Source organism: Parabacteroides hominis (genome assembly GCF_014287585.1).
Classification (GTDB): Bacteria; Bacteroidota; Bacteroidia; order Bacteroidales; family Tannerellaceae; genus Parabacteroides; species Parabacteroides hominis.
The window spans coordinates 1-205,954 of record NZ_JACOOJ010000003.1 but is presented as its reverse complement, the minus strand read 5'-3'; the positions used below and the strand labels follow the sequence as shown (position 1 = coordinate 205,954).

149 protein-coding genes, 1 tRNA gene and 2 pseudogenes are annotated in these 205,954 nt (G+C 46.8%); 78 read left to right on the top strand and 74 right to left on the bottom strand.

Features of this window, described 5'->3' with window-relative positions:
* Positions 1–176 precede the first annotated feature (176 nt).
* Positions 177–3,314 carry a DUF6383 domain-containing protein gene (locus H8S65_RS21230; protein ID WP_186928504.1) on the bottom strand — a complete coding sequence of 1,046 codons (3,138 nt, stop codon included), beginning with the start codon at positions 3,312–3,314 and terminating at the stop codon, positions 177–179.
* Positions 3,315–4,210: 896 nt separating this feature from the next.
* Between H8S65_RS21230 and H8S65_RS03115 the strand changes: the two genes are divergently transcribed.
* The 5 genes from H8S65_RS03115 to dgt all read left to right on the top strand — a co-directional run bounded on the left by H8S65_RS03115 (position 4,211) and on the right by dgt (position 10,752).
* On the top strand, positions 4,211–5,194 hold the full coding sequence (locus H8S65_RS03115; protein ID WP_186928503.1) for a GSCFA domain-containing protein: 984 nt from the start codon (positions 4,211–4,213) through the stop codon (positions 5,192–5,194).
* Positions 5,195–5,214: 20 nt separating this feature from the next.
* Entirely contained in the window at positions 5,215–7,680 is a 2,466-nt protein-coding gene (locus H8S65_RS03110; RefSeq protein WP_186928502.1) for a bifunctional UDP-N-acetylmuramoyl-tripeptide:D-alanyl-D-alanine ligase/alanine racemase, read from the top strand.
* Between the two features lie 165 nt (positions 7,681–7,845).
* Positions 7,846–8,703: an enoyl-ACP reductase FabI gene (locus tag H8S65_RS03105; RefSeq protein WP_186928501.1), complete on the top strand. Its 858-nt coding sequence runs from the start codon at positions 7,846–7,848 to the stop codon at positions 8,701–8,703.
* Between the two features lie 100 nt (positions 8,704–8,803).
* Entirely contained in the window at positions 8,804–9,412 is a 609-nt protein-coding gene (locus H8S65_RS03100) for an L-threonylcarbamoyladenylate synthase (RefSeq protein WP_186928500.1), read from the top strand.
* A gap of 14 nt (positions 9,413–9,426) precedes the next feature.
* The gene (dgt, locus tag H8S65_RS03095) at positions 9,427–10,752 is read left to right on the top strand and encodes a dGTP triphosphohydrolase (protein ID WP_186928499.1); all 1,326 of its coding nucleotides are present in this window, start codon (positions 9,427–9,429) and stop codon (positions 10,750–10,752) included.
* Positions 10,753–10,762: 10 nt separating this feature from the next.
* Here the strand turns inward: dgt and rsgA are convergent, their stop codons facing one another.
* From rsgA to pyrH, 8 genes are all read right to left on the bottom strand, one after another.
* The gene (rsgA, locus tag H8S65_RS03090; RefSeq protein WP_186928498.1) at positions 10,763–11,695 is read right to left on the bottom strand and encodes a ribosome small subunit-dependent GTPase A; all 933 of its coding nucleotides are present in this window, start codon (positions 11,693–11,695) and stop codon (positions 10,763–10,765) included.
* Positions 11,696–11,793: 98 nt separating this feature from the next.
* Complete coding sequence (gene frr / locus H8S65_RS03085; RefSeq protein WP_186928497.1) at positions 11,794–12,357, bottom strand: ribosome recycling factor; 564 nt, start codon at positions 12,355–12,357, stop codon at positions 11,794–11,796.
* A gap of 122 nt (positions 12,358–12,479) precedes the next feature.
* Positions 12,480–13,646 (bottom strand): MFS transporter, encoded by a 1,167-nt coding sequence (locus H8S65_RS03080; protein WP_186928496.1) that lies wholly within the window; start codon positions 13,644–13,646, stop codon positions 12,480–12,482.
* A 2-nt stretch (positions 13,647–13,648) separates the two neighbouring features.
* Positions 13,649–14,518 carry a carbohydrate kinase family protein gene (locus H8S65_RS03075; protein ID WP_186928495.1) on the bottom strand — a complete coding sequence of 290 codons (870 nt, stop codon included), beginning with the start codon at positions 14,516–14,518 and terminating at the stop codon, positions 13,649–13,651.
* A 186-nt stretch (positions 14,519–14,704) separates the two neighbouring features.
* A complete protein-coding gene (locus H8S65_RS03070; protein WP_186928494.1) occupies positions 14,705–16,588 on the bottom strand; it encodes a glycoside hydrolase family 32 protein in 1,884 nt (627 codons plus the stop codon).
* Positions 16,589–16,609: 21 nt separating this feature from the next.
* Entirely contained in the window at positions 16,610–18,928 is a 2,319-nt protein-coding gene (locus H8S65_RS03065; RefSeq protein ID WP_436277866.1) for a TonB-dependent receptor, read from the bottom strand.
* A gap of 209 nt (positions 18,929–19,137) precedes the next feature.
* Positions 19,138–21,858, bottom strand: coding sequence for a substrate-binding domain-containing protein (locus tag H8S65_RS03060; RefSeq protein WP_186928492.1), 2,721 nt, complete (start codon positions 21,856–21,858; stop codon positions 19,138–19,140).
* A 92-nt stretch (positions 21,859–21,950) separates the two neighbouring features.
* On the bottom strand, positions 21,951–22,661 hold the full coding sequence (gene pyrH, locus H8S65_RS03055; RefSeq protein ID WP_005867363.1) for a UMP kinase: 711 nt from the start codon (positions 22,659–22,661) through the stop codon (positions 21,951–21,953).
* 336 nt (positions 22,662–22,997) lie between these two features.
* Here pyrH and H8S65_RS03050 point away from each other — a divergent pair, with 336 nt between their 5' ends.
* Entirely contained in the window at positions 22,998–23,222 is a 225-nt protein-coding gene (locus H8S65_RS03050) for a hypothetical protein (protein WP_186928491.1), read from the top strand.
* Between the two features lie 178 nt (positions 23,223–23,400).
* Here H8S65_RS03050 and uvrA read toward each other — a convergent pair whose 3' ends face one another.
* Both uvrA and H8S65_RS03040 read right to left on the bottom strand, forming a co-directional pair.
* Positions 23,401–26,190, bottom strand: a complete 2,790-nt coding sequence (gene uvrA, locus H8S65_RS03045) for an excinuclease ABC subunit UvrA (protein ID WP_186928490.1) — start codon at positions 26,188–26,190, stop codon at positions 23,401–23,403.
* 135 nt (positions 26,191–26,325) lie between these two features.
* A complete protein-coding gene (locus H8S65_RS03040; RefSeq protein WP_186928489.1) occupies positions 26,326–29,553 on the bottom strand; it encodes a glycosyl hydrolase in 3,228 nt (1,075 codons plus the stop codon).
* A gap of 242 nt (positions 29,554–29,795) precedes the next feature.
* Here H8S65_RS03040 and H8S65_RS03035 point away from each other — a divergent pair, with 242 nt between their 5' ends.
* The 5 genes from H8S65_RS03035 to H8S65_RS03015 all read left to right on the top strand — a co-directional run bounded on the left by H8S65_RS03035 (position 29,796) and on the right by H8S65_RS03015 (position 35,320).
* Positions 29,796–31,319, top strand: a complete 1,524-nt coding sequence (locus H8S65_RS03035; RefSeq protein WP_186928488.1) for a glycoside hydrolase family 10-like protein — start codon at positions 29,796–29,798, stop codon at positions 31,317–31,319.
* 12 nt (positions 31,320–31,331) lie between these two features.
* Entirely contained in the window at positions 31,332–32,183 is an 852-nt protein-coding gene (locus tag H8S65_RS03030; RefSeq protein WP_186928487.1) for a helix-turn-helix domain-containing protein, read from the top strand.
* 127 nt (positions 32,184–32,310) lie between these two features.
* Positions 32,311–33,231, top strand: a complete 921-nt coding sequence (locus H8S65_RS03025; protein ID WP_186928486.1) for a DUF5119 domain-containing protein — start codon at positions 32,311–32,313, stop codon at positions 33,229–33,231.
* A 54-nt stretch (positions 33,232–33,285) separates the two neighbouring features.
* A complete protein-coding gene (locus H8S65_RS03020; RefSeq protein ID WP_186928485.1) occupies positions 33,286–34,242 on the top strand; it encodes a fimbrillin family protein in 957 nt (318 codons plus the stop codon).
* 241 nt (positions 34,243–34,483) lie between these two features.
* Positions 34,484–35,320, top strand: a complete 837-nt coding sequence (locus H8S65_RS03015) for a fimbrillin family protein (protein WP_293731249.1) — start codon at positions 34,484–34,486, stop codon at positions 35,318–35,320.
* 1,278 nt (positions 35,321–36,598) lie between these two features.
* Here H8S65_RS03015 and H8S65_RS03010 read toward each other — a convergent pair.
* Both H8S65_RS03010 and H8S65_RS03005 read right to left on the bottom strand, forming a co-directional pair.
* Positions 36,599–37,099, bottom strand: a complete 501-nt coding sequence (locus tag H8S65_RS03010; protein WP_186928483.1) for a DUF3868 domain-containing protein — start codon at positions 37,097–37,099, stop codon at positions 36,599–36,601.
* Positions 37,100–37,106: 7 nt separating this feature from the next.
* Positions 37,107–37,664, bottom strand: coding sequence for a DUF3575 domain-containing protein (locus H8S65_RS03005; protein WP_186928482.1), 558 nt, complete (start codon positions 37,662–37,664; stop codon positions 37,107–37,109).
* 145 nt (positions 37,665–37,809) lie between these two features.
* Here H8S65_RS03005 and H8S65_RS03000 point away from each other — a divergent pair, with 145 nt between their 5' ends.
* Complete coding sequence (locus tag H8S65_RS03000; RefSeq protein WP_186928481.1) at positions 37,810–38,943, top strand: clostripain-related cysteine peptidase; 1,134 nt, start codon at positions 37,810–37,812, stop codon at positions 38,941–38,943.
* Here the strand turns inward: H8S65_RS03000 and H8S65_RS02995 are convergent.
* On the bottom strand, positions 38,915–39,097 hold the full coding sequence (locus tag H8S65_RS02995; RefSeq protein WP_186928480.1) for a hypothetical protein: 183 nt from the start codon (positions 39,095–39,097) through the stop codon (positions 38,915–38,917). The genes H8S65_RS03000 and H8S65_RS02995 overlap by 29 nt on opposite strands.
* 203 nt (positions 39,098–39,300) lie before the next feature.
* The gene (locus H8S65_RS02990) at positions 39,301–41,658 is read right to left on the bottom strand and encodes a lamin tail domain-containing protein (RefSeq protein WP_186928479.1); all 2,358 of its coding nucleotides are present in this window, start codon (positions 41,656–41,658) and stop codon (positions 39,301–39,303) included.
* 132 nt (positions 41,659–41,790) lie between these two features.
* Here H8S65_RS02990 and H8S65_RS02985 point away from each other — a divergent pair, with 132 nt between their 5' ends.
* On the top strand, positions 41,791–42,801 hold the full coding sequence (locus tag H8S65_RS02985) for an aspartate-semialdehyde dehydrogenase (RefSeq protein WP_186928478.1): 1,011 nt from the start codon (positions 41,791–41,793) through the stop codon (positions 42,799–42,801).
* A gap of 260 nt (positions 42,802–43,061) precedes the next feature.
* On the opposite strand, the gene rfbD is transcribed toward H8S65_RS02985, so the two are convergent.
* From rfbD to H8S65_RS02970, 3 genes are all read right to left on the bottom strand, one after another.
* Positions 43,062–43,955 (bottom strand): dTDP-4-dehydrorhamnose reductase, encoded by an 894-nt coding sequence (gene rfbD / locus H8S65_RS02980; RefSeq protein WP_186928477.1) that lies wholly within the window; start codon positions 43,953–43,955, stop codon positions 43,062–43,064.
* The gene (locus H8S65_RS02975) at positions 43,955–45,175 is read right to left on the bottom strand and encodes a DcaP family trimeric outer membrane transporter (protein WP_186928476.1); all 1,221 of its coding nucleotides are present in this window, start codon (positions 45,173–45,175) and stop codon (positions 43,955–43,957) included. The genes rfbD and H8S65_RS02975 overlap by 1 nt, the downstream gene beginning before the upstream one ends.
* 226 nt (positions 45,176–45,401) lie before the next feature.
* A complete protein-coding gene (locus H8S65_RS02970; protein WP_186928475.1) occupies positions 45,402–46,625 on the bottom strand; it encodes a DcaP family trimeric outer membrane transporter in 1,224 nt (407 codons plus the stop codon).
* Positions 46,626–46,781: 156 nt separating this feature from the next.
* Here H8S65_RS02970 and H8S65_RS02965 point away from each other — a divergent pair, with 156 nt between their 5' ends.
* A complete protein-coding gene (locus tag H8S65_RS02965) occupies positions 46,782–48,146 on the top strand; it encodes a TrpB-like pyridoxal phosphate-dependent enzyme (protein WP_186928474.1) in 1,365 nt (454 codons plus the stop codon).
* A gap of 13 nt (positions 48,147–48,159) precedes the next feature.
* Here the strand turns inward: H8S65_RS02965 and H8S65_RS02960 are convergent.
* From H8S65_RS02960 to H8S65_RS02885, 16 genes and pseudogenes are all read right to left on the bottom strand, one after another.
* Positions 48,160–48,396: pseudogene (locus H8S65_RS02960) on the bottom strand (DNA damage-inducible protein D); the annotation flags it as partial.
* A 159-nt stretch (positions 48,397–48,555) separates the two neighbouring features.
* Entirely contained in the window at positions 48,556–48,966 is a 411-nt protein-coding gene (locus tag H8S65_RS02955; protein ID WP_186928473.1) for a DUF3836 domain-containing protein, read from the bottom strand.
* Between the two features lie 192 nt (positions 48,967–49,158).
* Entirely contained in the window at positions 49,159–49,368 is a 210-nt protein-coding gene (locus H8S65_RS02950; RefSeq protein ID WP_186928472.1) for a helix-turn-helix domain-containing protein, read from the bottom strand.
* A 15-nt stretch (positions 49,369–49,383) separates the two neighbouring features.
* Complete coding sequence (locus H8S65_RS02945; RefSeq protein WP_186928471.1) at positions 49,384–50,097, bottom strand: CPBP family intramembrane metalloprotease; 714 nt, start codon at positions 50,095–50,097, stop codon at positions 49,384–49,386.
* A 21-nt stretch (positions 50,098–50,118) separates the two neighbouring features.
* Complete coding sequence (locus tag H8S65_RS02940; RefSeq protein WP_222616228.1) at positions 50,119–50,748, bottom strand: DUF2975 domain-containing protein; 630 nt, start codon at positions 50,746–50,748, stop codon at positions 50,119–50,121.
* A 14-nt stretch (positions 50,749–50,762) separates the two neighbouring features.
* Positions 50,763–51,230 (bottom strand): DUF2975 domain-containing protein, encoded by a 468-nt coding sequence (locus H8S65_RS02935; RefSeq protein WP_186928470.1) that lies wholly within the window; start codon positions 51,228–51,230, stop codon positions 50,763–50,765.
* Positions 51,231–51,240: 10 nt separating this feature from the next.
* Positions 51,241–51,906, bottom strand: coding sequence for a DUF2975 domain-containing protein (locus H8S65_RS02930; protein WP_186928469.1), 666 nt, complete (start codon positions 51,904–51,906; stop codon positions 51,241–51,243).
* Between the two features lie 54 nt (positions 51,907–51,960).
* Positions 51,961–53,736, bottom strand: a complete 1,776-nt coding sequence (gene sppA / locus H8S65_RS02925) for a signal peptide peptidase SppA (RefSeq protein WP_186928468.1) — start codon at positions 53,734–53,736, stop codon at positions 51,961–51,963.
* Between the two features lie 23 nt (positions 53,737–53,759).
* On the bottom strand, positions 53,760–54,428 hold the full coding sequence (locus tag H8S65_RS02920; protein ID WP_186928467.1) for a DUF2975 domain-containing protein: 669 nt from the start codon (positions 54,426–54,428) through the stop codon (positions 53,760–53,762).
* Between the two features lie 274 nt (positions 54,429–54,702).
* Positions 54,703–55,377: a DUF2461 domain-containing protein gene (locus H8S65_RS02915; RefSeq protein ID WP_186928466.1), complete on the bottom strand. Its 675-nt coding sequence runs from the start codon at positions 55,375–55,377 to the stop codon at positions 54,703–54,705.
* A gap of 17 nt (positions 55,378–55,394) precedes the next feature.
* Positions 55,395–57,608, bottom strand: coding sequence for a patatin-like phospholipase family protein (locus H8S65_RS02910; protein WP_186928465.1), 2,214 nt, complete (start codon positions 57,606–57,608; stop codon positions 55,395–55,397).
* A 254-nt stretch (positions 57,609–57,862) separates the two neighbouring features.
* Complete coding sequence (locus tag H8S65_RS02905) at positions 57,863–59,065, bottom strand: DUF4934 domain-containing protein (RefSeq protein ID WP_186928464.1); 1,203 nt, start codon at positions 59,063–59,065, stop codon at positions 57,863–57,865.
* Between the two features lie 18 nt (positions 59,066–59,083).
* Positions 59,084–60,214 carry a DUF4934 domain-containing protein gene (locus H8S65_RS02900; protein WP_255489015.1) on the bottom strand — a complete coding sequence of 377 codons (1,131 nt, stop codon included), beginning with the start codon at positions 60,212–60,214 and terminating at the stop codon, positions 59,084–59,086.
* 63 nt (positions 60,215–60,277) lie between these two features.
* The gene (locus tag H8S65_RS02895; RefSeq protein ID WP_186928462.1) at positions 60,278–61,831 is read right to left on the bottom strand and encodes a tetratricopeptide repeat protein; all 1,554 of its coding nucleotides are present in this window, start codon (positions 61,829–61,831) and stop codon (positions 60,278–60,280) included.
* 33 nt (positions 61,832–61,864) lie between these two features.
* Positions 61,865–63,601: a M56 family metallopeptidase gene (locus H8S65_RS02890; RefSeq protein WP_186928461.1), complete on the bottom strand. Its 1,737-nt coding sequence runs from the start codon at positions 63,599–63,601 to the stop codon at positions 61,865–61,867.
* A gap of 20 nt (positions 63,602–63,621) precedes the next feature.
* Positions 63,622–63,984, bottom strand: a complete 363-nt coding sequence (locus H8S65_RS02885; protein ID WP_005633254.1) for a BlaI/MecI/CopY family transcriptional regulator — start codon at positions 63,982–63,984, stop codon at positions 63,622–63,624.
* A 776-nt stretch (positions 63,985–64,760) separates the two neighbouring features.
* Here H8S65_RS02885 and H8S65_RS02880 point away from each other — a divergent pair.
* Positions 64,761–64,889, top strand: a pseudogene (locus H8S65_RS02880) (HEPN domain-containing protein); the annotation flags it as partial.
* 299 nt (positions 64,890–65,188) lie between these two features.
* Positions 65,189–66,079, top strand: a complete 891-nt coding sequence (locus H8S65_RS02875) for a glycerophosphodiester phosphodiesterase family protein (protein WP_186928511.1) — start codon at positions 65,189–65,191, stop codon at positions 66,077–66,079.
* A gap of 248 nt (positions 66,080–66,327) precedes the next feature.
* Here the strand turns inward: H8S65_RS02875 and dprA are convergent, their stop codons facing one another.
* The 7 genes from dprA to H8S65_RS02840 all read right to left on the bottom strand — a co-directional run bounded on the left by dprA (position 66,328) and on the right by H8S65_RS02840 (position 74,051).
* Complete coding sequence (gene dprA / locus H8S65_RS02870; protein ID WP_186928460.1) at positions 66,328–67,443, bottom strand: DNA-processing protein DprA; 1,116 nt, start codon at positions 67,441–67,443, stop codon at positions 66,328–66,330.
* Positions 67,440–67,847 carry an acyl-CoA thioesterase gene (locus H8S65_RS02865; RefSeq protein ID WP_186928510.1) on the bottom strand — a complete coding sequence of 136 codons (408 nt, stop codon included), beginning with the start codon at positions 67,845–67,847 and terminating at the stop codon, positions 67,440–67,442. The genes dprA and H8S65_RS02865 overlap by 4 nt, the downstream gene beginning before the upstream one ends.
* On the bottom strand, positions 67,847–69,106 hold the full coding sequence (locus H8S65_RS02860; protein ID WP_186928459.1) for a peptidase U32 family protein: 1,260 nt from the start codon (positions 69,104–69,106) through the stop codon (positions 67,847–67,849). The genes H8S65_RS02865 and H8S65_RS02860 overlap by 1 nt, the downstream gene beginning before the upstream one ends.
* Positions 69,107–69,255: 149 nt before the next feature.
* A complete protein-coding gene (locus H8S65_RS02855) occupies positions 69,256–70,452 on the bottom strand; it encodes a DUF4934 domain-containing protein (RefSeq protein ID WP_186928458.1) in 1,197 nt (398 codons plus the stop codon).
* Positions 70,453–70,519: 67 nt separating this feature from the next.
* A complete protein-coding gene (locus H8S65_RS02850) occupies positions 70,520–71,755 on the bottom strand; it encodes a tetratricopeptide repeat protein (RefSeq protein ID WP_186928457.1) in 1,236 nt (411 codons plus the stop codon).
* A 148-nt stretch (positions 71,756–71,903) separates the two neighbouring features.
* Positions 71,904–73,682 (bottom strand): M56 family metallopeptidase, encoded by a 1,779-nt coding sequence (locus H8S65_RS02845; RefSeq protein WP_186928456.1) that lies wholly within the window; start codon positions 73,680–73,682, stop codon positions 71,904–71,906.
* 12 nt (positions 73,683–73,694) lie between these two features.
* Positions 73,695–74,051 carry a BlaI/MecI/CopY family transcriptional regulator gene (locus H8S65_RS02840; RefSeq protein ID WP_186928455.1) on the bottom strand — a complete coding sequence of 119 codons (357 nt, stop codon included), beginning with the start codon at positions 74,049–74,051 and terminating at the stop codon, positions 73,695–73,697.
* A 159-nt stretch (positions 74,052–74,210) separates the two neighbouring features.
* Here H8S65_RS02840 and dusB point away from each other — a divergent pair, with 159 nt between their 5' ends.
* A complete protein-coding gene (gene dusB / locus H8S65_RS02835; protein WP_186928454.1) occupies positions 74,211–75,242 on the top strand; it encodes a tRNA dihydrouridine synthase DusB in 1,032 nt (343 codons plus the stop codon).
* A gap of 319 nt (positions 75,243–75,561) precedes the next feature.
* Here dusB and H8S65_RS02830 read toward each other — a convergent pair whose 3' ends face one another.
* From H8S65_RS02830 to H8S65_RS02820, 3 genes are read right to left on the bottom strand one after another with little or no spacing between them, the layout of a single operon-like run.
* On the bottom strand, positions 75,562–76,317 hold the full coding sequence (locus tag H8S65_RS02830) for a succinate dehydrogenase/fumarate reductase iron-sulfur subunit (RefSeq protein WP_186928453.1): 756 nt from the start codon (positions 76,315–76,317) through the stop codon (positions 75,562–75,564).
* Between the two features lie 25 nt (positions 76,318–76,342).
* Positions 76,343–78,286 (bottom strand): fumarate reductase/succinate dehydrogenase flavoprotein subunit, encoded by a 1,944-nt coding sequence (locus H8S65_RS02825; protein WP_186928452.1) that lies wholly within the window; start codon positions 78,284–78,286, stop codon positions 76,343–76,345.
* Between the two features lie 33 nt (positions 78,287–78,319).
* Positions 78,320–79,039, bottom strand: coding sequence for a succinate dehydrogenase/fumarate reductase cytochrome b subunit (locus H8S65_RS02820; RefSeq protein WP_186928451.1), 720 nt, complete (start codon positions 79,037–79,039; stop codon positions 78,320–78,322).
* A gap of 305 nt (positions 79,040–79,344) precedes the next feature.
* On the opposite strand from H8S65_RS02820, the gene H8S65_RS02815 reads away from it, so the two are divergent.
* The 32 genes from H8S65_RS02815 (at position 79,345) to porN (ending at position 123,356) form a co-directional block, all read left to right on the top strand.
* Positions 79,345–80,361 (top strand): sensor histidine kinase, encoded by a 1,017-nt coding sequence (locus H8S65_RS02815; protein WP_186928450.1) that lies wholly within the window; start codon positions 79,345–79,347, stop codon positions 80,359–80,361.
* 19 nt (positions 80,362–80,380) lie between these two features.
* The gene (locus tag H8S65_RS02810; RefSeq protein ID WP_186928449.1) at positions 80,381–81,373 is read left to right on the top strand and encodes a sensor histidine kinase; all 993 of its coding nucleotides are present in this window, start codon (positions 80,381–80,383) and stop codon (positions 81,371–81,373) included.
* 21 nt (positions 81,374–81,394) lie between these two features.
* The gene (locus tag H8S65_RS02805; protein WP_186928448.1) at positions 81,395–82,348 is read left to right on the top strand and encodes a DUF6807 domain-containing protein; all 954 of its coding nucleotides are present in this window, start codon (positions 81,395–81,397) and stop codon (positions 82,346–82,348) included.
* Positions 82,349–83,779: 1,431 nt separating this feature from the next.
* Positions 83,780–87,013: a SusC/RagA family TonB-linked outer membrane protein gene (locus tag H8S65_RS02800; RefSeq protein ID WP_186928447.1), complete on the top strand. Its 3,234-nt coding sequence runs from the start codon at positions 83,780–83,782 to the stop codon at positions 87,011–87,013.
* A gap of 12 nt (positions 87,014–87,025) precedes the next feature.
* Complete coding sequence (locus H8S65_RS02795) at positions 87,026–88,774, top strand: RagB/SusD family nutrient uptake outer membrane protein (protein ID WP_186928446.1); 1,749 nt, start codon at positions 87,026–87,028, stop codon at positions 88,772–88,774.
* A gap of 186 nt (positions 88,775–88,960) precedes the next feature.
* Positions 88,961–89,401, top strand: coding sequence for a hypothetical protein (locus H8S65_RS02790; RefSeq protein WP_186928445.1), 441 nt, complete (start codon positions 88,961–88,963; stop codon positions 89,399–89,401).
* 57 nt (positions 89,402–89,458) lie between these two features.
* Positions 89,459–91,231: a DUF6057 family protein gene (locus tag H8S65_RS02785; RefSeq protein ID WP_363182761.1), complete on the top strand. Its 1,773-nt coding sequence runs from the start codon at positions 89,459–89,461 to the stop codon at positions 91,229–91,231.
* Positions 91,228–92,688 carry a TolB family protein gene (locus tag H8S65_RS02780; RefSeq protein WP_186928443.1) on the top strand — a complete coding sequence of 487 codons (1,461 nt, stop codon included), beginning with the start codon at positions 91,228–91,230 and terminating at the stop codon, positions 92,686–92,688. The genes H8S65_RS02785 and H8S65_RS02780 overlap by 4 nt, the downstream gene beginning before the upstream one ends.
* 130 nt (positions 92,689–92,818) lie before the next feature.
* Complete coding sequence (locus H8S65_RS02775) at positions 92,819–93,310, top strand: hypothetical protein (RefSeq protein WP_186928442.1); 492 nt, start codon at positions 92,819–92,821, stop codon at positions 93,308–93,310.
* 54 nt (positions 93,311–93,364) lie between these two features.
* Entirely contained in the window at positions 93,365–95,419 is a 2,055-nt protein-coding gene (locus H8S65_RS02770; protein ID WP_186928441.1) for an alpha-L-fucosidase, read from the top strand.
* 112 nt (positions 95,420–95,531) lie between these two features.
* Positions 95,532–95,786: a hypothetical protein gene (locus tag H8S65_RS02765; protein ID WP_186928440.1), complete on the top strand. Its 255-nt coding sequence runs from the start codon at positions 95,532–95,534 to the stop codon at positions 95,784–95,786.
* A gap of 111 nt (positions 95,787–95,897) precedes the next feature.
* Positions 95,898–97,055, top strand: coding sequence for a DUF4221 family protein (locus tag H8S65_RS02760; RefSeq protein ID WP_186928439.1), 1,158 nt, complete (start codon positions 95,898–95,900; stop codon positions 97,053–97,055).
* Positions 97,048–97,485 (top strand): hypothetical protein, encoded by a 438-nt coding sequence (locus tag H8S65_RS02755; RefSeq protein WP_186928438.1) that lies wholly within the window; start codon positions 97,048–97,050, stop codon positions 97,483–97,485. Before H8S65_RS02760 ends, H8S65_RS02755 begins: the two co-directional genes overlap by 8 nt.
* 80 nt (positions 97,486–97,565) lie before the next feature.
* Positions 97,566–99,410: a hypothetical protein gene (locus tag H8S65_RS02750; RefSeq protein WP_186928437.1), complete on the top strand. Its 1,845-nt coding sequence runs from the start codon at positions 97,566–97,568 to the stop codon at positions 99,408–99,410.
* A 128-nt stretch (positions 99,411–99,538) separates the two neighbouring features.
* Positions 99,539–100,636 carry an efflux RND transporter periplasmic adaptor subunit gene (locus H8S65_RS02745; protein WP_186928436.1) on the top strand — a complete coding sequence of 366 codons (1,098 nt, stop codon included), beginning with the start codon at positions 99,539–99,541 and terminating at the stop codon, positions 100,634–100,636.
* Positions 100,637–100,645: 9 nt separating this feature from the next.
* Entirely contained in the window at positions 100,646–103,681 is a 3,036-nt protein-coding gene (locus H8S65_RS02740; protein WP_186928435.1) for an efflux RND transporter permease subunit, read from the top strand.
* A gap of 32 nt (positions 103,682–103,713) precedes the next feature.
* The gene (locus tag H8S65_RS02735; RefSeq protein ID WP_186928434.1) at positions 103,714–105,033 is read left to right on the top strand and encodes a TolC family protein; all 1,320 of its coding nucleotides are present in this window, start codon (positions 103,714–103,716) and stop codon (positions 105,031–105,033) included.
* A complete protein-coding gene (locus H8S65_RS02730; RefSeq protein ID WP_186928433.1) occupies positions 105,026–106,183 on the top strand; it encodes an AraC family transcriptional regulator in 1,158 nt (385 codons plus the stop codon). The genes H8S65_RS02735 and H8S65_RS02730 overlap by 8 nt, the downstream gene beginning before the upstream one ends.
* A 97-nt stretch (positions 106,184–106,280) precedes the next feature.
* Positions 106,281–107,489, top strand: coding sequence for an N-acetylglucosamine-6-phosphate deacetylase (nagA, locus tag H8S65_RS02725; protein ID WP_186928432.1), 1,209 nt, complete (start codon positions 106,281–106,283; stop codon positions 107,487–107,489).
* 33 nt (positions 107,490–107,522) lie between these two features.
* Entirely contained in the window at positions 107,523–108,863 is a 1,341-nt protein-coding gene (locus H8S65_RS02720) for a Gfo/Idh/MocA family oxidoreductase (RefSeq protein WP_186928431.1), read from the top strand.
* A complete protein-coding gene (locus tag H8S65_RS02715) occupies positions 108,863–110,179 on the top strand; it encodes a sugar MFS transporter (RefSeq protein ID WP_186928509.1) in 1,317 nt (438 codons plus the stop codon). The genes H8S65_RS02720 and H8S65_RS02715 overlap by 1 nt, the downstream gene beginning before the upstream one ends.
* Before the next feature lie 113 nt (positions 110,180–110,292).
* On the top strand, positions 110,293–111,063 hold the full coding sequence (locus H8S65_RS02710; RefSeq protein WP_186928430.1) for a glucosamine-6-phosphate deaminase: 771 nt from the start codon (positions 110,293–110,295) through the stop codon (positions 111,061–111,063).
* A 28-nt stretch (positions 111,064–111,091) separates the two neighbouring features.
* Positions 111,092–112,087: a Gfo/Idh/MocA family protein gene (locus H8S65_RS02705; RefSeq protein ID WP_186928429.1), complete on the top strand. Its 996-nt coding sequence runs from the start codon at positions 111,092–111,094 to the stop codon at positions 112,085–112,087.
* Between the two features lie 391 nt (positions 112,088–112,478).
* Positions 112,479–113,270: an O-methyltransferase gene (locus tag H8S65_RS02700; RefSeq protein WP_186928428.1), complete on the top strand. Its 792-nt coding sequence runs from the start codon at positions 112,479–112,481 to the stop codon at positions 113,268–113,270.
* Between the two features lie 1,652 nt (positions 113,271–114,922).
* Positions 114,923–115,867 carry an Rpn family recombination-promoting nuclease/putative transposase gene (locus tag H8S65_RS02695; RefSeq protein ID WP_186928427.1) on the top strand — a complete coding sequence of 315 codons (945 nt, stop codon included), beginning with the start codon at positions 114,923–114,925 and terminating at the stop codon, positions 115,865–115,867.
* 297 nt (positions 115,868–116,164) lie between these two features.
* Entirely contained in the window at positions 116,165–116,728 is a 564-nt protein-coding gene (locus H8S65_RS02690) for a cob(I)yrinic acid a,c-diamide adenosyltransferase (protein WP_186928426.1), read from the top strand.
* 73 nt (positions 116,729–116,801) lie between these two features.
* Positions 116,802–117,023 carry a DUF2795 domain-containing protein gene (locus H8S65_RS02685; RefSeq protein WP_005633363.1) on the top strand — a complete coding sequence of 74 codons (222 nt, stop codon included), beginning with the start codon at positions 116,802–116,804 and terminating at the stop codon, positions 117,021–117,023.
* Positions 117,024–117,134: 111 nt separating this feature from the next.
* Positions 117,135–118,085: a PorP/SprF family type IX secretion system membrane protein gene (locus H8S65_RS02680; RefSeq protein WP_186928425.1), complete on the top strand. Its 951-nt coding sequence runs from the start codon at positions 117,135–117,137 to the stop codon at positions 118,083–118,085.
* 3 nt (positions 118,086–118,088) lie between these two features.
* Positions 118,089–119,516: a T9SS ring complex lipoprotein PorK/GldK gene (gene porK / locus H8S65_RS02675; RefSeq protein ID WP_186928424.1), complete on the top strand. Its 1,428-nt coding sequence runs from the start codon at positions 118,089–118,091 to the stop codon at positions 119,514–119,516.
* A gap of 51 nt (positions 119,517–119,567) precedes the next feature.
* The gene (gene porL, locus H8S65_RS02670) at positions 119,568–120,641 is read left to right on the top strand and encodes a type IX secretion system motor protein PorL/GldL (protein ID WP_255489013.1); all 1,074 of its coding nucleotides are present in this window, start codon (positions 119,568–119,570) and stop codon (positions 120,639–120,641) included.
* A gap of 6 nt (positions 120,642–120,647) precedes the next feature.
* The gene (gene porM, locus H8S65_RS02665) at positions 120,648–122,219 is read left to right on the top strand and encodes a type IX secretion system motor protein PorM/GldM (protein ID WP_186928423.1); all 1,572 of its coding nucleotides are present in this window, start codon (positions 120,648–120,650) and stop codon (positions 122,217–122,219) included.
* A 45-nt stretch (positions 122,220–122,264) separates the two neighbouring features.
* Entirely contained in the window at positions 122,265–123,356 is a 1,092-nt protein-coding gene (gene porN / locus H8S65_RS02660; RefSeq protein WP_186928422.1) for a type IX secretion system ring subunit PorN/GldN, read from the top strand.
* 180 nt (positions 123,357–123,536) lie between these two features.
* On the opposite strand, the gene H8S65_RS02655 is transcribed toward porN, so the two are convergent.
* Entirely contained in the window at positions 123,537–126,281 is a 2,745-nt protein-coding gene (locus tag H8S65_RS02655; RefSeq protein ID WP_436277865.1) for a transglutaminase family protein, read from the bottom strand.
* A gap of 58 nt (positions 126,282–126,339) precedes the next feature.
* On the opposite strand from H8S65_RS02655, the gene H8S65_RS02650 reads away from it, so the two are divergent.
* On the top strand, positions 126,340–127,857 hold the full coding sequence (locus H8S65_RS02650; RefSeq protein ID WP_186928420.1) for a potassium/proton antiporter: 1,518 nt from the start codon (positions 126,340–126,342) through the stop codon (positions 127,855–127,857).
* Positions 127,858–127,868: 11 nt separating this feature from the next.
* Here H8S65_RS02650 and H8S65_RS02645 read toward each other — a convergent pair whose 3' ends face one another.
* From H8S65_RS02645 to dapB, 4 genes are read right to left on the bottom strand one after another with little or no spacing between them, the layout of a single operon-like run.
* Positions 127,869–128,504, bottom strand: coding sequence for a WbqC family protein (locus tag H8S65_RS02645; protein WP_186928419.1), 636 nt, complete (start codon positions 128,502–128,504; stop codon positions 127,869–127,871).
* The gene (lepB, locus tag H8S65_RS02640) at positions 128,504–129,370 is read right to left on the bottom strand and encodes a signal peptidase I (RefSeq protein WP_186928418.1); all 867 of its coding nucleotides are present in this window, start codon (positions 129,368–129,370) and stop codon (positions 128,504–128,506) included. Before lepB (H8S65_RS02640) ends, H8S65_RS02645 begins: the two co-directional genes overlap by 1 nt.
* A gap of 34 nt (positions 129,371–129,404) precedes the next feature.
* Positions 129,405–130,802, bottom strand: coding sequence for a signal peptidase I (gene lepB / locus H8S65_RS02635; protein WP_186928417.1), 1,398 nt, complete (start codon positions 130,800–130,802; stop codon positions 129,405–129,407).
* Between the two features lie 16 nt (positions 130,803–130,818).
* Positions 130,819–131,535, bottom strand: a complete 717-nt coding sequence (gene dapB, locus H8S65_RS02630; RefSeq protein ID WP_186928416.1) for a 4-hydroxy-tetrahydrodipicolinate reductase — start codon at positions 131,533–131,535, stop codon at positions 130,819–130,821.
* A gap of 111 nt (positions 131,536–131,646) precedes the next feature.
* Here dapB and H8S65_RS02625 point away from each other — a divergent pair, with 111 nt between their 5' ends.
* From H8S65_RS02625 to H8S65_RS02615, 3 genes are all read left to right on the top strand, one after another.
* Positions 131,647–132,930, top strand: coding sequence for a DUF2851 family protein (locus H8S65_RS02625; protein WP_186928415.1), 1,284 nt, complete (start codon positions 131,647–131,649; stop codon positions 132,928–132,930).
* 98 nt (positions 132,931–133,028) lie between these two features.
* Entirely contained in the window at positions 133,029–134,945 is a 1,917-nt protein-coding gene (locus tag H8S65_RS02620; protein WP_186928414.1) for an Ig-like domain-containing protein, read from the top strand.
* Positions 134,884–135,771: a DUF3108 domain-containing protein gene (locus tag H8S65_RS02615; protein ID WP_186928413.1), complete on the top strand. Its 888-nt coding sequence runs from the start codon at positions 134,884–134,886 to the stop codon at positions 135,769–135,771. Before H8S65_RS02620 ends, H8S65_RS02615 begins: the two co-directional genes overlap by 62 nt.
* A 3-nt stretch (positions 135,772–135,774) precedes the next feature.
* Here the strand turns inward: H8S65_RS02615 and H8S65_RS02610 are convergent, their stop codons facing one another.
* Together H8S65_RS02610 and H8S65_RS02605 are read right to left on the bottom strand one after the other, a co-directional pair.
* Positions 135,775–136,827, bottom strand: coding sequence for a sensor histidine kinase (locus H8S65_RS02610; RefSeq protein WP_186928412.1), 1,053 nt, complete (start codon positions 136,825–136,827; stop codon positions 135,775–135,777).
* 12 nt (positions 136,828–136,839) lie between these two features.
* The gene (locus H8S65_RS02605) at positions 136,840–138,174 is read right to left on the bottom strand and encodes a sigma-54-dependent transcriptional regulator (protein ID WP_186928507.1); all 1,335 of its coding nucleotides are present in this window, start codon (positions 138,172–138,174) and stop codon (positions 136,840–136,842) included.
* 490 nt (positions 138,175–138,664) lie between these two features.
* Here H8S65_RS02605 and H8S65_RS02600 point away from each other — a divergent pair, with 490 nt between their 5' ends.
* The 11 genes from H8S65_RS02600 to H8S65_RS02550 all read left to right on the top strand — a co-directional run bounded on the left by H8S65_RS02600 (position 138,665) and on the right by H8S65_RS02550 (position 155,627).
* On the top strand, positions 138,665–139,219 hold the full coding sequence (locus H8S65_RS02600) for an RNA polymerase sigma-70 factor (protein WP_186928411.1): 555 nt from the start codon (positions 138,665–138,667) through the stop codon (positions 139,217–139,219).
* Positions 139,220–139,285: 66 nt separating this feature from the next.
* Positions 139,286–140,278, top strand: a complete 993-nt coding sequence (locus H8S65_RS02595; RefSeq protein WP_186928410.1) for a FecR family protein — start codon at positions 139,286–139,288, stop codon at positions 140,276–140,278.
* Between the two features lie 155 nt (positions 140,279–140,433).
* Positions 140,434–143,775: a TonB-dependent receptor gene (locus H8S65_RS02590; protein ID WP_186928409.1), complete on the top strand. Its 3,342-nt coding sequence runs from the start codon at positions 140,434–140,436 to the stop codon at positions 143,773–143,775.
* 12 nt (positions 143,776–143,787) lie between these two features.
* Positions 143,788–145,491 carry a RagB/SusD family nutrient uptake outer membrane protein gene (locus H8S65_RS02585; RefSeq protein WP_186928408.1) on the top strand — a complete coding sequence of 568 codons (1,704 nt, stop codon included), beginning with the start codon at positions 143,788–143,790 and terminating at the stop codon, positions 145,489–145,491.
* An 86-nt stretch (positions 145,492–145,577) separates the two neighbouring features.
* Complete coding sequence (locus tag H8S65_RS02580; RefSeq protein ID WP_186928407.1) at positions 145,578–148,112, top strand: glycoside hydrolase family 95 protein; 2,535 nt, start codon at positions 145,578–145,580, stop codon at positions 148,110–148,112.
* A 10-nt stretch (positions 148,113–148,122) separates the two neighbouring features.
* Positions 148,123–149,565: a sulfatase family protein gene (locus tag H8S65_RS02575; protein ID WP_186928406.1), complete on the top strand. Its 1,443-nt coding sequence runs from the start codon at positions 148,123–148,125 to the stop codon at positions 149,563–149,565.
* Positions 149,566–149,645: 80 nt separating this feature from the next.
* Positions 149,646–150,689 carry a sugar kinase gene (locus tag H8S65_RS02570; protein ID WP_186928405.1) on the top strand — a complete coding sequence of 348 codons (1,044 nt, stop codon included), beginning with the start codon at positions 149,646–149,648 and terminating at the stop codon, positions 150,687–150,689.
* A gap of 41 nt (positions 150,690–150,730) precedes the next feature.
* A complete protein-coding gene (locus H8S65_RS02565) occupies positions 150,731–151,399 on the top strand; it encodes a bifunctional 4-hydroxy-2-oxoglutarate aldolase/2-dehydro-3-deoxy-phosphogluconate aldolase (protein ID WP_186928404.1) in 669 nt (222 codons plus the stop codon).
* Between the two features lie 21 nt (positions 151,400–151,420).
* The gene (gene uxaC, locus H8S65_RS02560) at positions 151,421–152,824 is read left to right on the top strand and encodes a glucuronate isomerase (RefSeq protein WP_186928403.1); all 1,404 of its coding nucleotides are present in this window, start codon (positions 151,421–151,423) and stop codon (positions 152,822–152,824) included.
* 515 nt (positions 152,825–153,339) lie between these two features.
* Positions 153,340–153,828, top strand: a complete 489-nt coding sequence (locus H8S65_RS02555; RefSeq protein ID WP_186928402.1) for an HU family DNA-binding protein — start codon at positions 153,340–153,342, stop codon at positions 153,826–153,828.
* Positions 153,829–153,896: 68 nt separating this feature from the next.
* A complete protein-coding gene (locus H8S65_RS02550; protein ID WP_186928401.1) occupies positions 153,897–155,627 on the top strand; it encodes a leucine-rich repeat protein in 1,731 nt (576 codons plus the stop codon).
* 78 nt (positions 155,628–155,705) lie between these two features.
* On the opposite strand, the gene porW is transcribed toward H8S65_RS02550, so the two are convergent.
* The 13 genes from porW to H8S65_RS02485 all read right to left on the bottom strand — a co-directional run bounded on the left by porW (position 155,706) and on the right by H8S65_RS02485 (position 177,405).
* Positions 155,706–159,350 (bottom strand): type IX secretion system periplasmic lipoprotein PorW/SprE, encoded by a 3,645-nt coding sequence (gene porW, locus H8S65_RS02545; protein ID WP_186928400.1) that lies wholly within the window; start codon positions 159,348–159,350, stop codon positions 155,706–155,708.
* 313 nt (positions 159,351–159,663) lie between these two features.
* Positions 159,664–160,467, bottom strand: a complete 804-nt coding sequence (locus H8S65_RS02540) for a metal ABC transporter permease (protein ID WP_186928399.1) — start codon at positions 160,465–160,467, stop codon at positions 159,664–159,666.
* Between the two features lie 143 nt (positions 160,468–160,610).
* Positions 160,611–161,033, bottom strand: a complete 423-nt coding sequence (locus H8S65_RS02535; protein ID WP_186928398.1) for a phospholipase — start codon at positions 161,031–161,033, stop codon at positions 160,611–160,613.
* Positions 161,034–161,108: 75 nt separating this feature from the next.
* Positions 161,109–162,332 (bottom strand): 3-phosphoshikimate 1-carboxyvinyltransferase, encoded by a 1,224-nt coding sequence (locus H8S65_RS02530; protein WP_186928397.1) that lies wholly within the window; start codon positions 162,330–162,332, stop codon positions 161,109–161,111.
* 293 nt (positions 162,333–162,625) lie between these two features.
* Positions 162,626–164,245 carry a RagB/SusD family nutrient uptake outer membrane protein gene (locus H8S65_RS02525; protein ID WP_186928396.1) on the bottom strand — a complete coding sequence of 540 codons (1,620 nt, stop codon included), beginning with the start codon at positions 164,243–164,245 and terminating at the stop codon, positions 162,626–162,628.
* Between the two features lie 19 nt (positions 164,246–164,264).
* Positions 164,265–167,513 (bottom strand): TonB-dependent receptor, encoded by a 3,249-nt coding sequence (locus tag H8S65_RS02520; RefSeq protein WP_186928395.1) that lies wholly within the window; start codon positions 167,511–167,513, stop codon positions 164,265–164,267.
* A gap of 193 nt (positions 167,514–167,706) precedes the next feature.
* Positions 167,707–168,690, bottom strand: a complete 984-nt coding sequence (locus tag H8S65_RS02515; protein ID WP_186928394.1) for a FecR family protein — start codon at positions 168,688–168,690, stop codon at positions 167,707–167,709.
* Between the two features lie 64 nt (positions 168,691–168,754).
* Positions 168,755–169,288 carry an RNA polymerase sigma factor gene (locus H8S65_RS02510; protein WP_186928506.1) on the bottom strand — a complete coding sequence of 178 codons (534 nt, stop codon included), beginning with the start codon at positions 169,286–169,288 and terminating at the stop codon, positions 168,755–168,757.
* 166 nt (positions 169,289–169,454) lie between these two features.
* Positions 169,455–170,840, bottom strand: coding sequence for a Gfo/Idh/MocA family protein (locus tag H8S65_RS02505; RefSeq protein WP_186928393.1), 1,386 nt, complete (start codon positions 170,838–170,840; stop codon positions 169,455–169,457).
* An 11-nt stretch (positions 170,841–170,851) separates the two neighbouring features.
* Positions 170,852–172,573, bottom strand: coding sequence for a RagB/SusD family nutrient uptake outer membrane protein (locus H8S65_RS02500; RefSeq protein WP_186928392.1), 1,722 nt, complete (start codon positions 172,571–172,573; stop codon positions 170,852–170,854).
* Positions 172,574–172,586: 13 nt separating this feature from the next.
* Complete coding sequence (locus H8S65_RS02495) at positions 172,587–175,823, bottom strand: SusC/RagA family TonB-linked outer membrane protein (RefSeq protein WP_186928391.1); 3,237 nt, start codon at positions 175,821–175,823, stop codon at positions 172,587–172,589.
* Between the two features lie 156 nt (positions 175,824–175,979).
* Entirely contained in the window at positions 175,980–176,975 is a 996-nt protein-coding gene (locus H8S65_RS02490) for a FecR family protein (RefSeq protein ID WP_186928390.1), read from the bottom strand.
* Positions 176,976–177,063: 88 nt separating this feature from the next.
* Positions 177,064–177,405 carry a hypothetical protein gene (locus H8S65_RS02485; protein ID WP_186928389.1) on the bottom strand — a complete coding sequence of 114 codons (342 nt, stop codon included), beginning with the start codon at positions 177,403–177,405 and terminating at the stop codon, positions 177,064–177,066.
* A 589-nt stretch (positions 177,406–177,994) separates the two neighbouring features.
* Between H8S65_RS02485 and H8S65_RS02480 the strand changes: the two genes are divergently transcribed.
* Complete coding sequence (locus tag H8S65_RS02480) at positions 177,995–178,156, top strand: hypothetical protein (protein WP_186928388.1); 162 nt, start codon at positions 177,995–177,997, stop codon at positions 178,154–178,156.
* A gap of 749 nt (positions 178,157–178,905) precedes the next feature.
* Here the strand turns inward: H8S65_RS02480 and H8S65_RS02475 are convergent.
* The gene (locus H8S65_RS02475) at positions 178,906–179,460 is read right to left on the bottom strand and encodes an RNA polymerase sigma-70 factor (RefSeq protein WP_186928387.1); all 555 of its coding nucleotides are present in this window, start codon (positions 179,458–179,460) and stop codon (positions 178,906–178,908) included.
* A 109-nt stretch (positions 179,461–179,569) separates the two neighbouring features.
* Here H8S65_RS02475 and H8S65_RS02470 point away from each other — a divergent pair, with 109 nt between their 5' ends.
* A complete protein-coding gene (locus tag H8S65_RS02470) occupies positions 179,570–179,998 on the top strand; it encodes a Fur family transcriptional regulator (RefSeq protein WP_186928386.1) in 429 nt (142 codons plus the stop codon).
* Positions 179,999–180,063: 65 nt separating this feature from the next.
* Entirely contained in the window at positions 180,064–182,001 is a 1,938-nt protein-coding gene (locus H8S65_RS02465; RefSeq protein WP_186928385.1) for a heavy metal translocating P-type ATPase, read from the top strand.
* A 13-nt stretch (positions 182,002–182,014) separates the two neighbouring features.
* Here the strand turns inward: H8S65_RS02465 and H8S65_RS02460 are convergent, their stop codons facing one another.
* The 6 genes from H8S65_RS02460 to H8S65_RS02435 all read right to left on the bottom strand — a co-directional run bounded on the left by H8S65_RS02460 (position 182,015) and on the right by H8S65_RS02435 (position 190,778).
* A complete protein-coding gene (locus tag H8S65_RS02460; protein ID WP_186928384.1) occupies positions 182,015–183,022 on the bottom strand; it encodes a family 43 glycosylhydrolase in 1,008 nt (335 codons plus the stop codon).
* 108 nt (positions 183,023–183,130) lie between these two features.
* Complete coding sequence (locus H8S65_RS02455; RefSeq protein ID WP_186928383.1) at positions 183,131–184,861, bottom strand: RagB/SusD family nutrient uptake outer membrane protein; 1,731 nt, start codon at positions 184,859–184,861, stop codon at positions 183,131–183,133.
* A 22-nt stretch (positions 184,862–184,883) separates the two neighbouring features.
* Complete coding sequence (locus H8S65_RS02450; protein ID WP_186928382.1) at positions 184,884–188,105, bottom strand: TonB-dependent receptor; 3,222 nt, start codon at positions 188,103–188,105, stop codon at positions 184,884–184,886.
* 48 nt (positions 188,106–188,153) lie between these two features.
* A complete protein-coding gene (locus tag H8S65_RS02445; RefSeq protein ID WP_186928381.1) occupies positions 188,154–189,152 on the bottom strand; it encodes a FecR family protein in 999 nt (332 codons plus the stop codon).
* A 97-nt stretch (positions 189,153–189,249) separates the two neighbouring features.
* The gene (locus H8S65_RS02440) at positions 189,250–189,864 is read right to left on the bottom strand and encodes an RNA polymerase sigma-70 factor (protein ID WP_186928380.1); all 615 of its coding nucleotides are present in this window, start codon (positions 189,862–189,864) and stop codon (positions 189,250–189,252) included.
* 14 nt (positions 189,865–189,878) lie between these two features.
* Positions 189,879–190,778 (bottom strand): metallophosphoesterase, encoded by a 900-nt coding sequence (locus H8S65_RS02435; protein WP_186928379.1) that lies wholly within the window; start codon positions 190,776–190,778, stop codon positions 189,879–189,881.
* Between the two features lie 105 nt (positions 190,779–190,883).
* Between H8S65_RS02435 and H8S65_RS02430 the strand changes: the two genes are divergently transcribed.
* The 7 genes from H8S65_RS02430 (at position 190,884) to H8S65_RS02400 (ending at position 199,354) form a co-directional block, all read left to right on the top strand.
* Positions 190,884–191,666 (top strand): phosphatidylinositol-specific phospholipase C/glycerophosphodiester phosphodiesterase family protein, encoded by a 783-nt coding sequence (locus H8S65_RS02430; protein WP_186928378.1) that lies wholly within the window; start codon positions 190,884–190,886, stop codon positions 191,664–191,666.
* Between the two features lie 10 nt (positions 191,667–191,676).
* Positions 191,677–192,252 carry a hypothetical protein gene (locus H8S65_RS21370; RefSeq protein ID WP_436277864.1) on the top strand — a complete coding sequence of 192 codons (576 nt, stop codon included), beginning with the start codon at positions 191,677–191,679 and terminating at the stop codon, positions 192,250–192,252.
* A 787-nt stretch (positions 192,253–193,039) separates the two neighbouring features.
* Positions 193,040–193,804, top strand: a complete 765-nt coding sequence (locus tag H8S65_RS02420) for a ParA family protein (protein ID WP_186928377.1) — start codon at positions 193,040–193,042, stop codon at positions 193,802–193,804.
* Between the two features lie 3 nt (positions 193,805–193,807).
* The gene (locus tag H8S65_RS02415) at positions 193,808–194,698 is read left to right on the top strand and encodes a ParB/RepB/Spo0J family partition protein (RefSeq protein WP_186928376.1); all 891 of its coding nucleotides are present in this window, start codon (positions 193,808–193,810) and stop codon (positions 194,696–194,698) included.
* Positions 194,695–195,411 carry a DUF5683 domain-containing protein gene (locus tag H8S65_RS02410; RefSeq protein ID WP_186928375.1) on the top strand — a complete coding sequence of 239 codons (717 nt, stop codon included), beginning with the start codon at positions 194,695–194,697 and terminating at the stop codon, positions 195,409–195,411. Before H8S65_RS02415 ends, H8S65_RS02410 begins: the two co-directional genes overlap by 4 nt.
* A gap of 4 nt (positions 195,412–195,415) precedes the next feature.
* Positions 195,416–196,966 (top strand): lytic transglycosylase domain-containing protein, encoded by a 1,551-nt coding sequence (locus tag H8S65_RS02405; RefSeq protein WP_186928374.1) that lies wholly within the window; start codon positions 195,416–195,418, stop codon positions 196,964–196,966.
* 87 nt (positions 196,967–197,053) lie between these two features.
* A complete protein-coding gene (locus H8S65_RS02400; protein WP_186928373.1) occupies positions 197,054–199,354 on the top strand; it encodes a RelA/SpoT family protein in 2,301 nt (766 codons plus the stop codon).
* Between the two features lie 93 nt (positions 199,355–199,447).
* Here H8S65_RS02400 and H8S65_RS02395 read toward each other — a convergent pair whose 3' ends face one another.
* The 3 genes from H8S65_RS02395 to H8S65_RS02385 form a co-directional block, all read right to left on the bottom strand.
* Entirely contained in the window at positions 199,448–199,843 is a 396-nt protein-coding gene (locus tag H8S65_RS02395; RefSeq protein ID WP_186928372.1) for a DUF3127 domain-containing protein, read from the bottom strand.
* 86 nt (positions 199,844–199,929) lie between these two features.
* The gene (locus tag H8S65_RS02390) at positions 199,930–200,286 is read right to left on the bottom strand and encodes a MerR family transcriptional regulator (protein ID WP_186928371.1); all 357 of its coding nucleotides are present in this window, start codon (positions 200,284–200,286) and stop codon (positions 199,930–199,932) included.
* Between the two features lie 15 nt (positions 200,287–200,301).
* Positions 200,302–201,285, bottom strand: coding sequence for a M23 family metallopeptidase (locus H8S65_RS02385; RefSeq protein WP_186928370.1), 984 nt, complete (start codon positions 201,283–201,285; stop codon positions 200,302–200,304).
* Between the two features lie 97 nt (positions 201,286–201,382).
* On the opposite strand from H8S65_RS02385, the gene alaS reads away from it, so the two are divergent.
* The 4 genes from alaS to H8S65_RS02365 form a co-directional block, all read left to right on the top strand.
* Positions 201,383–204,010, top strand: coding sequence for an alanine--tRNA ligase (gene alaS, locus H8S65_RS02380; protein WP_186928369.1), 2,628 nt, complete (start codon positions 201,383–201,385; stop codon positions 204,008–204,010).
* A gap of 193 nt (positions 204,011–204,203) precedes the next feature.
* Positions 204,204–205,268: a 3-dehydroquinate synthase gene (gene aroB, locus H8S65_RS02375; RefSeq protein WP_186928368.1), complete on the top strand. Its 1,065-nt coding sequence runs from the start codon at positions 204,204–204,206 to the stop codon at positions 205,266–205,268.
* 36 nt (positions 205,269–205,304) lie between these two features.
* Positions 205,305–205,379, top strand: a tRNA-Pro gene (locus H8S65_RS02370).
* Between the two features lie 141 nt (positions 205,380–205,520).
* Positions 205,521–205,954 (top strand): transposase (locus H8S65_RS02365; RefSeq protein ID WP_186928367.1); only part of this gene is annotated, 434 nt, incomplete at its 3' end.

Below are 205,954 nucleotides of genomic sequence, written 5' to 3'. Positions count from 1 at the left end.
GTTTTCTGTATGCTTTCGTCCTTCACAGGGCTACAGGCTACATTGAACTTTTAATTTCAATATACTTTAGTATTATTAATATTAAATCTGACCGCTTGTTCACCTGTCGCAGGGTAATTGCCGTTTTCACGGCACGCGGTCAAACATTTTAGAATTATTGATTATAATATCTTTAGTTATTTAACGATAGCTTTTACAGCTTCTTCGCCTTCAACAGCTACTACGACTACACCCTGAGGAGCAGCGATTACAGCGTTGTCGGAAGTAAGAACCGTGTTAGCTACTACCTGGCCCAAGATATTGCTGATAACAACCTTCTTGCCGGCAGCACCAGCAATCGTTACTTGGCCTTCGCCAGCGATAACGGTTACTTCGGAAACTTCAACACCTTCGTTTGCGGTAGGAGCTTCAACAGCGTCAACAGTGAATGCAAGACCAGAATAAGGAGAAATTCCAGCCAAATTCAGTATACCGTTCGTCTGTGCCAGATATTTCTGGTTCTTAACGTTCTGGATTTTATATTCACCCTTCGTTGAAGTGCTTGCAAATGCAAATGTTGCATAGTTGTCAGACAATTTCAACTTAGCGTCTTGTTCATTCGCTTTTGTTGCGTAAACCAACAGAGAGTCACGACCGGCTTCACCGAATTGTTTAGCTTTGATGAATTCTACAGAAGATCCATCCTTGCTTGCCATATACATAGCCTGTCCGTCTGCAACAGCTTCAGCATCCAAACCACGAGTTGTCAGGATATAGAACAACGGTTTTTCACCCTTCTGGTTATCCATGTTAGCAGTGTCGATGAACATAGAGAAATCTGATTCGACAAAAGCATCAGCTTTCAGTTCTGTTTCAGCTTTCAACACACCCTGTTTACTGTCATTCATAGAAATAGCCAATGTCGTGTTGCGGGCAGAAGCGATTCTGTTGTGAGAAGGAGTTGCTTTGATAGGATCGACGAATGCAGCATCATCCGGTAATTCCAGAGTGAAGTAACCGGCAGGAACAGCATTCAAATCAGACATGATTACAGAAGCACCAGAACCGGCAACGTTAAGTTGACCCATACGCAAGCTGTCTACCTTGTAGTAAGCAACATGAGACGGTTCGTTTGCAGCCAATTTGCTACCAACTGTCTTAGGATCATAATAGGCTGTATCTGCCAGCAGCAACTGATATTGATTATCAACAGTCAGTCTGAACAATACCGGCATAGAGATAGAGTCTTTCTTTGCATAGCCTACTTTACCATCATTCTTCTTATCATCGCTCTTATCCAAAGCAACCATCTTGAACACCTGTGACTGCGGATCGTAAGTCAATACGGTTGCATCGTCGTTTACAGCATGCAAATGATAAGCAGTGCGTTCCAAAGTGTTATCACCATATTTAACAGTCTTGTCTGTAACCTTTCCACCTGCATCAGTAGTATCTGTTGCAGCCGGACGCAAGCTAAATTCGATAGGATCGGCAGCATCGATGTCGGCAACAGCCAATCTGTCATTAGCACCCTTTACTACATATAAGTTATCACCACCGAAAGCTGTGTTGAATTTCAACTTAATAATGTAGTTGGCAATTTCATCTTTAGTAAAGTGCTTATAGCCCAAATATTCATTGTCTGTATCTACATCCAGTTTAGTAATTACATACGTTTTTGTTGCATTTGTAATCTTATCTTTGGCACTTACAGTGTATTCACCAGCTGTGCTTGTTGCATAAATATACACTTTTGCCTGATCGAACGGAGAAGCGCCATTTTCACGGTTTACAACCGAGTAGCGTCCGTTTCTGCCTTCAATAGCAAATTGAGTGGCAGGAACCAATTCACTTGCTTTTGTTAAGCCTACAAATGCAGGATCTGTAGCATCCGGATTGTTAGCAATCAAAGCTGCTGCAATTACATTTCCACCTTTTACCTGGATTGAGTAAACGCCCTTTTCTAATGTAGCCAGTTTGCCATCAGCAGTAGAAAGAGTTGCATAAGTATCTGTTACACCTTTAGAAAGTGTAGTAGAATCTACAATAGTGAACAGACCCGGATTACCTGTACCAGTTCTTGCAATAGCGAAATAACCTACAGAATCTTGAACTGCTCCCTGATAATAATCAGTAGCACCACGAGTTCCATATTTACTATTCTTTGTAATGATGGAAGGAATAGAGTCAACCTTTACAGTAAAGCCTTCTACACCTACTTTAGCCACGTTCTTATAAATATAGAAACGATAGTTTGCAGCAAAGCGACCTTTAGCAACCTGCAGATCTGCACCTTCATCCAAAGACAATTTTTTAGTAGCATCTGGTAACTTAGTTACTATATATTTGCCGGCATCATACAAATCAGATTTAGTCTGATCCACTGAAGCACCATTTCCCTCCCATTGACAAGTGATAGTATCGGAAGCAATCTGTAAGCCACGACCACCGATAGAGTCATTGAATGCTGTACCGGAATTGAAGACAGTATCAACTACCAAGAATACGTGTTTGTTCTTCAAAGCTGTCTTTCCATCTTTAGCAAGCTGCTGACCTTCTCCGGCATCTCTCGTATTGGCTTTTGTTGCGTTTTTAATCTGCAGATATACCCCCTTTTCCATAGAGCCGTATTTTGCATCATAAGCGATCAGTTCCGAGCCATTCAGGAAATCGGCACTCTTGTCTGTAACCACATCCAACACCTTCAATTTGAAAGAGCCGTTGCTGATTGCATTCAAATCTTTAGCAGACTGTAATTTTTGTTCCGGTGTGAATAACTTTACAGTTCCGTAAGTGCTTTTATCAGCATCTTTCCATTCCACAAATTGAGCTTTTTTACCAGCTTCAACTTTCAATGCATACTTTTTAGTACCGGAATAGCAGATCAGATGATTTTCGTTATCAAAAGTAAAAGAAGACACAGCTCCTTCAGTCTCAGCATCTACCCAAACAGCCGTATTGTCTTTTGCATCGAATTTAACAGCCAGCACTTCACCGTTGAATTTGTTTGTAAACTTGAATGATTTAGCATTGTTGGCAATCGTAATAGTCGGTTCCCACAAAGCAGAGTCCATTGAGTTTACATACAATTCGTCACCCTGTGCAATCGGGTACGAACGTAAAAAAGTCGCATCATCAGTTACCACAAAACCTAAATAGTTATTAGCATCACCCAAATGATAATAATAACCTTCTTGTGCTTCGTCCATTGTAACAGCTTCTGCCGGAACTACACTCTGAAAACGCTCAGCATGTGTCTTAACATCAGCAGCATTAGCGGACAGTCCACCGGCTACCAGTGCGGCAGCCAAAAGAGTAGAAAATCTCTTGTTCATAATTTAATAATTTAATTAGTAATAAAACCTATTTGTTATATAATGTATACAACTCCGATGAATGTTAACGTATGTATTTTGATAATGAAAACGTACGTTTATTTTAGTCATTTTTGGAAGGGCAACAGGAGGTTCGTGGTAAAAAGGCGGTATGTTTGTACTTGATAAGCTATCTAATTGATAAGAAAGAATATAGAAAAAGAAATTTTCTTGGAGAAAAGGGTTGCAGGTTTAAAAAGTATGCGTATTTTTGTAGCTGAAAAATGACGAATCTAAACGTACGTTTTTTTAGTCATTTTGGTTTTATCGCCCTATCTATTTTATTCCCAATAAGTTACAAGCAAAAAACAAGCCGTTTTCACCCCTCAAAAACGGCCTTTTTCGTCATCTCCCATAAACAAGCATATAATTCTCACCCATAACAATTTACGCACATTTATTCAAGTAATACTAAAAGTAGAAAAACGGCATTTTTGAGAAAACAGCGAAAAAATAGGCTAAAAACGGCAAAAACCCCTTTCCCACTACCCAACAAAACATTTGCTACCCTCCCTGTGCAAAGCAACTTCCCTTGAGAAAAATAAAATTCACTTGAGAACTTGGTCTATCGTAACTTTTACACCATAATACAAATAGGATTGTAATAGCATAAGTGGTCATTCATAAAAATTGCTTCTATGAGTTCATCGCCCACCATCATCCGAGAGCAATAGCACAGCGAGAAAACATATCTTAACCATAATAGTGCAGTTTAAGGAATTGAATGGTTATCTTTGCGGCAGATATTCAAAAACATACCATCATGGACATCAACGAATATGTACAGATTGGTTGCTACAAGAATAAAAACTGAATGTCGAAAAACAGCCGTCATTCCTCAAAAACACATTAACAATATGGAATTTTATACCCGCATCTCCATCCCGAAAGCCCCGTTTACATTTTCCTATACGGAGCAAACGGTTTTGCTTGGTTCCTGCTTTGCCGAGAATATCGGAAAGAAGTTGGAGGAAAACAAATTCAAGACCGATCTGAATCCGTTCGGTACGCTTTATAATCCTTCTTCCATAGCCGAAGCGATTCGCATGCTGCTTCGTCCGGAACGGTTCACAGGGGATGATCTTTTTCAGCATGAAGGGATTTACCATAGTTTCAGCCATCACAGTCGTTTTTCCTCACCTTCGGAAACGGAATGCTTGGAAAACATCAACGGGCGGCTGTTCAGTTCCGCCGGTACGATACGGGAAGCCCGACGGATGATCCTTACCTTCGGCACGGCATGGGTCTACAGGTTGAAAAGTTCGGGAAAGGTCGTTTCCAACTGCCATAAGCTGCCGGAAAAGATGTTCGACCGGCAGCTACTCACCGTCGGGGAGATCGTAGCGGAATGGAAAAGCCTACTCCTGTCGCTTTGGGAGCAGAATCCGGAGATGAAGATACTCTTCACCGTCAGCCCGATCCGCCATTGGAAAGACGGAGCGCACGGCAACCAGCTCAGCAAAGCCACCCTCCTGCTTGCCATCGACGCGCTGCAAAAGGAATTTCCGGAACACACCGCCTATTTCCCGGCTTATGAAATCATGATGGACGAATTGAGGGAGTACCGTTTCTATGCCGACGATATGCTGCACCCCTCCCCCGCAGCGGTCGAATATATCTGGGAACGGTTCACGGGCAGCATGCTTTCACCTGATTCGCTGTCGATTATTAAAGAATGGAAGGATATCCAAAAGGCCATTAACCACAAGCCGTTTCAACCGGAAAGTGAAGCCTATAAACGATTCATCTCGCAAACTTTGTTAAAGATGGAACGACTTAACGAGAAATTCCCTTACTTTGATATGACAAATGAAGTCGAAATGATTAAAAAGAAGTTCTAAACCTAATTATAGAGAAAAGAATGGAATATTCAATTAAAGAGATCGCCGGAATAATCGGAGCTGACGCCAAGAAATTACATGACGCTCCTGTCAGTATCTTGCTTACCGACAGCCGCCGTCTTTCATTCCCGGAACAGAGTCTATTCTTTGCCCTCCAGACAAAGACCAACGACGGACATAATTATATACAAGGATTATATAAGTTACGCGTACGCAATTTCGTAGTCAGCACTGTTTTACCGGAGTTCGAGTCGATGCCGGAAGCGAACTTCCTTGTCGTCAAGGATACGCTGAAAGCGCTCCAGAAGTTGGCGGCCCATCACCGGAAACGTTTCAATATCCCGGTAATCGGCATAACGGGAAGCAACGGGAAAACGATTGTAAAAGAGTTTCTCTATCAATTATTGCATAACGAGTTCAACATCGTCCGCTCGCCCCGGAGCTACAACTCGCAATTGGGGGTTCCGCTGTCGGTATGGCAGATGAGCGACAAGAATACATTAGGCATCTTCGAAGCCGGCATTTCCCAGCCGGACGAAATGGAACGCCTGCAACCGATCATCGCACCGACCATCGGCGTGATCACGAACATAGGGGAAGCGCATCAGGAGAACTTTATCTCTTCCACGCAGAAATGCCTGGAAAAACTGACTTTGTTCAACGACTGCGAAGCGATCATTTATGACGGCGACGATGCCTTTATCGCCAACTGCATCGAGTCGGCCTGCCTGTCACACAAGGCGATCACCTGGAGCCGGACAGACTCGGAAGCTCCTTTGTATATCGAATCGATCAAGAAGCTGGAATCCGAAACCATCATCCGCTGCACGCTTTTAGGATTCGACCGGACATACACGATTCCTTTTACGGACGATGCTTCTATCGAAAACGTCATCCACTGTATGGCAGTGATGTTGTATCTGAAGCCGACGAGCGTGAACGACGTCGAAAAGTTCAAGCACCTCGAACCGGTCGCCATGCGCTTGGACGTAAAGCAGGGTATCAACAACTGCCTGTTGATAAACGACACCTACAATTCCGATATCAATTCTCTGGATATCGCCCTCGACTTCCAGCAGAGCCGCCGCGTAGAAAAGGACTTGAAATGCACGCTGATCCTTTCGGACATCCTGCAATCGGGGACGCTACCGAAGTCTCTGTATAAGAAAGTCGCAGACCTCGTGCGCAGAAAGAAGATCGACCGCGTTATCGGCATCGGCCGCGACCTGAAAGAATACGGAGGTGCTTTCGATATCGAAAAAGAGTTTTACCTGACAACGGAGGAGTTCATCAAGTCTCCGTCTTTCAAGAAGTTCAAAGACGAACTGATCCTGATAAAAGGTTCCCGCCAATTCCATTTCGAACGTATTTCCGAGCTGTTGGAGAAGAAAGTGCATGAGACGATCTTGGAAGTGAACCTGGATGCCGTTGTCCATAACTTCAACTACTACCGCTCGAAGCTGAAGCCGGAGACGAAGATGGTCTGCATGGTCAAGGCTTTCGGATATGGCGCCGGTTCCTACGAACTGGCAAAGACTTTGCAGGAACACCGTTGTGACTACTTGGCTGTTGCCGTCGCCGACGAAGGCGAGGAACTGCGTAAGGAAGGCATCTCGATCCCGCTTATCGTCATGAATCCGGAATTCAGCAGCTTCAATGTCTTGTTTGAAAACCAGTTGGAGCCGGAAGTGTACAGTTTCCGCCTGCTCGACGCGATGATAAAAGAGACGGAACGCAGGGGCATTACCTCCTATCCGATCCATATCAAGATCGACACGGGCATGCACCGTTTAGGTTTCCAGCCGGAAGATGTACCGGAGGTTTGCCGTCGCCTGAAGGAACAAAGCGGCGTAGTTGCCCGCTCCGTATTCTCGCATCTCGTAGGCAGCGACTCCTATATCTTCGACGATTTCACGAAAAAGCAATTGGATACGTTCACCCGCGCGGCAGCAGAACTGGAAGCCGGGCTGGAATACAAGGTGATCAAGCATATCCTGAATTCGGCAGGAATCGAACGGTTCACCGATTATCAGATGGACATGGTGCGCCTCGGCATCGGCCTGTACGGGGTCAGCGCCTCCGGCCAGAAAGGGTTGCGTAACATCAGCACGCTGAAGACGACTATCTTGCAGATACAAAACGTCCCGACAGGCGATTCCATCGGTTACAGCCGGATGAGCTATGTAAAGCGCGATTCCCGCATCGCGATTATCCCGATCGGCTATGCCGACGGCCTGGACCGTCATTTCAGCAATGGTGGCGGCGAAGTCGTGATTAACGGCCACCGTTGTCCGATCATCGGTAATATCTGCATGGATGCCTGCATGATCGACGTCACCGATATCGACGCGCGCGAAGGAGACACCGTCATCATCTTCGGCGAAGAACTCCCCGTCAGCGAACTTTCGGGCAAGCTGAAGACCATTCCATACGAGATACTGACCTCTATCTCGCCGAGGGTAAAAAGGGTTTACTATAGGGAATAAATATCCGGGAGTCGTAAAATATGATTCATGAGTTATATTTTGCGGCTCCTGTCCCGAAAAATACGGTTCCCGTCCCGCCCCGGACTTAAGGGGGGTTCGTGTAAGCGATTGCGTATCTTGCACATTTTTACTACCTTTGCGCCGTAACATATTAAAATAAAAGGTATGAGTCATAATTTATTGAAAGGCAAGCGAGGCATTATATTCGGTGCGCTGAATGATATGTCCATCGCCTGGAAGGTGGCTGAAAGAGCCGTAGAAGAAGGAGCAACGATCACACTGAGCAACACGCCTATCGCCGTTCGCATGGGACAAGTGGATGCTTTGGCTGAGAAGTTGCACGCCGAAGTTATTCCGGCGGATGCTACGAGCGTGGAAGATTTGGAAACGGTTTTCTCTAAATCAGTAGAAATATTAGGTGGTAAGATAGATTTCGTTTTACATTCCATCGGCATGAGCCCGAACGTGCGTAAGAAACGCACTTACGACGATTTGGACTACAGCATGTTGGAAAAGACGCTGGATATCTCCGCCCTCTCTTTCCACAAGATGTTGCAGGTTGCCAAAAAGCAGGATGCCATTGCCGAATACGGTTCGGTGATCGCCCTCTCGTATGTGGCAGCACAGCGTACATTCTTCGGATATAACGACATGGCAGATGCCAAGAGCTTGCTGGAATCTATCGCCCGCAGCTTCGGTTACATCTATGGCCGTGAAAAGAACGTACGCATCAATACCATTTCCCAGTCGCCTACACTGACTACAGCCGGCAGCGGCGTGAAAGGGATGGACCATTTGATGGATTTCGCCGAAAAGATGAGTCCGCTGGGCAATGCCACAGCCGACGAATGTGCAGACTACTGCGTCATGATGTTCTCCGACCTCACCCGCAAAGTGACGATGCAGAACCTCTACCACGACGGTGGCTTCTCAAGCATGGGGATGAGCCTTCGCGCCATGAACCAGTACAGCAAAGGTCTGGAAGAATATACCGACGAAAACGGACACATTATTTACGGCTAAACCCGTAAATAAGTTGAAAGTGGAAAGTTGAAAGAGGAAAGTGGACTTCGCGTTCTCTCAAACTTTCGGCTTTCGGCTTTCAACTTTCAACTGAAAAGCTATGCTCGTAAAAATATATCCCGAAAACCCCAATCCCAGGGAAATAGACAAGGTGGTCAATATCATGCGCGACGGCGGCCTCGTGATTTATCCGACCGACACCGTTTATGCCATCGGTTGTGACGCGTTGAATGTGCGTGCAGTCGAAAAGATCTGCCAGATGAAAGGCGTCAACCCGCAGAAAAGCAACCTGTCCATTATCTGTTATGACCTTTCCAACCTGAGCGAATACGCCAAAGTGAGCAATGCCGCTTTCAAGCTGATGAAGAAGAACCTGCCGGGCGCCTTTACCTTCATCCTGCCTACCAGCAGCGAGTTGCCTAAGATCTACAAGAACAGAAAAGAGGTGGGCATCCGTGTCCCGGACAATAATATCATCCGCACACTTGTACAGGAACTCGGAAATCCGATCCTGACCATGTCTTTGCATGACGAAGACGATATCATCGAATACAGTACCGATCCCGAACTGATCGAAGAAAAGTATGAAAACCGGGTGGACATCATAGTCGACGGTGGTTACGGAGGCACGGAAGCCTCGACCGTCATCGACTGCACGACAGACGACTTTGAAATCATCCGCCAAGGAAAAGGAGAACTAATCTATTAAGCAAACAAGACAAGATGAACTGGAACCAATTACTCTCCGGCAAACGCTTCGGCATGGAGGAATATCACGAACGCAAACATGAGCGCACCGATTTTCAGCGGGACTACGACCGTCTGATCTTTTCCTCCCCTTTCCGCCGTTTGCAGAACAAGACGCAGGTATTTCCCCTTCCGGGCAGTATATTCGTGCACAACCGTTTGACACATAGCTTGGAAGTCTCATGCGTGGGACGTTCATTAGGCAATAATGTCGCCAAAGGCCTGATGCAGAAATATCCTGACGGGAGCGTCAATTTCCCGGAAATAGGTTCCATCGTCTCTGCCGCCTGCCTTGCCCACGATATGGGTAACCCGCCGTTCGGACATTCAGGAGAGCGGGCGATCTCCGCCTACTTCGCTGAAGGCAACGGGAAAAAGTTACAGGAAAAGATTCTCGCCGAAGGAGGCCGCTATGAAGATTTCCTCCATTTCGAAGGGAATGCGAATGCCATGCGCCTGCTCACCCACCAGTTCATCGGGCGCCGCAAAGGGGGCTTTGCCCTGACATACAGCACGCTTGCATCCATCATCAAATATCCGTATTCTTCCGTTTATGCCGGGAAGAAAGGGAAATTCGGCTTCTTCCAATCGGAAGAGGAGGATTATCTGCGCATTGCCGACGAATTAGGAATTTGCCGGAACCTGGAAGACGCAAACAAGTTCGTCCGTTATCCGCTTGTCTATTTGGTGGAAGCCGCCGACGATATCTGCTACCAGATCATGGATATCGAGGATGCCTGCAAACTGCATATCCTGACGACGGAAGAGGCCATCCGGCTGCTCCTCAACTTCTTCGAAGGGGAACGCCTCGACCATATTGTCCGCGTCATGAAGATGGTGGACGATACCAACGAGCAGATCGCTTACCTGCGCTCCTGCATCATCGGCCTTTTGGTGGACGAATGTTCCCGTATCTTCCTCGAAAACGAAGCAGGAATCCTCAACGGGACATACAACACTCCGCTTATCGACAACATTTGCGACCAGGCAAAGACCGCCTATGAAACTTGCTCAAAAACCGCTTACAAAAAGATATACCGCGCCAAAGAAGTTTTAGATATCGAACTGGCCGGTTACCACATCTTCAGCCACTTGATCGACACGCTGACGGAAGCTGTCATGAACCAGGATCACGCCTACAGCAAGCTCCTGTTGCAACGCATCCCGGAACAGTACGACACGAACGCGTCGACCGTCTACGGCAAAGTACAATGCGTCCTCGATTATATCTCCGGCATGACAGATGTATATGCTTTGGATTTATACCGCAAGATCACAGGGATGAGCTTGCCGGCGGTATAATCTGGCATTATCAATATTCTTCCCTGTATTTGCTCTCCTGCTTATCATCCAGGATGCTCAGGTAGCTTTTATATCGCGATTCGCTGATATAATGCTCTTCCACTGCACGCAACACGGCACAGCCCGGCTCGTGGCGGTGAGAGCAGTTGTTGAATTTGCAATCGGCGGAAAATTTGAATATTTCGGGGAAGTAATGGGCGATTTCCGCACCTTCCATCTCGATCGTGCCAAAACCTTTGATCCCCGGAGTGTCGATCAGGTAGCCGCCATCCGGCAAAGGAATCATTTCGGAAAAGGTAGTGGTATGCATCCCCTTGTTGTGGTATTCGGAGATATCGCCGGTACGAAGGCCCGCACCGGGAACCAGTTTATTGATAATAGTCGATTTTCCCACACCGGAATGGCCGGACAATAAGGTGATCTTCCCTTTGAGGTCTTCTTTCAACTCGTCCAAACCCTCTTCGCTACGGGCACAGAGCTCGGAACAGGGATAACCGATTGTCGTATACAGATTGATCAAACCGTCCAGCAATTCCCGATCCCCGCCATGATAACGGTCTATTTTATTGAATACCAACTTCACAGGCACACGATAGGCCTCGGCAGTGGCAAGAAAACGGTCGATAAAAACGGTGGTGGTAATCGGGTAGTTGACCGTCACGATCAACATCGCCTGGTCTACATTCGCGGCAATGATATGCGACTGCTTGGAGAGATTGGAGGCGCGGCGGATGATGTAATTCTTCCGGTCTTCGATCTCGGTGATGAAGGCGGTCCCTTCAGCATTGATATCGATATCGACCCGGTCCCCGACCGCAACAGGATTGGTGGTGCGGATATCTTTCAGGCGGAAATTCCCTTTGATCTTACTTTCTATATCGCGACCATCATCGGTGCGTACGGTATACCAGCTACCCGTATTCTTAATAACCAAACCCCTCATGTTAGTTGAAAGTTGAAAATTGGAAGTTGAAAGTTAAAAGGAGGAAAGGAACGGTTTATTCCGCCACTTTCAACTTTTAACTCTCAACTTTCAACTCGTTATACTGTCATTATTTCTTTTTCTTTTGCGGCGTAGAGTTCATCTACTTTCTTGATATACTTATCGTGAACCTTCTGAACTTCTGCTTCCGCATCTTTTTCGACATCCTCAGGAGTTCCGTCAGTCTTGATGCTCTTCTTCAGTTGTTCGATGGCATCACGGCGGGCGTTACGGATACTGATCTTAGCAGTCTCGGCTTCCTGCTTGGACTGTTTAGCCAACTGCCGACGACGTTCTTCGGTCAGAGGAGGAATGCCCAAACGGATCATTTCACCATTGTTTTCGGGGGTGATACCGACATCAGAATCCATGATTCCTTTTTCAATATCTTTGATAATCTTCTTCTCCCACGGGGTGATCATGATCGTTCTTGCATCCGGTACAGTTACGGTAGCCACATTTGTCAAAGGGACAGGAGCACCGTAATACATTACTCTCACGCAATCCAAGATTTTCGGATTCGCCTTGCCGGCACGGATATGAGACAACTGTTCGTCGAGATATTCGATCGCGAAGGTCATCTTCTCTTCTGCCGCCTTTACATACTGTTTTATATCTGCCATAAGTGATTGTATATTTTTGTTTTCGTTGTTTGTTAGGCAAACAAAAATAGTAAAGTTTTTCTTTCCGGCAAACTGTTTGCAGAAATATGATCTAAAATATTAGACACGAGCGTCTGTAAATTTCAGTGCTGCTTCAACTTTGGAAACAGGAAAAGCAGATAAAGCACTCCGACTGCCAGAACCAGCAAAGCGCCTGTCTGCGAACGGAGCGCATCGGAAGCGAAGCCCATCAGCAACGGGAAAACCGTCCCGCCGAACAAGCCCATTATCATCAGTCCGGAAACCTCGTTCTGACGCTGCGGCATCGACAGCAACGCCTGGGAGAAAAGTATGGAGAACACGTTCGAATTGCCGTATCCGACCAATGCGATGCTGACATACAACAACGCTTTGCTATCGAACAGTAGGAACCCAGCCATCGAAGCTACCATCAATACGACACTGACGATGAAGAACTTCTTCGGCGACCAATGAGCCAGGATCAGCGAACCGGTCAGGCAACCGATCGTACGGAAGATGAAATAGAGGCTCGTTGCAAACGCCGCCGCATGTATATCCATCCCCAACCGTTCCATCAGGATTTTAGGTGCGGTGGTATTCGTGCCGACATCAATACCGACATGGCACATGATACCGACAAACATCAACAGGATAAACGGGTTACCCAACAAGGCAAAGCATTCGGCGAACGTGGACGGCTTGCCTTCCGGCGCTTCTTCTTTGATGTGAGTCGCCCCTAACAGGAAAATCGCGACGACCGCTATCACCATATAGACCGGAAACAGCACACGCCAGCCCAACCCCAGCGAAGGGATCGCCGCAGTTGCTCCCCACATGGCGATATAGGGCGCCAGGAAAGAGGCGATCGCTTTGACAAACTGCCCGAAAGTCAGGCTGCTCGCCAATTTATCTCCGGTAATAATATTAGACAGAAGCGGGTTCAGAGAGGTCTGCATCAAAGCATTCCCGATACCCAATAAAGAGAAGGAGACCAGCATCACCATATAGCCATCGCCGAAACACGGGATCAGCAACGACACGAAGGTAACGGCCAGGCTCAGCATGACCGTCTTTTTCCGCCCGATCTTATTCATCAACATCCCCGTCGGGACGGAGAAGATCAGGAACCAGAAGAACACTAAGGAAGGAAAGATATTCGCTTCGGAATCCGTCAGTCCTAAATCCAGCTTCACATAGTTGGAGGCAATCCCCACCAAATCCACAAATCCCATCGTGAAGAAAACAAGCATCACCGGGATCAATCTTACATACAAACTCTTCTCTTTCATAATCAGTCTTTATTAGGATAAGCAGGCCATGCGCCCTCTTTCGTGCAGACGAAAGCAGCCGTCTCGACAGCAACCCGATGGGCTTCGCGCAAGGATTTGCCGGTTAATATGGAGTAAACAAATGCACCGGAGAAAGAATCTCCCGCCCCGACCGTATCGGCCACCTCGACTTTGGGAGTAGGGATCGTCGACTTGTCGCCAGCCGTATAGATGGAACTGTAGCGGCTGCCGGCAGTGAGGATCATATAGCGCAGGTTGTAACGTCCGATCAGTTGGCGGCAAGCCGTATCTTCATCCTCCGAAAGGGAGAACATTTCACGCACCAGATCGAGTTCTTCATCATTGATCTTAAACACGTTCGCCTTTTCCAGCAGGCTGGCGATCAACTCCTTCGAGTAGTAAGACTGGCGGATATTGATGTCGAAGAAGCGGAGCGCCTCTTCGCGGGCATAGGAAAGCAGCGTATGGATCGTCGTACGCGATTCGAGCGAACGTTGCGCCAACGTGCCGAAGCAGATGGCATCCGCCTTTTTCACCAAGTCGATGGCTTCCTGAGTCAAAGGCATATGATCCCAGGCGACGCCTTCGATAATCGTATAGGCCGGGATGCCGTCTTTCAACTCCACCATCACGCTTCCGGTAGGATATTCGACCGTCCCTAACGAATGGCAGATACCGTTCTTATCCAACTCCTGGACGATCTCCGTCCCGAACACGTCGTTCCCGACTGCACTGATTGCATATCCTTCGGCTCCCAACCGGGTAGCATGATATACGAAATTGATCGGAGCGCCTCCGGCACGCTTTCCCGTTGGCAACACATCCCAAAGGAGTTCGCCGATACCGACAACAACAGGTTTATTATCTTTCATGATATACTGATTTTAATACTACAAAAATAATTATTCATCCAAGTTTTTTATTATAAACGCTTCCACTTCTCAGAAGTTTCGTCCGCATGAGAAAAAAGTTTCATGCAAGGGAAACAAAAGTTTCATCAGCATGAAACAAAAGTTTCACCGGCATGAAACTAAAACTGCATGCCGACGGATGCAGACTTACAAGCCTAACTTATAGAACGTACATGCCGTTACCTTTGTCGAACCGTTACGGCTGTAGAAAGACAGGCTGTTATACGGTTCGTTCGGGAAGACCAGGTTGGTCATGGCAACCTTCCCGCCGTCCAAGAAGATTTCGACGGAGCATTTGTCCACGAATATCCGCAACTTATGCTGCTTGTCCTTTGACAGCGGCGCCCAGGTAGCCAATGCGAAATCGTCTACATAGTTGATGGAGTTCTTCACGCGGTTGTCGTGCGCCTCTTTTTCGTGCGGGATGGCGTTCTTGCCGAAGTCCACGATTCCGCTATGGACACGGTCCATCACTAACTTGCCGTTCTTACCGTCCAAGTAGATGTCTACATATTCGCCTCTACCGTTCATCAGTTTGAAGCCGGAACAATCGGCATCGGCCGCCAATTCGAGATCCATTTCGAAAGCGCCGTCGTTGGCGGCAAATAAGGTATCGACCGTAAACTCCTTTCCGCTTTCTACGGTAAAGGCTGGAATTTCCTTAGTTTCTTTCCGCAAAGCATCCAGTTCTTTCACCGGATTGACAGCCAAGCAGACGTCTTTGCCTTCGGAGTACATCGTCAGTTCGCGGGGCAGGGCGTTGGCACTGCGATACTGCTGCGTCGGGATGATATTGGCATACTGCCAGTTGCTCATCCAAGGCACGGCTATCACGCGGTCGCCGGTATTGGAGAAGCAAACGGTTGCATAGTGGTCTTTACCCCAGTCCATCCATTTGACCACTTCCGGCTTCGTGTCGCAGACGAAGTTAGTTCCGTCGAAATCACCGACAAAATACTGTGTAGCGGAACCGCCGAACAGGCAGCCCGGATTGATATTTACGATCAGCGCCCACTTCTTGTTGTTTTCATCGCCACCAACAGGCAGTTGCACCATGTCGGGGCATTCGAACTGGCTCGGCTGCACACCGTAGCCATTGCCGAAAGCGCTCATATAAGTCCAGTCCTTCAAATCTTTGGAAGAGAAGAAACGCATTTCCTTATCGGCTGAAACGATCATCACCCACTTCTGTTCCGGTTCGTACCAGAACACTTTCGGGTCACGGAAGTCTTTCAGGCCGTCGAACGGCGTCAGGACCGGGTTCTTTCCATATTTCGTAAAGGTCCGTCCGTTGTCACGGCTGTAAGCCATGCATTCGATCTGCCCGTTCTTGTCGCTGGCGGAAGTATAGAAAGAGACAACCGTTCCCTCGCCATAGCCAGCCGTGTTCTTCACATCCACGACAGAACTGCCGGAGAAGATGTGCCCCATCGTGTCGCGTGCCAGGGCGACCGGAAGATGTTCCCAGTGCACCAAGTCGCGGCTGACGGAATGCCCCCAGTGCATGTTTCCCCATACGGAACCGTAAGGATTATACTGAAAATAGAGATGATATTCGCCGTCCTTATACACCAGCCCGTTGGCATCGTTCATCCAGCCGTAGAGCGGAGTATGGTGATAGAGCGGGCGAAACTTATCGCGGTTTGCCGTGTCGAACGTATCGGACAACTGTATCCGCTCCCAGCAGATCGCGTCTTTCGGCGTTTTGCGGATGCGGACAAGCGCCTCTTTAGCTCCTGCCGGCAATTCGAACGGGACGAAATAGTCGACGCTCTTTTTTGCCAGGCGGACATCCATATCCGTATCGGCAGGATCGCCGGTCACCAGGCAGACCTGTCCCTCCGCTGTCTTCTCCTCAACCGGGAGCAACAGATATTTGGTCGGATTCGTGATGCGGACAAGCGTCAAGGTATCGCCCTGCTGTTCCAATGTGAACCCGCTTTTGTTTGACGGCTGGCAAGAGGCCAAGCCTAATGAAATGACAGTACTCATAACGAGAATTTTGCTGATGTTTAATATCGATGCTTTCATATTGTGTAAAAGAATTTATTGTTAAAAAGTAATTGTTGCGCTGAACTCCACCGTGAACGGGCGGATATAACTACCGGCCATCCATGCGCCGTTATACTCGGCTGCATTTTCCTTCTCGACCAGTTCCGCTCCGGAGATGCTGCCCTTCGCACCGGTCTGGTTCAGGAAGTTGATAACCGTCCCGCTCAAAGCCAAATGTTTGTTGACCTGCCAGTTCAACCCTCCGAAAGTTTCCCATCGCCCGCTGAAATAATAGGCATCGTTGATGTTCGCATAGGTCTTGCTGAAGTAGCGGAAACTGGCCCAGATCCGCAAGTCTTTCGTGATCATGTAGCTCGGATCGAGTTCCACTAAGACCTTCGGAATCTCCGCAACGATATTGCCAGTGGCATTGATGGCGGAGACGCTCCCGTCCGGGAATGTCACTCCCGTCTCATATTTCTTATACTTCGGCATCTGATACGTGAACAAGAAATGGAAGTCGAAGCCTTTGAACGGCTTGAAGACGGCATCTGTCGTCCACCCCATCGTCTTGATGTCATAGCTCAGCGGTGCTGCCTTGATATCCTTTCCGGTCGGATCGTTCGGGTTGATCAGGTTCAGCGTCGAGTTATTGTTCGTCTTGGCAATATAAGAGAACAAAGAAGTCAGACTGACCCAATCGCTGTTATAATAGAGTCCGGCACGTCCTAAAGGTACGGTAATTTTATTGATATCAGGCATATCGGCGGGGGAGAAATTCGAGAGGTTCGGACGCTGGGTAATATAAGTAAAATCGCCAGTGAAGCCGAACTGCCCGGTCATCTTATAGGTCAGGGCAGCCGTCAAGGCCATGTTCAGCCAGTCGTAGCCGAAATCACGCGGGGCAATCGTCGTCCCGTCGGCAGCAACAGCCCCGATATGGTAGTTGTTGAAACGTCCGACCGAGTTCCCGTCAGCATTATAGACCGCCAAGTTCTCGCCTTCCAAGCGCTGGTATTCGAGGCGGGCGCCGTAATAGGCATTCAACTTGTCGGTCATATCCCAATCATGGGTGGCGTAGAGCGCTAACTTGTTTTCATGTCCCTTATAGTATTCGGAAGCATTCTGGTTGAAGTTGTAATACGGGGTATTGCCATAATAGTGCACTTTGTCCGAACTTGTATTATAAAGCATCTGCGGATAGGCTTCGACCGTGTGGTCGTACATCGTGGTGTTGGAGGCATAATCCACATCGTAATACCATTCGTTCAGCCCGACGCGCCAGGTCTGGTTGTCGTACTTGCGGGACAGCTCGGTCGTGAAGAACACCTCGTCGATCTTGCCCCGGTTGAAGCAAGACATACGGCTCTGCACATATCCGCTGTAGGGTTCGAACGAACCGTCTGCCTGCTTCAACCGGTAACCGGCTGATTCCGCCTGGTTCTTCATGTCCATCGGCGTCTGATACAGATAGGAACCTTGAGAATGGTCGTATTTCATATTGACTTTCCATTCCAGCCCGTTATCCCATTTGTAGTTATGGAGAAGCGTCACCTGGTTGCCCCGGCTGGCCGTCGCGTCGTACAGGTTGACGGTCTCCACTTTCCCCGTCCGTATATCCAGATAAGGAATCGTGCTGATGTTTGGCAGGTAGGAAGAAGTACCCAGGCCGAATCCCGGGATTTCTTTCACGCTGCCGTCGCCTACATATATGAAAGGTGCGCCGGTCGTGGCATTGGACAGCCAATGGCTGTTGCTGTAATGATAGATAACGGAAAATTGCCCGCGTCCCTCATTGTAGCGTTTGCTCAGGGCGAACTTATAGATTTCCGTCCGGTCCTGATACTGGGCAAAACGCAGTTTGAACGTTCCCGGATCGAAGTTCTGGTAAATGCTGCCACTATAGAACCAGTCCTTCCCTAAGCTGCCGTTCAAATTCAGGTCGAACTGCTGCCTGCCGAAATGGTTGGTGTTGTAGTTCAGCGTCCCATTGAACATTTTCTTCCCTTCCAGTCCCAACTGAGTAAACGAGTTGACGGCATATCCGATATTGCCGGTAGTGATCGCCGTCTCGGAGATTTTCATCAGCCCGATATGGGACAGGCTGCCGTCGCCGCGCCAGTGTGTATTCACATTATGGGGATTGGAATTGTAAACGGCCGGAAGGCCGTTTTCGAGTACATTGACATCTCCACCGGGCAGGCCGATGGAAATCTCGCGGGGACCATTCGCACTGGCGGCATTCAGCATCACGTTGCGGCTGTTTGTTTCGCCTTTGTTCTCCTGCCCGGAAGGGATGCTGTCCTTTTTGGTTTCCTGTGCATAAAGTACGGAAGAAAGGGAACATCCGGCTAAGAATGTGATGAAAGACCTTTTCATGGCAACAGTTTTCATATAGAATGTTTTTAAATGTTTATTCCGTGGTTGTCTATTTGACGGAGGCAAAAGTAGGCTGCCACAACCGGACGGACGATAACAAACAGAACAGGGGATATGACAAATGTCGCATAGAGCCAAAAAGTTTCAAGGCCTGTCAAATCCGTCACACAAATGTGACATTTGTCATAAAGGCTTTCAGGTGATATCCTTTAAACAGGTTTATCCTCCTGCTGATATTCGGTAGGGGTGAGGTTATAGACCGCTTTGAAGCATTTGGCGAAATAGGCGGAAGAAGAGAATCCGGTCTGGTAAGCGATCTCGCTGATGTTATATTGTTTCTGTTTCAGCAGGGCGGCAGCCTTCTTCAACCGGAAATTGCGGAGGAAGTCGACCGGGCTCGTGCCTGTCAGGTCCTTGATCTTCCTGTGAAGATGTCCGCGCGACAGGCCGAGCGTGTCACTCAACTTCTCGATATTATATTCGGGATCGGTATAAACCTGCTCGATCCGAGTCAGGAACTTCCGGAGGAAAAGATCGTCCATGTTCTCCACCTTTTCCGGTTCAGCCATCAACAGGTTGCTGTTTTGCAGTTTTTGCAGCAGGGCTTCGCGAAGTTTTTTCCGTTCCTCCAAGATGCGGATCACACGGAGTTTGACAAAGTCCACCCGGAAAGGTTTCTGTATATATCCGTCCGCCCCGCCGGATATGCCGTACATACGTTGACGTTCGTCGGTCAGTGCCGTCAGCAGGATAAGCGGGATATGGCTGGTCGCCAAGTTCGTCTTGACGGCTTTGCAGAGTTCGAAGCCGTTCATCTCCGGCATCATGACGTCGCTCAGCACAAGGGAGATATCTTCCGATCCGAGCAGGTTCAAAGCGACCTTGCCGTTTACAGCGGTCAGTACCCGGAAGTTTGCCGAGAGTTCCTTTTCGAGGAAAGTGCGGACTTCGTCATCATCTTCGACGATCAATATCGTATAAGGATAGGATTTCGAAAGCAATTCTTTCTGTTCGGAATCATCCAGACGCGAAGCATCGTAGGTCAGCGGTGAAACCGGGATTTCGGTGATATATTCGCCTTTCAGCTGTGTCTTGTCCCGGTGGAGGCTGAATGTAAAGGCTGTCCGTACGCCGGGCTTGCTCTCCACATCGATCTTGCCGTTATGCATCTTGACATACTCGCTGACCAAATGCAGCCCGATGCCGGTTCCCGTACGGCTGTTTTCCGAATAGAAGCGGTTGAAGAGATACGGGAGGTTTTCGGGGCGGATTCCGGAGCCGTTATCTTCCACGGCAATCGCCACCCATTCGTCCGAAACAGACAGTTTCACGGCTATGCGTCCTTCCTCCGGCGTAAACTTGAAAGCGTTGGATAGCAGGTTGACCAGCACTTTTTCGATCATATCCGGATCGATCCAGAGGGCACATTCTTTCACATCCGCCGTAAAGCTGTAGTCGATGTTCCGCACTTTCGCCATGCTGTTGAAATAGGATTTCACCTCTCCGGCAAAGGCAACGATCTCCGTCTCGCGTATCTTCAGTTTCTCCTGCTTATTTTCCACCTTGCGGAAATCGAGTATCTGGTTGATCACACGGAGCAGGCGTCCGGCATTCTTGTGAACCAGTTCCAGATCGGATAGATAAGGGGAGTCGTGGAGTAAATGCATCAGCTTGTCCAACGGGCCGAGAATCAACGTGAGCGGGGTACGCACCTCGTGGGAAATGTTCGTAAAGAACTGGAGTTTGGAGGCGGTAACCTCTTCTATCTCGGCATTCAGGGAGATCAGTTTGCGCCGCTGTTCTTCCTCCTTTTTGTTTATCGCACGCAGTTCCCGATTGGCGACACGAATTTTCCGGTTGATATGGAAAACATAGACCGACAGGGAGATAAAGCCGATCATCAACAGGGTGATGACCAGCAGGGAGTCTTTCAGAAAGAGGAAGCGGTTCAGCAGTTCGTCCATGCGGGTGCGCTGTGTCTCGATACGCTGTTGATAATTCAAAAGGCGTTCGGTTTGCAGGAGAAGGCTTTGGGCCGCTTCTTTTCCGACAATACCGCTATGCAACGGAATATATTTATCGACAGGTTTGCCGTCGATCAGTTGCATGGCGGTCCGTATAACCTGCTCGCCTCCGGTCGGATAGAGAAATGAGGCATCGATACGCCCGTCGGCTATGGCTTGCAGGCCGGCTTCGGCTACGGCATCCATCCCGATAACCGGGAGCTGTTTTCCTTTGGCGGAATCTATTGAAAGGAAATATTCGCGGGCGGCGATCGCCATCACATCGTTATGGGCAAAGACAAAATCAATCGGTTGTGAGAACGCCTTTTCCCGGAGACGCCGGGCAACGACGTCCTGTTTCCAGTCTCCTTCTACCGGGATAAAAGTCAAGTCCTTGCGGTCTGCCAATGCATCCCGGAAACCATTATGCCGTTCCTGGGCAGGAGACGAGCCTGTTGCGCCCCAGATTTCGAGGATCGTAGCTCCAGGAGGCAGATAGCGGATTGCATATTTTCCGGCAGTCACGCCTAACTCGTAGTTGTTGGCACCGACAAAGGTAGTATAGCGGTCGGTATTGACTTTACGGTCGGTGATGATTGTCGGAATGCCGGCACGGTCAGCTTCTTCGGCAATGGCAGTCAAAGGTTCCGATTCAAGCGGGGAGATGACCAGGACATCGACTTTCCGGTCGATCAGTTCGCGTATCTGCTCGATCTGGCGGTCGTTGTCGCTTTCGGCGTCTTTGATGATAACTTTCAGGTCATCGTAGTTGGATGCCTCGATCCCTACCTCGCGGATCATTGCCTGCCGCCAGTCATCATCGGTCATACATTGCGAAATGCCTATCACATATTCCTTTTCCCTCCCACCATCCCTACAAGCGGCCAGAAGAAAACACAAAAGGAATATGTAATAGATGTTTTTCATATGTTGACAGATGCGAACCGTAAACAATGATTTATGGGTTACATTTTCCCCATTGGCATATTGGCATATATCCAATTAGCTCATTATTTCTCTTAATTATGTACCAGTGTTCCGATGTTTTCACCGCTCATCACCTTTTTCAGGTTGCCGTTGGTGTCCATGTCAAAGACAATGATCGGGAGATTGTTTTCCTTACACATCGTGGTTGCCGTCAGGTCCATGACCTTAAGGCCGCGCGTATAGATTTCATCATAGGTGATATCCGAGAACTTGGTGGCCGTCGGGTCTTTTTCCGGATCGGCAGTATAGATACCGTCCACGCGGGTTCCCTTCAGCATCACATCCGCTTCGATCTCGATACCGCGCAGGGAAGAACCCGTGTCAGTCGTAAAGAACGGATTGCCAGTACCGCCCGACATGATCACGACATTGCCCTGTTCAAGCAATTCGATCGCCCGCCATTTATTATAAAACTCGCCGATCGGCTCCATACGGATAGCGGTAAGCACTTTGGCTTTCACACCCTGAGCCACAAGGGCGGAACTCAAGGCCAGACTGTTGATAACCGTTGCCAGCATCCCCATCTGGTCGCCTTTCACACGGTCGAAGCCTTTGGAAGCCCCGCTCAGGCCGCGGAAAATGTTACCGCCACCGATCACGATTCCGATCTGGACACCCATTTCGGCAATCTCCTTGATCTGTGCCGCATATTCGTTCAGACGAACTTCGTCTATACCATATTGTTTACCTCCCATAAGCGATTCGCCGCTTAATTTCAACAGGATACGTTTGTACTGAGCCATATTGTCTTGATTCGTTTGATTGTTATACCCACAAAAATACAGTATTTCAATGACCCTGCAATAGCAGTCCTTTATTTTAGCAAAACATTTTAACAAGACTGTACACCCGCTGTAACAGTTTTGTAACATCTCCCCTCTACCTTTGTCTTTCCAGGGCCTTATTCCTAACTTTTATACGGCAATCCTCTTTCAGCGGAAAGAAACGGGTTGCCGTATATTTTTACCTAAACAATTCCGCAAATACTTATAAATACTTTAAAAACCGGAACAATACGGATTTACCTCTTGTTTTGAGGAAACAAAACTAAAGTAGTAATCATTTAAAAACGTAATGGTATGAAAGATTTATTAATCGGTATGGTAGTCGGAGTTGTCACAGGTTATGTACTCCGCAAGATGGAAGATGACGGTAAATTCCGTTGCCTCCACGCAAACCTCCACAACCTCGCTTCAAAAGCAAAAGAAGAAGCGATGAACCTGAAAGACGCAGGGCTGGACAAAGTAGAATATGTTGCCGACCGCGTTCATCAGGTTGCAGAGCAGGAAAAGAGCAAAAAATAAAAACAAAATCCTGCTTACTAATTAGACATAATTTAGGGAGGTGTCAAAATGTACTTGTCCCCGCGCGGGGCGCGGGGCCGCAAAAGGACAGGCCCTATCAATCAGATATTTATACGGCCAGCTTTTATGCGATCCCGCGTCAAGCACGGGAACAAGGCAGTTTTGACACTCCTCTTTTTTATCTGAGTTTATCCTTCAAATACTTTCCCGTATAGGACGCCTCGCACATCGCCACCTCTTCCGGCGTTCCGGTACAGACCAGGTTTCCTCCGGCATTCCCTCCTTCGGGGCCGAGATCGATCAGATGGTCGGCACATTTGATCACATCCATGTTATGCTCGATGATAACGACCGTATGTCCTTTCTCGATCAGGGCGTTGAAGGCTTTCAACAAAGTCTTGATGTCATGGAAATGCAGACCGGTCGTCGGCTCGTCAAAGACAAAAAGCGTCGGTTCCTGCTTCTCCTGGCCAAGATAGTAAGCAAGTTTCACACGCTGGTTTTCACCACCGGACAAAGTAGACGAAGTCTGGCCGAGCTTGATGTAACCCAGCCCGACATCCTGAAGAGGTTTCAATTTTTTGACAATCTTCTTTTCCTGTGACCCCGGATACTGTTCGAAGAACTCGATCGCCTGGTTCACGGTCATTTCCAGCATATCGTAGATGCTCGCGCCGTGATATTCGACATCGAGCACATCCTGTTTGAAACGCTTGCCGTGGCAGGTTTCGCATTCGAGGGTGATATCGGCCATGAACTGCATCTCGACCGTGATCTTTCCTTCTCCTTTACATTCTTCACATCGTCCGCCTTCCTTATTAAAGGAGAAATAGGCTGCCGAATAGCCCATCTGCTTGGCAAGGGGCTGTTCGCCGTAAAGCTTACGGATTTCGTCGTAAGCTCCGATATAGGTCACGGGGTTGGAACGGGAACTCTTGCCGATGGAATTCTGGTCGACAAACTCGATGCTTTTGATCATGTGCATATCGCCTTCCAAGCCGGAACAGTCTACCATCAGACGGGCGGCCTCGTCTAAATAATGCTTGACCCCTTCGTAGAAAATATCACGCACAAGCGAGCTTTTACCCGAACCGCTGACACCTGTTACGACTGTCATCACGTTCAGGGGAAACTTCACATCGATACCTTTCAGGTTGTTTTTGCGGGCGCCTTTCACCTCGATATAATTATTCCAGGGACGGCGATAAAGGGGTACTTCTATCTGGTCTTCTCCTGTCAAATACCGGACGGTATAACTGTTGCTACTGGTTTTCAAATCGTCCACATCACCCTGATAGACCACTTCTCCGCCCAGGCGACCGGCTTTCGGACCGATATCGATAATGTAATCGGCCGCACGGATAATCTCTTCGTCATGTTCCACCACGACAACCGTATTGCCTAATGCCTGCAATTGCCGGAGAACCTTGATCAGCAAATCGGTATCGCGCGAATGAAGCCCGATACTCGGTTCGTCCAATATATAAAGGGACCCGACCAGGCTACTCCCCAAAGAGGTCGCCAAATTGATACGCTGGCTTTCCCCCCCGGAAAGGGAGGCAGACAGACGGTCGAGCGTCAGGTAACCCAACCCCACATCCAACAGGAATTGCAGGCGGTTGGTAATCTCCGTCAGCAAACGTTTGGCGATAGAGGCCTCGTTCTCGTCGAGCCGAAGGTGATCGAAAAAGGCTTTTGCTTCCGTGATCGGAAGGGTGACCAGTTCCGCGATATCTTTCCCTCCCACCTTTACATACAGGGCTTCGGGACGCAGACGGGAACCTTTGCAGGTCGGGCAAACGGTCTTCCCGCGATAGCGTGCCAACATCACACGGTACTGTATCTTATAAAGGTTCTCTTCCACAAACTTAAAAAAGTCGTCGATGCCGTGCAGTCCGCGGGCGCCATGCCAAAGCAAGTCCTTCTCCTTTTGCGTCAGGTCGTAATAGGGACGGTGGATCGGGAAGTCGTATTTCTCGCTCTTCACGATAAACTCTTTCAGCCACTCTCCCATCACCTCGCCTTTCCAGCAGACTACCGCACCCTGGAAAACGGACAGGCTTTTATCCGGCACGACCAGATTTTCATCGATACCGAGCACCTTCCCGAAACCTTCGCAAGTCGGGCAGGCGCCTAACGGGTTGTTGAAGCTGAACATCATATCGGTCGGCTCCTCGAACACCATGCCATCGGCTTCGAATTTCTTGGAATATTCTTTTACAACCGTCCCTTCGGGTGTGTAGATCCGGATGATACAGGTATCGTGCCCTTCGAAGAAAGCCGTTTCGGCAGAGTCGGCAAGACGGCTTTTCAATGTCTTGTCATCCGATACGACCAGGCGGTCTATCAACAGTTCGATCACCGGGGAGGAAAGCAATGCGTCATCCGCTAATACTTCACCGATACGGTAAACAGTCTCGTCAATGGACAAACGGGTGTACCCTTCTTTTTGCAAGATTTCCAATTGCTCTTTTATGCCACGCCCATCCGGCAGGACGACAGGAGCATATACGGCAAAGCGCGTTCCGGCAGGATAGCCTAAGACCTCTTTCACGATATCGCTTACCTGGTGCTTCTTCACTTCCGTCCCGGACACAGGAGAGATGGTTTTCCCGATACGGGCATACAGAAGCCGAAGGTATTCGTATATCTCCGTAGAGGTTCCCACCGTCGAGCGCGGGTTGCGGGTGTTCACCTTTTGTTCGATGGCGATGGCAGGGGGAATACCTTTGATATAGTCGCACTCCGGCTTACTCATACGCCCCAGGAACTGGCGGGCATAGGCTGAAAGGCTCTCCACATAGCGGCGCTGCCCTTCCGCATACAACGTATCAAATGCCAATGATGATTTTCCACTACCGGAAAGGCCGGTTATAACGACCAGTTTATCTCTGGGAATCTCGACATCGATATTTTTCAGGTTATTGATTCGAGCTCCCTTGATGAATATAGAATTGTTTTCGGACATAATGATGATTTATCAGCCTGACATATAGGCACGGATCACACATACATGTGACCCGTGCCCAATATAAACAACGCAAAGGTAAAAAAGGATTGCCGTTTTGCCAAGTAAACGACTGACATTCACATTCGGAAACAATCAATTCACACTTTCTATACAAACGGGACCGATCAGGCCGGATTTCTGCAACGTATCGGTAGGTTTCCAGCTATTGCAGGGTGTCCAGGTTTTCCGTTCGGACTCCGGCAAACTGCTATCGCCGATCAAACGGTTCATCCAAGTGGTAACGACCTCTATTTCGACTTTATTCTTCCCTTTCCGAACCCAATCCGTGACATTTACCCGGTAGGGAGGCGTCCAGACACCCCCGGCATACCGGCCGTTGATCTTCACTTTTGCCATTACACCGACATCGTTCAGATTCAGATACAATTCACCCTCCGGTTTCTTTTTCAACTCAAATTCCGTTTCATACCAAATCGTACCGGAGTAATAGCGGATATCGGGGTTCTCGTTCTTGCTGATATCTTCCAAGCAGGCAAAGGTCTGGCTTGCCGGGCCTCTTCTCTTTTTCTCAAAGGATACTTTCCAGGGGGCATCCAGGCGAACAAGCGTCTGCGGAACCGGGTAGTTCAGTTGCAATCCCGTTCCCGCAACCTTTACGGCTGGTCGGCGGAACACGACAAAAGCACTTTCATAAGGATACAACTTCAAAGGAACGACTGTCCCCGCAGCTGTCTCTTCATAAGCCAGGAGCGTACGAATACGACCGGTTGTCGCATCCCACAACTCCGGTTGCCTTGAACGGACACGAAATTCCGGACTGATCTCGATCGTCTCGTCTTCCTGGTTGGAGACAAAATAGATCTCGGCATCCCCGGCAGAACGGTGTCCGTAGAGAACCGGAGCATCCGCCGGCAATCCGCAGTCCGGTACGCAACCGATATGCTTCAAGGCCTCTTCCATTGTCATGCCAAACAACAATTCGCCTTTCCCCCTTTTGACAGCCTTCACGTTCCGCCCGTCCAGGCCGGACCATAATTCGTCTGCCAACCTCTTAACCTGCCTGTCGGCCGTCGGGAAAGATTCGCCACTCGGCGAACGTTTCGGAGCAGGCCCTAAGACAACTGCCCCGTCTTCGATCAGTTTCCCGATCTTGGCAAGCAGTTCGGGGCGCATGGTTTCGAGCTTCGGGAGTACCAGTATCCGGTATTGCGTGCCGTGAGGCAACGTCAACAAACCGTCTTTGACAAAGAGGTCGCGTTCGATCACCTCGGCATTGATATAGTCGAACTGGTAGCCTTTCGGCAGTTCCGGTTCTACGATACCGGTCATCTTGGGGGCATCTTCGCCGATGAAATAAGCGACATCGGCAATATTCAAACCTTGTTGCAACATGTAGTTGACACGTTTCAGATAGGATGTAAACAAATCCATCTGCGGATACCAGGTGTTCAACCGGTTGAACTCGCTGCTGAACCAAGCGTTCATCCCCGGCTCCCGTTCTTCCGAAGGTTGCGAGATATAGACATGCAACAACGTATTATTGATTCCTTCCGTAAAGAAACGGTCGCCACGCTGTTTCATCATGGCAGGATAGCAACTGAAAGGCGTCCCGCCACTGGTGAAAGATTCGGCCGAAATCTTCCGCTTTCCATAAATATGTCCGCAGGAAGAGGCGGCACGGTTCTCGATATTCCCCAAATCGCCAAAGCTCCAGAACTCGCCTCCTATCTCGTCCGACTGTCCGCCGTATTGCAGGAACTCACCGGGGAACCCCCAATGTCCGTAGTTTTCCAACCAGGTCGTCAAGCCGTATTTATGACAAACATCCCGTAAGCCACCGACATAGTCGTATGCAACCTTATCCGCAATCAGACGGCGCAGATCCCAAAGGAAACGGTCGGACTGATCCTCGCTCTTGACCACATATCCTTCATAGACGGGAAGGAACGGTAACGGATCATAGCCGTAACGCGTCTGGAATTCCGACAAGAAATCGTCGGTAAAGTTCTGTCCGCCTGTCTCGTAGCTGTCTTGCACGACTACTTTCCAGCAGGCACGGTCTTCTGCCGGAATACGACGGTATATTTCGCCCATGAAAGCCTCGAAGTGCGCCTCCACATGCTTGCGGCTCATCTTATCTATCTCCAGCCCGGTCGCTTCGGGATCGGCCGGGCTGTTTGTCACGCCTGTCGGGAGCATACCGGTACGCAGGATCGTCCATTCTACCGCCGGAGCATTCCAGACAAGGCGGTCTCCTTGCAAGAAAGCAGAAATATCCAATACTTCCCCCGGATCGATCACCATAGAGGGATCACCCGTTTCCGGTTGTACCGGCCATTGGTATTCATGCCAATAAGGAAGCGGAGTCTGAAACATCTTGGCTAATGTCTTTTCGGGATAACGTTCCACAGCAGGAAGGGAAGAGAATTCCACCTCTCCCAATCCCGTACCGGAAGCCGTGTTTGCCAGTTCCAGCCGGAACTCACTTGCCGTCGTTGCCGGGACGGAGATAACGACCGGAGCATACGGATCAAAGCCGACATTCAAATTCGCATTGAAACGGTCGATCTTAAACTCGGACAGCATCCTGTAGTCCCCGTTCTCTTTCACCAATAAGCGTGCATTGGTTTGAATCGGCTGACGGGCGGGGAAGATTTGCAAACTGCGTAAAGTAAACGGTTCGTCCGCCTTGAAATCGATCGCCACCGGCTTTTCGCTCTTTTCCGTAAAAAGCATTACTGTCTCCTTATCCCCATCAATCAAGCGGTTCAGATTTTGCAAAGACATAGCAGATGTCACTTTGGTATTTGCAGCCGACAACCGGGTCACATTCTTTTCGACAGAGGGAAAAGCGATCACCTTTACATCCTGAAAGTCCTTATCCGGCTTCGCCAAAATCACCTCGACCTGTTTGCCTCCGCTGACTTCCGCCTTTACCGACGCCAGATAACGCATCGCCTGTTCCGGTTTCACCCACGGCCCGCCCGACTGGCTCCATCCGGGAGAATTAAAGATACCGATCTCTATTCCCAACTCCGTTGCTGTCTTAAGGGCTGTGTGCAGTATCTTCCACCATTCCCCACTGCCAAACGGCACGGTCTTATAAGGCGTATGAATCCCTTCCAACCCGATATTCCCGATAAAAGCCCGGTTGATCCCGGCTTCTTTCATCGAATACAGATCCTTCTTCACGCCTTCTTCCGAGATATTCCCGGAGATCCAATACCAATAGACGGAAGTTTGTACCTTTTCAGCCGGATTCACAAAGCCGGATTCAAGCACGTTTATATCCTGGGCACTCCCCGTAAAAGGAGCCAATAGCGAAAGGCAAAGCAATGTTTTAAGCAGAGGTTTTCTCATGGTCTGTTCTTTTAAGATTCCAGCGGTAAAAGTAGCAAGATTATCTTTCACTTCTGTTTTCCATATTGATTTATATCTTTTCAAAAATGCTTTTTCAAACAAGTTTCTATCAAGTATTATTCCCCAAACCATTGTTTCTAACACAAAAAGAGATAGAGACTTTTAAACTTTTATTATCTTTGTGTCGGATTGTACAAAGTATATAGGACAACAAACAAAAGAATCTCAAACTCACAGACTTCATGATGGCAAAATACCTCCGTCTGCTACTGATCTTGCTGCTTGGTGCAGTAACGTCATGTAAGACGACACGACAAATACCGCAGCAACCGACTGGGAAAGAGGCGAAACGGGAATTTCGCGGGGCTTGGATACAGACGGCTTTCCAGGGAGAATATAAGGATATGACACCCGCACAAATGCGGAAAGACTTCATCCGCAAGCTCGACTATCTGCAAAAATGCGGGATCAACGCGATCATCTTCCAGGTACGCCCGGAAGCCGACGCTTTCTATAAATCGGACATCGAGCCTTGGAGCCGTTTCTACACCGGCAGGCAGGGACTCGCCCCGGCGGGGGACTTCGACGTGATGGCTTTCCTGATCGAAGAATGCCACAAACGGAATATGGAATTCCACGCCTGGCTGAATCCTTACCGGGCAAGCACAGCCGGGAATACCCGTTTTGCCGATTCACATATATATAACAAGCATCCGGAATGGTTCGTGACCTACAACAAGCAAATCCTGTTTGACCCAGGATTACCGGAAAGCCGGCAGTTCATCTGCCGCGTGGTACGGGATATCGTAAGCCGTTACGATGTAGACGCGATCCACATGGACGACTATTTCTACCCCTATCCGGTTGCGGGCATGCCTTTCCCGGACGACAAAAGTTTCCAAAAATACGGCTTGAACAAAGGATATAAAGCATCACAGCGTGCAGACTGGCGAAGGGAGAATGTGAACACGTTGATTCGTGAGATCAAGCGCACCATCCTCTTATCCAAACCGTGGGTCCGTTTCGGCATCAGTCCGTTCGGCATCTACCGCAACAAGAAAAGCACGCCCGACGGTTCAGGCAGCAACACCAACGGATTGCAAAACTACGACGACCTGTATGCAGACGTGACACGCTGGGTAAAAGAGGGTTGGATAGACTATAACATCCCACAGATATATTGGGAAATCGGACATCCGGCAGCCGACTATATCACACTGGTCAAATGGTGGAACAAAAACGCCAATGGCGGACACCTGTATATCGGCCAGGACGTGGCCCGCACCATGAAAGCCGGAGAACTGACCCGCAAGATGCGCTACGAACGCGCACTTTCCCATATCAGCGGAAATTGTTTCTGGCCTGCAAACGAAATACTCTGGAACAACAAAGGTGTGGCCGACAGCCTGAAACGGAACTACCACCGCTATCCGGCATTGATCCCGGCCTATACCCATCTGCACAACCGGGCTCCGAAAGAGGTCAAGAAGCTGAAAACCGAATGGACAGCCCAAGGTTATATGTTGCACTGGCAGGCGGAACAAAGCAAGACCAATCCCGAATTGGCAAGCTATTTCGTCATTTACCGCTTCGAAAATAAGGAACCGGTCAATCTGGACGACCCTTCGAAGATCGTAGCGATCACACGCGAGACGAACTACCTGCTGCCCTACGACGACGGGAAGCGCAAATACCGTTATGTAGTCACCGCCGTAGACCGTTTCCATAATGAAAATCAAGGTAAAAGCAAAAAGGTTAAACTCTAAACACAGCCACGGATGTCTGATTTTATCTGTCAGAAATATACAGACTGTTCTTCTTGCTCACATTATCAGAAGCAACTGTTCAAATACCGTTCCTACCCGAAGGGGATGAAGATCCCGAAGGAACGGTGTTCGCAGAATACGATCTATTTCCTGGTAAGCGGCAAGGTGCAGGTCGACAGTGAGGAACATCCCGGCACGATATTCCACGACGGACAGTTCATCATGCAGCCGATCGGCTCACGCGTGGAGTTCCGCATACTTGAACCGGCAGAATGCATCCTCTACCTGTTCGAAACCCCGCAGATCATTTGTACCGACCGCTTCAACAAAGGGCTGGAACTGGCGAAAGAGTCTCCTTTGCTTCCCATCGTCATGGACATGTGTTTTCCACTGCGCCTTTTCATCAACGGACTGAAGATGTACCTCAACAATGACCTTCGCTGCTTCGAATTACTCAAAGCCAAACAGACGGAGTTGTATTTTCTGCTCAACTGCTATTATACGCTTAAAGAGATTGCCGGTTTTTATGCACCTATATATAGGTATAGCAAAACATTCCGCTATTTCGTCGTGCAGAATTACCTGAAAGTAAAAGACGTAGACTCTTTTGCGCAATTAGGAGGATACAGCACTCCCACCTTCCGCCGGCTTTTCAAAGATACATTCGGGGAACCCGCCTACCAGTGGATGCTCAAGAAGAAATCCGAGGACATACAAAACGACCTGATCACCACCAACCTGAGTATTTCCGAAATCTGCTACAAGTACGGTTTCGAATCCCTTTCCAACTTTTCCCACTTCTGCCGGGCCAATTTCGGCAAGTCTCCGCGTGCAATCCGCAACGAAAGAGACGAAAATTCATAATAATCAACAAACATTGTAGGTTTTGCAACTTTTTGATTAAAAAAAACAATTTTGCCCGTCTGTAATTCCTCTACATTTGCACCATAACAGTAAGGGAGTATTGGTAATCAATACTTATTTAGTAAAAATGAATATTCAGAATTGTTTAAAAACAGGGATCGTCTTTAGTATTTGTTGCATCATAACCACGCTAATAAAATGCAGCAAAGAAAAGACACCGGATCTGGAACAGCAGGGCCATGTGCAATATTCCTTCAAATGGGAAAAGCTACTGAAAGGATATCCGGTTCCGGAACAAGTGCGGTACTGTTTTTATCCGACCGACGGCGGCTCGGTCATCCAGATGGATGACGATGCAAACGGCATGAATTTCACATTGCCGCCTGCCCGGTACAAACTTTTGGTGTTCAACTGTGATGCAGCCGATATCGCTTTCAGAAATACGAACAAGTTCGAAACGGCAGAAGCGTATATCCAGATAACGAAAGCGGCTGATAAACTTCAATCCGGCCAGATTCCTTTATATGGAATTGCCGTAGAGGAGTTGGAAATAAAAAGGGGAGAAAACGAGTTAGTCGAATTTGCTCCCGAACCATTAGTCCGCAACCTCTCCATACGGATCAAGGTAGACGGAGTTGAAAATATGGTAAGCTGTAAAGGGACTATCAGTGGAATGTCGACCTCGATCAACCTGAGCAAACAGGAGATCACAACAGAAACACTGACAGACCTGACATTCGAAACCACTCCTTCGGAGGAAGGAGTTCAGGCAAACATTCTGATGCTGGGAAAACCTAAAGAAAAAGGAGAAGAGCCACCTGTAGACCCCGGACAACCGGACACTCCCACTCATGAGGTAACATTAGACTTTACCTTATCCGATGGCAGCAACAGTTCTTCCACGATCGACTTAGGAACATCCATCGAGGAAACCGAAGGGCACGACATCGATGTAGCCATAGATGCCACCGTCGTCCCCGGTTCCGCTTTCACAGTCAAAATCAATAGCTGGGAAGTTGCCTCCGGAGACAGCTTAATCATCGAATAAACAAATAAATAATAAGTAATTATAGGGTAAATAACAATTAAAAAAAGGAATATTATGAAAAGTTTAGCATTAAGCATGCTTGCTATAGCAAGCATGGCAGCTATGAGTAGCTGCTCAAGTGAAAATGATCCGGTTGATGAAATCGACAAAGGGAAAGATCCTATTGCAATTTCTTTTGGGCAGAATATTGCAATCTATACAAAAGCGCCTTTCACAGAGAATGCATTAGCTACAGGTAGCAAAATAGGTCTCTGGGCTACTGAATATACAGAGAGTAGTGCTTGGGCAGCAACAAATAAATGTGATAATAAGCAACTAAATGTAACTGCAGGTGGAATAACATTTGAAGGAGAAAATGTGTATTATTCTAAAGTTCCAAATACAATGTATGATTTCTATGCTTATGCACCATTAGCAGAAGCAGGAAATGGTCTAACAGTAAATGCTGCAAGTGCGGGTACTGCCCCTACTATTGGAATAACTTTGGGAGCAACTCCTGATGCACAAACCGATTTAATGTATGCGACCCCTTTAACTGGAAAAACAGCACAATCAGATGCATATAATCTTGTATTCAATCATGCTTTAGCTCAAGTAAAATTTACGATATACAAGGATGCAAATGCAACTCTTTCATCTTTAACTGCAATATCTGTAAATACAAAAAGCACAAGCACGATGAGCCTAATAGATGGATCATTTACTTCAGCTACGGGTGAATTAGCAATGACCCCTCTAACATCATCAGAAACTGCAGTCACAATTGGTTCAGATGAAAGTAGCAAAACCTCAGCAGGTAAAGCAATCATGGTTATTCCAGAAGAAAATGTTATAGGGGAGGTTACATTTACTATAGATGGTGATAACTATACTTTCACACCACAAGATGTTACACTTGAAAAAGGTAAAATTACGACTATTGATGTAAAGGTTACAGCTACAGGACTAAGCTTTACACAAAGTGTTACAACATGGGAGGATCAAGGTAATCATGGCACTGGAGAAATTTAATAATTAAAATAAAGACACTTTAAAAGCAAACTTCTCCCTGCACTTGATGTGAGGCCACATAAGATCTCAGAAACCAAATAAGGTCTGTTCCTATGTAATCCTATGTCAAGCGTGGGGAGAAGAAGTTATTTTTGATCACCCCATCCCTCTTACAAATCAATTACAACACATGCAAATCATCAAATACACATTTTGGTTATTATTTCTTATATTATCTGGTTGTAATGAAACAGATGTGCCAGTGTTGGAAACGACGCCATCGCAAGCCATCCACTTTTCCACCCGCATCCAAACCCTTACCACCAAATCCATCATCACCGAAACCACCCTTCCCGACAACTCCCAAATCGGGATCTTCTCTTGGGGACACCATAAAAACGAAGGGAGTGCAAACACCACCCTCCGCAAAGACCTGGCAAACACGCTCTATACCAAAGAAGCCGGCAACGACGAATTAGTAGCATCCGTAGACGGACATTATCCGATCAATCCGGACACCCTACTGAACTTCTATGCCTACTATCCTTATATATCATCAGCCACCAATACGCCCGGAAGCATTCCGTTCGATCTAAGCAAACAAGAAGATATCATGTGGTCCACTCCCGTATTGAACCGGAGTAAAGCTACAAACGAAGAGACGGTCAACCTCTCCTTCAACCACCTCCTCTCGGCTATCACCATCAAATTCCAGAAAGCCGACGACATCAAAGAAGATATGATTTTAGAAAGCATCTCTTTAGCCAATTACTCCCCGACTTTACAACTCGATATTCAAACGGGCAAGCTGACGCAGGCGGTTTCCACTGCGACCTACACATTTATCAAGGATTTAAATACTCCTGTCGTCCCGGCACAACAGACAATCGTTACCGATTATTTGCTCTTCCCGGTTACCAAACCCGTCTTTATCGTCCGTATGAGTGGGAAAGATTATACCATCGAATCCTCCAAAGCATTCGAACCCGGCAAGAAACAAACTTACGAATTCACCCTGCAAGCAAAAGACATCCATCTCTCCGGCAGCATCAACCCCTGGGTAGACGGTGGCTCAAGCAACGAAACAGTTTATTTTTAAACAAAAACAGATCGATTCTTGGCTGCTTTGAATCATTTACAGTTTCAAACCTTGGCGGATTTGAACCAGAAATGATGATTTACCGGTGTATAATATGGATGGCGTGCCGTAGGCTCTCTTTTGCCGTCTGCTTCAGCAGACGGATAGATGATTATTCCGGCTTTGCCGGTTCCTCTGTGGGTTTTTAAACCCTTTAAATATAATAATATGAAAAGGGCCTGAAGTCCACAGAGGAAGAGGCTTTGCCTCTAAATCTTTTAAACCGTCTGCTGAAGCAGACGGCAAAAGAGAGCCTGCGGCATAAGGCACAGCTTTGTCTGTTAGCTCATATACAAATCATTATTTGTGGTTCAAATCTTCTTAGATTATCCTCTAAATACCCCCTGGTTGTTTTATTTAATTAGGGTTCACACTGTCCGGGAAACTCTATAGATCAGCATGTTGCTGTGAACCCTGTGAATGCAGGATAAAAAAAGGCGGGATCGATCGATAGGATTGGATGATCGTAAACCGGTTTCACAGCCTTCACAGCCTTCACAACAAATCGCTGGCCATTAGCCTTTTACCGCAGTGAACCCTGTTTTCTGTTTTTGTCATATAAGGGATCGGATTGGTTCCTGTCCCGTAAAATATAGGTTATAGGCTAAAAAATACAGCCTTTAGCCTGTCCGGGAAAAGCCTATAGGGCAGCAGGAAAAAGGTAGGCATCTATCCGGCAACCGATGCCTGTCTTTTCGGGAAGCGACAGGCATCTATAGGAACAACTTCACATACGAGGTTTGAGTCTGATAGACGCAGATTAAAATAAATAAACAGGATTTCTTGACGCGGATTTCGCGGATAACGCGGATTAAACACCTGATACATATTTCTTATCCGCGTTATTCGCGAAATCCGCGTCAAAATTATATTTGCGTCCATCAGACTCATATTTTAGCAGATTTGAATCAGAAATGATGATTTACCGGTGTATAGGATGGCGTGCCGTAGGCTCTCTTTTGCCGTCTGCTTCAGCAGACGGACAGATGATTGTTCCGGCTTTGCCGGTTCCTATGTGGGTTTTAACCCCTTTAAATATAATCCATAAAGGGGCTAAAGCCCACAAGGGAAGAGGCTTAGCCTCCAGACCTTTTAAACCGTCTGCTGAAGCAGACGGCAAAAAAGAGTCTGCGGCATAAGGCGCAGCTTTGTCTGTTAGCTCACTGATAAATCATTATTTGTGGTTCAAATTTTCTTACATTTGCACATCCCTCCCCGTCGAAAGGTGAAGTCTCCTGTTTATTCTAACAGATGATCCGTCAAAACATTTATATAAACCTTTTGCGTAACGCCATCATAGTTTTTAAGCTCACCGACCAGCACAAGCTCCGCGCCCTTCATCCAGGACTCGAAAGGGATTGCTTTCCGATAGGTTACCTCGCGGAGTAAAGCCGGTTGATTTTTCATAACCAGATAAGCCCCGCCATCAGCAACAGCTTTTCCTTTAAAGGCAAGTGTCCGTTCGTACATCTTTTGCTTATTGGCTCCGTTCACAACGATCGGTTGAAGCATCAGCGAGTCGCGCCCTTCGCGGAGCATCAGTGCAATTGCCAAGCTCTGGTGACGGCCTACGGACAATCCGGACAAGTCGATTTGCACGTTCAACATCAAGTTATCCCCCTGTTGTTCGATACTATTTTCTCGTACATGCACCATTCCCTGATAATCGGACAGAAGTTCCTGAGCATGGCTGAACAAGGCGGTAAAAAGGAAAAACAGGAGATATGGAATTGTTCTCATAAGGCTCTTATTTAATGATATACATGATACTTACCCCTAACTTGGTAGGTCCGAAATAGTTGTTACGATAAGTGCCCGCCGCCTCTTGGTTAGCCGGGAAAGGCGTTTTGTCATATTCGAAACGGACATATCCGACTCCGGCTGTAAACTCGATATTCCAATGAGGCGAAAGATACAACTGGTAGCCATACGAAATGCCGCCCCCATAGGCATTGCCATCATAAGCATAACCGGACTTCATCACATTCAGAAGTGCCTTGCCCGCCACATCATAATCGGCATACAAGGCATGAACGCCGAAGAAATGCCCGTTAAACCGTTCGTGCAGCCAGTAGCGCAACTCCGGTTGCACGAGCCAGTGCTTAATGGATTTATCGTCCGAGAAAGTCCAGGGATTGTAATTGCCCGAAATATCCAGTGAAAAATGTTTATTGAATGCGACTTCTGCTCCTAAGTTGAAAGTCGTCGTCGCGTCATACAACACATTCGTCTTCACGCCAACCACCTGCGACCGGGCACAGAAAGCGCAACACAGGCTGATAAGGACAAGATAGATTCTGTTCATCGACATTTTATTGATTTACATGATGAATTAGGAAACAAAGATATGCAAAATCTATATGCATATAAACAGAATTGAGGGTAAATGCATCTCGCGGACAGATTAATTCCTTATCTTTGCCACCAGAAACATTTAGTATTGGGGGTATATGAAATTTAAACTTATCACTCTGTTTATAATCCTTTGTTTAGGATTGGCAAGTTGTTCCGAAAACGAGACTCCGGAGCCCCGGATAACCCGTACCGTTTTAGTCTATATGATGGCAAATAACAGCCTCGACAGTTTTGCTTCCAAAAATATAGAAAGCATGGTAGAAGGAGCGACCGGCAAAAACCTCAACGGAGGGAACCTGATCGTTTATTATGCCCCTGTCGGTTCGGACCCTAAACTTCTTCAGATAAAAGAAGAAAACGGCGTTGTCAAGAAATTCCACCTGAAGGACTATGAAAAGCAGAATTCGGCAGATCCGGACGTGATGCGGAGCGTGATCGGCGAAGTGGTTTCACAATATCCGGCAGACAGCTACGGGTTGGTGTTATGGAGCCACGGGACTGCCTGGCTTCCTTCCGATTACCAGAACAAGCTGAAAGCGTTCGGGCAGGACGGCAACAACTGGATGGAGATCGACGACCTGGCAAAGGGATTGCCGGACAACGTATTTAATTTTATCTTGTTCGATGCCTGCTACATGGCAAGTGTCGAATGCGCTTACGAGCTTAGAAACAAAGCGGAATATATCTTGGCTTCCCCCACCGAAACACTGGCGGACGGATGGCCTTATGCAGAGATGATGCCGCAACTGTTCGCTACCGACCTGCAACTGGAAAAGGTAGGCGAAACATTCTACAACTATTATCTGAACGATTCCTATCCGTATGCCACCGTCTCGCTTACGAAAACAAGCGAACTGGATAATCTGAAAAGCGTAACACATGATATCTTGGCAGATAAGACCGAAAGCGATATCTACAGCCTCGATCTTAAGAAGATGCAAAGGCTGGAATACCTGTATCGCAGCCCTGGGATGTTGTATGATATGGCAGACTATATCAAGCAGTTGGCTACAGACGAGCAATACGACAATTTCATCAGCTGCCTGGATAAAGCGGTTGTCTACAAAGCACATACTCCTAAATCCTATTATTACTACGGCACACCCCAGCAGGCATTACCGGTGGACAGCTATTGCGGCCTGACCGTTTTCGTCCCGCAAGAATCCCTGCCTAAAATGCTCGAATGGTATAAACAAAGGGTTAGCTGGTATAAGGCGGTTTATGAATAGCAGTCATTACCTTGATCTTCTCTTGTCTTTTTACCGAATAAGACTTGCGCTCTTCTTTATTCATTTTCCTGACCAACAAGAATTCATCATACATTTCCTGAGTCGGAAACAGATCTCTATGTTGTTGCAAGAATTTTAATTCATCTTCTTCCATAACGTGTTCTCCTTTTTCAATTCATTATACCAATCTAAAACTGTACCAATTTGTCTCATCACAGCATCAAGATCCTCTTTTGAAGGATTACAATTTATTTAGGTAATGCTTCATGCTTATAGAAGATATGACAAAGATAAAGAATCAAGAAATCTTCCACAAGCATAAAGCCATTTATTAATCAACTACTTATTGACAGTTTATCACCGGATCAGGAAAGCCTTCTTAAAGCGTTTCACGACACCTTCGGGGTGATATACTTCAGCATAAAAGATATAGACGCCTGTTTGTAGCGGGCTTCCGTTGCTGGCAATGCCGCTCCAGGTAATTTCGCCGGACGTTCCTAATAACTCATGATTGGCTATCTCGGCTACACGCAGGCCGGAGGTATTGAAAACGAGAGCACGGCAGTTATATCCCGGACGGTCGAGCAGATAGGAAATGGTATAGCTGCCGGATTCTTCTATCCAGACAGGAGGCTCTATCCCCGTAGCTCCTCCCGACGAAACATTTTTATATTGGGAGTTTTGATAACCGGGTGTGCCGTAACCTGCCGTTTCCGAAGCAGAGGTCCAGTTTGCCGGGTTTTGTGTAGCGGCATCCGGGTCGATACGTTCAAGGGCGACTCCTTTTTGACTTTTGACAGAGTGGGCGTGCCATTTCGAAGAATAGGCGACTTCGTCTATTACTGTTTCATCCGCCGCACGGAATAATACCAAAGTAGAGGATGTATTGGCAAGAATCGGAAGTTTGGCCAACTCGCAAAGAGCGGTCGGATCGGCTATATAGTAGAAAGAAGCAACGCCTTCCAGGTTCTTGGTCAAGAGGAGGTAGCTTTTTGCTTTCAGATGATGCGGGATAGAAGCCAAAGGATACCGGGTGCTGAGTGTTCCATCCGATTTACGGATGGCGACAGAGAGGGCGGACAAAGACAAGGGGTGATCCGAACGGTTATACAATTCGATATATTCGCTGCCTCCGGCATACGGGTCGGGGAGCAACTCATTAATAATGATCTCTCCGGGCTGGACGGGATCAGCGGTTACCGGAATGTCGGGATCAGCCGGATTATCCGGGACATCGGGCTCGTCAGGATCTACCGGCGGTTCTTCCTCATTACCCGGAGAGGAATTAACCGAGCCGGGCGTTCCTCCACGGGGATCAACGCTGAGATGCCAGCCGGAAGCGGAACGTTCCCAGGATTTGCCTGGACTGGCTTTGGCATAGGTTACTTTGTCAGCCACTTTTCCCGAAGCATCCCATAATTGCAGTTCTTTACCTGCATTAGCCAATTGCGAAGGGAAATTATCCATCGGGACAGCTATGCCTCCGCCATCAATCTTTATCTCTCTACCCGAACGATATAAAACTAAATAACTTGCAGCAGGAACGCTTACACTTCCGATCGTTTTCGGCTTTTCCTTTCCATATATAAGCTGCCAACCTTTAAGCGACAGTTCCTTTCCTGAAGCATTAAACAGCTCTATGTATTCAGTTTTCTCCAAATCTTTCAGTCCATTAGGATCAGCCATTATTTCATTGATTAAGACTGTGCCCGAATTATCCGGCTCTTGACTTTCCTTCCCATAAGCAGACACAAACGTTGTATCGCCTTTACATTCACCGCCCGACTTGTTAAATATACCGGAATAAGACAGAGTATAGGTCTTGCCCTTCAACATGGCTTCATTCCATGCGGTTTTCAGCACCTTTTCGTCTTCTGAGATATAAACCTCATCGGCATCGCCTTTCTCTGATAAAGATATTTGGTATTGGGCAGGATCTACGGGATCGTCGAACACCATCAGAAGTTCTGTCGCACTCTCTTGCTCCAAATCTTGCAAAGAAAAAGTTTTTACCTCTTCATCAGATGGTCCAGGCTCTTCTTCCGGCTCTATCGGAGTTGGAGTGACATGGTCTGAAATAATGATATTATCAAAAGAAGTAATCATATTATCCATCGATGCAGCCTGATACCGGCATTGTAAATTCAAAACGCCACCTTTCCTGACTCCCAAAGAGACGACTTTGCATTCCCCCTCTTTATGAAAGCAACTTTCTGTGTCTAAACGTGTATATAAAACCAATTTAGAATTACTCTCTAAAGTCAATTTCACCCGAACGCTATTACTTCCCTTCGTTAAAATGCTGCCTCTCCCTTTTATTACCCTTTGTGGGTCAGAAGAAGAAGGCCATGAATACAAAGAGACATTTCCCTCATTATGGCCAACTTGTATAAAATAAGCGACATTTGTTGGTTCGCCGGTTGCGTAAACAAAAATTCTTACATGATTATTATTTGTCGGTTTATAAGAAAAAGAAACATCAAACATCCATTCCATACCGTCTACATTATATGAGATATCCAACTTGATCGTATGGATACCTTTAGCCCTTCGGCTTGCATCGAACTGCAACCGTCCGTCTTTCACAAAGAATCCGGCTGAATCTACACGCCAAGGATTAGCCGAATCGATCTCCGGCCCATCAAACGTCTCATTCACCTGTGAAGTCACACAAAAAGGAAGTAATACGAAGAGAAAAAGAATAAATTGTTTCATAGCCTTATAGTTTTGTTTATAATTTGTATATCTTTGCACCCCAAAGCGTTGTAACGGAGGAAGCGCAGTGCTTTCTGTACACGCTGTAAAGTTATACTATTTTTTTTATAAACAAATTAATTAGTGCTCAAAATGAAAGTAGCAATTGTTGGAGTGAGTGGAGCCGTAGGACAAGAGTTCCTGCGCGTACTCGACGAGAGAAACTTCCCGATGGATGAGCTTGTGCTTTTTGGCTCATCTCGCAGTGCCGGACGTGTTTATACTTTCCGTGGTAAACAGATTACCGTCAAGGAGCTTAAGCATAACGACGACTTTAAGGGAATCGATGTTGCTTTTGTTTCGGCCGGTGGCGGTACTTCTGTCGAATTTGCAGAAACCATTACGAAACATGGTACTGTGATGATCGACAATTCCAGCGCATTCCGCATGGACAACGACGTACCTTTGGTAGTTCCCGAAGTAAACCCGGAAGATGCACTGAATCGTCCGCGCGGCATCATTGCCAATCCGAACTGTACCACCATCCAGATGGTCGTTGCATTGAAGGCAATCGAAGGACTGTCGCACATCAAGCGTGTACACGTATCGACTTACCAGGCTGCCAGCGGTGCAGGCGCAACAGCTATGGCCGAACTGGTAAAACAATATGAACAACTGCTGAAAGGCGAAGAACCGACTGTCGAGAAGTTCGCTTATCAGTTAGCCTACAACGTCATTCCTCACGTAGACGTATTTACGGACAACGGCTACACGAAGGAAGAAATGAAGATGTATAACGAAACACGCAAGATCATGCATTCCGACATCGAAGTGAGTGCAACCTGCGTGCGTGTCCCGGTCATGCGTGCCCACAGCGAAGCGACTTGGGTCGAGACAGAACAGCCGGTCAGCGTAGAAGAAGCCCGCAAGGCTTTCGCTGAAGCCGAAGGTGTTATCCTGCAGGACGAACCGGCAAAGAAAGACTACCCGATGCCGTTGTTCATCGCCGGCAAAGATCCTGTTTACGTGGGTCGTATCCGTAAGGACATCACGAACCCGAACGGCTTGACTTTCTGGACAGTGAGCGACCAGATCAAGAAAGGCGCAGCCTTGAATGCCGTACAGATCGCAGAATATCTGTTGAAGGTAAAGAATATCGGATAAAAAGTTTTACCATTTTTCTATTATAGGGAAAGGGACGGTCTCCAACAGACCGTCCCTTTTCGCTTAAAACACCCTCCAAATCTCCTTGCCTTAGCACATCTATCTTTTATAATCGATAAAACTATGGCTATTTCATCTTTTATAATCGATAAAATATCAGCTAAACTACGTCTTTGTCGACCTCCGCTGGGCCGGAAAATCTTATCTGATGTATCAACAGATACAACATTTGTTGAAAGAAAGGCATCAGATAGAAGAAATCATTTAAGCCTCATTTCCTTTAGCCCTTCTTCCAGCGTATGCGGGCGATAGCCCAATTCGCGTTTCGCTTTCCCGATGGACAATCCGCTATTACGCGGACGCGGGGTTGCCTCCTTCATCTCTTCCGTCGTGACCGGACGGATCAGGGAACGATCGAGCCCGAAGTAATCGGCCACGCGGTAAGCTATTTCAGCAATAGACAGATGTTCCGCGCCGCAAATATGATAAATGCCGGTATTGCCGGTGTTCATCAGCCGTTCCACTCCGTCGGCGACATCCGCCACCCAGGTCGGCGTGCGATACTGGTCGGAGACGACACGGATTTCCTGTCCCGCCTCCAGACGGTTCTTGACCAGTTGCAGGATATTCCCGTGCTGCCCCGGCAACGCTTTTCCATAGACGACAACCACGCGGGCAATGGCATAGCTGCGGCATATATTCGCTACCGCCTGCTCTCCTTGATACTTGGTCACGCCATAGTAGTTGAGCGGGGCGGGCAAGTCTTCTTCGGTATAGAGACGGTCGCTTTTCCCGTCAAACACAAAATCCGTCGACAGATGGATGAAGCGGCTCCCCTGATGCTCGCAACAGTGCGCCAGGTTCTCTACCGCCGCCACATTGGTGGCATAGGCCTCTTCACGGTGCTGCTCGCAATAATCCGGGACGGAAAGAGCCGAACAATTGACGACGACATCCGGACAGACATGGTCGAACAAGACTTCTACCGCCGGATAGTCGTTGATATCCAACCGGACAAACGTATGGTTCCCTTCCGGCCGGATATCCGGATGGAAAGAACAACCGACCACTTCACAGGCATCATCAGCCGAAAGGTTATCCAGGATTCTCCGCCCCGTAAACCCGTTTGCTCCTATAATCAATATCTTTTTCATCAGAACGTATAGATCAGGACGCCCAGCACGCGGTGGTTTGTCACCGAATGGGTGTTCTCTATTTTACCATTTTCCGCATTCATATCGCCATACCAGGCAAGAGAGGGGCTGTATTCCACTCCCAACTTCCAGTGAGGCAAATTATAAGAGAGTTGGAGGTTGGTGGTAAACACCTGGTCGACATCCAGCCCGACACCGTATGTCGGCCCGGCGATCGCCTTTCCCGTCCCCAAGTTCTTCAGGTATCCGACAAAGATCCCCGGTTTCCATTTCTTGCCATAGACCACATTCAACCAGGTCATGGAATGGCGGTAAGGCGTATACTCCTGCTCTCCGGTACGCGGGTCGACCGAGGTAACGGCATAACCGCCCAGCATGCAGGCTTGCGTCAGGTTGGAAGCTAACAAGGTCTTACCGGCAATCAGCCAATCACGGGCCGTATATTTGGCATGCGCCTCGAAAGAGAGGGAGGTGACCCGCTCGTTCACTTTATACACCCGTTCGTCCACCGTCGTCTGCTGACGGGGCTTCAAGGAAAGCACTTCCATGCCGACGCCGGCAATCAACCCGTCCGCCTTATAATCAGCCGAAACGTAGACTTCCGGGATGCAACTGTTCTTGATATATTCCTCGCTCTTTCCGTTCGGGCCGGCAGACAGATATTGCAACTGCCACAACACGGCGCCCGTCAGTTGCAAGCCTTTGCCGGACGTGTAACGGTAACGGATCTGCGGGCTCCGGTTAAACGGCTGGAAAGGCGCACCGGTCGAAAGGTTCAGCATCTGCGGAAACACATCGCCGAAGAGCGGATGCCAGGTTTGTCCAACCAGCACCGCCGATTTCCCCCAATCCAGGTTGACGTATGCATGGCGGATGCGCAAGACCGCCCAGTTGCTCCCGGAGCCCCGGAAGTCAGCTTCCAACTTGGCGGTCGCCACGGCTTTCCCGATATCCGGCCCCTTCACGTCCACCCCCAGGCGGGAATAGAGCAGATAGAAACTGCCGTTTGCCGTGGCATTCAGGTCATTCCCGTCGGCATCCGGGTTCTTGTCTTTCGGGTAAAGATGAAACAAGCCGTCCACAATCTCGGCATTGGCGCGGGAGTTATAAAACAGATCGCCACGCACCTGTCCATAGAAGGTATAAGAGAAATTCTTTTTCTGAGCATAGCCGGCCATCGCCATACAGAGGGCGGCAAGGAGTAGTAAGTATCTTTTCATTTCTTGTCCGTTCAAATAGACCGCAAAGGTAAGCAAGTTTAAGATTACTACAAAGCCCGGAGAGAGAAGGATAAGCATGAAGGGTATTTCCCATGCTTATGAGAAAGTATTCCCATGCCGATGAGAATTTTTTCCCAAGCTGCTGAGAATAAATTCTCACTGGCATGAGAATCTTTTCTCACCGCTTCGGAAAAGAGTGAGAATTTCGAACGAAAAAATCGTAGCCCTAAAAGTAATACATCACAAGTCCCAATATACGATGGTTCGTGACGCTATGCGTATTCACGACCTTGCCGGAAGCCCTGTCCGTATCACCGTACCAGGCTGTCGTCGGCATATATTCCACACCGATCTGCCAATGAGGCAAGTTGTAGGAGAAGGCGATATTGGTAGAGAAGACCTGGTCGATATCCAACCCCATGCCGTACTTGGTGGCAGAAGCCAATGCATCGGTCGTCCCTAAGTTCTTGGTGTAACCGGCAAAGAAATGCCCTTTCCACTTCGTCCCGTAGGTAAAATTGACCCAGGAAGTGGAATGGCGGAAAGGCGTATATTCCTGTTCGCCGTTATCGGGGTTGATGGAACTGATGCCATAGCCGCCGATCAACGCCGTATGGTCCAGGCAGGAAGCCATCAGGCTCTTGGCGGCAAAAGCGAAATTACGCCCGGTATATTTGACATGGGCCTCGTAGGAAAGCGTCGTCATGCGCTCGTTCACCTTATAAGTCTTTTCGTTCCAAAGGGAAGACGTACGGGGTTTCAGGGAGATCAGATGCACGCCGCCACCTGCCAGCCAGCCGTCGGCGGAGGCATAATCGGCTCCGACATAGAACTCCGGCACGCAACTGTTCTTGATATATTCCTCGCTCATTCCGTTCGGGCCGCTCGAAAGGTATTGCAATTGCCAAAGGGCGGAAGCCGTCAGCTTCACTTTCCCGGCCTTGTACTGGTAACGTATCTGCGGTTCGCGGTTGAACGGCTGGAAAGGGGCGCCGGTAGAGAGATTCAGGATATCCGGGCAGACACTCCCGAACAAAGGATGCCAGGTTTGCCCGATCAGGACCTGGCTCTTTTCCCAATCCAACGCCACATAGGCTTGCCGGATGCGCAACATCGTCGTGCTGGACGAAAAACCTCCGAAGTCGACTTCGATCTTTGCGGAAGAACGGGCCGTGCCGATATTCGGACCGGTCACATCCACTCCGAGGCGCGAAGTAAAGGTATAGAAACTGCCGTTGGGACCGGCATTCAGGTCTTTGCCGTCCGCATCCGGCTTCTTGTCGAGCGGGTACAGGTAGAAATTACCGTCCACGGGCGCCATATTGGCACGCGTATTATAGAAGAGGTCTCCGCGGACAAAGCCGTAGAATTTGTAAGTGAAGTTCTTCTTCTGTGCTGTCGCCTGAAACGTCATGCAGATGCCGGCCAGCAGTAATATCAGCTTTTTCATTCTTATAGTTTGTTATCTGTTTAGCAGAGTTGAGCCGCAAAGATATATATTTTCCTGTATTTCATTTGAAGAACGAAATATTATTTGTTACTTTGCTTCCAAGTTGTAAGCCTTAAAGGCCAAATCGATTAATAATGTAAACTACATAACAACATCATGGAAAGTAAGAAATTTTTATTGCAGGAGAAAGATATTCCTACAGCCTGGTACAATATCGTGGCAGATATGAAGAATAAGCCGCTTCCTCCGCTCAACCCCAAAACAAAGGAACCGCTCAAGCCGGAAGATCTTTACCCCTTGTTCGCCAAAGGATTGGTCGACCAGGAAGTAAACCAGACGGATGCCTGGATCGAGATACCGGAAGAAGTTCGCGAAATGTACAAAATCTGGCGCCCGACACCGCTGGTTCGTGCCTACGGACTTGAAAAGGCGCTCGACACGCCGGCCCACATCTACTTCAAGAACGAAAGCGTCAGCCCGGTCGGCTCGCATAAGCTGAATTCCGCCATCCCGCAGGCTTATTTCTGCAAGAAGGAAGGCATCACCAATATCACGACCGAAACAGGCGCCGGACAATGGGGAGCTTCCATGGCTATGGCTGCCAAGCATTTCGGACTGGAACTGGCTGTCTACATGGTAAAAGTCAGCTACAACCAGAAACCCTATCGCCGCTCTATCATGCAGACATTCGGGGCCGAAGTGATCGCCTCGCCGAGTATGAGTACGCGTGCAGGCCGCGACATCATCACCAAGCATCCGAATTACCAGGGAAGCTTAGGTACAGCTATCTCCGAGGCTGTCGAACTGGCGATGCAGACTCCTAACTGCAAGTATGTATTGGGCAGCGTGCTGAACCATGTGATGCTTCACCAGACGGTGATCGGCCTGGAAGCCGAAAAGCAGATGGAGATGGCCGGAGAATATCCGGACGTGGTGATCGCTTGCTTCGGAGGCGGTTCGAACTTCTCCGGTATCGCATTCCCGTTCCTGCGCCACAAACTGACACAAGGAAAAGACCTCCGCGTCGTTGCGGCAGAACCGGCTTCCTGCCCGAAGCTGACACGCGGACAATTCCAATACGATTTCGGCGATGAAGCCGGCTACACGCCGCTCCTGCCGATGTTCACCTTGGGACATAACTTCGCACCGGCCAATATCCATGCCGGCGGTCTGCGTTACCACGGTGCAGGCTCTATCGTCAGCCAACTGAAAAAGGATGGTTTGATGGATGCCGTAGATATCCAGCAGCTTGAAACATTCAAAGCTGCTACGCTGTTCGCTCAGAGCGAAGGCATCATACCGGCCCCCGAATCCTCCCACGCAATCGCTGCCGCTATCCGCGAAGCAGAACAGGCCAAGATCGAAGGCAAACCGCGCACGATCCTGTTCAACCTCTCCGGCCACGGCCTGATCGACATGGCCGCTTACGACCAGTATCTGGCAGGCGATCTGACAAACTACGAAGTCACGGATGCAGACGTGGAAAAGAATCTTTCGGAGATCGAGAAGATCATCAAGTAAAGACGAGACAAAAGCTGACCATTTTCGTGACCTCACGAAAATGGTCTTCCTGATTGATTCCCTGCGTTTTACAGGAATCGACTGCCCGATTGATTGCGACAATAAAATTCTCCCATCTTGCATATCCCAAAATGGATTGCAAATCGCGGGCGAACCAAATCTCGACTTGTTCACCGTCTTCTTCGTTATTTACAGAGTGAGTAATGCTGTTGAAAGAGGTCAATAATTGTTGTATTCTTACTTTATCCATAGCTATGGTTATTTAATGTTTCAACAAAGATAGAAACATTTACAGATAAACATACATATTTCCGTAAAAAGATGAAAATGGCGCTAATAACAGGGACTCACGTCTTTTGTTATTCGCGCCATTTACGGTTGTGTCTATGAAATATTTTTTAAATAGGTATTATGAGAAAATGTCGTCATAACTTGTTGCCGGGGCAACCATATTCTGGACATTTAAGCTAAAGTTTTTCTTCTTTTTGTCCCACATGCCGTATGTGGTATTGATCTCCCCTGTTTCTGCGTTATATGAATAAGTCGTCAGATAATAGGGAATCCATTCGTCCTTACTCTTATCCCAGCGATATGCCTTCTTTTCTGACACTTTGCCGTTTTCATTGTAAGAAAACTCATATTTAACTTCTTTATTCAAAAGACCATTGTCATTCAAGAAAATGACTTTTGAAATAACTTTACCATTCTCTTCCTTCGTATCATACATGTACTCTCTGGGAGAGGCCGCGCTCATTGCAAGATTACACAAGAACATAACTGCAAGAACAAGAATGCTTTTACTTAAAACTGAAGTCTTCATATAATTATTACTTTAAGATTACTTTCAAATTGCGGTGCAAATGTAGGCAGTCAACCTGAACTATCCAAACTTTAGCTTACATATTGTCAGCAAATACAGCTTAATTAACAATATTCAACCTTTTATTCACTTATAATGCACACGCTACACTTACATATTGTAATACGACACTCAATAATATCCTTAAAGAGACTATTCATCTTCTTTAAATTCAAGAATATCCGCCGGCTGACAATCGAGCTCCTTACAGATTGCCTCAAGAGTAGAAAAGCGTATAGCCTTGGCTTTACCCGTCTTTAAGATCGAAAGATTTGCCGGGGTAATGCCGATACGATCAGCCAAATCGCCCAAAGCGATCTTCCGTTTTGCCATCATCACATCCAAATTCACTATTATAGCCATATCTTACTCCTTTGATTATTCGTTAATTACGACACTACCAGTTTCACCATCCCTGCTTTCCGATATTTGCCAAGCCGGGATCTTCAAACTCCGGTTCAAATAATATATACAGATTGCAGATAATATTACACTCAGAACAGCAAGCCCGGCAAAGGGCACTGTTCCTATTATTTCATACACGGAACGGACATTCGGGTAATAAATTATAAGCAATGCCGAAATACCGTTCACTATCATATTCGAAAGAATACATAAACTCAAGCTGCCGGAACGATAATAAAGATATCCCCAAAGCAATGAGCTTAGTATCGCCCCCTGATATAAAAACTCTTCGGCAACCGGAGAAACAAATAAAAGAACACAAAGCCCAAAAGGATTAAGAGCCAAATCCCTCAGGATACTGAAATTTTCATTCAAATCTTCATACCCCAGGAAATCGGTCAAGCCATCCAGCCCATTCGCAAAAAAGAAAAACAAGACATTCAGTATAATAATCAGAATGATTGCTTTCACTGAATGGAATGACCAGGTCAGCGAGTCGAGACGAACGTATTTCTTTGACAACATATACCATATAAGAAGCAAACTTCCTAAAAACAGTCCCGATACAATCACATGAACTTTAGCAATATCTATCCCCATAATCAGGATACAAGGAATAGCAGCCAGAATAACTCCCAAAAGCATAAATCCTATCTGGGCAATCAGTAATTTTACAATCCTATCCATATCCGTTTCTCCTTAAAACCTCTAAACCGTTAGCTCCTGTTCCTCTTTCAATTTAACCCCTAATGCAAATATTTCGGCAAAAAGGCCGAACAAGAGAGCCAAAAAGAATGTACTATAATCAAACTCGAAGCCGGTAATCCGGTAGCCGGGGAAAGAGACATCGCTATCTTTTAACAACAGGAAGTAGTCCACCCCTGCAAACACGTTTTTCATAATCCCGACAAGCAACAACATCCAGCAGATAACACGGAGCCTCTTGACATTCGAACGAATAAATATCTGTTGTCGTTGCACATCCCGGATAAAACGGAAGAAAGACAATCCCGCCCAAATAATCAGGAGCAGAAAGACCGGTGTGGAAACCAATCCTATAATACCGGAGAAAAGCTCATAGACCTTATCGGTCTTCATTCCCAAAGTAATATTTCCTATCTGATAAGGTATTTTCCGGTTATCCGCCAGTTGCAATGTATCAGGCAAGCTATACGCGACAGCAGGATTCAACGACACATCTACCCGATGTATTTTCTTATCCAAGTCACCGTCTGCACTGCTCCATCCGTCTTTAAATCCCAGAAAGCCGTCGCCCAACATCACTATAGAAAGAAGCAGTATCAAAATGCTCAATATCCTTATACTTTTCGATTTCATTTTCATTCCCTTTATTAGACCGTCAGGTCTTGTTCTTCTTTCATCCTCAAACCAATCGCGAAAATCTCTGCAACCATCAAAACGAATATGGCAGCGATCACTCCTTGATAGTCAAATGGATTTCCTTCAAAAGTCTCCGAAGCCTGCTTTCCCACATAATTAACGGCAGAAGAAACCAAAGCGTGAATCCCCAACAAATATCCGATCCATCTGAACAAGGTGATATTCTGCCAGACAAAGACAAGCCCCTTATTTATTTTTGAGACAACTATAATCAAAAGTATGCCTGCTATCAGCAGTACATTCATATCTACAGCACGAATAATGGTCTCTATCAGAAAATTTTTCTGTGTAGCATCGGTATAAGCCGTACCTTTCCCCATCTCATAGCAAAGCTGCAAAGCATCTATATTATTTGATGAAAGAGCAACAATACAAAGCATCACCAACACAAAACATAGGGTATTCAAATTCCGTTTCATCTCAAAATCTTTAAATTGTCAACTCCTGTTCCTCCTTCATCTGTAAGCCGATTGCAAAAATACGGCCTACCAATAAAGCGATCAGTCCCATTATCAACGTCATCGACTGAAAGTCACACCAGAAATTATGTTCATAGCCTTCCAGTTCGAACAGGCGGGTTGCCGCCCAGTAATTCATTAGCATATAAGCCTGTGTCATCACGAAAGAGATCAGCAGGTTACGTCCGATACGATTCAAACGGCGTACATTCATCCAATCGAATATCACCTCATGGTTAATCGCATTGATCAGCTTGTAGAATTGGATGATCGCTTTTATAATAAAGAACAGGCCGATCAGGACAAGGAAACTTACATATCTCTCAATTCCGGCATCTTTGGATTTCGTCCAAACCAATGTCTTGATATGTGAAGCCGGATACCACTCATGATCCTTCTGATTGAACAGTTTATCAGAAGTGGCAGCCAAAGACTTCGGCCATAAATTAAGAGCCAGCGGACTTAATATTTCCGCACTGATATTCGTTGTTCCCTGCTCATGCGCTTCTTCCGCTTGTGACATTCCTACTTTGAAACCGTCCACAAAAGCATTACCCATCGAATAGATGCTCGGAACTAAAGACAGACCGACAAAGAAAAATATCAATACGCAGATTAAATTCAATTGCTTTTTCATAACCTATAGCTTTCTTGCTTAAGAAGGGCGGGCAAGCCCCGCCCCTGCATTTTATTATAAACCTTTTATATCGAACGGCATACGGGCAATTATACCGGATTCCGTTTCAGCCCGGCGGATAGTCGAGAACAGTTTGAATTGTTCTTCACCCATTACAGATTTGGCGATGGAGACTTTTGCTTCATCCATCTTCTTCTCCATGAACTTGGTAAAGAAGTCTTTCGGGCCGTCAGCAATTGTTACCGAATAATCAGTCAGTTCCGCCAAAACCGCAGCCTCCTTGATTGCATCATCCATACCGCCCAACTGGTCGACCAAGCCTCTTTCCAACGCCTGTTCGCCTGTCCATACACGGCCTTGTCCGATCGAATCGATCTCAGCCTTTGTCATGCCGCGGCCATCTGCGCAACGGGTCAGGAATAAATCGTATGTCTGTTCTACGCCACGCTGGATCAGCGCCTTTTCATCTTCACGCATCGGACGGCTGATGTCTCCCAAGTCAGCGAATGTATTTGTCTTTACGATATCCGTAGTTACACCCACTTTGTCAAAAGTTCCGGTGAAATTGCGGACTACACCGAATACACCGATTGAGCCGGTCAGCGTTGTACGTTCTGCGACAATCTTGTTTGCGGCACAAGAGATATAATAGCCACCGGAAGCAGCATAATTACCCATTGAAACAACAATCGGCTTCTTAGCTTTCAGCTCTACGACTTCTTTCCAGATCTGTTCGGAAATATAGGCGCTACCACCCGGAGAGTTCACACGGAAAACCACGGCTTTTACATCATCGTCGTCTTTCAGCTTACGCAGTTTCTTTGCCATTTCTTCTGAAATCACCTGTTCGTCTGCGCTGAAAGGAGAAGAAGAATCGTCGTCTCTGATCTCGCCCTCAGCATACAGGATGGCGATCTTGTTCTTACTGTCTTTTTCTTTTACTTTGATTGAGGCGACTTTATCAACGCCGGCAGTTTTCAGTTTACCCTTTACATCCTGTCCGGCCATTTCTTTCACACAGTTTTCCACTTCATACCGATAGCGAAGCCCGTCCGCCAATTTATAATCGACAGCATTGGAAGCCTGTCCCATTGCAAGACCTTCGTTCAGGTAACGGTTCAGCTCGTCGGATGAGATATTACGGCTCTTTTCGATAGCAGAAGTAACATTTCCCCAGACGCTACCCAAGAAAGAGTTCAACTGTTCGCGGTTAGCGTCGCTAAATTTCTTCAGGAAAAAAGGTTCTACCGCACTTTTGTATGTTCCTACCTTAAAGATATAGTGCTCAACTCCTAATTTCTCAGCAAGACCGGTAAAGAAAAGTCCCTGTGAAGCAAGTCCGACAAGCGATACACTACCTTGCGGATTCAGGAAAACCGAGTCGGCTACGCTACAGAGATAATAAGTACCATGCGTATAATAATCGCCATAAGAAACGATAAACTTTCCGCTTTCCTTGAAATCCACCAACTCGCGTCGGATAGCTTCCAGACCGGCAAAACCTCCGGAGATAGAACCGGCTTCCATATAAATACCTTTGATGTTGTCATTTGCTTTAGCCCGACGAATCGCCTTCACAACATCGTCAATAGCCGTCTGCCCGCTTTTCTCACCCATCAGTTCGGAAAATGGATTCTTAACAGCCTGATCAACCAAAGCGCCGTCCAAAGAGAGTTTGAACACAGTGTTCTTATCCGGTTTATACTCAGAAGAACCATCTGCACTGGCAGCTACTCCTATGATGAAAAAGATGGAACCCATTGTTACGATTCCCAAAGCAACCAGCACGCCCAGTGTGGATGCAAATACTGTTTTGAAGAATTGTTTCATAATGTTTTATGTATTTGTTGTTATTATATCGTAAACTCTTGCTCTTCTTTCAATTTTAACCCAATCGCAAAAACTTCTGCAGCCAGGAATGCAATTAAGGCATTTATCAGAGACGGGAACTCAATCATTCCCTCACTTGTTATTTCATAACCGGATATTTCGATTGCGGAACGAACAGATACCAGTTCCATATAATTGCCTATCGTATATATGGCAGCTATCAACAACAGACATCCGCCAATCCATCTCAAACGAAGCACATTTGTTTTCGTAAATAGTAAAGCGGATTGTATTGCACCAATCAATTTCAAAAAAAGGACAATCACAGCTATTACGGTCGGAACCAAGAGTAATGCCATTATTGCAATTGACACTTTGTAACCAGCACTTTCATTATCCGGAATACTTATTTGCATCTTTTGTATATCTGTCGGAATATAACTATTCGTTTTTGTATTATAAATCGAATCAATTATCGCCGTACCTCCTGCCTTCTTCCTGATACAAATATCATGTCTGGACAAAAGTTTCTTTTTCTGCTTATTCGGCTGTTCAGGAAATTCCTTCGCATTCTCATACCCTTCTTTGTAAGCTGTAGAAATTTCTTCCCAGGAATAAAATAAAGTATATCCAGTATGAATGGTCAACGCCAGAAGTATTAACAAAGCAAATATGTTCAATCGTCTTTTCATACAAAATCTTTTGTTGTTCGTTTCTCAAATAATATTTATCGTTTTTCGATATGCAAAAGAATATATTATTTTTGACTCCACCAAATATTTTTATCGTTTTTCGATAAAATATTCACGAAACACGAGAAATATATATTGAAATTGGAATAAAGAGGCTGGTAGGGGCGGGTTCCAAACCCGCCCGATAGAGGCAGATAGATCGAATATTGGATCGGGCAGGTTTGGAACCTGCCTCTACGGGGATTGTTTGGTGATTATGAACCGATGGTTCTTGTTAAACTCTTCCTAAATACTCATCTACCGTATAATTCAGGAATTGGTTGAACGGATACAAAAGTTTGAAATCTTCAATGGCTTTGTCCATCCAGTCAGATGCGAAAAAGAATTCGTCCGGTTTGTAGGAGACGACGCTAAAGTCTTTGTGGCGGAGAATTTCGTCATATTTGAAATCGGAAGGATAGCCGGCAGGCATACGTTTCAGGACTTCACCCTCCATTGCCGGATATGTCTTCTTGAAAGCCGGCTTTTCCATGATGGCGACAAAATCTTCTATATTTTCATAAATGTCTTTACGGAGCGCTTTCAACAAGGCCGGCGGCGGACACCAAACGCCACCCGAAAGCAGGCAACCACCCGGTTCAAGATGGATATAGTAGCCGGCACGTTCACTGCCCCGCCCGCCACAGGAAGCCATATAGGCTGCAAAATGAATTTTATACGGAGTCTTATCAGGGGAAAAACGAATATCCCGGTAAATGCGGAACAGGCAATCCTTCGCCTCCAATCCGGCTATTTCCGGATCGAACAGGGCGATCCGGTCAATCAATTGTTGCACTTCGTCGATAAAACCCTTGCGAAGAAGGTCGTAACGGTCTTTATTTGCCTGGAACCATTCCCGGTTATTGTTCTGACGCAGTTTTGTCAGGAATTGTATTATTTCTGCATTCATACCTTATATATATTATATTAAAACATAAATCCCAAATTCATATAAAACTGCAAGTGCGAATTACGGTTGGACATGCCGAACGTTGCACTCAGCGGACCGGCCATACTGTTATAAGCATATCCTAAGCTGCCGCCCCAAAGGCTTCTTCCCTTCAACAAATGGAAAAAGTCATTATCATGAATGCCATAGTTGCCGGTCAGCGTGATATAATTGTTCCCGGCGATGCGTTGCCGGAGCTGGAAACGCGCCACCACGACCGAATTATCCAGAATTTCCACATGGTTGATACCGGCAAAAGGCAATTGTTGAGCCAAATAACGCCCGAACGTCTCTCCCCCGATCGCATTCAGGAACGGATAAGCCGTATTCCCTCCGATCAGGACACGCCCGTAAAGCGCAGGCAGCAAACTCAAACGTGAACTAATAGGACAAACCGTCATAAACTTCAAGCCGATGGCCGAGAAAGGAGAACTGCCGTTATATTTCACAAAGTTATCCGTATATAATGAATAGTCAGCCTCCAAAGAAACTCCCTTATTAGGGAAATACCGCCGGTCCAATGTTTCGAGATGTGCCGATGCGAAATAGCTGAAAAAGCCCTCCGGCTTTACCGTGTACAGTTCGTCGCTTCCGGTATAGAGGAAGGAATTATAATTGAAATACTCGTAACGAAGTCCGGCCTTCACCTTGAAGCTCAACCAGTTCATATCCGAATAAGCAAATTCGGCGAGATGGTGCGTATAGGTCGTGTTGAACCGCTTATCCCCCTTCTCATAAATATCCAGGTTATTATAGCTGAACTTATACGACAAATTGAAATTGCGCAGCGGAGAACGTTCGATCGAGTAATCCAGCATCGCAGAGGATATCTTGCTTCCCACACGCCCGGTAAAAGCAAACCGGGAATGATTCCGTTTTCCCTTATGATAGGTGGCATTCACCAACACCCCGATGATTTCCTCCGAATCGAAACGTATACCTAAGTTCACCGAGCTTTCCGATTTAGGCTGCAAGGTCAGGACCAGATCCTGCTGGTTCTCGCCGGTCAGTTTGTAGTTCACATAGGCATAGGCATTAGTCCCGACCAGGATAGACATGGACTTGCGAAGTTCCTTCAGCGTGATATGGCTGTTCTCCTTCAGCGCACAGATACGATGCAGCCAGTTGAGGTCGCGCGGATCGGCTCCATCGAAACGGATATGACGGACATAGAAAGTATCGGCAGGCAAAACGGGACGATGCGCCAGACGCCGGGCCTGTATGGAAATGGTATCGGCATCCGAAAGGCCGATCTTACGCTTCAAAGCCATGATTTCGTCCCAACGGCGGCGGGCATCGGCTTCTCCCCTGTGCAACATCGTGTCGAGAGCGGCGGGAGCAAAACTGGCGGAACGGTAAGGTTCCATATCCGGACGAAACAGCAGATCGGTCCGGTCGCGGTTCCGCGCATATTTGTCATAGCCGTGCAAAGCGATGATCTGCGTTGCGATATCACCGGGAGAATGCAGGCGGTCGTAGGTCCGCAGATCGCTCGTTGCCAGATCCACGCCGATAATGATATCCGCGCCCATAGCAAGCGCGACATCTACCGGATAATTATTGTTCAACCCGCCATCGACAAGCACCATGCTGTCCAGCCGGACAGGTGTAAACACAGCCGGGATCGCCATACTGGCACGCATGGCAAGCGGAAGGCTACCTTTGTGGAATACATAATCTTTTCCACTAACCATATCGACCGCCACACAAGCAAACGGCATCCGGAAAGAGTTGAAATCGACCGAATCGTGATAACCGATCGTCAAGTCCGAAAAGAGGTTTTGCAGGTTCTGTCCTTTCACAACCCCGTCGATCACCCGGTCTTTCTTCTCCAATCCGAAAGGCAGGGAGACTATATAACGTTCTGCCTTCTCCTTTTCAGGAAAAAGCAAATGGCTACGTTTCACTTTGTCGCTCAGCAACATCTCCCAGTCCTGCGACTCTACCATTTCCTTGATCTCGTCCGGGCTGTAACCGATGGCATACAAACCTCCGACGATCGCTCCCATACTGGTCCCGGTCACGATATCGATCGGTATACCGGCTTCCTCCAACACTTTCAATACCCCGATATGCGCCACACCCTTTGCACCGCCACCGCCCAACACGACAGCGACTTTCTTGCGTTCCCCCGCCATCGCAGGCCAAGCAAGCAAGCATATAAGCAAAAGAGACAGGTATTTCTTCACCATCACAATCCCTTTATTTAGTTGTTACCTACGGATATATTCTTCTACGAGCAAGCACTTATTAATCGTTACTACTTCATAACGAATATCTTATTTGTATCCAATGGCAAAGATATATTTTGTTATCGCCTCACGCAATAAAAGGATTAAAAATTCACGTCACGCCACCTACTTTCCGGTAAACAACAACTCGAACCAGATATATTCTTTCATATCAGCCCGATCAATAGTACTAATCCAATAAAACGCATCATAGCTTATTTCATATAAACGACCATCAGTACCGGATTATCATCTTCAGTCAATCTTTTCAATTGAGGATGATCCAGGACAGCCGGATTCTTTTCTGCTTCTTTCATAAGATCTTCGACTTCCCAGACAGAGACCAGGGTGTTCCGGTTCAAAGAAGTCGCCGGACGCAAAGGCAAAGCACCGGGAAAGTCGTTCTTGATATAACCGCCCGGAATGGAAAAACATTCCTTCGCTCTTTTGTCATAAAGCATTATGTGGCGTTCACGCTGTTTTTCCCCTGCCCAATATTTATATGGCATAAAGAGTAGAGGGTCTGTTTCGATCACCGAATTTTGAATATAAGGAGAAGCGACAGTTGCATATCTTTTCCAGTCTCCATCACATGCTTCCATCCGGCAGTCAATAGGAATGGAATATTTGCCCAGATCAATGATATAACGAGGTTCAAGTTCCTTTTCTGTCACGACAAACAGCGTGTCATTATAATACTCTTTATAACAAACCATATCTTCATAATGGAACAGATACCGATCAGCACCTCCACCCATTAGCCACCGGGTTCCACTCTTGATCTCAAACAAGTCCGAACGATAGAATGTATTCAATGTCTCTCCCTTTCTATTGGAGATATAAATACGTTCTTTTTGCTGCCCGCTGCTATTAGGCATAAAAGTGGCGACAGTCGTATCGTTCAACATGGCAAACTGCCCGGTTTCCCTTTCCGGTATCTTGATGTCATAAAGAAATTTCCCGGTTTCCATGTCATACACATTAATCTTCCGGGTGGTCGTCAGCATAAAAACAAGACCTGTTTCTTCATTCACATCCACCTGTTGGATATAATTAAATTGTCCGGGGCCACCACCTTTAGACCCCAGCTTCCGGACGAACTTTCCATCTGCCGTATACTGGAACAAATCTTCCACCCAGGGTAAAAACCAATATTTACCAGTCTTCAGAACTCCGCCGGGATTAATGGATTTAATCAAACATTTATCATTTGTCTCCAACGGAATATACCGTACCGAATCAGCAATATCACTCAGTTTCATTTCCCGTACTACAGCAACTCCCGCCTCAAACGGAACGGTTATGGGATATTCGGGTTCTGCCGGTTCAATCTCGACAATCTGTTCCGGCTCTGCTTTCTTTCCACCACATGCTGAAAAGAATAATACAATACTGAATAAGAGTAAATGTTTATACATATCAATATTATTTGTTCTTTATTTCAATGTCACGACCTGTATCACCTGGTTATCGTCTTCTAAAAGATTCTCCATCACTTTCTTTAGCGAGCCTTTGGCGTTCGCAGGTTTTGCCTTCTCCTGTAAAACCGGAGCGGGAACGACACCTACCAACTTTCCGTTTCTGAGAAATTCAGGCAGCACCGGACAGCCGCCTTCCAGATCATCCGTGAAGCCATCCATGTCCGCTTGTAAAGCACGAACACGGCAAACCTTTCCGTTTTGCTTGTCATACCAAGCAAAACGCCGTTCGTCCTCCTGGAAATAATAGATTCCCATTTTGTGATCCAGTTCAAATATATCCTGAAAATAGATTTTCTTTTTTGCTATCTCATTCGGTTGATAACCGCCCACCTGTTTCTCTTTATCAATAACCAGTTTTCCGTCTTCCTCATGATTCAACTTCTCCAAATCACGCAAATCCAGTTTATAAACAGGTTTCCGTTTCTTCTTTTCGATCCGGTTGATTTCCAGTTCAAGCGGATTCTTATAATAAATGGCATCTTGGTAAGCATAAATCACAGGCAACGCAAAATTTATCCCCGGATAACGGACACCCTCTTTCGGGCGGAAACGGAAATTATACAGTTCTTTGCCGTTCTCGTCATAGACGACCATCTCTTTTCCTCTCTTTTGTTTATCGTAAAGGAAATCATTATAAACGGCATAAAAGCATCCCTTATCTTGCAATCGTACATACTCTCTTCCCTCCATGTTGATATCATGCAAAAACGTACCGGCAAAAGAATAAACATGCAACTTGAGTTGTCTCGGATCAGAAAGATAAATCTCCTTGAGAGACTCATTATATGTGACTCCCAAGATGCTTTCCGTATACTCGCCTGGTCCTTGTCCCGCTTTACCGATCTGACGGACAAACTTTCCTTCCGGAGTAAACTGGAGTAGCTTCTTATAGTCACAGACAAACAAATAGCCTCCGGCAATAGTCACGTCCAGGATATCCTGTTCCAATAAGGACTCAGCAGTCGTTTCTAACGGAATATATCTGATTTCAGACGCCACCTCGCTTAATTTGATTTCTTTATTGTCTGCAATTCCCTTGGCAAAAGGAATCGTGATCTGTGCTTGCAGCAAACCAAAAGTAGACATCAAAAACAAAATTAGAATCTGCCTTCCCATATTTATATCAATTATATTGTTCTGAAGCTCTGCCTATTCCAAGCCGGCGTCTTTCAGCATTTTCCGCGCTTTCTCTTCTTCTTCCTTACTCAGGGCGAGCGTGTCGAGTTTAGCGCCGCTTTTACGCAAATCCTTTTCTCTTTTCTGCACTTTGAGCATTTGTTCCTGCATCTTCTTGCGCCTCAGAAGTTCATCTTCCGGCATCTGCGGCAGTTGGGCGACCAATGCACGCAGATCGGAGACAGCCAACTTCGTTTTCTTTCCGTCAGGAGCCAACATCGTCACCTCGTCGGCATTCTTGAAAAAAGCGTCTTCGCAAACCGCTTCCAGGAAAGGACGGTAATTGTACAAGTACTTTTGCGACTTGTCCGTCTTCATATAGGCCATCAGGTAAGTATATTTGCTGAAAATAGTTTTTTGCAATTCCTTCTCATTCCGGAACAGTCCCGGATCGACATCCCAATAATGCCTGCTGATCTCATACAGGAAATTCAACTGATCCGGGTCTTTCTTCCAAGCGGCATAATACAGCTTTTCCGCTTCAGGCCAACGCCCGTCCCGTTTCAACGCGTCTCCCCGGAAAGTCGTCAGCAGATTAACGAGGAACTTCTTCGGTTGCATATTCGTTTCTGCCAAGTCGAAAAGCTCGTAAGCCCGTTTGCGGTCGTAAGTTTTTCCCAGGGAAGCGCCATACAGCATGACTGTTTCCACATCCGTCGAATCCATTTCATAGGCTTTCTCCAACAGCTCGACCCCATCGAGCGCATGGCCGGACATATAGCGGGCCGCACCTGCATATTTAAGATTCAAGAAAGAAGAATCGCCGTCGGCCAATAGACCGGTATAGACCGAATCAGCCTGCTTATAATCTTTCGTCATATAAAGAGCCATCCCTTTACTCTGCCGTATCTGGCTGTTATCCGGATTATAGAACAAAGCGGTATCGCACACCTGCAACGCCCCTTTCCCGTCTCCCATCCGGAGCAACACATTTATCAGAGAAGAAGCCACACGCACATTTTCCGGGTTCAGTTCCAGAGCACGGGCATACAAAGAGAGGGCGATCAACGTATTAGGCCCGGTTCCCTTTTTGATATGGCAATCAGCCAGACCGGTCAGGATAGAAGGATTCTCACCTTCGATGGAAGCGAGTATATGATAGTGTTCCGTCGCTTTACCAAAATCTCCCAACTGATAATAGAGGCGTGCCAACTGATAGTTGGCATAGAAATTCATGCTGTCGGCCTCCAGCACCTTATGGTAACATTGTTTCGCTTCCGCTATTCTTCCGAAATTGATTGCATTCCGGGCAACGGCATTCAACGCATCCACATTGTTCGTATCCATCTTTAGGCAATAAGAAAAGCACTGATAAGCATCCTTGTAGCGCAACAGCCCCTCATACGCCTGCCCGATTGCCGACATCGTGGCGTAATCGGCTGAATCGGCAGGGGTAAGACTGTCCGCACGTGCTATAACTTCCTGAAATTGTTTCTTGTTGACCAATTCCTGAAGCGTAAAACTTTGCGCCTGTCCCCAAAGGGACAGTACGCAAAGAAACAGTAATAGAGAAAACTTACATTTCATAATGGTATCGTATTTATGACCTATTCCGGTCAATTACTGCAAACGGAAAGTAACCGGAACCGTATATTTTACGGCTACAGCCATATCATTTTGTACGCCGGGATTCCACTTCGGCATTTCCCGGATCACCCGGACAGCCTCCTTGTCCAGCGAAGGATCGATTCCACGGACCACTTTTATATCTTTCAAACTTCCATCCGTATCGACAACGAAAGAGCAAGAGACACGGCCTTGTATTCCATTCTCCTGGGCGATAACCGGATATTTTATCCGTGTTGCCAGATATTTCAATAACAAAGCCTGTCCACCCGGAAATTCCGGCATATGTTGCACGACTGTAAAGATGCGACCGGACGTATCGATTTCCTTAATCTGCCTCTTCGCGATACGCGAAGAGGTCTTTTTCTCTCCACCGGAAAGCCGGAAAGTTACCGGGACCGTATATTTGACATTAACCGCTTCACCCCTCTGTTTTCCCGGCGACCACACCGGCATGGAGTTTACCACGCGCAAAGCCTCCTCATCCAGCGCCGGACTTACCCCACGGATCACTTCCGCATCCGAGATAACTCCGTCTTTTCCGACAACGAAAGAACAACTAACCCGTCCTTCTATGCCTTCCTTCATAGCCGATTCCGGATATTTGACATTCGTTTTCAGGAATTTCAGCAAAGCGCCCTGCCCGCCCGGAAATTCCGGCATCACCTCTACAACCGTAAAGATCTGGTTACGGGCACGCTTGACAGCTTCCGCCCCTTCTTCGGATAGGACATACTCTTCACGTTTTTCACCCGGAGCGACATGACTGGCCACCGGAAATGGCAGGATGGCGTCAGGCAGCAAGACATCGGCAAACGTGCTTTCCGCCAACTCATCCGTGATCCGAGCCAATGCATCGACATTGCTCAGGATCAGCAAAGCGCCCACAACCGGTATAAAAATCAGGTATTTTGTCCTCCCGATACTCCGGGAACGTTTCTTGTTCATCATGCTGATCCGGTTTTTCAGATGCAGCATATTAAAGTTATTGGATAAAGAGGCTGCCGATTTATTGGTATGCGCCAACCCCAAAAGGTGGTACTGGTAGCTACGGCTGTCATAGCCCGACTCAAGCACCGTATCGTCCGCCAGATATTCCAGGTTATGGCGCACCTCCCTTTTCAACAGCCAGACAAACGGATTCACCCAGCAGATGATACTAACCAGCTCGCAGAGAATCACGTCGATCGAATGCCACTGGTCGACATGCGTACACTCGTGTGTCAGAATCTCATCGATCTCCTTCTCAGAATGGCAGCCGGGATGCAGGAATACCAGCCGGAAAAAGGAAAAAGGACCGGCAGGTTTATCCAACAGATGAACACGCACGTTACGGATCAATGCCACTTCCGACTGCCGTGCCAGCAACAATATGCTGCCCAACTGCACTAAAAAACGGAGCAACAAGGCGATAACGCCGCCCCAATAGAGATAAGAAACACCGGAAAGCAACAGATCATGCCAGTTTGTTTCGGGAACATTGCCAGGAGTTATCGTCGTTTCGGGCAAGATTGCCGAATACATTTGTATGACTTCCACCATCGGTTCCTGCTCCCGGATCCAATCCTGAATATTCATCAACGGGTAAAGCAATGACACTCCAAAGAACGCCAACAGGATGGTACGGCGCAGTTTGAAGAAGGTGTCCTTGTAAAAGAACAACCGGTAGAAGGCATAAAGGAGTATAAAAGCTACATTTACCTTCAAGAAGTAGGCAAATTCCGGTGTCATGGCATCATGTATTTAACGGTTTATTCTCGTCCTTTCTCAATCATGTCGATAATCTCTTTCAACTCATCGGTCGAAATCTTCTGTTCCTTAGCAAAGAAGGAGACCATTTCCTTGTAAGAGTTCTCGAAATAGTTGTTCACCACACTTCCCATAAACGTCCGTTTATATTCTTCCTGTGGGATCAGCGGCCTGTATTCGTAAGTATTTCCGTAACGTTTTGCTTTCACGTATTTCTTACGTTCCAGATTCTTCACAATAGAGGCGAGTGTCGTATAAGGAGGCTTAGGCTCTTCATACTTCGCCAGAATGTCTTTGATAAAACACGGCTCAATCTGCCAGATCCAGCGCATCACATCCTCTTCCTGTCTTGTTAATCTTTCCATTTTCTATATTATTTTTTACGATCGTATCGCAAAGCTACGAATCTGTCGTAAATATGCAAGAGATAATGCGTTAATTTGTATTAACGATCCGATACCGGAATCCATTTCCTGCAACTCCGCCTGCAAAAGGGGTTTATTCATTACCTTTGCACTTTTCGTCTTTCATATAGGAAAACCGCATCAAAATAGATCGCCGCAAGCCATATATTTTTAACTCACCCAGCTATTATTTTGTAATCAGCGGCGGTGATTATAAAATCGGCGTCGCTGATTATATAGTCACCGCCGCCGATTACATAATCGCAACCGGAAATTAAAGAATAGTATGGCGGTAAAATAGTTTTATATGCAACAAGGGGATATTTTCGGAAGCACGGGGTGAATGTTTTTCCGGTAACAAAGAGGCATAGGAAACGTTAAAATTAGCAGTTTTTGCACGTAATCTGTATAGTTTTAAAATAGCTAACACTTTTTGGCAAAATAGCCGCCAGGGCTTAACATATATTGTCTGTAAAAGGCTTGACAAACGGGCTTGACGGGTGTATCTTTGCATTGTGGTTTTTTCATAATAGTATTAGATTTAAGGTTAACAAAGTTGGTTAGGGGTTGTCGTGATGACAATCCTTAATTTTTTTATATACCTGCCTCTTCCCGTCCGCCCTTTGTTTCCGGTCCTATTTTGGCTTACCCGAAATTTCATGGGAATAACTTGTTATCTAAATAGATGGATTTCGTTTTAAATATGATTACATTTGTTGCACATAGATAAACGAAGCATGAAAACATCCATCAACTACCTTCCCGAAGAAAAGCGGGATGACCTCAGAAGAATCGTAAAGTGCGTACTGGAAGTACTTCCTGAGTGCGAGATGATTATTCTCTACGGAAGTTATGCCCGTAACACATCGAAGCGCTTATCCCGAAAGTAGAACTGCTCCGGGATATCGCGAAGCAAAGCTGTGAGGAGAGAATCAAGGCCTATGCGGAAAGAAGGGTACAGGTTGATCCGAAATAGCATGCAGCCCGTCCGGTTAACAAGTATTAGTTGCAAAAGGCTTGACAAATGCTCTTCCCTTGCGTTTCTCATTTCCGGTCATATTTTCATGTTTTTGTATTGCTTTTTGTGGTATGGCACTGGTAAAAAAGTCTTACTTTTAGGCCGTGTAATCGATAAGGAATCTATGTAAATACGAATATCATGAAAATGCTATCTTTTATTCTCGTACTTCTTTTAGGAGGCTTTATGCCTGCCGGGAGCCTTTCGGCTTCGGACAAAAAACAAAATCCTCATTATATTCCGGTGGAGGACAGCAGGGATTTGCATGCCTATTTCCGGTATGCTCCCGACCGCCCGATTGTGGTCAGCGGGCATCGTGGCGGAATGCTGGACGGCTATCCGGAGAACTGCATCGAATCGTTCGAAAAGACCCTGACCTATATGGAATCGTTTTTCGAGATAGATCCGCGTTTGACAAAAGACGGGGTGATCGTGTTGATGCACGACGAAACCATCGACCGGACAACCACCGGAAAAGGAAAAGTTTCGGATTACACCTATGCAGAGCTGCAACAATTCAATCTGGTAGACCGGAACGGCAACGTGACTGCTTTCAAGATTCCGACCTTGAAAGAATGCCTGGAATGGAGCAAGGGCAAAACAATCCTGAATCTGGATATCAAGGATGTCCCCTTGGAGGTCATGGCTGATTTTATCGAAAAGGAAAAGCCTGCCAACGTCATGTACACGGTGCATAACGCCGGGCAAGCCCGCTATTATCTCGACCGTGAACCGGATGCGATGTTTTCCTGCTGGTGTAAGAACCGGGAAGAATTCGACAAATATGAGAAAGCCGGCATTCCCTGGGGACAGGTGATGGCTTATGTCGGCCCGAAGATGAAGCCCGAACAGCAACCGTTGTATGACGCCCTGCACCGGAATGGAGTCATGTGCATGATTTCCGTTGCTCCGACACACGACCGCGCGAAAACGGAAACTGAGAAAATCGCCGGTTATCAGTCGGAGATCGGCACTCGTCCCGATGTGATCGAAACGGACTATCCGTACCTGTTCCAGGGGCTCGATTTAACAAAATAGCGCGGTTTAAAAGACTCTTTAGGGCTGATTAAAATCTTTTTGCTATTCATACCCGTCCGGTTAACAAGTATTAGCTGTAAAATGCTTGACAAATGCTCTTGACGGGTGTATCTTTGCACTGTGGTTTTTTCATAATAGTATTAGATTTAAGGTTAACAAAGTTGGTTAGGGGTTGTCGTGAGACAGCCTTTAATTGTTTATAGGGGTTTCGTTTCCTCTCCCACGTATAAATCGGTATAGGGGGCCGGTCAGGACAGTCTATAGATGTTTCCCGGCAACGCTTTTATCTTCCCGTTTATTTCCAGTTCGAACAATAGCGTAGAAAGTTGATGTACCGGCATCTCCAATGCCAGGGCAAGCTCGTTGATATGGATCTCATTCCGCGTTCGCATGATGGCTAAAACGGGATTTTGTTCCGGGGCGGGAACGTCCGTGTCGGAGAAGAACAGTTCCGTTTGCACGGGAGCAGCCGTGGCTTGTGCATCCCAACAAAGAGCGGAGAGCAGATCGTCGGCAGAGGTGATCAAGCCGGCTTTGTTTTGCCGGATAAGGTTGTTACAGCCCTTGGAATGGCTGTCGCCGACACGCCCCGGAAAGCTGTAGACATCCCGGCCGTAGGAGAATGCAATATCGGCAGTCACCAGAGAACCTCCTTTTTCAGCCGATTCGACCACGATCGTACAGTCTGACATTCCGGCGACAATCCGGTTACGCCAGAGGAAATTAGGGCGGTCCGGTTCCGTCCCGCTGGGAAAGTCGGTCAACAGCCCGCCTGATTCCAACATCTCGACAGCCGTATTCCGATGGCTGGAAGGATAGATCCGGTCCAGGCCATGCGCCAGCACGCCGATGGTCGGCAGTTGGTTATGCAAAGCACTCCGGTGGGCGCAGATGTCGATGCCGTAAGCCAGTCCGCTGACAACCAGCAGATCCGGGATCGCCTTGGCCAGATCCTTTATCAGGGATTCGGTCAGCGTGCGTCCGTATTCGGTCGCATTGCGTGTGCCTACGATACTGATGATGCGAGTTGCGTCGAGGTTTGTATTTCCCTTGAAATAGAAAAGTATGGGAGCGTCCGGGCATTCCCTGAGACGTACCGGATAATTCGTGTCGGTCAGGAAATAGCATGAGATATGGTTTTTCCCGATAAAGGCCAACTCTTTTTCTGCCCGTTGCAAGATTTCCGGACGTTTGATTTCGGCAGCGATAGTGCTGCCGATGCCTGGTACTTTCTCTAACAATCGTTGCTTTTCAGCAAACACGGCCTCTGCATCCCCCAAAGTTTGCAGGAGATGGCGCGCCAGGATATCTCCCACGCCGTTTATCATAGTAAGGCCGATTTGGTAAATCTGTTTGTCTGTCATGTATGTTCTATTCTTTTTAGCATTTCGTCGAAATATTCGCCGCGTGTCAGCTTTCCGTTCTCAACGACAACCGACTCAACGATTCCTTTCGTTGCCAGTGCATTGTCGGAAGCCCTGTAAATGTCCTGTTCGAATACGAGCTTGACACCTTTTTTATAAACATTGAGGCAAGAGATATAGCTGTCACCGCTCTTGAGGGAGGTTTTATACTGGATTTCTACCCGCGACACAAATCCGTCAACCCCTTTTTCGTGCATCTTTCCGAAGTTCTCGCCGAGCGATTCCAGGAATTCATGACGGGTATGTTCCATATAATGCTGGTAGTTAGAATTGTTGACCACTCCCTGCAGGTCGCATTCGTAGTCGCGGACCTTATCTGTCAGTCTAAAAATATACTCTTTCATCATTCAAATACTTTTTCAAGTTGAACCTTTTCCATTTTATACAACCGGTCGGACGGACGGACTTTCTCGTTTACCTTGAAGGAGAATCGTTCGCCTTTGACAGTCTCGGCCACCGGCTTCAAGTCTACACGGATTTCTTCTATCGTCTGCATGACCGCACCCGTTGTCGGCCCTGTAATCAGGATCTCATCGCCCACTTTCAGGCTGCCGGACTCCATTTCGAACTCGGCCACGCCGATCTTGTCGAAATATTTGATTCCTTTGGCGACATAAACTTTCTTCTTAGTCGCGCCTGAACCATATTTGCTGCTCCATTCACCCAACCGTTGCCCCAGGTAATAACCGTCCCAGAACCCCCGGTTGAACACGCTGCCGAGGCGTTCGTCCCAAGCGGCGACCTTCTCTTCGTCGAAAGTACCGTTGCAGTAGGCACGCACGGCCTCCTTATAGCATTCGGTCACCAGACGGACATATTCGGGGCCGCGAGCGCGTCCTTCGATCTTGAATACCCGTACGCCTGCATCCATCATCTTATTCATGAAATGGATCGTCTTCAGGTCTTTAGGCGACATGATGTACTGGTTTTCGATATCCAGTTCGATATTGCTGTCTTTGTCTTTTACCGAATAAGCGCGCCGGCAGATCTGCATGCAGGCTCCGCGGTTGGCGGAAGCGTTCATCTCGTGCAGGCTCAGGTAACATTTGCCGGAAACAGCCATACAGAGGGCTCCGTGGGCGAACATTTCGATGCGGATCAGTTCTCCTTTCGGGCCTTTGATCTGTTCGTCGACGATCTGCCGGTAGATTTCATGCACCTGTTTCAGGTTCAGTTCGCGTGCCAAGACGACGACATCGGCAAAGCGTGCATAAAATTTCAGCGCTTCCGCATTGGAGATGTTGAGTTGTGTGGAGAGATGTACCTCCTGCCCGATGCTGTTGGCATAGCTCATGGCCGCCACATCGGCCGCAATGATCGCAGAAACTTCGGCCTCTTTCGCCGCGTCGATAATCTCGCGCATCAGAGGCAAGTCTTCCCCGTAAATAACCGTATTGACGGTCAAGTAGCTTTTAATACCGTGCTCACGACAGATCGCAACAATCTTACGCAAGTCGTCTGTCGTAAAGTTATTGGAAGAGCGCGAACGCATATTCAACCCTTCAATACCGAAATAGATAGAATCGGCTCCTCCCTGGATAGCCGCCATCAGCGATTCGTACGAACCGACAGGCGCCATTATTTCAAAATCTTTCTCGTTCAAGTTATTATACATTTACTGGTTCGTTCGCAAAGGTAAACATTATATCCGAAAAGAAAGGCATAGGTATCCGTTTCCGCTCTCATACTTATGAAACTAAAATTCCATAAGTATGGGGATTCGGAGTGGATGCTTATGCTTGTTTATCCGGATCAGCGCATATGATAAATCGTGACGAGCGGGTTCGAGTCTTCCGTTACCTGCAGCAAAACCGGGTGTTCCTTCAGGCCGGGATATTTCTCTTTGAGATATTCGATTTCTACGGCTGTATTAAACTGCACCATTTGTTTTTTGCTGGGATAAGACAGGTAAGGCCAGACAGGTAGACCGTTGTCTTTCGTATTCCGGATGCCTATTCCTGCCAGTGTCCAGTTGTTTTTGAATAATTCCTGCGCATTGAGCGAAGAAGTTTCACGCTTCAACTCACCGGTTTCCTTATCCAAACCGTATAGATAGAATTGGGACTGGTCTGAACCTTCGAAACATTTGACGAAATAATGCCGGGGTGTCTCGAAGAAGCCGAAGACACTATATTTCCCGTCTACCGCCTCGTTTCCGGTCTTGGAAGAGCGCGTCTCTTTCTCCTCCTCGGCAGAATAGCCCGTGTTGATAAGGAAAGCCGGAACGATATTCTTGGCATTTACATTCCAGACCGTGTCTATCCCGTCCGAATAGCAAAGCATTCCGTCCATGCTGCCGCTGTAGATCCAACCTTTCAGGCTTGTTTCTTCCAAAGGCATCAGGCTCGTATCTCCGATCGTATGCCGGAATGCGACCGTATCTCCCGTAGCCCAGTTGAACACTCCGAGACTGAACATGCCCGGCGTATTCATAGGAACATACATCCTGCCCAATTCAACCATCGTATTCGGCCCGACCGAAAATTGGTAAGAGTAAGGACGGGGATTCTCTATTTTTTTGATGAATTCTCCATCAAAAGAATAGAAAGAGGTGGAAAAGTATTCACTGACACAGAAAAGGCGGTTCTCTTCGTCTACGGTTAACGAGATGATCTGTCCGGTCTCTCCCGGCCCATTTCCCGTTTTGGCTATGCAACGGAGGAACTTCCCTTTCCGGTCGAACTGCAGGACACCGTCCTGACGGGTGGAATAGACGAAGATGTATTCATCGGAAACACATAAGTCCAACACATCTGCGATCAAGGATTCATCCGTCAGTTCCAACGGGACATATTCGATGGATTCTATTTCGTCTGCAATCCCTAACTGACCGGAAGCAAAACTTGTTGCTGTCAGATCGATCCGGGGTAATTCTCCGGAGGCTTGCCTGGGTTCGCATCCGGTAAAAGTGGCAATGGCTGTCATAAGCCCGAACAACATCTTTTTCATACGCTTTTTTTCAGACAAAAGTAGAAGATACGGCTACTTTTCCGGTTTCACATCAGTTCACATCCGCTTAAAAATCACGAATAAAGGAGTCGCATAGTTCCGGTGTCCCCTTTTCGCCCGTTATTTTCCGGTATAGGCGTACGCGGCGCATCGAAATAGCCTGGTTGGTGCAGCAGAGAAGCATGGCGGCGGTCGAAGGGGGAACTTCCATTTTGACCAGGCAGCACATCCGCCATTCCTGTTCGCTCAACTTCGGGACTTCTTTCTTCAGCCGTTCCCGAAACTCCGGATAGGCCCGGTTGAACGCTTGCAATAATTCTTCCCAGTCTTTGGAAGCCGGTTTCCATTCCTCTTTGCTGTGGAAACGCAGGCAGATTTCCGAAGAACGGAAGTCCGCCTCGGACAGAGAAACGACAGCCTTCTTCTGCCGGTAACGGGAATATCCCCAGATTCCGGTGCTACAGGAGATAAGCAGAGCGATCCAGACATATATCTGCCCTTCGTGCGTCTTCTGGCTATCGGACAAACGCCTCTCCCATTCTTTGTGCTCCGAAGTCCAAAGGAGACGGGTGATTTGGTTTTGTTCTTTTTCCTGTCGCAGTTCAGATAAGTGGTGGAGGTAGCTTTTGTGGTAAAAATCAGCCTGCAAACTATCGCCACGGCTTTGAGCGATGCGGGACAGGGCTGCATACAGGTGCGGGTGTGAAGGAGGAACCTGGCTTAAGTTCTTTTCGGCTTCCTCCAATTTTCCCAAAGAAATCTGCAAATCGGCCAAAGCCAAGCATACCTCCGCTCTTTCTTTTGGGGCAATCACTTGTTCCAACTCCGCTTTTAATAAAGTTTCAGCTTCTCTGCCTCTTCCATTCTGCCGCAGGATCGTCGCCTGTTTTATCCGGCAACCGGCCATTTCGTAATAGTGAAAGGCACTGTCTGCCTGTCCGGACAAGGTGTAAACATCCCCTATTTCCCGATAAAGCTCCAGCCGCAACGAGTCAGCGGCAGGGCTTTTGATATAGCTTAATGCTTTCTGCCCGTTTTCCAGCGCTTTCCGCTTCAATGATTGCTTCCGGTAAATTTTCCCGGTTTCCAGATAGGCAATGGAAAGGGCAACACTGTCTTTTTCCTTCCCCGCCTGCCTGATTGCCAGCCGATAAGTCTCCAACGCCGGCTGAAACTGCAACCTCTCTCCATAAAAAGCCGCCTGCCGGAGAAGTTCACCGGTAGTCGCAACCTCCTTCTCTCCGACGGAAGAACAAGCTGTGAGAAGGCAAATGAGAAAGAGTATCTCTATTTTATATATCATCCGAATCCTTCTTTTGAAGGAGTAAAGATACTAACATTCCGCGATAGACAATCTCTTCCATGAAAAGGTTATTCCTCCCCGTTCACTCTCCCGGAATGGGTTTTGCAAACGGAGAGGATGATAAAGATACAATCTATGTCACTGATCCTTAGTCGACAAATTGCAATATTTCGTACTGAACAGGATAATCGATCTTTTTCTTCAGTTCTTGCTTGACGGTTTCCACCAGATCTTTAGGAGCGCTTTTGTTGATCTTGACGCTTACCTTCGTAATATTATCCCTGTAAATCTTGTCTATGCGTTGTCCGAGATTAGGCCCCGGTTTGGCATGGCGATCATATAAAACGAACTGCTGGTCCGGTTGTCCGTCCCGATAGCTGAAAATAACCTGTCCCACAGGAGGTAGTGACGGAGGAGGTGGAGCTGCAGCATCTCCGATCTTAAAAACTTTCATATTGATTTCGCCGGTCAACCCTTTTTTCTCCAACAGGCCTTTGAGTTTTTCCATCTCTTGTCTGGAAATTTTGGAGTTCTCAGGTTGAAGAATCAGAGGAGCCGACATGGATATCTGATCCAGCCGAGAATCATTCTGATTCGCACTGAACTTGCCTATACTAAGTCCCGCGACAATCTTTTTGTTCTGAATCAGATAAACCACATCGTCATATTTGCGGTAAGGTTTGGCAACATCATCCATGATCGTGTTCGGAACAGTCATGTCGATCTTGCATTTAACCCCTCTTTCTTCCAAAACCGCTTTTACCTGTTCCAGATAAGAAGCCGGGACATCCTCAAAAGCCGGATTAATTGCCACTTCCTGGGCGTTCTTGAATTGCCCTTCCGCTACTCGCGTTCTGATCCTGTCCAGATTTTTACATACTATACTGTTCAGATCCTCCGAACCCGATTCTTTGTAGGTAAGGAAAACTACATGATCCTGTTGCATAGTTCCCTGATTTACCGTACTTTTGTTAACCGGTAGACGAATGTTGCCGGTCATTGTCGCTGCCGGCGGCGGACTTGCCTCCGGACGGGCGAATGCACTTAAGGCCGCAAGGCCTACCGGGACCAGGAGCGCAAGCTTCAACCGGGCCCAATTGTTCGATTTCTTTTTTAACATCATAGTAATACGTTTTTTAATTTTACTGTGATTGAAGCTGTTGGCAAGAGTGTAGAGGCTGGAGCCGACAGCTTTTTTCACGAGCAATAGTTGATATTTTGTTGCATCGATGCCTTGACTGAGTACGCCTTTATCCGCCTGGTATTCGTGTATATCCCGTAATTCCCTTTTTAAGAGCCATACGGCGGGATTAAACCATTGCAGCAGAAGGATCGTTTCCATATAAACCAGATCGGCCGAATGGTTATGGCGAAGGTGCATTTTCTCGTGTGTGAGGATTTCGTCCGGATGATTCCGGTAATCGTCTTCCGAAAGGAAGATATAGCGCCCCCAACTGAAGGGAGACAAGGAGCCGGGAAACAGGATTAACGTGTACTTCCCCTGTCTTAATTTTCTGCCACTCCCCGCCAGTTGATGCATTTTCCTGAATGACAGGGCTGTTGTGGCCAGACATATACAACAGCCTGTAAAATAAGCAATCCCGATGATCCCAGTCCAGGGGACGGAAGTCTTTTCCTGCTCCGTCACACCCGTAATCATTTCTTCCTTTTCCGGAACCGGAAGCACCATCGCCTCATCTTCTTCATGGAAAACCATCTCCAGTTGACTGACCGGACGGCTAAGAGGAAGAGGCCGGGACGTTTTGATCCGGCAGAGTGGCAGAAGCATGCAAATCCCTGTTCCCGCCAGCAATATCCAGCGGTTGAGCCGGAAAAACGTGTCGTTGCTGAACAACGCCTTGAAACAGACGTAGAATACAACCAGGCAAATGCCGGATTTTAATATGTATAGAAGAAAGGCTTCCATAAGCGTTGGCTTTTATTTGTTCTTGATCTGCCGGATCAGCTCCTGCAGCTCGTCGATCGTGAGCGCCTCTTCTTCTATCAACGTCGAAACGACACGGGTGTACGAGTTGTCATAATATTTGCCGATCACCTGTTTCAGGAAATTTCGCCGGTAATCGTCTTCCGATACCAGTGCATAGTATTGGTGCGTATTGCCATACACCTTGTATCCGATATATCCTTTTTCTTCCAGTGAGCGGACAATCGTGGACAAGGTGTTATAATGCGGCTTGGGTTCTTCCTGCAAATCGAGCAATTCGCGAACGAACAGGGGGCCTTTCGCCCAAAAGTAGCCCAATATCTCTTCTTCTTTTGATGTTAATCTGACCATAATCCGTTTTTTATTAGAGGAATGCACAAATATAACTATATTATTTAGTAATACAACTATATTGTATAGTTATTTTACTATGTTTTTTAGTAGATACTCTTTTATCCCTGTTTTTAGCAGGAAATCAATACCTTTGTACCCGTTATTGATGATATAAATATGAAAATAGGTACAATAGACTTAGGCGAACGCCCCGTCTTCCTGGCTCCGATGGAAGATGTTACAGATATTTCTTTCCGGTTGATGTGTAAACGTTTTGGTGCGGATATGGTTTATACCGAATTCGTTTCGGCAGACGCCCTGATCCGCAGCGTAAATAAGACACAGCAAAAGCTGAACGTTGCAGACGAAGAGCGTCCCGTCGCCATCCAGATATATGGCCGCGATGTTCCGACAATGGTCGAAGCCGCACAGATTTGCGAAGCCGCTCACCCGGACATTCTCGATATCAATTTCGGTTGCCCGGTCAAACGGGTGGCAGGCAAAGGTGCAGGCGCCGGTATGCTGCGCAATATCCCGCTGATGCTGGAAATCACCCGCGAAGTCGTGAAAGCGGTGAACATTCCTGTCACCGTAAAAACCCGCTTGGGCTGGGATGCCGACAACCGGATTATTGTAGACCTGGCCGAACAACTGCAGGATTGCGGTATCGCCGCCCTTTCCATCCACGGACGTACCCGGGCGCAGATGTATACGGGAGAAGCAGACTGGACACTGATCGGCGAGGTAAAAAAGAACCCCCGCATGCAGATCCCTATAATCGGTAATGGCGATGTGACTTCCGCCGAAATCTGTAAACAACGTTTCGAACAACAGGGTGTGGATGCTGTAATGATCGGCCGGGGCAGCATAGGCCGCCCCTGGATTTTCAGGGAAGTGAAACATTATCTGAATACGGGCGAGCTACTGCCTGCCGAATCCTTCTCCTGGTATCTGGATATACTGAAAAAGCAGGTAGAGCAAAGTGTGGAACGTTTGGATGAACGCCGCGGAATCCTTCATATCCGCCGCCATCTGGCTGCAACCCCGTTGTTCAAGGGTATTGCCGACTTCAAACAAACACGTGTCGCCATGTTGCGCGCAGAGACAGTGGAAGAGTTGTTCGGCATCCTGAATTCCATCCCCGATAAATTTCAGATAGGAAGTGGATTTCAAAGCGACTCTAAAGTGCCGGAATCGATAGGTTATTGATATAATAACAGTGTGAATCCGCACACAGTGTCAAATTTAAAACAAAAAGTGGCAAATTTGCAATAAAATGTAACAAAAACTCTTGCGTATTCAATAAATATACTTTATATTTGCAGTGAGTTTTTTTCATAGTATTTTAGATCTAAGGTTAACAAAGTCTTTGCAGAGGGGGAATCGAGAGACTGTTTCACTGGAAAGCAACAAAAAAGCCGCATCCGTTTTTATTATAGGGAGTGCGGCTTTTTTGTGGACTTGAACGAAATTAAAAAAGCCCGTTGCCAATGGCAACGGGCTTTTCCATATACATATATATAATGTATTAGTCTTGCAACTTGGCAGAGATGAACTCGCGGTTCAAGCGGGCGATGTTGCTAACGGAGATGTTCTTCGGGCATTCCATTTCGCAAGCACGGGTGTTCGTACAGTTACCGAAGCCCAGCTCATCCATTTTGGCAACCATAGCCTTTGCACGGCGTGCAGCTTCCACCTTACCCTGGGGCAACAGTGCCAGCTGGCTTACCTTTGCTGAAACGAACAGCATAGCCGAACCGTTCTTACAAGCAGCAGCACAAGCGCCGCAACCGATACAAGCAGCCGCATCCATAGCCATTTCCGCATCATCCTTTGGAATAGCGATTGCGTTGGCATCAGGAACACCGCCGGTGTTTACAGAAACGAAACCACCTGCCTGGATAATCTTATCGTAAGCATAACGGTCAACCATCAAGTCGCGGATAACCGGGAAACCGGCAGAACGCCACGGTTCGATCGTAATAGTTTCGCCATCATTAAAACGACGCATATAAAGCTGGCAGGTTGTTGCACCTGTAGCCGGTCCGTGCGGATGTCCGTTTACATAAAGTGAACACATACCACAGATACCTTCGCGGCAGTCATGGTCGAATACAACAGGGTCTTTACCTTCATTAATCAGTTGTTCATTCAGTATGTCCAACATTTCAAGGAAAGAAGTTCCCTGATTGATGTTTTTGAGCTGGTAAGTTTCGAACTGTCCTTTTTCTTTCGGACCTTTCTGACGCCAAACTTTTAGTATGATATTTATATCTTTATCCATGATTCTAATTTTTGTAATAGATTGATTACTTCTTGTAGTTACGAGTCTGAGGTACTACGAATTCATAGTTCAGATCTTCCTTCAGCATAACAGGGTCTTTGTCTTCACCCTGATATTCCCAGCAAGATACATACATGAACTTGTCGTCGTGACGAAGTGCTTCGCCTTCTTCAGTCTGATGTTCTGTACGGAAGTGACCACCACAAGATTCCGCACGGTCTAATGCGTCGTGAGCCATCAATGCGCCGATTTCGATAAAGTCAGCCAGACGCAATGCTTTTTCCAATTCCACGTTCAGGTCTTCGCCCTGTCCCGGAATAAATACATTCGTCCAGAATTCTTTCTTCAGGTCTTTCAACATCTGGATAGCTTCCTTCAAACCTGCAGCATCGCGAGCCATACCGATGTGTTCCCACATGATGTGACCTAATTTCTTATGGATAGAGTCAACAGATTCCTTCCCCTTGATGCTCATCAATTTATTGATACGGGCTTTGATTTCCTTTTCAGCTTCTGCAAACTCAGGCAGGTCTGTGCTGAAACGCGGAACCTGAATCTGGTCTGACAGATAGTTCTGGATAGTATAAGGCAATACGAAGTAACCGTCAGCCAAACCTTGCATCAATGCAGATGCACCCAGACGGTTAGCACCGTGATCCGAGAAGTTAGCTTCACCGATAGCGAACAGCCCTGGGATAGAAGTCATCAATTCATAGTCTACCCACAGACCACCCATTGAGTAGTGAAGTGCAGGATAGATCATCATCGGAGTTTCGTATGGATCGTCGTTGGTAATTTCTTCGTACATATCGAACAAGTTACCGTATTTCTGTTTTACCACTTCTTTACCCAGACGGTTGATAGCCTCGGAGAAGTCAAGGAATACAGCCAAACCTGTGTTATTTACACCAAAACCAGCGTCGCAACGTTCTTTGGCAGCACGTGAAGCAACGTCACGCGGAACCAAGTTACCGAATGCCGGATAGCGGCGTTCCAGATAGTAATCGCGGTCTTCTTCAGGAATATCTTTACCTTTCTTAGTTCCAGCCTGCAATGCTTTTGCATCTTCCAGCTTTTTCGGAACCCAGATACGACCGTCGTTACGCAATGATTCGGACATCAAAGTCAGTTTAGACTGGTAGTCGCCATGTACAGGAACACAAGTCGGGTGAATCTGGACCATACAAGGGTTAGCAAAATAAGCACCTTTCTTGTAGCACTGCCAAGCAGCAGAACCATTGGAAGCCATTGCATTGGTAGACAAGAAGAATGTATTTACATAACCACCGGTAGCAACTACTACAGCGTGAGCAGCGAAACGTTCTATTTTGCCAGTAATCAGGTTACGGGCAATGATACCGCGTGCACGACCGTCTACTTTAACGACGTCCAGCATTTCGTGGCGAGTGTACATCTTCACTTTGTTCAATCCGATCATGCGGCTCAAAGCAGAGTAAGCGCCCAGCAACAACTGCTGTCCGGTCTGGCCGCGGGCATAGAACGTACGCGATACCTGAGCACCGCCGAATGAACGGTTGTCCAGCAGACCGCCGTATTCGCGTGCGAAAGGTACGCCCTGTGCTACGCACTGGTCGATAATATTGTTGGAGACTTCTGCCAGACGATAAACGTTAGCTTCGCGGGCGCGATAGTCACCACCTTTGATTGTATCGTAGAACAGACGGTAAACGGAGTCACCATCATTCTGATAATTCTTTGCAGCATTGATACCACCCTGTGCAGCGATAGAGTGTGCGCGACGGGGAGAGTCCTGAATACAGAAGTTCAGCACGTTGAAGCCCATTTCAGCCAGAGAAGCCGCAGCAGAAGCTCCAGCCAGACCCGTACCTACTACAATCACGTCCAAACGACGTTTGTTTGCGGGGTTCACCAATTTCTGATGATCTTTATAATTTTTCCACTTCTCAGCCAACGGGCCCTGAGGGATTTTAGAATCTATTTGAGTCATAATGATTTATTTTCAATAATGTTACACCTTAAATTAATGGCCTGCACAAACAGCAGCACAATCGCCTCCTACACCGTTCACGTAGAAAACAATAGTAATGATAGCAAACAGCACGCAGATGACAGTTGCTACAATCTTAGAGATGCAAATCCAACGGTTCATCCAGATCGTGTTATTCCATCCGATTGTCTGAATAGCGCTCCAGAAACCGTGAGTCAGGTGGAACCACAGGGCTGCATACCAGATCAGGTAAAGAACAGTAATCAAAATGTTACCCTGGAAATAGTAGTTGATGAATGCCGCGCCATCCTGTGGAGATACCGTAGCAGCACCCAAAGCAACTTCATGATGGCCCAACAATTCGGCGAACATCATCTTGTACCAGAACTGGCTGAAGTGAAGTACCATGAACAGGATAATGATAATCCCCAGTACCAGCATGTTCTGAGATGCCCATTCCACTCCTTTCGGGCGAGCGTTAATTGCATAACGGTCGTTTCCGCGAGCCTTACGGTTCTGAAGTGTCAGAATAAGAGCGTACACAAAGTGAATCACAATGCCTGCAGCCAGAACCAGAGTGGCAGCCACGGCATACCAGTTTGCTCCCAACAATGAACAAATCATGTTATAGGCTTCCCCAGAGAAAGCAGCCGCCACATTCATTGACAAGTGGAACAATAAGAACAAAACAAGAAAGAGACCTGATATACTCATTATCAGCTTCTTCCCGATAGAAGAATTAAGTAACCACATAAGATAATAATTTAAGTTATTTAATTGTATTTAGAAATTTCTTCCAATCTATGGTTATTATCGTGCAAAGGTATGCTAAATCCCCATATCACGCAAACGATTAAAGAAATATTTCGCCAATCGGAATGAGGCTTTTCAGCAGGTTTTTTATTTCCATTAAAAATGAAGGCTTATCGGATTATTTGATTGTTTTTCCAATTCTTTTGCTACATTTGTGAATTGATTAGAATAGGCAACTATTTGATCAGAATCTGCAACTCGCGTAATAGGGTAAAATTAAGGTTGATGATTACTTAAAGGAGTTAATGAGTGCTATTGCTAAATATGTAATCTCCTTGTTATTATTGTTCTACACAACAGGTATGGCTTGGGGGCAGGTAGACGGTGCGATGGAAACCATCCACACTTTACCCTGTGATACCGTATGCCCGGCTATCGGCGACACCGGCTTTGCCGAACAATCCGGACAGCTCCGACCGGCCTATGACATGGAGCGCCTGGAAGCGGAAAGCGAAAAACGAATCTTTATTATACATGTCCAGATCGTCCTGGTATTGGCTTTGTCCATAACCGTCCTCCTGTTGTTCTTTTACCTGTTCCGCTTTTACCGGATAAAGAAGGAACTGGCGGCGGCTGTAAAGAAAGCTCGCCGGGCCGATGAGAAAACATCCGGTTTTCTGCAAAACATGAGCCACGAAGTACAGGTATTCCTACAGGATATATCCGGTTTGTCGGATGCTCTGATCCGGGAATCCGAAACCGGCAAGAAACAGGAATATGCCGCCGAAATCTGTTCGCGTAACGAGCGGGCGCAACGCGTCATATTCGATATCCTGGATGTCTCTAAAATCGAGTCCGGCAGAATGCAGTTCCAGTATGAAAAAATCAGCTTAAACGGATTGGCAGAAGAGGTTTGCAGCAGCATCCGGCAAAATATACCTGACGATGTGGAAATCCTTTTGCTCCCTTGTGAAGACAGGACGTTTACGGCAGATCCGGCACGATTGAACCGGGCTTTATTCAACCTGCTTCATTATGCTGCGACTCACACATGTGGAGGTCGCATCCTTATCAAATATGAAAGCCGCGGAAATGAAGTCTACTTTACGATATCCGGCGAGAACTGGACTATGGCACAGGAAGAATATCAATCCTTGTTCGACCGTCTCGCCCAGACTTCCGGCAGGTTGGAAGACATGAAACTCGAAATGCTGATCAGCAGAGGTCTGCTTGTCAAGATGGGCGGTACTTTGACTGTCTTTCCGGATTCGTCCGGAAGAACCCATATTGAATTCATATTACCGGACCATTCATTAAATTAACAAATAAGCGAAGCCTGGAATGAAACGGTTACTGTCATACATATTAATATCCATGCTGATGTCGGTTTTTCCCGGATTCGGTTTACCGGCATACGAGAGAGATTTGCAGGGTTCTGTCCGGCAGGATGCCTATTTTGAACAAACCGGCCAGTTTGAACCCAGGGACGAAGCCGCCCTGATCAAGTTGGAGAATGAACAGCTTACGTTAAGATCCCGTGAACTGTATTTGATGATTTTGGGACTGGCATTGTTTTGTATCTTCTTGTTTGTCCTGATACGAATAAACCACCGATTGAAAAAGCAGCTTGTCAAGGCGAAAGACAAAGCCGAACGTTCCGATCATTTGAAATCCGCTTTCCTGGCCAATATGAATCATGAAATCCGTACGCCTCTCAATGCGATTGCCGGTTTTTCACAATTACTGGTAGAAGAGGAAAACCCGGAAGTCTGTAAACAATATATCCGGATCATTAAAGAAAACAACGAACTGCTTCTCAACTTGTTGAACGATGTGCTGGATATCTCCCGGATCGAATCGGATACGATTTCGTTTACTTACTCGAAGGTGTTTCTTCCCGATATCGTGAACGGATTGTATGAAACGGCAAAATTGCAAATCCAGCCTTCTGTCGCTTTGCTAAAAGACCCCGTTCCCGATATTTTTATTGATACGGATCGCCATCGCTTGGTCCAGATTTTGTCGAATTTGCTGTCTAATGCTATCAAACATACGTCGAAGGGAGAAATACGGATCGGTTATAATTGGGATGGAACGGAAAAAATTCGTTTTTTTGTGGCCGATACGGGCAAAGGCATTCCGGAAGAAATGCAGCAGAAAATATTTGCCCGTTTCGTGCAGGCTGTGGAAAACCATTCCAAAGGTGTAGGACTCGGACTTGCTTTATGCAAAGGTTTCGTAGACCATTTAGGAGGTGAAATCGGATTGGAATCGGTCGAAGGCAAAGGCTCCACTTTCTGGTTCACGCTGCCCTGCCGCATGCCGGATAACTGATTATTATTTAATTGTCATATTATGAAAACTGCTATTTTTTCTATTGGTGTTTTTTTGATTTCTCTGTTCTTAGGCTCTTGCCAGCCTTCCAAAACATCCTGTTCCGTTGTCGACACAGGGAAAGCCCTGGACTATAAGATGGGAGACAAACTGTTGTTCTCTTATAATTATGCCACGGTTTACCCGGCTCCGGGCGTTGATTCGGTTTATAAACGCAGCGGTTTCATCCACCCTTTGAAGACATTAGGAGGCGAAGTGATGACCAATTGCTCGCCTGCCGATCATTACCATCATTTCGGTTTGTGGTACGCCTGGACGAAAACCACCTTCGAAGGTAATGAGATCGACTTCTGGAATCTCCACAAAAAACAAGGGACAGTCCGCTTCCGCAACTTCGAGCGTGTTTCCGACAATGGTTTTGTTGCGACGCTGGACCATGTGGTTTACCCCGATTCCCCCGCAGAAAAGGTAGCGATGAACGAACGTCTGGAAATCAAGATAGGGACGACATCCTTACCTGGCTATTATATCGACTATCATACCACCGTCCGCCTTGCCGGTTCCAGCCCGATCACAATGGAGGCTTACCGCTATGGCGGCATATGTATTCGTACGCGCGAGGACTGGAACGAGCAGACAGCCGAAATGCTCACCTCGGAAGGTCTATCCCGCGACGAGGCGGATGGTTCGAGAGCCCGTTGGTGCTATTACCAAGGGAAAGCGGGAAACGAAAAAGCCTGCATCCTGATCGTCGCCGCCCCTTCCAACCTGAACTATCCCGAACCTTTGCGCGTATGGGATAAAACAGTCAATAAGCCAGCCGGTGATGTCATGTGGAATTTCTCACCGACCAAGCAGCAGGCATTCACCTTAGAACCCGGAAAAGAGTTGAGCCTGTTTTACCGGATTTATGTATTGGATAAGAAAATCAATTCCACTACGGCAGAAGTATTGTCCGATTTCGAATGCGATTGAATTCCCCGCCCCAGGCTACTTGTTTTTGTCACTTTATCTTCAAAATCATTGTTTAAGAGGGGGGCATTCTTTCTTGTCTTATTGTCTATTTTTCCAAAATACCCGTTGGTCCAAATCGAAATACTACCCCATAAAAATGAGATTTCTATCCCATATTTTTCGATTTACTATCGCGGGTAATATTTATTAATAATCTTATACATACTATAACACTGATTGCCAGCAATATACAAAAAGCCCCTTTTAAGGGAGGTTATTGTATTTTTTTTGTTTAGAAGATAAGAAATAATGAGGGCGTTGGGGCGGGGGGGACTACTCCGCCCAATTGTAACCAACATCACCAGATTAAATGACAATAACCCCAGATTGGCCCGGATTCTATTTCGGGTAAAATTCCGGATCGTTTTTATTTGACTTTTTGCCGGCTTTTTACCGGAATTGGTAACGATTGAAAAAACGTCGTAGGCAGAAAATGAAAAAACGATGTCTCTTTGTAATCAGATAGGAGAAAGAACGGATATTGTGAAAAACCTGAACTCCCGGAGAATCGCCTGTAATAAAAAAGTTGAGACCATCTTCCGTATATCTCAAACCGATTCCGGGGCTTTCCCGCCATGACGACCGTCTTCGTTCCCTTTACGACCGTCTTCGTCGCCATCAAGACGGTCGTCATGCTATATACACTGCGCACCTCAGGGCAATTACGACCGTTTTCGTGGCAAAAAACTGCGCACCTCAGGCGACAAAGCCCTTTTTGCCCGCAAAAAAGCCGGATTTCAGCCCTATTATTAAAGATTGTATTTTGTTGTCAAGAAACCGGTATTATACAATAAGCCCTCTGCTTTACCAAAGATAAATTAACACAAGCATTAGGTTTCATCACTTATCGTTCTTACACCTTTTTTTGATGGGTACAGAATCATGTTTTGCACAGATGAAAATATACATAACTACAAAATATTCAGACAAATATGTAATATTACAAAAATAAGATTATTTTTTGACTGCAAGTATCGCGAAAGAGGCATGAGTTCTATCAGAACTATGGTTTTTGGATCTTTCATATCCGGGCCAAAGATATGAATTTTTTATTTCGTTGTATGTTTTTTATTTAAAAAATTTCACACTGGACTCGATTTTAACAATTTGGCATTACAGATTACTTACAAACATTGAGCGATATCAAGCATTAGAGCCCATTTTCCTATGAAAATCGACTTGTAGCTTATTCACAAGCTGCATTAATTGCTAAAATTTCACATATATCATATATAATTCTTTACAAATACATTAGTTCTGATAGAACTAATTACAAAAACACAGAAAAACGCTATAAAAGTATGCCAAATCTAATGAGCCTGATCTAACAAGACACTCAACGGATGAAAGCCATTTTCGTAGGACGTATTATTTCTTTTAAATATATACTCTATGTTGAAAAAAACTAAACTAATCAGTCTGATTTTGCTTTCGGGAGCCTTAGCTGTCCCCGCAGGTGCTTTTGCAGAAACTGCACCGTTTAAGCAAGAAACGAACATTTCCCAACAAAACGGGAAAGTGTCCGGTGTTGTAGAAGATGCCTTAGGCCCTGTTGCCGGTGCATCAGTTGTAGTGAAAGGCACGACTAATGGTAGCGTTACCGATATGGACGGTAACTTTACATTGGAAGGTGTAAACAAAGGAGCCATTATCCAGATTTCGTTTATCGGATATGTTACTCAGGAGATCAAGTACACCGGACAGCCCATCTTGAAAATCGATTTAAAAGAAGATTCACAAGCTCTTGAAGAAGTAGTGGTTGTGGGTTATGGTACGCAAAAGAAAGCCAACCTGACTGGTGCTGTAGCGCAAGTGGCTGGTGATGTGTTGGAAAACCGTCCTATCGCCAATATCGGACAAGGTTTGCAAGGTGTCGTACCTAACCTGAATATTACGGTTCCTTCCGGAGCTCCAGGTAAAGGTTCTGAATTTAATGTTCGTGGTACGACTTCCATTAACGGTGGTAGTCCGTTGGTTTTGGTCGATAACGTACAGATGGATGCAAACTTGGTTAATCCGGATGATATCGCTTCTATCTCCGTATTGAAGGATGCTGCTTCTTCTGCTATTTATGGTGCACGTGCTGCTTATGGTGTAATTTTGATTACAACAAAAAATGGTAAAAAAGAACGTGCTCCACAGGTTTCTTTAAGTGCGAACGGCTACTGGCAGAGTCCGGCAAAACGTGTCCATAATGTTAATTCCATGGACTTTTTATCGATGAAGGATCTGGCTTATCAGAATAGTGGCGGTAGTGGGCATTATTATCATGAAGCCATTTATGACTACGCAAAGAGATACTTTAATGGGACATACGATTCACCAGTTTGGTATGATCCTAATTTGATTATCGACCCAAGTAAACCGTACGATTATAATTATTGTGGTAATACGGATTGGTTCGACGAATTGTATAAAAAAGCCAGCTTCTCCCAAATGTATAATGTGAATGTAAGCGGTGGTAGTGAAAAGACTACTTATTATGCATCTGTGGGTTATAATGATGTGGGCGGTTTGTTGAAAGAAGCAAACGACGATTATAGAAAGTTCAATGTTAATTTGAATGTTTCTACAGACATAACCAAGTGGTTGAACGTATCAGCAAAGGTCATGCACACCTATACAAAAGAATCTCATCCTTCTGGTGGTACGACTGCCATGAATAATACTGCATGGTCGGGTATTTCTGCTTATAGCGGTATGATGAAGAACGATTTGAGCCCATTGATGCCGGTTCGTCACCCGGACGGCCACTTTGCAGGACAGGGTGGTTATACCAACCCGATCGCATTGCAGGCGCAAGGCGGTAATAACAGAGACAAACAGAATGACTTGTGGATGACCGGAGCGATCAAGATTACTCCGTTGGAAGGTTTGGTTGTAAACGCCGACTATACATTTAATATGTATAACAAAGGTTCCAACCAGCACGTTCAACGCTTTCTTGAATACAAAGCGGTAGCAGGTACTGAAGGCTATTATCCCTGGACAAACCCAAGTAGTGTTGTAATGGCTAATAATGAAGATTATTATACATCTTTCAATGCTTTTGCCGAATATACTAAGTCTTTCAATGACAATACTCACAATTTCAAAGTGATGGCAGGTTACAACCAAGAATACAAACATACAAAATATTTCTGGAGTGGCCGTACGAACCTGATCGATGATTCTAAACCCGCATTAAACCAGGCAATCGGTGAAATGAATATGGGATACAATGAAAGTCATTGGGCTATCAACGGTTTCTTCTTCCGTTTGAACTATAACTATAAACAGCGTTATCTGTTCGAAGTGAACGGACGTTACGATGGCTCTTCTAAATTCCCTGACGGAGATCGTTATGCATTCTTCCCTTCTGTTTCTGCCGCTTGGCGTATTTCAGAAGAAGCATTCTGGGAACCGGTAAAAGGCTGGTGGGATGATATGAAAATCCGTGCATCTTACGGTTCGTTGGGTAACCAGCAGACTACTGATGATATGGGGAACTTCCCTTATTTGCCTCAATATGGAGTAACAAGTAGTATGGGTATGATTTTAGGAGGTTCTCGTCCTGTCGCTATTTCTCCTTCAGGTTTGGTTAGTTCTTCATTTACTTGGGAAACTGTTAACCAGGTCGATGTTGGTTTCGATGCAACTTTCTTGAACAATCGTTTAACAGCCGGTTTTGACTGGTATCGTCGTGATACGAAAGATATGTTGACTGCAGGACAGGCTTTGCCGTCTGTGTTAGGTGCAAGCGTGCCAGTAGAAAATGCAGCTGATTTGAAAACTGTTGGTTGGGAACTTTCTTTAGGTTGGAACGACCGCTTGGAAAATGGTTTCAATTACTGGGTAAAGGGTGTTTTGTCTGACTATCAGTCAACAATTACCAAATTTGCAAACCCGACAGGCTCTTTGTTTACAAAAAATAAAAATAATGAAACTGTAAATCAATATTATGAAGGATATAAAATGAATACGATTTACGGTTATAGCTCAAATGGCTTGTTCCAAACTGATGTGGAAGCTGCAGAAATTGATCAGACACAGCTTTATGGTGGTACTTGGGGCGCAGGTGATGTACGCTATGTAGACTTGGATGGTGATGGTAAGATCACTCGTGGAAAGAACACATTGGACGATATGGGTGACCAGAAAATTATTGGTAACTCGACTCCGCGTTACAGCTATGGTTTTACAGCCGGTTTCGAATATAAAGGTTTCGACTTTGAAATGTTCTGGCAAGGAATTGGCAAACGCGACTATATGTGCGGTGGAAACTCTTTCTGGGGCTTTACATCTGAATGGGATACACCTTTGACAAATGCATTGGATTACTGGAACGAAAATAATCGGGATGCATATTATCCGCGTCCAGGTTGGGCTAACGGTGGTAACCGTGTAAATTCAGATCGTTATTTGCAAAATGCAGCTTACCTGCGCTTAAAGAATTTGACAATTGGTTATACGATTCCTAAGAATGTATTGGGCAAAATTGGCATTAGTCGCTTGAGAGTTTATCTCTTAGGTGAAAACTTGCTGACATTCACTCCGCTTATGGATACTTTTGATCCGGAAACTTTAAATAACATGACTTATCCGATTTCAAAGAAATACTCAGTCGGACTTAATCTAACATTCTAAATAATAAGTTATATGAAACTAAAATATATATTATGCATTACGGCCTTCACCGGAGCACTATACTCTTGTGACGTAACCGACAAATCGCCGATCGATTCTGTGACGGATGTAACTTTCTGGCATACAACTAATGACTTAAAGATATATGCCAATAAGTTATACGAAAAATTGCCTGCTCCGGGAGTAGATAAAGATAATGAAACTGATAACTGCTTGACATCTACCTACAGCCAGTTCTTGTTTAACGAACAAACTGCACCGGCAACGACTAAAGATACAAAATGGACATGGGAAAATATCCGTGCATGCAATTTCTTTATGCAGCGTTACCAGACAGTGGAAGGTTCGGAAGCCGAAATCAACTTGTATGTTGCAGAAGTACGTTTCTTCCGTGCGCTGGATTATTTTGACAAAGTAAAGGCGTATGGCGATGTTCCCTGGTATGAAAAAGATTTGCAGACTTCTGATACCGAAGAACTCTATAAAGCACGTGATTCACGCGATTTTGTATTGGGAAAGATCATCGAAGACTTGGAATTCGGTGTCCAATGGTTACCGGAGAAAGGGAAAGAAGAAAGTGCCCGTTTGTCAAAAGATGCAGCTCGTACGCTTTTGGCCCGCGTTTGCCTCTATTTCGGTACTTACAAAAAGTATCATAATGAATCAGGCTCTCCCACAGCAGAAGAATTGTTACAGAAAGCAATTTCTGTAACAAATGATGTGATGGCTACAGGTAATTATGCAATTGTAAAGGGTACGGATGCAGGTTGTGGACAGAAAGCGTTTGACGGATATCCTCTTTATTACTCCAATCAGTTCGTACAAGAAGATCTGTTGAGTAATAAGGAATGTATTTTGGCACGCGTCTACAGTGAAGCAAGTAATGTGATGCATGAAACAGGTCGCCAAGCAGGAAGTAATGGAACTGGATTGACAAAAGACTTTGTTGAATCATTCCTGTGTAAAGATGGAAATCCTATTTCAGTGAGTGACAAGTATAAAGGTGATGCTACACTGACAGATGAATTTGTAGATCGCGATCCGCGTATGTATCAGATTATTGATAATACGAATAAGCCTTTTACAGTTACTAATGGTGAACAAACTGTAAATGATTATCCTAACTGTGATGGCACAGGTGCTGTTACGGGTTATCCTTGTGTCAAATTCCGCTCACCGGAACCTGCACAGTGGGAAGCCAGACACACGACTTATGATTGGTTTGTGTTCCGCTATGCTGAAGTGCTGTTGATCAATGCTGAAGCTCATGCAGAATTAGGTACTTGCACGCAAGATGTTTTGGATAAAACCATTAATTTGTTACGCGACCGGGTAGAAATGCCTCATTTGACAACAAATCCGGTTGCAGACCCTGCTGCAATAGATTATGGATATACAGTAACTCCTTTGATTTATGAAATTCGTCGCGAACGTCGTATTGAGTTAATCACTGAAGGTTTCCGCTTGGATGACTTGAAGCGTTGGAACGGAATGAAAGTTTTGGAAAATCCGAAGACTATGCTGGGTATCCGTGTAACAGATGCAGTCCGCAAACTATATGAAGGCAAAGTAAACTTCGGTGGCGAAGGTGGCCGTTCTCTTTACGAATATAAAGGCAACTCTTATTTGGTACAATATCCAGATATGATGAGTTCTGGCGGTCGTAAATGGACAGCAAACGATAGACGTTGGTTTAGTGCCATTCCGACAGATGAAATCACTTTGAATCCGAATTTGGAACAGAATCCGGGTTGGGAATAATTATTCTTAATTATAAGCTCAAGGGAGAGGTATTTTTACCTCTCCCTACTGTATGTGTAAAATGGGAGTAAGTCTTGAATAGAGGGATGCCAATATTATTCTACTATACATAGAAAAATCATTTGGTAAGGATTACGATAACATCAAATTATTTATTTCTATTTAAATCCTAATAAATATAACATCATGAAATCACTTATAATACTCTTTATTTCTCTTTTTGTATTCTCTGTACAAAATGTAAGTAGCCAATTGCAATCTGTGATTGAGCCGGTAATTACATCTGTAAATCCAATAAGTAAGAACCTATCTATTTTGGAGAATGGTTTTCCACCGATGGAAATTAAAATTTACACTGGAACTTCAAATGATGGTCCTTTTTATTGTAATAACAATTATATGTTTATTGTTCAACCTGTATCCGGTATAGCCGGATTTGAAGGACATAAATTTGATTTTAAATGGTTCATAAATTATGAACCTGTAGCCATGCTTGAAGGTGCAGGAATCCAGTTAGCAACGCTTTTGTTTAATGAAAAAAATTCAGGACAATATAAATTGACTGTTCAATTATGGGATGGAGGAGGTCATACAACCGTAGTTGAAAGAATGATAGATGTTCAATAAAATCCAAAAGAGGTTGTATCTGAAAATAATAAATAGAGATATGACCTCTTTTAAATCATGTCTTCGTTAATGAAACGTAAATACATCATATCTTCTCTTATACTGTTTGTTATCCAACTAACAGCTTTTCACCTTGTTTTCCGTTATCTATTCCCCTTTAAGGAGCAGTTACAAATGTTCCAGTTTACGGGCCAATATGCAGCTATGACGTTGGGACAGGCCGGTGGTGTGGCTCTTTATATTTCAGAGTTTCTTTCCCAGTTTTATGTCGTAATGGGTACAGGGCCTGTTATCGCAGCATTTATTCTGACAGGGATTGCTTTTTTCTCTTCCCTCCTTTTAAAGAAAATATCATTACGAGACGATCTTCCTTTCGTAAGCCTGCTTCCCTGGTTATCCTTATTTATTATGCAATTGGATTATGACTATCAGGAGCAAGGAACGATTGCCTATTTGTTTTTATTGTTTTTTTTATGGCTGTACACGAATCTGAAACCTGGGATTCGGCTGATATACGGGATTTGTATGATCCCTGTTTTATATTGGATTGCCGGGCCGATTGTACATTTATTCGCTCTTTCCGCTTTGTTATTTGAATTCCTGACCAATGGAAGTAAGAAATACGCAAGTTTGGTTTATCTGCTTATAACCATTTTGTCTGCTGTTATCGGGACTTATTTAGGATTCAGCAGGAATTTGAAATTAGCTTTTTTGCCAGATGCTTATTATGATCCGATGTTACATACTCCCCGAATCTATTATTCATGGTATGCTTTACCGGTTATGATGGTATTGGGCGCTTATTTGAAAAAATGGAAAGAGCCGGCATCTTCAAAGAAAAAATGTATTTGGATCGGGATTCAGTGGGTGGCGATGGGATTCGTCGCTTATCTGGGAATTATACATTGGGGACGATTAGATACGATCGATCATCTCGAACAGGACTATTATATTCGCAATGAAAAGTGGGATAAGGTGATAACGTCGTTTAATCAAACCACTCTGTCTAAACGGCGTATGTGCGGTTTAAACTTGGCGCTTGCGCATAATGGAATACTTTCGGAAAGATTATTGGATTATCCCCAACGCGGTATCGAAACATTGATGCTACGTTGGGATCAGTCGGTATTCACAGCGGAACTGCATAGTGACCTCTACTATTGCATGGGAATTATCAGTACGGCTCAGAAGTTTGCTTTTGAAGCGTTCGTAAGTTCTCACCCCTCTGGTAATCCCCGGATGCTGAAAAGGCTGGTGGAAACCAACCTTATTACGGGAGCTTATCCGACTGCCGAAAAATATATCCAGCTATTGGAAAATACCTGGTATTATAAGGATTGGGCGGCTGCACATCGCTATTTCCTTTATAATGACCAAGCTGTCGAAAGAGATAAGGAATTAGGAGCGAGACGCCGTTGTTGGAAAGCGGAAACGCTTATTCCCGAATTATATACGGACCCGGTCAGTACTTTGATTCATCTGGTTCCTGCTTGTCCGGAAAACAGTGCCGGCTTACAATATTTGACTTCGTTTTTACTGCTGAACAAAGATATAGAGACTTATAAAACCTTGCAGGAAAACCTGTACCGCTCTCCTGCCTGGCGCGATATGACCGAATGCCAGCAGGAGGCAATCGTGATTTGCAGTCCTAATGATCCGCATTTCTGGCTGGAGCACGGGGTGAGCATCAAAGTGAGGAACAAGGCGCTTGCTTTTATGCAGAAGGTACAGGCGGTTTCCCGTTCGGGTCAGAATCCTGCGGTGGCTTTGGCTTCCGAATATGGCAAGACGTATTGGTATTATTATATGTTTAATACGATGGACAAATGAAACAATTGTTTTTCTACATATTCCTGTTGTTGGTAGGATGCTCTTCCAACCAGCCGCCTGCCGTCTCCGTGCAGATAGAGAAACTGCCGGCCATCTATCCGGATTATACCGGTGTGACTGTGCCGCAATCGATCGCTCCTTTGAATTTTGCCATACGGACGGATGGGAAAGCGTGTGCGGTATTTACGACCGAAGGATATACATTTGCCGTTTACGCCTCCGGCGGAGCCTTTTCCATTCCCGGTGCAGACTGGAAAAAGTTATTAGCTGCGGCAAAAGGCAAACAGGTGGAGGTATCTGTCCTGACAGAAGAAAAGGGGAAATGGAATGCCTTTCTCCCGTTTCATATCCGGGTTTCCGAAGATCCGGTCGATCCGTATATCGCTTACCGCCTGATCGATCCCGGTTACCAGCTATGGAATGAAATGGGAATCTATCAACGCGAATTATCCTCTTTCGATCAGGAACCGATTCTGGAAAACCGCCTGACGGATAATAATTGCATGAACTGTCATTCGTTTTGCATGCAGGATCCGGATAAAATGCTGTTCCATATCCGTGCAAAGTATGGCTGCACCGTATTGGTGGATGGCGACCGGGTGGAAACGCTCGATACGAAAACCGACCAGACGATCTCGGCCCTGGTCTATCCTTCCTGGCATCCTTCCGGAAAGTTTGTTGCTTTTTCCGTCAACAATACGACGCAAGACACGCATCCAGTGCACCGTACGGAAGTATATGACAAGGCATCGGATGTAGTCGTCTACGACGTGGAGAAACAGGAAATTGTCACAACGCAAACTTTGTTCTCGAAAAGCCGTTTTGAAACGTTCCCAACCTTTTCGCCGGATGGGAAGGAGCTTTATTTCTGTTCCGCCCCGGCATTGAAAGTTCCAGGCCAATTGCGCGACCTCCGCTATAGTCTTTGCCGCGTCTCCTTCGACCCGGAAAGCCGGACGTTCGGTTCGGTTGTCGACACGATCTTTCAGGCGGAAACAGAAGGGCGAAGCATCCTGTTCCCCCGTGTCTCCCCGGACGGGAAATATCTGCTCTGTACAACGACTTCCTACGGAACGTTCCCTATCTGGCATAAAGACGCGGATCTGTGTATGTTCGACTTGGACACAGGTGAACAGGTCCCGACGGAAGAAGCAAACAGTCCCGATACCGACAGCTATCATTCCTGGTCGTCCAACAGCAAGTGGGTAGTATTCAGCAGCCGTCGCTTGGATGGCTTATACACACGTCCTTTCATCGCACACGTCGGTGAAGGCGGCGTCCTCTCCAAACCGTTTGTCTTACCCCAAAAATCGACGGACTATTATACGTTTCTCACCAAATCGTATAACATCCCGGAATTTGTCAAGGGCAAAGTGAAAACGGATACCTATAAGTTGGCTTCACAAATAAAAGAGGGAAATCTTCGGAAAGTGAAGTTTGTGAATAATATGAAATAAATATAATACAATTATGAAAATGAGGTTTATTTATTTATGTAGTTCATTAATATCCTGTCTTTTCATAGTTAGCTGTGGGGACGAAGAATGCCACCCCGGCTTCAAGCCCTTTTTCAATGGGAAAGGACAAGTGATTGAATCGTTAGAGAGGGTGGATTGCTTTTTCGAAAAGAGCTATTATAGTGAAGGTGATGATTTAGAGTATTTGTTTTTCTGCTATGCGGATGATGCGGAAGAATGGTTTAGTATACCTGAAATGGGAACAGATCAGAATGCGATTACGGAAACGATTAGAGCCTGCTATCTTCAGTATTTCGATAAGAATGGCGATGGTGTACTTACGGATGACGAGCAACAACTGGCTAACGAAACATTATGCCACTATGCCGATCATGCTTTTGGTATTAAAAAGTCCGATTTCCGGAAGATGGGGGGAGACGAATTGAAGCAAGGGCAGAAAGTGTCGATGAGTATTGATATAACGGATATAAAAGGAAATCTTGAATATAATTATTGTACCGAATATGTTCCATTTGTTAACCATATTTTATGGTCCCCTCATTTTGGTTATAATATTTGCGGACATATTCGTAAAGGCTACTTGAAGGCTATCCATGAATAGGAACGATAAAAGGAAACATAATTTGACAACTAACATATAGTAATAAACAGTAATATGAACACAAAGAATCTTTTAATCGCCGGTATGTTTGCCGGGCTGTTCCTTTCCTGCAAGGAAGCGGAGCCGCCTGCACCTGTTTTGCCGGTTCCGACGCCGGAACAGATCGAGTGGCAGAAAATGGAAAATTATGCATTTGTGCATTTCGGGTTGAATACGTTTAATGATTTGGAATGGGGGTACGGAAATACGCCTGCCGAAACATTCAATCCGACAGACCTGGATTGCGAACAATGGGTGCGGATCATCAAGGCAGCCGGCCTGAAAGGGGTGATCCTGACAGCTAAGCATCATGACGGCTTTTGCCTTTGGCCGACAAAAACCGTCGATTATAATATCTCCAACTCCCCTTATAAAAACGGAAAGGGTGATATGGTTCGGGAACTGTCTGATGCCTGCAAAAAGTACGGCTTGAAGTTCGGACTTTATCTCTCTCCCTGGGACCGCCACAATGCCGAATACGGACGGGAAGGATACCAGAAAACCTATCACGAGCAGATCGACGAACTGACTTCCAATTACGGCCCGCTGTTCGAATTCTGGTTTGACGGGGCGAACGGTGGAAACGGCTGGTACGGCGGAACGAACGAAACGCGTTCGATCGATCCGAAAACCTATTATGGCTATGAGGAGGCACGCGAAATGATCAAGTCGAAACATCCGGGAGCGATGATCTTCGGCGGTACGGTTCCCGATATCCGCTGGATCGGCAACGAGTCCGGTTGGGCTGGCGAAACGAACTGGTCGCCTTATTCTCTGGATAAGGAAACCCATTATACTCAGAACCAATGGGGAATGAAAGACGGGAATCAGTGGTTGCCCGGAGAATGTGACGTCTCCATTCGTCCGGGGTGGTTCTATCACCATCGTGAAGATCATCAGGTGCGCACCGTTCCGAATCTGGTCGACCTGTATTACCGCAGCGTGGGACATAATGCCAACTTCCTGCTGAACTTCCCTGTGGCATTGAGCGGACAGATTCATCCGGTCGATTCGGCACGTGCCGTCGACTGGTATCATACGATCCAGGCAGAGTTGAAAGATAACCTGTTGGCCGGCGTCAAGCCAAAAGCGAGCGAAACCCGTGGCGGCGCTTATAAGGCGTCGAATGTGACGGATGAGAGTTGGGACTCTTACTGGGCTACTTCCGATGGTGTAACGTCAGGCTCGCTCACTTTTCCGCTGCCGGCGGGTACTTCGCTCAACCGGGTGATGATCCAGGAGTATATCCCGCTCGGACAACGTGTATGCGCCTTTGCCATAGAAGTGGAAAAAGAGGGTAAATGGTTGCCGGTGGAAACTGCCGATACGCTTTCGACAGTGGGCTACAAACGTCTCGTCCGTTTCAAGACGACTTCGGCTGATGCTTTGCGCATCCATTTCACGGAGGCAAAAGGGCCGTTGTGCATCAATAACGTGGCAGCTTTCCTGGCTCCCCCGCTGTTGGAACAGCCGCGTATCATGCGGAATACGAAGAATGAAGTACGCATAGACGTGGAAAGCGAAGGAGCTGATATTTATTATACGACAGACGGAACGGAGCCGACGGCGCAGTCTGCAAAATATGAAGCCCCATTCACACTCGACAAGAAAGGAACTGTCAAGGCGATTACTTACGACGCCCAGTCCGGTAAAACCGGCCCTGTTGCTATTCGCCATTTTGATTTGCCGGCTGCCGACTATAAGGTGGTTAGTCCCGTTGACGAACGGACGAATCTCATGTTTGACGGGAATGGCTATTCTACCTATTATCTGCCCGAAGGCAAGAATGAAATAGCGGTGGAACTGGCTGCACCTCACACGATCAGCGGTTTTATCTATACTCCTAACCAAGGGCGCGACTCACAGGGGCATATCTCGAACTACCAATTGCTGGTGGACGGCAAAGTCGTAGCTTCCGGTGAGTTCTCGAACATCAAACATAACCCGATCGAACAAGAAATACGCTTTGCGCCTGTCAAAGGCCAAAAATTAGTTTTTAAGGCAACACGCATAGTAGATAACGTGAAACGTGTTGGAATTGCTGAATTCTCCGTTATCACGGAAGATTAAGATTTTCAACGTAATTTGTGTCGGACAGCAGGCGCCTGTGAAGGCCCTTGCTGTCTTTTAAAAGAAAATATATTTATTCACTTTATAAAGGATTGAAAAAAAAAAGAATGTATTGAAAATCGGAGTAATTGTTGCAGTTGCTTCGGCAGCAGTATGGAATGTAGGAATAAATGAAACGAAAGTTTTGTTTACAGGCTTCTTTGGTTTGGAAGCTATGGCAAAGTTGGAATCTATTTGTAAGAGTAATGGCTCACATGATACAGGCCATTGTACTCAATGTGTTAATCCTTCAGATGGGTCTGTCTGTGCAAGAGCTGATTGGTTTGATAGTAAAAATTGTTATGGCACAGGGCAGGATAATTTTTAGTTGAAAAGAGGTGTCAAAATTCACTATCCTGTCATCTCGGACTTGATCCAAGATCGGAGTTGCTATGACAAAATAGAGTTTTGGCACTCTCTTTAATCTTATTGAACGCAGATGAAAAAAATAATATTTTTAAGTGCAATTATATTTTGTATTTCTTGTAATAAAGAAACTGTAAAGAATGAGCAGTGGAATAAAGTTGAAAATAGATGTACAATTGAATTAAAAGCAAAAGTGGATATTCCTATTGATGATGAGACATCTGCATTGATTCCATATATGCAGTATTTTGATGAAAATACAGTTACAGATATGTTATTAACTTTAAATACGCATAATAATTCAATTTATTTTTTCGATTATGCCCGTAAAGAGTTTATTAAGAAAATTATGTACGAAAAAGAAGGTAATAACGGTGTCGGAGAAATACAAGGATTTAACTATTTGAACCCGGATAGTATATTCGTATATAATTATTGGGGAATGACAATCTATTTGACAAATGATCGTTCCGTCGTGAACTGGAAACGACGTTTGCCTATGGATGGTTTTAACAGAGCTGAATTTATGCCTGCTTATCCTTGGCTACAAACAAATAGTCCGATGATATACTTAGATAAAGAATTAGTTTTCGGAGGCTTTATGGGAGCCGAAACGACAGCCCAAACTATAACGAACAGTCCAGTTACTACAATCTATGATTTTCAAAAAGATACAATCTTTTTTGCCAATAATTATCCTGAACAATACATAAAGTATAATTGGGGTGGTGGCTTTTTCAAAATGCCTTATTTTGATGTGAATAAGGATAAGAAAAATGTGATTGTCAGTTTTCCTCAAGATCATAATATATACGTCTATTCGTTGGATAGCAGAGAGCAACGTAAGTTTTACGCTGGCAGTTCCATGATCCCTGAAATAAAAGCCTTTGACCAAAAAAAGGAATTAAAGACACAATTGGATGATAATCGTACGAAAAGATGGTTCTTCTCGACGCCTTCTTATCGAAATATTATTTATGATAAATATCGAGATTTGTATTATCGCTTGTTTTGTTTACCATTAAAAGAAGGTAATGATAAATGGCAACCTTTAGGACTGATCGTTTTAGACGGGAATTTTAATTATGTAGGAGAAGGACTGTTACCAGAAGACGTAAATTTACGTTATTCTAATTCTTTTGTTTCAAAAGAGGGATTAAACATTCAGGTTATGACTGACAATGATGATCTAATGACATTTTATCAATTTAAGGTGGACATCCATGAATAAAGCAATCTTTTATATTTTAGGTCTGTTATTGTTTATCGGCTGTCAGCCGACAAGCTTTGAACAAGCGGTGAAGAAAGGTTTTGATAATTATTTGGATACGGCAGCCGTTAGGTATCAATATATCATGCTGATACCTAATTCCGGCTGTACAGGCTGTATCTCTGATGCGGAATATTTCTTTAAGGAATATAATGATCATGAGGAGATACTATTTATATTTACTCGTGTCATATCAAAGAAGGATTTACGCATACGTTTGGGGAAAGATAACTTGCAAAGAAAAAATGTCTTGATAGACAATGATAACAAGTTTTATTTTGAGAAATTTCAAGAATCGATCTATCCTATCGTCGCCGTGATAAAAGATAAAAAAGTGGTAGCATTAAAGGATCACGTTTTCCTGCGGGAAAAATATCCTCCGAAAGACTGATATTAGCTAAAATGAAATACTTTATCTTTTTTCTACTATGTTATTTCTTTTATTCTTGTCGAAGTTTCGAGGAAAGGCAATTGGCTTATGCATTGGATTTCGCAGGAGAAAATCGTAAAGAACTTGAAAAGGTATTGGATTATTATGCAGAAGATTCTCAGAAACTGGAAGCAGCCCGTTTTCTGATCCGTAATATGCCCCGGTATTACGGATATGAAGGATGGCGGCTGGATTCGATTCAGAAAATTTTGATAACAGCCGAACAGAAACATTTCATAGATGATTCCATTCTTCGGAAATGGACAAAACAATCTTTGTATTCCCTCCCCAAAATATATGATGCCCATATTATTAAAGCTGATTATCTGATAGAGAATATAGATTTATCGTTCAAAATGTGGAAAGAACGTCCCTGGAATCAGGATCTGCCTTTTGAGGATTTTTGCGAGTTGATCTTGCCTTACCGAATTGATGACGAACCGTTGAGCAATTGGAGACAGAATTATTTCGAAGTTTACTTTTCTGCCCTCGATTCTTTGAGTAATTGTACGGATCCATTGCGAGCATGTAACGCCTTATCGAAAGAATTAAGCAAGAAGGAATTTTTTTATACGGTGAATTTTGACATGCCGCATTTAAGTGCCCACTTTTTATTGGAGCATCATGTCGGTTTCTGCCGTGAGATATGCGATCGGGCTGTTTACGCAATGCGGGCTTGCGGCATTCCGGGCACAGTCGACATGTTTGTCTATTCTCCCGAGTATCAAGGAAGCCATCAGTGGAATGTGGTAAGAGGAAAGAATGGGGTGTTCTATCCTTTTTGGACAAGTTGGTACGAGATGGATAATAACATGAAGGGAGATGGACGAAAAAAAGGGAAGATCTACCGGCAATGCTTCGGCATGCAAAAAGAGGCGATTGAAGGTATAACGAGTCGGAGAAATGTCCCTCCATTATTTAAAAACCGATTTATAAAAGATGCGACAACTGATTACATAGGGACAAATAAAATAACGGTAGAAGTGGAGGTGAAGGAACCTTATATTTATTTAGGAGTATTCAGTCCGAACGGATGGATTCCTATAGATGTAGGAGAAAATATGGGAGGAAACGTAACCTTCCATAACGTAGAGCAAAATTTAATTTATCAAACCTTGTATTCGGATAGTGATACTTTGAAAATGGCTGGTTATCCTTTTTTGTATACACAAGATACAATACACCCTTTTATCCCTGAAACGAAACATACAGAACGGGCGGCGCTTCATCGTAAAATGTCATTGGTTAAAGGAATAAAAGCTTTTTTGTATCGGTATATCATTGGAGTTAGGATTGAAGGAAGCAAGAATTTGTCGTTCAGGAATCCAAGACAATTGCTTGCATTACAAGATACGCTAACTTCCAATTATCATGAATTTGTGTCATCAGATACGTCCTTGGTACGCTATATACGATATAATTCACCATTGGAACGTTCGATAGAACTGGCCGAAATCGCCTTTTGGGAAGATTTGGACATGAAAAAAGAAATTCCTGCAAAAGTCATAAATGATCTTGTGCCGCTTCATCCTGCTAATTCGATTGATAAAATAAACGATAAAGAAATATTGTCTTTTTTCGAATCTCAGGATACGACTTGTCATCTGTTATTTGATTTAGGGAAAGAAGTCTCTGTGAAAAAAATCTTGCTTTGTCCCCGTAATGATGACAATTATATATGGCCCGGTGATGAGTATGAATTATTTTACAATAATGGGATAAATGGCTGGATTTCATTGGGAAAACAAAAGGCAAAGGAGCGAGTCTTATATTACGATGTTCCGGCAAATGCTCTGTTTTGGTTAAGGAATCTGACTAAAGGAAAAGAAGAACAAATCTTTTTTTGCCGGGAAGGAGTTCAATATTTTGTCACGAATCTCCCTTGATCTTTGTAGCCATCTTTAAAAAAAGTGCAAAAGATTAAACCTTTTTGCTCCTAATTCGTCTATAATTTCGCGTACTTGTATATATTTACATGTCGATAAGTGTTTTTAAGTAGAATACCTGGAAAAATATGACGAAAAGAGTGAAGTGGGGCGTGACAGCCGTGATTGTTTTGATGATTGCCGGAATGATCGTTTACCCGCAGATTAAAAGCCGTATGAAAGCATCCAAAGATGCTGCCGAAGTGGTTCCGCCTGCCGGAAGCCAAGTTCGGAAACAAGTTTTGAATATTAATGCGGAAGTGCTGAAATATCAGTCCCTTACCGATAAGACCATTGTAACCGGCAGTACGATCCCCGATGAAGAGGTAGACCTCTCGTTCGAATCGTCGGGCAAGATCGTGGCTATCTATTTTACGGAAGGCACGCATGTGAAAGCCGGCGACCTGCTTGCTAAAATCAATGATAAACCGTTACAGGCGGAGCTGAAAAAGCTGGAGGCGCAAGTCCCTTTGGCCAAAGACCGCGTCTATCGCCAGCATACGCTTTTGGAAAAGGACGCAGTCAGTCAGGAAGCCTATGAACAGGTGGCGACCGAATATGAAAAGCTGATGGCGGATATCGAACTGGTGAAAGCGAATATCGCCCAGACCGAGCTTCGGGCGCCCTTTGACGGGATCATCGGCCTTCGGAATGTCAGTGAAGGCGCCTATGCCTCCCCTTCGACCGTTATCACTAAATTGACAAAGATCTCTCCTCTGAAAATCGAATTTTCCGTTCCCGAACGGTACTCTGCGGATATAAAGGACGGTACGCCGATCGTATTCAGGATGAATTCGTCTGTCGGCATGATGCAGGATTACAAAGCGACTGTCTATGCGGTGGAAAGTAAAATCGACGAGGCAACCCGTTCGCTGAAAGTGCGTGCGACCTATCCGAACCGGGACGAATCGATCGTGCCGGGACGTTATACCTCTGTCGAAATTACCCGTCGTGAGATAAAAGATGCGTTGGCGATCCCCAGCGAAGCGTTGATCCCGGAAATGGGAAAGAATATCGTTTATCTGTATAAGAGCGGAGTGGCGGAGCCTGCCGAGATCATCCTCGGTCTTCGCACGGAGAGCCAGGTGCAGGTCTTGAAAGGATTGAGCGTGGGCGATACGGTGATTACTTCCGGCGTGATGCAGCTTCGGACGGGAATGAAAGTGTCGATTGATAACCTGAAGTAACGAAATGGCATGGCGAATATTTCTGAAATAAGTATAAAGAGGCCGGTTCTGTCGACCGTGATGATGCTTATCCTCCTGTTGTTCGGGATGATCGGCTATAAATTCCTGGGTGTTCGTGAGTTTCCGAGTGTGGACAACCCGATTATTTCGGTAAACGTGTCCTATCCGGGAGCCAACGCCGAGGTGATCATGAACCAGATTACGGAACCGCTCGAACAAAATATCAACGGTATTCCGGGCATCCGTTCGTTGAGCAGCGTCAGTAGCCAGGGAAGTTGCCGTATTACGGTAGAGTTCGAATTGTCTGTCGATCTGGAAACGGCGGCAAACGACGTGCGCGACAAGGTTTCGCGCGCCCAGCGTTACCTGCCCCGCGACTGTGACCCTCCGACGGTTTCGAAAGCAGATGCCGATGCAACCCCGATCATGCAGATCGGTATCCGAAGCAGCAAGCGGTCGTTGATGGAACTGAGTGAGATTGCCGAACTGACGGTGAAAGAGCGGCTTCAGACCATTCCGAACGTGAGTGGCGTGGATATCTGGGGACAGAAGCGTTACTCCATGCGCTTGTGGCTGGACCCGATCAAAATGGCTGGCTACGGTGTCACTCCGCTGGATGTGAAGAACGCGGTAGATGCGGAAAACGTGGAGCTTCCTTCCGGCAGCATAGAAGGTAATACGATCGATTTGTCTATCCGTACGCTTGGACTGATGCATACGGCAACGGAATTTAATGATTTGATTATCAAACGGGATGGCGATAACATCATCCGTTTTCAGGACGTCGGGCGCGCCGAGGTCAGTCCGGAGGATTTGCGAAGCGTGATGCGTAAGAATGGCGAGCCGATGGTTATCGATGTCATCATCCCGCAGCCGGGTGCTAACCAGATCGAGATTGCCGACGAGGCGTACAAGCGTATCGAGCAATTGGAGAAAGACCTGCCGGAGGATGTTACGGTCGAAATGGTCTACGATAACACCCGCTTTATCCGTGCCTCTATCAAGGAGGTGGAAGAGACTATTTATGTGGCTTTCCTGCTCGTGGTGTTGATCATCTTCCTGTTCCTGCGCGACTGGCGTGTGACGATGGTCCCGGTGGTGGTAATCCCGGTTTCGTTGGTGGGGGCGTTCTTCGTGATGTATATCTCCGGCTTCTCCATCAATGTGTTGACGATGTTGGCAGTGGTGCTTTCGGTCGGATTGGTGGTGGACGATGCGATCGTGATGGCGGAGAATATCTATGTCCGTATCGAGCAGGGGATGGAGCCGAAGGAGGCGGGCATAGAGGGTTCGAAGGAGATCTTCTTTGCCGTTGTGTCTACGACGGTGACATTGGTGTCCGTGTTCCTTCCGATTGTCTTTATGGAAGGGATGACAGGGCGTCTGTTTAAGGAGTTCAGTATCGTAATCGCCGGTTCGGTGACGATTTCTTCTTTCGTGGCTTTGACCTTTACGCCGATGTTGGCGACCAAGCTGTTGAAAAAGCGCGAAAGCAAGGGATGGTTGTATGTGAAGACCGAACCGTTCTTCGAAGGGTTGAATAATATTTATGCAAAATCGCTGAATGCGTTCCTGAATCATAAGTGGTGGTCCATACCGGTTGTCGTGATCCTGTTCGGTTCTATCGGCTATTTCTGGCGGACGATCCGTTCCGAGCTATCTCCGTTGGAGGACCGTTCTTCCATTTCTATCCGTATATCCGCCCAGGAAGGTGCGACCTTCGAGTTTATCCGTGACTTTACGGACCAGATCGCAGCTATGGCAGATACGCTGGCGCCGGAGCGGCAAGCGTTGACGGTTCGTGCGAATAATAGCAACGGATTTATTTCCGTGCTGTTGCCGGATATCAAGGACCGCGAACGTTCGCAGATGGAAATTGCCGATGTCTTGTCCAAACATGTGCGCGGTAAAACGGAAGCACGCGCTTTTGTCCAGCAGCAGTCCACTTTCGGCGGACGTCGCGGGGGGATGCCTGTGCAGTATGTCTTGCAGGCGACGAGCCTGGAAAAGTTGCAGGAATATTTGCCTGCTTTTATGCAGAAGGTGAGCGAAAGTCCGGTGTTCCAGATGGCGGATGTGAACCTGAAGTTTACGAAGCCTGAAGCCCGCATCGAGATCAACCGCGACAAGGCTTCTTCGTTAGGTGTCAGCACCCGCACGATTGCCCAGACATTGCAGTATGCGTTGAGCGGCCAGCGTATGGGATATTTCTATATGAACGGGAAGCAATACCAGATATTGGGCGAGATCAACCGCCAGCAGCGTAATACGCCGTTGGACCTGAAGTCCATCTACGTCCGCAGTGATGCCGGGGAGATGATCCAGTTGGATAACCTGGTTACGTTGAAGGAAGATGTGGCTCCGCCTCAGTTATATCGGTATAACCGCTTTGTGGCGGCGACCGTTTCCAGCGGCCTGAACAAAGGCTATACGATCGGCGACGGCCTGGACGAGATGGACCGCATCGCTGCGGAGACGTTGGACAACAGTTTCCGTACGGCTTTGTCGGGCGAGTCGAAAGAGTTCCGCGAGAGTTCGTCCAGTTTGATGTTTGCCATGATCCTGGCGCTTTTTATGATCTATCTGGTCTTAGCGGCGCAGTTCGAGAGTTTCAAGGACCCGTTGGTCGTAATGTTCACCGTTCCGTTGGCTATTGCGGGGGCGTTGATCTTTATGAGCTATTCGGGCGTGACAATGAATATATTCAGCCAGATCGGTATAATCATGCTGATCGGACTGGTGGCGAAGAACGGTATTTTGATCGTAGAGTTTGCCAACCAGCGGCAGGAAGCGGGGTTGAGCATGGCGGAGGCGATCCGTTTGGCTTCCACGCAGCGTCTGCGTCCGATCCTGATGACCAGTATTTCGACGATCTTAGGATTGGTTCCGCTGGTATATGCTTCGGGCGAAGGGGCGCAAGGACGTATTGCGATGGGTATCGCCGTAGTGGGCGGCATGGTCGTTTCGACATTCCTGACGTTGTTCATCGTCCCGGCCATGTATAGCTTTATCTCTACGGACAGACAATCGAAAATTAAGAATTAAGAATTAATAATTAAGAAATAAGGCAATTGAGGATGAAGAGGTTTCTTTTATTAATATGTATAGCATTTGCGGTCGTTCCGGCCGGGGCGCAACGGGTGTTCAGCCTGGACGACTGCATCCGGACCGGATTGGAGCATAATTACTCCATCCGCATCATCCGCAACGAACAGCAAGTCAGCGATAACAATGCAACACCGGGCAATGCCGGCTACCTGCCGACCGTCGACCTGAGCAGCGGTTTCAGCGGCACGCTTAACAATAATAGCAATAAGTTGTCCGACGGGACGACCGAAAAGACAAACGGCGTCCACAACGAGACGGCGGACGTGGGCTTGAATGTGAACTGGACCGTCTTCGACGGATTAGGCATACAGGCCACTTACGACAAGCTGAAAGAATTGCAGAACTTAGGCGAACTGAATACCCGGCTGACAATCGAAGACTTCGTTGCCGACCTTTCGAGCGAATACTACAACCTGATCCGCCAGAAGATCCGCCTCCGCAACCTCCGTTCCACGCTCGATCTCTCCCGCGAACGCTTGCGCATTGTGGAAGAGCGGTATTATATCGGCTCGATGTCCCGCCTTGACCTCCAGCAGGCGCAAGTCGACTTCAATGCCGACAGTTCCAATGTCCTGAACCAGTTGGAACAAGTGCATACTTCCCGCATCCGCCTGAACCGGCTGATGGCTTTGGAGGATGTGGAGGAACAGGTACAGATCAAGGACTCCCTGATTACTCCCAACCCGTTTTTAGATGAAGTGGAACTCTGGAAAAGCACGCTTGCTTCCAATTCCGCCCTGCTGATCGCCAAGAAGAACCAGGTGATTTCCGAGCTGGACTATAAAAAGATAAAGAGCCGCAACTATCCGTATGTCAGGCTGAATGCCGGATATGGCTATACGGCGAACTGGTACGAAGTGGGAGCGACCGACCTTCAGCGCCGCCTCGGATTGAATTACGGTGTGACGGTCGGCATCAACGTGTTCGACGGTTTCAACCGGAAACGTGAACAGCGGAATGCCCGGATTCAGATCCAGAACCAGGAATTGCGCACGCAGGAACTGGAACTGGGGTTGCGGGCCGATATGAGTAATTTCTGGATGGCTTATCGCAATAACCTGGACTTGTGGAGCCTGGAAAAAGAGAATTTAGTCGCAGCACAGGAGAATTACCGGATTGCGATCGACCGCTATAAGTTAGGCGACCTGTCCGGTATCGAACTGCGTGAAGCCCAGAACAGCCTGCTGGAAGCAGAAGAGCGGCAGTCCATCGCCGAATATTCCACCAAGATATGCGAAATTTCCCTTTTGCAGCTTAGCGGAAAGATCATGGACATGTTCCATGATTAAGATCCTGTTGCTGACGGATTTCTCCAGCGGCTACGGACGCAGCCTGCTGGAGGGCGTGGTCAGGTATGCCCGTGAGGCCGGCCCGTGGGTGTTTTACCGGATGCCCCTGTATTACCGGGAACTGCATGGCGACGAAGGAGTCGTGCGCTGGGCGAAGGAATGGGGAGCCGATGCTATTATCGCCCAGTTGACCGATGTGGACTTGGACATCCTGAACCGCCTCGACATCCCGATTATCGTCCAGAACTACAAAGAACGCTATCACGGCCTTTCCAACCTGACCGGCGATTATTACGGCACGGGCGTGATGGCCGCCGAGTTTTTCATCCGCAAAGGATTTAGGGCCTTTGCCTATTACGGCTTTACGGATACGGTCTGGATGCGCGAGCGGGGCGAAGGTTTCCGCGACACGGTGGCGGACCACGGATATCCCGTTTATGCTTTGGACGACGGCAAGCAGATGTCCGGCAGACAGTGGAACTTCGATGCCGGACGTGTCAGCCGCTGGTTGCTCGATTTGCCTAAACCGGTCGCCCTTTTTGCCTGCGACGATTATTACGCCTTGCAGATTACCGAGGTTTGCAAGATGTATGACATCGATGTTCCCGGAGACATTGCCGTCTTAGGCGTGGACAATGACAACCTGTTGTGCAATATCTCGGACCCGTCCCTCTCCTCGATCGAGTTGGATATCGAGAACGGAGGCTATGAAGTCGGCAAGCTGCTCCATCAGTTTATCGAGAAGGAAATCACGGCTCCCGTCGACGTGATCATCAAGCCGGTGCGGATCGTTCCCCGCGGTTCGACGGAACGCTTTGCCGTCTCCGATAAATATGTCGGGCAAGTGTTAGGCTATATCGACGAAAATTATCGGAATCCGCTTTCAGTGGAGGACCTGATCCGGCTCATCCCCTATTCCCGCCGTGTGCTGGAAAAGAAATTCAAGGGCGAAACCGGTATCTCCGTCTACCAGTACATTCAGCAACAACGCATCGATCGATTCGCATCTTTGCTGATTACGACCGACCTTCCTTTAGTCGAAGCGGCAGCCAATGCCGGATTCACCGACTACAAAAACATCTCCCGCATTTTCGTTAAAATGAAAGGCATGACACCTTTGCAATACCGGAAACGGTTTGCCGTCCGGTAAAGTATTCGTATTTTGAGGATTTTGTTTCGTGATTATACCCTAATTGCGAAAAATAATGTGCTTAATTTGTGCATCGATAATCTAATATGCGATTGCCATGAGAACAACACTGATAAACGGACGTTTGATTCTGCCGGACGAAATAGCAGAAACCGGATATGTCGTGATAGAAGACGGCAAAATCGCCGCCATAGGAAAAGGCGAACCGGCCGCACCGCTTTCCGGCGAGGTGATCGATGCCCGTTCCCTTTATATTTCACCCGGTTTCATAGACTTGCATACGCATGGCGCCGGCGGAGCCGATTTTATGGACGGCACTGTCGAAGCCTGGCTGACCGTTGCAGAGACGCATGCCCGCTACGGGACGACTGCTTTGCTTCCGACCACGCTTACCTGCCCGGATGAAGAATTGTTCCATATGTTCGATGTCTACACGGAGGCAAAAAAACGGAATACGCAAGGCGCACAGTTTTTAGGCATCCATTTGGAAGGTCCCTATTTCGCATACAGCCAGCGGGGGGCACAAGACCCGGCGAACCTGAAACAACCCGTTCCCGAACACTACAGGAAGATACTGGACGCATCCGGCGACATTGTCCGCTGGAGCATTGCCCCGGAATTACCCGGCGCCCTCGAACTGGGACGACTGCTGAAAAGCTGCCACATCCTGCCCTCGGTCGGGCATACGGATGCCGTTTGCGAAGAGGTGATGGAGGCTTTCGAATCCGGCTATTCCCTGATGACCCATCTTTATTCGGGCATGCAGGGCGTCACCCGCCGGAATGCTTACCGCTATGCCGGCGCAGTCGAAGCGGCGTTCCTGATCGACCGGATGGATGTCGAGATCATAGCCGACGGCATTCATCTGCCTAAAAGCCTCTTGCAGCTGATCTACAAGTTCAAGGGAGCGGACCGGATCGCCCTGGTCACCGACTCGATGCGTGCAGCCGGCATGCCGGAAGGAACCTATAAATTAGGCAGCCTGAAAGAAGGGCAGACAGTCGTGGTGGAAGACGGGGTAGCCAAATTGCCCGACCGGTCCGCCTTTGCCGGGAGTGTCGCGACGACGGACCGCCTGGTGCGGACAATGGTGGAAACAGCCGGAATCCCGCTTCCGGAAGCCGTCAGGATGATGACAGCCACACCGGCCCGCATCTTAGGCGTGGACGACCGGAAAGGAAGCCTGCAAGCCGGGAAGGATGCCGACATCATCCTCTTCGACGACCACATACGCGTTGCCCGGACATTGATTGGCGGAAAGACAGTCGCCACATCCGATCGGACCGTTCAGGCACAGCTTACATAGAAATCACGGAAAGAAAACTTAAAATAATGCATTATGATAACAAGACGTAGTTTTTTGAAGAGAGCGGCAGCCGGTACGGCGATCGCTTCGTTTGGGGGAATTTTACCCGGTTTCAGTGCCCGGAGCTATGCCAACATAGTCGGGGCGAACGAACGGATAAACGCAGCCGTCATAGGCGTCAACTCGCGTGGGAAAGCATTGGCGCAGAACTTCGCCAAGCAGCCGAATTGCCGGGTTACCCGCATCTGCGACGTCGATTCGCGCGCCCTGTCCAAATGTATTGCCGCCGTAGATGAAATCACGGGGCAGCAGCCTGCCGGAGACAAAGACCTGCGCAAGACCTTCGGGCAGAAGGATGTAGATGCCGTCGTGATCGCGATGCCCGACCATTGGCATGCCCCTGCCGCCCTGTTGGCGATGAAAGCGGGCAAACATGTATATCTGGAAAAACCGTGTAGCCACACTCCGGCGGAAGGCGAGATGCTGGTCGAGGCCGCCAAACGGTATAAACGGGTGGTCCAGATGGGGAACCAGCGGCGTTCGTGGCCGAATATCGTAGAGGCCATCAACGAAATCAAAGCCGGGACAATCGGAAATGTCTATTTCGGTAAATCCTGGTACACCAATAACCGCCCTTCCATCGGGACGGGCAAGGAAACAGCCGTTCCCGAATGGCTCGACTGGGAACTGTGGCAAGGACCGGCTCCGCGCACCGCCTTCAAAGACAACTTCATCCACTACAACTGGCATTGGTTCTGGCGCTGGGGAACCGGCGAAGCCCTGAACAACGGGACGCACATGGTCGACCTGCTGCGTTGGGGAATGGAACTCGACTTCCCAACGGCGGTGACCTCTACCGGAGGCCGCTACTATTACAAGGACGACTGGGAAGCGCCCGACACGCAAGTGATCAACCTCGACTTCGGCGGCAAAAAGTCGATGATGTGGGAAGGCCATTGCTGCAACCCGTTCCGTATCGAAGGCGAAGCGGTCGGGCTTCTGTTCTACGGCGAGAAAGCGAACCTGCTGATCGGCGGCGGAAACGAATATAAGATACTGGATCACAAGAACCAGGTGATCAAGCACGTGACAAGCAATATCCGGATCGACCCGCGCAATAAGATGAATCCGGCCCAGCAATTGGACGCCCTTCATATCCAGAACTTCTTCGACGGCATCACGAAAGGGACGCCGCTCCATGCCGACATCCTTTCCGGCCACAAGAGCACGTTGCTGGTACAATTGGGGAATATCGCCCAACGTTCGGCCGAACGCCTGCTGGTCGATCCGTCCGACGGCCATATCCGTAACAAGGAAGCTGCCGGCAAGTATTGGTCCCGTACATACGAAAAAGGCTGGGAGATGAAGTTATGATGGCTACAGCAGACCATAAAGCCGGCAAGCGGCAGGTGGCGATCGGGATTGCCATTATCGGAGTCGTGTTTTTCATCATCGGCTTCGTGTCGTGGGTGAACTCGATCCTGATCCCTTATTTCCGGATCGCCTGCGAATTGACGAACTACCAATCCTATTTTGTCACGTTCTCGTTCTACATCGCCTATTTAGTGATGTCGGTTCCCGTCGCCTACCTGTTGAAGCGGACGGGCTATAAGAAAGGGATGATGTACGGTTTCTTCTGCCTGGCCGCCGGAGCTTTGTTGTTCGTGCCGGCAGCGTTGAACCGCGCCTACTGGATTTTCCTGACCGGCCTGTTCACGATGGGCACGGGGCTCTCCGTCCTGCAGGCTTCGGCGAACCCGTATATCACGATTATCGGGCCGATCGAAAGCGCGGCACGCAGGATCAGCATCATGGGAGTCTGCAACAAATTCGCCGGCATCGTCTCGCCCCTGATCTTCGCGGCAGTCGTATTGGGAAAAAGCCAGGATATCCTGCGGGCGGTCGAAGACGGGCTGTTGTCCGGAGCGGACAAGGAAGCGGCCCTGAACGAACTGATCCGGGGCGTCATCCTTCCCTATAGCGTGCTGGCGGTTTTGCTGGTGGGGATCGGTGTGTTTATCTACCGTTCCGTATTGCCGGACATCAATCCCGAAGACGAAGACGAAAAGGTGGCGGCAGCCAATTCGGACAAGACATCCGTCTTCCAGTTCCCTTATTTAGTGTTGGGCGTGCTGGCACTGTTCCTGCACGTCGGCACGCAGGTGATTGCGATCGACACGATCATCAGCTATGCCGGTTCGATGGGAGTCGGGCTGTTAGATGCCAAATTCTTCCCTTCCTACACGTTGGGGGCAACCATTTTAGGCTATATGTTGGGCATCCTCCTGATCCCGAAAGTGGTTTCCCAAAAGAACGCACTGATCTTCTGCACAGTGTTGGGGCTGACGCTTTCCTTAGGCGTGGTATTGGCTGATGTGAACGTCTCTTTCTTAGGGCACGATGCGAACCTGTCGATCTGGTTCCTGGCCTCCTTGGGCTTTCCCAATTCGCTGATATACGCCGGTATCTGGCCGCATGCGATCCGCGACTTAGGACGGTTTACGAAGATCGGTTCTTCCCTGCTGGTGATGGCGCTGTGCGGAAATGCAATCCTGCCGCTCGTCTACGGAAAAATGGCGGACATGACTTCCCTGCAACAGGGCTACTGGGTACTGATCCCTTGTTTCCTTTACCTGATCTGGTATGCGGTGCATGGCTACCGGATCACGCATTGGCGTTGCAATAAATAAGTTCTTACAAATGATGATTTATATGTAAACTAACAAACGAGAACCTGCGGCAAGCCATCGATATTATACACCGATAAATAATGATTTATCAAATCAGATAACATCCAATTAAAATGAAAATAGACAATCTATCCATCTATATTTTCCCGGACAGGCAGGCGATGGGGAGGCAAGCTGCCGCTGATGTTTCGGCGGCGATACGGGAGTTGTTGGAGAGGAAAGCGGAGATCGGCATGATCTTCGCTGCCGCTCCTTCGCAAAACGAATTCCTGTCCGCTTTGATTGCCGATCGTTCTATTCCCTGGGAACGCGTCAACGCCTTCCACATGGACGAATACATCGGGCTTTCTCCCGACGCGCCGCAAGGTTTCGGCAACTTCCTGAAAGAGCGCCTGTTCGACAAAGTCCCTTTCCGCAACGTGTATTACATCCCGAACGACGCCACCGACCACGCCGCCGCCATAGCCGGCTATTCCCGCCTGCTGGCCGACAAGGGAGTCGATATCGTCTGCATGGGAATCGGAGAAAACGGCCATATCGCCTTTAACGACCCGCATGTCGCCGACTTTGCCGATCCCCTGCCGATGAAGGTCGTGGAGCTCGACCCGCGATGCCGCCGGCAGCAGGTCAACGACGGGTGCTTTCACACCCTTGCGGAAGTTCCCGAACGCGCTTTCACACTCACGATCCCGGTCTTGATGTCCGCCCCCTGCACCTTCTGCATCGTCCCCGCCCGCACGAAAGCCGGAGCCGTCTACAACACGCTCTATGCCCCGATCAGCGAGCAAAACCCCTCGACCATCCTCCGCCGCAAAGAGAACGCCCGGCTCTATTTGGACGCCGACAGCGCATCCCTTCTTCCGGAAGACCAGCCAAGTAAATAAACGAATAACCTTCTAATAATCAAAAGATATGAAACACAGAACAACCTTGCTCCTATTGGTACAGCTCTTCGCCTGGTTCGCCCTTCAGGCACAGGAAATAATCCGCGTAGGCGTGATCGGGCTCGACACCTCCCACTCCGAAGCCTTCATCCGCCTGCTGAATGCAGACGACCCGGAACCGCAATACGCCGGGTTCAAGGTCACGGCCGCCTATCCTTACGGTTCCAAAACCATCGAATCGAGCGTGAAACGCATCCCCGAATACACGGAAGGAGCCAAAAAGAACGGTGTGAAGATCACCACTTCGATAGCCGAACTGCTGAAAACGGTCGATTGCGTCCTGTTGGAGACAAACGACGGGACGCTCCACCTCGAACAAGCCGTGGAAGTGATCAAAAGCGGCAAACCCCTGTTCCTCGACAAGCCCGTTGCCGCCACCCTGCCGGATGCCATCGCCATCTATCGCTTTGCCGAAGAGCGGAATGTCCCGATCTTCTCCTCGTCCGCCCTGCGCTATTCGCCCAGGAACCAGGAGTTGAGAGCCGGAAAGGAAGGCAAGGTAGTCGGAGCCGACTGCTATTCTCCCTGCACGGAAGAACCTTCGCACGCCGGCTTCTACTGGTACGGCATCCACGGCGTTGAAACACTCTATACGCTGATGGGTACAGGCTGCGAATCCGTCTCCTGCGTCTCGACGGAAGGAACCGATGTGGCTGTCGGCGTCTGGAAAGACGGGCGTATCGGCACGTTCAGAGGCTTGCGCGAAGGAGCCCGTCCCTACGGGGGAACCGCTTTCTGCGAAAAGAAGATGTTCCCGGCAGGCGGCTACGAAGGCTATGGCAAGCTGCTGGAAACGATCCTGACCTTCTTCAAAACCCGCGTCTCGCCCGTCGACCAGACGGAAACAATCGAAATATATACCTTTATGGAAGCCGCCAACGAAAGCAAGCGGCAAGGAGGTAAACCCGTGAGTATGAAAGCCATATACGAGAAAGCAACTAAAGAGGCTCCTATTGTGCGCTGAATTCAGGCAGAAAGTATTAACTTTGCCTTATTATCGCAGGTAAATGAAGATTTATCGGTGTGTTTATAGCAACAATGTCTTAGGTAACGAAAATATCTTAGGGCTCTCTTTTGCCGTCTGCTTCAGCAGACGGATAGATGATTGTTCCGGCTTTGCCGGTTCCTCTGTGGGTTTTAACCCCTTTAAATATAATATATGAAAAGGGACTAAAGTCCACAGAGGAAGAGGCTTTGCCTCTAAATCTTTTAATCCGTCTGCTGAAGCAGACGGCAAAAGAGAGGGCTCATGTCTTGGGCTATGCTCTATCGGGCTTACAGCCCTAAGACATTGTCGTTATAAACACGCCGATAATTAGCATTCCCTCCCTGCGGAAACCTATAATTTATAATTTATGCAGATCATTCCCAAAGCTAATACACTAAGAAAAGGCGTACTTTTATACCGGGGCATCCGTTACCGCAAAGGCTTCGGGGTTCATTCCCCCTTTGTTTTCAATCTGATCACGAAGGTGATCGAAGAACGCTGCCAATATTATAGTTTTTATGACATCGAACTGATCCGTAAACAGCTGCTTTTCCAAAATGGCGAGATCGCCTATCCCGACCGCCAGCAAAAGGGAAAGATGCGAAGCCGTACGATCGGCCAGATTGTCGAACGGGAGGCGATCCGCCCCAAACACGGCGCCCTGCTTTTCCGTCTTGCCAACTATTTCAAATCGAAACATATCCTTCAGTTGGGTCCTTCCATGGGCCTGTCCACTTTGTACCTGACTTCATACGCATCCGGACTGAAATGTATCGCCCTGGAAAACGTGCCGGAGTTTGCCTCCATCGCCCGTATCGCTTTCAATAAAGCCGCCCGCAATCCGGTCGACCTGCGTGTCGGAGGGTATAAGGATTTGCTTCCGGCAGCCTTGAAGGACATGGAGCGGCTCGACTTCGTCTTTTTCAATACCCTGTACGAGCAGCAAAACAATAGCTGGCTGTTTGAAGAATGCCTGAAACATGTGCATGGCGACACGGTCTTTGTCTTCGAAGGCATCAAAGCCAGCCGCAAAATGCGTGAGTTCTGGCAGGAAATATGCGCTCATCCCGAAGTAACGGTGACGATCGACCTGTATTCGATGGGAATCGTGTTTTTCAACAAGAGGCTGCATAAGAGGGATTATATTGTTTACTTCTGACTTTTTATCCGGATATAAACAGTCAGCCCTAAAAAAAGGTCGCCCGCATCCCGGCAATGAAGCCGGTTGATGCGAAGCAACCTTTCGACAGCAAGTTTTCGGAGGGTCTTATCATCACAAAAAACAAGCTGTTTAAAAACAACTGTCAGATTCTCGCGAACGGACAGTTGCACAATGAAAAACGTACAGTCGTACATGCGTTGCGTTACGACCTTTTATTTTAATAATATAATATGAACTTATTTTTAAAGGATGCGACAGGACACAAAAAAAGCGTGAGACTGCCGCGAATTATCCGTCCGGAGGCGTTTCCCAATGCCCTACCTATAGATAATAAGCAACAGCCCACGCCATTATATGCTATACATTTCTGTATATATACAACCGACGTGAGCATTTTGTTGCTATTATCCCGATAGATATGAAAAATTTGGGAAACTTTCCGTCCCGGAATAATACCTTTAAAAATGCTTTATTCAAAAAAAACGAGTCATTGACAACTTGCCGCTGCAAGCCGGTAGTTCAATGACCTTGCAAAGATAAATATAATTTTGGATAAACAATCCTCAAAGCCCCATCATCCTCTCTTTTGCCGTCTGCTTCAGCAGACGGATTAAAAGGTATGGAGGCAAAGCCTCTTCCTTTGTGAGCTTTAGGCCCTTTTATGGATTATATTTAAAGGGGTTAAAAAACCACAGAAGAACCAGGTTCAAATATTCTTTCTAATGAGATAATTTATTTAGCTCAACAGTGATTGGGTGATGCAGTCACTTACTCAACGGAGGTTAGGTTTGAACCAATTTTAGGCACGGATTTCACGGATTACACGGCAAGAAGTTTTTTTTCAAAACATATTTAAACCGTGTAATCCGTGAAATCCGTGCCTAAAATATAGGTTCAGTTTTTCTTAGATTATCCTCTAAATACCCCTGGTTATTTTATTAAATTAGGGTTCACACTGCTTTGGAGACTCTGTAGATCAGCATGTTGCTGTGAACCCTGTGAATGCAAGATAAAAAAAGGCGGGATCGATCGATAGGATTGGATGATCGTAAACAGATTTCACAGCCTTCACAGCCTTCACAGCCTTCACAACAAATTGCTGGCCATTAGCCTTTTACCGCCGTGAACCCTATTTTCAGTTTTCTCATATAAGGGTTCGGAATTGGTTCCTGTCCCATAAAATATAGGTTATAGGCTAAAAAATACAGCCTTTAGCCTGTCCGGGAAAAGCCTATAGGGCAGCAGGAAAAAGGCAGGCATCTATCCGGCAACCGATGCCGACCTTTTCGGGAAGCGACAGCCATCTATAGGAACAACTTCACAGACTCATATTCTGGAAGATTTGAACCAATTTTAGGCACGGATTCCCTTAGTTTAGGGATAAAATACAAGTACCTGATATACTTTGAATGAAGTAAAAAACGAATCCCAAACAGTGCATTAATAAACATTGATAACCAGCCTATTGCAGTTTCCCCCTGGAGGAAACGGAAATTCCCTCGGCAGGAAACGAGAGTTCCCTATGCTGAAAGGAATCAGGGCATCAAAATATTCCATTGCTTTGTTATTGTTCATAAAATCTTTATATTTGCCACATCCATGTAGCCAAAGCGGCTACAGGAATAAACAATTACAAAAATATCTTAGCTATGAATGAATCATTCTTTCCTACAAAGGAAAAGTTTATCAATCCCTATACAGATGAGGGGTTTAAAAGAATTTTCGGAAGTGAGATCAACAAGGACATGATTATCAAATTCCTGAACAGTCTGCTTAACGAAACGATTAGGGACATAACCTTCCGCAATGTAGAAGCGTTTGGGTTAGGACGAAACGACAGGAAAGCGGTATTCGATATTTTCTGCAAGACAGACAAAGAAGAGATGATCATTGTCAAGATGCAGAAAAGTTCACAAAAGTATTTCTCCGACAGAGTGTTATATTATGCTTCTTTTGCTATCCAGCAACAAGCGTCATATGCGAAGGAGCAGTTGGAGCAGGAATTGAAAGAGTTGAAAGAAGGCCAAGAGGCCGGTTGCCAAACGGCACAGAAACGGCTTCGTTGGAATTATGCCGTGAACCGTGTATATGTCGTTTGTGTTTTAAATTATATCATGGATCGGAAATATCCCGATAAATATCGCTGGGATATAATTCGCATGGACCGGGAGCTGAAAGTCCCTTTCAGTGATACACTGACGGAAGTCTATCTGGAGATGCCCAAGTTTACCCTGAAGCTCTCCGACTGTGATACATTATATAAGAAGTTTTTATTTGTACTAAACAATATTGATATCTTGGAACGATTACCGAAAGAACTGAACGAACAGATCTTCCAAAAGCTAAAAAGCATCGTGGAGATCGAACGCATGACTCCTGACGAGCGCCTTGCCTACGAGCTTAGTTTGTCTACCGAACGTGATTTATATGCTTGCATGGAAACAAAATACGAAGAGGGGATGGAAAAAGGTAAAGTTGAAGGTAAAGCTGAAGGTAAAGTTGAAGTCGCAGGCAAGATGAAGAGCCAAGGGATCCCTGTTGAAACGATCGCCCAATGTACCGGTCTTTCGGTGGAAGAAATAGGAAGTTTATAATCTATCTCTGATTATACAGGATCAGCAGAGCCGTTCGGATATCCGTTCGCTTTGCTGATTTTCTTGTTCCAGAGCCACCTTCTTCTCACATCCGTATCTTTCATTCTGGCAGTTCCTGGGGCGACTGGAGTAGTTATTTATGAACGGGCAACGGATTGGGAAGAATGTTTCACATCTTGTCAAAATAAATAATCCGATTCCTTGCACAATTCCCGGAATCTGACGAATATTGTACTTCTTTTTGCAACATCTGGCAAGGATGTGCGATTATATAATAAAACGATAAGTTATTGTCATATGAAAAAGAGCATTATATACACAGGGACCGGCGACAAGGGAACCACTTCCTTAGTTGGCGGCGAACGGGTGTCGAAAGCGCACCAACGTATCGAGAGTTATGGCACGGTCGACGAGCTGAACTCGTTTATCGGGCTGTTGATCACCTCTCTGGAAGAGAAAGCGGATCAGGATTTTCTGCTGTTTATCCAGCATAAGCTGTTCACGATCGGTTCCTATCTGGCAACCGACCAGGAGAACACCGAACTGAAAATAGAGAGCAAGGTGATGCCGGAAACGATCACCCGTATCGAGCGGGAAATAGACCGCCTGGACAACGAATTGCCCAAGATGCGAAACTTCGTTTTGCCGGGAGGAAGCCGTTCGGCCTCTTTGGCGCACGTGTGCCGAACAGTCTGCCGGCGCGCCGAACGCCAGATCTATCGTTTAGCGGAGACAATTACGGTTGAAGAGCCTGTCCTGGTCTTCATGAACAGACTGTCTGATTATCTGTTTGTTCTGGCACGTAAGGAATGCATACGGAATAATGGCAAAGAAATTATCTGGGATTATACTTGCATCTAAAGAATATTGTTTTATTTTTGCGGAAAATTTGAGAACCTGACCGCCGCAAGGTGGTTATTAATACTTGACAGCTATGTATTGGACATTAGAGTTAGCTTCAAAACTGGAAGACGCACCCTGGCCTGCAACCAAGGATGAATTGATTGACTATGCACAACGTTCTGGCGCGCCACTGGAAGTGATTGAAAATTTGCAGGAAATGGAAGACGAAGGTGAGATTTATGAATGCATGGAAGATATCTGGCCCGACTATCCAAGTAAGGAAGACTTTTTCTTCAATGAAGAAGAATATTAATGTGCGATAAAAACGTACAGGCATGAAATAATAACGAGGTGGCAGGGTTATGTCCCGCCGCCTCGTTTGCTTTTTATACAATTTATTCGGATTTATTCCGTTTCTTGATATATGAACAAATATCTCCTGCTCATAATCCTTTTAGTAACCGGCCTCACGGGAGCGCGGGCGCAATACGACTCGCAGCTAAGCCAGTATTTCATGGCGTTGGGTTATTATAATCCGGCGTATGCAGGTGTATCGGGAGACTTGAATATGCTCGCCTTGTCGCGCTTGCAATACGTCGGGATCGACGGGGCGCCGACCTCCTTCTTCATCAATGCGGATATGCCGCTGAAGATCGGGAAAACCAATCATGGCGTCGGGCTGGTCGTCTTTACCGAAGGGATCGGGCTTTTCGTCAATACACATGTCAATTTGCAGTATGCCTATAAACAAAAACTGTTTGGCGGCACGCTCAGTATCGGAATGCAGTTCGGAATGGTAAATCAGTCGTTCGACGGAGAAAAGGTCTTTTACCCGACCAGCCAGTTCCATCAACGGGAAGACCAGGCGATCCCGCAGACGCAGGCAAGCGGAATGGGCTTCGACATGAATGCCGGACTTTACTATCAGCGCAAGAATCTCTATGCCGGCGTAGGCGTCACGCACTTAAACAAGGCGGAGATCTCATTGGACGATTATTCTTCCATGTATCTTGCCAGTACATATAATTTGATAGCCGGATACAATATTCAGTTCCGAAACCCGTTGTATGAATTACAGCCGTCTGTATTCTTGAAAACAGACATGCAGAGTTTCCAGGCGGACATAACTGCCCGGCTGTTTTATAATAAGATGTTTAACGGAGGTTTTTCCTGGCGTGTGAATGAGTCGGTGATCCTGTTGTTAGGAGCTAAGATCGGGAGTTTCCAGGTAGGATATGCGTATGATTTCCCTATCTCTACCATACCCATCTTGAAAGCCACGAGCGGAAGCCACGAGTTGGTAGTAAGCTACAAGTTGAAGTTGAAAAAATCGAAGTCAGGAAAGAATAGACACAAAAGTGTACGTATATTATAGTATATGAAAAAAGTATTGTTAGTACTTGCGGCAGTAGCCCTGTTTACCTCATGTGGCAGAACCCTTTCCGGTGGCGGGGGCGAAGTGACGGGGGTACGATCGGTTGCGTTTAACGAACCTGCTCCCTACGGGATGGTTCTGATCAAAAGAGGCTCATTCGAGATGGGACCCGCTGATAAGGATTCCTTGTGGGGAATCAATCCGGAAACGAAAGGCGTCTCTTTCGATGCTTTCTGGATGGACGAGACAGAGGTGACGAATGCCAAATACCGCCAGTTCGTGTATTGGGTGCGCGACTCCATTATCCGCGAACGCTTAGCTGATCCGGCTTATGGCGGCAACGACCTGTTTAAGATCACCGAAGACCGCTATGGCGAACCGGTTACCCCGCATCTGGACTGGAGCCGCCCGATTCCCTGGAAACGTGCCAATGAAGACGAGATCCGGGCGATCGAAAGCGTCTATACCGTTAATCCGGTGACCGGCGAAAAGACGCTGGACCCGAAACAGATGGTCTATCGCTACGAATGGTACGACTATACGTCGGCAGCCCTCCGCAAACACAACCTGGACCCGGCGGCGCGCGTGCGTAACACCGACATCCAGGTCGATCCTAACGAAGTGATTATGATTTCAAAAGATACGGCCTACATCACCGAGGAAGGCGAGATCGTGAACGAAACCATCACGCGCCAGCTTAGCGGGCCGTGGGATTTCCTCCATACCCGTATCGTGAATGTCTATCCGGACGAAAGTTGCTGGGTGAACGACTTCAACAATGCCTATAACGAACCGTATATGCGTATGTACTTCTCGCATCCGGGCTATGACGATTATCCTGTAGTGGGTGTTTCCTGGGAGCAGGCGACCGCTTTCTGCGTATGGCGCACCAACCTGTTCAAGGAATCCCTGAACTTCCCCAGCGGACAGGCCATCGAGCCGTTCCGCCTGCCGACCGAAGGCGAATGGGAATATGCGGCCCGTACAGGCAAGAACGAAAACAAATATCCGTGGGCCGGCGACGAGCTGGTGAGCGGCAAAGGTTGCTTCTTAGGCAACTTCAAGCCGGGCAAGGGCAATTATACGGAAGACGGACACCTGATCACTTCGCGTGTCGGCTCTTTCGCCCCGAACGAATTCGGCCTCTATGATATGGCGGGCAATGTGGCGGAATGGACATCGACCTCCTATTCCGAATCCGGTCCGAGCCAGATGAGCGACATGAACCCGGACCTGCGCTACAATGCTGCGAAGGAAGACCCGTACGCAATGAAGAAGAAAGTCGTACGCGGCGGTTCCTGGAAAGACGTGGCACAGTTTATCCGTTCGGATATGCGCACCTTCGAATACCAGAACGAAACCCGTTCATACATCGGTTTCCGTTGCGCCCGTACACAAATCGGTTTCTCAAGAGTGAAAGGTAAAAAATAACGTAGGGGCGGGGTTCGCCCGCCCTCTCTAAAAACGAATATACATTATATTATGGGAAAATATAGAAGATATAAAAACAGAGTCGAGATGTACCTCGCCAGCGAAAGAGGCAAGCGGGTGCTTAATTTCTGTTATAGCTGGGGGGCCTCCATCGTGATTATCGGCGCCTTGTTCAAGCTCTTGCATGTGCCTTATGCTAACTGGGTCCTTGGTATTGCCATGACCGTAGAAGCATTGGTGTTCTTTATTTCAGCATTTGAAAAGCCGTTTAACGAATACCACTGGGAAGAAGTGTTCCCGGTCTTGAAATCTAAGAATCCGCTCGACCGCCCGGATTTTGTCAATACGCCTATGTCCAACCTGGTCAATTCGCCGGAGAATACGGCTGACGATGAAGCGGGCACAGGACTCAACATCAATTTCGGCGGCAAGCAAGCAGCCGGATTGGGCAATCTCGGCCTGGATGTGAGCGAAGAAGACACGAAGAACCTTTCCGACAGTATCAAGAAACTGAGCGGTGCTGCCGAACAGATCTCCAAGATGGCGGAACTGACGGAAGCGACGCAGAAATACCTGGAACAGCTTTCAGGCATGTCCGAACACATGGAACGTTTCAGCCAGGTAACCAACTCGCTGACCAACGTCTCCGACACGCTCTTGAACTCGTACAAGAACATCACCGACAATTCCGACGGCATCAACCAGAATTCACGCGGCTACGTGCAGCAGATGGAAATGCTGAACCGCAATATCTCCGGCCTGAACACCATCTACGAAATACAGTTGAAGAGCATCAGTTCGCAGATCGAATCGATCGAACATATCAACGGCGGCCTGAACCGCATCCGCGAAATGTATGACGGCTCTGTCGTGGACAGCTCCGTATTCCGCAACGAAACGGAAAAAATGACGCGCCAGTTGGCCGAACTGAACCAGGTTTACAGTCGCCTGCTGCAGGCCATGACGGTCAATATGGGGTATCAGCAGCCCGCACAACCGCAGCAGCCTGTTTACCAGCAGCCGCAACCGCAGCCCGCACAGCCGCAGCCGTACCAGCAGCCGTACCAACAGCAGCCCTACGGTTATCAACAGCAGGCGCCCTATACAAACAACCCAATGAAGTAAACGGATATGGCAGGAATAGCAAATAATCCCAATTCGCCCCGTCAGAAGATGATCAACCTGATGTATCTGGTGTTCATCGCCATGATGGCACTCAACGTGTCGTCGGAGGTACTCGACGGTTTCGAACTGGTGGAAGACAGCTTGCGAACCTCTATCGATAATACTTCGACCCGCAACAATCTCGTCACGGAGGAGTTGGAGGCCTATTATCAGACGAATCCCGAAAAAGTACGCGAGTGGTACGAAAAGGGGAACAAGGTAAAGCATGCTTCCGACAGCCTGTATAACTATGTGCAGGACCTGAAAGTGCGCATCGTGCAGATTGTCGACGGCAAGGATGCCGATGTCAATAATATCGATCATAAGGACGACCTCGAAGCGGCTTCCCGCGTGATGTTGTCTCCCGTTTCGGGCGAGGGCAAGAAATTGCGCCAGAGCATCGAAAAATACCGGACGCTGATGGGCGAGATGGTGGAAGATTCTGCCAAGACGCGCATCATCGAAGCCAGCCTCTCGACGACACCGCCTCACAAGGCCGGTATCAATACCCGCACCTGGGAAGAGGCCCTGTTCGAGAATATGCCGGTAGCGGCAGCAGTCACCTTGTTGACGAAAATGCAAAGCGATATCCGCTACGCCGAAGGCGAAGTGTTGTCGAACCTGTTGAGCAGCGTCGACATGCGCGACTATCGTGTGAACCAGATCACGGCACAGGTGATTCCCGAAAGCCAGATCGTCATGCGCGGAAGCCAATACAAGGCGAATATCGTCTTATCGGCAGTCGACTCGACGAAGCGTCCGACCGTTTATGTGAACGGCAAGGAGTTGCCTTATGATGCAAACGGCATGTTTACGGCTGTGGCCGGCGCTCCGGGCACTTATCCGGTCAAAGGATATATCGATATGCCGGGTAGCGACGGCAGCGTGATGCGCCGCGAGTTCGAAAGCGAATATTTCGTGACGGAACCGAGTGCGACGGTAGCGCCGATGCTGATGAATGTGTTGTATGCCGGAATCGCCAACCCGATCCGTATTGCCGTGCCGGGCGTGCCGAGCGGCAATGTGACGGCGGCCATGACAAACGGGACATTGGTCCGCAAAGGCGACCAGTGGGAAGCGCGCCCTTCAACGCCCGGAACGGATGCCGTCGTATCTGTCCATGCTAAGATGGCGGACGGGCGCAGCGTCGAGATGGCGAAAACGACTTTCCGCGTACGTGCCCTGCCCGACCCGATGCCTTTTATCGAGTATAAGGACCAGAACGGCAACATGCGCAAGTTCCGCGGCGGCCAGTTCTCCAAACGCAACCTGGTGGAAGCCGACGGCATCCAGGCAGCTATCGACGACGACCTGCTGAACGTACCGTTCAAGGTGTTGAGCTTCGAACTGACCTTCTACGACTCGATGGGTAACATCATCCCGGAAGTCACGCAAGGCAACCAGTTCTCGCAACGTCAGAAAGACTATATCCGCCGCCTGGCAAGAGGCAAACGCTTCTACATCACCCATGTGAAAGTGGCAGGCCCGGACAACAAGGAACGTACCATTCCGACCGCCGTCGAAGTAATCGTCAATTAACATAACGTAAGGGCAGGTTTCATACCTGCCCGCAACAAATAAAATATGAAACGTTTATATTACATAGCAACCCTCGCCATCGCCCTGTTCGCCTCCTTTCCCATGCAGGCGCAGGAAGAGGCCGACAATACGCAGCAACAGCAGCAGAGACGCCGCGGCCCCGTATCGAGCCGTGGAGCCCGTGAAGAAGATAAGAAAGAGAGCGGCATGCCCGAACTGACCGTCCGGGCCCAGGATATGAACGAACGGATGACGCAGCAGATCGGCAACGCCCGTTGGATGCGTGTCATCTACCGCCAGATCGACCTGACGAAAGAGCAGAACGCTCCCTTATATTACCCCACCCAGCCGATGAACGGGCAGATGAATCTGTTTTCCATCATCTTTCAGTTGGTATGTGAGGGGAAGCTCTCCGCTTATGAATATCTCGATGGTTACGAGGACTTCAGCGACAACCGCAAGCTCGACCTGAAAGTGATGCTCGACCGTTGCCGCATCTTTTACGAAGAGACACCGGGCAATAATGACGAACCTGCCGGCTTTGTCGTGAACGAAAGTGACATCCCGTCCGGCGATGTCCGTTCCTACTACGTGAAGGAAGCCTGGTATTTCGACCAGAACAACTCCGTCTTCGATGTCAAGACACTGGCGATCTGCCCGATCCTGACGATCGTGGACGATATGGGACAGAACACCATGCCGATGTTCTGGATTCCTTACGAAAACCTCCGTCCCTATATCAATACCGCCTACATCATGACGTCGAACATCAACAACGCCATGACCTTCACGCTCGACGACTATTTCCGCCGCCGCATGTTCGAAGGCGATATCTTCAAGACGCAGAACCTGATGAACCAACCCCTGCAAGCCTACTGCCCGACCCCCGACTCGATGAAGCGCGAGCAGGAACGTATCGAGAACCAGTTGATCACCTTCGAGAAATCCCTCTATCTGCAACCGGATACAGCCCAGCTCGCCGCCGACACGAAAGGCAAAAAGACGAAAAGCGCAACCGTCTCCGCCCGCGGAAAGAAAACGGAAGCCGTGAAGGAAGAAAAACAGAAGGAAGTAAAAGTCAAAGCCCCGAAAGCCCAAAAAAGCTCGCCGGTACGTAGCGTGCGCCGCCGTCGATAAAAGCTTTTCCTAATCATATATAAAGAAAGTGTGTCAAAACACCTACATCACGATCTTTTAGGCACGGATTTCACGGAAAACACGGAAAGAAAAAAATCATCCGTGTAAATCCGTGAAATCCGTGCCTAAATTATGTCTATTAGTAAGCTGTTTTTTTGACACACCCTCTTTGTCGAAAGCTTATAACTTATGTATTACCTTCATCAACTGGTCGCCTAATCCGATCGTGTATCCTTGCGATACGAAAACGACGCGGTTGAAAGTGTCGGCGATGATGAAGATAGGCAGTGTGTTGACATTCTGCAACTTCATAGCTGCGGCTATCTCCTTCTGGATCGTCTTGTCGATGTCGATACCGTAGGTGATAGTGCCCGGCAGTTCTCCGAACTCTTTCGGGTCAAAGCTCTGGAAGCCTTTCTCGTCCGGGAACAACAGCACCATGCCGCGGCCCCATTCTTCGAGGTCCTTCTTTACGGCGGCGATGTCACGCATGGCGTGGTTGGTCGGTTCCTGGCGTGCCCCGAGGATGGCAACGATGTAGTAGCCGCGTCCCGTAGTTGCCAGCAAGCTCGTCTCTTCGCCATTATCGGCACGTTTGAATTTGTTCTCGGAGTTGAAGTTGCCGATTACCTGCACATCATCTTCGCTTTCACGCATTTCCAGTTTGATATTGCTTGTCTTGCCCGGTTCCACATTGAAGAAGGATATTTCGGCGAGCACGCTGCCGTTCGCCATACGCGTACCGGTTACCAGCATATAATTGCCTTCATCCATCGGAAGCGGCTTTTTCAGCAGGGCGCTCCAGGTGTCACCGCCGCCCATGTCCACGTCGCCCGACTCGAAGTTAAGCGTTTGTAGCTTGCCGGTCGGCAATACTTTGGCAATTGTGAAATGGCTGTAGTATTTCGGGTCCTGCAATGCCTTGATCGGCAGGTAGGAGGCAATGACTTTGCCCTGCTTGGCTGTCGTTTGCTCGGCGGCTTCAAAGTCCACATCCACCCAGTTCAGACCTTTTGCATATTGCACCTTTCCGGCTACCGGCTCGATACGTGCCGGGATGCCAATGCTGCGGCATACGGCGACGAAGAAAATGTTGCGGGAACCTTTGTCGGCAACGCGCGACTTCCATACACCCATCGGCATAATCGGAATACGTTGCGGGTTCAGGCTGTCATTGATACTGATGTTTTCCTTCACCCAGTCGACGATCAGCTGCGGATCGGCTTTGGCTTTCCAGACCAAATCGGGATCGACATTGGTGGCGAAGAACTTCCTGTACGGTGTCAGGAATTCGTTAGCCACGCGCGGATTGAGGACATATTCGGTGAACAGGGAGCTTTGTATCGCCTGGGCATTGTTCAGATGGTCTGCCAGTACGGAGGCCGGCGTGTCGCGCAGGTCCTTGGCGGAGATGGCGTTCAGCAGGTCCATCGCCATCGGGCGTTTACCGGCGGGCGTCTCGCGGAGGAACTTCTCGATCTCGCGCCAGTTGCCCCGGCTGCCGATCATGAAGTCGGCGGTCTTCAGCGGATCGATGCCTAATTCCTTGGCGAGCGCTTCCGCTTTCTCTTCCGTATAGAAGGTTGCTACATATTTATTACGGATTACGTCCTCTTCATGGAGGCGTTTGGCATTGGCCTCTTTCTGCTCGTCCGTCACTTCGGCGGCAATAGAGCCGTCTACCGGAGGGATGATATCGAGCGTGACGGTTTCGATGTCGCCTGGTTTCTTGTCGAGGGTGATCGTCACGTTATTGTCTTTGCCGAACGACACCTTGCTGTAACCGAACTTGCCGTCTTTGGTCGCCCATACCAGCATGTCGCCTTTACCGGCGGAGAGGAAAGTCTTGCCATCCGCATCGGCTTTCTTGTTAGCGACAGAGTAGAACTCGGCATAGTTGTAGATCTTGAACTCCACATCGGCTCCAGCGGCAGGCAGGCCGTTCTCGTCTACGACGGTGATCGTCGCTTTGGCGGTCGGGGCATAATTGTCGATCACGTTGATCTCGGTGTAGCCGTCGGTTACGTCCATCACCTCTTCCGGCCCGTTGTATTTGCCGAATACCTTCGTGTGCATCAGCATACCGCGATAAGCCGGCCCGTTGAACCATCCTAAGTTGAGGACCGGTTCCGGTTCGCAGGCTCCGAGGAAATACCATTTGCCGTTTACCCAGGCTTCCACCCAAGCGTGGTTGTCGTCGGTATGCGCCCAGCGCGGCGTATAGACCTGGCGGGCAGGTATGCCGACCGAACGGAGGGCGGCAACCGTGAAAGTCGATTCTTCGCCGCAACGCCCGTAGGCTGTCTTCACGGATGCCAACGGAGAGCTTGTCCGGGCGTCGGAAGGCGTATAGATCACTTTCTCGTGACACCAGTGGTTCACTTCCAGCACAGCGTCATACAAGGACAGGCCCTTCACCCGGTCTTTCAACTCTTCGTAAAAGACCATGCGGCTCTCGTCCAGGTTTTCGTTGTTGACACGTACGGGAAGTACGAAATGGCGGAAGATGTCTTCCGGTATGCTGTCCCCCCAGGGCATTTCCACCCGAGCGCGGAACGAGCTGCGGATATTATCGAGATACAGTTGCCCGTCATAATCCGTGAGATCCCCGATCGGCATATAGGCATACAGGAAAGTAAGCGCTTCTTTTTCGTCGGGCGTCATCTTTTGGTTAAAAACGGAAAAAAGGTCTCCGTTCGGCAAAGCGGCCTGCTTTGCCCGGAAGTCATTCTCCACTTCGGCGCGAAACGCATCGTCCGAAATGAAATGCTGCTGCTTATTGCATGAAGTCCCCGCGAGGAGAACGAACAATAGTAGGAATAGATTTGTTTTAATCATAGCGTTAATTTTATATGCACAAATATACGGAATATATTTATTAGTCAGCAGATACCCCTGTCTTTTAAGTGTTAACCTGTTGTGCATATCGTTATTTTTTCTTTACTTTGAAGTGACAAATTATAGAGTAAACCGTTTTTAGCCTATGTTCCACGAATTACAGATCTTCGAGAATCCGGAAGCAATCCTGCTGATTGCTTCGATTATCTTCTTTTTCAGTATTATTGCCGGTAAAGCCGGTTTCCGTTTCGGCCTGCCCGCGTTGCTGCTTTTTTTAGGTGTCGGGATGCTGTTCGGCAGTGATGGCTTGGGTATTCAGTTCAGTAATCCCAGCGCGGCACAGTTTATCGGTATGTTGGCGTTGAGTATCATTCTGTTTTCGGGTGGTATGGATACGAAGGTGTCCGAGATCAAACCGATAGCCACGGAGGGTGTTATCCTTGCGACGGTAGGGGTCTTGCTGACGACGCTCATAACGGGGGCTTTTATCTATTATGTGTTCTTATGGTCTACCGGTTACGAGACCCTTACGATAGCGGAATCGATGTTGATGGCGGCGGTAATGTCGTCTACCGACTCCGCCTCCGTCTTTTCCATTCTCAGGAGCAAGGGGGTTTATCTGAAACAACGCTTGCGTCCGACCTTGGAGTTGGAGAGCGGTAGCAACGACCCGATGGCGTATATGCTTACCTTGCTTATTATTGCTTATATACAGGTCGGTGGCATGAACCTCCAGGAAGCTGTCCTGCAATTGATCATCCAGTTATCGGTCGGAGCGATTGCCGGTTTCCTGTTAGGCAAGTTAGCTGTCCTGATGATCAACAAGATCAATATGGACAACGAGTCTTTATACCCGATCTTATTGTTGACAACCGCCTTTTTCACCTTCTCGGCTACGACCTTATGCAAGGGGAATGGTTATTTAGCCGTCTACATTGCCGGCTTGGTCGTTGGGAATGCCAAGATCGTGCATAAAAAGAGCATGGGGACTTTCTTCGACGGTTTTGCCTGGTTGTGGCAGATTGTCATGTTCCTTACGTTAGGCCTGTTAGTGAACCCGCATGAGTTGCTGCCTGTCGCTCCGGTCGGCCTGTTAGTGGGAGTATTTATGATACTGATAGCCCGTCCGGCAACGATCTTCCTGTGTTTGCTTCCGTTTAAGAGCTTTACGACAAAAGGAAAGCTCTATATCTCGTGGGTGGGACTTCGCGGAGCGGTCCCGATCATCTTCGCGACCTATCCCTGGATTGCCGGGGTCGATCACGGAGGCATGATCTTTAATATCGTATTCTTCATTACGATCCTTTCCCTATTGATACAGGGAACGACCGTAACGCAAGCAGCCAAATGGCTCGGACTTGTCGACGAGCCGGAACGAAAAGACGTGTTCGGTATCGAATTGCCGGAAGATATCAAGAGTGCCATGAGTGAAATAGACATCACCCCGGCTGTCCTATCTCACGGAAACAAGCTGATGCAACTCACCTTGCCCGACCATACCCTTGCCGTTATGGTGAAACGCGACGGACATTACTTCATCCCGAAAGGCAATACAGAACTGAAAGAAAACGACAAACTCCTGATGATCTCCGATAACGACGAGGCCCTGTTGCAGGCATACGATTCGTTAGGAGTGAAAGATTATACGATGAAAAAGAACTGACGGGACCTCGATCAGGGCTGCTCCGGTGCTACAATGGAATCCCGCAACACCAACAACCCTTCCGGTCCCATATTGAACAGTAAATCCACAATACTCATATTCGGAAGGAATCCGTGCTTGTCCTGGAAAACCTGGTAGTAGGGCTTCGGGGAGAAGTACGGATCCTCTCCTTCATGTTTCGGACGGATGATCTCGCGGAAGTCGTTCGGCACTTCAGGCTGGTACTCTTCGGTATAAATAATATTCGGATGCAGGTCGAGCAGGCGGCAGATCAACCGGCGCAGTTCCTCATTGTAATCGAATAGGAACTCATACTTCTTCTCGTAAAAAGGAGCGAAATCCTCTTCGTAATATTCGAAAAACGGACTCATATTATAAGCCGATACCAAAGCGTTCCAGTGCAGGTGACGCCAGTTCCCATGATCGGAGATACGGATGTCTTTGGTCGGGCACTTCAATGTGTCCGGCTTTACGATGGGGACAGACAAGGCTAACGAGCCGTTGGCAGCCGCAATGGTACAACGGTTCCGGTAGGTTTGCTTCAGGTAGTTTTCGGCTGTTTCGAGGCGCACTTCCGGATATTGGAACAGTTTGCAATACTGCTGGACAGGGCCCAGGTAGGTTGTAGAAATATAAACAGGTTGCATCAGTTTACAGGTTTAAAGATTCGTTGTTTGTCACGGCTGAACCAGCAGAACCAGGCGTTTCCGATAATACGGTCACGCGGGATAAAGCCCAGGTGGCGGGAATCGACCGATTCGTTTACATTGTCGGAGAGCATCCAGTAATAATCCTGTTCAAAGAAGAAAAACGTAGTTTCCCTTCCGTCTAAATATAGTTTTCCGTCGCGGAAAGCTGCCTTTTCTCCGGCCTCGGCCAGTATCGCTTCCTTGCAGGCGGTAAGGGCTGCTTCATCCAGGCGGTATGCACGGCCTTTACGGGGAACGACCAGCTTGTACGGGGCAGCTTGGTTCCGGATAAAATGAACGTTCATCTCTTCCGGCAGTTCTTCACGCAATTGATATTCTTCGAAGGTAGTCAGGGAGAAAGAGAAACCGAATGTTTCGTTCTTCCAGTTCCGCACCGGTATCTTCAGCTTTTGCAAGGCTTTCAGGAAGTCGTCAGCTCCTTTCTGAGTGATGAAATAGGTATTGAGCGAGCGCGGGGAGTGGGGCAACAGTTTCCCGTTCACCTCATATCCGTCATTGCTTACAAGGATCGTGTCGCCCGGCATTCCGATGCAACGGCTCAGGAACAGGGGACTGCTTGCCGTATCTTTCAGCAGGGGGCTGGTAAAGAGCACGACCTTGTTACGTCCCGGATTCCCATCGAGCGGTAATTTATTCACTAAGATATAATCGCCTTGATGCAATGCCTCTTCCATGGCATCGGTCGATATCCGGTAAGATTCGATACAGAAACGACGGACAGGTATAACAATGAGAAAGGCGATAACGATCGTTACCACCCACCCCACGTAGGGGCGACTTCTAAAGTCGCCCTTCCTGTTCATATTTGCATCGTTTTTTTCTCCCATAGAGATTTACTTAGTCAGGGTGTACCCAACGGAACATGCGGTTCCAACGGATACCACCGTCAAACAGGCTGCGGTCTTTATCGAGTGACAGCCAGATCATGATCGGCTTGCCTACGATATGGTCTTCCGGTACGAAACCCCAGGAACGGCTATCGGCACTGTTATGGCGGTTGTCACCCATCATCCAGTAGTAATCATATTTGAATGTATAGGTCGTCTCCGGCTTGCCGTTGATGTAGACCTTACCATCCTTTACTTCCAGCTTATTATGTTCATAGTTGACGATACAACGTTTATAAAGAGCAATGTTACGCTCTGTCAGCGGAATAGTCGCCCCTTTCTTCGGAATCCATAACGGTCCGTAATTGTCGCGGCTCCATCCGGTCTGGTAGTCTACCGGATAATAAGAATCGGCTCCTACAGGATCCGGTTCGAGAACCACACGTTTCACGACCGGAAGTTTTTTAGCAATCTCCAATGTCTTTTGAGTCAGCGGGAAATGGTAAACCGGGTTATACTGCCCGTTGGCGTTCGGCTGAATGTTTAACATAGACATATATTGGGGATTGTAGCTCCCGTCGATCAATACACGGTCGGCTTTGCTGACATCCAGCAGGCGGAACTGCTCTTCACTCAACATGGAACCGTCCGTCTCGACAAAGTAGTTGAGCTGCATCTTTTCCGGATTCTTGGCGGCAACGCCATCGATATAGACCTGATTGTTCCGGATTTCAATCGTATCGCCCGGCATACCGATACAACGTTTGACATAATTCTCGCGTTTATCGACAGGACGGTAGATCACATCACCGAAATCCGCTTTATTCAACAGGATAGCTTCCCGTCCGTATTGTTCTACCAAGTGGTAATAATCCGGGTTCTGAACTTTTAGTGCGACCGTATCGCCGGCAGGGAAGTTGAACACGACAATATCATTCCGTTTCACATGTCCGAAACCTTTCACCCGTTTGTAGTCCCACTCCGGCCAGTCCAGGTACGACTTACTGTTGAAGAACGGCAATGTGTTTTGTACCAACGGGAAAGCGACCGGCGTATTCGGCACGCGCGGTCCGTAGCTGAGCTTGCTGACAAACAGATAGTCGCCCACTAACAAAGACTTCTCCAGGGATGAACTGGGAATCTGGTAGTTCTGAAAAATAAAGATATTGATGAAATAGACGGCAACCAGTGCAAACAGGATATCATCCACCCATTCCAACACATTGCGAACCTGCGGATTCTTGGTACGTTTCCAGGCTCCCCAAGGGATGTACCCGGTCAGGAAAATATCGACAAGGACGATCAGTCCCAACAATAACCAGGCATTCTGCATCCAAAGCGTGAAAAGCAGGTAGAGAACGGCTGCTATGCTGAATTTAATCCATTGTTTCTTGGAAAACTTCTTCATTTGTTTCTGTTATTAATTAGAATTTAAGCATATCGTCCATTCCGAGGAAACCTTTCTTTCCGGCGGCAAATTCGGCGGCAATAACGGCTCCCAGGGCAAATCCGGCACGGCTCTTGGCATCGTGTTTGATGCTGACCGTGTCGACATCCGACTCGTATGTGATTTCGTGGATGCCCGGAACTTCCCCTTCGCGAATGGCATGGATAGGAATATCGGTTGCTTTCTCAGCCGTTTCCAAAGTCCAGCGATCTTTACGATCCACGTTTTCAAGGATTCCTTCCGCCAGTGTGATAGCGGTTCCGCTGGGAGCGTCCAATTTATGGATATGATGGGTTTCCATCATTTTGATATCGTAGGCGGGAAAGTTATTCATAATCTTTGCCAGATATTTGTTGAGGGCGAAGAATATGTTCACGCCGATACTGAAGTTGGAAGCGTAGAAGAAGGTTTTACCCTCTTTTTCACACATTTCTTTGACCTGTTCGATCTTGTCGAGCCAGCCTGTCGTTCCGGAAACGACCGGAACGCCTGCTGCAAAACATTGCATATAATTGTTGAATGCTGTAGCCGGAGTCGTAAACTCGATCGCGACGTCAGCACTTTTGAAATTGTCGGAGTGTATTTCTTCGGGGTTATTGATATCTACGATAGACACGATCTGGTGTCCTCTGCCAAGAGCTATCTGCTCGATAGTTTTTCCCATCTTTCCGTAACCGATAAGTGCAATCTTCATACTTATATATTTAACTTTCAATTTTAAACTTTCAACTTTCAACTGATAACATGCTGCAAATATAAAGAATAATGCTTAGATTTGGGACATAAATCTTAACTCTGAAAAAAGATGGAACGTTTATTACATTATGTTTGGAAATACAAACTTTACGCGGCCACTTCATTGGCTACCACAGACGGACGTCCTGTCCAGGTAATCGATCCCGGAATGCAAAATACGGATGCAGGTCCCGATTTCTTCAATGCGAAAATAAAAATAGACGGAACGCTATGGGCGGGAAGTGTCGAAATTCATGATAAATCCTCCGACTGGCTGCTTCATCACCATGAGACGGATAAGGCTTATGACGGTGTAATCCTTCATATTACAGGCGTTGATGACTTCCAGCCGGTCCGAACGAACGGGGAACCGGTCCCACAAATGCTCCTGACCGTTCCGGAGAATGTTCTCCGCAGTATAGATTGGTTGCTTTACCGGGAAACGGCTCTTCCGTGCCTCGATCATATCGCCAGGGTCGACCCGTTGCATATAGCCTGCTGGATGGAGGCTTTGCTGAGTGAGCGGCTGGAACGGAAAACGCATGACATTTTCCTCCTTTTGGATGCGTATCAGTCAGACTGGAACGAAGTCTTTTATATTACTTTAACCCGCAACTTCGGCTTTGGCGTGAATAATGATGCTTTTGAAAGGTTGGCGAAGAGCCTGCCGCTCCGTTGCATCCAAAAGCAGCGGAGCAGCTATTCGCAGATAGAAGCGATGCTTTTCGGACAGGCGGGGATGCTGACGGAGGAGAATGACGACCATTATTACCGCCTGTTGCAACGGGAATACGATTTTCTCCGCCATAAGTTCGGCCTTTCGCCGATGGAAGATTTCGTGTTTAAGAATCTCCGGACACGGCCTGCCAACTTCCCATACCTGAAAGTGGCGCAGTTGGCCGCTCTTTGGGTACAGCACGACACCCTGTTCTCTGCCATCCTTGAAGCCGGGAGCACCGGAGAGATCAAGAAGTATTTCAGGATTCCTCCATCCGGCTATTGGGAGACACATTATCATTTCCGGTACGCTTCTCCCCGGAAGGAAAAGACCATAGGCGAAAACGCCCTGAATATCCTCCTGATAAACACGGTCGTCCCGATGCTCTTTGCCTACGGCCTACACAACAAGCAACCCGAATATTGCGAACGTGCCACCCGCCTTTTAGAGAGCATTCCCCCGGAAAAGAACACCATCGTCTCCACCTTCTGCAACGCCGGTATCGCCGTCCACCATGCCGGCGACAGCCAGGCATTGATCCAATTAAAACGCGAATATTGCGAAAAGAAGAAATGTTTATATTGCAGGATCGGGTTCAGGATGTTGAAAACGACAATCGGACAAAAGACCGTTTAAATGCAAAGATTGATTAATGGCAGGATATCCTACTAATTTTCACCGGATTTTTCCCTATTTTTGCGCGTGTTTGTCAAATATATTTGAAATAGACATAAATGGATAATAAATATATACGAAATTCATTCCGCCTGCTGTATGGGATGCTGTTGTTGGTTGTCATTTATTCATGTGCCAATATCGGTAGTCCGAACGGAGGTCCCTATGATGAGACGCCTCCCAAGTTCGTAAGCAGTACGCCGGTTCCGAACCAGATTAATTATACAGGCAAAAAGATCGAAATCCTGTTCGACGAGCTGATCCAGATCGACAAACCTTCAGAGAATGTGATTATCACTCCGCCCCAGATGGAACTGCCGGTTATCCGCTCTGCCGGGAAGAAGGCGGTGATCGAACTGAAAGACACGCTGAAACCCAACACGACCTATACGATCGACTTCACCAATTCCATTGCAGATAATAATGAGAAGAACGTATTTGAAAACTTCTCTTTCGCGTTCTCTACCGGAGGCGTGATCGATACGCTCGAAGTATCGGGAGTCTTGCTGAATGCCGAGAACCTCGAACCGATGCCCGGCATTACGATCGGCCTGCATCGCGACCTGGCGGATTCTGCATTTGTGAAGCTGCCGTTCGACCGCACTTCCCGCACGAATGACAAAGGAGAGTTCACGATCCGGAACATCGCGCCCGGAACCTATCATATCTTCGCCCTGAACGATGTGAACCGCGACTATAAGTTCGACCAGCCGGGCGAGGATATTGCTTTCCTGGATTCCGTCATCGTTCCCTCCTTTGAACTGACGACCCGGCAAGACACAATCTGGAAGGACAGCCTGACGATCGATACGATCCGGACAGTCGGTTATACCCGCTTCTTCCCGGACAACATCGAACTCCGCCTTTTCAAGGAAAAGTTCGAACGCCAGTATATGGTGAAACCCGAACGCCCGGACGAAAAATACTTTACGCTGCGTTTCAACACGAAGTTAGACACCGTTCCGGTGCCTGTCCCCATCAATTTCACCCCGGAAGACAGCACCTGGTATTTTGTGCAGCAGACGGAAGGCGGTGCTGCCGTCAACTACTGGCTTGCCGATTCGACCGTCTGGAAACAGGACACCCTGCAGGTGCAAGTCTCCTATCCGAAGAGCGACTCCCTGAACATCCTGCGTCCGCAGACCGACACGGTCCAGCTGGTATTGCGCCGCCGTCCGGCAGAAAAGCAAAAGAAGAAAAAGAAGGACGAACCCGATCCGATCGTGTTCTTAGGCATGCAGGTAGACGCTCCCGGTTCGATGGACTTGTTCGACACGATATCCGTCACGTTCAACGAACCGGTATTGGATATCAACAAAGATATGTTCTTCCTCGACCAGAAGGTCGATACCGTTTGGAACACGGTCGATTTCGACTTCTTCCCCGATTCGACCAACAGCCTGAACTACTTTATCAGACGTCCGTGGAAGTATGGCGAAGAATACCGCATCGAAGTGGATTCCGCCGCTATCCACAGCCTTTACGGGAAGTGGAACGACTTCTTTACCGGTGAGTTCAAGATCAAGAAGGAAGACGAATACGGCCATCTCTATCTCAATATCAACGGTGTGGATACGACTGCTTTCGTCGAATTGCTAAGCACCGGAGACGCGCCCGTCCGCAAAGCGAAAGTAAAAGACGGCGGAGTGCTCTTTATGGACCTGAAGCCCGATAAGTATTATGCCCGTATCGTAATCGACACGAACGACAACGGAGTGTGGGATACCGGTAATTATGCCGAAAAGCGGCAGCCCGAAGAAGTTTATTATTCTCCCAAGATGTACGAGATCATGCAGAACTGGCAGGTCGAAGAGACCTGGAATGTCAACTCCACCCCGCTGGCCAAGCAGAAGCCTCTTGAGATAACGAAGAATAAGCCGAAGGAAGCAACCAAGAAGAAAAGAAACTACAAAGATGAAAGCCAACAATCATCGTCAAGGAATAATAGCGGCGGCAACATGGGAATGCCGTTCTAACACCGTCCGCCTGTGGCTGGCATTTTTGCTGTTGCTGTCGGCCATGTGTGCGAAGGCGCAGGAAATCCCGGTCCGGCACAGGTTCAGCCCCGGCGAGGAAGTGCAGTACGAGTTGTACTTCAAATGGGGCCTTTTGATGCCCCGTGCAGGCCACGCCACCCTTTCCATCCGCGACGCGGAATACGAGGGCGAGCCATCCTGCCACTACCGGCTTATCTTCCGTACCTCCGGCATTATCGAGAAAGTCTATAAGATGCGGGATACGATCGATTGCCATTTCACCCCCGACATGCTGCTTCTACGGAGCGAGAAGCGGGTAAACGAGAACGACTATTATCTGATAGACGACATCCGTTTCTCCTACGACCGAAAGAAGATACTCGCTCATTCCCACCGTTATACGCCCACCCGCACGAAGATCGACACGATGCTCGTGACGGAAGACCCTTATATGTTCGACATGCTGGGAGCAACGATGTATCTGCGTTCCCTGGATTGGAACAAGATGAAGAGCGGCGAGAGCTTTCCCTTCCAGGTGGCGATCGGGCGCGAACGCATCAACATCAGTTTCCGCTATACCGGGCAGCAGATCGTGGAACGGAGCGAGACGTTGAAGTACAGGACCCGCCATTTCTATATCGACATCTACGACGACGCCTTTACCCAAAGCAAGGAAGCCGCCGAGATCTGGATCGGCGACGACGAGAACCATATCCCGATCAAGATACGCGCCAAGCTGAAGATCGGTGCGGCCGAAGTCTATTATAAGTCCTCCAAAGGCTTGCGCTATCCGCTCACTTCGCGGGTAGAGATCAGAAGACGGTAATCTTTAAGACTTTATGGGCAAGGAAACCGTGAAGCAGGTTTCCCGGTAAGGCTGCGAAGCAACCGACAATTCGCCGCCATGCATCCGTATGATCTGCCGGGAAAGACTCAACCCGATGCCGCTTCCCGTAGCCTTAGTCGTGAAGAAGGGGACGAAGATATCTTCCATCAGATCGGAAGGGACGCCGGGACCGTTGTCCGTCACCCGGATAAGCAATTGATTCTTCTCCGCACCGACTTCCATGCGGATCTTTCCGTCCGCCTGCCCTTCGAGTGCCTGCATAGCGTTCTTCAGCAGGTTGATCAAGACTTGTGACAGCAGCTTTTCGTCTGCATGGACCGTTATCTCCGGCTGGAACAGCACGAGGGAGAAACCGATGTGCAGCCGTTGCATATCCGGCAAGTACAAGGTTTGCAGGTTTTGCAGCAGATACGTGAGCGGGAATGGCTTAGGCTCCGGCTGCTTCAGGTAAGCGAACTGCCGGTACGATTCGGTGAAATGCATCAGGGTTTGCCCCTGGCTTTTGATGGTGTCCAGTCCCCGTATCGTCTTGCGGATGGTGACGTCGGTGATCTCCCCGCTGCTTTTCGGCGCGTCTTTCGTCCGGAAATAAGAAAGGAGCGTGCCGGAGAGGGAGACGACCGGAGCGATGGAGTTCATGATTTCGTGTGTCAGGACATGCATCAGCTTATCCCACGATTCATATTCCTTGCGATGCAGTTCGCGGTCGAACGCCTTCCGTTTGTTCTCGGTCATCAACATGTGTATGCGGTTGAAGGCGGCATGCAGGCGACGCTGTTCCCGGCTACCGATGTCTTCGGGGAAATAGAGCATCGATTCGTCGTCCTCGATGGCATCCAGGAAAAGCTGTATCCTCCGGTTCGAAGCGTTGAGATAATAGACAAGGAGACTGATCAGCCACGCTGCGATAAAGAGGGCCACGAAACCCAGTATGACTGCCCGCCCCGTAACGATGCCGGCCACGCCCAAGCCCGTCACCAGTACGATGGCGACCACTTGCAAAAGAATGCGTATGTATAGACGGACACTGAACATACCGGCGGGGGATCAGAGGTTGAAACGCTTCATCTTATTATACAAAGTCTGCCGGCTCACGCCCAACTGCTCCGCCGCAGCCGTCAGGTTCCCTTCATTCTGGGTGATAGCCGCCAAGATCGCCTGCCGCTCCACCTCTTCTAAATTGGGCACTTCGCTAAAAGATAGAGCCTTTCCCGGACGGATAAAGAGGTCGGAGGCACGAATCACATTCTTTTCCGCCAGGATCACCGCCTTCTCGATCGTATGCTGCAATTCCCGGATGTTGCCGGGCCAGTCATAGTTTGCGAGCTTCTCCAACGCCTGCGGATGCAGGGTAAGCCCCGTCCGCCTGTAAAGGTCCGTATATTTTTTCAGGAAATAATCGACAAACAGGGCGATATCCTCCCGCCGGCTCCGCAGGGGCGGAATCTCGATCTGTATCGTGTTGATGCGGTAGAACAGGTCTTCGCGGAAAAGCGACTGCGCGACCATCTCCGGCAGGTTGCGGTTCGTGGCGGCAATCAGGCGTATGTCGACCGGAATCTTCCGGTTGCTTCCAAGGCGGGTGACCTCGCGGTTCTGCAAGGCTGCCAGGAGCTTGGCCTGCAATCCTAACGGCAGGTTTCCGATCTCGTCGAGAAACAGCGTGCTCCCGTGTGCCGCCTCGAACTTCCCCGGACGGCTCTCGCGTGCATCCGTAAAAGCGCCCCGTTCATGCCCGAACAGCTCGCTTTCGAACAACGACTCGCTGACGGCTCCCATATCCACGTTGACCATCTCGCGGCGGCTGCGGAGCGAAAGGCGGTGTATCTCGCGTGCCAGCATCTCCTTGCCCGTACCGTTCTCGCCGGTGATCAGGACATTAGCGTCCGTCTTGGCTACTTTTGTCACCACTTTGATCAGTTTCATCATCACGGGAGAATGCCCGATAATCATAGCCGGCTCGCTCGGCCTCGCCACCGGGTGCACCGGCTGACGGGATTTCCGTTCGTGCAGGGCGGCACGTATCTTCCCGATCAGGTTATCGTTGTCCCAGGGTTTCAATACGAAATCGGCAGCCCCACTCTTCAACGCCTTGACAGCCAGTTCGACATCCCCGTAGGCTGTCAGCATGATAACAGGCAGTCCCGGTGCGATCTCCTGTATGCGGCGGAGCCAGAAAAGCCCTTCGTTGCCGGTATTGACTCCGGCGGAGAAATTCATATCCAGCAGGACGAGATCGACCGGCCGGCTGTCCAGGACCGAAAGGATGCTGTTCGGGTTCGAGGCAGTCTCCACCTCTTCGAACTCATCTTCCAGAAGCAGTTCGAGAGAGGTCAGTACGCTTTTGTTATCATCTACGATCAGGATAGTTCCGGCTTGCATAAGATCTTTTTCCGGTAAAGTTATCCGCTTCCCTAATACCTTGCAAGCGAGCGTCAAAATATTTGACACTTTTGGATTATTATTCTGCACGAACCATTTGTTCCTTGCCAGACGCCCGCCTTCCCTCCACGGTCCTCTTTCCGGCTGTATGGGAAGATCATCATGCTTTAGTCCCGGTCTAAAACGAATTTTCCTTGCAGCCAGTTGCCTGCCGACAATTGTCGGCAAGCCTGCTGACAGATGTCGACAAGCCTGCTCACAATTGTCGGCAGGCCTGCTGACGATTGTCGACAAGCAACTCGATGCCGGCAACTGTCACGAGTTATCAGGCACTTGCTTCAAATTATCGTTTATCCGGTCTTTCATTCGATGAAGCCTGTTGTTCAATTCGATATTTCTTGCTGAAAAAAATTGCCTCTTCAGATTATTTTCCATATCTTTCGTTTTTCATACTTAAATAAAGGGAAAGAGAGTTTAACACAAAACAAAAATGGATATCAACCTTGAGTCAAAATATCTGGAAGAACTTGGGAACGGGGATCATAAAGCCTTCGACATGCTTTATATCCAATACAGCCCAAGACTGAAGCACTTCTTAACCGGTTTCATAAAGAACCAGGACGAAGCGAGCGACATAACTCAGGATATATTTTATAAAATCTGGACAAACCGGGAAACGATCTCGAAAGTAGATTCTTTTAAAGCCTATCTCTTCCGCATGGCCCGCAACATGATCTATGATTATTACGAACACAGCCTGATCGAGGAAAACTACCAGCAAAAAGAGCAAAACAGGCCGGCCTACGATGACCTGATAGAGGAAGAACTATACGCCAGGGAACTATCGCTGCTCATTGACATTGCCGTGGAGAAGATGCCGCCTCAACGACGGAACATCTTTATTATGAGCCGGAAAGACGGCTTGAGCAATGAAGAGATCGCCCAGCGGCTGAACATCAGCAAACGGACGGTAGAAAACCACATGACACAAGCCCTTGCCGAATTGCGGAAGATCGCATATTCCATTTTGCTGCTTTTCTTCTGAAAAAAATACATTTCCGACTGTGTGTGCTTCCTCACTTGTCCGTCAGCTATAATATAAAGACGAAAAATGGGCAAAAGCAATATACATATATTAATAGGGAAATTCTTCAGGAACGACCTGCCTCCGGAAATTCAGAAGAACTTCCATGCCTGGTTGCTTGACCGGAATTTTCCGGAAGAGAAGGAAAAGGCGATGGGTGCTTTATGGGAAGAGGAATCAGCCGTGGCAGACGAATCCACTTTCCAGGAATTATCCCGCCTGCATAAGCGGATCGAAGCGTCCGGTCGGACGCTTCACAAACCAATTGGTTTGTATATCAGGAGAATTGCCGCCATAATACTTTTGCCGTTGTTAGGCGTTTTCGGAACCTATTACTATCTGACAAAAATAAATCCGGTTGTGGAAGAAGCCCAATTGAAAGAATGCTTTGTCGCAAATGGGGAACGGAAACAGGTAGAACTGCCCGACGGGACGAAAGTTTGGTTGAACTCCGGTTCCTTACTGGTTTATGACAAACAGTTCAGAGGAAAAAGACGCCTCCTGTTTCTCAACGGGGAAGCCCGTTTCCAGGTCGCCAAAGATCCTGAGAAGCCCTTTTTGGTCAAAACCGCCCACATGACGGTCAAAGCACTCGGCACCGTATTCAACCTGAACGCCTACTCGGACCAGGATGTTACGATCGCCACGTTGGAAGAGGGGAAAATCCAGGTCGATCCTTGTTTGAAGAAAGATACGAGCCTGATTTTATCGCCGGACGAACAAATCATCTATAATCACCGCTTGGAAACACTGTCGCTCAACACCGTCGACGCCGGACGTGTAATGCAATGGACCGACGGGTATCTGATATTCCAGACGGCCTCGTTCGACCAGATCGTAAAGACCATCGAACGTAAATTCAACGTAACGGTCAATTACGAGACGGAACCTTTCGCCGGCAGAAGCTTTACAATGAAGTTTAATCCTGACGAGGGCCTGGAACAGGTACTGGAAGTCATGAAAGAGATGATAAAAGGGCTGAACTACAAAATAAAAGAGAACAAAGTGTACATAAACTAAACAAAGAGGAGATACTAATATGAAAAAAAGAACCGGGAAGATGACGCCAATCAGATCTCCCCGGCTTGAAATCGAGCAACACTATTCACTTCTAAATATCCGGCAGGATAAAAATCATGCATAGTATTTACTTAAATATCTAATTTTACAAAAATATGGAATTAAACCTGAAAACACAACAGAATAAGCTAATTAGTTTATTCCGCGTTTCATTAATGTTTTTTCTTTTCTTTTTTGCGCAACAGACAGTTGCCAGCAGCCAGTCGATCACACTGCCGTCCCACAATATCACAATCAAGGGTGCTTTCTCCGAAATAGAGAAACAAACAGGCATGTCGGTCGACTATGACGAGTCGGTCATTAATCTGAATAAACAGATCAATGCCTCTGTTAACAATAAATCTTTGAATGAGGCACTCGCCTTGATCCTGAAAGGGAGCGGATGTACATTCGTCATCAGGAACAATCACATCATCATCTCTGCCCAAGCGGTTCAACAACAGAAGAAGCAGGTGACGATTTCCGGTACGGTAAGTGACAATTTAGGCCCGATTGCCGGTGCAAACGTGGTAGAAAAAGGCACAACCAACGGGATCATCACGGATATGGACGGCAACTATACCCTATCGGTTCCCCAGGGAGCGGTTATCCAGTTCTCCTATATCGGATACGTGACCAAAGAGGTTACAGTCGGCAACCAGAAGAACATCAACGTGCAACTGTCGGAAGACGCACAGAAGCTGGACGAAGTCGTCGTCGTCGGTTACGGTACGGCCAAGAAGAGCGACCTGGCAGGTTCAGTTGTCCGTGCCGATCTGGGAACTTTGCAGGAATCACCGAATATCAGCTTGGGTTCGGCATTACAGGGAACGGTTCCCGGACTGAATGTAGGTGCTGTGTCCGAAGCAGGTAAAGATCCGGACATGTCTATCCGCGGACGTACGTCCATCAGTGGCGGTAATAGCCCGTTGATCGTATTGGACGGCATTATTTTCCGTGGTAATATGGTCGATATCAATATGAACGATGTAGAATCCATCGATATCCTGAAAGATGCAAGCGCCGCCGCCATCTATGGATCGGAAGCCAGTAACGGCGTTATTTTAATTACCTCCAAAACAGGAAAGGTAATGAGTAAACCGACAATCGAATACAGCGGTTCATTTTCCTATCAGGAACCGACAAACAAAGATATGTATCCGGAAGGCCGTGACGGATTTCTACGCAAAATAGCAGATCGTTATCTGGAAGAAAGCCGTACAGGGGACAACATGCTGCAAATGAACCCGAACTGGGATCCGACATCCCATTTGATGGACCGGAATGCCTTGGACGGATATGAAAGCGGAACTGACACCGATTGGTGGGGAATGCTGACTAACAAAACTCCTTATATACAAAATCACAACCTGAGTGTCAGAGGCAAAAGCGAACTGAGCAGCTATTTCTTTTCCATGGGTTATACGGATCAAAAAAACTTGGTCATCAACGACACATACAAACGTTATAACGTACGTGTCAATCTGGATACGAAAATCACAGACTTCCTGAAAGTCGGCGTACAATCTTTCTTCACGATCAGCGACTACTCCGGCCAATCTCCTGATCTGGGAACAGTGACCGGCTTACCTCCCATTGTCGCCATAACAGACGAAAACGGAGATTATATCCGGGAACCCTACAAAAACACATTGAATCCATTACTGACAATCCAGCAGGATGATGTGAACAAACGCTATAATCTGTTCGGGAACTTCTATGCCGATATCGATTTTCCATTTCTGAAAGGTTTGAACTATCGCATGAATTTCTCGCAGAACCTGATTGAAAACAAAATCTACAATTTCAACAAATGGGGAGCGAACTTCACGGGTTCCGGCTCGAAGGAAAACAACAGCCAGTACAATTATACGGTCGACAATATACTGTCCTACAAAAATACATTCGGGAAACATGCTATTAATGCGACTTTCGTTTACGGTATCGAAAAGAGACAGTATGAAATGACAAAGGCTGGAGCAACCAACTTCTCCAATGATATTTTAGGCTTCAACAAGCTGGATACGGGACAAGCCGACTTACAGACAGCAACATCCGGTGCATGGGAAGAATCGAGTTTGTATACCATGCTGCGTGCCATTTATACTTATAATGACAAGTATATCCTGACAGGAACTGTTCGCCGTGACGGATTTTCCGGGTTCGGGAAGAATCATAAGTTCGGAGTTTTCCCTTCTGCCGCATTGGCTTGGCGTATCAGTGAAGAGGATTTCTTCAAAAACAATATCAACTGGATGGAGAATTTGAAGTTACGTTTATCTTACGGACAAAACGGTAATCGTACGGTCGGTCGTTATCAAACACTTGCCCAGATGGGAGCCGGTGTCGGTAGCATCAGCATAGACAATACTACGATCAACGGCGGATATCTGTTCGGTGATGGCGCCAATGCAGAACAGATGCAATGGATCAAGTCGCTTGCCAATGCCGATCTGAAATGGGAAACGACGAACACATTCAACGTCGGTTTGGATTTCAGTGCCTTGAACGGACGCATCTTCGGCAATATGGAATATTACCTGTCACAGACGAACAACCTGCTGTACGACATCAATATTCCGCAAATCAACGGTTTGGATAAGATCTCGTCGAACATAGGTAAAATGAGAAACCGTGGCTTTGAAATGTCCGTAACAGGTGTGGCTATCGAAACAAAGGATTTCAGTTGGGATGTAACGTTCAATTTCTCCCGTAACCGCAATAAAGTTGTCAGTATTTTAGGTATCGATGCCGACGGAGACGGAAAAGAAGACGACCTGACGGCCAATAAAATTTTCATCAATCATCCTTACGGAGTATGTTACGATTATAATATCATCGGTATGTGGCAACTTGCCGACAAGCAAGCCGGTTTGATACCTGAAGGCTTTGAATACGGGACCTATAAAGTGCAAGATGTAGATGGTGACGGAAAATATTCAGCAGATAAAGACCGTATAATCATCGGATATGAAGATCCTGCATACCGGTTCAGCATACAAAACTCTTTCCGCTACAAAAACTGGGAATTAAAGTTCTTGATCAACTCGATTCAGGGAGGAAAAAATTATTATTACGGCCAGCCGGGAAAAGATTTACCCAATCCGGATAATATCTATCAGAACAACCTGTTCAATTTCGATTACTGGACTCCGGAAAATCCGAATGCGCGTTACCGCCAGTTGGGTTATTATACTCAGGCATTGGGTAGCTACGGATTCTCCCCGTATGTACAACGCAGCTTCGTCCGTCTGCAGGATGTTACGATCTCTTACAATGTACCGTCTGCATTCCTGAACAAGTTCAAAGTAAGCCGGCTCAAACTGTATGTAACAGGAAAGAACCTGCTTACCTTTACTGATTGGGACGGCTGGGATCCGGAAACCGGAACAGGCTTGGTTTCCAACAAATATCCGGTTATGAGAAGCTATTCCGTAGGTCTTAATCTTGAATTTTAATAACGAATGAACATGAAATCAATTAAATACGGCATTGCGATTTTAGCAGCATTTGCCACCTTATCATCTTGTAACGAAAACGATTTTCTGAAAGAGGAGCCGAAAGATTTTTACTCTCCGGAAAACTCAATGGAAACAAGTGCCCATTTCCAATCTTCCTTGAATTATTTGTACAACCGGGTAAGATACCAACAATGGGAATTAGACCCCGATACACGTTTTGCATTTCATTATGCAACAGATTTCGCATTTAATGCCACGGACTATTACAAAGCAGCTAAATTGAATGATTATAAAAACGTAATGGTTCCTACATTCAGCGTCCCGGCGAACGTTTGGAAACAAGTATATATCGTCATTTCAAATGCAAATGTAATATTAAGCCGTCTTCCAAACGCCACTGCAGTTCCTGAAGAGGAGGCTAAAGTTATTCGTGGAGAAGCTTTATTCTTCAGAGGATTCTCATATCGAATGCTTGCGAATCTGTTCGGAGGAGTTCCTCTGATTCTTGAAGAGGTCTCGACTCCTCGCCGGGATTATGTCAGAGCTTCCAGAGAAGAAGTGTATGAGCAGATCAGAAAAGATCTGGAAGAAGCCATCACTTTATTACCGGATATTGATGCTGTAAAAGACGGAAAAATCAGCAAACAAGTAGCCCGACATTTACTTTCAGAAATTTACATTTGCCAGAATAAATATGACGAAGCGATTCAAACAGCGACAGCCGTCATCAACTACCCGGCAATGGCTCTGATGACAAATCGCTTCGGTTCAAGAGCGAATGAAGAAGGAGATGTATACTGGGATCTATTCCGATTAAACAATCAGAATCGTAGCAGCGGGAATAAGGAGAGTTTATGGGTTTTACAATATGATTATCTGAACGCAGGTTCAAAAACAGCCTATAATATGCCTTGGGCTATCATTCCTTACTACCAAAATATCCAGATTACAGCTAAAGATGAGGCAGGAGTCGATGTGAAAACTACGGCTTTTATGGGAGTAACAGATGCAAAAGGCGGACGCGGAATTGGTTGGATACAACCAACGGACTATTTTTTCAATACTTTATGGTCCAAAGGATCTGATCAGGACATTCGAAACTCGACATACAATATAACGAGAGATCTGCAAATCGATAATCCGGCATCCCCCGCTTTCGGGCAATGGATGGTGAAAGACGGTTACTATAAACAAGTCGATTCTATACGGCAATGGTTTCCATTAATAACCAAATTCTCCAGGATCGGAAATTTCCCTGAAGAATTATATCAAGTAGATGCAACCGGTAATCCATTGATAACTCCATTCGGAGAACACCTTCTGATCAACAGCGCAAACAGTAATTACAAAGACGAATATATGTTTCGTTTGGCAGAAACTTACCTTCTCCGAGCTGAAGCCTATATAAAGAAAGGGGATTTGGCTAATGCAGCCGCAGATATCAATACGATCCGGGCAAGAGCAAATGCCAATCCGATCGAGCCTTCCGAAGTAAATATAGACTTCCTGCTTGATGAACGTATGCGTGAACTATACGGTGAAGAATTGCGAATGCTTACACTGTGCAGAATGGGTAAACTGGCAGAGAGAAACCGTAAGTATAATCCTAAAACTGGTTTGACAATCGAGGATTATCACAATCTCTGGCCAATCCCCTACTCTGAAATCGAACGGAACGTATATGCCACGATCGAACAAAATCCGGGATATTAATTCATTTTAAATCTTTAAAGTGTCCGGATGAATTGCATATCTTTGCATCCGGACACTTTTTTGTATAATCTTAAAATACCATGTATATGCGCATTATTTCTTATCTGATCTCATTCTTGTTGCTGGCCGCGTGCACGGGAACACCCTCAAAAGCACCGCTCACCTTGTGGTACGACAAGCCTGCCCAAAACTGGGACGAGGCACTCCCCATCGGGAACGGCCGGGCGGGAGCAATGGTTTTCGGAGGAGCCTGCAAAGAACAACTTCAACTGAACGAAAACACATTATACAGCGGGGAACCGTCGGTCGTTTTCAAAGACGTAAAAATAACGCCGGAAATGTTCGACAAAGTGGTCAGGCTGATGAAAGCCGGAAAATATACGGAAGTTTCCGACCTGGTCTGCAAGAACTGGCTCGGACGCCTGCACCAGTATTACCAGCCGTTCGGAGACTTGCATATCCAAAACAACAAACAGGGAGAGGCCAACCAATATAAACGGACACTGAATATCTCGGATGCCGTCGCTACAACCGCCTACGAACAGAACGGAACGCATTACGAACGGGAAGTGTTTGCCTCCCATCCGGACGACGTGATCGTCATGCGACTGAAAAGCAACACTCCGGACGGTATCGACATCTCGCTCGATTTCACTTCACCCCATCCGACAGCCCTGCAAAAAGGGACTGACGACCGTCTGATCCTTCACGGACAGGCTCCCGGCTATGTGGAACGGCGCACATTCGAGCAAATCGAACAATGGGGCGACCAATACAAACACCCTGAACTCTACGATGCAAACGGCAAACGCAAGTTCGACAAACGGATGCTTTACGGTGACGAGATCGACGGGAAAGGGATGTTCTTCGAAGCCCAGTTGAAACCTGTCTTCCCGAAAGACGGGAAATGTGAGATTACCGACTCCGGTATCCATGTGTACGACACGGATGAAGTCTATTTCGTACTCAGCATGGCAACCAGCTTCAACGGTTTCGACAAGAGTCCGAGCAAGGAAGGTATCGATCCTTCGGCCAAAGCAGCCGGTATTCTGGAAAAAGCCCTTTCCTATGACTATCAAACACTGAAACAACGCCATACGGAAGATTACCGTTCCCTGTTCGACCGAGTCGATTTCGAACTGGTTTCTTCGCCCGAACAAAAGGCGATGCCGACCGACAAAAGGCTCGAACAATTCGCCCAAACAGCCGATCCCGCCCTGGCAGCCCTCCTGTTCCAGTTCGGCCGTTACCTGATGATCAGCGGATCGCGCCCAGGCGGGCAACCTTTGAACCTGCAAGGGATGTGGAACAAAGACACGATCCCGGCCTGGAATTGCGGTTACACGATCAACATCAACACGGAGATGAACTACTGGCCTGCCGAGCTGACAAACCTGTCGGAATGCCAGCAACCTCTGTTCCGGATGATCCGGGAACTGGCGGTATCCGGAGCCGAGACAGCCCGGAACATGTACAACCGTCGGGGTTGGGTTGCCCATCATAACACTTCTATCTGGCGGGAATCACTGCCGAACGACAACGTGCCGACAGCCTCTTTCTGGCCGATGGTGCAAGGCTGGCTATGCAGCCACCTATGGGAACACTATCAATTCACACAAGACGAAGCATTCCTCAAAAATGAAGCTTATCCTCTGATGAAAGGAGCCGCCGAGTTCTTTGCCGACTGGCTGATCGAGGACGGAAACGGGCATTTGGTGACTCCGGTCGGTGTCTCCCCGGAAAACAGTTTCGTCACAGAAGACGGGCAAACGGCAGCTATGAGCATGGGCCCGACAATGGACATGGCGATCATCCGTGAAACTTTTACCCGTACAATCGAAGCTTCGGAAATGTTCAACCTGGACGAACCGTTACGCAACGAATTGAAAGACAAACTGGCACGCTTGCTACCCTATCAAATCGGGGAACGCGGACAGTTGCAGGAATGGATGTATGACTTCAAGGAACGGGAACCTCAACATCGCCACTTCTCCCATCTGTACGGTTTCCATCCGAGCGACCAGATCACACCGGACAAAACACCGGAATTGTTTAATGCAGTCCGTAAAACGCTCGAACTGCGGGGCGATCTGGCTTCCGGCTGGTCGATGGGCTGGAAAATAAACTGCTGGGCGCGCCTGATGGATGGCAATCATGCTTACAAGATCATTGCCAACCTGTTCAATCCCGTCGGATTCGGAAACAGTGCACATAAAGGAGGAGGACTCTTCCGCAATTTATTGTGTGCACACCCCCCTTTCCAGATCGACGGGAACTTCGGTTATACGGCAGGTGTCGTTGAAATATTGTTGCAAAGCCATGCCGGATACATTCATCTGTTGCCTGCTTTGCCCGACGTATGGGCGGAAGGCTCTGTTTCCGGTCTGAAGGCACGGGGCAACTTCGAGATCGCGATGAACTGGAAGGATGGAAAATTGACAGAAGCCAATATCCGTTCGCTGTCGGGGAAAAGCTGCACGCTGCGTGCCGGACAAGCTTTCACGGTTAAGTCGGACGGTAAGACCATAGCCACATCCGCACCGGTCCGGTCAAACGGTAAAGAATATTTCCAGGCGACATTCGACACGCAAAAAGACGGAACTTACCTAATCACACAATAAACACAGAGAAATGAAACAAGCATTATCATTGATCGGAGCTTCTTTTTTATCTGTTGCCAGTTCGCTGGCAGCGGATAAAACGCCCAATATCATTTTGATCCTTGCCGACGACATGCGGGCTTCAGGAATGGACTTTTTAGGAAAAGAACAAGTTCAAACGCCCAACTTGTCCAAGTTGGCAGGAGAAAGTACCGTATTTACCAACGCCCATATCATGGGCGGAACATCCGGAGCCGTCAGTATGCCGAGCCGGGCCATGCTGATGACCGGAAAGTATCTTTACAACCTCGAAAAACAGGGAGCAACAATCCCGGATTCACACACGATGATAGGTGAAGCCCTGCAGGAAGCCGGCTACAACACTTTCCATACCGGTAAATGGCACAGTAGCTATGAAGCTCTGAACCGTTGCTTCAAAGACGGAAAAGCAATCTTTTTCGGAGGCATGTGGGATCACTGGAATGTCCCCTTGTATGATTATCACGCAGATATGAATTACGGGAAACGCCGCCCGGTCATCCGTAACCAGGCAAAATCGAACAAGGTCGAATATGAGAAGGGAGAATATATGTATTCGGGAAAGCATTCCGTAGATATTTTTACCCATGAAGCCGTCGAATATATTCAACAGCAAAAAGATAAAAAACAACCGTTCTTCCTGTCGGTAGCCTATATGTCTCCCCATGATCCCCGGAGCATGCCGGATGAATATATGCAGCTTTACGATCAGAGCCAAATACAACTTCCACCCAACTTTATGGAAAAGCATCCGTTCGATAACGGAGAATTGGAAATACGTGACGAGGTACTGGCTGCCATTCCCCGCCGTCCGGACGAAATCAAAAAGCATATCCAGGAATACTATGCCATGATCTCCCATGTGGACAAACGTGTAGGCGACATTATCCAAACACTGAAAGATAACGGTATATACGAAAACACAATCATCGTATTTGCAGGAGACAACGGGTTGGCGGTCGGGCAACACGGTCTGATGGGTAAACAGAACGTATACGAACATAGCGTCGGCGTTCCTTTGATGATCAAGGCAGCCGCACAGCACATCGGTAAAGAAACAGCAGACCTCTGCTACCTGATAGACGTATTCCCGACCCTTTGCGACATGCTCCAACTGCCTGTGCCCCGATCGGTAGACGGTGTCAGCCTGCTTTCCTCCCTGGAAGGGAAAGAACCTGCCCGTGACCGCCTCTACTACAGCTATATGGATAATCAACGCGGCATTTCCGACGGGACCTGGAAGCTGATTGAATATCACGTAAACGGAGAACGCACGACCCAGTTATTCAATCTGAAAGACGATCCTTGGGAAATGAACGACCTCAGCGGACAAAAGAAATACGGGAAAACAATCCAGCGTCTTCGCGAAAAGATGACCGAACAATGCAAGGAAACAAATGACACATCTACTTTCTGGAATAATTTCAGTTTTTAACTATGTTTTCGCGCACACAAAGGGTTTATTTAAAAATAAACCTCTATTTTTGTGGTCTGAACACATTATAAACCATTGATATGGATAAAAAAGTAATAACCTTTGGAGAAATCATGCTTAGACTGGCCACACCAGACTATCTCCGTTTTTGTCAGAGTGATAAATTGAATGCTACCTTTGGTGGCGGTGAAGCAAACGTAGCTGTATCACTGGCTAACTATGGCATTGCAACCGAGTTTGTAACCCGTTTGCCTAAAAACGACATTGCGCGTGCTTGCGTAATGGACCTGCGTAAATATGGTGTAGGGACTTCCCACATCGTTTACGGCGGCGACCGCTTGGGCATCTATTTCCTGGAAACAGGTGCTGTAGCCCGTGCCAGTAAAGTCGTCTATGACCGCGCTCATTCGGCTATCTCCGAAATCCAGCCGGGAATGGTCAACTGGGAAGAAGTATTCAAAGATGCATCCTGGTTCCACTGGACAGGCATTACACCAGCCATTTCACAGGGTGCGGCAGATGCTTGCCTCGAAGCTATCCAGGTGGCAAACCGTATGGGTATCCCCGTATCATGCGACATTAATTACCGCAAGAACCTGTGGAAATATGGCAAAACCGCCTCTGAAGTGATGCCGGAACTGGTTGCCGGTTGCGATGTAATCTTAGGCAATGAAGAGGACGCAGAAAAGGTATTCGGCATCAAACCGGAAGGTTTCGACGTGACAGCCACGAACGGTGAAGTGAACGCTGCCGAATTCGAATCCGTATGCACACAGCTGATGGCTAAATTCCCGCGTGCAAAGAAAGTGATCATCACATTGCGCGGCGCCATCAATGCAAACCACAATACGTGGGGCGGTGTTCTCTATGCCGACGGCAAACTGTACCAGTCCCGCCGTTACGACATTACGCATATCGTTGACCGTGTAGGCGGCGGCGACTCGTTCATGGGTGGTTTGATCTACGGCCTGCTGACTTATACGACAGACGACCAGAAAGCACTCGATTTCGCTGTTGCAGCTTCTTGCCTGAAACACACGATCTACGGCGACTTCAACCAAGTGACTGTCGATGAAGTTGAGAAACTGATGGGTGGCGATGCTTCAGGACGAGTGTCAAGGTAATTGGCACATTGGCAAATTAATACATTAATAAATTATTTATTATGGCAAGATTCAATAAAATGCAGGTACTTGACGCAATCGTCAGTACAGGAATGGTTCCTGTTTACTACAATAAAGATGTAGAAACTGCAAAACAGGTGGTAAAGGCTTGTTACGAAGGTGGCGTTCGCGCTTTCGAATTTACAAACCGTGGTGATTTTGCACACGAAGTTTTTGCCGAACTGATCAAGTTTGCCGCAAAAGAATGTCCGGAATTAATCTTGGGCGTAGGCTCTATCGTTGATCCCGGAACAGCTTCCTTATACTTGCAATTGGGTGCGAACTTCATTGTCGGCCCGTTGTTCAATCCGGAAATCGCGAAGGTTTGCAACCGTCGCTTAGTTCCGTATACACCGGGCTGCGGTTCCGTTTCGGAAATCGGTTTCGCCCAGGAAGTAGGTTGCGACCTATGCAAGATATTCCCTGCCGGAAACGTAGGCGGACCATCGTTCGTGAAGAACATCAAAGCTCCGATGCCCTGGTCTATGATCATGGCTACAGGCGCCGTAGAGCCGACGGAAGAGAACTTATCGGCCTGGTTCAAGGCTGGCGTGACATGTGTAGGCATGGGTTCCAAACTGTTCCCGAAAGAAATGATTGCAGCCGGCAATTGGGAGGCAATCTCGACACTTTGCCGCGACGCGCTGGCTACTATCAAAAAATATCGTTAACAACAATAAACCGCTAATAGTATGAAGACATTTCTTGATTCCAATTTCCTGCTTCAGTCGGAAACAGCGCAGAAGCTGTATCACGAACATGCAGCAAAAATGCCAATCATCGATTATCATTGCCACTTGATCCCGCAACAGATAGCCGACAACTATCAGTTTGCCGACCTGACGGAAATATGGCTGGGTGGCGACCATTATAAATGGCGTGCGATGCGTGCCAACGGCGTACCCGAAGAATACATCACGGGAGACAAACCGGCTTATGAGAAGTTTGAAAAATGGGCGGACACGATGCAGCATGCCATGCGTAACCCGTTGTATCACTGGACCCACCTCGAACTCAGCCGTATCTTCGGCGTTGACAAGGTACTGAACCCGTCTACCGCCCGCGAAATATACGACGAATGCACCGCCAAGCTGCAAACCCCCGAATTCCGCGCCCAGGCAATCATGGAACGGATGAACGTGGAAGTGGTTTGTACGACCGACGACCCGATCGATGATCTGAAATACCACGCCGCAATCCGCCAAGGCAGCCTAAAAACAAAGGTCCTTCCTGCCTGGCGACCGGACAAGGCTATGGCAATCGAGAATGTCGATACTTATAACGAATATCTGACGAAGTTGGAAGCAGCAGCCGACATGCCGATCCTCAACTTCAAGGACCTGATAGGTGCTTTGCAGAAACGTCACGACTTCTTCGCGTCACAGGGCTGCTGCCTGTCCGACCACGGGATACTGACCTTCTATGCCGAACCCTACACGGATGCCGAAATCGAGGCTATCTTCTTGAAAGCCCGCATGAAGAAAGAGCTGACAGCCGAAGAAATCGACAAATTCCGTTCTGCCATGTTGTACGAGTTCGCGGTCATGGATGCCAAAAGCGACTGGGTACAACAGTTCCACTATGGCGCAACCCGCAACAACAACGCCCGCATGTTCAAGAAGTTGGGACCGGACACAGGCTACGATGCGATCGGCGATGCAGAAGTCGCCACCCCGCTGGCCCGTTTCCTGAGCCGCCTGGACGAAGAAGGCGTACTGGCAAAGTCCATCTTCTACAACCTGAACCCGCGCGACAACGAGCTGCTGATGACAACGATCTACAGTTTCAACGACGGCACGGTTCCGGGCAAGATGCAGTATGGCTCCGGCTGGTGGTTCCTGGATCAGATCCACGGCATGGAAAAGCAGATGAACGCATTGTCTGACTTAGGATTGCTGAGCCGCTTCGTCGGCATGCTGACCGACTCGCGCAGCTTCCTGTCTTACCCGCGTCACGAATACTTCCGTCGCATCCTGTGTAACATCCTGGGGCGCGAAGTGGAAGACGGCCTGCTGCCGGCATCCGAACTGCCGTTCCTCGGCAAGATGGTCGAAGATATCAGTTACAATAACGCGAAAGAGTATTTCGGGTTCTGAACAACCGGGACACAATCATTCAAAGAAATGCCGGGCGAGATGATAAGCAAATCGCCCGGCATTTCTTTTTGTTCTGACTTCCACTTTGTACAGGGAAATACGGTTCAGAAGTCGAGCCGTATGGCAATCGCCGGTTGTTGCCGCCGGAAGGAAGCAAAGAGAGCAGGGCGGAAGCTAACGCCGAGACGGGCAAGTCTATGACCAAGGCGGCAACGATCCATAGTTTCGACGAAACCTATCCACACGGCAAATTAATCAAAGCAAAAGGAATGCCGCTTGAATAAATTGTTTATATTTGGAGCACATATGATGAGCAGGAACAGAAAGGGTATATTTTATCCCCCGAAACGACATACCTATGTAGGCACTGCCTACATATATATGTAGCAAGCGCCTACACATATGAGAAGGAACCATCGACATATATATGTCGTTTTCACCCTGAAAAAGCCGTAGTAAAATACGACCATTGACATGCTTCATTTTTTCCTAACATATTAAGAAAGGAGGCCCTTATGGCAGTAAATTACAAATTAGTCCAGAAACGGAACCCGGTCAAACCGGAAGATCCGAAAAAGTGGTATGCAGTCCCTAAAAGCGCAACGGCGCAAACCGGCAAGCAGATGACCAAGGCAGCAACAGAAAACACGACCGTCGCCCCAATCGAAATGGAAGCATCGCTCGACCTGTTAGCAAAATATGTACCCAAGCAGTTGGTTCAGGGGCATACCGTGCACATCCCCGGCGTAGGCTACCTGCGCCTTTCATTCAAGAGCGACGGGGTCGAAAACATCGAAGACTTCGACCCGGTAGCGATGATCCATGATGCCCGTATGATTTTCAAACCGGACGAGGAACTGCGCAAAGCCGTCCTCGATAACCTGGCATTCGAAGACGGCGGCGTCCTTGCCGACGGCATCGACTATGCCAGCCGGACGTCTTACCTGAAAGTTGTCAAAGGCGGCGGAGGCGGAGGCGAGGAAGAAAGACCGGGAGAGCTGTAAGCTCTCCTCCTCCCTTAGAAGCGGAATCTTAAGAACAAACTTTTATTAATTCTATTAACTCATTACGTATGAATATGATTAAATTTTACACCATCATGCTATGGGCATGTATCGCATTCTGGGGTATAACCCCGCAACTGGCAGCCCAGGAAGACCTGATCCCGGAAGGGACAACCGAAATCAAGGACCTGGCATTCAAAGACCGCACGGACCTTACCGAAGTGGTCATACCGGAAGGGGTAACCCGGATCGGAAAGTATGCATTTTACAATTGTACGAATATGAGCTCTATTAAACTGCCGAGCAGTTTAATCAGCATAGACGATTATGCCTTTTTCTATTGTAGCAAACTTTCCACCATCACGTTGCCGGAAAACCTGGAAACCATCGGGGAAAACGCATTCGTCTATGCATTAGGCGGGCAACAGGAACTGGTGATCCCCGACAAAGTAAAATCGATCGGCCCCTCAGCCTTCGGATACGCTCCGGCAGCCACCCGTGTGAAACTCGGGAAAAGCGTAGAAAACCTGCAGTATTCCTTCGCCTATTGCGATCAACTGGAATCCTATGAAGTGGCCGAAGACAATCCCAAATATTGCTCCGCAGACGGCGTGCTCTTCTCCAAAGACATGAAAAAGCTATACTATTACCCGGCTGCCAAAGCAGCAACGAGCTATAAGTTGCCCGACGGAACGACAACACTCAATGGCGATTTCCCCTTCTATCGATGCAAAAACCTGGAAACAGTCGACCTCAACAACGTCACTGTCGTAGAAGACTCTTATGACTACGTCAATGACTCCGCAGAGCCCTATTCCATCTTCACCATCTGCAAGAGCCTGAAAGAGATAAAAGTGGCAAGCGGAAACCCGGCCTTTGCGACAGTCGACGGCGTGCTTTTCAACAAAGATATGACCCGCCTCGAGAGCTATCCGGCAGGCAACGGCAAGGACGCATACACTGTCCCCGACGGAACCACAACGATCCGCTACGGAGCTTTCAACTGGAATAAAGACCTCGTATCCGTCACTTTCCCGGCCAGCATCACCGACCTCGGCACAACTCCGTTCGCCGGCTGGTCCAAACTGGGAACGATCACCCTGAAGAGCACGACACCCCCGGCGCTGGCGTCAGGCTTAGGAAACGGCACGCTTGACGGATCGATGGCCACGGAAAAATTTGCCGGCACGATCAACGTTCCTGCAGGTTCTTCGGACGCATATCGGGCCGCTGCGGGATGGTCCCAATATGCCGACCTCTTTGTTGAAGAAGCAGCACCCTTTGAACCGGAAATACAGGAAACAACCGACAGCACACTGGTCATCGCATGGGAACCGTTCACAGGTGCTACCGGCTATATGCTCGATATTTACGCAGATGAAGATAAAACGGACAAAGTGGCGTCTTATACGTTCGATGCAGCCGGAAAACCGCTGAAAGCAACCGCCTTCTCTTATACGGTGGAAGGTTTGAAAGCCGGAACTGCCTATTATATCGAGACGATCGCCATCAAACAATCCGGAAACGAAACAACCGTACTGGCCCGCAATACCATCGAAGCGAAAACAAGTGGCATTCCGACTGCCAATGAGATTATAACTGCGGGCAAACCTTCCATCTTGGCATACAACGGACAGATCATCATCCGTACTGCCTCCGAAACGGACATACGGATTTACGACTTGTCAGGACACTGTGTTGTCACCGGAAAGGTAAACGGATACGGGGCATATGACATGGCGAAAGGCTTCTATATTGTAGTAGCTGGCTCCGAACGTAGTAAAATCATTGTACAATAAACCGACAGGAAAACATTAATAAAAAGGCAGGAGGCAGCAACTTCCTGCCTTTTTTTGTTTGTCCGGCACAGAAGATCGTTATCTTCTTTTCGCCTTAGCCGCCGCCTCTTTGGCTTTCAGGGCTTCGCGGCGGGCTTTCTCTTTGGCTTTCAGCTTTTCTTTGTATTCGCGTTCCTTCTGCTTGCGTTCTTTTTCCTTTTGCTTCAGGCGATCCTTGTACTCACGTTCTTTCTGCTTGCGGAGTTCTTCGCGTGCTTTCAGCTTGGCTTTACGTTCGGCTTCGACCTGTTGCAGTTTGGCTTTACGGTCGCGTTCGAGCTGTTTTTCGCGGTCGGCTTTTGCTTTCAACAAGGCTTCTTCTTCCGCTTTTTGCTTCTTCAGAAGTTCTTCGTTTTCTTTTGCTTTCTGTTCCTGCAATTCTTTCTCGGCTTTTTGCTGGGCTTCAAAGGCTTTGCGGGCTTCTTCCTTGCGGGCTTCGGCTTCGGCGGCTTCGCGCTTGCGGAGTTCTTCGATCTCTTTCAACGTGAGTTCCTTCGGTTGCTCGACAGGAGCGACAACAGCGGGAACGGTGTCTGACGATGTCGGAGCAACCGTATCTTTAGCCGCAGGCTGTACGGAAACGGAAAGGGTATCTGCATCAGCAGGAAGGATCGTTTCAGGTTTACGGACAGTCGTCGTGTCGACCGGCGGAAGTTCAACCGGGATCGTGTCTTTTACGGCAGGCGATACAACTGCCTCTTCTGCTGCCTGCTGCTTCTGTTGTTCTTTCGGGCGGACAGTTTTCTTAACGGGTTCCGGCTTTTCTTCCCGGATTTCCGCAGCCGGTGTTTCCTCCGGAATATCTTCAGAATCCTGTGCTTCGGCCTCTTCCGCCTCGGCCTCGGCCTTTGCCTCTTCCTCCTTGATCTGTTCGGCAGCCATGCGGGCTTTCCAGCGGACTGCCAGTTCAGGAGCAGCCTCGCCGAAGTTTTCCTGGAAGAATTCGACATATTCCTCAAGCGTCTTTCCTCGCATCAACGTTTCATAGTTGTCGTCGGAGATCGGAAGGATGGCCACATTCTTATCCAAAGCTGCCGCATACCCGTCTGCTCCGTAGATCATCTTATAATAATGTAGGATTTCATCCAGGTTGAAGAAGCCATGGATCGTCAACATGCTCATCGGCCCGGCTTCCTCAAAGCTCAGGTCGAACTCTTTCACCATAAAGTTGGCGAAGTTATAAGCGGCAACGGCGAAAAGCAACTGGTTACGGTCGATCGTTCCGGCGGGGTACATCAACAACATCCGGTACGAAGTATTCGGCTCGGCAGTAAAGACGCGCGCCGAGTCGGCTGCAGAAAGCGTACCATCGTCACCGACACCGAAACGCAGGTTCCAGCTCATCCCCTTGATGCCGCCCTGGACCATCATGCGACCGCGGAGAACGCCTTTCAGCATCTCACCCGCCAGTTCCGTCACGTCGGCAGTCGGATATTTCTCAACCAATGCTTTCAAGGCGTTCTTGAAACCTTCGGCATCCCCGGCCTGTACATAGGTCAACGCTTCGAGGAACATGAACTTAGGCAACAGATCCGCCAACGGATACTTGGCGCTGACATCGCGGTAGTTGCGACGGACGGTGACCGTATCTTCCGCCAGGTAACTTGCGTAGGTCGCCTGGTAGATCGAATCCTGCACCTTGTCCATCATCCGGATATTATATTCGTAATTCGGATCGGCAATCGCAATCGCATAATCCGATTCCGGGAAAGTCGTGGCCAACTTATTCTTATAAGTAGCAGCAAGCACCTGGTTTCCGGAACGAAGCGCCATCAGGTAGACCTGGTAATAGCTTTCCAAAAGGTGGTTGTGCTTCGGGAAACGGCGTTCCAATTCCTCAAAGGCTTCGGTAGCCAACGGGATGTCTTCGAGCTTGTCCTTATAGATCATAGCCATGTTATAGAGACCATCCTCTATGATAATATTGGAGGCTTCGATATCTTCGGGTGTCAACGGGAGCTGCTGAATGTAATACTCGCGTGTTTTCGGGTCGTCGGAGGCAACAGGTTCCAGTCCGGCTTCGAGCGAATCGGCAGCCATTTCGCCCGGTTCGCCGGCTTCTCCTTCGGTTGCGCCTTCATTCTCGTCCGCCATATTTTCATTGAAAGTGGACATCTCTTTCTTGCGGCGACGCCAGTTATCTTCCAGCGCGCGCCGTCCCCACTTACGCTGGAAAGCGGTCTTTCCCTGCGATACGGCTTGCGGGTTATAGAAATAGAAACCGGACCCGCCGGATGTCGTCGGCAATGTGATGCCGCCCGTCTCCGTTCCCGGGCGGTCGATACCGGTTCCTTTTGCTTCCTGTTCCGCCAGATAGGCTTCTTTCTCGGCAAGTGCTTTGGCTTCTTCTTCCTCTTTCTTCACCTGCTCGATGATCTTGTCGATCACGGCAAGCCGTTCCGCCTCCGGCATTTTGGCAAGGGTTTGCAAACTATCCTGCAAATGAACCGCCTCCACATGCACGACCAATTCGTCGAGGATGGCGGACAGCTTGGAGACACGTTCATAGTCTTTATATTCTTTCCGGATGCCGGACAATGCACCGCTGAAATTCGGTTGCGCCTTGACATAGTCGCGTTTCTGGAAATAAAGATCACCTAACTTGATCTGGCAGATCGCCTTGTCCAAGCCGTTCTGTGTACTTTTCTCCACGCCCAACTCATAGTTCTTGATGGCATTGACCGTATCTTCCCGGCTCATGTAAACGTTGCCCAACGCATAATAGACCTGGTCGAGCAGGTCCTTGTTCTTATCGCTTTTCGCCATCCGTTGCAGCATCTTGACTACCTTCTGGAAATTTCCTCCGGTAAACACTTCTGTCTGGCGGATGCGGGCGGCAAACTCCAGTTCATACGGCGGATTGGCTTTGATCACCTGCCCGAACATCTGGTAGGCAAGCCCGTTCTGATCCTGTTCGGCGTAAATCTGCCCCAACAGATACTTCATCCGGGTACGCTGGCGCCGGTTCTTCTCCGCCTTGATCGCCGTCTTGAAGTAGGGGACTGCTTCTTCATATTGCTTATTCTTCACCAAGTAGTCGGCATATACCGTCGCGTACCGGTTCAGGTTCTTGCGGGGAATACCGTTCGTATTCAGTTTCCCTAAGATATCTTCCGCTTCATAGAACCATTCCATCTCGGAATAGCAGCGGGCTTGCCAGAGACGGGCTTCGCAGGCCACTTCTTCATCATGGGCATAATGACGGGCTATGTAGGAGAAGGTGGCAGATGCCTGCAAGAAATCGGCGTTATAGAACTGCGCCTGCCCCATCATCAACCAGCACTTTTTGAGGAACGGGTTGTATTCTTCCTGTTCCTGCCAGGCACGTTGCTTGGGATCGTTGCGCCAACCCGGTTTCTTAGGTGGCTTTGCCTTGATGGAGTGGAGCTTGATCGCTTTATTGCTTTTCTCGATCGCCCGGTCGAAAGGGCCTCCGGTTTCGGGCTTGTCTTTGGGCTGCGCACTGACCGGATACATCAGGATCATGTCGGAATAGCTTTCCTTATAGCCGTTCTGCATGGAAAGCAACGCTTCGTCAAACGATGTCTTTCCGTTGAAATAGATATTATAGCGGGAATTAAAAGCATGATAGAAGCGGCTTGCCTTGGTGTTCTTTTTCGTACTGCAAGACCAAAACAAAGAGACAATCAATAATGCAATTATATAGTAGAAACCTTTCTTCATTGTATTCGTTTGTGAGATAAATGATGGCTTACAGATGAGCTAACAGATAAAGCTGTGCCTTATGCCGCAGGCTCTCTTTTGCCGTCTGCTTCAGCAGACGGATAGATGATTGTTCCGGCTTTGCCGGTTCCTCTGTGGGTTTTACCCCCCTTTAAATATAATATATGAAAAGGGACTAAAGTCCACAGAGGAAGAGGCTTTGCCTCCAGATCCTTTAAACCGTCTGCTGAAGCAGACGGCAAAAGAGAGCCTGCGGCACGAGGCTTGCCTCGTCTGTCAGCTCACCCATAAATCTTCATTTATACTATTCCTTTTAACGCTTTAAAACCGCTTTTATTGCTTTCACTATCAAAAAGAAAAGGACAAGGACAAGAATAATAAACGCCCCGGAAGGCACATTCAGAAAATAAGAAAGGACGAGCCCGGCCACACATCCCAAGAAACCGATGGCAATACTTCCGAAAATGATCTTCTTGAAGTCTGACGTAAAAAGGTTTACAGTGATCTGGGGCAACGTCAGCAAACTCATCAGAAGCATGATCCCGACCAGACGGATCGAAAGTACGATCGTCACGGCGATAAAGAACATCATCACATATTCTATCCACTTGACTGGCAACCCTTGCGTCACGGCAAAATCCCTGTCGAACGCCACATAAACGATCTCCCGCAGGAAAAGGGCGAAAAGGACGACCAACAACAACGCCAAAGCAGCAATCCAGATAATATCTCCCGTCGAAACAGTCAGGATATTTCCAAAAAGATAGGCGGAAAGGTTCGGTGCATATCCGGGCGTCAGGAAAATGAAGATCACGCCCAATGCCATCCCTAACGACCATACCCCGGCAATGGCTGAGTCTTCACGCACATTCTGCGTCTTGCTCACCCACTCCACCCCGAATGCGGAGAGCACGGAAAACAGCATAGCCATCAGGATCGGATTCATCCCAAGATAGAAACCCAATCCCAGCCCCCCGAAAGAAGCATGCGTGATACCTCCACTGATGAAAACAAGCCGCCGCGACACGATATACGTCCCGACGATTCCACAAGCGATCGCGGTTAGCAGGCTGCCCAAAAGGGCATGCTGGAAAAAATCATATTGAAGTAAATCCATTTTCTATCTTCTTATATCCTTTTTTCTGGTTTCCCGGCGGGAAACTCTCGTTTCATAGGCAGGGAACTCTCGTTTCCACAGCAGGGAACTTCCGTTCCCATAGCGGGAAACTTCCGTTCCCACGGCAAGGAAACTCTAAGTGCCTAATGTATACGACGTTCGCCGACGATTAAAAAAGCTTCATCCTTCAGCGCATCCGGCAGATTAATCGCACGCAGTTGCAGGCTGCGCAACCAACCGGCCACCTCAATCTCTTGCAACGTATAAAGCACATCACGAAACTCGTTCACGGCATCTTCATCATATGCATCGGCTTCGACTCCCTGGAAGCGGTCCAGTTCTTCATCATCGTAATACTCGATCTGCTTGCTGACCGCAGCCAACAAACTGTCGCGTTCGCAGGTTTCATGCTGCCCGCAACATTCGTCCGTAACAAGTTCCTGCGCTTCGGGGATTTCGGCGATCTCCCCGCGCTCCAGCATCTTCTGTAGTTTCCGGTTCCGGAAATAACCGGCAATGGCAGCAAGGATACCCAGTACAATGATTCCGATTATAATATACCACATATCTTAATACTCTTTTAAATTCTTACTCCGATTTGACGCGCAACACCTGCGTCAACGCTGATATCCCCCGTGCGTCTATTCCTCGATTTGAAAACCCGTAGAACGCAGATCTTCCCAATAATGCGGATAGCTCTTGCTTACCACTTCCGGATCGGCAATCTCAATCCCTTCCGGCAGGATCAGAGCGGCAGGTGCAAATGCCATTGCCATACGGTGATCTTCATAGGTCGCAATAACCGGATGCGTTTCCGGCTCACACCGCTCGCCGTTCCATTCCAAGATACTGTCGTTGCTGTCTGTCAGGAGATACCCTAATTTGCGAAGCTCCGTCTTAAGCGCTTCGATACGGTCTGTTTCCTTTATCTTCAGACTTTGCAAACCGGTAAAGCGGAAAGGGATATTTAATAACACGCAGGTAACGACAAAGGTTTGAGCCAGGTCCGGCTCGTTTACGAAGTTATAATTCAGTTTTTTTGTCCTGTTCCCGTTGTGCTTCAAGATAACGCCCCGGTCTGTGTAAGTCGTGCCCACGCCAAGCTGTGCAAACAATTTGGCTCCGGCGGCATCTCCCTGCAAACTGTTCTTAAACAGTCCCAGCAACTCGATCTCGGCATTTTTAGACAATGCCATCATGGAATACCAGTAGGAAGCGGCGCTCCAGTCAGATTCGACGGTAAAAGGTATCGGATGATAATCCTGCGGTCTTACCTTAATGGTCTGCCCGTTCCATTCCGCCTTTACCCCATATTGCTCCATCAACTGCAATGTCAGGTTAATATAGGGTTTTGAAATGACAGCACCTTCAAGATGCAAGGTCAGCCCTTTCTCCATCAGGGGCGCGATCATCAGCAACGCCGAAATATACTGCGAACTGACCCCGCCGGCAAGCGAAATCTCGCCTCCCTGTAGCGCACTTCCGAAAATGCGGAGAGGAGGATAGCCTTCCTTCTCCATATATTCCACCCGTGCCCCCAGCGCATTCAGCGCATCCACCAGTATCTTGATCGGCCGGTTCTTCATCCGCTGGGTCCCGGTAATCGTCCACTCACCCACCACTTTAGACAAAAAAGCCGTCAGGAACCGCATCGCAGTCCCCGCGGCTTTTATATCAAAGTCACGATCATTCGAATTCAACGCCTTCACCATCACCTCCGTATCATCACAATCCGACAAATTCCGAATCTCATACGGACTATAGCTCAACGCATTAAGTATCAACGCACGATTACAGATACTCTTGGATGCGGGAAGCTTGATGGAAGCTTTTAGTGAAACAGGGCTCTTTACAACGTAGTTCATATCTCTGCTTTAAAATGGAGTACAAAAGTACGGATTTTATTGGGAAGATATGACTAAGAAAAGCCAAAGAAATTATCTATCCATTTCTTATAAATCAAAACAATGCATATTTTCACTATACATAATGAATGACAAAATGTTCACAACTTGAGTTTTCTGTGATCAAATCAGCATATTTAAATATATCACTTACCATTAAAATATCATTTTGAGAATCAGGAAATTTCATAAAACTAACAATAATCAGTTTTCCTATATTCATTCTCAATAAATAATCATTTAGTTTATATATTCTAATAACCAGGATTCTGTACTAATTCAGCTTCCAAATTAGCATCTATAGCACTTTGTGGAATCGGCCACAACTCGTTAAAAGGCTTGATAGTCTGTCCACTTAATGGATTGTACTTAATAGTCCTTTCATACATCTTCCCTACTCTCACTAATGTCCTTCTGCGAGGTTCTTCCACCACTAACTCACGAGTCCGTTCATCCAGAATATAATCAATATTCACCAGAGAAGGTTCTATTGGCTTAGCATGAGCCCTACCTCTAACGACATTGATATCTTTAGCTGCATTTACCAAATCGCCTTTCCACATATAAGCTTCTGCTCTCAAAAGATAAGTTTCTGCTAAACGCATTACAGGATCATCTTTGAATGGATTATTCCCTGTTGAAGCAAAGTCTCCCTCTAACTTCCGTAACATAGGTGCTATAATCCACACCGTATCCATATCTGCTGTAATCTCGACCTTTTGCCCAAAATAAGTAGATTCAGGATTATTCCAATACCAATCACGACGAATGTTATAACTGGAATTACGCATATCATTCCAATCTTCTCCCCAAACATCATAAAATACATAATTTGTAGGACGTATCCAGCCAACCGGCCTTCCAATTGAATCACAAATCTGCATTCCAGATTTTCCATCCGGGTCTTTTAAATCCCAATAACGACATCCCCAGGCACGCATCCAGTTTGTTGGATTAGATTCTTTTCCACCGGGAGTATTATATTCAAACTGTAAAGCCCAAATGGTTTCTTCATTACCGGCACTTCTATTTATATTATAATCCCAGAACAAGTCAGATAAAACATTACCCGGTTGATCCTTCTTCTGACCAAAACGTTCCGTCATCAATCGATATTTAGGGGAGTCTATTACTCTGGAGGCTGCTTCAATCGCTTTTTGATAAAAGGATTCATCATTTGACTCCAAACCAATACTAATATATACTTCTGACAATAAGTGATTAGCAGCACCTTTGGTAATTCTACCATCCACTTTTTCGTCTGTAGGAAGCCACTCTATTGCAAATTCCAAATCACTTTGCTCCTGTTGCAGAACCTCCAATCTGGAAGCTCTGACAAAATCCAATTTCGGCGCAGCCACTTCTTCTATCACAATCGGAACACCACCAAACAAATTAACCAAAACATTATAAGCATAAGCACGGAAAAACAAGGCTTCCGCTTTCACGGCATTTCTTTCAACCTCTGTCCATTGTATGTTAGGGTTGTCAACACGATTAATAATCGTATTCGCATTAGAAATCATTTTTTTATAGCCCCAATCCCAATATGACTGAGATCCCGAATAAAAACTGGTTATGACAGAATAGTCCCAAAAACGTTCAGGCCCTGCATTATATTTTTCTCCAATATGTGCCTGATCTGTTCCTAATACCATTTCCCAGTTCATATTCAAACCATTTTTCAAAGAGTTATCAACCTCATCACGGGCAAATTTATGTAATGCAATAAGACCATTTTCAAAAGCATCTTTATTTTCGTATGCATTCTCAGGACTAAGAAACGATAATGGTTTTTCATCCAAAACATCACTACATGATACTAATAAAAGTGCTGAAATATAAAAAAAGAATGATTTATATATTATTTTCATAACATCAGATTTAATTAAGTTAGAAACTAAAGTTTACTCCAAATGTGAAAGTTTTTGCTAAAGGATATCCTCCCTTCTTTATCTCTGTAGCTGTTCCATTCGCATCAATTTCAGGATCCCAACCGGACCAATTAGTGAAAGTAGCAAGATTCTTAGCACTTATATACAAACGCAAACCATTTATTTTCAACATATCCAATAATTTTCGAGGTATATCATAAGATAATGAAACATCTTGTATTCTAACATAAGTAAGACTTTCGTAGAAACCATGTGTAAATGGCATTGCGTAACCAATTGTTGGACGGGTATTACTTCTGTTTTCCGGAGTCCAATACTCTTCTCCTACATCTAAAATATTCAATCTATCGGGAAACCATCCCGCAGGATTCAACATCGGATTACTTTTCTTTCCCCCGAATGAGGAATTAACAAACAAATATAAAGTAAATCCTTTATATGTTAAGGTATTACCTAATCCAATCCTAATATCCGGCGATGTCTTGCCAATAATACTACGATCATCAGGGTCAGCCCCTCCACTTCCATTTTTATCGACAATGCGAAAATAACCGGGTTTAAAACCTGTAGGTATATCATCATCTTCCTGATAGACTCCATTTAGAGTATAGTCGTAAATAGCACCTATCGGTTGTCCAATGAACCAACCATTACTAATATCATTATCTTCTTTTCCATCATTATCCAGATCCAATCCATACAAACTTGTTATTTTGTTTTTATTTGTCGATAATGTCAAGGTTGAACTCCATTCAAAATCCCGATTTGATATATTCACTGAATTCAGTGTCAATTCCAAACCCTTATTCGAAATTCCTCCTAAATTGGTATATACCGAGTTATAACCCGTCATAGAAGGAATAGAACGTCTCATCAGCAAGTCTTTTGTTTTCAAATCGTAATATTCCAGTGATCCACTTAAACGGCTACCCAATACACTAAAATCGATACCGACATTGGCTGATTTTGTGGTTTCCCATGTCAGATCATTATTACCCATCGCTGAATTATAAATACCATTGAAAGAAGAAGAACCTTCACCAAATACATATTGATTCTGTGCCATTTGAGCCAAAGAAGAATAAGGAGCAATTGCTTGGTTTCCTGTTTCACTATAAGAGAATCGTATTTTTAAATTATTCAACCAACTTATTCTTTTCATAAAAACTTCCTCCGAAAGAATCCATGCCACAGCGATAGAAGGAAACGTCCCCCATTTCTTTTCTTTTCCAAATGCTGAGTAACCATCCCGGCGTGCCAATAAAGTCAACAAATACCGATCCATCAGTCTATAGTTGATACGTCCCATATAAGATAATCCGTTTGACTCTTTTGCAGAAGAAGCTACAGTCGGATTTTTCCCCAACTCTAATTTATTATACCCCAAGATATCTGAAAAAAAGTCAGAATTATCCATTTTAGAATAATCATTATTATAATGATCACGGCTAAAAAGGAATGTTATGTCAATATCATGAATATCCAGAAAATGTTTCTGGTATTTAACGATATTTTCTACAAGCCAATTGTAATTTTCACTATACTCCTTTGTGCCTTTAGCTACAACTTTTTCATCTTCTTTCATATAAGAGGGAGAATACACAAAATGTTTATACCAATTATATGTATTAGAATAATTCAATCTATAACTCAAACCCTTGACAAAAGGGACATCTATTTGTGTGTACAAATTGCCTGTAATATTTTGTGTTTTTTCCAAATCATCTGTTTTTTCAGACCAGAAAATTGGGTTTTGTGCCATACTTTCGCCTCCCCCATGAACTTTCAGTATTAACTCACCTTTTTTATCATACATTTGTGAATAGGGTGATAAAGTGACTGCATTCTCAATATTTCCAGCCAACCCGGAATCATCACGTCCACTAAATGCGGCATTCACCCCGACACTAAACCAATCTGTAATTTTATTTTCAATATTAGCACGTAATGACACACGCTGAAAATCATCATTGTAAATTAACCCCTTTTGACTTGTAAACGAACCAGAAAGATAATATGTAGTTCGATTATTTTTTCCTGAGACCGAAATATCATGCGAATGTATAGGAGCAGACTGAGAAACAAAGTCTATTGGATCAACGGTCTTTCCTTCCAAATAGTTTTGATATTCATGGTCTTGCATATAATTAGAAGGATCGGGGTTCTCCACTCCATTTGATCTCTCATAATCAATAATCTTTTTCACATAAGCAGGACCATCCAGCATTTTCAATTTACGGCTGAATTTTTGAAACCCCAGATAACCATTATATTGAATCAATGGTTTTTCAGACTTTCCACGTTTTGTTGTAATCAAAATAACCCCATTCGAAGATTTGGCTCCATATACAGCTGCAGCACTTCCATCTTTCAAAATGTCAATAGTCTCAATATCCGTACTATTTATATCGCTTAAAGAACCGGCAAGAGGAATACCATCAACAATAATAAGAGGACTATTCCCTGCAGACAATGAAGTCAAACCACGAATTACAATATTACTATTCGAGCCAGGCTTTCCGTCCGTATTTACATTTACTCCGGCAATCGTACCTCGCAAAGCTTGAGAAATATTGGTATTAGGTAATTCTTGCATTCCCTTCATATCCACATGAGATACAGCACCAGTCAAATCTTTTTTCCGTTGAGTTCCATAACCTACTACTACAATCTCATCCAAATTCTGAGAATCTTCAACTAAACTCACGAAAATATTAGTTTGATTTCCCACTTCCATTTCTTTTGTAAGATAGCCGATATAAGAAAATTGCAATGACGAATTTGAAGTAACCTCTAAAGAAAATCTACCATTAATGTCCGTTACTGTACCATTCATTGTTCCCTTTTCCATCACATTCACGCCAACAATAGGCTCTCCACTTTCATCTTTTACTGTACCTACTACATATTTTTTGTTTTGTGCAGTAATAATAGTTCCAATATTCTCCGTAGGATTAATCAAGATGAAATTATTTTCTGTAATCTCATATTCGACCCCTTCTGTTTTAAAAATACGTTCCAAAACAGACTCAACAGTTTGATCTTTGACATGAACAGAAACTTTTTTTTCTAAATTAATCTTTCCACTCTCATAGATAAAACGAAAGTCAGATTGGGTTTCAATCAAAAAAAGGACTTCTTTGATTGACTGATTCTGCACATTCAATGATAACTTTGTTGTTTGTGAATAAACAGTAGCAGAAATGTTGATTGAACAAACTATTATGGCCAACGTTACTATTTTCATAATAGACAATATTTTTTTACAGACAGAAAAGCTTTCCTGCCGTGGCTTATCAAAATAATTCATATATTTGTAAATTGATTATTAGCTAACTATTAGTGCTTCCAACACTAATCTTATGATCAAACTCATAACGGGAGATGTGACAGCATTTCCCGTTTTTGTGTATTCATGGCATTCTACTTCATAGGCAATTCTATTTAGAGGTTATACTTATATGTTTTCCTTTCACATGATAGCTAATATTACTCAAGCGGGATAACGCATCCATTACATCTGTTACGGTTTCTTCCCGTATGACTCCATTATAACGAATATTTTCACCTAATCCGGGTTGGATCATAATCTTGACATCATACCATCTTTCCAAATACTTGCAAACAAGAGACAAAGGCATATCTTCCATATATAATTTATTGTCCAACCAGCCATAAGAGTGCGACAATACGCCCTTCATCTGTTTAATCTTATTCGTCTCTTTATCAAAAACAGCCATTTCTCCGGGTTTCATAATCAGCTTCTCTTCTCCGCTTTCCAGTTCGATACATCCCTCGACCAAAGATGCTTGAACAATCGGATCATCAGCATACGCCTGCAGATTGAAGGAAGTTCCCCAAACTTTCACATTTAACCCACCGGCAGTTTTTATTACAAAAGGTTCTTTGCTTTTAGAGACATCAAAGAAACCTTCCCCCAGGAAATTAACTTCCCGTATTTTCTTTTTCGAATCATAAGCATAAACTACTTCAGAGCCTGAATTCAGTTTTACTAAAGACCCATCCGGCAAAACGATTTCCGAACGGCTTCCATAATCGGCACTCATTCTAACCTGCATGTCCGAGCTTTTCTCAAAAGCACCCATGAAAGACAAAGCAAGCATTATCAACAAAGATGCAGCCGCCCCAGAAACTATATACAATATATTTTTCCAATACTTATGAGCATATATCTTCTGTCGGTTTATCTTGTTAACCTTTTCCCATGCAAGATCAGGATCAAAAGCCTCAGATTCTGTATAACGATGGGATTCTTTCCAAATCTTTTTATACAAATCAAATTCTTTTCTATGGGACTCACTTTCGGCTAACCACTCAACCAATATCGGATCAAGATGCTTCTCATCTTCACCGTCCAGTAAATAGTCGACGATATAGTCTTTTATCTGTTTTTGTTCTTCCATGAATCTTGCTTTTATTATATGACACTACAAATAAAAAAAGGTCCTATTCCGGACCTGAAAAAAATTATATTCCTTTTAATTCCAAACATCTTTTCAATTTCTGAAGCGAGATCCAGATCTGATTTTTAATCGTTTTTACCGAGATATCGAGTTTTTCCGAGATTTCTTTTTGTTTCAATCCCTTTATTCGGTGGAGCAACAATACTTCTTTACAGCGATCGGGAAGGTGACCGATACAGCCATAAAGAGCGATCCGAAATTCCTCAGACTCGACCCGGTTGTCTTCATACGATAACTGATCCTGAGTTTCCGACAGGTTATTAAAATAGACTTTTGAGCGAAGATGGTTCAATGCCAAATGTTTGGCCATCCTATAAAGATATCCTCCAACATTTTCTTTAATTTCAATTCTTTCCCGGTTTTTCCATATATTCAGAAAAAGCTCCTGCACAACATCTTCCGTATCACTTTTATCCATGAGCAAGCTATAGACATATTGACAAAGGCGGCCATAGTAACGCTCAAACAGTTTATTATAACTGATGTAATCATCTTTACTAATCGCCTCTATCAATTTTTCATCTGTGGTATTAGACATACTTCTCCGGTTTATCTCCTTAGCGCCCAAATATACAATAAATTTTGGATTGAAACCGGAAACCTGAACTTTTTCAAAAATGAATACCAACCATAGTTTAAAACAAATGCCGTATCAAGACTGAAAATTTGCCCTGATACAGCATTTGTTTTAAACCATAATCAATCTACAATATCCGCTGATACAGTTTCTTTTCCTGAGGTTGTATGGAAGTAAGATCCGCAATTTTCACCGGTTGACCAGCCGCTATACTGTTACGCGCCGCAATGCCAACCAGACAAGCCAAAGCTCCATCGCGAACACTTGCACACTGCTTATACGGATCTTTTATCCCAGGTAAGAAAATCTGATCTTTCAGCAATGCATCCCCTCCGCCATGACCAGACGTTCCGAATGGGATCTGGATATACTCACGTTTTCCAAAATTCTTAAACAAAACGAGTTCATCAAAATTTGCATCCGATGTCGGACGGGATTCCTGTATCCAAGCTTCCAAGCGCCCTTTCGTTCCGTTAAAGGCTATACGATAACCCTCATAAGGACTGTAGGTCGTTAAAGAATAAGCAACCTGCACACCATTTTTATAACGAATCGTTGCCGCCATCTTATCAAAAATATTGACATCGTTTTTAAATACACATCCGTCACGAAGATAACCATCATATTTTTCGTTGGCTACATATAAATTCATCAAATTCTTCTTCTTCGTAATGTCAAAGAAAAACTTACATTTGGAAGTATGAGAACAGGTTCGGCAATTCTCTGCCCGGAATATTCCGTTTTTACCATAATGATCCAAACTCCCCAATGCATATACTGTTTCCGGATCACTGTCAATCCACCAATTCAAAAGGTCAAAGTGGTGGCTGGCTTTATGCACCCACAAAGAACCACTGCATTCCACCAAACGATGCCAACGACGAAAATAATCGGCGCCATGAGAGGTATCCAGATACCAATGAAAATCTACAGAAGTGATATCGCCAATCTCACCGGCACGGAGTAATTCCCATATTTTCGCACGATGTGGAGAATAACGATAATTAAATGTCACACGGCAATTCTTTCCTGTCCGTTTTTCTGCATCCAAAATTGCCTGAACCTTCTTTTCATCCGTTGTCATCGGCTTTTCCGTTATGATATCCGCGCCAAGTTCCATCCCACGGATAATAAATTGATGATGAGTACTGTCCATTGTCGTCACGATCAGTACATCCGGCTTGGTTTCCTTCATCATCTTTTCAAAATCCGTATAAGTAGGACAGGAAGCCCCGATAATTTTCTTACCGGTTTCCACACGACCTTCATTCTTATCGCAAAGGCCTACAAACTCGATGTAGTCAGGATAACTTTTCATTAAGTCATACCCCCACATAGAAGTTCCTCTTCCGCCAGTACCAACAATAGCAAGGCGAAGTTTTTTCCCAACAACATTCGGAGCTTCAACAGTTTCTGCCGCTACTTCCGATAATGGATTCAATAAGGCTGCCCCAGTTATAGCACCTGTCGCAGCTAAAAAGTGCCGTCGTGATATTTTATTCATAACCATCATATTTAATAGAATTATTTATAACCTTTATTTTGAACGAACACATCCAAGTTCGTCACTTCATACAACGCATCTTGAGGAAGAGGACGATAGATATGATAATCCTTGATCAATGTAATATCCGGATTATGCTCTTTCACCCATTCCACCATCTTGCCGGAACGTTTCAACATATACCAGCGGTTCAATTCACACCCCAGTTCACGTGCACCTTCTTCCAGGATAAAATCCATATCCATATCAGCGGCAGTTACCTTCAGTTCGCTTTCATGTCCATCGATCAAAGCTCTTTTTCTCAGTTGAGTAATCACTTCTGCCGCTTTTTCCGGTTGATTGGTTCTTACATACGCTTCAGCCAAAGTTATATAGACTTCTCCAAGGCGCATCAGAATCAAGTCTTTAAAACCTTCTTCCCGCTTAGCTGCATCACGACTCGGATCCAAATATTTAGTCATAGTGTGAAAACAAGATCGACCATTGATAGTCGGAATTCCAGTGTTAATATCATAAATATCCGAAATATTGTCAACAATAATACCTCGATCTTCATAACTCTTTATATACTCATCTGAAACCACATCTAATGTACGAATCAGTAAAGTGTCTGAATAATCAGGATCGTTGTTCCAATTATCAGGAATCCGACACCAAACTGATTGGAAAGTCTGATCCCGACGTTTGTCAAACTTACTGAAAAGACGGATATAATATAAGGTAGGCATCGTTGCACGATATTCACGCCCATATACACGAGAATGGCTCCACAATCCATCAATATTAACATTCGGATTCTTTGCAGATTTATTATACCAACCCACAAAATTCCGATGCATAACATTAGCATCCATTTCTGCACGACTTACATTCATTCCGTTATATATTAAATCGCTTGTATATTGAATAGACCAAATTATCTCATCATTAATTTGATTATTTACATCAAAAATGGAAGCATAATCGTCTAATAATTTATAATTATAATCATTAATGATTGAATTACACAACGAAATAGTTTCTTCATAACACTTTTGTTTCGTATAGCCTGTATTGGAAAGTATCGTATCATCATAAGCTGACAATGCCATCAATACTCTCATTTTAAGAGCTTTGACTATGCCAATATTCATACGCCCCCATTGTGTATTTTGCGGCAAGTCCAAATGCCGGAAGGCTATATCCAAATCATCCAATATCCGTTTGAAGAAAACTGCAATGCCCGGCTGATAGCCATCTGTCACAACAGAATAGGATGGAGTATCTACATAATGGGATGCTGGACCATACGTTTCAACTATCAGAAACAAATAAAACGCACGTAAAGCATGAACCTCCGAAGTTAGTTTATTTTTCTTTTCTTCCGATGAAACAGAAGCCTGTTCAATATATTCTATTCCCTGATTTGCAACATTTAACCCTTTATACAAATATTTCCAATATTGCGAATTATAAACGTTTGAAATCATAAGAGGATCATTATAAAACATAATCTCTCCATAATTTGTACCAAGACCATTCGTTGCATAAGTAGTCAAATCTGTACCGCAATCTCCAACCTTATATAAACGTTCCGTCAAGTAACGATTCCGCTGATAGATACTTAAAATAAGTGACTCAATCCCTTCCTCCGTTTTCGCATACGTATCGCTAATTAAGCCTTTCGGTTCTTCTTCTAAAAAATCACAAGAAAAAGAGCTTACGGATAAGGCTAATAATAAAAAAATTGTTATCTTTTTCATAATATACGATTTATTAAAATGTTACATTAACTCCGAAATTATAACTACTGGGAACTGTAAAATTAATATTAGGTTGCTCCGGTATAATATCAAACTCTGCAGCTCTATACAAATAACCAATATTTCTCATTTGTACATAAAAACGTAATTTTTTGAAAGGGACTTTTTCCGAAAACAGACTTTCAAAGCTATATCCCAATGTTACATCTTGAATTTTAATATGATCTCCTTTCTGATAGCCATTACAAGAACGATAGGTATCATAAGTACTTACCTGATCCGCACGTGGAAAACTATTTGATGGATTATCTGGAGTCCAATAATCTATGGAAGGCAACCAACGCTGTCCATCCATAGTAACGTCATCATACGGAGATGGTTTCACCAAATATCCCCATCTTGAGTTCAAGTTGAATGAGAAATCAAAGTTTTTATATTGGATATTTGCACCAAGAGAGGCCATCCATTTCGGACGAACCTGTCCCAATATGACTCGATCATCGGCAGCACTGATTGAACCATCACCATTCTGATCCTTAATCTTGATGTCACCGACTTTAGCATTATATTGGGCAGCAGCCTCTTCTTCTCCTAACTGCCAAACACCTATTTTTTCATAATCATAGAACACACCCAACGGTTCTCCGATAAACCATTTATTATTAGGCAAATCCTCACCACTGATCAAAGCCGTAATCTTTTCCCAGTTTCTGGATGCATTCAGTGAAATATCTACATTCAGATCTTTTGTTCTTACCGGATTATAATTCAGATTAAATTCAACTCCGGAAGTCTCTGTTTCCCCGATATTCTGCCAAATATCATTGAAACCGGTAAACGAAGGAATCGTTCTCTTCATCAACAAATCACTCGTCTTTGTATTATAATACTCGACATAACCATTCAATTTATTATTGAACAGTCCAAAATCAACCCCTGCATTTACAGTTTTGGATATTTCCCAGCCAAGATCAAGATTCACGATCGAAGTTGGGCTATATACATAGAACTTATTAGATGAATCTTCTCCAAACAGATAAGCCGACTGAGACAAAGTTGCCAAAGTCTGATAAGGGGAAATAGCTGTATTACCTACCGTACCATAAGATATACGAAGTTTCAAGTTATTGATCCAATTTACATCTTGCATAAAGTGTTCATCTTTCATGCTCCAGCTAACACCTCCGGAAGGGAAAACCGCCCATTGATTACCTTTTGCCAAACGAGAAGAACCGTCTGTACGGAAAGCTACATTGAAATAATATCTATTTTTGTAATTATAACGTAAACGCCCTAATACAGAAGCCAAAGCCCAATTTTGGAAACTACTTCCAATTTTAATATTTTCTGCATTGGAACCTAAGTTATGATAAGAAGTATATTCTACCGACTGATTATCTCCAGACAATGTTCCACTATCATATCGACGACTTTGAATTTCACCAACCAAGTCGACAATCAAGTTATGATCTCCAAAACTATTCTCATACGTAATAATATGGTTCAATGTCCATTGATCATAATTATTATAGTCTTTCCCTGAAGTTGTTTTCACACCCTTATTTCGATAAGCATTCTTACCATAAAAATATCCACGCTTATAATCCGAAAATATATAACCGAAATTCGTATGCATACTCAACCATTTATTGATTTTAACATGAGAAGTTAAATTCAGATTCAATAGATTGTTTTGAGTATCATCCACAAATTGTCCTGGTATATCATCTGCCAACGGATTATAACCAGATGTATTCAATGGATTCGGGAAATAATTCAAATCGCCATTTTCTAAATAAGGATTCGACAACGGAGTCATATAAAGAATCTCCGTATTAAGTTTCTGGAAACCAGAAACATTATTTCTTTTCAAACGGATCGTTGTTCCCAATGTCCAAAAATTTGCTAAATCGTAGTCAGCAGCCAAAGTTAAGTTATAATTTTCCGAATCATTAGTTTTATAATAACCTTGTTCGTTGTCATATTTAAATGACAATAATAAGCGAGTCTTTTCTCCACTATTACTAATACTTAAATGATAACTTTGCGTCAAAGCATTACGATATAGCAAATCCTGCCAGTCTGTATAATTACCACTTTTGATGATATCCAATTCTGATTGGGTGAAAACATCCTCGTCTGTAAAAGGATTGTCCCATCCATGCGCATATCGGTATCCGTCACGACGGAACTGGGCATATTCCTCTCCCGACTGTAACTTCATCATATGAGGAACATTCAAGCCGACATAAGAATTAAAATTCACTTCACGATTCACCCCTTTCTTTCCTCTTTTAGTCGTTACCAAAATCACACCATTTGCACCCATAGAACCATAAATGGCTGAACTTGCAGCATCTTTCAATACTTCAATTGATTCAATATCATAAGTATTTACACTCCCCAAGCTTCCTGGAATACCGTCTACAATAATCAGCGGATTATTTCCTGCATTCAAAGACCTCGCACCACGGATATATATCTGCTGATCATCCCCGGCATACCGCGCAGACTGAATATCCAGACCGGCGACTTTTCCTTGCAAAGCATCCTGAACATTACTTGTTGAAGCGGCGCTAATCGTCGATCCTTTAACAGTAGACATGGCACTTACAATATCCCTTTTTCTGGATGTACCATAACCGATCACAACAATTTCATCCAAATTCTCCGTATTCTCTGTCAAAGAAATATTCAATATATTCTTCCCATCAACTTTTATCTCTTTAGTATCATAACCGATATAGGAAACCATGAGAACAGCCGAAGGAGAAATATCCAGACTATATTGACCATTCAAATCGGTAACAGTCCCATTCGTCGTCCCCCTCTCCACAACATTCGCGCCGATGATCGGTTCGCCTTTTTCATCTTTGACAATGCCGGTGACTTTTTTTGTTTCGGAAGATGCCGGGGCTTTTCTGGAAATGATTACATGGCCGTTGCTGAATGTGATGGAACAGTTTGTACCTTCCAGCAATTGTTCCAGGACGTTCTTGACGTTGTTGCCGGCCGGCATTTTCTTGATCACGCGTGAATCGTTGACATCTTGAGTGTTGTAATCTACGAAGAGTTTCGTTTGTTGTTCGATTTGCTTGAAAGCCGCCTTTAAGGTTAAATTATTTCCAGACAAACGAACTTGTTGATTTTGAGCAAATACGAACGAGCTGCCAAGAGACAGAGCTCCAATTATACAAAGACGCGAAAGCGTTTTTCCCGCTTTTATAGGTATTAGATTAGTTAATTTCATATATTTGTATGTTTGAAAATTGAATATTAATTATTTCCAACGTTTTACGTTGAGTCCAAAAAAGTCACAATTCGGTTTCAAACGCCGGAAAGAGGGATTTTCGCACTTTCGTTCTTTCCGGTTTTCTTTTGTTCATCCTGTTCCTCTCCTCTCTTTTTAATTTATAAATACAACATTTTCCTTTATCTTGAAACGAATGCCGATCAACTGCTGCAAAACAGCCAGCACATCTTCCAGGGTTTCATGCGGGGCAAACTTGACATTGTAATATTCGTCCGCATATTTCTGTGAATTATAATGGATCGTCACGTTAAACTTCCGTTCCAACGAAGCCATCAGATGGCTGAAAGAGACATTCTCGTAGATCAGGTAGCCGCTACGCTCCATCTTATAGAGCAAAGCGTCGACCGGTTGGACCGTTACCGTATGCGCCGCATGCGAATAAACCAGACGTTCGTTGGGCTTCAGGATAGCCGGCTGGTGTTCGCCTGCCTTTACATCCACTTTGACGCTCCCCTCTTCCAGGATCGTGCTCGTGCAGGAATCGGCCGGATAGGAAGCAACCGTAAATACCGTACCCAAAGCCTGGACATCCAGATAAGTCGTCTTCACGATAAAAGGTTTTTCCGTGTTTTTCCGAACCGTGAACGACGCTTCGCCTGTCAGGTAAACCGTACGGGTTTCCGTATCCGCAAAGTCTTTCGGGTAAACGAGCAACGAACCGGCATCGACCCACACCTGCGAACCATCCGGCAAAATGACCTGCCGGCTCTCGCCATAAGGGACGAACAATTCCGCCATCTCTACATGCCGGGCGGGTTTCAGGTGGTCCGTAGCGAAAAAGGTCGCCGCTCCCGTCAATAGCATCAATGCGATTACCGCCGCATATTTGATCCACCCGCGATACATCGGGACGGAATTCCGGCGGACCGGTTCAACCTGTAAATGTTTTTGCAGGGCATCCCAATCTTCGCGGGTTTCGGCAGTCGCTTCTGCCGGCGAATGCTCCCAAAAGGACTGCAACATATCGGTCTTTTCAGAAGCTCCGCCTTCCGCCCGCAGCCAGCGTCCGAACAGGACACGCCCCGAACGGGAGAAATGCTTTCCGAAATAAAGTTGTATGATTCGTTTTATATTGTTGTCGTTTTCCATAAAATCCCGTGCTTTATAATGGAGTCGGCTTACTATGGAAATACACACAACCTATATATGCACTTTTTTTCAATTTCTTGTAAAATAGTCAGCACACACCTGATTTACAGGTAAATATTTTTTGACATAATGCAAGTAAATAAGATATTTTATTTAGAATCGCAGATTTCGGGGAACGAAATACACGATAGCGGACATCACGGCGAAGCGGCAAAAGGAACAAATCGCCGTGATTAACCTCGACAGCCAGATATTTATTATTGCTGACCGACATTCCGGTAATATCAGTATAGCGCATTATGCTTCCATTTACAAGCAACCGATCTTTTGCATAATCGGCTTTCAGTTGTTTCATATCGTCCAGGAAATAGGTCCCGTACGCATCCAGGGCTTCCCGATATTGCTGTAATGTCATTTTAGTCACTTTCATAATATGAAAATAAATTGATGAGAGATTTTGAAAAGGGGAGTCATTTAGGAGTGGTTTTATAAGAAAAGTATCGCTTGCACGCTTGATGTATATATACAGGAAGGGCGCAGGGACTGAACTTTACGAAAAGATAGGCCTGCAACAGCCCTTTACGTCATAAAGTCAGTCCTACGCCCCCTTTACCTATATAGATATAATACCTGCATATTTAAAATATACAGATATAACCATATTAGATGTAAAGGGTTTGCAGAACCTTCTTTATACATCCGACGTAAAATAAGTGTTGCAGTTTATCTCTTCGAATATATAAATCATTTTCCTACAATCAAGAGTTGCCCGCTTGGCATTCTCTTTTTCCCATTGACAAAAATAACAAATAATAATCAAAAAGCAATATTGATTCGGTTATATCTGCCAATTGCATGAATGTAAGGAGAAAAATATTCATTTTTTTGCAGGTTTGAATCAGAAATGATGATTTATAAGTTACTTTTCTCTTGAAAGAAAAGTAACCAAAAGTTCAAGGCCGAACCTGCTTCGCTACTCCGTTCCCTTCGTTTGCTGTCGCGTCTGAAACTCGCTTCGCTTGGGACAGCAGACGCTCCGGACGCTCACTGCGGTCTCTGCGCTTTACGCTCACCAGCTTAGGCCGGAGATAGAGCCTGACGGCTCTTTGGGGATGGCCGATACCGCCTGCTCCTTTGCGATCCCGCATCAAATGCGGGAACAGGCTTGTCCCCGTGCCTGACACGGGGCCGCAGACAAACGGTCAGCATCGGCAATCCTTGTGTCGCAGCCTCTCTTTTGCCGTCTGCTTCAGCAGACGGATAGATGATTGTGTTCCGGCTTTGCCGGTTCCTCTGTGGGTTACAGGACAAAACAATACCCTTTGGGCAACATATTCCCTTAGTTCAGGGATAAAATACAAGTACCTGATATGCTTTGAATGAAGTAAAAAACGAATCCCAAAACAGTGTATTGATAAACACTAATAACCAGCCTATTACAGTTTTCCCCTGGAGGAAACGGAAATTCCCCCGGCAGGAAACGAGAGTTCCCTATGCTGGAAACGCAAGTTTCCTAACGAGGAAACTTGCGTTTCCAAGTAAGGGAACTTCATGAAAGTAAAAGGGCAATGATTAGAAAGCTCCGCTTTCTCTTAGGATAGCCGATACCGCCTGCCCTATAGGGTATCGGCCATCCCTCCCCCCTCATCCTCTCTTTTGCCGTCTGCTTCAGCAGACGGATTAAAAGGTCTGGAGGCAAATCCTCTTCCTCTGTGGGCTTTAGGCCCTTTTGTGGATTATATTTAAAGGGGTTAAAAACCCACAGAGGAACCGGCAAAGCCGGAACAATCACCTATCCGTCTGCTGAAGCAGACGGCAAAAGAGAATCTGCGGCACGAGGCTTGCCTCACTTGATGCGGGATCGCAAAGAAGCAGGCGGTATCAGCAATCCTTTAAAGAGCCGTTGACAACCTTCAAACAACCACTCCGACTACAAATTCATAACAAAGAAAAGATAAAGGACTTTGCGAAGAATGGCAAGGGCGGCGGTCAGGTGGTTTTCCACCGTCCGCTTACTGATATCGAGGCGCATGGCGATTTCGTCATTAGACAAACCTTCCTCGCGGCTCATCCGGTAAATTTTGCTTCGCTGGGGAGACATTCGATCGACCGTACGGTTGATGATCGATTGCAATTCGCGGACAAACAAGGCTTCTTCTTCTGATTCGGCAGGGGAGGCTTCCTGCAGGTATTCGCTCGTATATTTTTCCGATACGATGAGACGGTCGAAGTAGTCGTACACGGTAAAACGCGCCATCTGGAAAAGGTAGGAGGAAAAAGAACGGACATTCTTCAGTTTTTCGCGGTCTTTCCACAACGAGAGAAACAAATCCTGGGCCATATCACGGCTGACTTCCTTATCGTGCGTCAGCCCGATAAGGAAATTTACCAACCGGGGCTGGTAATAGAAAAACAGGCACTCGAAAGCGTCTATGTTTCCAGCGGCGATCTCCTTTAACTTATTTTGCTCCTCTGGTAATTCCATAATAAATGCGAAGTAGCGAAAAATATCAGAATAATCAAAATAAAAGTTTGCAACTCAGTTGCATTAATTTTGTTGTACTTTTACCGTGTCGAGAAAAAAGAGTAAAGTCATGTCAACAAAACAATGCGAAGAGAAACTCAAAGATAAAGGCGTACGCCCGACAGCCGCCCGGATTCTTATATTGCAGAAATTGTCGGAGCAAACATATCCCATTTCCTTGCTCGAATTGGAGGCGCAACTGGAGACATTGGACAAGTCGACCATTTCACGCTCCCTGGCGATCCTGTTGGAGCATCACGCCGTCCACGCTTTCGAGGATGGAAGCGGGTCGATGAAATACGAAATCTGCCGGAGCGACACGGAGACCTGCTTTGTCGAAAACAGGCATATCCATTTTTATTGTGAAGTTTGCCACAAGACCTATTGTATGGATCATATAAAAATCCCGGTCGTACAATTGCCCGAAGGCTTTATCATGGATACGATCAACTATACGGTCAAAGGGATTTGCCCGGCATGCAAGTCCCCTGATCTGTAAAACGCAACCGGGTTGCAAAAGTATCTTCGGATCTTTGCATCGGAATAATAAAAACAGATTGAATCATGGAAGCAAAAACAACTTGCCACTCAGGATGCGGATGCAGCTGCGGGCACAATAAGGAAGAAGAACGTCCGAATGTGGCATTGCCGGTCTTGTCTTTCATCCTGCTCGTTGCGGGACTTATCTTAGACCATACCGGACAAGGCTGGTTCTCGCCGGCGGTAAAGCTCGTCTGGTATCTGGCGGCTTTCCTCCCTGTAGGGCTACCTGTCATGCGGGAGGCTTATTGCGAAGCCCGTCAAAAAGATTTTTTCACCGAGTTTACATTGATGTCGGTCGCTTCGATCGGAGCTTTCAGCATCGGCGAATATCCGGAAGCCGTGGCCGTCATGCTTTTCTATACGGTTGGGGAAATGCTGCAAAACAGGGCTGTCGAACGTGCTTCACAAAATATCAGCCGCCTGCTCGATGTCCGTCCCGAACGCACAGATGTATTCCGTGAAGGGAAATACATCAATGTCTCTCCCAAAGAGGTGCAGGCAGGCGAAGGGATCGAGGTAAAGCCGGGCGGACGCATACCGCTCGACGGGATTTTGCAGGAATCCGAAGCGTCGTTCGACACATCCGCCCTGACAGGCGAAAGCATGCCCCGCACGCTCCGGAAAGGGGATGAAGTCCTGGCGGGAATGATCGTACTGGGACAAGCCGTCTGCATAGAGGTGAACCGCCCGTATGAGCAAAGCGCATTAGCCCGCATTTTAGCGTTGGTGAAAGATGCGGCCGAGCGTAAAGCACCCGCCGAGCTGTTCATCCGCCGGTTCGCACGGTTCTACACGCCTGCCGTGATCGTGTTGGCTCTGCTGATCGTAACGGTTCCGGCGCTTGCCGGACTGATGATGCCGTCTTTCCAATACGTCTTTCATGACTGGTTGTACCGGGGATTGGTCTTTTTAGTTATCTCCTGCCCGTGCGCTTTGGTGATCAGCGTGCCGTTGGGCTATTTCGGAGGTATCGGGGCGGCCTCACGCGCCGGCATCTTGTTCAAGGGTGGCAATTATCTGGATGCCATCACCCGGATAAATACCGTTGCATTCGACAAAACAGGTACATTGACCACCGGACGTTTTGATGTGACGGATCTGCAGGCGCACGGGATTCCCGGACCGGAACTATTGGCCTTGCTTTTATCCGTCGAACAGAAAAGCACCCACCCGATTGCGCAGGCGATCGTCCGCTACGCCAAGAAACAGAATATCTCTGCGGCTAATATCTCGGAGATGCATGAACTGGCCGGACACGGAGTGGAGGCTGTCATCGGTGGACAGGAAGTGCTTGTCGGGAATATCCGGTTGATGAAAGAGCGCGGGATTTCCATTCCTGAAGAGTTGTCCGACAAGGTGGCGACCGTAGTTATCTGCGCCATCGGCAAAAAATATGCCGGCCATCTGCTATTGTCCGATACGTTGAAAGACGATGCCGTGGAGGCAATTGCCAAACTGAGGAAGTTAGGGGTGACGGATATCCGTTTATTGTCGGGTGACAAAAAAGAGATTGTCGAGTCTTTTGCCAAACGTTTAGGAATCGACCGGGCATACGGGAACCTGTTGCCGGAGGATAAGGCGGCGCATATCCGGGAAATGGTTGAAGAGCCGGGCAAATCCGTGGCTTTTGTCGGAGACGGAATGAATGATGCTCCGGTATTGGCCCTGAGCCATGTAGGGATTGCGATGGGCGGACTCGGTTCGGACGCGGCGATCGAGAGTGCCGACGTCGTTATCCAGAACGACCAGCCGTCCAAAGTGGCGACCGCTATCGCCATCGGTCGCAAGACACGTACGATTGTCCGTCAGAATATCATAGGGGCACTTGGCGTAAAGGGGATTGTGCTGTTGGCGGGCGCATTGGGATATGTCACGCTGTGGGGTGCGGTCTTCGCAGATGTCGGTGTCGCTCTGCTGGCGGTCTTCAACTCGGTCCGCATATTGAACAGGAAGACTTGAAATTGCCGGGGGATTAATCCCCTGGCAATAGAGAGGTTTTCTTTCCTTTCAGAAAAGGTTTTCCATTTTCCCAGACCACCTCTTCCTGTGTGATATACCAAGTTTTTCCGTTATCGTTGTTTCCCTGGTAGAACAGGTAGGTTCGTCCGTCCGAATCGGTAAAGATATGCGGATGGCCGGATTCGCTGGAATTCCATTCGCCGGGTTTGCCGTTCCTGAGGAAAGGTTCTTCCGAAAGGCGTTTCCAGACAATGCCGTCTTCGCTTTCCGCCACTCCGATCTGTTGGGGGGCATTGTTGTAGGCTCCGGCATAAAACATATAGAGTTTGTCACCTTTCTTTGCGATCGAAGCCCCTTCGATACATTTCCCTTCCCACGGATATACGGGATACAGGATAGAAAAATCCGTTGCCTGTACCCAGTCTTCCCGGTTGAAACTGGTGTTGCCCGGAGCAACGGCTACTCCCTGCATCTGGATGTCGTAGTTTTTATCGCGGGTTGCAAAATAGAGGAAATAGCGTCCTTTGAACTCGCACACTTCCGCATCTATGGCACGCCCGCAAGTCCAATCCCCCGCCGGGTGGAAAATCGGATTCGTAGGATTCCTTCTGAAATGAATGCCGTCGTCCGATACGGCATGGCAGATGGCATCTTTCTTCCCATTCCCATATGTCTGATAAAACAAATGCACCTTTCCATCCTTCACCAACGCACCGGGCGCACAAAGCCCTTTCTTCTCATAATCAGCCCCGGAAGCAGGCGTGATCTCCCCCACCTTCGTCCAGTTCACCAAATCCTTACTCTCCGCAATCCCAATATTCCACCCGGAATCAGGATCCCCCTTCATCGGCGGAATAGAATGATACATCAAATAGCGCCCCTTAAAATTAACCACATGCGGATCTTTCGAATAAGGAACCCCGACACGGGAGGTATCGCCGTATAGCATGGGGGGACGTTGTTGAGCGCTTGCACACAAAGAGAGGAGCAGGCTGAGAATTGTTAGCAGAAGTGTTTTCATTATTACTTTATTATTCATTAATCCAATATACAAAGATAAAAACAAATTCAAGGAGAGACAAAAACTCATCTCTCCCTAAACCATATATAGAATCAAAAGTCTCAACTATTAGTTACCATAACCCGGATTCTGTGTAAACTCTTCCGGATTTGAAACATTAGTAAGTTGATCACGAGGAATTGGGCGTAGGACGTGGAACTCCTCAAATTTTCCAGTAGTTGAAGAACTCATATTCGGATCATTCATACGTTCCATTAATTTGCCTGTACGTTTCAAATCATACCAACGATGCATTTCTCCCATCAGTTCACGTCCACGCTCATCCAAAATAAAATCAATCGAAACATCCGACGATTTTATCTCCATATCTGTTTCATGGCCGGGAACAGCAGCTCTATGACGAACTACATTAATATACTCGACAGCTTTCTGTGTATTGTTCAATAAAAATGCAGCCTCAGCAGCCAACAAGTAAGTATCTGCCAAGCGGAAAACAAACACATCTCGTGAACCTGCTGTCCAATTGACTTCCGGCCGTAACGGATCTAAGTGTTTTACCAGATAAGCATACATTTTATAACTTGTGAAACGGGTGTTTGAAGGCCACTTAGCATTGGGATTCGTTTCAGACTGGACATCTGTCGCCGGATCAATTTGTTCACGCATATATTCAGGTAAGAAAACAAGAACCGGCCAAACTTCCTTGATTTGCTCCGGTGTCCAAGGTTCTCTCGGATCGATCATCGCTAATTCACCTTTTTTCCAAACTTTTTCTTCTATCTGCTTGCTATAAGGGCTGAATATTTTTTCAGTCACAGACTCTTCCGTCACATTCCATCTGGAAATAAAGCAATCATCCCAACGTTTATCTATCGTTTCATCAAACAAATTAATAGCGAAATCTGTCGAACGCTCTCTACTCCAAGGACGACCATATTCTATCACACGCAATACTGCCGGATGTTCTTCTGAATAAGCAGAACAAAAAAACATATGAGCCGTATTCCCATTTCCATTCAATTCTGCATTTTGTGTATACAACACCGGGAAAATAACTTCTGAATTATGTTTATTATTAATATCCCAAAGTTCTGCATGCGACTGAACCAATGAATATTGCCCAGAATTAATCACTGTTTCTGCATACTGTAACGCATTTTCAATATCACGATTATCCCGTTTCACTGTCAATAAAACTCTTGACAGGTGATGCATCGCTGCATATTTTGTTACTCGACCATATTCTGAAACAGAATAAGATTCCGGCAAATTCTGCATTGCATACTCCAAATCAGAAATAATTTGCGTCCACACTTCATCAGCCTTTGTTTTGTATACAGCTGTTTCGACAGAATTCGTAGGTTTTAAAGACATTGGAATATCTCCAAATTGCTGAACCAAATGATAAAAATAATGAGCTCTGATAAATAATGCCTCCGCCAAATATTGAACACGCAAACTTTCGTCTAATCCTTCAATTTCATCATTTTCCAGACTATAAATAACAGTGTTGCATTGATTTATTGACTTATAAGAATTATACCAAAAACTTCTTACATCATTATTGGTTGCATCTATTGTCCAATTTCTCCATTGTTCACTACCATTATAAGCGATCCATAAATCAGACGGACCCTCACACATATAAATCAGATATTCCTGTATATACATGTTTCTTAAGGTAGAATACAATCCATTCACACCATTAGTAATTCCCTCTTTAGTGGTATAGAAATTACCGACAGTCACTTTGTTATAAGCTGTTTCTTCCAAGAAGTCGCAAGACACTAAGCAGAATAAAGACAGCAAACCTATTAATGTTTTATTTAGTATTTTCATATCTCGTTATCAATTAGACTATTTAGAAAGTTGCATTTACTCCAAACACGAATGATGTCAACGGGCGATGGTCCGTATAAGCATTACAGTTTTCCGGATCCAGTCCTACATAATCACTTTTTGTCCAAGTATATGGATTTTCAACCATAAAATACATCCTGAACTTTTCGCTATAGAACTTCTTGGAGATTTCTTTCGGCAATGTATAGCCCAAGTTAATGTTCTTCAAACGAATGAAAGAGAGATCTCTATAGGCATAATCACTCGATTTCAACAACTCCTGTGGATTAGTTATGACAGGTTTAGGACAAGCATTCGACGGATTATCAGGCGTCCAAAAATCCACATTCAAATGATTATAACGAGTAGAACCCACTTCATCTGTCAAGACAGCCAATACCTGACCATATTTCTGACGTGTATAGAAATAAACATTCAGATCGAAGTTTTTATAATACAATCCGGTAGATAAACCTGCCGTCCACTTCGGTATTTTATTGAATGTGTGCAAATCGCCTTCATCATACACACCATTATTGTTAACATCTTCTATTTTAGGATTTCCCGGTTCACGTCCATACCGTGCGGCCTCTTCCTCTTCTCCTTTTTGCCAAACGCCGATATATTTATACAAGCGCTCAATATACAATGGTTCTCCAATGAACCATTTATTACCCGGACTATCCTCTTTGCCGTTAAACAATTCGACAATTTCATTCTTGTTATAACCAAAGGTCAAATCTACTGTCCATCTGAAATCCTTCGTTACTACAGGAACTGTATTCAACGCGATTTCCACACCTGAGTTACGAGTTTTACCTACATTCTGCCAAGTAAATTCATATCCGGTAGTAATCGGTAAATTACGTTTCATCAACAAATCATCCGTATTACGGACATATCCATCAATAGAACCGTTGATACGATTATTCAAGAAACCGAAATCAACACCAACGTTGTATTCTTCCGTTCGTTCCCATCCCAATTGGTTATTAGCCAATTCAGTAGGAAGATATCCCATAGCCGATTGTTCGGTTGTACCAAAATAATAGACATATTTGCCTAAAGCTCCTTGCGTTGCATATTCCGATATGGCTGTATTGCCTGAATTACCCCAACTTAAACGGAGTTTCAAATTTGAAAGCCAATCAACATCTCTCAAAAATGCCTCATCATTCATACGCCAAGCTAATGCCACGGAGGGGAAGAAGTCCCATTTATTACCTTTAGCCAAACGGGAAGAGCCATCGTAACGTCCCGTCAACGTCAATAAATACCGGTCCTTAAACGAATAATTGATTCTCCCCATGAATGACAACAACGCCCATTTCCGTACAGAAGATAAACGAGTAAAGACATCCGGCGCTTCATTTACATTAAACGAAGAACCAAAGTAAGGCATGCCTTGACCTGTCAATCCAACCAATTCCGATTTATCAGTTTGCATATCATGCACAAGCGAAGCGTCCAAACTATGCTCATTCCATGTTTTTTTATAATTCAACATATTTGTGAATGTAATCTGCTGTTCATTCGTTTTTTTGTATTCAGCAGACGGATCGGCCAACTGGCGAGCTTGTGAAGTCGAACTCCTGTAAATTCCATTCTCGATTGCTGATAAGCCATACGTCAAACTGGTACGGAATTTCAACCCCGTAACAATTTCCCAATCAGCAAACAAATTCAATAAAATACGAGTTCTCTTCTCCTTATTGTCTACATTGTTTTTATCAACATCAAACAACGGGTTAGAATGCAATACTGTCTGATACCAACCACTATTGTAGAAGCGCAAATCACCATTTTCGTCATACACCTCCGTTAAAGGATCCAGTACAGTACCATATTTCCAAACACTATTATCACCATTATTACGAGTTGTCAATGCTAAAAGAGAAGAATAGCCGACCTTCAAGTTCTTTGCTAATTCCATATCCCCGTTAATACGGGCAGAGAAACGTTCATATCCCATATTATCAATAATACTTTGGTCTTTATTATAACCTAACACTAACATGTTACGGTTACGGCCATTCGACTGGTTGATACTGACATTATGATCCGTTTTATAGCCCGTACCACTAAACATCAAATCTTGCCAATCTACAAATTGTCCGGAGTTCAAGGCTTTCAATTGAATATCATCAAATATTTCCTTATCTGTCTTCCCGTAATTAGCCATTCTTTTCCAGTCTGCATATTTTTCACCACTCATCATATCATAATTCTTGAATGACTTGGACACGCCGACATATCCGTCGTAACTAACAGACAGTTTAGCCTCCCTACGGGCACGTTTTGTCGTAATGATAACAACACCATTTGCTCCTCGAGAACCATAAATAGCAGTGGATGAAGCATCTTTCAAAACATCAATCGATTCGATTTCTGCCGGATTGATCTCATCGATCTTTCCTCCGAACGGAGCATCATCCACTACTATCAATGGATCATTGCCCGCATTGATCGAATTATATCCACGGATCACAATAGTAGAAGATGCTCCGGGAGAGTTTCCCATCGTAATATCCGCACCTGCAATTTTACCTTGCAATGCTTGCATAGGATCTTTCATCACAGCCTGATTCTGAATCGATGAAGATGAAATCTGTGAAACAGATCCTGTCAGGTCACGTTTTTTAACAGAACCATAACCAACCACAACCACTTCATCCAAAGCTTGCGTATCTTCTTTCAATTGGATGTTCAGAGTAGTTTTGCCTTTGCTAACCGCAACATCTTTGTTCAGATATCCGATATACGTTATGCTTAGCTGGGAGCCTTCGGATATTGACAATGAGAAATTTCCATCCATATCCGTAATCGTGCCATTAGATGTTCCTTTTTCGACAACATTCGCACCAGCCACCGGTTCTCCATTTTCATCTTTTACGATGCCTTTTACTATGATTTGCTTTTGTTGGGTGACAGATGGTTCTGCGGCTTCTTTCTTGGAAATCACGATCATCTTGCCCTGGACGGAATAAGACAATCCGTTATCCAATATGGCAGATAGCACTTCTTCCAAGGATGCATCATTAAAATCCCGCGTAATCTGTTTCTTCTCATTTACTTCATCCTTTTTGTAAATGATGGAATACTGTAGTTCTTTCTCTACTTCCGCCAAGACTGTTTTTAAAGGAACATTTTTAAATTGTCGGGTGATCCGCTGTGCATTCATGGAGGTAGCTCCAGAAAGCATCAAGGCAAGGATTAACGCCCTTCCTACATGTTTTCTATACATAAACCAATAAATTAAAGAATTAGATTTAATAATATATTAACAATTGCGCTATTGTTTTCGAATATAAATATCCCGGCCCCGCCGTTCATAACGGATCGGAATAATCTCGGATAGAGCTTGAAAGACATCTCCGACCGTCTCTTCATTCCGAAGTGATACGCGGAAAGCCATATCTTTTTCCAAGTCGTCTCCCAAATGAATCTGAACGTCATATTTACGGGATAGACGGACTGCTAACTCCTTGAGAGTGATTTTATCATATTCAACTCTCCCTTCTGTCCAGGATTTATATTGAGATGCCTGGACCTTCTGCCGGGAAAAACTTCCGTTTTGTTTGTCAAGACTAAGCAATTCTCCCGGTGCAACCGGAATATGTCTTCCTTTATACAAAATATCGATAGAGCCTTCCAATAATGTCGTTTTGGCAGAAATATCTTCGGGGTAAGAAGACACATTGAATTTCGTTCCTTTCACCAATACACTGTACTGGTCCGTTTTAACCATAAAAGGAGTGCCATCCGACTGTTTGGTAACTTCGAAATAAGCTTCGCCGGTTAAAAAGACTTCCCTGTTTTTAGAATTGAAATTACCGGCATACCGCAAGGAAGAACCGGCATTCAACCATACGACCGTTCCATCCGCCAGTATCAGTTTACTTTTTTCTCCATAGCCCGTTTCTAAAGCAAACAGGTTATTGGCGGCCTCCGTACTCCGGTAAAGATGGAAACCATATGTACCGCCTAACACTAACAGGCAGGCAATTGCAGCAACGGCGATAAATCGCTGCAATTGCCTGTGTTTAATACTAAACACACCATTCAACGATTGACGCACCTGCATCCGGCGTTGCAACTGTTTCCATTCATTTGAAACTTCAGGAATCAGTTTATAGGAAAGCATCCATTCTTCCTCCCATTGGCGGAACATTCTCTTATTAGAAGGTGCATCATGCACAAACCGGAAAAGAATCTCTTCTTCGGAGGGGGTAATGCGTCCTTCAAAATAACGGATTGCCAACTGGTGATTATCGATCTCCTGCTCTTTCATAACTTTCGCTTTCTATATGATGTAACAACTCAAACGAATTTTACCCAACCCCCTTCCTGAAAAAAAATTATTCACAACAAAAGAAACGGGACCTCGTTCATTCGGAAAGCAGCCAAGCCAATACCGCGATATAGACATCCAACGGATATTTGTCTTTAAAATGTGCGGAAAAACGCGCTAAGGCTTTGGCTATATGTTTTTCCACCGCAGTAGTCGATATTTGGAGAGCGTCTGCGATCTCCCGGTTTTTCATTTTCTTAAAACGGCTCATTTCAAATACTTCGCGGCAACGAGAAGGCAAATCATTCATAACAAGGTCGATCTGTTGTTGAAGTTCCTTATACAGGAGGGAATATTCCGGACTCAGGTTAAAATCCCAATAATAAAGTTCTTCACGCCCGGCAACCTCGTCCAAATGCTCCAAACTATGCTGTTCCACCAATTGCAGATGTTTCAAATAGTTCAGACAAGCATTCCTCACCATTGCGAAAAGAAGGGATGAAATGGAAACAGCTTCTATCAAATCACGTTTTTCCCAGAATCTCAAAAAGCTTTCCTGTATGATATCCCGGACCGCCTCTTCATCTGTCACGAAACGAGCTGCATATCCCCTCAACCGGGGATAATAGTTATTGAACAGAAATTCGAATGCTTCGCCGTTTCCGTTCTTTATCTCCTGAAGGAGAGTCTTCTCGTCTGTGAAGTTCTTCATAATGATTATCTATTCTATGAATGATGTTTCATCTCCTTATCCTTGCAATTATAGAACCCCTCTATATAGATATTCAGGTCCTTGTCTATCTCGATGACGGCAAAGCTGTTGTTTTCGGGAAGGCTTCCTTCTATCATCCCTTTCATTGTAAAGTAATGGATGCCATGCCGGAAGCTGTAGTTCCCGGCGTGATGGTGTCCTTGGATAACGGCTACGACCTTGCCGCTTTGCTCAAGTATCGAAACGATCTCTTCTGCATTGCCGATACAAAGTTCTTTGTCGATTCCGGAGAAAGTATCCAACAATTCGTGGATAAAGATCACGACCGGCAAATCGTCTTTCTTCAGTTCCTGCTGTAGCCACTCCTTCTGGCTGGACGGTATAAACGCTTTGGTCCAATCGAAATCGCCGGAATCATAATCGGAGCCATCCTCGTTGCAATTGCCGTCCAGCACGATAAACTTAATCTGGTTCCGCACGAAAGAATAATAAGGCTTTCCTTTGGCACTCCCGTAATTGGCCGTATGCGCGAGGAATTCGGGCTTCGAGATGCTATCCATATCGTGATTGCCCAACACATGATAGACAGGGCCTTCGAAGGTCCGGAACTTTGCTTCTATTTCATCTAAAAACGATAAAGTCTGCTTTCTTTCAGGAATATCTCCCATATCTTTCAAGTCTCCAAGCTCAATCATAAAATCCAATTTCCGCTTATTAAAAACGTCAATCGCTTCCGATAACTTCGTGATGGATTGTTCATAATAGCGTGTGCCGTGCACATTTCGATGTGCAAAATGTATATCCGTTACCAAACCGAAACGCAGCCTCTTTTCATTTTCCCGTGCCAACAAGCCCGGACAGGATAAAAGCAATGCTCCTGCGCATGATTTCTTAAAAAATAATCGTCTATTCATCGTCTATTCATGGTTTATCAGATTGATCAGGGCAAATGTAAACAATATTCCCGGAGAATTAGATAAAACTGTTTACCTTTGCCTCATCAAATATGAATCTGCTATATGAAACTAAAAGTAATTATCTTGCTGATCAGTCTGTTATCCGGCTCTCTCGAAGCCCAGGAAATTCATTACAATGCTTTCTCGCACAACGATTACGAACGGCCCCGCCCGTTATTCGACGCCCTCTCGTTCCGCTTCAATTGCGTCGAAGCGGATCTATGGCTGATCGATGGAGAATTGTATGTCTCCCACGATTCGGTCGCCCCTGACCCGGATATCACATTCGAGAAACTATACCTCCTGCCATTAGTCGAACGGATCAAAAACAATAACGGCAAAGTATATCCGGGCAGCGACCGCCCGTTTTACCTGATGGTCGATTGCAAGACAGACGGCGAAGCGATGTACCCCGTCCTGAAAAAGAAACTGGAGCCGTATGAATCTCTTTTCTGCCATGAGAAAGACGGGGAGCTTCAAGAAAGCGCCATCCTGTTCTACCTGTCGGGCAGAAGCCCCCGCAAGGCCATTACCACCGAAACCAACCGTTTTATCTTCCTTGACGGCACGATAGAAGACTTGGGAAAAGGCATTCCAGCCGTCCTGATGCCTGTCGTCAGCGATAATTATTCCAAATACATCGGTTGGAAAGGCCAGGGAGAGATACCCGCCGAAAAGCTCGAAAAGATGCGCGGATATATCCGGCAGACCCATGCGGAAGGCAAGCAGTTCCGCTGGTGGGGCGCCCCGGACACACCGCTGTTCAAGAAATTCTTTATCCAAGAGGGAGTGGATTTGATCGGAACCGACGACCTGAAAACCTATTTTTTAATTTCTAATCCTTAATATAACACCTATGAGCGAAGAAAAGCAAAAAAGACATCCGAAAGCTGGTCATCCAGAGCATCATCACAATTCTGACCGCCATCGGGACTTCACTGGGAGTAACTTCCTGCATATAGTCTTTCCGCGTAAGGTCGGTTCGCTGACCACCCTTACTATCCTCGGATTTTTGTTATTCTCAATCTGTATATATGGGCAAAAGCCCGTATATACAGGACTAAATGCCGAAAAACGTCTTTCTTACAAGCTAACGCCTGAATGGAAAAAGCATAAAAAATATCAGGCGCGGGGATGGACGACATTTGGCGTTGGAAGTGCTATGGTGATCAGTGGTTTTATGGGGTATGCCATAGATAATATGGAAGGTCCAACCACTCGGTATCGCTTTATGATATTGGGATTTACGGGCGTCGCCGTAACCGCTGCAAGCATCCCTCTTTTCATTTTCTCGGTCAAGAATAAAAAGAAAGCAAAGACGAACGGTCGTGCGTCTCTGCTCTACTTGGGGAATAGCGCACTGGCCATCCCCTCGCAAAATGGTTCGGGGATGGCGTATGCAAATGGAATGTCGGTCGGTATCTATTTTTAGCGTCAGAAGCGTGTGACGTGACAATATAACAATATGACAATATTAATTCCATGCCTGATCCCTTTGTTTTTTTATTGATTAGGTGTTCCATCATAAGAATATCCTCTAAATCCCCCCTGGTTGTTTTATTTAATCAGGGTTCACACTGCTTTGGAAACTCTGTAGATCAGCATGTTGCTGTGAACCCTGTGAATGCAAGATAAAAAGGGCGGGATCGATCGATAGGATTGGCTGATCGTAATCCGGTTTCACAGCCTTCACAGCAAATTACTGGCCATTAGCCTTTTACCAGCCGTGAACCCTGTTTTCAGTTTTCTTATATAAGGGTTCGGAATTGGTTCCTGTCCCATAAAATATAGGTTATAGGCTAAAAAATACAGCCTTTAGCCTGTCCGGGAAAAGCCTATAGGGTAGCAGGAAAAAGGCAGGCATCTATCCGGCAACCGACGCCGACCTTTTCGGGAAGCGACAGGCATCTATAGGGACAACTTCACATACGAGGTTTGAGCCTGATAGAAGTGAATCATATTACACATTTTTATCGGTTAAAGTAAATACCGACGGTCGTACTGGCAACTCTTTCCTTTCTTTATTATAGGATTCGTTATCATTCCTAAAAAATACCCTCCATCGCGCTCATTTGAAACAAGTTATTAAATATTCTGTTTATATTTGCAAGTTATCAACAGATAAGGCGACTTTTCAACAAAACAGGCATTGTTTTGCTTAAACCGATTTGTGTTAGGTTTTTAATGTTTAGTTTTGCCCCCGAATAAATAGACAAAGTATGGGAAAGATTATCGCTTTAGCAAATCAGAAAGGTGGGGTAGGCAAGACTACCACAACGATTAATCTGGCTGCATCGCTGGCCGCACTCGAGAAAAAGGTGCTGGTGGTCGATGCGGATCCGCAGGCTAACGCTTCGTCGGGACTGGGCGTGGATATCCGGAATGTGGGATTGTCCATCTACGAATGCCTGGTGAATGGCGACGACCCGAAAGGCGCTATTACCAACACCGAGGTGGAGGGGCTGGATATTATCCCTTCGCATATCGACCTGGTAGGTGCGGAGATTGAAATGCTGAACATGGAGAACCGGGAGCAGATACTGAAACAGATGCTGGTCCCGTTGAAAGATCGGTACGATTTCATCTTGATCGACTGTTCTCCCTCTTTGGGACTGATCACGGTTAATGCCCTGACGGCAGCCGATTCGGTGATGATACCCGTGCAATGCGAGTACTTCGCACTGGAAGGTATCAGCAAACTGTTGAATACGATAAAGATTATCAAATCGAAGCTGAATCCCGCTTTGGAAATCGAAGGCTTCCTGCTGACCATGTACGACTCGCGTCTCCGTCTGGCCAACCAGATATACGAAGAAGTGAAGCGTCCGTTCCGGGACCTGGTTTTCACGACCGTTATTCAGCGTAATGTCAAATTAAGCGAAGCTTCCAGCTACGGCAAACCCGTATTGCTTTACGATGCCGAGTCGAAGGGAGCTCTTAATCACATGCAGCTTGCACAGGAGCTGATAGATAAAAACAAATAAAGTATGGCAGTAATGAAAAGATCGGCTCTTGGCCGCGGATTGGATGCTTTGATAACGATGGACGACCTGAAAACGGGCGGTTCATCGTCTATTAGTGAAATAGAGCTGAGTAAAATCCAGCCCAATCCGGATCAACCCCGTTCTGTTTTTGAGGAAGAGACGCTCGAAGAGCTGGCTACTTCCATCCGTTCATTAGGCGTCATCCAGCCGATCACGCTGAAAGAGACGGGGACGGACAAATACATGATTATCTCCGGTGAACGCCGGTATCGTGCCTCCCTGATGGCGGGATTGGAACGCATCCCTGCCTATATCAAAACCGCAGCAGACGAGAATGTCGTCGAAATGGCACTGATCGAGAATATCCAGCGTGAAGACCTGAACTCGATAGAAATAGCCCTGGCTTACCAGAAGCTGATCGACAGCTACGGCCTGACGCAGGAAAAACTGAGCGAACGTGTCGGCAAGAAGCGGGCGACGATTGCCAATTATCTCCGCCTCCTGAAGCTCCCTGCCGAGATACAGGTGGGGCTGAAAGACAAGAAGATCGACATGGGGCATGCGCGTGCACTGCTTCCGGTCGAGGACCCGGAAGTGCAGTTGGCGCTTTACGAACAGATCCTGGCGGAAGGATTGTCTGTCCGTAACGTCGAAGAAATAGTACGCGGCGGAGTGGATGCGGCAGTCCTCGAACAGGCCAAAAAGGAAAAGCCCGCCCAGCGGAAACCGAAACTTCCTGAGGAATTCAACTTGCTGAAGGATCATCTGTCCAGTTTCTTTAATACAAAGGTACAACTGGTATGCAACGAAAAAGGAAAAGGTAAAATAACGATCCCCTTTGCATCTGAAGATGAATTGGAAAAACTGATCGGCTTGTTGGATAAGTTGAAATGAGAAACGGGAAAACGATTTTATTGATAGTTGTCTTGTTGTGCGGTTGTGCATGGTCCGGTCATGCGCAGAGGACGATAACGGCAAAGCAGGATACGGTAATACCTGCCGATTCTGTCGTTACGGCTGTGCTTTCGGCTGCCGACTCGCTTCCACAGCCGAAGGTAAAGCTGAAGGAATTCAAACCCGATCCGAACAAAGCGCTGCTTTACGCGTTGGTTCCGGGCTTGGGACAGATATATAATAAGAAATACTGGAAGCTCCCATTGGTGTATGGAGCCTTTATGGGCTGTATGTATGCGATCACCTGGAATAATAAGAATTATAGTGATTATTCGAATGCCTATTTCAACATTATGGAGGACTATCAAAAGGTGTTGGAAGGGCAGCAAGAAGGTCATACACCGTACACCGGGCCGTGGAGCGAGAGTTGGACGATCTTTGTGCCGAGTGGGCAGGAGAGCACGTATGTCTCGAATACCCAGTTCCAGGAAAACCTGAAACGCCGGAAAGATTACTTCCGCCGGTACAGGGATTTGAGCATTATCATTACGGTCGGGGTATATGCGATCACTATTATCGACGCGTATGTGGATGCCCAGCTGTTCGACTTTGACATCTCTCCGGACCTGAGTATGCACTGGTCGCCGGAGGTAACCCCGAAGACCCGCTATACGCCGGGTTCGTATGGATTGAATTGCAGTTTTAAGTTCTAACATCATGAATAAAAACCTACTTATCCTATTCTGCCTGTTCAGCCTTATGCAGGTCTCCCGCGCACAAGACCCTATATTCGGCGAACCGCAGCATTCGACATTATCGGCAGACTCGCTGTCTGACGTAGTGGGCCTGATACCTGAAAGCCTCGATGCAAACGTGGATAGTTTGCTTCATTCCTGGCACGTGCAATACTTTTCGAAAGTGGATGAGTATTGCCACGACGATGCGGAGAATGTCTATTTCCCCGATTCTGTTTATGAAGAGCGCCTGGAGCGTCTGCCGAGTGTGATCCGTTTGCCTTACAACGAGGTGGTGAGGGATTGCATCGACCTGTATGCAGGGCGCAAGCGTGATCTGGTACGCTACATGTTAGGCATGGCGGATTTCTATTTTCCTATTATCGAACAGGTGCTCGACAAGCATAACCTGCCTTTGGAGTTGAAGTATCTGGCTGTCGTCGAAAGCGCCCTGAATCCGGTTGCCCTTTCCCGTGTGGGGGCTTGCGGGTTATGGCAATTCATGCTTCCGACCGGCAAGATATATGGCTTGGAGATCAACAGCCTGCTGGACGAACGGCGTGATCCGGAAAAGGCGACCGAGGCGGCTTGCAAGTATTTCGAAGACATGTATGCCATCTATGGAGACTGGAACCTGGTGTTAGCTTCCTATAACTGCGGTCCGGGCAATGTAAACAAGGCGATCCGCCGTTCCGGGGGCAAGACCGATTTCTGGGAGATTTTCCGCTACCTGCCCCGTGAAACCCGTTCGTATGTACCGCTGTTTATCGCTGCCAATTATATCATGAATTACTATTGCGATCACAATATCTGCCCGATGCAGACCAGCCTGCCGCTGGCGACCGATACGGTTATGGTGAACAGCATGCTTCACCTGCAACAGGTTTCCGATGTGCTGGGGATCGACATCGAACAGCTTCGTGCGCTCAATCCGCAATATAAACGCGATATTATACCGGGGAATACGGAACCTTCCGTATTGAAACTTCCGGCATCGCAGACCTATGCGTTTGTCGACAAGGAGGATTCGGTCTATACGCATCGTATAGAAGAGCTGCTGGCCAACTGTGTACCGGTCAATGCCGCCGACGGATCGAAGAATCTCACGCTTGAGAAAATAACCCATGTGGTTGCCTCCGGTGAGAATATCTATACCATCGCGAACCGCTACGGCGTCACTCCGAAGGATATCCGTAAATGGAACGGGCTCGGTTCCAACCGTGTTGCCAAAGGCCGCCGCCTGCGTCTGCATGTCGATAACGGAGGTGTCGCATTTGCTTCCGCCAAGACAAAGAAAACCGAAAAGGCTGTGACTGCAAAAGCGGAACAGAAGGCAACTCCTGTCGCTGCCAAAAGCAATCAGACGGCTCGCGTATCAGGCAAAAGTTTGACTTATAAAGTGCAGTCCGGCGATTCCCTTTACTCCATTGCCAAGAAGTATCCGGGAGTTTCCACAGACGACTTGCAGAAAGCCAACGGGCTGACAAATGCCGATATCCGGCCGGGACAGGTCTTGAAAATTCCGGTCGTTTAACTTTTTCTGTCGCTTTCGGGAATATATAATCAAATATTTATATATATTTGCCTACATACACGTTTAAAATACGGAAGGGCATTCGATATGAGCGACATAAATGAAACAAAAGACACAGCAGGCATCCAGCCTGGCCAGGAGGCGAAACCTGTCCTCTCGGCCGACGAGCAGATGATTCAGGACGGCTTTAACGCCCTGTTGCAGGATTACCTTAAGTCAAACCATCGCCGCAAGGTAGAACGCATAACCAAGGCGTTCAACTTTGCCAATCAGGCACATGCCGGCGTGAAGCGTCGTTCGGGCGAGCCTTACATCATGCACCCGATAGCCGTGGCGCGTATTGTTTGCCGCGAGATGGGACTGGGTTCCACTTCCATCTGTTCGGCCTTGTTGCACGACGTGGTGGAGGATACCGAATACACGGTCGAGGATATTAAGGACATGTTCGGCGAGAAGATCGCCCAGATCGTGGACGGCTTGACGAAGATTTCCGGCGGCATCTTCGGTGAACAGGCGTCGGCGCAGGCGGAGAATTTCCGTAAGCTGTTGCTGACGATGAGCGACGATATCCGGGTGATCCTGATCAAGATAGCCGACCGTCTCCACAACATGCGTACTTTGGGGTCTATGTTGCCCGCGAAGCAGTTCAAGATAGCCGGTGAGACGCTTTACCTCTATGCTCCTTTAGCACACCGCCTGGGGCTTTTCTCCATCAAAACGGAACTGGAAGACCTGAGCTTCAAGTATGAGCATCCGCAGGAATATGCCTTTATCAATCTGAAGCTGAAGTCTACGGAAGCAGCCCGTAACACCTTGTTCGAACATTTTGCCGTGCCGGTGGACAAGAAGCTGAAAGATATGGGGCTGAACTATGAAATGCGCGCCCGTGTGAAATCCGCCTTCTCGATCTGGAACAAGATGGAGAGCAAAGGTGTCAGCTTTGAAGACATCTACGATATATATGCTGTCCGTATCATCTTCGACCCGCTGCCGGGTGTGGATGAGAAGAACCAGTGCTGGGATATCTATTCCGCCATCACGGATGTCTACCGTATTCGCCCGGACCGTATCCGCGACTGGGTGAGCCGCCCGAAAGCCAACGGTTACCAGGCGTTGCACCTGACCGTGATGGGGCCTGACGGACAATGGGTGGAGATACAGATCCGTAGCCGCCGGATGGACGAGATTGCCGAGAAAGGCTTTGCCGCTCACTGGAAGTATAAGGAACATAACATAGAAGAAGATACTGAACTCGACAAATGGTTGCAGACCATTACCGAGATACTGGAAAGCCCGGACCCGAACGCTTTGGACTTCCTCGATACCATCAAGCTGAATCTTTTTACCTCCGAGATATTTGTCTTTACCCCGAAAGGCGACATCAAAACTTTGCCGCAGGGAGCTACGGCTCTGGACTTCGGATATGCCCTGCACTCGGATATCGGAAACAAATGTATCGGCGCCAAAGTCAACCATCGTTTGGTTCCGCTCAGCCATCAGTTGGCAAGTGGAGACCAGGTGGAGATCCTGACCTCCCGTTCGCAGAACCCGCAACCGGAGTGGCTGAATTTCGTCACGACAGCAAGGGCGCGTGCGAGAATCGACGCTTACCTGAAAAAGATCCGCAAAGAGGCCGCCAAAGAAGGCGAGATTAAGGTAATCGATGCTTTCAAACGCAACAATTTAGAAGTAAACACATCTAATATCGACAAGCTGTGTATGTATTTCGGTTTCTCCAAGCGTGAAGAATTTTACTATGCAGTAGAAAAAGGGGATGTGATCCTGCCGGAAAACATCCACAAACTGTTGAAGGAGAAAACGGACAATGTCTTGTTCAAATACGTCAAACAGGCACTCCGGGTAGCGACAAAAGCGACTACCGGAAAGAAAGAGGAAGAGGAAAAGGAACAACCGAAGGAAAAGCCGAAATATGACAAGAAGAAACCTTATATCCTGAAGGAGGAGGCTTTCGAACGCAATTACGTCATTGCCGATTGCTGTAAACCGATTCCGGGTGACGAATCGTTGGGCTTTATCAATGACGACGGCAACGTCGTAGTCCACAAACGTTCCTGCCCGATCGCCATGCGCTTGAAAAGCAGCTTTGGCGAACGCATCCTGAATACGGAATGGAGCAGCCATCATTCATCATTCGAGGCGACGCTTGAGATTAAGGGCATTGACTCGATTGGCGTCTTGAACACGATCACCCGCACGATTTCCGATGACTTCAATGTCAATATCATCCGTCTGCTGATCGAGGCGAAAGACGGCGTGTTCGAAGGAAGGGTGAAGATGAAAGTCCACGATGTGGAGGATATCCAGCGGATGTGTGTAGTCCTTTCTAAGATAAAGAATATCCAGTCTGTAGCCCGTGTGGCGGACTAAATAGAAAAAGCTATAGCCTTTTGCAAAAAAGGTATAGCTTTCGTCCGAAAAGGTCATAGGCTTTTGCGGAAAAGGCTATGACCTTTTTGTCCATTAGAAAGGCAGGTCGTCGATCGGGTTGGCCGGACCAAAATCAGGAGCAGCGGATACGGCAGGTGCGGATGCGGGTACTACGTTCTCAGGAGTCATGGCTCCCGGTGCTGACTGGGGAGCGGCGGCCATCGGGCGTTCCACTTTCCATGCACTGATATTCGTGAACCAACGTCCCTGATATTCGCGGCTGTCTATGTCGAAAGATACTGTAAGTTCTTCTCCGGGCTGTATGGCTGCCTGGTCGATGCGGTCTGCACCGAAAATCTGGAAGCATACTTTCTTAGGGTATTGGTCATGTGTTTCCAGGACATATTCCTGCTTTTTCCACTCGTTTCCGTTTTTGCTGATACCGCCTTGAACTGGCAGTACGGCGATGATTCTTCCCGTAATTTCCATGTTTATTGCTTTTATTAAATTGCTGCGAAGGTACGATTTTCCGGCGTAACAAGCTAATTCTTCGAGATCGTTTTTACGTGCAGCGACTATTTGGGAGCTTCCAACGCTTCGAATGCCTCCTTCATGCCGAGCAGTTCTTCCTTGATCTGCTTCAACCTGTTAACGATCTCTTCGTGGCGTATCGTCGTCTCCGGGTTCTCTTTCAGCTTTTGCCGGGCTCCTGCCAGTGTCATTCCCCTTTCCTTCACCAGGTGGTAGACGAGGCGTATGGCGTCGATATCTTCCTGCCGGTACGAGCGGGTCCCCTTGCCTGTCTTGCGTGGACGTATTTGGTCGAATTCCTTCTCCCAGAAGCGCAGGGTCGACTCGTTGACATCGAACATCTGCGCCACCTCGCTGATGGAGAAATAGAGCTTTAGATTTTTATCTTTATTTAATGCCATCGTATTAAACAATGTTTAATCCATAACCTGGCCGTGATTTTCGGCAATCTGTATCATACGGTCGTATTCTTCCGGAGTCAGGTCCATATAGTAGTATTTGGACGGGTTGTCGTGTTTGCCACGGACAATCACCTCGTAGTGAAGGTGCGGGCCGGTAGATTTACCTGTATTTCCCACTTCCCCGATCACTTCTCCGCGCTTTACTTTCTGCCCGACACGTGCCCGGAACTTGCTCATGTGGCCGTAAAGCGTCTGGAATCCGTGTCCGTGATTGATCATCAGACAGTTTCCATACCCCTGTTTCCAGGCGGCAAAGGTAACGACTCCGTCGCCGGTTGCATAAATTTCCGTACCCACTTTGGCGGAAAAGTCCATGCCGGAGTGGAAGCGTGGAGTGCGGTAGATCGGGTCGATACGCACACCGTAGCCGGATGCCGTACGTTTCAGGTCCTTATTGGCAATCGGCTGTATGGCGGGAATGCACTTGCTTCGTTCTTCCTGGTTCTTGCCCAATGCGATAAGTTCTTCCAGCGAGTTGGATTGGATATAGAGCTGTTTGCTCAACATATCCATCTTCCGGGTGGTCGAAACGACCAGTTCGGGGTTGGACAGGCTCATCAGATGTTCATACCGGTTGGTCCCGCCGAAGCCGGACTTGCGAACGGATTCGGGGATCGATTCCGCCTGGAAGATCGCCCGGTAGAGGTTTTCGTCGCGTTGTTGTATGTCATCCAAGACTTCCAGCGCATTGGTCAGGCGCAACGAAAGCACTTCGTATTGCGTCTGCAACAACTTGTTCTCCTTCTTTAAAAGCGATTCGACCGGCGAATCGAACGTGCGGGAAAAGATAAAGAAAATGCCTACGCCAATCACGATACCGATACTCAGGTGGCGGAGCACACCGAAAAAACGGTCTTTGGCGGAGGGGTAAACGCGCTCGTAACTGAGCGTGTTGGGGTTATATAAGTAATATGTTTTTCTGCTTTTAAATAGTTTCATCAAATATTTTCTTGCTTGGATACGTGCAAAAATAATAATTTGCTGTACTTTTGCAAATTGTTTTTCAGAATATTAACGAGACTATATAGAATAGATTATGTTGACAGCAAAAGAAATCCGTGAATCATTTAAAGACTTCTTCGCTTCCAAGCAGCACCAGATTGTGCCTTCTGCTCCGATGGTTGTGAAGGGCGACCCTACATTGATGTTTACCAATGCAGGTATGAACCAGTTCAAAGATATAATCCTGGGGAACGTACCCCGTAAATATCCACGTGTCGCGGATTCACAAAAGTGTCTTCGTGTGAGTGGAAAGCATAACGACCTGGAAGAGGTAGGACACGATACGTACCACCACACCATGTTCGAAATGTTGGGAAACTGGTCGTTCGGTGACTATTTCAAACAGGAAGCGATCAACTGGGCATGGGAATACCTGGTTGAAGTGTTGAAACTGAACCCCGACCGTTTGTACGCAACCGTGTTCGAAGGAAGTCCTGCCGAAGGCCTTTCACGCGACGACGAGGCTGCCGGCTACTGGGAAAAGTTCCTGCCGAAAGACCATATCATCAATGGCAACAAACACGATAACTTCTGGGAAATGGGTGATACGGGTCCTTGCGGCCCTTGCTCCGAAATCCATATCGACCTCCGCCCGGAAGAAGAACGTGCCGCTATCCCCGGCCAGGACATGGTGAACAAGGATCATCCGCAGGTGATCGAAATCTGGAACTTAGTGTTCATGCAGTACAACCGCAAGGCCGACGGCTCGCTCGAACCTCTGCCTGCCCGCGTGATCGATACCGGTATGGGATTCGAACGTCTCTGCATGGCTTTGCAGGGCAAGACATCCAACTACGATACGGACGTTTTCCAGCCGATCATCAAAGTGATTGCCGATATGGCAGGTACTTCTTACGGCAAGGACAAACAGCAGGACGTGGCTATGCGTGTGATTGCCGACCATATCCGTACGATCGCTTTCGCGATTACGGACGGGCAGTTGCCTTCCAATGCAAAGGCCGGTTATGTCATCCGTCGAATCCTGCGTCGTGCCGTCCGTTACGGCTATACGTTCCTGGATCGCAAAGAATCCTTCATGTATAAGCTGTTGCCCGTACTGATCGAAACGATGGGAGACGCTTATCCCGAACTGATCGCGCAGAAGACGTTGATCGAAAAGGTGATCAAGGAAGAAGAAGAATCTTTCCTGCGCACGCTGGAAACCGGTATCCGCTTGCTCGATAAGAAGATGGAAGAAACAAAGGCTGCCGGGAAGAACGTGATCAGCGGCGTAGATGCCTTTACGCTATATGATACATACGGATTCCCGTTGGATTTGACCGAGTTGATCCTGCGTGAAAACGGCATGGAAGCCAACATCGACGAGTTTAACGTCGAGATGCAGAAGCAGAAAGACCGCGCCCGCAACGCTGCCGCTATCGAAACCGGCGACTGGGTGGTACTGAAAGAAGGCGGATGTAACTTCGTGGGCTACGACTTGTTCGAATGTGATGCCGAAATCCTGCGTTACCGCCAGATCAAGCAGAAGAACAAGGTATTATATCAGATCGTTCTGGACCAGACTCCGTTCTACGCAGAGATGGGTGGACAAGTCGGCGACACCGGTTGGTTGATTGCCGACGACGAGACGGTCGACGTGATCGATACGAAGCGCGAAAACAACCTGCCTGTACATCTGGTAACTAAATTGCCGAAAGATGTGACGGCTACTTTCACCGCCAAGATCAATGAGAAGAAACGTATCCAGTGCGAATGCAACCACTCTGCCACTCACCTGTTGCACGAGGCGTTGCGTGAAGTTCTGGGGGCACATGTCGAACAGAAGGGTTCTTATGTATCTCCCGACTCCCTGCGCTTCGACTTCTCCCACTTCCAGAAAGTGACGGACGAAGAAATCCGTCAGGTGGAAAAGCTGGTGAGCGAAAAGATTCGTGCCAACTATCCGCTGGAAGAGCATCGCAATATGCCGATCGCCGAAGCGAAAGCATTGGGCGCTATGGCTCTGTTCGGTGAAAAGTATGGCGATGAAGTCCGTGTGGTTAAATATGGTAACTCTATCGAGTTGTGCGGTGGTACGCATATCCCCGCAACCGGTATGATCGGTTCCCTGCGTGTGGTCGGCGAAAGTTCCATTGCGGCAGGTGTACGCCGTATCGAAGCGGTAACGGCCGAAGGTGCTGAAAACTACACTTTCATGTTGCAAGATTCCCTCCGCGAACTGCGCGCGATGTTCAACAATGTGCCGAACCTGTCCCAAACCATCAAGAAGGCGATCGAAGAGAATGCCGAATTGAAAAAGCAGGTAAGCGACTACGTGAAAGAGAAAGTACAGCTGCTCAAGAAAGAGTTGATCGCAAAAGCCGTCGAGCGCAATGGCGTCAAAGTCATAGCCTTCCGTGGCGAAGCCAACGTGGATGCCATCAAAGACCTGGCTTTCCAGATCAAGGGTGAAAGCAGTACGGACGGAAAAGTCTTCTTTGTGGCAGGAATCAAAGACGGCGAGAAGTGCGCATTGATGGTTATGCTGAGCGAACCGCTGGTAGCCGAAGGCTTGAATGCCGGCAAACTGGTGAAAGATGCAGCGAAACTGATACAAGGTGGCGGAGGCGGCCAACCTCATTTTGCAACAGCCGGAGGCAAGAACGTGGCCGGACTGGGCGAAGCTGTCGAACACATCTTGGACGCAGCCGGCCTGAAATAAGAAGAAAGAGACGTTTCCCCTGCAAGGAATGATAGTTTCATGCAGGGGAAACTTTTGTTCCATGCAGGGGAAACTTTTGTTCCATGCCTATGAAACTTTAGTTCCATAAGCATGGAATTTTCTTTTCCCCGTTTTGATAATCGAATAACATATAATACCTTTGCCGCAACGATTATAATAAAAAAAGGACATTATGGCCGCTCAAAAAGTAGTAATCAGCAAGGATCTTAAAGCCGATTTGCAGGCATTCTTTGCTTCCATGAGTTATGATAAACTCTTTATCCTGACCGATACGAATACGCAAGAGAAATGTTATCCGCTGATAAAAGATATTCCTGCCTTGCAGGATGCCCCGGTCATTACCGTGCAGGCGGGCGATACACATAAAGACATCGAACAGGTTGCTTACATCTGGTCGCGCCTCTCGAACGAGGGGGCTTCCCGCAACTCTCTTTTAGTCAATTTAGGCGGCGGCATGATTACCGATATGGGAGGCTTTGCCGGTGCGACTTTCAAACGCGGGCTGCGGACCGTCAATATCCCGACTACCCTGATGGCCTCTGTCGATGCGGCTGTAGGAGGGAAAACCGGAGTTAACTTCAACGGCTTGAAGAACGAGGTCGGTTCTTTCTATCCTCCCGAATGTGTCTTTATCGATTGTGAGTTTCTGCGTACGCTCGACCGTGACAACTTGCTTTCCGGTTATGCCGAAATGATCAAGCATGCGCTTATCAGTTCGATGGATATTTACGCTTCCGTCCTGTTGTTCGACCTCGATGCGAAGATCGATTATGCTTTTCTGAACAAGATGGTCGCCCAATCCGTAGCCGTAAAAGAGCGTATCGTGGAGGAAGACCCGAAAGAGCACGGCATCCGTAAGGCGCTGAACTTCGGCCATACGATAGGTCATGCCTACGAAAGCCTGTCGTTTAAGAAGAACCGCCCTTTGCTGCATGGACATGCTGTTGCTGCCGGTATAGTCAGCGAATTGTATCTGTCTCATAAAGTATGTGGCTTCCCAATGGAGAAACTGAGCCAGGTTGTCTATTACCTGAAGGAGTATTATCCGGCTTTCGTGTTCGATTGCAAGGATTATGAGACCTTATACGAGTTGATGACGCACGATAAGAAAAATGAGGCTGGAATCATCAACTTTACCCTACTCTCTCAAGTGGGTGATGTTCAGATTAATCAGCAGGTAAGCAAAGATAAAATCCTCGAATCGTTGGATTTTTATCGTGAAAGCTTTGGAGTATAACGAAAAATATTTACCTTTGCAGCCGTAAAACAAAAGCGGGGTGTAGCTCAGCCCGGTTAGAGTACGCGTCTGGGGGGCGTGTGGTCGGAAGTTCGAATCTTCTCACCCCGACTAATAGCTGAGTAATATAAAAAGGAGGGTGTGTCAAAACCGTCGCATCCTCTTTTTTTATGCGCAAAGTCCGAACTTTCCCAAGCTCGGACTTTGTTATTACCCAAAGTTTATGTAACTTTCGGCATAAGATTTTTTGTTATGGCAAAGTTACATTTTCGTCCTTACATTCCCAACCAAACAGTTCTTTTTCCGCAGCGAATTGATGAAAACATAGCGGAGAACGCTCCTGTGCGCATCGTCAACGCGATAGTTGATAACCTTCATTTGGATAATTTCAAGAAACTCTATAAGGAAACAGGCCGCTGCCCTTATCATCCAAAAATGATGCTTAAGGTTATCCTCTACGCTTACATGAACAATATCTACTCCTGCCGTAAAATCGAGCAGCTGTTACTGCGTGACATTCATTACATCTGGCTTTCCGGGTATGAAAAACCGGATTTTATCACTATAAACCGTTTCCGCAACCGTGTAAAAGAAGAGATTAATAATGTCTTTACCCAGTTGGTCCTTGTCCTTGCCGACAAAGGTTTCATCAGCCTTGACGTAGAGTATATTGATGGTACTAAGAT

Coding starts and splice junctions, on each gene's coding strand:
- H8S65_RS02575 (WP_186928406.1), top strand. CDS start 148,123: ATGAAACAAGCATTATCATTGATCGGAGCTTCTTTTTTATCTGTTGCC.
- H8S65_RS02555 (WP_186928402.1), top strand. CDS start 153,340: ATGGCAGTAAATTACAAATTAGTCCAGAAACGGAACCCGGTCAAACCG.
- H8S65_RS02590 (WP_186928409.1), top strand. CDS start 140,434: ATGGAATTAAACCTGAAAACACAACAGAATAAGCTAATTAGTTTATTC.
- H8S65_RS02985 (WP_186928478.1), top strand. CDS start 41,791: ATGAAAGTAGCAATTGTTGGAGTGAGTGGAGCCGTAGGACAAGAGTTC.
- porW (WP_186928400.1), bottom strand. CDS start 159,350: ATGAAGAAAGGTTTCTACTATATAATTGCATTATTGATTGTCTCTTTG.
- H8S65_RS03065 (WP_436277866.1), bottom strand. CDS start 18,928: ATGAAAAGGTCTTTCATCACATTCTTAGCCGGATGTTCCCTTTCTTCC.
- H8S65_RS02790 (WP_186928445.1), top strand. CDS start 88,961: ATGAAATCACTTATAATACTCTTTATTTCTCTTTTTGTATTCTCTGTA.
- uvrA (WP_186928490.1), bottom strand. CDS start 26,190: ATGTCCGAAAACAATTCTATATTCATCAAGGGAGCTCGAATCAATAAC.
- H8S65_RS02745 (WP_186928436.1), top strand. CDS start 99,539: ATGACGAAAAGAGTGAAGTGGGGCGTGACAGCCGTGATTGTTTTGATG.
- H8S65_RS02400 (WP_186928373.1), top strand. CDS start 197,054: ATGAGCGACATAAATGAAACAAAAGACACAGCAGGCATCCAGCCTGGC.
- H8S65_RS02625 (WP_186928415.1), top strand. CDS start 131,647: ATGGAACGTTTATTACATTATGTTTGGAAATACAAACTTTACGCGGCC.
- H8S65_RS02760 (WP_186928439.1), top strand. CDS start 95,898: ATGAAAAAAATAATATTTTTAAGTGCAATTATATTTTGTATTTCTTGT.
- H8S65_RS02755 (WP_186928438.1), top strand. CDS start 97,048: ATGAATAAAGCAATCTTTTATATTTTAGGTCTGTTATTGTTTATCGGC.
- H8S65_RS02910 (WP_186928465.1), bottom strand. CDS start 57,608: ATGGTGAAGAAATACCTGTCTCTTTTGCTTATATGCTTGCTTGCTTGG.
- H8S65_RS02515 (WP_186928394.1), bottom strand. CDS start 168,690: ATGGAAGAACAAAAACAGATAAAAGACTATATCGTCGACTATTTACTG.
- H8S65_RS03100 (WP_186928500.1), top strand. CDS start 8,804: ATGCTCGTAAAAATATATCCCGAAAACCCCAATCCCAGGGAAATAGAC.
- H8S65_RS02435 (WP_186928379.1), bottom strand. CDS start 190,778: ATGAATAGACGATTATTTTTTAAGAAATCATGCGCAGGAGCATTGCTT.
- H8S65_RS03040 (WP_186928489.1), bottom strand. CDS start 29,553: ATGAGAAAACCTCTGCTTAAAACATTGCTTTGCCTTTCGCTATTGGCT.
- H8S65_RS02885 (WP_005633254.1), bottom strand. CDS start 63,984: ATGGAAAGATTAACAAGACAGGAAGAGGATGTGATGCGCTGGATCTGG.
- rsgA (WP_186928498.1), bottom strand. CDS start 11,695: ATGAGGGGTTTGGTTATTAAGAATACGGGTAGCTGGTATACCGTACGC.
- H8S65_RS02990 (WP_186928479.1), bottom strand. CDS start 41,658: ATGAAACAATTTATTCTTTTTCTCTTCGTATTACTTCCTTTTTGTGTG.
- H8S65_RS02705 (WP_186928429.1), top strand. CDS start 111,092: ATGAAACACAGAACAACCTTGCTCCTATTGGTACAGCTCTTCGCCTGG.
- H8S65_RS03060 (WP_186928492.1), bottom strand. CDS start 21,858: ATGAAAAACATCTATTACATATTCCTTTTGTGTTTTCTTCTGGCCGCT.
- H8S65_RS02905 (WP_186928464.1), bottom strand. CDS start 59,065: ATGTATAAACATTTACTCTTATTCAGTATTGTATTATTCTTTTCAGCA.
- H8S65_RS02735 (WP_186928434.1), top strand. CDS start 103,714: ATGAAGAGGTTTCTTTTATTAATATGTATAGCATTTGCGGTCGTTCCG.
- H8S65_RS02410 (WP_186928375.1), top strand. CDS start 194,695: ATGAGAAACGGGAAAACGATTTTATTGATAGTTGTCTTGTTGTGCGGT.
- porL (WP_255489013.1), top strand. CDS start 119,568: ATGGGAAAATATAGAAGATATAAAAACAGAGTCGAGATGTACCTCGCC.
- H8S65_RS02495 (WP_186928391.1), bottom strand. CDS start 175,823: ATGAAATTAACTAATCTAATACCTATAAAAGCGGGAAAAACGCTTTCG.
- H8S65_RS02730 (WP_186928433.1), top strand. CDS start 105,026: ATGATTAAGATCCTGTTGCTGACGGATTTCTCCAGCGGCTACGGACGC.
- dapB (WP_186928416.1), bottom strand. CDS start 131,535: ATGAAGATTGCACTTATCGGTTACGGAAAGATGGGAAAAACTATCGAG.
- H8S65_RS02850 (WP_186928457.1), bottom strand. CDS start 71,755: ATGATATATAAAATAGAGATACTCTTTCTCATTTGCCTTCTCACAGCT.
- H8S65_RS02500 (WP_186928392.1), bottom strand. CDS start 172,573: ATGAAAAAGATAACAATTTTTTTATTATTAGCCTTATCCGTAAGCTCT.
- H8S65_RS02680 (WP_186928425.1), top strand. CDS start 117,135: ATGAACAAATATCTCCTGCTCATAATCCTTTTAGTAACCGGCCTCACG.
- H8S65_RS02540 (WP_186928399.1), bottom strand. CDS start 160,467: ATGGATTTACTTCAATATGATTTTTTCCAGCATGCCCTTTTGGGCAGC.
- H8S65_RS02610 (WP_186928412.1), bottom strand. CDS start 136,827: ATGTTCAGTGTCCGTCTATACATACGCATTCTTTTGCAAGTGGTCGCC.
- H8S65_RS02810 (WP_186928449.1), top strand. CDS start 80,381: ATGAAACGGTTACTGTCATACATATTAATATCCATGCTGATGTCGGTT.
- H8S65_RS03005 (WP_186928482.1), bottom strand. CDS start 37,664: ATGAACAGAATCTATCTTGTCCTTATCAGCCTGTGTTGCGCTTTCTGT.
- pyrH (WP_005867363.1), bottom strand. CDS start 22,661: ATGGCTCAGTACAAACGTATCCTGTTGAAATTAAGCGGCGAATCGCTT.
- H8S65_RS02955 (WP_186928473.1), bottom strand. CDS start 48,966: ATGAAGACTTCAGTTTTAAGTAAAAGCATTCTTGTTCTTGCAGTTATG.
- H8S65_RS03050 (WP_186928491.1), top strand. CDS start 22,998: ATGAAAGATTTATTAATCGGTATGGTAGTCGGAGTTGTCACAGGTTAT.
- H8S65_RS03105 (WP_186928501.1), top strand. CDS start 7,846: ATGAGTCATAATTTATTGAAAGGCAAGCGAGGCATTATATTCGGTGCG.
- alaS (WP_186928369.1), top strand. CDS start 201,383: ATGTTGACAGCAAAAGAAATCCGTGAATCATTTAAAGACTTCTTCGCT.
- H8S65_RS02800 (WP_186928447.1), top strand. CDS start 83,780: ATGTTGAAAAAAACTAAACTAATCAGTCTGATTTTGCTTTCGGGAGCC.
- porM (WP_186928423.1), top strand. CDS start 120,648: ATGGCAGGAATAGCAAATAATCCCAATTCGCCCCGTCAGAAGATGATC.
- H8S65_RS02565 (WP_186928404.1), top strand. CDS start 150,731: ATGGCAAGATTCAATAAAATGCAGGTACTTGACGCAATCGTCAGTACA.
- H8S65_RS02740 (WP_186928435.1), top strand. CDS start 100,646: ATGGCGAATATTTCTGAAATAAGTATAAAGAGGCCGGTTCTGTCGACC.
- H8S65_RS02605 (WP_186928507.1), bottom strand. CDS start 138,174: ATGCAAGCCGGAACTATCCTGATCGTAGATGATAACAAAAGCGTACTG.
- H8S65_RS02965 (WP_186928474.1), top strand. CDS start 46,782: ATGGAAAGTAAGAAATTTTTATTGCAGGAGAAAGATATTCCTACAGCC.
- lepB (WP_186928417.1), bottom strand. CDS start 130,802: ATGAAGAAGTTTTCCAAGAAACAATGGATTAAATTCAGCATAGCAGCC.
- H8S65_RS02780 (WP_186928443.1), top strand. CDS start 91,228: ATGAAACAATTGTTTTTCTACATATTCCTGTTGTTGGTAGGATGCTCT.
- H8S65_RS02470 (WP_186928386.1), top strand. CDS start 179,570: ATGTCAACAAAACAATGCGAAGAGAAACTCAAAGATAAAGGCGTACGC.
- H8S65_RS02405 (WP_186928374.1), top strand. CDS start 195,416: ATGAATAAAAACCTACTTATCCTATTCTGCCTGTTCAGCCTTATGCAG.
- H8S65_RS02690 (WP_186928426.1), top strand. CDS start 116,165: ATGAAAAAGAGCATTATATACACAGGGACCGGCGACAAGGGAACCACT.
- H8S65_RS02855 (WP_186928458.1), bottom strand. CDS start 70,452: ATGAAAAAGATGTTGTTCGGGCTTATGACAGCCATTGCCACTTTTACC.
- H8S65_RS02490 (WP_186928390.1), bottom strand. CDS start 176,975: ATGGAAAACGACAACAATATAAAACGAATCATACAACTTTATTTCGGA.
- sppA (WP_186928468.1), bottom strand. CDS start 53,736: ATGAAACAATTCTTCAAAACAGTATTTGCATCCACACTGGGCGTGCTG.
- H8S65_RS02580 (WP_186928407.1), top strand. CDS start 145,578: ATGCGCATTATTTCTTATCTGATCTCATTCTTGTTGCTGGCCGCGTGC.
- H8S65_RS02945 (WP_186928471.1), bottom strand. CDS start 50,097: ATGGATAGGATTGTAAAATTACTGATTGCCCAGATAGGATTTATGCTT.
- H8S65_RS03115 (WP_186928503.1), top strand. CDS start 4,211: ATGGAATTTTATACCCGCATCTCCATCCCGAAAGCCCCGTTTACATTT.
- H8S65_RS21370 (WP_436277864.1), top strand. CDS start 191,677: ATGAGCGAAGAAAAGCAAAAAAGACATCCGAAAGCTGGTCATCCAGAG.
- H8S65_RS03075 (WP_186928495.1), bottom strand. CDS start 14,518: ATGAAAGATAATAAACCTGTTGTTGTCGGTATCGGCGAACTCCTTTGG.
- lepB (WP_186928418.1), bottom strand. CDS start 129,370: ATGAACAGGAAGGGCGACTTTAGAAGTCGCCCCTACGTGGGGTGGGTG.
- H8S65_RS02840 (WP_186928455.1), bottom strand. CDS start 74,051: ATGGTCAGATTAACATCAAAAGAAGAAGAGATATTGGGCTACTTTTGG.
- H8S65_RS02465 (WP_186928385.1), top strand. CDS start 180,064: ATGGAAGCAAAAACAACTTGCCACTCAGGATGCGGATGCAGCTGCGGG.
- H8S65_RS03030 (WP_186928487.1), top strand. CDS start 31,332: ATGTCTGATTTTATCTGTCAGAAATATACAGACTGTTCTTCTTGCTCA.
- aroB (WP_186928368.1), top strand. CDS start 204,204: ATGGCCGCTCAAAAAGTAGTAATCAGCAAGGATCTTAAAGCCGATTTG.
- H8S65_RS03110 (WP_186928502.1), top strand. CDS start 5,215: ATGGAATATTCAATTAAAGAGATCGCCGGAATAATCGGAGCTGACGCC.
- uxaC (WP_186928403.1), top strand. CDS start 151,421: ATGAAGACATTTCTTGATTCCAATTTCCTGCTTCAGTCGGAAACAGCG.
- H8S65_RS02970 (WP_186928475.1), bottom strand. CDS start 46,625: ATGAAAAAGCTGATATTACTGCTGGCCGGCATCTGCATGACGTTTCAG.
- H8S65_RS02390 (WP_186928371.1), bottom strand. CDS start 200,286: ATGGCATTAAATAAAGATAAAAATCTAAAGCTCTATTTCTCCATCAGC.
- H8S65_RS02715 (WP_186928509.1), top strand. CDS start 108,863: ATGGCTACAGCAGACCATAAAGCCGGCAAGCGGCAGGTGGCGATCGGG.
- H8S65_RS03010 (WP_186928483.1), bottom strand. CDS start 37,099: ATGAGAACAATTCCATATCTCCTGTTTTTCCTTTTTACCGCCTTGTTC.
- H8S65_RS02505 (WP_186928393.1), bottom strand. CDS start 170,840: ATGATGGTTATGAATAAAATATCACGACGGCACTTTTTAGCTGCGACA.
- H8S65_RS02485 (WP_186928389.1), bottom strand. CDS start 177,405: ATGAAAGTGACTAAAATGACATTACAGCAATATCGGGAAGCCCTGGAT.
- H8S65_RS02700 (WP_186928428.1), top strand. CDS start 112,479: ATGCAGATCATTCCCAAAGCTAATACACTAAGAAAAGGCGTACTTTTA.
- H8S65_RS03000 (WP_186928481.1), top strand. CDS start 37,810: ATGAAATTTAAACTTATCACTCTGTTTATAATCCTTTGTTTAGGATTG.
- H8S65_RS02650 (WP_186928420.1), top strand. CDS start 126,340: ATGTTCCACGAATTACAGATCTTCGAGAATCCGGAAGCAATCCTGCTG.
- H8S65_RS02530 (WP_186928397.1), bottom strand. CDS start 162,332: ATGAACTACGTTGTAAAGAGCCCTGTTTCACTAAAAGCTTCCATCAAG.
- H8S65_RS02845 (WP_186928456.1), bottom strand. CDS start 73,682: ATGGAAGCCTTTCTTCTATACATATTAAAATCCGGCATTTGCCTGGTT.
- H8S65_RS02520 (WP_186928395.1), bottom strand. CDS start 167,513: ATGAAAATAGTAACGTTGGCCATAATAGTTTGTTCAATCAACATTTCT.
- H8S65_RS02805 (WP_186928448.1), top strand. CDS start 81,395: ATGAAAACTGCTATTTTTTCTATTGGTGTTTTTTTGATTTCTCTGTTC.
- H8S65_RS03070 (WP_186928494.1), bottom strand. CDS start 16,588: ATGAAAGCATCGATATTAAACATCAGCAAAATTCTCGTTATGAGTACT.
- H8S65_RS03080 (WP_186928496.1), bottom strand. CDS start 13,646: ATGAAAGAGAAGAGTTTGTATGTAAGATTGATCCCGGTGATGCTTGTT.
- H8S65_RS02785 (WP_363182761.1), top strand. CDS start 89,459: ATGTCTTCGTTAATGAAACGTAAATACATCATATCTTCTCTTATACTG.
- H8S65_RS02460 (WP_186928384.1), bottom strand. CDS start 183,022: ATGAAAACACTTCTGCTAACAATTCTCAGCCTGCTCCTCTCTTTGTGT.
- H8S65_RS02770 (WP_186928441.1), top strand. CDS start 93,365: ATGAACACAAAGAATCTTTTAATCGCCGGTATGTTTGCCGGGCTGTTC.
- frr (WP_186928497.1), bottom strand. CDS start 12,357: ATGGCAGATATAAAACAGTATGTAAAGGCGGCAGAAGAGAAGATGACC.
- H8S65_RS02865 (WP_186928510.1), bottom strand. CDS start 67,847: ATGAAAGAGTATATTTTTAGACTGACAGATAAGGTCCGCGACTACGAA.
- dgt (WP_186928499.1), top strand. CDS start 9,427: ATGAACTGGAACCAATTACTCTCCGGCAAACGCTTCGGCATGGAGGAA.
- H8S65_RS02510 (WP_186928506.1), bottom strand. CDS start 169,288: ATGTCTAATACCACAGATGAAAAATTGATAGAGGCGATTAGTAAAGAT.
- H8S65_RS02795 (WP_186928446.1), top strand. CDS start 87,026: ATGAAACTAAAATATATATTATGCATTACGGCCTTCACCGGAGCACTA.
- porN (WP_186928422.1), top strand. CDS start 122,265: ATGAAACGTTTATATTACATAGCAACCCTCGCCATCGCCCTGTTCGCC.
- porK (WP_186928424.1), top strand. CDS start 118,089: ATGAAAAAAGTATTGTTAGTACTTGCGGCAGTAGCCCTGTTTACCTCA.
- H8S65_RS02420 (WP_186928377.1), top strand. CDS start 193,040: ATGGGAAAGATTATCGCTTTAGCAAATCAGAAAGGTGGGGTAGGCAAG.
- H8S65_RS02450 (WP_186928382.1), bottom strand. CDS start 188,105: ATGTATAGAAAACATGTAGGAAGGGCGTTAATCCTTGCCTTGATGCTT.
- H8S65_RS02710 (WP_186928430.1), top strand. CDS start 110,293: ATGAAAATAGACAATCTATCCATCTATATTTTCCCGGACAGGCAGGCG.
- H8S65_RS02620 (WP_186928414.1), top strand. CDS start 133,029: ATGGATAATAAATATATACGAAATTCATTCCGCCTGCTGTATGGGATG.
- H8S65_RS02645 (WP_186928419.1), bottom strand. CDS start 128,504: ATGCAACCTGTTTATATTTCTACAACCTACCTGGGCCCTGTCCAGCAG.
- H8S65_RS02600 (WP_186928411.1), top strand. CDS start 138,665: ATGGATATCAACCTTGAGTCAAAATATCTGGAAGAACTTGGGAACGGG.
- H8S65_RS03035 (WP_186928488.1), top strand. CDS start 29,796: ATGATGGCAAAATACCTCCGTCTGCTACTGATCTTGCTGCTTGGTGCA.
- H8S65_RS02915 (WP_186928466.1), bottom strand. CDS start 55,377: ATGAATGCAGAAATAATACAATTCCTGACAAAACTGCGTCAGAACAAT.
- H8S65_RS02920 (WP_186928467.1), bottom strand. CDS start 54,428: ATGAAAAGACGATTGAACATATTTGCTTTGTTAATACTTCTGGCGTTG.
- H8S65_RS02940 (WP_222616228.1), bottom strand. CDS start 50,748: ATGAAATCGAAAAGTATAAGGATATTGAGCATTTTGATACTGCTTCTT.
- H8S65_RS02585 (WP_186928408.1), top strand. CDS start 143,788: ATGAAATCAATTAAATACGGCATTGCGATTTTAGCAGCATTTGCCACC.
- H8S65_RS02385 (WP_186928370.1), bottom strand. CDS start 201,285: ATGAAACTATTTAAAAGCAGAAAAACATATTACTTATATAACCCCAAC.
- H8S65_RS02595 (WP_186928410.1), top strand. CDS start 139,286: ATGGGCAAAAGCAATATACATATATTAATAGGGAAATTCTTCAGGAAC.
- H8S65_RS03025 (WP_186928486.1), top strand. CDS start 32,311: ATGAATATTCAGAATTGTTTAAAAACAGGGATCGTCTTTAGTATTTGT.
- dusB (WP_186928454.1), top strand. CDS start 74,211: ATGAAAATAGGTACAATAGACTTAGGCGAACGCCCCGTCTTCCTGGCT.
- H8S65_RS03020 (WP_186928485.1), top strand. CDS start 33,286: ATGAAAAGTTTAGCATTAAGCATGCTTGCTATAGCAAGCATGGCAGCT.
- H8S65_RS02930 (WP_186928469.1), bottom strand. CDS start 51,906: ATGAAAAAGCAATTGAATTTAATCTGCGTATTGATATTTTTCTTTGTC.
- H8S65_RS02445 (WP_186928381.1), bottom strand. CDS start 189,152: ATGAAAGAGCAGGAGATCGATAATCACCAGTTGGCAATCCGTTATTTT.
- H8S65_RS02995 (WP_186928480.1), bottom strand. CDS start 39,097: ATGGAAGAAGATGAATTAAAATTCTTGCAACAACATAGAGATCTGTTT.
- H8S65_RS02815 (WP_186928450.1), top strand. CDS start 79,345: ATGAGTGCTATTGCTAAATATGTAATCTCCTTGTTATTATTGTTCTAC.
- rfbD (WP_186928477.1), bottom strand. CDS start 43,955: ATGAAAAAGATATTGATTATAGGAGCAAACGGGTTTACGGGGCGGAGA.
- H8S65_RS02395 (WP_186928372.1), bottom strand. CDS start 199,843: ATGGAAATTACGGGAAGAATCATCGCCGTACTGCCAGTTCAAGGCGGT.
- H8S65_RS02615 (WP_186928413.1), top strand. CDS start 134,884: ATGAAAGCCAACAATCATCGTCAAGGAATAATAGCGGCGGCAACATGG.
- H8S65_RS02430 (WP_186928378.1), top strand. CDS start 190,884: ATGAAACTAAAAGTAATTATCTTGCTGATCAGTCTGTTATCCGGCTCT.
- H8S65_RS02950 (WP_186928472.1), bottom strand. CDS start 49,368: ATGGCTATAATAGTGAATTTGGATGTGATGATGGCAAAACGGAAGATC.
- H8S65_RS02525 (WP_186928396.1), bottom strand. CDS start 164,245: ATGAAAATAATATATAAATCATTCTTTTTTTATATTTCAGCACTTTTA.
- H8S65_RS02455 (WP_186928383.1), bottom strand. CDS start 184,861: ATGAAAATACTAAATAAAACATTAATAGGTTTGCTGTCTTTATTCTGC.
- dprA (WP_186928460.1), bottom strand. CDS start 67,443: ATGACAGACAAACAGATTTACCAAATCGGCCTTACTATGATAAACGGC.
- H8S65_RS02415 (WP_186928376.1), top strand. CDS start 193,808: ATGGCAGTAATGAAAAGATCGGCTCTTGGCCGCGGATTGGATGCTTTG.
- H8S65_RS02475 (WP_186928387.1), bottom strand. CDS start 179,460: ATGGAATTACCAGAGGAGCAAAATAAGTTAAAGGAGATCGCCGCTGGA.
- H8S65_RS02655 (WP_436277865.1), bottom strand. CDS start 126,281: ATGCACAACAGGTTAACACTTAAAAGACAGGGGTATCTGCTGACTAAT.
- H8S65_RS02535 (WP_186928398.1), bottom strand. CDS start 161,033: ATGTGGTATATTATAATCGGAATCATTGTACTGGGTATCCTTGCTGCC.
- H8S65_RS02900 (WP_255489015.1), bottom strand. CDS start 60,214: ATGTCTACTTTTGGTTTGCTGCAAGCACAGATCACGATTCCTTTTGCC.
- H8S65_RS02695 (WP_186928427.1), top strand. CDS start 114,923: ATGAATGAATCATTCTTTCCTACAAAGGAAAAGTTTATCAATCCCTAT.
- H8S65_RS02440 (WP_186928380.1), bottom strand. CDS start 189,864: ATGAAGAACTTCACAGACGAGAAGACTCTCCTTCAGGAGATAAAGAAC.
- nagA (WP_186928432.1), top strand. CDS start 106,281: ATGAGAACAACACTGATAAACGGACGTTTGATTCTGCCGGACGAAATA.
- H8S65_RS02720 (WP_186928431.1), top strand. CDS start 107,523: ATGATAACAAGACGTAGTTTTTTGAAGAGAGCGGCAGCCGGTACGGCG.
- H8S65_RS02890 (WP_186928461.1), bottom strand. CDS start 63,601: ATGACACCGGAATTTGCCTACTTCTTGAAGGTAAATGTAGCTTTTATA.
- H8S65_RS02570 (WP_186928405.1), top strand. CDS start 149,646: ATGGATAAAAAAGTAATAACCTTTGGAGAAATCATGCTTAGACTGGCC.
- H8S65_RS02825 (WP_186928452.1), bottom strand. CDS start 78,286: ATGACTCAAATAGATTCTAAAATCCCTCAGGGCCCGTTGGCTGAGAAG.
- H8S65_RS02875 (WP_186928511.1), top strand. CDS start 65,189: ATGCTATCTTTTATTCTCGTACTTCTTTTAGGAGGCTTTATGCCTGCC.
- H8S65_RS21230 (WP_186928504.1), bottom strand. CDS start 3,314: ATGAACAAGAGATTTTCTACTCTTTTGGCTGCCGCACTGGTAGCCGGT.
- H8S65_RS02685 (WP_005633363.1), top strand. CDS start 116,802: ATGTATTGGACATTAGAGTTAGCTTCAAAACTGGAAGACGCACCCTGG.
- H8S65_RS02550 (WP_186928401.1), top strand. CDS start 153,897: ATGAATATGATTAAATTTTACACCATCATGCTATGGGCATGTATCGCA.
- H8S65_RS02895 (WP_186928462.1), bottom strand. CDS start 61,831: ATGAAATGTAAGTTTTCTCTATTACTGTTTCTTTGCGTACTGTCCCTT.
- H8S65_RS02830 (WP_186928453.1), bottom strand. CDS start 76,317: ATGGATAAAGATATAAATATCATACTAAAAGTTTGGCGTCAGAAAGGT.
- H8S65_RS02975 (WP_186928476.1), bottom strand. CDS start 45,175: ATGAAAAGATACTTACTACTCCTTGCCGCCCTCTGTATGGCGATGGCC.
- H8S65_RS02820 (WP_186928451.1), bottom strand. CDS start 79,039: ATGTGGTTACTTAATTCTTCTATCGGGAAGAAGCTGATAATGAGTATA.
- H8S65_RS02935 (WP_186928470.1), bottom strand. CDS start 51,230: ATGAAACGGAATTTGAATACCCTATGTTTTGTGTTGGTGATGCTTTGT.